General features: G+C 69.2%; 223 protein-coding genes, 4 tRNA genes and 2 pseudogenes (1 of these 229 running past the window's edge). 133 read left to right on the top strand and 96 right to left on the bottom strand.

Annotated features, from left to right (window positions below; translation table 11 throughout):
* Together BUB57_RS01120 and BUB57_RS01115 are read right to left on the bottom strand one after the other, a co-directional pair.
* Positions 1–1803, bottom strand: partial view of a KpsE/RkpR family capsule polysaccharide export protein gene (locus BUB57_RS01120; RefSeq protein WP_073060661.1) — the 5' portion only. Its footprint begins 33 nt before the window's first position; the window shows 1803 of its 1836 coding nt (coding positions 1–1803); it begins with the start codon at positions 1801–1803; its stop codon lies beyond the left edge, outside the window.
* Positions 1787–2440: an ABC transporter ATP-binding protein gene (locus tag BUB57_RS01115; RefSeq protein WP_073060658.1), complete on the bottom strand. Its 654-nt coding sequence runs from the start codon at positions 2438–2440 to the stop codon at positions 1787–1789. The genes BUB57_RS01120 and BUB57_RS01115 overlap by 17 nt, the downstream gene beginning before the upstream one ends.
* 175 nt (positions 2441–2615) lie before the next feature.
* Between BUB57_RS01115 and BUB57_RS01110 the strand changes: the two genes are divergently transcribed.
* Both BUB57_RS01110 and BUB57_RS01105 read left to right on the top strand, forming a co-directional pair.
* Positions 2616–3254 carry a uracil-DNA glycosylase family protein gene (locus BUB57_RS01110; protein WP_084731894.1) on the top strand — a complete coding sequence of 213 codons (639 nt, stop codon included), beginning with the start codon at positions 2616–2618 and terminating at the stop codon, positions 3252–3254.
* Positions 3251–4066, top strand: a complete 816-nt coding sequence (locus BUB57_RS01105) for an SseB family protein (RefSeq protein WP_073060655.1) — start codon at positions 3251–3253, stop codon at positions 4064–4066. The genes BUB57_RS01110 and BUB57_RS01105 overlap by 4 nt, the downstream gene beginning before the upstream one ends.
* 489 nt (positions 4067–4555) lie before the next feature.
* On the opposite strand, the gene BUB57_RS01100 is transcribed toward BUB57_RS01105, so the two are convergent.
* The 10 genes from BUB57_RS01100 to rlmB all read right to left on the bottom strand — a co-directional run bounded on the left by BUB57_RS01100 (position 4556) and on the right by rlmB (position 15346).
* Positions 4556–5476: a 2-hydroxyacid dehydrogenase gene (locus BUB57_RS01100; protein ID WP_073060652.1), complete on the bottom strand. Its 921-nt coding sequence runs from the start codon at positions 5474–5476 to the stop codon at positions 4556–4558.
* Entirely contained in the window at positions 5476–6618 is a 1143-nt protein-coding gene (rodA, locus tag BUB57_RS01095) for a rod shape-determining protein RodA (RefSeq protein ID WP_073060649.1), read from the bottom strand. Before rodA ends, BUB57_RS01100 begins: the two co-directional genes overlap by 1 nt.
* Before the next feature lie 46 nt (positions 6619–6664).
* Positions 6665–8611, bottom strand: coding sequence for a penicillin-binding protein 2 (mrdA, locus tag BUB57_RS01090; RefSeq protein ID WP_073060645.1), 1947 nt, complete (start codon positions 8609–8611; stop codon positions 6665–6667).
* 38 nt (positions 8612–8649) lie between these two features.
* Entirely contained in the window at positions 8650–9195 is a 546-nt protein-coding gene (locus BUB57_RS01085; protein WP_073060640.1) for a hypothetical protein, read from the bottom strand.
* A 3-nt stretch (positions 9196–9198) separates the two neighbouring features.
* The gene (mreC, locus tag BUB57_RS01080; protein ID WP_073060638.1) at positions 9199–10119 is read right to left on the bottom strand and encodes a rod shape-determining protein MreC; all 921 of its coding nucleotides are present in this window, start codon (positions 10117–10119) and stop codon (positions 9199–9201) included.
* 10 nt (positions 10120–10129) lie between these two features.
* Positions 10130–11164, bottom strand: coding sequence for a rod shape-determining protein (locus BUB57_RS01075; RefSeq protein ID WP_073060635.1), 1035 nt, complete (start codon positions 11162–11164; stop codon positions 10130–10132).
* A 218-nt stretch (positions 11165–11382) separates the two neighbouring features.
* Positions 11383–12990, bottom strand: coding sequence for a 2-isopropylmalate synthase (locus BUB57_RS01070; protein WP_073060633.1), 1608 nt, complete (start codon positions 12988–12990; stop codon positions 11383–11385).
* A 285-nt stretch (positions 12991–13275) separates the two neighbouring features.
* Positions 13276–13710, bottom strand: coding sequence for a CoA-binding protein (locus BUB57_RS01065; RefSeq protein WP_073060631.1), 435 nt, complete (start codon positions 13708–13710; stop codon positions 13276–13278).
* Positions 13711–13914: 204 nt separating this feature from the next.
* The gene (locus BUB57_RS01060) at positions 13915–14427 is read right to left on the bottom strand and encodes a YHS domain-containing (seleno)protein (protein WP_143159557.1); all 513 of its coding nucleotides are present in this window, start codon (positions 14425–14427) and stop codon (positions 13915–13917) included.
* A 109-nt stretch (positions 14428–14536) separates the two neighbouring features.
* Entirely contained in the window at positions 14537–15346 is an 810-nt protein-coding gene (gene rlmB, locus BUB57_RS01055) for a 23S rRNA (guanosine(2251)-2'-O)-methyltransferase RlmB (protein WP_073060629.1), read from the bottom strand.
* A gap of 119 nt (positions 15347–15465) precedes the next feature.
* Here rlmB and BUB57_RS01050 point away from each other — a divergent pair.
* The 4 genes from BUB57_RS01050 to hisH all read left to right on the top strand — a co-directional run bounded on the left by BUB57_RS01050 (position 15466) and on the right by hisH (position 18085).
* Positions 15466–15549: transfer RNA gene (locus BUB57_RS01050), tRNA-Tyr, on the top strand.
* A gap of 122 nt (positions 15550–15671) precedes the next feature.
* Entirely contained in the window at positions 15672–16703 is a 1032-nt protein-coding gene (locus tag BUB57_RS01045) for a hypothetical protein (protein ID WP_073060627.1), read from the top strand.
* A gap of 131 nt (positions 16704–16834) precedes the next feature.
* A complete protein-coding gene (gene hisB / locus BUB57_RS01040; protein WP_073060624.1) occupies positions 16835–17446 on the top strand; it encodes an imidazoleglycerol-phosphate dehydratase HisB in 612 nt (203 codons plus the stop codon).
* 3 nt (positions 17447–17449) lie between these two features.
* Positions 17450–18085, top strand: a complete 636-nt coding sequence (hisH, locus tag BUB57_RS01035; RefSeq protein ID WP_073060620.1) for an imidazole glycerol phosphate synthase subunit HisH — start codon at positions 17450–17452, stop codon at positions 18083–18085.
* 150 nt (positions 18086–18235) lie between these two features.
* Here the strand turns inward: hisH and BUB57_RS01030 are convergent, their stop codons facing one another.
* The 7 genes from BUB57_RS01030 to BUB57_RS01000 form a co-directional block, all read right to left on the bottom strand.
* Entirely contained in the window at positions 18236–18766 is a 531-nt protein-coding gene (locus tag BUB57_RS01030; RefSeq protein WP_073060616.1) for an arsenate-mycothiol transferase ArsC, read from the bottom strand.
* 5 nt (positions 18767–18771) lie between these two features.
* The gene (locus BUB57_RS01025) at positions 18772–19254 is read right to left on the bottom strand and encodes a UPF0262 family protein (protein WP_073060613.1); all 483 of its coding nucleotides are present in this window, start codon (positions 19252–19254) and stop codon (positions 18772–18774) included.
* 82 nt (positions 19255–19336) lie between these two features.
* On the bottom strand, positions 19337–20644 hold the full coding sequence (gene hisD / locus BUB57_RS01020; RefSeq protein ID WP_073060610.1) for a histidinol dehydrogenase: 1308 nt from the start codon (positions 20642–20644) through the stop codon (positions 19337–19339).
* Between the two features lie 58 nt (positions 20645–20702).
* Complete coding sequence (locus BUB57_RS01015) at positions 20703–21206, bottom strand: GNAT family N-acetyltransferase (protein WP_073060607.1); 504 nt, start codon at positions 21204–21206, stop codon at positions 20703–20705.
* Positions 21196–21678, bottom strand: coding sequence for a DUF2948 family protein (locus BUB57_RS01010; RefSeq protein ID WP_073060604.1), 483 nt, complete (start codon positions 21676–21678; stop codon positions 21196–21198). The genes BUB57_RS01015 and BUB57_RS01010 overlap by 11 nt, the downstream gene beginning before the upstream one ends.
* Positions 21668–22954, bottom strand: a complete 1287-nt coding sequence (gene murA, locus BUB57_RS01005) for a UDP-N-acetylglucosamine 1-carboxyvinyltransferase (RefSeq protein ID WP_073060601.1) — start codon at positions 22952–22954, stop codon at positions 21668–21670. Before murA ends, BUB57_RS01010 begins: the two co-directional genes overlap by 11 nt.
* Positions 22954–23202 carry a hypothetical protein gene (locus BUB57_RS01000; protein ID WP_143159556.1) on the bottom strand — a complete coding sequence of 83 codons (249 nt, stop codon included), beginning with the start codon at positions 23200–23202 and terminating at the stop codon, positions 22954–22956. The genes murA and BUB57_RS01000 overlap by 1 nt, the downstream gene beginning before the upstream one ends.
* 160 nt (positions 23203–23362) lie before the next feature.
* Here BUB57_RS01000 and BUB57_RS00995 point away from each other — a divergent pair.
* A tRNA-Thr gene (locus BUB57_RS00995) sits at positions 23363–23437 on the top strand.
* A 223-nt stretch (positions 23438–23660) separates the two neighbouring features.
* A complete protein-coding gene (locus BUB57_RS00985; RefSeq protein WP_073060591.1) occupies positions 23661–24062 on the top strand; it encodes a group III truncated hemoglobin in 402 nt (133 codons plus the stop codon).
* Positions 24063–24127: 65 nt separating this feature from the next.
* Here BUB57_RS00985 and BUB57_RS00980 read toward each other — a convergent pair whose 3' ends face one another.
* Genes BUB57_RS00980 through BUB57_RS16820 form a run of 3 tightly spaced genes read right to left on the bottom strand, consistent with a single transcriptional unit; the run spans position 24128 to position 26213 of the window.
* Positions 24128–24814, bottom strand: a complete 687-nt coding sequence (locus tag BUB57_RS00980) for a M48 family metallopeptidase (protein WP_073060586.1) — start codon at positions 24812–24814, stop codon at positions 24128–24130.
* Between the two features lie 42 nt (positions 24815–24856).
* Positions 24857–26038 (bottom strand): vWA domain-containing protein, encoded by a 1182-nt coding sequence (locus tag BUB57_RS00975; RefSeq protein ID WP_073060583.1) that lies wholly within the window; start codon positions 26036–26038, stop codon positions 24857–24859.
* Positions 26039–26042: 4 nt separating this feature from the next.
* Positions 26043–26213 (bottom strand): hypothetical protein, encoded by a 171-nt coding sequence (locus BUB57_RS16820; RefSeq protein WP_200796385.1) that lies wholly within the window; start codon positions 26211–26213, stop codon positions 26043–26045.
* A gap of 178 nt (positions 26214–26391) precedes the next feature.
* On the opposite strand from BUB57_RS16820, the gene BUB57_RS00970 reads away from it, so the two are divergent.
* From BUB57_RS00970 to BUB57_RS16395, 3 genes are all read left to right on the top strand, one after another.
* On the top strand, positions 26392–27516 hold the full coding sequence (locus BUB57_RS00970; RefSeq protein WP_073060580.1) for a Ppx/GppA phosphatase family protein: 1125 nt from the start codon (positions 26392–26394) through the stop codon (positions 27514–27516).
* Complete coding sequence (locus BUB57_RS00965) at positions 27516–28319, top strand: RlmE family RNA methyltransferase (RefSeq protein ID WP_143159555.1); 804 nt, start codon at positions 27516–27518, stop codon at positions 28317–28319. The genes BUB57_RS00970 and BUB57_RS00965 overlap by 1 nt, the downstream gene beginning before the upstream one ends.
* A gap of 331 nt (positions 28320–28650) precedes the next feature.
* Complete coding sequence (locus BUB57_RS16395; protein ID WP_143159554.1) at positions 28651–28923, top strand: hypothetical protein; 273 nt, start codon at positions 28651–28653, stop codon at positions 28921–28923.
* 563 nt (positions 28924–29486) lie between these two features.
* Here the strand turns inward: BUB57_RS16395 and BUB57_RS00960 are convergent.
* Together BUB57_RS00960 and miaA are read right to left on the bottom strand one after the other, a co-directional pair.
* The gene (locus BUB57_RS00960; RefSeq protein ID WP_143159553.1) at positions 29487–30455 is read right to left on the bottom strand and encodes a helix-turn-helix domain-containing protein; all 969 of its coding nucleotides are present in this window, start codon (positions 30453–30455) and stop codon (positions 29487–29489) included.
* A 127-nt stretch (positions 30456–30582) separates the two neighbouring features.
* Complete coding sequence (miaA, locus tag BUB57_RS00955; RefSeq protein WP_073060575.1) at positions 30583–31509, bottom strand: tRNA (adenosine(37)-N6)-dimethylallyltransferase MiaA; 927 nt, start codon at positions 31507–31509, stop codon at positions 30583–30585.
* Positions 31510–31572: 63 nt separating this feature from the next.
* Between miaA and pyrH the strand changes: the two genes are divergently transcribed.
* The 13 genes from pyrH to lpxB all read left to right on the top strand — a co-directional run bounded on the left by pyrH (position 31573) and on the right by lpxB (position 44809).
* Entirely contained in the window at positions 31573–32331 is a 759-nt protein-coding gene (pyrH, locus tag BUB57_RS00950; RefSeq protein ID WP_073061975.1) for a UMP kinase, read from the top strand.
* Between the two features lie 126 nt (positions 32332–32457).
* A complete protein-coding gene (frr, locus tag BUB57_RS00945) occupies positions 32458–33021 on the top strand; it encodes a ribosome recycling factor (RefSeq protein WP_073060572.1) in 564 nt (187 codons plus the stop codon).
* 3 nt (positions 33022–33024) lie between these two features.
* Positions 33025–33765, top strand: a complete 741-nt coding sequence (uppS, locus tag BUB57_RS00940) for a polyprenyl diphosphate synthase (RefSeq protein WP_073060569.1) — start codon at positions 33025–33027, stop codon at positions 33763–33765.
* Positions 33762–34565 (top strand): phosphatidate cytidylyltransferase, encoded by an 804-nt coding sequence (locus tag BUB57_RS00935; protein ID WP_073060566.1) that lies wholly within the window; start codon positions 33762–33764, stop codon positions 34563–34565. Before uppS ends, BUB57_RS00935 begins: the two co-directional genes overlap by 4 nt.
* Positions 34566–35738, top strand: coding sequence for a 1-deoxy-D-xylulose-5-phosphate reductoisomerase (gene dxr / locus BUB57_RS00930; protein WP_073060563.1), 1173 nt, complete (start codon positions 34566–34568; stop codon positions 35736–35738).
* Positions 35735–37069 carry an RIP metalloprotease RseP gene (gene rseP, locus BUB57_RS00925; RefSeq protein ID WP_073060560.1) on the top strand — a complete coding sequence of 445 codons (1335 nt, stop codon included), beginning with the start codon at positions 35735–35737 and terminating at the stop codon, positions 37067–37069. The genes dxr and rseP overlap by 4 nt, the downstream gene beginning before the upstream one ends.
* Positions 37070–37194: 125 nt before the next feature.
* A complete protein-coding gene (gene bamA, locus BUB57_RS00920; protein ID WP_073060557.1) occupies positions 37195–39585 on the top strand; it encodes an outer membrane protein assembly factor BamA in 2391 nt (796 codons plus the stop codon).
* Positions 39585–40820: an OmpH/Skp family outer membrane protein gene (locus BUB57_RS00915; protein ID WP_073060553.1), complete on the top strand. Its 1236-nt coding sequence runs from the start codon at positions 39585–39587 to the stop codon at positions 40818–40820. Before bamA ends, BUB57_RS00915 begins: the two co-directional genes overlap by 1 nt.
* A 1-nt stretch (position 40821) precedes the next feature.
* Positions 40822–41445: a nicotinate-nucleotide adenylyltransferase gene (locus tag BUB57_RS00910; protein WP_073060550.1), complete on the top strand. Its 624-nt coding sequence runs from the start codon at positions 40822–40824 to the stop codon at positions 41443–41445.
* 66 nt (positions 41446–41511) lie between these two features.
* Complete coding sequence (fabZ, locus tag BUB57_RS00905) at positions 41512–41997, top strand: 3-hydroxyacyl-ACP dehydratase FabZ (RefSeq protein ID WP_073060547.1); 486 nt, start codon at positions 41512–41514, stop codon at positions 41995–41997.
* Entirely contained in the window at positions 41990–42778 is a 789-nt protein-coding gene (gene lpxA / locus BUB57_RS00900; protein ID WP_073060544.1) for an acyl-ACP--UDP-N-acetylglucosamine O-acyltransferase, read from the top strand. The genes fabZ and lpxA overlap by 8 nt, the downstream gene beginning before the upstream one ends.
* Positions 42775–43605, top strand: coding sequence for an LpxI family protein (locus tag BUB57_RS00895; protein ID WP_073060541.1), 831 nt, complete (start codon positions 42775–42777; stop codon positions 43603–43605). The genes lpxA and BUB57_RS00895 overlap by 4 nt, the downstream gene beginning before the upstream one ends.
* Positions 43606–43654: 49 nt before the next feature.
* On the top strand, positions 43655–44809 hold the full coding sequence (lpxB, locus tag BUB57_RS00890; RefSeq protein ID WP_073060538.1) for a lipid-A-disaccharide synthase: 1155 nt from the start codon (positions 43655–43657) through the stop codon (positions 44807–44809).
* Here lpxB and BUB57_RS00885 read toward each other — a convergent pair.
* From BUB57_RS00885 to BUB57_RS00875, 3 genes are all read right to left on the bottom strand, one after another.
* Positions 44793–45140, bottom strand: coding sequence for a RidA family protein (locus BUB57_RS00885; protein WP_073061972.1), 348 nt, complete (start codon positions 45138–45140; stop codon positions 44793–44795). The two genes, lpxB and BUB57_RS00885, sit on opposite strands and share 17 nt — an antisense overlap.
* Before the next feature lie 2 nt (positions 45141–45142).
* Complete coding sequence (locus BUB57_RS00880) at positions 45143–45898, bottom strand: sulfite exporter TauE/SafE family protein (RefSeq protein ID WP_073060534.1); 756 nt, start codon at positions 45896–45898, stop codon at positions 45143–45145.
* Between the two features lie 598 nt (positions 45899–46496).
* Positions 46497–47843, bottom strand: coding sequence for a glycosyltransferase family 4 protein (locus BUB57_RS00875; RefSeq protein ID WP_073061968.1), 1347 nt, complete (start codon positions 47841–47843; stop codon positions 46497–46499).
* 339 nt (positions 47844–48182) lie between these two features.
* Here BUB57_RS00875 and BUB57_RS00870 point away from each other — a divergent pair, with 339 nt between their 5' ends.
* Together BUB57_RS00870 and BUB57_RS00865 are read left to right on the top strand one after the other, a co-directional pair.
* A complete protein-coding gene (locus BUB57_RS00870; protein WP_159435540.1) occupies positions 48183–48920 on the top strand; it encodes a class I SAM-dependent methyltransferase in 738 nt (245 codons plus the stop codon).
* 104 nt (positions 48921–49024) lie between these two features.
* Positions 49025–49912, top strand: a complete 888-nt coding sequence (locus tag BUB57_RS00865; RefSeq protein WP_143159551.1) for a hypothetical protein — start codon at positions 49025–49027, stop codon at positions 49910–49912.
* A 261-nt stretch (positions 49913–50173) separates the two neighbouring features.
* Here the strand turns inward: BUB57_RS00865 and BUB57_RS00860 are convergent.
* Both BUB57_RS00860 and BUB57_RS00855 read right to left on the bottom strand, forming a co-directional pair.
* Positions 50174–50247, bottom strand: a tRNA-Gly gene (locus tag BUB57_RS00860).
* 105 nt (positions 50248–50352) lie between these two features.
* Complete coding sequence (locus BUB57_RS00855) at positions 50353–50775, bottom strand: DUF1489 family protein (RefSeq protein WP_073060522.1); 423 nt, start codon at positions 50773–50775, stop codon at positions 50353–50355.
* Between the two features lie 157 nt (positions 50776–50932).
* Here BUB57_RS00855 and BUB57_RS00850 point away from each other — a divergent pair, with 157 nt between their 5' ends.
* The 5 genes from BUB57_RS00850 to BUB57_RS00830 all read left to right on the top strand — a co-directional run bounded on the left by BUB57_RS00850 (position 50933) and on the right by BUB57_RS00830 (position 54682).
* Positions 50933–52138, top strand: coding sequence for a multidrug effflux MFS transporter (locus BUB57_RS00850; RefSeq protein WP_073060519.1), 1206 nt, complete (start codon positions 50933–50935; stop codon positions 52136–52138).
* A gap of 148 nt (positions 52139–52286) precedes the next feature.
* Positions 52287–52904: a 30S ribosomal protein S4 gene (gene rpsD / locus BUB57_RS00845; protein ID WP_073060516.1), complete on the top strand. Its 618-nt coding sequence runs from the start codon at positions 52287–52289 to the stop codon at positions 52902–52904.
* Between the two features lie 156 nt (positions 52905–53060).
* Positions 53061–53828, top strand: a complete 768-nt coding sequence (locus BUB57_RS00840; RefSeq protein WP_073060513.1) for a segregation and condensation protein A — start codon at positions 53061–53063, stop codon at positions 53826–53828.
* A complete protein-coding gene (gene scpB, locus BUB57_RS00835) occupies positions 53825–54445 on the top strand; it encodes an SMC-Scp complex subunit ScpB (protein WP_073060510.1) in 621 nt (206 codons plus the stop codon). The genes BUB57_RS00840 and scpB overlap by 4 nt, the downstream gene beginning before the upstream one ends.
* 30 nt (positions 54446–54475) lie before the next feature.
* On the top strand, positions 54476–54682 hold the full coding sequence (locus BUB57_RS00830; protein ID WP_073060508.1) for a hypothetical protein: 207 nt from the start codon (positions 54476–54478) through the stop codon (positions 54680–54682).
* Between the two features lie 5 nt (positions 54683–54687).
* Here the strand turns inward: BUB57_RS00830 and BUB57_RS00825 are convergent, their stop codons facing one another.
* The 4 genes from BUB57_RS00825 to ihfA all read right to left on the bottom strand — a co-directional run bounded on the left by BUB57_RS00825 (position 54688) and on the right by ihfA (position 56995).
* Positions 54688–55761, bottom strand: a complete 1074-nt coding sequence (locus BUB57_RS00825) for a 2'-deoxycytidine 5'-triphosphate deaminase (RefSeq protein ID WP_073060505.1) — start codon at positions 55759–55761, stop codon at positions 54688–54690.
* A gap of 65 nt (positions 55762–55826) precedes the next feature.
* Positions 55827–55904 (bottom strand) — tRNA-Pro (locus tag BUB57_RS00820).
* Positions 55905–56016: 112 nt separating this feature from the next.
* On the bottom strand, positions 56017–56658 hold the full coding sequence (locus BUB57_RS00815; protein ID WP_073060502.1) for a MerR family transcriptional regulator: 642 nt from the start codon (positions 56656–56658) through the stop codon (positions 56017–56019).
* A gap of 37 nt (positions 56659–56695) precedes the next feature.
* Complete coding sequence (gene ihfA, locus BUB57_RS00810; protein WP_073060500.1) at positions 56696–56995, bottom strand: integration host factor subunit alpha; 300 nt, start codon at positions 56993–56995, stop codon at positions 56696–56698.
* A 226-nt stretch (positions 56996–57221) separates the two neighbouring features.
* On the opposite strand from ihfA, the gene BUB57_RS00805 reads away from it, so the two are divergent.
* Complete coding sequence (locus BUB57_RS00805) at positions 57222–57491, top strand: DksA/TraR family C4-type zinc finger protein (RefSeq protein ID WP_073060496.1); 270 nt, start codon at positions 57222–57224, stop codon at positions 57489–57491.
* A gap of 3 nt (positions 57492–57494) precedes the next feature.
* On the opposite strand, the gene BUB57_RS00800 is transcribed toward BUB57_RS00805, so the two are convergent.
* Positions 57495–58217 carry a response regulator gene (locus BUB57_RS00800; protein WP_084731889.1) on the bottom strand — a complete coding sequence of 241 codons (723 nt, stop codon included), beginning with the start codon at positions 58215–58217 and terminating at the stop codon, positions 57495–57497.
* Between the two features lie 136 nt (positions 58218–58353).
* On the opposite strand from BUB57_RS00800, the gene mce reads away from it, so the two are divergent.
* Both mce and BUB57_RS00790 read left to right on the top strand, forming a co-directional pair.
* Positions 58354–58758, top strand: coding sequence for a methylmalonyl-CoA epimerase (gene mce, locus BUB57_RS00795; RefSeq protein WP_073060493.1), 405 nt, complete (start codon positions 58354–58356; stop codon positions 58756–58758).
* Positions 58758–59027: a DUF1467 family protein gene (locus BUB57_RS00790; RefSeq protein WP_073060490.1), complete on the top strand. Its 270-nt coding sequence runs from the start codon at positions 58758–58760 to the stop codon at positions 59025–59027. Before mce ends, BUB57_RS00790 begins: the two co-directional genes overlap by 1 nt.
* A 36-nt stretch (positions 59028–59063) precedes the next feature.
* On the opposite strand, the gene BUB57_RS00785 is transcribed toward BUB57_RS00790, so the two are convergent.
* A complete protein-coding gene (locus tag BUB57_RS00785) occupies positions 59064–59627 on the bottom strand; it encodes a nitroreductase family protein (RefSeq protein WP_073060486.1) in 564 nt (187 codons plus the stop codon).
* A gap of 104 nt (positions 59628–59731) precedes the next feature.
* Between BUB57_RS00785 and BUB57_RS00780 the strand changes: the two genes are divergently transcribed.
* Positions 59732–59995 carry a DUF167 domain-containing protein gene (locus BUB57_RS00780; RefSeq protein ID WP_073060484.1) on the top strand — a complete coding sequence of 88 codons (264 nt, stop codon included), beginning with the start codon at positions 59732–59734 and terminating at the stop codon, positions 59993–59995.
* Here the strand turns inward: BUB57_RS00780 and BUB57_RS00775 are convergent.
* Positions 59992–60240: a hypothetical protein gene (locus BUB57_RS00775; protein ID WP_073060481.1), complete on the bottom strand. Its 249-nt coding sequence runs from the start codon at positions 60238–60240 to the stop codon at positions 59992–59994. The genes BUB57_RS00780 and BUB57_RS00775 overlap by 4 nt on opposite strands.
* A 186-nt stretch (positions 60241–60426) precedes the next feature.
* Here BUB57_RS00775 and BUB57_RS00770 point away from each other — a divergent pair, with 186 nt between their 5' ends.
* The gene (locus tag BUB57_RS00770) at positions 60427–61236 is read left to right on the top strand and encodes a M48 family metalloprotease (protein WP_084731888.1); all 810 of its coding nucleotides are present in this window, start codon (positions 60427–60429) and stop codon (positions 61234–61236) included.
* A 129-nt stretch (positions 61237–61365) separates the two neighbouring features.
* Here the strand turns inward: BUB57_RS00770 and ilvN are convergent, their stop codons facing one another.
* The 3 genes from ilvN to BUB57_RS00755 form a co-directional block, all read right to left on the bottom strand.
* Entirely contained in the window at positions 61366–61926 is a 561-nt protein-coding gene (gene ilvN / locus BUB57_RS00765; RefSeq protein ID WP_073060477.1) for an acetolactate synthase small subunit, read from the bottom strand.
* A gap of 11 nt (positions 61927–61937) precedes the next feature.
* A complete protein-coding gene (locus BUB57_RS00760; protein ID WP_073060474.1) occupies positions 61938–63701 on the bottom strand; it encodes an acetolactate synthase 3 large subunit in 1764 nt (587 codons plus the stop codon).
* A 186-nt stretch (positions 63702–63887) separates the two neighbouring features.
* Positions 63888–64700 carry an arginyltransferase gene (locus BUB57_RS00755; protein ID WP_073060471.1) on the bottom strand — a complete coding sequence of 271 codons (813 nt, stop codon included), beginning with the start codon at positions 64698–64700 and terminating at the stop codon, positions 63888–63890.
* 407 nt (positions 64701–65107) lie between these two features.
* Here BUB57_RS00755 and BUB57_RS00750 point away from each other — a divergent pair, with 407 nt between their 5' ends.
* Complete coding sequence (locus tag BUB57_RS00750; RefSeq protein WP_073060468.1) at positions 65108–67936, top strand: [protein-PII] uridylyltransferase family protein; 2829 nt, start codon at positions 65108–65110, stop codon at positions 67934–67936.
* A 19-nt stretch (positions 67937–67955) separates the two neighbouring features.
* On the opposite strand, the gene BUB57_RS00745 is transcribed toward BUB57_RS00750, so the two are convergent.
* Both BUB57_RS00745 and carA read right to left on the bottom strand, forming a co-directional pair.
* Positions 67956–69974, bottom strand: coding sequence for a glycosyltransferase (locus tag BUB57_RS00745; RefSeq protein WP_073060464.1), 2019 nt, complete (start codon positions 69972–69974; stop codon positions 67956–67958).
* Between the two features lie 80 nt (positions 69975–70054).
* Complete coding sequence (gene carA, locus BUB57_RS00740) at positions 70055–71206, bottom strand: glutamine-hydrolyzing carbamoyl-phosphate synthase small subunit (protein WP_073060461.1); 1152 nt, start codon at positions 71204–71206, stop codon at positions 70055–70057.
* Positions 71207–71353: 147 nt separating this feature from the next.
* On the opposite strand from carA, the gene BUB57_RS00735 reads away from it, so the two are divergent.
* A complete protein-coding gene (locus tag BUB57_RS00735; RefSeq protein WP_073060458.1) occupies positions 71354–71815 on the top strand; it encodes a GatB/YqeY domain-containing protein in 462 nt (153 codons plus the stop codon).
* A 190-nt stretch (positions 71816–72005) separates the two neighbouring features.
* Here BUB57_RS00735 and BUB57_RS00730 read toward each other — a convergent pair whose 3' ends face one another.
* Both BUB57_RS00730 and BUB57_RS00725 read right to left on the bottom strand, forming a co-directional pair.
* Positions 72006–72602, bottom strand: a complete 597-nt coding sequence (locus BUB57_RS00730) for a (d)CMP kinase (protein ID WP_073060454.1) — start codon at positions 72600–72602, stop codon at positions 72006–72008.
* A 114-nt stretch (positions 72603–72716) separates the two neighbouring features.
* Positions 72717–73889 (bottom strand): NAD(P)/FAD-dependent oxidoreductase, encoded by a 1173-nt coding sequence (locus BUB57_RS00725; RefSeq protein WP_073060451.1) that lies wholly within the window; start codon positions 73887–73889, stop codon positions 72717–72719.
* A gap of 169 nt (positions 73890–74058) precedes the next feature.
* On the opposite strand from BUB57_RS00725, the gene BUB57_RS00720 reads away from it, so the two are divergent.
* The 3 genes from BUB57_RS00720 to BUB57_RS00710 are packed head-to-tail and all read left to right on the top strand — an operon-like array spanning position 74059 to position 75510.
* The gene (locus tag BUB57_RS00720; protein ID WP_073060448.1) at positions 74059–74433 is read left to right on the top strand and encodes an NADH:ubiquinone oxidoreductase subunit NDUFA12; all 375 of its coding nucleotides are present in this window, start codon (positions 74059–74061) and stop codon (positions 74431–74433) included.
* Positions 74434–74440: 7 nt separating this feature from the next.
* A complete protein-coding gene (gene mlaD / locus BUB57_RS00715; RefSeq protein WP_073060443.1) occupies positions 74441–74953 on the top strand; it encodes an outer membrane lipid asymmetry maintenance protein MlaD in 513 nt (170 codons plus the stop codon).
* Complete coding sequence (locus tag BUB57_RS00710) at positions 74950–75510, top strand: DUF2155 domain-containing protein (RefSeq protein ID WP_073060439.1); 561 nt, start codon at positions 74950–74952, stop codon at positions 75508–75510. Before mlaD ends, BUB57_RS00710 begins: the two co-directional genes overlap by 4 nt.
* On the opposite strand, the gene aat is transcribed toward BUB57_RS00710, so the two are convergent.
* The 3 genes from aat to BUB57_RS00695 form a co-directional block, all read right to left on the bottom strand.
* Positions 75408–76148, bottom strand: coding sequence for a leucyl/phenylalanyl-tRNA--protein transferase (gene aat / locus BUB57_RS00705; protein WP_073060435.1), 741 nt, complete (start codon positions 76146–76148; stop codon positions 75408–75410). The two genes, BUB57_RS00710 and aat, sit on opposite strands and share 103 nt — an antisense overlap.
* Positions 76149–76222: 74 nt before the next feature.
* Positions 76223–78403: a phosphoribosylformylglycinamidine synthase subunit PurL gene (gene purL / locus BUB57_RS00700; protein WP_073060432.1), complete on the bottom strand. Its 2181-nt coding sequence runs from the start codon at positions 78401–78403 to the stop codon at positions 76223–76225.
* 285 nt (positions 78404–78688) lie between these two features.
* Positions 78689–79585: a LysR family transcriptional regulator gene (locus BUB57_RS00695; protein WP_073061959.1), complete on the bottom strand. Its 897-nt coding sequence runs from the start codon at positions 79583–79585 to the stop codon at positions 78689–78691.
* Between the two features lie 147 nt (positions 79586–79732).
* Between BUB57_RS00695 and BUB57_RS00690 the strand changes: the two genes are divergently transcribed.
* The 7 genes from BUB57_RS00690 to BUB57_RS00660 all read left to right on the top strand — a co-directional run bounded on the left by BUB57_RS00690 (position 79733) and on the right by BUB57_RS00660 (position 88616).
* Positions 79733–83146: an indolepyruvate ferredoxin oxidoreductase family protein gene (locus BUB57_RS00690; protein WP_073060429.1), complete on the top strand. Its 3414-nt coding sequence runs from the start codon at positions 79733–79735 to the stop codon at positions 83144–83146.
* Positions 83147–83404: 258 nt separating this feature from the next.
* Positions 83405–84217, top strand: a complete 813-nt coding sequence (locus BUB57_RS00685) for a glutamate racemase (RefSeq protein WP_073060426.1) — start codon at positions 83405–83407, stop codon at positions 84215–84217.
* Between the two features lie 18 nt (positions 84218–84235).
* Entirely contained in the window at positions 84236–84676 is a 441-nt protein-coding gene (ccmE, locus tag BUB57_RS00680; RefSeq protein WP_073060422.1) for a cytochrome c maturation protein CcmE, read from the top strand.
* Positions 84677–84775: 99 nt separating this feature from the next.
* On the top strand, positions 84776–85387 hold the full coding sequence (locus tag BUB57_RS00675; RefSeq protein WP_073060418.1) for a holin-associated N-acetylmuramidase: 612 nt from the start codon (positions 84776–84778) through the stop codon (positions 85385–85387).
* Positions 85378–85941 (top strand): 3TM-type holin, encoded by a 564-nt coding sequence (locus BUB57_RS00670; RefSeq protein ID WP_073060416.1) that lies wholly within the window; start codon positions 85378–85380, stop codon positions 85939–85941. The genes BUB57_RS00675 and BUB57_RS00670 overlap by 10 nt, the downstream gene beginning before the upstream one ends.
* Positions 85942–86172: 231 nt before the next feature.
* The gene (locus BUB57_RS00665; RefSeq protein ID WP_073060413.1) at positions 86173–88134 is read left to right on the top strand and encodes a heme lyase CcmF/NrfE family subunit; all 1962 of its coding nucleotides are present in this window, start codon (positions 86173–86175) and stop codon (positions 88132–88134) included.
* Positions 88131–88616 (top strand): cytochrome c-type biogenesis protein, encoded by a 486-nt coding sequence (locus BUB57_RS00660; protein WP_073060410.1) that lies wholly within the window; start codon positions 88131–88133, stop codon positions 88614–88616. Before BUB57_RS00665 ends, BUB57_RS00660 begins: the two co-directional genes overlap by 4 nt.
* Here BUB57_RS00660 and BUB57_RS00655 read toward each other — a convergent pair.
* From BUB57_RS00655 to BUB57_RS00635, 5 genes are all read right to left on the bottom strand, one after another.
* Positions 88604–89311 carry an NUDIX hydrolase gene (locus BUB57_RS00655; RefSeq protein WP_159435539.1) on the bottom strand — a complete coding sequence of 236 codons (708 nt, stop codon included), beginning with the start codon at positions 89309–89311 and terminating at the stop codon, positions 88604–88606. The two genes, BUB57_RS00660 and BUB57_RS00655, sit on opposite strands and share 13 nt — an antisense overlap.
* The gene (locus BUB57_RS00650; protein ID WP_073060407.1) at positions 89308–89718 is read right to left on the bottom strand and encodes a DUF983 domain-containing protein; all 411 of its coding nucleotides are present in this window, start codon (positions 89716–89718) and stop codon (positions 89308–89310) included. Before BUB57_RS00650 ends, BUB57_RS00655 begins: the two co-directional genes overlap by 4 nt.
* 655 nt (positions 89719–90373) lie before the next feature.
* On the bottom strand, positions 90374–91651 hold the full coding sequence (eno, locus tag BUB57_RS00645) for a phosphopyruvate hydratase (RefSeq protein ID WP_073060404.1): 1278 nt from the start codon (positions 91649–91651) through the stop codon (positions 90374–90376).
* A gap of 40 nt (positions 91652–91691) precedes the next feature.
* Positions 91692–92492 carry an endonuclease/exonuclease/phosphatase family protein gene (locus BUB57_RS00640; RefSeq protein WP_073060401.1) on the bottom strand — a complete coding sequence of 267 codons (801 nt, stop codon included), beginning with the start codon at positions 92490–92492 and terminating at the stop codon, positions 91692–91694.
* 17 nt (positions 92493–92509) lie between these two features.
* A complete protein-coding gene (locus tag BUB57_RS00635) occupies positions 92510–93922 on the bottom strand; it encodes a protein adenylyltransferase SelO (RefSeq protein WP_073060398.1) in 1413 nt (470 codons plus the stop codon).
* A gap of 179 nt (positions 93923–94101) precedes the next feature.
* On the opposite strand from BUB57_RS00635, the gene obgE reads away from it, so the two are divergent.
* Together obgE and proB are read left to right on the top strand one after the other, a co-directional pair.
* The gene (obgE, locus tag BUB57_RS00630) at positions 94102–95130 is read left to right on the top strand and encodes a GTPase ObgE (RefSeq protein ID WP_073060394.1); all 1029 of its coding nucleotides are present in this window, start codon (positions 94102–94104) and stop codon (positions 95128–95130) included.
* The gene (gene proB / locus BUB57_RS00625; protein WP_073060391.1) at positions 95127–96263 is read left to right on the top strand and encodes a glutamate 5-kinase; all 1137 of its coding nucleotides are present in this window, start codon (positions 95127–95129) and stop codon (positions 96261–96263) included. The genes obgE and proB overlap by 4 nt, the downstream gene beginning before the upstream one ends.
* 162 nt (positions 96264–96425) lie before the next feature.
* Here proB and BUB57_RS00620 read toward each other — a convergent pair whose 3' ends face one another.
* Positions 96426–96929 carry a type III secretion system chaperone family protein gene (locus tag BUB57_RS00620; protein WP_073060388.1) on the bottom strand — a complete coding sequence of 168 codons (504 nt, stop codon included), beginning with the start codon at positions 96927–96929 and terminating at the stop codon, positions 96426–96428.
* A gap of 281 nt (positions 96930–97210) precedes the next feature.
* Between BUB57_RS00620 and BUB57_RS00615 the strand changes: the two genes are divergently transcribed.
* From BUB57_RS00615 to BUB57_RS00600, 4 genes are all read left to right on the top strand, one after another.
* On the top strand, positions 97211–98428 hold the full coding sequence (locus tag BUB57_RS00615; protein ID WP_073060383.1) for a glutathionylspermidine synthase family protein: 1218 nt from the start codon (positions 97211–97213) through the stop codon (positions 98426–98428).
* 4 nt (positions 98429–98432) lie between these two features.
* Positions 98433–99086 (top strand): DUF1190 domain-containing protein, encoded by a 654-nt coding sequence (locus BUB57_RS00610; protein WP_073060381.1) that lies wholly within the window; start codon positions 98433–98435, stop codon positions 99084–99086.
* A 298-nt stretch (positions 99087–99384) separates the two neighbouring features.
* Positions 99385–100053 carry a bifunctional 4-hydroxy-2-oxoglutarate aldolase/2-dehydro-3-deoxy-phosphogluconate aldolase gene (eda, locus tag BUB57_RS00605; RefSeq protein ID WP_073060378.1) on the top strand — a complete coding sequence of 223 codons (669 nt, stop codon included), beginning with the start codon at positions 99385–99387 and terminating at the stop codon, positions 100051–100053.
* Positions 100050–101282, top strand: a complete 1233-nt coding sequence (locus BUB57_RS00600) for an MFS transporter (RefSeq protein WP_073060374.1) — start codon at positions 100050–100052, stop codon at positions 101280–101282. The genes eda and BUB57_RS00600 overlap by 4 nt, the downstream gene beginning before the upstream one ends.
* A 146-nt stretch (positions 101283–101428) precedes the next feature.
* Here the strand turns inward: BUB57_RS00600 and xseA are convergent, their stop codons facing one another.
* Complete coding sequence (gene xseA, locus BUB57_RS00595) at positions 101429–103054, bottom strand: exodeoxyribonuclease VII large subunit (protein ID WP_073060370.1); 1626 nt, start codon at positions 103052–103054, stop codon at positions 101429–101431.
* 108 nt (positions 103055–103162) lie between these two features.
* Between xseA and proC the strand changes: the two genes are divergently transcribed.
* From proC to BUB57_RS00570, 5 genes are all read left to right on the top strand, one after another.
* On the top strand, positions 103163–103966 hold the full coding sequence (proC, locus tag BUB57_RS00590; RefSeq protein WP_073060366.1) for a pyrroline-5-carboxylate reductase: 804 nt from the start codon (positions 103163–103165) through the stop codon (positions 103964–103966).
* On the top strand, positions 103963–104319 hold the full coding sequence (locus BUB57_RS00585; protein ID WP_073060363.1) for a tRNA-binding protein: 357 nt from the start codon (positions 103963–103965) through the stop codon (positions 104317–104319). The genes proC and BUB57_RS00585 overlap by 4 nt, the downstream gene beginning before the upstream one ends.
* Positions 104319–105269, top strand: coding sequence for a 2-hydroxyacid dehydrogenase (locus BUB57_RS00580; RefSeq protein WP_073060360.1), 951 nt, complete (start codon positions 104319–104321; stop codon positions 105267–105269). The genes BUB57_RS00585 and BUB57_RS00580 overlap by 1 nt, the downstream gene beginning before the upstream one ends.
* A gap of 78 nt (positions 105270–105347) precedes the next feature.
* Complete coding sequence (locus BUB57_RS00575) at positions 105348–105548, top strand: CsbD family protein (RefSeq protein WP_073060357.1); 201 nt, start codon at positions 105348–105350, stop codon at positions 105546–105548.
* A 246-nt stretch (positions 105549–105794) separates the two neighbouring features.
* Entirely contained in the window at positions 105795–106481 is a 687-nt protein-coding gene (locus tag BUB57_RS00570) for a DUF1045 domain-containing protein (RefSeq protein WP_073060355.1), read from the top strand.
* Between the two features lie 117 nt (positions 106482–106598).
* Here BUB57_RS00570 and BUB57_RS00565 read toward each other — a convergent pair whose 3' ends face one another.
* Positions 106599–107570 (bottom strand): DUF808 domain-containing protein, encoded by a 972-nt coding sequence (locus tag BUB57_RS00565; RefSeq protein ID WP_073060352.1) that lies wholly within the window; start codon positions 107568–107570, stop codon positions 106599–106601.
* Between the two features lie 178 nt (positions 107571–107748).
* On the opposite strand from BUB57_RS00565, the gene cobS reads away from it, so the two are divergent.
* Positions 107749–108729 (top strand): cobaltochelatase subunit CobS, encoded by a 981-nt coding sequence (cobS, locus tag BUB57_RS00560; protein WP_073060349.1) that lies wholly within the window; start codon positions 107749–107751, stop codon positions 108727–108729.
* On the top strand, positions 108729–109271 hold the full coding sequence (locus BUB57_RS00555) for a hypothetical protein (RefSeq protein ID WP_200796384.1): 543 nt from the start codon (positions 108729–108731) through the stop codon (positions 109269–109271). The genes cobS and BUB57_RS00555 overlap by 1 nt, the downstream gene beginning before the upstream one ends.
* Before the next feature lie 174 nt (positions 109272–109445).
* Here the strand turns inward: BUB57_RS00555 and BUB57_RS00550 are convergent, their stop codons facing one another.
* Positions 109446–110030 (bottom strand): NADPH-dependent FMN reductase, encoded by a 585-nt coding sequence (locus BUB57_RS00550; protein ID WP_073061949.1) that lies wholly within the window; start codon positions 110028–110030, stop codon positions 109446–109448.
* An 85-nt stretch (positions 110031–110115) separates the two neighbouring features.
* Between BUB57_RS00550 and BUB57_RS00545 the strand changes: the two genes are divergently transcribed.
* Positions 110116–110505, top strand: coding sequence for a winged helix-turn-helix transcriptional regulator (locus tag BUB57_RS00545; RefSeq protein ID WP_073060348.1), 390 nt, complete (start codon positions 110116–110118; stop codon positions 110503–110505).
* Here the strand turns inward: BUB57_RS00545 and BUB57_RS00540 are convergent.
* Positions 110490–110951, bottom strand: coding sequence for a hypothetical protein (locus BUB57_RS00540; RefSeq protein WP_143159550.1), 462 nt, complete (start codon positions 110949–110951; stop codon positions 110490–110492). The genes BUB57_RS00545 and BUB57_RS00540 overlap by 16 nt on opposite strands.
* A gap of 153 nt (positions 110952–111104) precedes the next feature.
* Here BUB57_RS00540 and cobT point away from each other — a divergent pair, with 153 nt between their 5' ends.
* From cobT to aspS, 7 genes are all read left to right on the top strand, one after another.
* On the top strand, positions 111105–112973 hold the full coding sequence (cobT, locus tag BUB57_RS00535) for a cobaltochelatase subunit CobT (protein WP_073060341.1): 1869 nt from the start codon (positions 111105–111107) through the stop codon (positions 112971–112973).
* A 43-nt stretch (positions 112974–113016) separates the two neighbouring features.
* Positions 113017–114207, top strand: coding sequence for a patatin-like phospholipase family protein (locus tag BUB57_RS00530; RefSeq protein WP_073060338.1), 1191 nt, complete (start codon positions 113017–113019; stop codon positions 114205–114207).
* Between the two features lie 2 nt (positions 114208–114209).
* Positions 114210–116000 carry an aminopeptidase P family protein gene (locus BUB57_RS00525; protein ID WP_073060336.1) on the top strand — a complete coding sequence of 597 codons (1791 nt, stop codon included), beginning with the start codon at positions 114210–114212 and terminating at the stop codon, positions 115998–116000.
* A 214-nt stretch (positions 116001–116214) separates the two neighbouring features.
* Complete coding sequence (locus BUB57_RS00520) at positions 116215–117600, top strand: FAD-binding oxidoreductase (RefSeq protein WP_073060334.1); 1386 nt, start codon at positions 116215–116217, stop codon at positions 117598–117600.
* Between the two features lie 130 nt (positions 117601–117730).
* Positions 117731–118525 carry a glycoside hydrolase family 25 protein gene (locus BUB57_RS00515; protein WP_073060330.1) on the top strand — a complete coding sequence of 265 codons (795 nt, stop codon included), beginning with the start codon at positions 117731–117733 and terminating at the stop codon, positions 118523–118525.
* Between the two features lie 3 nt (positions 118526–118528).
* Positions 118529–119167, top strand: coding sequence for a CPBP family intramembrane glutamic endopeptidase (locus BUB57_RS00510; RefSeq protein ID WP_073060328.1), 639 nt, complete (start codon positions 118529–118531; stop codon positions 119165–119167).
* Positions 119168–119236: 69 nt separating this feature from the next.
* Positions 119237–121015 (top strand): aspartate--tRNA ligase, encoded by a 1779-nt coding sequence (gene aspS, locus BUB57_RS00505; protein WP_073060325.1) that lies wholly within the window; start codon positions 119237–119239, stop codon positions 121013–121015.
* Positions 121016–121255: 240 nt separating this feature from the next.
* On the opposite strand, the gene BUB57_RS16670 is transcribed toward aspS, so the two are convergent.
* From BUB57_RS16670 to BUB57_RS16390, 3 genes are all read right to left on the bottom strand, one after another.
* Complete coding sequence (locus tag BUB57_RS16670) at positions 121256–121399, bottom strand: hypothetical protein (RefSeq protein WP_159435538.1); 144 nt, start codon at positions 121397–121399, stop codon at positions 121256–121258.
* Positions 121400–121460: 61 nt separating this feature from the next.
* Positions 121461–122117 carry a TerC family protein gene (locus BUB57_RS00500; RefSeq protein ID WP_073060322.1) on the bottom strand — a complete coding sequence of 219 codons (657 nt, stop codon included), beginning with the start codon at positions 122115–122117 and terminating at the stop codon, positions 121461–121463.
* A gap of 318 nt (positions 122118–122435) precedes the next feature.
* Positions 122436–123587 (bottom strand): SIMPL domain-containing protein, encoded by a 1152-nt coding sequence (locus tag BUB57_RS16390; protein WP_234951940.1) that lies wholly within the window; start codon positions 123585–123587, stop codon positions 122436–122438.
* Positions 123588–123783: 196 nt separating this feature from the next.
* Between BUB57_RS16390 and BUB57_RS16665 the strand changes: the two genes are divergently transcribed.
* Together BUB57_RS16665 and gatB are read left to right on the top strand one after the other, a co-directional pair.
* A complete protein-coding gene (locus BUB57_RS16665; RefSeq protein WP_159435537.1) occupies positions 123784–128076 on the top strand; it encodes a hypothetical protein in 4293 nt (1430 codons plus the stop codon).
* A 79-nt stretch (positions 128077–128155) separates the two neighbouring features.
* Entirely contained in the window at positions 128156–129670 is a 1515-nt protein-coding gene (gatB, locus tag BUB57_RS00475) for an Asp-tRNA(Asn)/Glu-tRNA(Gln) amidotransferase subunit GatB (protein ID WP_073060310.1), read from the top strand.
* Between the two features lie 166 nt (positions 129671–129836).
* On the opposite strand, the gene BUB57_RS00470 is transcribed toward gatB, so the two are convergent.
* The gene (locus BUB57_RS00470) at positions 129837–130265 is read right to left on the bottom strand and encodes a Spy/CpxP family protein refolding chaperone (RefSeq protein WP_073060306.1); all 429 of its coding nucleotides are present in this window, start codon (positions 130263–130265) and stop codon (positions 129837–129839) included.
* Between the two features lie 180 nt (positions 130266–130445).
* On the opposite strand from BUB57_RS00470, the gene BUB57_RS00465 reads away from it, so the two are divergent.
* Positions 130446–130976 carry a hypothetical protein gene (locus BUB57_RS00465; RefSeq protein WP_073060304.1) on the top strand — a complete coding sequence of 177 codons (531 nt, stop codon included), beginning with the start codon at positions 130446–130448 and terminating at the stop codon, positions 130974–130976.
* 111 nt (positions 130977–131087) lie between these two features.
* Here BUB57_RS00465 and BUB57_RS00460 read toward each other — a convergent pair whose 3' ends face one another.
* The 4 genes from BUB57_RS00460 to hisS form a co-directional block, all read right to left on the bottom strand.
* Positions 131088–131354, bottom strand: coding sequence for a DUF2171 domain-containing protein (locus BUB57_RS00460; protein ID WP_073060301.1), 267 nt, complete (start codon positions 131352–131354; stop codon positions 131088–131090).
* A gap of 162 nt (positions 131355–131516) precedes the next feature.
* Complete coding sequence (gene hisG / locus BUB57_RS00455) at positions 131517–132206, bottom strand: ATP phosphoribosyltransferase (RefSeq protein WP_073060296.1); 690 nt, start codon at positions 132204–132206, stop codon at positions 131517–131519.
* Positions 132200–133267, bottom strand: a complete 1068-nt coding sequence (locus BUB57_RS00450; RefSeq protein WP_073060293.1) for an ATP phosphoribosyltransferase regulatory subunit — start codon at positions 133265–133267, stop codon at positions 132200–132202. The genes hisG and BUB57_RS00450 overlap by 7 nt, the downstream gene beginning before the upstream one ends.
* Positions 133264–134838, bottom strand: coding sequence for a histidine--tRNA ligase (gene hisS, locus BUB57_RS00445; RefSeq protein WP_073060289.1), 1575 nt, complete (start codon positions 134836–134838; stop codon positions 133264–133266). The genes BUB57_RS00450 and hisS overlap by 4 nt, the downstream gene beginning before the upstream one ends.
* A 46-nt stretch (positions 134839–134884) precedes the next feature.
* Here hisS and BUB57_RS00440 point away from each other — a divergent pair, with 46 nt between their 5' ends.
* Entirely contained in the window at positions 134885–135085 is a 201-nt protein-coding gene (locus tag BUB57_RS00440; RefSeq protein ID WP_073060287.1) for a SlyX family protein, read from the top strand.
* A 4-nt stretch (positions 135086–135089) separates the two neighbouring features.
* Here BUB57_RS00440 and ftsY read toward each other — a convergent pair whose 3' ends face one another.
* The 3 genes from ftsY to BUB57_RS00425 all read right to left on the bottom strand — a co-directional run bounded on the left by ftsY (position 135090) and on the right by BUB57_RS00425 (position 138011).
* A complete protein-coding gene (gene ftsY / locus BUB57_RS00435) occupies positions 135090–136106 on the bottom strand; it encodes a signal recognition particle-docking protein FtsY (protein WP_073060284.1) in 1017 nt (338 codons plus the stop codon).
* Positions 136107–136339: 233 nt separating this feature from the next.
* Positions 136340–137011: an MOSC domain-containing protein gene (locus BUB57_RS00430; RefSeq protein WP_073061945.1), complete on the bottom strand. Its 672-nt coding sequence runs from the start codon at positions 137009–137011 to the stop codon at positions 136340–136342.
* A 70-nt stretch (positions 137012–137081) separates the two neighbouring features.
* The gene (locus BUB57_RS00425; RefSeq protein ID WP_073060280.1) at positions 137082–138011 is read right to left on the bottom strand and encodes a class I fructose-bisphosphate aldolase; all 930 of its coding nucleotides are present in this window, start codon (positions 138009–138011) and stop codon (positions 137082–137084) included.
* 170 nt (positions 138012–138181) lie between these two features.
* On the opposite strand from BUB57_RS00425, the gene BUB57_RS00420 reads away from it, so the two are divergent.
* Positions 138182–138472, top strand: coding sequence for a hypothetical protein (locus BUB57_RS00420; RefSeq protein ID WP_073060277.1), 291 nt, complete (start codon positions 138182–138184; stop codon positions 138470–138472).
* 500 nt (positions 138473–138972) lie between these two features.
* Here the strand turns inward: BUB57_RS00420 and BUB57_RS00415 are convergent, their stop codons facing one another.
* Positions 138973–140175: a phosphoglycerate kinase gene (locus tag BUB57_RS00415; protein ID WP_073061942.1), complete on the bottom strand. Its 1203-nt coding sequence runs from the start codon at positions 140173–140175 to the stop codon at positions 138973–138975.
* A 203-nt stretch (positions 140176–140378) separates the two neighbouring features.
* On the opposite strand from BUB57_RS00415, the gene BUB57_RS00410 reads away from it, so the two are divergent.
* Entirely contained in the window at positions 140379–140885 is a 507-nt protein-coding gene (locus tag BUB57_RS00410; RefSeq protein WP_073060273.1) for a peptidylprolyl isomerase, read from the top strand.
* Entirely contained in the window at positions 140878–141480 is a 603-nt protein-coding gene (locus BUB57_RS00405; RefSeq protein ID WP_073060270.1) for a peptidylprolyl isomerase, read from the top strand. Before BUB57_RS00410 ends, BUB57_RS00405 begins: the two co-directional genes overlap by 8 nt.
* A gap of 105 nt (positions 141481–141585) precedes the next feature.
* Here the strand turns inward: BUB57_RS00405 and BUB57_RS00400 are convergent, their stop codons facing one another.
* The 3 genes from BUB57_RS00400 to BUB57_RS00390 all read right to left on the bottom strand — a co-directional run bounded on the left by BUB57_RS00400 (position 141586) and on the right by BUB57_RS00390 (position 144834).
* Positions 141586–141960 carry a HesB/IscA family protein gene (locus tag BUB57_RS00400; RefSeq protein ID WP_073060267.1) on the bottom strand — a complete coding sequence of 125 codons (375 nt, stop codon included), beginning with the start codon at positions 141958–141960 and terminating at the stop codon, positions 141586–141588.
* 151 nt (positions 141961–142111) lie between these two features.
* The gene (locus BUB57_RS00395) at positions 142112–143479 is read right to left on the bottom strand and encodes a purine-cytosine permease family protein (protein ID WP_073060263.1); all 1368 of its coding nucleotides are present in this window, start codon (positions 143477–143479) and stop codon (positions 142112–142114) included.
* Positions 143480–143877: 398 nt separating this feature from the next.
* Positions 143878–144834, bottom strand: a complete 957-nt coding sequence (locus BUB57_RS00390) for an AraC-like ligand-binding domain-containing protein (RefSeq protein WP_073060260.1) — start codon at positions 144832–144834, stop codon at positions 143878–143880.
* Positions 144835–145139: 305 nt separating this feature from the next.
* On the opposite strand from BUB57_RS00390, the gene capB reads away from it, so the two are divergent.
* Positions 145140–146894 (top strand): caprolactamase subunit beta, encoded by a 1755-nt coding sequence (gene capB / locus BUB57_RS00385; protein ID WP_073060257.1) that lies wholly within the window; start codon positions 145140–145142, stop codon positions 146892–146894.
* Positions 146895–147031: 137 nt separating this feature from the next.
* Positions 147032–149155 (top strand): caprolactamase subunit alpha, encoded by a 2124-nt coding sequence (gene capA / locus BUB57_RS00380; RefSeq protein WP_073060254.1) that lies wholly within the window; start codon positions 147032–147034, stop codon positions 149153–149155.
* A 137-nt stretch (positions 149156–149292) separates the two neighbouring features.
* Here the strand turns inward: capA and mdh are convergent, their stop codons facing one another.
* Positions 149293–150255 carry a malate dehydrogenase gene (gene mdh / locus BUB57_RS00375; RefSeq protein ID WP_073060249.1) on the bottom strand — a complete coding sequence of 321 codons (963 nt, stop codon included), beginning with the start codon at positions 150253–150255 and terminating at the stop codon, positions 149293–149295.
* Between the two features lie 141 nt (positions 150256–150396).
* Here mdh and BUB57_RS00370 point away from each other — a divergent pair, with 141 nt between their 5' ends.
* The 14 genes from BUB57_RS00370 to BUB57_RS00305 all read left to right on the top strand — a co-directional run bounded on the left by BUB57_RS00370 (position 150397) and on the right by BUB57_RS00305 (position 161362).
* Positions 150397–151143: a sulfite exporter TauE/SafE family protein gene (locus tag BUB57_RS00370; protein WP_327082956.1), complete on the top strand. Its 747-nt coding sequence runs from the start codon at positions 150397–150399 to the stop codon at positions 151141–151143.
* Positions 151144–151247: 104 nt separating this feature from the next.
* Positions 151248–152096, top strand: a complete 849-nt coding sequence (locus BUB57_RS00365; RefSeq protein ID WP_073060245.1) for an HpcH/HpaI aldolase/citrate lyase family protein — start codon at positions 151248–151250, stop codon at positions 152094–152096.
* A 36-nt stretch (positions 152097–152132) separates the two neighbouring features.
* A complete protein-coding gene (locus tag BUB57_RS00360; RefSeq protein ID WP_073060240.1) occupies positions 152133–152684 on the top strand; it encodes an NnrU family protein in 552 nt (183 codons plus the stop codon).
* Between the two features lie 14 nt (positions 152685–152698).
* Complete coding sequence (locus BUB57_RS00355) at positions 152699–152905, top strand: DUF1737 domain-containing protein (protein WP_073060236.1); 207 nt, start codon at positions 152699–152701, stop codon at positions 152903–152905.
* A complete protein-coding gene (locus BUB57_RS00350; RefSeq protein WP_073060229.1) occupies positions 152902–153936 on the top strand; it encodes a MaoC family dehydratase in 1035 nt (344 codons plus the stop codon). Before BUB57_RS00355 ends, BUB57_RS00350 begins: the two co-directional genes overlap by 4 nt.
* A gap of 4 nt (positions 153937–153940) precedes the next feature.
* Positions 153941–154876 (top strand): glycosyltransferase family 2 protein, encoded by a 936-nt coding sequence (locus BUB57_RS00345; protein ID WP_073060226.1) that lies wholly within the window; start codon positions 153941–153943, stop codon positions 154874–154876.
* Positions 154877–155033: 157 nt separating this feature from the next.
* The gene (gene sdhC / locus BUB57_RS00340) at positions 155034–155423 is read left to right on the top strand and encodes a succinate dehydrogenase, cytochrome b556 subunit (protein ID WP_073060223.1); all 390 of its coding nucleotides are present in this window, start codon (positions 155034–155036) and stop codon (positions 155421–155423) included.
* 13 nt (positions 155424–155436) lie between these two features.
* Positions 155437–155841 carry a succinate dehydrogenase, hydrophobic membrane anchor protein gene (locus BUB57_RS00335; RefSeq protein WP_073060220.1) on the top strand — a complete coding sequence of 135 codons (405 nt, stop codon included), beginning with the start codon at positions 155437–155439 and terminating at the stop codon, positions 155839–155841.
* 7 nt (positions 155842–155848) lie between these two features.
* Positions 155849–157651, top strand: a complete 1803-nt coding sequence (gene sdhA, locus BUB57_RS00330) for a succinate dehydrogenase flavoprotein subunit (protein ID WP_073060217.1) — start codon at positions 155849–155851, stop codon at positions 157649–157651.
* Positions 157651–157998: a hypothetical protein gene (locus tag BUB57_RS00325; RefSeq protein WP_073060214.1), complete on the top strand. Its 348-nt coding sequence runs from the start codon at positions 157651–157653 to the stop codon at positions 157996–157998. Before sdhA ends, BUB57_RS00325 begins: the two co-directional genes overlap by 1 nt.
* Entirely contained in the window at positions 157998–158330 is a 333-nt protein-coding gene (locus BUB57_RS00320) for a hypothetical protein (RefSeq protein ID WP_084731887.1), read from the top strand. Before BUB57_RS00325 ends, BUB57_RS00320 begins: the two co-directional genes overlap by 1 nt.
* 132 nt (positions 158331–158462) lie before the next feature.
* Positions 158463–160160, top strand: coding sequence for a glycosyltransferase family 2 protein (locus BUB57_RS00315; RefSeq protein ID WP_084731886.1), 1698 nt, complete (start codon positions 158463–158465; stop codon positions 160158–160160).
* A 43-nt stretch (positions 160161–160203) separates the two neighbouring features.
* Entirely contained in the window at positions 160204–160983 is a 780-nt protein-coding gene (locus tag BUB57_RS00310; protein ID WP_073060211.1) for a succinate dehydrogenase iron-sulfur subunit, read from the top strand.
* Between the two features lie 190 nt (positions 160984–161173).
* A complete protein-coding gene (locus BUB57_RS00305) occupies positions 161174–161362 on the top strand; it encodes a hypothetical protein (protein ID WP_073060207.1) in 189 nt (62 codons plus the stop codon).
* Between the two features lie 74 nt (positions 161363–161436).
* Here the strand turns inward: BUB57_RS00305 and BUB57_RS00300 are convergent, their stop codons facing one another.
* Positions 161437–161802 carry an ArsR/SmtB family transcription factor gene (locus tag BUB57_RS00300; RefSeq protein ID WP_073060204.1) on the bottom strand — a complete coding sequence of 122 codons (366 nt, stop codon included), beginning with the start codon at positions 161800–161802 and terminating at the stop codon, positions 161437–161439.
* 231 nt (positions 161803–162033) lie between these two features.
* On the opposite strand from BUB57_RS00300, the gene BUB57_RS00295 reads away from it, so the two are divergent.
* From BUB57_RS00295 to BUB57_RS00275, 5 genes are all read left to right on the top strand, one after another.
* Positions 162034–162399 carry an AtpZ/AtpI family protein gene (locus BUB57_RS00295; protein ID WP_073060201.1) on the top strand — a complete coding sequence of 122 codons (366 nt, stop codon included), beginning with the start codon at positions 162034–162036 and terminating at the stop codon, positions 162397–162399.
* Between the two features lie 41 nt (positions 162400–162440).
* Complete coding sequence (locus BUB57_RS00290; RefSeq protein WP_084731932.1) at positions 162441–163148, top strand: F0F1 ATP synthase subunit A; 708 nt, start codon at positions 162441–162443, stop codon at positions 163146–163148.
* A gap of 50 nt (positions 163149–163198) precedes the next feature.
* Positions 163199–163441 carry a F0F1 ATP synthase subunit C gene (locus BUB57_RS00285; protein WP_073060195.1) on the top strand — a complete coding sequence of 81 codons (243 nt, stop codon included), beginning with the start codon at positions 163199–163201 and terminating at the stop codon, positions 163439–163441.
* A 233-nt stretch (positions 163442–163674) separates the two neighbouring features.
* Complete coding sequence (locus BUB57_RS00280) at positions 163675–164166, top strand: F0F1 ATP synthase subunit B' (RefSeq protein WP_234951961.1); 492 nt, start codon at positions 163675–163677, stop codon at positions 164164–164166.
* The gene (locus BUB57_RS00275) at positions 164163–164723 is read left to right on the top strand and encodes a F0F1 ATP synthase subunit B (protein ID WP_073060192.1); all 561 of its coding nucleotides are present in this window, start codon (positions 164163–164165) and stop codon (positions 164721–164723) included. Before BUB57_RS00280 ends, BUB57_RS00275 begins: the two co-directional genes overlap by 4 nt.
* A 79-nt stretch (positions 164724–164802) precedes the next feature.
* On the opposite strand, the gene BUB57_RS00270 is transcribed toward BUB57_RS00275, so the two are convergent.
* Positions 164803–165465, bottom strand: coding sequence for a YiaD family glycine zipper/OmpA-like lipoprotein (locus BUB57_RS00270; RefSeq protein WP_073060189.1), 663 nt, complete (start codon positions 165463–165465; stop codon positions 164803–164805).
* A 260-nt stretch (positions 165466–165725) separates the two neighbouring features.
* On the opposite strand from BUB57_RS00270, the gene nth reads away from it, so the two are divergent.
* Positions 165726–166379 (top strand): endonuclease III, encoded by a 654-nt coding sequence (gene nth, locus BUB57_RS00265; protein WP_073061927.1) that lies wholly within the window; start codon positions 165726–165728, stop codon positions 166377–166379.
* Positions 166380–166446: 67 nt separating this feature from the next.
* Complete coding sequence (locus BUB57_RS00260) at positions 166447–167433, top strand: adenosine kinase (RefSeq protein ID WP_073060186.1); 987 nt, start codon at positions 166447–166449, stop codon at positions 167431–167433.
* Positions 167434–167677: 244 nt separating this feature from the next.
* Here the strand turns inward: BUB57_RS00260 and BUB57_RS00255 are convergent, their stop codons facing one another.
* From BUB57_RS00255 to BUB57_RS00240, 4 genes are all read right to left on the bottom strand, one after another.
* Positions 167678–169861, bottom strand: coding sequence for a 3-hydroxyacyl-CoA dehydrogenase NAD-binding domain-containing protein (locus BUB57_RS00255; protein WP_073060183.1), 2184 nt, complete (start codon positions 169859–169861; stop codon positions 167678–167680).
* Positions 169862–169863: 2 nt separating this feature from the next.
* A complete protein-coding gene (locus BUB57_RS00250) occupies positions 169864–171075 on the bottom strand; it encodes an acetyl-CoA C-acetyltransferase (protein WP_073060180.1) in 1212 nt (403 codons plus the stop codon).
* Positions 171076–171379: 304 nt separating this feature from the next.
* Positions 171380–173155 (bottom strand): acyl-CoA dehydrogenase C-terminal domain-containing protein, encoded by a 1776-nt coding sequence (locus tag BUB57_RS00245; RefSeq protein ID WP_073060177.1) that lies wholly within the window; start codon positions 173153–173155, stop codon positions 171380–171382.
* 240 nt (positions 173156–173395) lie between these two features.
* Positions 173396–173845, bottom strand: a complete 450-nt coding sequence (locus BUB57_RS00240; RefSeq protein ID WP_084731883.1) for a MerR family transcriptional regulator — start codon at positions 173843–173845, stop codon at positions 173396–173398.
* 147 nt (positions 173846–173992) lie between these two features.
* On the opposite strand from BUB57_RS00240, the gene BUB57_RS00235 reads away from it, so the two are divergent.
* Genes BUB57_RS00235 through BUB57_RS00225 form a run of 3 tightly spaced genes read left to right on the top strand, consistent with a single transcriptional unit; the run spans position 173993 to position 176283 of the window.
* Positions 173993–174430: a PaaI family thioesterase gene (locus BUB57_RS00235; RefSeq protein ID WP_084731882.1), complete on the top strand. Its 438-nt coding sequence runs from the start codon at positions 173993–173995 to the stop codon at positions 174428–174430.
* A 1-nt stretch (position 174431) separates the two neighbouring features.
* Positions 174432–174935 (top strand): PaaI family thioesterase, encoded by a 504-nt coding sequence (locus BUB57_RS00230; RefSeq protein WP_073060174.1) that lies wholly within the window; start codon positions 174432–174434, stop codon positions 174933–174935.
* Positions 174936–174948: 13 nt separating this feature from the next.
* The gene (locus tag BUB57_RS00225; RefSeq protein ID WP_073060154.1) at positions 174949–176283 is read left to right on the top strand and encodes an MATE family efflux transporter; all 1335 of its coding nucleotides are present in this window, start codon (positions 174949–174951) and stop codon (positions 176281–176283) included.
* 79 nt (positions 176284–176362) lie between these two features.
* On the opposite strand, the gene BUB57_RS00220 is transcribed toward BUB57_RS00225, so the two are convergent.
* Complete coding sequence (locus tag BUB57_RS00220) at positions 176363–176677, bottom strand: DUF1476 domain-containing protein (RefSeq protein ID WP_073060152.1); 315 nt, start codon at positions 176675–176677, stop codon at positions 176363–176365.
* A gap of 209 nt (positions 176678–176886) precedes the next feature.
* Between BUB57_RS00220 and purC the strand changes: the two genes are divergently transcribed.
* From purC to BUB57_RS00180, 8 genes are all read left to right on the top strand, one after another.
* Positions 176887–177645: a phosphoribosylaminoimidazolesuccinocarboxamide synthase gene (gene purC / locus BUB57_RS00215; RefSeq protein WP_073060149.1), complete on the top strand. Its 759-nt coding sequence runs from the start codon at positions 176887–176889 to the stop codon at positions 177643–177645.
* 23 nt (positions 177646–177668) lie between these two features.
* Positions 177669–177908 carry a phosphoribosylformylglycinamidine synthase subunit PurS gene (gene purS, locus BUB57_RS00210; RefSeq protein WP_073060146.1) on the top strand — a complete coding sequence of 80 codons (240 nt, stop codon included), beginning with the start codon at positions 177669–177671 and terminating at the stop codon, positions 177906–177908.
* Between the two features lie 107 nt (positions 177909–178015).
* Positions 178016–178882 carry a LysR family transcriptional regulator gene (locus tag BUB57_RS00205; RefSeq protein ID WP_073060144.1) on the top strand — a complete coding sequence of 289 codons (867 nt, stop codon included), beginning with the start codon at positions 178016–178018 and terminating at the stop codon, positions 178880–178882.
* 103 nt (positions 178883–178985) lie between these two features.
* The gene (locus BUB57_RS00200) at positions 178986–179501 is read left to right on the top strand and encodes a formate dehydrogenase subunit gamma (protein ID WP_084731881.1); all 516 of its coding nucleotides are present in this window, start codon (positions 178986–178988) and stop codon (positions 179499–179501) included.
* Positions 179501–181015, top strand: coding sequence for an NADH-ubiquinone oxidoreductase-F iron-sulfur binding region domain-containing protein (locus BUB57_RS00195; protein WP_073060141.1), 1515 nt, complete (start codon positions 179501–179503; stop codon positions 181013–181015). Before BUB57_RS00200 ends, BUB57_RS00195 begins: the two co-directional genes overlap by 1 nt.
* Positions 181012–183891, top strand: a complete 2880-nt coding sequence (gene fdhF, locus BUB57_RS00190) for a formate dehydrogenase subunit alpha (protein WP_073060138.1) — start codon at positions 181012–181014, stop codon at positions 183889–183891. Before BUB57_RS00195 ends, fdhF begins: the two co-directional genes overlap by 4 nt.
* Positions 183892–184106: 215 nt before the next feature.
* Positions 184107–184901, top strand: coding sequence for a formate dehydrogenase accessory sulfurtransferase FdhD (gene fdhD / locus BUB57_RS00185; protein ID WP_234951939.1), 795 nt, complete (start codon positions 184107–184109; stop codon positions 184899–184901).
* Between the two features lies 1 nt (position 184902).
* On the top strand, positions 184903–185121 hold the full coding sequence (locus BUB57_RS00180; RefSeq protein WP_073060133.1) for a formate dehydrogenase subunit delta: 219 nt from the start codon (positions 184903–184905) through the stop codon (positions 185119–185121).
* A 3-nt stretch (positions 185122–185124) separates the two neighbouring features.
* Here BUB57_RS00180 and BUB57_RS00175 read toward each other — a convergent pair whose 3' ends face one another.
* Both BUB57_RS00175 and BUB57_RS00170 read right to left on the bottom strand, forming a co-directional pair.
* A complete protein-coding gene (locus tag BUB57_RS00175; protein WP_073060130.1) occupies positions 185125–185931 on the bottom strand; it encodes a phosphodiesterase in 807 nt (268 codons plus the stop codon).
* A 62-nt stretch (positions 185932–185993) separates the two neighbouring features.
* A complete protein-coding gene (locus BUB57_RS00170) occupies positions 185994–186929 on the bottom strand; it encodes a LysR family transcriptional regulator (protein ID WP_073060126.1) in 936 nt (311 codons plus the stop codon).
* A gap of 145 nt (positions 186930–187074) precedes the next feature.
* On the opposite strand from BUB57_RS00170, the gene BUB57_RS00165 reads away from it, so the two are divergent.
* The 3 genes from BUB57_RS00165 to BUB57_RS00160 all read left to right on the top strand — a co-directional run bounded on the left by BUB57_RS00165 (position 187075) and on the right by BUB57_RS00160 (position 189872).
* Complete coding sequence (locus BUB57_RS00165) at positions 187075–188451, top strand: aspartate aminotransferase family protein (protein WP_073060123.1); 1377 nt, start codon at positions 187075–187077, stop codon at positions 188449–188451.
* Positions 188452–188666: 215 nt separating this feature from the next.
* The gene (locus BUB57_RS16660; RefSeq protein WP_159435536.1) at positions 188667–188834 is read left to right on the top strand and encodes a hypothetical protein; all 168 of its coding nucleotides are present in this window, start codon (positions 188667–188669) and stop codon (positions 188832–188834) included.
* A 33-nt stretch (positions 188835–188867) separates the two neighbouring features.
* Positions 188868–189872: a glycosyltransferase family 2 protein gene (locus BUB57_RS00160; protein WP_084731877.1), complete on the top strand. Its 1005-nt coding sequence runs from the start codon at positions 188868–188870 to the stop codon at positions 189870–189872.
* A gap of 101 nt (positions 189873–189973) precedes the next feature.
* On the opposite strand, the pseudogene purF reads toward BUB57_RS00160, so the two are convergent.
* The 3 genes and pseudogenes from purF to radA all read right to left on the bottom strand — a co-directional run.
* Positions 189974–191422: pseudogene (gene purF / locus BUB57_RS00155) on the bottom strand (amidophosphoribosyltransferase); the annotation flags it as partial.
* A 131-nt stretch (positions 191423–191553) separates the two neighbouring features.
* Positions 191554–192186, bottom strand: a complete 633-nt coding sequence (locus BUB57_RS00150) for a CvpA family protein (RefSeq protein ID WP_073060116.1) — start codon at positions 192184–192186, stop codon at positions 191554–191556.
* A 72-nt stretch (positions 192187–192258) separates the two neighbouring features.
* Positions 192259–193623, bottom strand: coding sequence for a DNA repair protein RadA (gene radA, locus BUB57_RS00145; protein WP_073060114.1), 1365 nt, complete (start codon positions 193621–193623; stop codon positions 192259–192261).
* A gap of 179 nt (positions 193624–193802) precedes the next feature.
* Between radA and BUB57_RS00140 the strand changes: the two genes are divergently transcribed.
* From BUB57_RS00140 to BUB57_RS00130, 3 genes are all read left to right on the top strand, one after another.
* Positions 193803–195128: an ABC transporter permease gene (locus tag BUB57_RS00140; protein WP_407670315.1), complete on the top strand. Its 1326-nt coding sequence runs from the start codon at positions 193803–193805 to the stop codon at positions 195126–195128.
* Positions 195121–195780, top strand: a complete 660-nt coding sequence (locus BUB57_RS00135) for an ABC transporter ATP-binding protein (RefSeq protein WP_073060110.1) — start codon at positions 195121–195123, stop codon at positions 195778–195780. Before BUB57_RS00140 ends, BUB57_RS00135 begins: the two co-directional genes overlap by 8 nt.
* Before the next feature lie 83 nt (positions 195781–195863).
* A complete protein-coding gene (locus tag BUB57_RS00130; RefSeq protein WP_073060108.1) occupies positions 195864–196268 on the top strand; it encodes a c-type cytochrome in 405 nt (134 codons plus the stop codon).
* Positions 196269–196272: 4 nt separating this feature from the next.
* On the opposite strand, the gene BUB57_RS00125 is transcribed toward BUB57_RS00130, so the two are convergent.
* From BUB57_RS00125 to BUB57_RS00100, 6 genes are all read right to left on the bottom strand, one after another.
* A complete protein-coding gene (locus BUB57_RS00125) occupies positions 196273–196974 on the bottom strand; it encodes a gamma-glutamylcyclotransferase (RefSeq protein ID WP_159435535.1) in 702 nt (233 codons plus the stop codon).
* Positions 196967–197770, bottom strand: a complete 804-nt coding sequence (locus BUB57_RS16385) for a hypothetical protein (RefSeq protein WP_143159549.1) — start codon at positions 197768–197770, stop codon at positions 196967–196969. Before BUB57_RS16385 ends, BUB57_RS00125 begins: the two co-directional genes overlap by 8 nt.
* Complete coding sequence (parE, locus tag BUB57_RS00115) at positions 197763–199727, bottom strand: DNA topoisomerase IV subunit B (protein WP_073060103.1); 1965 nt, start codon at positions 199725–199727, stop codon at positions 197763–197765. The genes BUB57_RS16385 and parE overlap by 8 nt, the downstream gene beginning before the upstream one ends.
* A gap of 89 nt (positions 199728–199816) precedes the next feature.
* Complete coding sequence (locus tag BUB57_RS00110; protein ID WP_084731874.1) at positions 199817–200194, bottom strand: type II toxin-antitoxin system death-on-curing family toxin; 378 nt, start codon at positions 200192–200194, stop codon at positions 199817–199819.
* Positions 200195–200206: 12 nt separating this feature from the next.
* On the bottom strand, positions 200207–200452 hold the full coding sequence (locus tag BUB57_RS00105; protein ID WP_073060099.1) for a hypothetical protein: 246 nt from the start codon (positions 200450–200452) through the stop codon (positions 200207–200209).
* Between the two features lie 67 nt (positions 200453–200519).
* Entirely contained in the window at positions 200520–201179 is a 660-nt protein-coding gene (locus BUB57_RS00100) for a glutathione S-transferase family protein (RefSeq protein ID WP_073060096.1), read from the bottom strand.
* Between the two features lie 174 nt (positions 201180–201353).
* Here BUB57_RS00100 and rnd point away from each other — a divergent pair, with 174 nt between their 5' ends.
* The gene (rnd, locus tag BUB57_RS00095; RefSeq protein ID WP_073060093.1) at positions 201354–202535 is read left to right on the top strand and encodes a ribonuclease D; all 1182 of its coding nucleotides are present in this window, start codon (positions 201354–201356) and stop codon (positions 202533–202535) included.
* Positions 202536–202542: 7 nt separating this feature from the next.
* On the opposite strand, the gene BUB57_RS00090 is transcribed toward rnd, so the two are convergent.
* Positions 202543–203259 (bottom strand): SAM-dependent methyltransferase, encoded by a 717-nt coding sequence (locus BUB57_RS00090; protein WP_073060090.1) that lies wholly within the window; start codon positions 203257–203259, stop codon positions 202543–202545.
* Positions 203260–203541: 282 nt separating this feature from the next.
* Here BUB57_RS00090 and BUB57_RS00085 point away from each other — a divergent pair, with 282 nt between their 5' ends.
* The gene (locus BUB57_RS00085; RefSeq protein WP_143159548.1) at positions 203542–204102 is read left to right on the top strand and encodes a DNA-3-methyladenine glycosylase; all 561 of its coding nucleotides are present in this window, start codon (positions 203542–203544) and stop codon (positions 204100–204102) included.
* 33 nt (positions 204103–204135) lie between these two features.
* Here the strand turns inward: BUB57_RS00085 and BUB57_RS00080 are convergent, their stop codons facing one another.
* From BUB57_RS00080 to BUB57_RS00065, 4 genes are all read right to left on the bottom strand, one after another.
* A complete protein-coding gene (locus tag BUB57_RS00080; RefSeq protein ID WP_073060087.1) occupies positions 204136–205035 on the bottom strand; it encodes a LysR family transcriptional regulator in 900 nt (299 codons plus the stop codon).
* A 94-nt stretch (positions 205036–205129) separates the two neighbouring features.
* Positions 205130–205510 carry a DoxX family protein gene (locus tag BUB57_RS00075; RefSeq protein ID WP_073060085.1) on the bottom strand — a complete coding sequence of 127 codons (381 nt, stop codon included), beginning with the start codon at positions 205508–205510 and terminating at the stop codon, positions 205130–205132.
* Between the two features lie 37 nt (positions 205511–205547).
* The gene (locus BUB57_RS00070; RefSeq protein ID WP_327082955.1) at positions 205548–205943 is read right to left on the bottom strand and encodes an alpha/beta hydrolase; all 396 of its coding nucleotides are present in this window, start codon (positions 205941–205943) and stop codon (positions 205548–205550) included.
* A 229-nt stretch (positions 205944–206172) separates the two neighbouring features.
* Entirely contained in the window at positions 206173–207099 is a 927-nt protein-coding gene (locus BUB57_RS00065) for a VOC family protein (protein WP_073060082.1), read from the bottom strand.
* Positions 207100–207241: 142 nt separating this feature from the next.
* Here BUB57_RS00065 and BUB57_RS00060 point away from each other — a divergent pair, with 142 nt between their 5' ends.
* Positions 207242–207661, top strand: coding sequence for a hypothetical protein (locus BUB57_RS00060; RefSeq protein ID WP_200796383.1), 420 nt, complete (start codon positions 207242–207244; stop codon positions 207659–207661).
* Positions 207662–207691: 30 nt separating this feature from the next.
* On the opposite strand, the gene BUB57_RS00055 is transcribed toward BUB57_RS00060, so the two are convergent.
* On the bottom strand, positions 207692–208279 hold the full coding sequence (locus BUB57_RS00055) for a hypothetical protein (protein ID WP_073060075.1): 588 nt from the start codon (positions 208277–208279) through the stop codon (positions 207692–207694).
* 887 nt (positions 208280–209166) lie between these two features.
* Here BUB57_RS00055 and BUB57_RS16380 point away from each other — a divergent pair.
* The 14 genes and pseudogenes from BUB57_RS16380 to BUB57_RS00005 all read left to right on the top strand — a co-directional run bounded on the left by BUB57_RS16380 (position 209167) and on the right by BUB57_RS00005 (position 220656).
* On the top strand, positions 209167–209991 hold the full coding sequence (locus BUB57_RS16380; protein ID WP_143159547.1) for a hypothetical protein: 825 nt from the start codon (positions 209167–209169) through the stop codon (positions 209989–209991).
* 24 nt (positions 209992–210015) lie between these two features.
* Complete coding sequence (locus BUB57_RS00045) at positions 210016–211356, top strand: HsdM family class I SAM-dependent methyltransferase (RefSeq protein WP_084731871.1); 1341 nt, start codon at positions 210016–210018, stop codon at positions 211354–211356.
* Positions 211357–211685: 329 nt separating this feature from the next.
* Positions 211686–212237, top strand: a complete 552-nt coding sequence (locus BUB57_RS16375) for a hypothetical protein (RefSeq protein ID WP_143159546.1) — start codon at positions 211686–211688, stop codon at positions 212235–212237.
* A gap of 295 nt (positions 212238–212532) precedes the next feature.
* Complete coding sequence (locus BUB57_RS16370; protein WP_143159545.1) at positions 212533–213303, top strand: hypothetical protein; 771 nt, start codon at positions 212533–212535, stop codon at positions 213301–213303.
* Between the two features lie 6 nt (positions 213304–213309).
* Positions 213310–213864 (top strand): hypothetical protein, encoded by a 555-nt coding sequence (locus BUB57_RS16815; RefSeq protein WP_200796382.1) that lies wholly within the window; start codon positions 213310–213312, stop codon positions 213862–213864.
* Complete coding sequence (locus tag BUB57_RS00040) at positions 213833–214717, top strand: FRG domain-containing protein (protein WP_200796381.1); 885 nt, start codon at positions 213833–213835, stop codon at positions 214715–214717. Before BUB57_RS16815 ends, BUB57_RS00040 begins: the two co-directional genes overlap by 32 nt.
* A 693-nt stretch (positions 214718–215410) precedes the next feature.
* Positions 215411–215785: a hypothetical protein gene (locus BUB57_RS00035; RefSeq protein WP_073060067.1), complete on the top strand. Its 375-nt coding sequence runs from the start codon at positions 215411–215413 to the stop codon at positions 215783–215785.
* A gap of 10 nt (positions 215786–215795) precedes the next feature.
* Positions 215796–216482, top strand: a pseudogene (locus tag BUB57_RS00030) (major capsid protein); the annotation flags it as partial.
* A gap of 86 nt (positions 216483–216568) precedes the next feature.
* Positions 216569–216865, top strand: a complete 297-nt coding sequence (locus BUB57_RS17340) for a major capsid protein (protein WP_407670314.1) — start codon at positions 216569–216571, stop codon at positions 216863–216865.
* Between the two features lie 447 nt (positions 216866–217312).
* The gene (locus BUB57_RS00025; protein ID WP_073060064.1) at positions 217313–217849 is read left to right on the top strand and encodes a hypothetical protein; all 537 of its coding nucleotides are present in this window, start codon (positions 217313–217315) and stop codon (positions 217847–217849) included.
* Complete coding sequence (locus BUB57_RS00020) at positions 217846–218316, top strand: hypothetical protein (protein WP_073060061.1); 471 nt, start codon at positions 217846–217848, stop codon at positions 218314–218316. Before BUB57_RS00025 ends, BUB57_RS00020 begins: the two co-directional genes overlap by 4 nt.
* Positions 218304–219920 carry a phage tail tape measure protein gene (locus tag BUB57_RS00015; RefSeq protein ID WP_073060060.1) on the top strand — a complete coding sequence of 539 codons (1617 nt, stop codon included), beginning with the start codon at positions 218304–218306 and terminating at the stop codon, positions 219918–219920. Before BUB57_RS00020 ends, BUB57_RS00015 begins: the two co-directional genes overlap by 13 nt.
* A 104-nt stretch (positions 219921–220024) precedes the next feature.
* On the top strand, positions 220025–220279 hold the full coding sequence (locus BUB57_RS00010) for a hypothetical protein (protein WP_073060057.1): 255 nt from the start codon (positions 220025–220027) through the stop codon (positions 220277–220279).
* Positions 220280–220377: 98 nt separating this feature from the next.
* Positions 220378–220656 carry a type II toxin-antitoxin system HicB family antitoxin gene (locus tag BUB57_RS00005; protein ID WP_073060054.1) on the top strand — a complete coding sequence of 93 codons (279 nt, stop codon included), beginning with the start codon at positions 220378–220380 and terminating at the stop codon, positions 220654–220656.
* Positions 220657–221054: the final 398 nt, after the last annotated feature.

The raw sequence follows: 221054 nt of genomic DNA, 5'->3' as shown, positions 1-221054 counted from the left end.
GGTCAGCGACAGCATCAGATATATTCCCCCAAAGATCAGAAAGGCGACCAGCGTGTTCTGGAACGCCTTGGGATAGGTTGCCTCGTCCGGCGGGACCGGAGGCATCGAGAGCGACAGATAGCGCACCTGCTTGTTGGCTTCGACCCTTGCCGCCTCCATCTGCTGGGCGGCGCTGGCCAGCAGCTGCTGGCGGGTCGCCAGGTCGCTTTCGGCGATGCGCAGCTGCCCGGTGATCGCGGCCAACGAGCCGCGGGCGGTGGAATCGGTGGTCAACTGGGCGCGGGTCTCGGCGATCATCTGTTCCAGGCGGCTGATATCGCCCTGAACGCCCAGGACCCGGCTCTGGTTCGGGCGCAGGTTCGATTGCAGCTGCCCTAGCTCCAGCCGCTTGTCGGCCAGCTGCGATTCCAGCGCGCTGATCCGCCCCATCACCGCGCCGCTTTCCGCCGCCGGGTCCAGCACGCCCAGCTGCTCCTGCAGCTCCTGGATGCGGGCCTGCGATTCCAGCACCTTGCGTTCGGCGTCGGCGTAATTCTCCATCGCGCCCTTCATCTGGTCGTCGCGCAGCCGCGCGCTCATCTGGTCGACCTGCCCCTCGGCATAGGAAATCAGCGCCAGCGAGAACTGTTCCGACAGCGCCGGGTCGGGGGCGATCACCTCCATGTTGATGACGCCCTCGGTCGGGTCGTAGCCGATCTTCACCGAGCGTTCATAAAGCCCGTAGGCCTGTTCGTTCGTCGCATCCGGGGGCAGGCGCAGCAGCGCATCCACCGCCGGGTCCTGAAAGGCGCGGGTAAACCCCAGGTCGTTGTCCAGCCGCAGCATCGCCGCGCGCGAGGTCAGGTAGCTTTGCACCGACACGCTGTCGGGGTTGGTGGCCATGGGCGAGGCGCTCAGCAGCCCGCCGCCCTCTCCGGAAAATCCGCCGTCGGCCTGCTGGATCAGGAACTGCGAATGGGTGGCGTAAAGCGGCGTCGCCTGGGTGTGGTAATACCAGCCCGCGATCAGCGTCGGCAGCCCGACGAAGAACGCCAGCCGCAGCAGCAGGAACCCCGGCCGCTTGCGGCGGCGCCGGGCGATGTCGCGCTGGATGCGATAGATCTCGGCGGCGCGGCGTTCCTCGGTCAGCGCCTCGCGCGAGGGCAGGCCGGGGTGGCCGTCGCCGGGGGCGGGCAGGGGCTCGATCTCGCGCCGGCGGGTGCGGGTGGGCAGGCCGGGGCTGGGAAGGGGCACCGGCGCCTGGGGCGAGGGTGCGGCCCCCGCCCTGTCGCCCGCCTCGGACAGGATGCGCCCCAGCGCGCTGCGGTGGAAGGGGTCGATGCCGCGCTGGCGCAGCCGCAGCACCGCCTCGTATTCGGACGTGGCCTCGATCTGGTGCATGGCGGCGATGCGCATGGCCATGCGCAGCTGGCGCGAGGTCAGGTTCTCGGCCCGGATCGCGGCCAGCGCCTGGGCCTGCGCGTCGGCGGTGTCCGGCGCGTCCAGCGGCACCCCCTCTGCCTCGGCCTGCGCCGGGCCGCGGTCGGCATTGGCAGGGTCGGGCAGGGCGTCGGGGTCCGCGGCCGCGGCAGGCTCGGCGCCCGGAAAGCGGCGGTCGCCGAAACCGTCGTCGGCCGCATCAAAGGGCCCGGCGGCTGCGGCGGCGCCCCGGCGCAGCTCGACCCGGACCGCGGGCTGCGGCGCGGCGGCTTCGGCCGCGGTCTCGGCCGGGGCGGCACCGCCCCAGGCGGCGCTGCGCGCGGCGGCGACGGGGGATTCGGAGGCGCTCAGGTGAAAGCGGCGGACCTTAGGAGGTGTAATCATAATACTGCTTCGCCTCATCCAGGCTGTCGAACATGTAAAGCCGCCCGTCGCGCAACACGCCCGCGCGACGGCAAAAACGTTCCAGGGTGGCCGGCTGGTGCGACACCACCACCACGGTCGAGGTCTTCAGCCGGTCGTAAAGCACGCTGCCGGCCTTGCGGTTGAACTCGACATCCGTGGTCGAGGGCATCCCCTCGTCGATCAGGTAGATGTCGAACTCCAGCGCCAGCAGCAGCGCGAAGGTCAGCCGCGAGCGCATCCCCGAGCTGTAGACCCCGACCGGCTGGTCGAAATATTCGTCGATGTCGCACAGCCAGCGGCAAAAGGCCGACACGTAATCCGGGTCCAGCCCGTAGATGCGCGCGATGTAGCGCGAGTTCTCGTTCCCCGACAGCCGCGGGATCACCCCGCCCATGAAGCCCAGCGGAAAGGACACCCGGCAGGTGGCGCGGATATGGCCCTCGTCGGGCTTTTCCAGCCCGCACATCATGTTGATGATGGTGGTCTTGCCGGTGCCGTTCGGGGCCAGGATGCCCAGCGATTCCCCAAGCTCGACCCGGAAGGACGCCTGGTCGAGGATGACCTTGCGCTGGGTGCCGGTCCAGAAGGACTTCGAGACATTGTCGAATTCCAGCATGGTCGCAGTGGGTATCCCGCCTAGGCCCGCAATCGGCAAGGGTTCGTGCGGCCGACAGATCGCCCGCGTTGCGGCGCCGAACATAGGCGCGCACCGCGGTTCTGTCCATTGCGCCGCGACGTATCCAGAGAATGCAATCTGTTATGGCGAACCCGGCGTAACTATGTGAGGGGGCATGAGCGACGATTCCCAGCGATTTCCCGCCCGCCCAGGCGCCGATCCGGCCGCCGGCCTGCCCGAGCTGCCGGTCGCGGCCGAGCTGCGCGCCTGCCGCCTTTGCGTCCAGCGTTTCGCCGCCACCGCGACCGCCCACGAACCCCGCCCGGTGGTGTGGTTCGCCCGCGGCGCGCGGGTGCTGGTGGCCAGCCAGGCGCCGGGGATGCGGGTGCACCAGTCGGGGCGGCCGTTCACCGACGCCTCGGGGCAGCGGCTGCGCGACTGGATGGGGGTGGACGAGGCGACGTTTTACGACCGCTCGCGGGTGGCGATCGTGCCGATGGGATTCTGCTTTCCCGGCTATGATGCCAAGGGCGCCGACCTGCCGCCGCCGCCGATCTGCGCCCGGACCTGGCGGGCGCGGATCATGCACGATCTCGACCCGCAGGTGACGCTGCTGATCGGCGGCCACGCGATCCGCTGGCATCTGGGGCTGCGCGACGTGACCGCGGCGGTGGCGGGCTGGCGCGACCATGCGCCCCGGGTGTTCCCCTTGCCTCATCCCTCGTGGCGCAATACCGCTTGGCTGAAACGCAACCCGTGGTTTCAGGCCGAGCTGGTCCCGGAACTGCGCAAGACGCTTGCCGAGGTGCTGTGACCCCGCCCGATCCCGCCCCCGATTCCGCCCCCGACTCAGACCGCACCGAACTCGACCGGCTTTGCGCTGCGGTGCCGTTCCACGACGCCGACCCGGTGCAGCGCGCGGCGGTGCTGCGGCGGCTGGCCGACACCGAACTGCACGTCGCCCTGACGGCGGACCCGGTGGGCGACCGCGCCGATCTGCGCATGTTCGAGCTGCCGGGCGGCGAGGTCGCGCTGGCCTCGGACGACGCGGCGGCGCTGGCGGGGTTCCTGGGCGGGCCGGTCGCGCATCTGTCGCTGCCCGGGCGGGTGCTGACGCGCGAACTGGCGCAGGCCGGGCGCGGGCTGCTGGTCAACCCCGGCCGCCCGTCCGAGATGCTGCTGGACGCCGCCGCGCTGTCCTGGCTGATCGCCGCGCTGGCCGAGGCGCCCCCGGCCGCCGAGGTGATCCCGCGCCGCCTCTCCGCCCCCTCGCCGCAAGCCGTCGCGGTGCTGGCCGAGCCGCTGGCCACGCGGCTTTCCGACATGGCCGGCATGGTCGCGGGCGCGGCACTGGTGGGGGTGGAGTGGCAGGACGGCCGGCAGGGCCACCTGATCGCCGTGATGGGCGCCGCCCCCGAAGCCGCCGGCGACGACGCCAGCCGCCGCGCCGTCGCCAAGGCCCTGTCCGAACTGGTGGCCTTCCTCCCCCCGCTCGAAGGCGGCGTCGACATCACCTTCCAGCCGCTGCCGCTGCCCCCTGGCGCCGTGCGGATCGAGGCCACCGCCCCACCCGCCCCGCCCCCCGCCAAGCGCCGCGACCCGGACGCCCCGCCCCGCCTGCGCTGAACCTGTCCCACGGATGGGCTGTGCGGGTCCAACACGGGGTTGCGCGACGGCCATTCTGCCGGGACCGACGTGGTGCCTGCGTTCTGGCATCCTCGCGCCGGGGCCGAGATGGCCTCTCTCTGGAGAGCGGAGTGCCGGGAACTGCGGATATTCCTCGGCAACAGGACCCGCCAGCGCAATCCTGCCCGCTTCGTCCTTGCTCGAATATTCCGGGGCTAGTGAGCACCCGGAACAGGAGACGGATCAGAGAACGGCTGGATGGTTCGGTGACTGTTTTCGGCGGACAAGGCTGCAGCAGCGTCCTGCAACGCAAGGCAGCGTCCTCTGCAACGCCTCTCTGAGTCTCCTCGCGCGGTCGAGCAGATGCAGCAGCGGCCGTGGCCCAAGCGGTTGTTGTTCAACCCGGCCAGCAGCGCGTCGTCGTCCAGCACCGTGCGGCCGGGGTTCAGCGGCAGCGCCCCGCCGCCCCGGACAGCGCCGCCGCCTCCCTCAATACCCCCGCGCGGGGTCGACCAGATGCAGCAGCGGCCGGCCGTCCATGGCGCGGCGCAGGTTTTCTGCGGCGACGGGGGCGGCCGAGGCGGGGCGGGTCTCGGCGGCGATATGCGGGGTCACGGTCACGCGCTGGTGGCGCCAGAACGGGTGTGCGGGCGGCAGCGGTTCGATGCGGAACACGTCCAGCACCGCGTGGCCCAGCCGGTTGCTGTTCAGCTCGGCCAGCAGCGCGTCGTCGTCCAGCACCGTGCCGCGGCCGGGGTTCAGCAGTACCGCCCCGCGCGGTAGCAGCGCCAGCCGCCGCGCGTCCAGCAGCCCGCGGGTCTGCGGCGTGTCGGGCAGCAGCGAGATCAGCACCTCGGCCCGGGCCAGCGCCTCGGGCAGCGCCGCGGCGCCCAGCACCCGTACCCCCGGCACCGGTTTGCCCGAGGCCGACCAGCCGGTCACGTCGAAGCCCACGCCGCGCAGCATCGCGGCCACCGCCCGGCCCAGTTCGCCCATGCCCAGGATCGTCACCTTGCGCGCGCAGGCCAGTGGCGGCACCACCGAGTTGCGCCAGATCCCGTCCTGCGGATAGCGGTCCATCCCCAGGTGAAAGCGCATGGTCCAGCCCAGGCACCATTCCGCCATCCCCTGCGCCAGCCCGGGATCGACCATCCGGCACAGCGGCTGGGTCAGCGTGGGGTTGCCGACGATCCGCTCGACCCCGGCCCACAGGCTCTGCACCAGCCGGGCGCGGGTAAAGGGGCTGAAATCCATCTCGCGCCCCGCGGCGGGATAGCCGGGCGCATAGATCACCGCGTCGAAACTGGCGGGGTCGCCGTCGCGGCACAGCTCCATCTCGGGGCAGGCGGCGCGCAGGGCGGGGGCCCAGCGGTCCCACATGGCGGCAGGCGCGGCAAAGAACACCCGCATCAGCGCGGCCTGTTCACATGCGCGGATTGCACGATGCCGAACGCCATCAGCAGGATCATCAGCTGCGTCCCCCCATAGCTGACCAGCGGCAGCGGTGCGCCCACCACCGGCATCAGCCCCATCACCATCCCCATGTTCACCGCGAAATACAGGAAGAACGTCCCCGCGATGCCCAGCGTCAGCAAGCTGGCGAAACGGTCGCGGTTGGTCAACGCCGAATACAGGCAGAACGCCAGGATCAGCGTGTAAAGCGACAGCAGCGTGATCGAGCCGACAAAGCCGAACTCTTCAGCCAACGAGGTGAAGATGAAGTCGGTATGCTTCTCGGGCAGAAAGTTCAGCCGGCTTTGCGTGCCCTGCATGAAGCCGCGCCCCGACCAGCCGCCCGAGCCCAGGGCGATCTGCGCCTGGGTGATGTTGTAGCCCGCGCCCAGCGGGTCGCTGCCGGGGTCCAGAAAGGTGTCGATGCGGCGGTACTGGTAGTCGTGGATCAGCTGCCAGTCGGTGCCGCGGCTTTTCAGCACCGCGAACACCAGCCCGGCCCCGCCGCCGATCACCGCCGCGAAATACCACAGGCTGACGCCGGCCGCGAACATCATCAGCCCGCCGCCCGCCACCAGCATGACCGAGGTGCCCAGGTCGGGCTGCGCCAGCACCAGCCCGGTCGGGATCAGGATCAGCAGCACCGGGATCAGCACCCACAGCGGCCGCGACACCCGGTTCAGGTCCAGCCAGTCGTAATAGGCGGCCAGCACCAGCACCAGCGCGATCTTGGTGATCTCCGAGGGCTGCAGCTTGACCGGCCCCACGTCCAGCCAGCGCTGCGCCCCCATAGCGTGGTGGCCGAACACGTCCACCGCCACCAGCAGCAGCACGCAGACCACATAGGCCGCGACCGAGATCGAGCGCCAGAACCACACCGGCACGAAGGCCAGCGCGATCATCGCCACCATGCCGACGGCGAACCGCTCCATCTGCGGCTCGGCCCAGACTTCGGCCCGGCCGCCGGCGATGGAATACAGCATCAGGAACCCGGTCGCCGCGACCGCGACCAGCAGGAACACCAGCGGCCAGCTGAGATACAGGATCTTGCGCCAGCCGATCGGGGTCTGTTCGGATTTGTAGTCGAGATAGCCGCTCATCGTACCGCCCGTTCCGCACCTGCCCGGATGCCGCCGCCCGCCGCCGTCATGCCCGCGCCCGCCCGTTGGCCTGCGGGGCGGGGGGCGGGGTCAGGTTCATCCGCGCCCGCATCTCCTCGATGCCGCCGCGCTGGCCCGGCGGATAGGCGTCCAGCGGCGGCAGCCCGCCGGCCAGCGCGAACAGCAGGATGTCGCGGCCGATGGGGGCGGCCACCGAGCCGCCGCCGCCGCCATGCTCGACCACCACCGACACCGCATAGCGCGGCGCGTCCACCGGAGCGTAGCAGACGAACAGCGCATGGTCGCGGCGATTCCACGGCAGCTGGTCGTTGCTGATCACCCCGCGGGCGCGTTCGGCCGCGGTGATGTTGCGCACCTGGCTGGTGCCGGTCTTGCCCGCCATGCGCCATTCCGGCGTCAGGATGCGCGAGCGCAGGGCGGTGCCGTGATTGCCGTTCATCACCGCGTCCATCCCGGCGCGGGCGATGCGCAGATGCGCCTCGTTCAGGCCCAGCTCGGGGAACGCCGTTTCCGGCACCGCCACGCCGTTCACCGCCCGCACCAGCCGCGGCGCGATCTCGCGCCCGGTGGCCACCCGCGCGGTCATCACCGCCAGCTGCAGGGGCGAGGCCAGCACGTAGCCTTGTCCGATCGAGGCGTTGATGCTGTCGCCCACCTGCCATTCCTGGTCGTGGCGGGCGCGTTTCCAGGCGCGGTCGGGGGCGATGCCCTCGGCGATCGCCGACATCGGCAGGTCATGGCGCACGCCGATCCCCAGGCGGCGGGCCATCTCGGCCATACGGTCGGCGCCGACCTTCTGCGCCAGCTCATAATAATACACGTCGCAGGACCGCTCGAGGCTGGCCACCGCGGTCACCGAGCCGTGGCCGCCCCTGCTCCAGCAGTGGAAGCGGCGGCCGGCGACGGTGACGTGGCCGGGGCAGTAGAACCGCGTGCCCGCATCGATTAGCCCGGAATCGAGCCCGGCCAGCAGCGGCACCATCTTGAAGGTCGAGCCGGGCGGATACACCCCCTGCACGGTCTTGTCGGCCAGCGGCCGGTGGTCGTGTTCCATCAGCGCGCGGTAATCCGGCCCGGAAATCCCCCGCACGAACAGGTTCGGATCGAAGGTCGGGGCCGAGGCGCTGGCCAGGATGTCGCCGTTCTGCACGTCGATCACCACGGCGGCGGCGCTTTCCTCGCCCAGCCGCTGCACGGCAAAGTTCTGCAGGGCCGCGTCGATGGTGATCTGCACGGTGTCGCCCTGCTGGCCCTCGACCCGTTCCAGCTCGCGCATCTCGCGCCCGGCGCTGTTGACCTCGACCCGGCGGGTGCCGGCCTTGCCGCGCAGGCGTTCCTCCAGCCGCGCCTCGACCCCCAGCTTGCCCAGCTGGAACTCGGGCAGCATCAGCACCGGGTCGGGGTCCTCGATCCGCGACAGGTCATAGTCCGAGACCGGGCCGACATAGCCCAGCACATGGGCGAAATCGCCGCGGCGCGGATAGCTGCGCGACAGGCCCGATTCGGGGGTGACGCCGGGCAGCGCCGGCGCGTTCACCGCGATCGAGGCGAATTGTTCCCAGCTCAGCCGGTCGGCCACCACCACCGGGGTGATGGCGCTGCGCTTGCCGATCTCGGTCAGCACCGCCTCGACCGCGGTGTCGGTCATCGGGATCAGCTGGCGCAGGCGGGCCAGCACCAGCTCGGGGTCGCCGGCCTCTTCGCGGGTGATGGTGGCGCGATAGTTCGCCTCGTTCCCCGCCAGCAGCACGCCGTTGCGGTCGTGGATCAGCCCGCGCGCCGGCGGCAGCAGCCGCAGCTTGATCGAGTTGCCGTCCGAGAGCATGCGGAACTCGTCGGCGCGGTCCAGCTGCATGGTCTTGAGCCGCCAGCCCAGCGTCGCCACCACCGCCGCCTGAATGGCACCCAGCATCAGCGCGCGACGGTTGATCGCGCGGTTGCTGTCGGTGATGTCGCGGGCGGATTTCTTCATCGCGTCAGAGTTGCCGTTCGGGTTTCAGCGTGCGGGTTTCAGCGTTCTGGCCAGTTCAGTTCCAGGGGCGAGGGGCGGCGCAGCCCCAGCGGATGCAGCACCGCCACCACCAGCGGATAGGCGCCGACGGTGGCGATCAGGCGCAGGATATCCTGCCCCAGCGGCGGCAGCGGCGCCAGTGTCGGCGGGATCAGGAACAGCGTGCGCAGCGTCCGCTCGGCCAGCACCATCAGCGCCATCAGCGCCGCCGCGCGCAGCCACTCGACGATGAACCCCTGCGTGCGGCCGCGATGGGCACTGCGGCGCAGGGTCTCGGCCGCGACCACGGTGATCGCGGCGCCCAGCCCCGGCGGGCGGAACAGCAGGATATCGGCCAGCAGCGCCACCGCGCCGATGGTCGGCGCCGGCACCTGCGCCGGGCGGCGCACCACCCAGGCCAGCGTCATCGCGGTCAGCAGGTCGGGGCCGGGCACCCCGATCCGCCCCGGCGCCAGGGGCAGCAGCGCCGCGACGATCAGCGCCAGCGCCAGCGCCACATACAGCGACTGGCCGGCAAGCTGGCGCTGACGGGCGGGGGACAGCACCGCTCACTCCGCCTGCGCGCCGGCGGCGGTGTCGGCGGGCTGCGACGGCAGCACCGGGCCGATGAAGCCCGGCGGCGGCGGGCGGATCAGCAGCCCGCTGTCGGCGATCTGTTCGGCCGGGTGGCTGCGCAGCACGCGCAGAAACTCGAGCCGCCCGTAATCGGCCGCCAGCCGCACCCGCATCCGGCGGTCCGAGGTCTGCACCGCCTGCCCGACCAGCAGCCCCGGCGGGAACAGCCCGCCGTCGCCGGATGTGATCACACGGTCGCCGGGCCGCACGTTTTCCGGGCTTTCCATGAAATCCAGATAGGGCAGGGCGGTGTTGTCGCCGGTCAGCAGCGCCTTTTGCCCCGAGGGCTGGATCGTCACCGGCAGCCGCGACGACGGATCGGTCAGCAGCATCACCCGGCTGGTGGTCTCGCCCACGCCCGAGATGCGCCCGACCAGCCCCAGCCCGTCCATGGTGGCCCAGCCGTCCAGGATCCCGTCGCGCGCGCCGCGGTTCAGCAGCACCGACTGGCGGAACGCGGTGCCGCTGTCGGTCAGCACCACCCCCGAGACGCTGGTCAGCGCCGGGTCCAGCCGGACGTTGTTCTGCGCCAGCAGCTTGGCGTTTTCCTGTTCCAGCTGCACCGCGGCCTCTTTCCAGGCGCTCATCCGCTGCAATTCGCGGCGCAGCTCCTGGTTCTGGGCGTAAAGCCGCTGATAGGACTGAAAGCCGGAAATCATCCGGCTGGCCGCGGTCACCGGCGCCATCGCCCAGTCCAGCGAGGGCACGAAACGGTCGACAAAGGCTGCGCGCATCCGTTCCGCCCGCGGGCTGTCGATGCGCCAGAACACGAACACCGCCAGCAGCGACAGCACCAGCAGCGCCACCAGCACCCGCCGGACCGGAGTCGCATAGTCATAGCTGCGGCGCGCCATTCAGGCCGCCTCAGCTGTCGTAGTCGATGACGTGGCGCAGCTGTTTTTCGTATTCCAGCGCCTTGCCGGTGCCCAGGGCGACGCAGTTCATGGGCTGGTCGGCCAGGCTGATCATCAGACCGGTCTGCTCGCGCAGCGCCAGGTCCATCTCGCCCAGCATGGCGCCGCCGCCCGACAGCATCACGCCGCGGTCCACGATGTCGGCGGCCAGATCCGGGGGCGTCGCCTCAAGCGCGATCATCACCGCCTCGCAGATCTGCTGCACGGGCTCGGCCAGCGCCTCGGCGACCATGGCCTGGGTGATCTCGACCTCTTTCGGGACCCCGTTCAGAAGGTCGCGGCCGCGCACCTGCATGGTGGCGCCGCGGCCGTCGTCGGGCATCCGCGCGGTGCCGATCGAGGTCTTGACGCGTTCCGCCGTCTGGTCGCCGATCAGCAGGTTATGGTGGCGGCGCAGATAGTTGACGATGGCCTCGTCCATGCGGTCGCCGCCGACGCGGACGCTGCGGGCATAGACCACATCGCCCAGCGACAGCACCGCAACCTCGGTGGTGCCGCCGCCGATGTCGACGACCATGCTACCGGTCGGCTCGGTGATCGGCATCCCCGCGCCGATGGCGGCGGCGATCGGTTCGGCGATCAGCCCGGCCTTGCGGGCGCCCGCCGACAGCACCGACTGCCGGATCGCGCGCATTTCCACCGGGGTGGCGCCGTGCGGCACGCAGACGATGACTTTCGGCTTGGAAAACGAGGTGCGCTTGAACACTTTCTTCATGAAGTGCTTGATCATCACCTCGGCGCTGTCGAAATCGGCGATGACCCCTTCGCGCATCGGGCGGATCGCCTCGATCGAGCCGGGGGTGCGGCCCAGCATCAGCTTGGCGTCCTCGCCCACGGCCAGCACCTGTTTCTTGCCGTCCTTGACGTGATAGGCCACGACCGAGGGCTCGTTCAGGATCACGCCCTTGCCCTTGACGTAGATCAGCGTGTTCGCGGTGCCCAGGTCGATCGCGATATCGGTCGAGAAAAGACCGAAGAATGCCATGTCAAATCCCTTCCGTGCCTGCCCGACACCGCTTGTGATTATGCCCGGCAGCCCTGCCGGCCGGGCCGATTGCGGCTGCGCCCCCATATAGGCCCGGCACCCCTTGGGGAAAAGCCGATTCTGCGGCCGCGGCACGGGGGGCAGGCCCGCGGACGGGCGATCTTTCGCCGATGGGCGGCAGGAAAAAGGGACGCCACCGCGGGCGCCCCTTTCCGGTCCTAGACCGTGTACATGCTGATCGCCCTGGTATCGGCGTCGGGCGCGGTGCGTTCGCGGCGCACCTTCAGCCGGTTCAGCGCGCCCACATAGGCCTTGGCGCTGGCGAGGATGGTGTCCACGTCCGACGCCTGCCCGGTGGCGATGCGCCCGTCCTCTTCCATCCGCACGCTGACGGTGGCCTGCGCGTCGGTGCCCTCGGTCACGGCATGGACCTGATAGAGCTGCAGCGTGGCGTGGTGCTCGAACATCGCATCGACCGCGTTGAAGGTCGCGTCCACCGGGCCGTCGCCCTGCGCGGTTTCGGTCCGTTCGGCGTCGCCCACCACCATGGTCAGCGTGGCCATTGCCGGCTCGCCGCCACCGCAGACCACCCGCAGCTTCTTCACCTGCAGATAGTCGCTGTCGGTGTTGGCGGCGCTGTCCTGCATCAGCGCGACCAGATCGTCGTCGTAGATTTCCTTCTTGCGGTCGGCGAGTTCCTTGAACCGCACGAAGATATCCTTGAGCTGGTTGTCCCCCACCTCATAACCCAGATCGGCCAGCTTGGCGCGCAGCGCGGCGCGACCGGAATGCTTGCCCATGGCGATATTGGCCTCGTTCAGGCCGATGTCGGCGGGGCGCATGATCTCGAAGGTCTCGACGTTCTTCAGCACCCCGTCCTGGTGGATGCCGGATTCGTGCAGGAAGGCGTTCTTGCCGACGATGGCCTTGTTGAACTGCACCGGGAAGCCCGAGACCTGGCTGACCCGACGGGAAATCCCGATGATCTTTTTCGTGTCGATGCCGGTGGTCCAGGGCATGATGTCGTGGCGCACCTTCAGCGCCATCACCACCTCTTCCAGCGCGGCGTTGCCGGCACGCTCGCCCAGGCCGTTGATGGTGCATTCGATCTGGCGGGCGCCCGCCTCGACCGCGGCAAGGCTGTTGGCGGTCGCCATGCCCAGGTCGTTGTGGCAGTGGGTGGAAAACACCACCTTGTCGGCGCCCGGCACCCGCTCGATCAGCATGCGGATCAGCGCCGCCGATTCGCGGGGCGCGGTGTAGCCCACGGTGTCGGGGATGTTGATGGTCGAGGCCCCGGCCTTGATGGCGATTTCCACCACCCGGCACAGATAGTCATGTTCGGTCCGGGTCGCGTCCATCGCCGACCACTGCACGTTGTCGCACAGGTTGCGGGCGTGGGTGACGGTCTGGTGGATGCGGTCCGCCATCTGGTCCATGTCCAGATTCGGAATCGCCCGGTGCAGCGGCGAGGTGCCGATGAAGGTGTGGATGCGCGGGCGGCGGGCGTGTTTCACCGCTTCCCAGCAGCGGTCGATGTCGGGGATCTGGGCGCGGGCGAGGCCGCAGATCACCGCGTTCTGCGCCTGTTTCGCGATCTCGGTCACGGCGGCGAAATCGCCCTCGGAGGCGATGGGGAAGCCGGCCTCGATGATGTCCACGCCCATCTCGTCGAGCATCTGGGCGATTTCCAGCTTTTCGGCGTGGGACATGGTGGCGCCGGGGGATTGTTCCCCGTCGCGCAGCGTGGTGTCGAAGATCAGCACCCGGTCGGGATCGCTGAGCGGGCCGGGGGTGGTGGTTGCGCTGGCGGTTGCTGTGGTCATGTCGCGTCTCTTGTGGCTGTCGCTTCTGGGGATGGCCGGGCGCTGTGCCAGACTGAGCGGCGGCCCGGCGGACCCGCTCAGCGCAGCGTAAGAAGCAGCAGACCGCGGAGATTCACGACAGCGCGCGCGCCCGGCTGATCGCCGGCGGCAAGCGTCGTGGCATGGTGCATGATCCGCGTCATGGGCGCGACTATACCCCGCCCGCCGCGCTTGAAAAGAGGGGCGGATGCATTTCCGCCCCGGTTTTCATCCTTTTGCCGCAGTCGTGGGACTGCTGCGGCAGGCTCAGCGGGCCGGGCCGGTGGCGCCGACACGGGGAAACTCGACCTTGGGGCAGCGGTTCTGCACCACGGTCTTGCCCGCGGCGCGGGCCTTTTCCGCCGCGCCTTCGTGCATCACCCCCATCTGCATCCAGATGGTCTTCAGCCCCGGCAGCGCCGCCAGCGCCTCGTCCACCAACTCGGGCACCGATTCGGAGCGGCGGAAGATATCCACCATGTCAACCTCGGTCCCCGCGGGGATGTCGGAAAGCGCGGCATAGGTGGTCTCGCCCAGGATGCTCTCGCCGGCGTGACCGGGGTTGATGGGGATGATTCGATAGCCCAGCTTCTGCAGATAATGCGCGACCTCGTGGCTGGGACGGTCGGGCTTGGGCGACAGCCCCACCACGGCGATGCTGCGGGTTTCCGCGGCGATGCGGGCGATATCGGGCTGGGTCATGCTGGTCTCCTCGTTGGCGGTTCAGGCATAAAAAAGCGCCCGGTCAGGGACCGGGCGCAAGTCGCGGAACGAGGGACAGTGATCTGAACAAGACCGTTCCGTGGCCCTGCTCATGATGTAAATGTGCATCACTGTCGCAAAGTTCCATGTGCAAACACGGGAATGTGAGAATATTTCCGGCCCCGCCCATTCCGCCCCCAGCCGTCACCGCGACTGTTTCTTCCACGCGCGGGCGGCAAGGTCGAGGATCGCGGGTTCGCGGCGCAGCCGTTCGCGCGCGGAAGCCGAGCCGGCCAGATAGACGGTGCCGTTCAGCACCACGAAATACTGCGGCTCGCCCGGGTGACGCTGGCCATCGGCCAGCGCGACCGGGCAGTTGCCGCCGAAACCCGGGGCATAGGCGCCGGGGTTGGCCTCGAACGCGGCGCGGTTGGCGTCGTTGGAAAACCGCCACTCGTGCCCCTTCCAGTGGGTCGAGATCGCGGCGTCGCCTCCCACCGGGCGGCCCGCGTCGCGCAGGCTGACCGGATCCATCCCGCCCAGAGCCTGCGCCAACGCCGGCCCCGACAGCAGCCCCCACAGCGCCAGCGCCGCCAGCGCCTGCCGCCCCGCCGCCGGGCGGGCCCGGAAACTGCGGGCCGGGCGGGCGGCCGAAAGACCGGCAAAAGAAACCTGTCGAATCATCGAGGCATGGGGCTGAAAGGGGGCAGCGGACATCATGCCGTCCTGTCTCGCATCACCACCGCTTTCGTGCAACGGCCGGCGGCGCAGATCGCCCCAAAGTGACCGCGCGTGCAGCCGCCCTGCCACAGCGCATTCAGCCGCTTCACGCCTGGGTCGCCGCATAGAGCGCCACCGCCGCCGCGTTCGAGACGTTCAGCGACCCGAAATCCGCCGCGAACGGGATCCGCACCACCCGGTCGCAGGTCTCGCGCGTGCGCTCGCGCAGCCCTGGCCCCTCGGCGCCCAGCACCAGGCAGATGGCGCGGCCGGGCAGCTCCGCCAGCGCCTCGGGCAGGGTGGCGTCGCCCTCGCCGTCGAGCCCCAGCACCACATAGCCCATCGCCTTGAGCTCGATCAGCGCATCGGCCAGGTTCACCACCCGCAGATAGGGCTGGCGTTCCAGCGCCCCCGAGGCGGTCTTGGCCAGCGCCCCGGTTTCCGGCGCGGCATGGCGGGCGGTGGCGACGACCGCGCGGGCGCCGAACACCTCGGCCGAGCGCAGGATCGCGCCGACGTTATGCGGATCGGTCACCCGGTCCAGCGCCACGATCAGCGGCCGCGAGCCTTCACCGCCCGTGGCGGCGACATCGGCCAGCCGGCCCCAGTCCAGCGGTCTGACCTCGACCGCGGCGCCCTGATGGACGGAGTCCGGCGCCAGCGGCACCTCGCGGTCAAAGACGCGGGCATCGACGATCTCGGGCTCCATCCCCGAGGCCGCGATGGCGTCCCCCAGCCGGTCGGCGGCGTTTTTCGTCACCACCAGCCGCAGCCGGCTGCGGGCCGGGTTGGCCAGCGCATCGCGGACCGCATGCAGGCCGAACAGCCACACGGTTTCGGCCGCGCTCGCACGGCGCGCGCGTTCCTTGTCGATCACCCATGCGGGCTTGCGGGTCTTTTTGGGCGGGACGGTCATCGGCTCTCCTGTCGCCTGCCTGATTGCGCCGGGGCGGCGCGGGGCGCAAGGGGGCGCGAGGGGCGGCGCGGGAAAGCGCTTGACCCTGCGATTGCGCAAGGATAATCACCCCGGACGTCGGGCGACGTGCTGCAAGGTGCGGCAGCGGACTGTAACTCCGCCGGGGAGACCCATGCCTGGTTCGATTCCAGGGTCGCCCACCATCCTCTCTCGCAAGATCGATGGTGTTCGCCGCACAAGCGCAGGACGGCCGAGGAGCGACGCGCTGCAAATCCTCCCTCCGACCCGGGGCCAGACGGAACGCGCGGCCCGCAAGGCGCAGCGCATGGCCGAGCGGCAGGCGCGCAGATCCGCGCACGACCCCGTCCGCCCCCCCGAGTTCGACGTCCTGATCGTCGCGCAGGGCGGCGGCATCGACCGCGAGGCGGCGATGCTTGCCGCCAGCCTGCGGCTCAATGCGCCAGGTTTCCGCGGCCGGCTGATCGTGGCGGAACCCCAGCCCGGCGGCGCTTGGGACGGCACCGACCCGCGCATCTCGCCCCCCGCGCGCGCGGCGCTGGCCGCGTTGGGGGCCGAGATCCGGCCGTTGCACGCCCGCAGCTTTGGCCGCAGCTACCCGCATGGCAACAAGATCGAGGCGCTGGCGCTGCTCGACCCCTCGCGCCCGTTCCTGTTTCTGGACAGCGACACGCTGGTCACCGGCGATCTGGACGCGGTGGCCTTCGATTTCGCCCGCCCCTCGGCCTCGATGCGGCGCGAGGGGACCTGGCCCGAGCCGCCGCCTTACCATCACGATTACGATTCGATCTGGCGCTCGCTTTACGACCGCTTCGGGCTGGACATGGACGGCTCGCTCGACCTGTCGCAGCCCGAGGGTCACTGGGAACGCTTTCTCTATTTCAACGCCGGCTGGTTCTTCGGCCCCGACGCGGCCGAGTTCCACCGCCGCTTCCACGATTGGGCGGTGGCGGTGCGCGACGACCCGGGCGAGGCGCTGGCCTGCCAGCCGCTGGACCCGTGGCTGGATCAGGTGGTGCTGCCGCTGGTGGTCCACAGCCTCGGCGGCGGCCGCCCGGGGCCGGAGCTGGCCGGGCTCGATGGCGAGATCACCTGGCACTGGCGCAACCTGCCGCTGCTTTACGCGCTCGCGCCCGATCCCGCGCTGGCGACCTTGGAAGCCATCGCCGCCCTTCCGGAAATCGCCCCTCTGCTGGCCGGCTGGGAACCGGCCGAGCGGCTGCTTGCCGGCGGCGAGGGGCGCCGCCTCATCCGCCCCCTCGGCGCCGCCCACCCACCGCGCGCCCCGGAACGCGCGCTGCGCAAGCGCCTGAAACGCGCCGGGCTGTGGCTGACCTGAGGATTCAGGCGGTCCCAAATATCCCGGGGAGGGGCCAAAGGCCCCGGGGCAGAGCCCCACCCACACCCGCGCCGTTGCGCCCGCGCCGCCATTCGCGCTAAGCGGGGCCGTTCCCAGCGAATGAGGCGCCCATGTCCGACACCGCCACCCTTTCCGCCCGCCGCGCCCGGGTCGCGCGCCAGACTGCCGAGACCGACATTCAGGCGGCGGTGGACCTGGACGGCTCGGGCCGTTCGGACAGCCAGACCGGGGTCGGGTTCTTCGACCACATGATCGACCAGCTGGCCCGGCACTCGCTGATCGACATCGAGCTGAAAGCCACCGGCGACCTGCATATCGACGACCACCACACGGTCGAGGATTGCGGCATCGCGCTGGGGCAGGCGCTGGCCCGGGCGCTGGGGGACAAGCGCGGCATCCGCCGCTATGGCAGCTTCCACCTGGCGATGGACGACGCGCAGGTCCGCGCGGTGCTGGACCTGTCCGGGCGGCCGTTCCTGGTCTGGAACGTGCCGTTCCCGGCGCAGAAGATCGGCAGCTTCGACACCGAGCTGGTGCGCGAGTTCTTCCAGGCGCTGTCCACCCATGGCGGCATCACCCTGCATGTCGACCTGATCCACGGCTTCAACGCCCATCACATCGCCGAGGCGGCCTTCAAGGCGGTGGCGCGGGCGCTGCGCGAGGCGGTCGAGCCCGACCCGCGCATCGGCGACGCCCTGCCCTCGACCAAGGGGGCGCTCTAGCCGATGCGGGTGGCGCTGATCGACTATGGCAGCGGCAACCTGCATTCGGCGGCCAAGGCGGTGGCGCTGGCCGGGCGCGACTGGGACGCCAGCGTCGCGGTGACCGCCGACCCTGCCGAGGTCGCGGGCGCCGACCGCATCGTGCTGCCGGGGGACGGGGCGTTTCCCGCCTGCCGCGCGGCCTTCGACGCGGTGCCGGGGATGGCCGAGGCGCTGGAGGACGCGGTGATCCGCCGCGGCGTGCCGTTCCTGGGCATCTGCGTGGGCATGCAGATGCTGGCCGACGAGGGGCTGGAATACCGCCCCACCCCCGGCTTCGGCTGGATCCATGGCCGGGTCGAGCGCATCGCCCCCGCCGACCCGGCGCTGAAGGTGCCGCATATGGGCTGGAACGAGCTGCGGGTTCACCGGCCGCACCCGGTGCTGGCGGGGGTGGCGCAGGGGGCGCACGCCTATTTCGTCCATAGCTGGCAGTTCAACGTCGCGCGGGCGGAAGATCTGGTGGCCTCGGTCGATCACGGCGGGCCGGTCACGGCAGTGGTGGCGCGCGACAATATCGTCGGGTTGCAGTTCCACCCCGAGAAATCCGGGGCGCTGGGGCTGCGGATCCTGCGCAATTTCCTGGGCTGGGCGGGATAAAGAGGGGGCTTTGCCGCCGGCCTGCGGCCACTGCCGTGGCCTTGCTTGCTGAGAACAGTCCACCGGACTGTTTTCCGGGCGCTCGCAAGCCCCCAGAATACTTCTGGACAGCAGATGGGACGCACCGAGGATCGGGCGCCGCCCGGCGCGTCACGGGTGGGGAAGCTGGTCCTGCGGCAGGGCGCGGCGCACGGTCTCGATGCCGTCGGGCTCGGTCGGGGGGCCGAAGCGGTCGAGCATCCGGCGCAGGATCTGGTTGCGCGACTGCCGGTAGAGCGCCAGCTTTTCCGCCCGCACCTCGGTCAGCCCGGCCGGGTCCATGATCGGCCAGTATTCCACCTCCAGGTGGTAATGCCGGGTCAGCTCCAGCGCCTGGTGCTTGCTGGCCGGCGACAGCGCCACCACCAGATCGAACTGGCCCAGGTCGTCGCCCCAGTCGCGCATCTCGTCGAAGCTGCGGGCGCGGTGGCGCGACAGCTCGATCCCCAGCTCGTGGCAGACGGCGATGGTGAAGCCGTCGATTTCCATGTCGCTGTGCACGCCCGCCGACTGCACATAGGCGCTGCGCCCGTAAAGCTTCTTCATCAGCCCCTCGGCCATGGGCGAGCGGATGGCGTTGTGATCGCAGCAGAACAGCACCGACCCGGGAAAGCCGGCCGGAATCCCCTTGCCGGGCAGCATCGAGGTCAGTCCGACACCAGCGCGCAGATCAGGGTGAAAAGCCGGCGCGAGGTGTCGATGTCGATCTCGGCCTTGCCTTCCAGCCGTTCCTGCAACGTCCTTGCGCCCTCGTTGTGGATGCCGCGCCGCGCCATGTCGATCGCCTCGATCTGGGCGGGGGGCAGGCGCTTCACTGCATCGAAATAGCTTTGACAGATCTGGAAGTAGTCCTTGACCACCTGCCGGAACGGTCCCATCGACAGGTGGAACTCGGCCACCCGCTCGCCCAGTTCGGAACTGAGGTCGAACACCAGCCGCCGGTCGCGCACCGCCAGTTGCAGCGCATAGGGGCCGGAGGGCGCGTCCTGGCCGGCGCGGCCGGGCAGGGTCAGGCTGTTGTCCTCGAGCAGGTCGAAGATGGCGACGCGACGCTCCTGCTCCATCTCGGGGGTGGCCGGGGGCAGGGCGGAATCGTCGATCTCGACCCGGACAAGGCGATCGGTGGACATCTCGGCTGTTCCTGTTCTGGCCGGCACGGGCCGGCGCCGCCACGATTCCCGCAAGCGGGCAAGGTTTCAAGCGCGAAAACCGTCAGCTGCCGCGGTTGAGCGTTTCCAGCCGCGCCTCGATCGAGCGGGCATGGGCCGACAGCCCCTCGGACAGCGCCAGCCGCACTGCGGCCGGGCCGATGGCGGAAAGCGCGCCGGGCGACAGCTGCGAGACGGTGCTGCGCTTGACGAAATCCATCACCGACAGCCCCGACGAAAACCGCGCCGAGCGCGCCGTGGGCAGCACGTGGTTGGGTCCCGAGACGTAATCCCCCGCGGCCTCGGGCGTCCAGGCGCCCAGGAAGATCGCGCCGGCGTGGCGGACTTGGGCGGCCAGCGCCTGCGGGTCGTCCACGCACAGCTCCAGATGTTCGGGCGCGATGCGGTCGGACAGCGCCGCGGCCTCGGAAAGGTCGCGGGTCAGGATGATGGTGCCGTGGTCGCGCCAGCTGGCGCCGGCGATTGCGGCGCGGGGCAGGGTGGGCAGGATGCGTTCGACCGCCGCGGCCACCGCCTGCGCCAGCGCCTGGTCCGGGGTGATCAGGATCGCCTGCGCGTCGGCGTCGTGTTCGGCCTGCGCCAGCAGGTCCAGCGCCAGCCAGTCGGGGTTCTGCGCGCCTGCGGCGATGATCAGCACCTCGGAGGGGCCGGCGATGCTGTCGATGCCGACGCGGCCGAACACCTGCCGCTTGGCCGCCGCCACATAGGCGTTGCCGGGGCCGGTGATCTTGTCCACCGGCCGGATGGATTCGGTGCCGTAGGCCAGCGCCGCGATGGCCTGCGCGCCGCCGATGCGCCAGATCTCGTCCACCCCGGCGATGCGGCAGGCCAGTAGCACCAGCGGATTGATCTCGCCCCCCGGGGTCGGCACGCAGACCGCCAGCCGTTCCACCCCGGCCGCGCGGGCCGGGATCGCATTCATCAGCACCGACGAGGGATAGCTCGCCTGTCCGCCCGGCACATACAGCCCCGCGGCCGAAACCGGGGTCCAGCGCCAGCCCAGCGTGGCGCCGGTCTCGTCGGTCCATTCTGCGTCCTGCGGCAGCTGGCGGTCGTGATAGGCGCGGATGCGGGCGGCGGCGAGTTCCAGCGCGGCGCGGTCCTCTGCCGGGACCTGCGCGCAGGCGGCGTCGATGTCCGCGGCGGAAAACCTCAGCCCGTCGGCGGAAAGGTCGTTACGGTCGAAACGGTTGGTCAGTTCCACCAGCGCCGCGTCGCCGCGGGCGCGGACATCGGCGATGATCGCGGCCACCGCCTGCCCGACATCGGCGGCATCCTCGCGCTTGGCGGACAGCATCGCGGCAAAGCCGCGCTCGAAATCCGGGTCGGCGGTGTTCAGCGTGACGGGCATGGCGCGGCTTTCCGAAAACTGGGCGGTTGGGCGCTGTTACCCCGCGCCCCCGCGCGGCTCAAGCGGCGAGACGGCGGGGCAGCTGCAGCGCCAGTTCCAGCTCGTCCAGCCCCAGCGGGTTGCGCAGGGGCAGGGTGGCGGTGGGCGCAAAGCCCAGACGGCGGTAAAAGCGCAGGGCGCGCTGGTTGGTCGCGACCACGTCCAGCTGGATATGGTGATGCCCCTGCGCCGCGGCCCGTGCGACCAGCTGGCGCACCAGCGCCGCGGCCAGCCCGGTGCCGCGTGCGGCGGGCAGCGCATAGACCCCCATCAGCGTCGCGGTGCCGGGGGACTCGAGCGCCTCCCACCGTCCGACGGCCAGCGGCTGGCCCTGCGCCCAGCCGGCGGCCCAGCAATCGGCGTGTTCCAGCACGGTGCGGAACTCATCCTGCGGGCGGTTGATCCATTCGGCCCAGTCGCTGGCGAACAGCCCCTGCAATTCCGCCAGCGCGCCTTGCATGATGCGCTGCCAGGGGTCGGCGTCGGCCGGGGTCAGCCGCCACAGCAGCGGCCTAGGGGTCATGCCGGGGCAGTTGTGCCGAGGCGGCGCGATGCGGCCGCGCCACGTCGCGCAGGTCGACCGACAGGCATTCGGCGTCGATCACCACCGCGCCGTCGCCGGCGAATGCCAGCACCAGCCGCCCGGTGCCGTCCTCGCCCGGCTGCCAGTCCAGCGTCAGCAGCGACAGCACCGTGCCAGGGTCGTTGCGGTCGATACCATCATGGCGCACCCGCAGCACGTCCGAGATCACCAGCAGCGCCCGCACCCGCTCATAAGGGCGCGATTCGCGGCGGGCAGAGTCGGCGTCCTCCCAGCGGAAACGGCTGAGCAGCAGGCTGAAGCGGCGCGATTTCGGGTCATAGCCCATGTCGCCGACGCTCAGCACCGCATCCTGCGCCAGCGCGGTCAGCACCCGCAGGTCATCGCCATCCTCGGCCCGGATCGCCAGCGCCGCATCGGGCCCGGCATCGGCAAAACGCGCGTCATTCGGCATGGGCAGGCCGCTCCTTGATCCGCTCGATATCCGCGCCGACACCGCGCAGCTTGCGCACGACTTTCTCATAGCCGCGGTCGAGATGGTAGACGCGGCTGACGATGGTTTCGCCCTCGGCCGCAAGCCCGGCAAGGATCAGGCTGACGCTGGCGCGCAGGTCGGTCGCCATCACCGGGGCGCCGCGCAGCTTTTCGACGCCGGTGACGCGGGCGTGGCCGCCGTGGACCTCGATCTGCGCGCCCATCCGCGCCAGTTCGGGGGCATGCATGAAGCGGTTCTCGAAAATGGTTTCCTCCAACTCGCTGGTGCCCTCGGCGGTGCAAAGCAGCGCCATCATCTGCGCCTGAAGGTCGGTGGGGAAACCGGGGAAGGGCTCGGTCACCACCTTCACCGCATTCACCCGACCGTTGCGGCGGGTCACGGTCAGCCCGCGTTCGGATTCGGTGACGCTGATCCCGGCCTCATCCAGTTTCTCGCAGAACGCCTCGACCAGCTCGATCCGTCCGCCCAGGCAGGTGACCTCGCCGCCGCAGATGGCGGGGGCGAGCATATAGGTGCCCAGCTCGATGCGGTCGGTGACGACAGGGTGGGTGGCGCCCGACAGCCGGTCGACGCCCTGGATGGTGATGGTATCGGTGCCCTCGCCCTCGATCTGCGCGCCCATGCGGCGCAGGCAGCGGGCGAGATCGACGATTTCCGGCTCGCGCGCGGCGTTCTTCAGCACGGTGGTGCCGCGGGCCAGCGTCGCGGCCAAGAGCGCGTTTTCCGTGGCCCCGACCGAGACCAGCGGAAACTCGATCACCGCGCCACGCAGCCCGCCCATCGGGGCTTTCGCGTGGACATAGCCGTCGCGCAGGTCCAGTTCCGCGCCCATCGCCTCCAGCGCCCGCAGGTGCAGGTCCACCGGCCGCGCCCCGATCGCGCAGCCCCCGGGCAGCGACACGATCGCCTGCCCGTCGCGCGCCAGCATCGGCCCCAGCACCAGGATCGAGGCCCGCATCTTGCGCACGATGTCGTAGTCGGCGCGGTGGCTGCTCAGCGCGTGGCTGGACAGCGCCAGCACCCGGCCGTCCTGCAGATCCGCGACCTCGGCCCCCAGCGAGCGCAGCAGCTCGGTCATGGTGCGGATGTCGGACAGCCGCGGGGCGTTGGTCAGGGTCAGGGGCTCGTCGGTCAGCAGGGTTGCGGGCATCAGGGTCAGGCAGGCGTTCTTTGCGCCCGCAATCTCGATCTCGCCATTCAGCGGACCGTTGCCGCGCACCAGAATCGTATCCATCAGTCCTCGCTATCGCCCCGGGTTTCGGTGGTCGGGGTCGTTATGTTGCTGCCCGCCGCGGCGCCGCCGCTGCCTGTGTCGCCGTCTTCGCCGCCGGCCATCCCGGCCCGGCTGCGCGCCTGCGCCTTGCGCCGCGCCAGATTTTCCCGCAGCGCGAGCGCCTGCCGCGCCGCGCGGTCGTCGGCGCCGGGGGTGCTACGCGTGCGGCCGGTCCTGCCGGGGTGACGGTCCTTGTCCATCCGGTCCAATTAATCGCCTCGCCCGCCCAGGTCCAGCGCCAGCGCACCGGACCGGCGGAGACGCCGCGCCCCCGCGGACAGAGAACCGGGATTTCCCCTCATACCCCCTTGCACCCCCGCGCCCTTGCGTCTAAATCGCCCCCCACGGTCCGATGGCGGACCAGCCGGCGCTGTGGTAGCTCAGTGGTAGAGCACTCCCTTGGTAAGGGAGAGGTCGAGAGTTCAATCCTCTCTCACAGCACCATAAAATCAACAACTTAGTCGTATGATAAGGTTTGCTCTCTGGTCTGCTGGACCTGAAGCTCCATTGTCGGCGGCCTTTCGGGGCACGAGGCGGATTCTGCTGCGTCGAGGAGCGCCTGCAACCTCGGTTCGCGCAAGATATCGTTCTCATGGCCGAGGATCTGCCCTGTCCGCCCGGATGGCACGTCCTTGCGCTGCCGCCGCACCGGGGCCAGATAGGGGGCATGAGCATCCCGCCCCGTTTTCCCGTCACCCCCGAGCAGATCGACCGCGTGGTCGCCGTGTTCTACGGCGCCGTGCGCCGGCACGAGGTGCTGGGGCCGGTGTTTGCCAATCACGTCAGCGACTGGCCCGAGCATGAGGCCAGGATCGCCGCCTTCTGGCGCAATGCGATCCTGTTCCAGCGGGTCTATGACGGCAATCCGATGCGGGTGCACCGGGCGGCGGGCGATGTCCGCCCCGAGCATTTCCGCGACTGGCTGGCGCTGTTCGACGCCACGCTGGCCCGGCTGCTGCCCGAGGAGACCGCGCAGGCGTGGTCGGCGCTGGCGCATCGGATCGGCGCCGGGCTGCGGATGGGGGTCGAGGATCTGCACGCGCCGGCGGGGCCGCCGGTTCTGCGGTAAGGGGCAGGGGCTCTGCCCCCGTCTCTGCGGGACTTCCCCGGGGTATTTGGGCAAGGAAGAACGGGTCAGGCCTGCGGGTTTTGCCAGCGCTGTTCCAGCGCCTCGATGGCGGCGATGCGGCGCTCGATCGGCGGGTGCGAGGCCAGCCAGGCGACCGGGGTGCCGCTGCTGCCGGTCAGCTGGCCCAGCCGCGCCAGCAGCGCCTTTTGCGGCGCGGTGCCGAAGCCGGACTTGACCATCAGCGCGGCGGCAAAGGCGTCGGCCTCGTATTCATCCTCGCGCGACAGCCTTGCGGCCAGCGCCGAGGCGACCAGCATCGCCAGCCACGGGCCAATGATGGGGATGAAGCGGCCGAAGGTCGTCGCCAGCACCGTGCGCACCAGGTTCTGCCCGGCGAAATCCATCATCCGCCGGCGGGCGTGGCCGTGGGTGACGTGGCCCAGTTCATGCGCGATGACCGAGGCGAGCTCGGCCTCGGTTACCTTGCCGGCGTCGAGCTGGTCCAGAAAGCCGCGGGTCAGGAACACCCTTCCGTCCGGCGCAGCCAGCCCGTTCACCGGCGCGATCTCATAGACATGCGCCCGGACCGGCCCCAGCCCCATCGCCCGCCCCAGCCGGTCCAGCGCCGAGGCCAGCCGCGGGTCGTTCAGCGGCGTCGAGTTCTGCGTCAGCTGCTGGCGCAGCCGCCACGCCGAAAACAGCCACATGGCCACGGCGTAGGCGACGATGAGGATAAGCGGCAGCAGCTTCATGCAGGCAATCTGGGCACTGGCCGGGGCGGGATCAACTGCGGATCAGCCCAGCACCCGCATCGCCTGCGTCAGCCCCTGCAGGGTCAGCGGCAGCATCCGGTTTTCGAAGATGCGGGCGATCATCCCGATCGACTGGGTGTGGCGCCAATGCTGCTGCGGCACCGGGTTCAGCCAGACGTGATCGGGCCAGGTCTCGGCCAGGCGGCGCAGCCACAGCTCTCCGGGTTCGGGGTTCCAGTGCTCGCTGGCGCCGCCGGGGGCCACGATCTCATAGGGCGACATCGAGGCGTCGCCGACCACGATCACCTTCCAGTCGCGGCCATAGCGGTGCATCAGGTCCCAGGTCGGGATGGTCTCGTCCCAGCGGCGGCGGTTGTCCTTCCACACGGCTTCATACAGGCAGTTGTGGAAGTAGTAATGTTCCAGATGCTTGAACTCGGCCCGCGCGGCGGAAAACAGCTCGTCCACCACGCGGATATGGTCGTCCATGCTGCCGCCCACATCCAGCAGCAGCAGCACCTTGACGGCATTGTGGCGTTCCGGCCGCGTCTGCACGTCGATATAGCCGTGGTCGGCGGTGGCGCGGATGGTGGCGGGCAGGTCCAGTTCCTCGGCCGCGCCGTGACGCGCCCATTGCCGCAGCCGCTTCAGCGCCACCTTGATGTTGCGGGTGCCCAACTCGACCGAATCGTCGAAGTCGCGAAACTCGCGCTTGTCCCAGACCTTGACCGCGCGGCGGTGGCGCGATTCAGCCTGGCCGATGCGCACGCCCTCGGGGTTGTAGCCATAGGCGCCAAAGGGCGAGGTGCCAGCGGTGCCGATCCATTTGTTGCCGCCCTGGTGGCGGCCCTGCTGCTCGGCCAACCGCTCGCGCAGCTTTTCCATCAGCGCCTCGAAACTGCCCGAACTCTCGATGGCGGCCATTTCCTCGGGCGTCAGCAGCTTTTCGGCCAGTTTCTCCAGCCATTCGCGGGGCAGGGCGGTTTCGCTGACCAGCGCTTCCAGCGGCACGGTTTCCAGCCCGGAAAAGCTTTCCGCGAAGGCGCGGTCATAGCGGTCGACGTGGCGTTCGTCCTTGACCAGGATGGCGCGGCCAAGGCCGTGGAACTCCTCGACCGACCAGCCGGCCAGCCCCGCGTCCATCGCCGCCATCAGGTCCAGCCATTCGCGCAAGCTAACCGGCACCCCGTGGCGGCGCAGCGAATCGAGGAACGGGCGGAACACCGCCCTACACCCGCAGCCAGCGGTCGATCAGGATGGTCGCGAACAGCCCCAGCACCGCAAAGGCGATCGCATGGGCTGCGGCATATTGCAGCCGGTCCTTGCCATTGCCGCCGGCCCGGCGCGCCCGCATGTCGCCCAGGATGGCGCCGAGGACGAAGGCTGCGATGACGATCATGGGCCATCCCCCGCTGGCTGTGAAAGGCGATCTGCCGCTGGCTTAGGCGAACCGGCGCGGGCTGACAAGCAAGGCGGTGGGCAAGGCGGCGGGCGGGACACAGGCGTGCGATGCGCCCTTGATCCGGTCCGGCCGCCCGATTAGGTTCAAGGCAACACGATTTCGGAGGGCGTTGCAGATGACGCCCAGGCGTCCCGCGGGTGCGGACGCAATCCCGGCCCCCAAGGCCCTGCCTGCCGACACCCGCAAGCCCGGCGACGGTGCGCTTTATGCCGCGCTCGACCTGGGAACGAACAGTTGCCGGATGCTGATTGCCCGCCCCTCGGGTGGTCAGTTCCAGGTGATCGACAGTTTCTCGAAGCCGGTCCAGCTGGGGCTTGGCCTCGAGGCGTCCGGCCGGCTTTCGCGGCAGTCGATGTCGCGGACGGTTCATGCCTTGCAGGTATGTCGGCGCAAGATCGAGCAGCACGGTGTGCGCCGGATGCGGCTGGTCGCGACCGAGGCCTGCCGCCGCGCCCGCAACAGCCGCGACTTCATGCGGATGATCCGGCGCGAGACCGGGCTGCCGGTGGAAATCATCGCCGCCGAGGAGGAAGCCCGGCTGGCGGTGATCTCTTGCGCACCGCTGGTCAACACGCAGACCGAGCAGCTGCTGGTCGTCGATATCGGCGGCGGCTCGACCGAGCTGGTCTGGATCGACCTGCGCGGGGTGGAACCGGCACTGCGGTCGCGCGCGATCATGCGGCTGACCGACGGTTTTCCCGATGGCGCGGCCGGAAATGCGCGGGTGGTGGACTGGATCAGCGTGCCGCTGGGCGTGGCCACGCTGCGCGACCAGTTCGTCGATGTCAGCGACGACCCGGCCCGATTCGCCCTGATGAGCTGGCAGTTCGAGCAGATGCTGGAGGATTTCGCGCCCTATATCACCGGGGTGCGCGCCGACGACGCCTTTCAGATCATCGGCACCTCGGGGACGGTCACCACCGTCGCGGCCAGCCATCTGGGGCTGAAACGATATGACCGGACCAAGGTGGACGGGCTGTCCATGACCTCGGTCGAGATCGACCGGGTGATCCACAACTACCTGGCGCTGGGCCCCGAGGGGCGGCGCGCCGACCCCCGCATCGGGCGCGAGCGTCACGCCCTGATCATGTCCGGCGCGGCGATCCTGCAGACGCTGATGCGGGTCTGGCCGACCAGCCGCCTGTCGGTGGCCGACCGCGGCCTGCGCGAGGGGCTGCTCTATTCGCAAATGGTGCGCGACGGGGTATTGGCCTCGGACGGGCTGATGGGAGTGGCATGATGGCGGCGGGTTCGGGTGGGACGGCAGGCGGGCGCGGCGGCGCCGGCAGCAGCCGCGCGGGCAAGGGCAGTTCCGGGCGCGGGCAGCGCGACCTGCGGGTGCGGGTCAAGACCGCCAAGGGGCGCAAGCTGTCCTCGACCCTGTGGCTGGAACGGCAGCTGAACGACCCCTATGTGGCGCGGGCGAAACGCGAGGGCTATCGCGGCCGCGCCGCCTACAAGATCATCGAGCTGGACGACAAGTACCGGTTCCTGAAACCCGGCGCCCGGGTGGTCGACCTGGGCTGCGCGCCCGGCGGCTGGTGCCAGGTGGCGGTGGCGCGGGTGAATGCGCTGGGCGAGGTGCGCGGCAAGCCGCAGGGGCGGGTGCTGGGGGTGGACCTGCAAGAGGTCGAGCCGATCGCCGGGGCCGAGCTCCACCAGCTCGACTTTCTTTCCGACGATGCGGACGAGCGGGTCAAGGAATGGCTGGGCGGCCGCGCCGACGTGGTGATGTCGGACATGGCGGCGGCCTCGTCCGGGCACAAGGGCACCGACCATCTGCGCATCGTGACGCTGGTCGAGGCCGCGGCCGAGTTCGCCTTTGACGTGCTGGAACCCGGCGGCAGCTTCATCGCCAAGGTGCTGGCCGGCGGCGCGGAACAGGGGCTGCAGGCAATCCTGAAGCGCAACTTCACCACGGTGGCGAACGTGAAGCCGCCGGCGAGCCGGTCCGATTCCTCGGAAAAATTCGTCGTGGCACTGGGGTTCCGGGGCAGGGCGGATGCCTCGGAGCAGGGAGAGAGCGGCGGCGACGAGGATTGAGCGGGGCTGGGGCGGTGGATTTGCGGCGCCGTTGTTGGGTTCCGTGCGACCGGGTGCTGCTGCACGGGGCGCTTACCATCGCTGCTGCGCCATGGGTCCTCACGCAATAACCGTGCAGGTTCTTCCGAGGCATTCGTCGCGGCGGCGGGATTCTGCGGCCTGGAGGAGCACGCCTCGGTGCAGGTCAAGGGAGACGGCGACGAAGATTGAACGAGGCTGCGGCGCTGCCGGCGTTCCTTCTCGCGTCGCTGTTCGGTCCCGTGCGGCGGTGGCACTTTATGCTGCGGCGCCCGCCATCCGGGCGCTGTGCAATGGACCATTACGCAAAGCCATGCCGGTCCTTCCGGGCATTCGTTGCGGCGATGGGACACTGCGACAGGAAGAGCACGCCTCGAAACAGTACGGAGGCACCCGCCGCGCCGCTGTCCGGTCCGGCGCGGCGGGTGCAATGCCGCACGGGGGATGTGCGCTGTCGCCGCTTCGCAATACGCTGTCACGCAATATTCATACTGTTTCCTCCGAGGAGTTCGCCATGGCGGTGCTGTTCTGCGGCCAGGAGGACGAAACCTCGAAGCAGGTTAAGGGCGACCGCGCCGCGGACTGAGCCAAGGTACCGGAGACCTCGCCGCGTCGCTCTCCCGGTCCCGTGCAACCAGTGCAGTGCTGCACTGCGGCGCACGCCATCGGCTGCTCCGCAAGGCGCCGCCCCACGGTGTTCGTGCCGCTGTCTCTCAGAAAGTCGTCGTGACGATGGGGCTTAGGGAACGAGGGGAAGCAGACCTCGGAGCAGGCTGAGGACGACCGTAGTGCGGATTGAGCCAGAGTGCGGCGCTGCCGGAGATTCTTGCCGTGTCGCTATCGGGGGCCCGCATGACGGGTGCAGTGCCGCACGGGAGCGCCGGCCATCGCGCCGGTGCGTAATGCGCTGTCACGCATTGTTCTCACCTTCGCTTGCATCGTTGTTTTCCCTTGGCCGGCCGCCCGCCCCGCTGTCCGCTTGCCGCGCCGGCATCTACTGCTGGACCACCGTTCCCTCCCGGCCGTCCCACCCGTATCGCAGCCGACACCACCCCCTTCGAGCGGTTCTTAAATATCCTCGGGGGAAGAGGCCGCAGGCCTCGCGGGGGCGGACAGCCCCCGTCCGGCGGGGCCGCACGGCGCTCGGCCTCAGCCCGCCGCAGAGCTTGCCCGCGCCATCTGCCGGTAGTTTTCCGGGGTGCGGCCGGTGGCGGTGATGAAGCTGCGGATCAGGTGGGCGGTGCCGGTGAAGCCCAGCTCGGCGGCGATCTCGGCCAGGGGGCGGTCGGTGCTGCGCAGGACCGTGGTCGCGCGTTCGAGCCGTAGCTCATAAAGCAGCGCCAGGGCCGAGCAGCCGCGGTGGCGGCGGCAGGCGGCGTCCAGCCCCGCGGCGCTGACCCCCAGCGCCTCGGCCAGGTCGGCAACGGTGCGGCCGCGACCTAGCTCGCGCCCCGCGAGTTCGCGGTAGGCGCCCACCAGCTGGCGGTCGTCGATGTCGGGCGGCGGCCGCCGCCCGGGCTTGGCCCCCGCCGGGACCATCCGGCGCAGCGAGCCGGCGATCAGCCCCAACCGCAGCCCGGCGGCGATCCCCTCGGGGTCGTCCAGCCGCTGCGCCAGCGCCCGCAGATCCGCCGACAGCGTATCGCCCGCCGCCGAATCCGCCAAGGTTGCGACGATGCGGTTCGGCAGCGGCAGGTCCAGCCGCTCGCCCAGGTCGCGCGGCATCAGCAGCACCTGCCCGCAGACGCCGGGCTGCGGCTCGGCGGCAAAGGCGGTGCCGGCGGGGATGAACACCACGCTGTCGGCGCCGTGATCGACCGGCCCGCGCGGCAGGGTGATCCGCAGCGTGCCCGCCGTCACCCGGATCAGGCAGTGATCGCCCCGTGTCCGGCCGCGCCGGGCCCGGGCCGGGCCGGCCGGTCCGCCCCAGGCGAAACTGTCCAGCGGCAGCAGCCGCAGCCCGTTTCCGGGCAGCAGCGGCCGCCCGGCATAGGGCCGCAGCGGCGCCGTCGGCCGCGGCAGGTTGGCCGGGTCCGGCAGTGCCACCCCCGCAGGCGCCGCCGCAGGATTTGCAGGCGGCTGGAGTTCCGGATCGGGACGGGGTGCCTGGGCGAACATCGACCTGCCTGCGTGACTGAAACTCGCCCTGTCATAAAAGACAAAACTCTAATAAATGTTTAACGCGCCTGGCAGGAAACGGAACCCGTCCTGCGCCGAAATCCTGCCAAGACCTGCAAAAATCCCCTCAGACGAGCAGATTAGTCCAGTCTCGCATCCGGTTGCGAAACCAGATGCGCTGCGACTTGGCATATTGCCGGGTCGCGATCACCGCGCGCTCGCGCGCCTCGGCCAGGGTCAGCTGGCCGGACAGATGCCCGGCCAGCTCGGCCGCGCCGATGGCGCGGGCCCATTGCGCGCGGGGGTCCCAACGGGGCAGCATGGCACGCACCTCGTCCAGCGCGCCCTCGTCCAGCATCGCGTCGAAGCGGCGGGCGATGCGCTCGGCCAGCAGATCGCGGTCCATCTGCAGCACGAAACGCTGCGCCTGTTCGGGCGGGACCAGCGGCGGCGGGGTGTCCGCCTGCCAGTCGGCAAGCCCGCGGCCGGTGGCGGCCAGAACCTCCCATGCGCGCTGGACGCGGGCGGGGTTGCGCAGGTCCAGCCCTGCGCGGGTGCGGGCATCCAGTGCGGCGATCATGCCGGCCAGACCGTCGTCGCGCGCCAGCCAGGCATCGCCCTGCGCCCGGATCTCGGGCGGCACCGGCGGGATCACCGCCAGACCCCGGGTCAGCGCCGACAGGTAAAGCCCGGTGCCGCCGGCGATCACCAGCCCGCGTCCGGTCCTTAGCAGTGCGTCCACTTCGGCCAGCCAGTCGCCCACCGAATAGCTGCGCCCCGGGGCGACATGGCCGTAAAGCAGATGCGGGGCCGCGGCCTCGTCCCGGGCCGAGGGGCGGGCGGTCAGCACCCGCCAGCACGACCAGACCTGCAGCGCATCGGCATTGACCACGGCGCGCCCGGTTTCCTGCGCGATCCGCAGCGCCAGCGCCGATTTCCCCGCCGCGGTCGGCCCCGCGATCAGCACCACGCGCGCAGGCTCGATCGCGGCCAGCAGCCGGTCCAGCCCGGCGGGCGTCGTTGCGTCGATGACATGGGGGCCAGTGTTGATCATGCGCTCTATCTGGGCCATTTTGCGCGCCAGCGAAACAGGGCGATGAAACCGGGGGAACACCACATGAACGACACGCCAAGCAAGACCCCCGACCAGCCCGCAGACCAGCCCGCCGCCAGCTACAAGCGGGTGATGCTGAAGATTTCGGGCGAGGCGCTGATGGGCGATCAGGGCTACGGGCTGCACCCGCCCACCGTCGCCCGCATCGCCGACGAGGTGGAATCGGTTCACAAGCTGGGGGTCGAGATCTGCATGGTGATCGGCGGCGGCAACATCTTCCGCGGGTTGCAGGGCAGCGCGCAGGGGATGGAGCGCGCGACCGCCGACTATATGGGGATGCTGGCCACGGTGATGAACGCGCTGGCGATGCAGGCCGCGCTGGAAGCCAAGGGCCTGCATTCGCGGGTGATTTCCGCCATCCGCATGGATGAGGTGGCCGAGCCCTATATCCGCCGCCGCGCCATCCGCCACCTAGAAAAAAAGCGCATCTGCATCTTTGCCGCCGGCACCGGCAACCCGTATTTCACCACCGACACCGCCGCCACGCTGCGCGCCAACGAGATGGGCTGTGAGGCGATCTTCAAGGGGACCAAGGTGGATGGGGTCTATGACAAGGACCCGGCCCGTTTCCCGGACGCGAAACGCTATGACGACGTGACCTATGACGAGGTGCTGCAGAAGCACCTGGGGGTGATGGATGCCTCGGCCATCGCGCTGGCGCGGGACAACAACCTGCCGATCATCGTGTTCTCGCTGGACGAGCCCGGCGGGTTCTGCGGCATCCTTGCCGGCAAGGGCACCTATACGCGGGTCCACGGCTGAGGACGCCCGAAAGTTCTTGTGGGGCGCGTAATCATTCTGAAAGGAATCCCGTGGTAGACGGGTGCGGAACTATACAAGCGCCCGTTGAAGAGGCTATAGCACCGGGAAACGATTGAAGAGGGAACCATGGCCGACGAGATCGAGATCGACACCGACGATCTGGAGCGCCGGATGAAGGGCGCGATGGAAAGCCTGCGGCACGAATTTTCCTCGCTGCGGACGGGACGCGCCTCGGCCAGCATGATCGACCCGATCATGGTCGACGCCTATGGCTCGCTGACCCCGATCAACCAGGTCGGCACCGTCAACGTCCCCGAGCCGCGGATGGTCACGATCAACGTCTGGGACAAGGCGATGGTCGGCAAGGTGGAAAAGGCGATCCGCGAAAGCGGGCTGGGCATCAACCCGCAGCTGAACGGCACCATCATCATGCTGCCGATCCCCGAGCTGAACGAGGAACGCCGCAAGGAGCTGACCAAGGTCGCCGCCGGCTATGCCGAAAGCGCCCGCGTCGCCATCCGCAACGTGCGCCGCGACGGCATGGACCAGATCAAGAAGGCCAAGGGCAAGGGCATGTCCGAGGACGACCAGAAGTTCTGGGAAACCTCGGTGCAGGAGCTGACCGACAAGATGATCGCCGAGGTCGACAAGGCGCTCGAAACGAAACAAGCCGAAATCATGCAGGTCTGATCCATGGCCGCCGAAGCCGCGACGGTCGGCGTGCCGGTTGCCGGGGGGACGATGGCGCGCCCGCGCCATGTCGCCATCATCATGGACGGCAACGGCCGCTGGGCGACGGAACGCGGCTGGCCGCGGCTGGTCGGCCACCGCCGCGGGGCCGAGCGGGTCAAGGAACTCGTCCGCGCCGCCCCCGATCTGGGGGTGAACTGGCTGACGCTCTATGCGTTCTCGACCGAGAACTGGAAGCGCTCGACCGAGGAAGTGCTGGGGCTGATGGGCATCTTTGCCCGCTATATCCGGCGCGAGGCCGACGCCATGGCGGCCGAAGGCGTGCGGCTGCGCTTTATCGGCGGGCGCGCCCGGCTGGACGACAAGCTGCAATCGCTGATGGCGGGGATCGAGGCGCGCACCGCCGGCAACACGCGGCTGAATCTGACCGTGGCGATCAACTATGGCGGCCGTGATGAACTCGCCCGCGCCGCCGCGCGCCTGGCCGCGCGCATCGCCAGCGGCGAGATCTCCCACCCGACCGAGGCGGACCTGGCCGCCTGTCTGGACACCGCCGGCCACCCCGATCCCGATCTGGTGATCCGCACCAGCGGAGAGACGCGCACCTCGAACTTTCTGCCCTTCCAAGCGGCCTATTCGGAATATGAGTTCACCCCGGTGCTGTGGCCCGATTTCTCGCCGGCGCATCTGGCCGAGATCCTCGAACGGACCAGCCAGCGCCAGCGCCGCTTCGGCGCGGCATGACCGCGCCCGGGGCTCAGGGGCGCTGGGGCGACCTGGCGGCGCGGATCGGCTCTGGCATCGTGATCCTGCTGGCCGGGGCGGCGCTGCTGCTGTTGCCGCTGCCGCTGGCCGGGGCCGGGATCGCGGCGCTGGTCGGCGGGCTGATCTGGGAACTGACCCGGCTTGCCGTCCCCGCCCCCGCGCCGCGGCTGGTGGCCGGGGTCGCGCTGGCGGCGGCGGCGGCGATGGCGGCGGCGCTGTATCTGGGCCCTGCGGCGGCGCTGTTGCTGCTGGTACCGCTGGCCGCCGGGACGGCCGCCGCCCGCCCTGGGCTGCGCGGCGCCTATGCGGGGATCGCGCTGGCGATGATGCTGGCGGCGTTCGGCGTGCTGTGGCTGCGCGCGATGGCGGGGCTGCCGGTGACGCTGTGGGTGGTCGCCATCGTGGTGCTGTCCGACGTACTGGGGTATTTCGTCGGCCGGACCCTCGGCGGCCCCAAGTTCTGGCCCGCCATCAGCCCGAAAAAGACCTGGAGCGGCACTGCCGCCGGCTGGATCGGCGCCGCGGTGCTGGGGCTTCTGCTTGTGATCACAGGCACCGCCCCCGCCAGCGTCATCGTGATCGGCCCGATTCTGGCCTTTGCCGGGCAGATGGGCGACATTGCCGAAAGCTGGATCAAGCGGCGGGTGGGTGTCAAGGACAGCTCGCAGCTGATCCCCGGCCACGGGGGGCTGATGGACCGTTTCGACGCCATGACCGGATCGCTGGGGCTGGCGACGCTGCTGTCGCTGGCGGGGCTGCTGCCGGCAATCGGGGGCTGAATGCGCAGCGTCTCGATCTTTGGCGCGACCGGCTCGATCGGGGAAAGCGCCTTTGATCTGCTGATCCGCTCGGGCGGGGCCGCGGCGTGGCGCACGGTGGCGCTGACCGGCGGCCGCAACGTCGCGCGGCTGGCCGAGATGGCGCTGGCGCTGCGGGCGGAAATCGCCGTGATCGCCGATGACACCCTGCTGCCCGAACTGCGCACGGCGCTGGCGGGCAGCGGCATTCAGGCCGCGGCCGGCGCACAGGCGCTTGCTGAGGCTGCGGACCGCCCGGCTGACTGGTCGCTGTCGGCCATCGTCGGCGCGGCGGGGCTGGCGCCCGGGCTGCGGGTGGTGGAACGCGGCGGCACGCTGGCGCTGGCGAACAAGGAAAGCCTGGTGACCGCCGGGCGGCTGCTGATGGGATGCGCGGCGCGGACCGGCGCCACCATCCTGCCGGTCGATTCCGAACATTCCGCGGTGTTCCAGTGCCTTGAGAATGAGAACCTCGACCGGATCGAGCTGGTGACCCTGACCGCCTCGGGCGGGGCCTTCCGCGACTGGCCGCTCGAGCGGCTGGCGGCGGCGACGGTGGCCGAGGCCTCGACCCACCCCAACTGGGCGATGGGGCAGCGCATCACCATCGACAGCGCCAGCATGTTCAACAAGGCGCTGGAGATCATCGAGGCGCATGAGTTCTTCGGCCTGCCGAGCGAGCGCATCGCGGTGCTGGTCCACCCCGAATCCATCGTGCACGCGCTGGTGTCCTATGCCGACGGCGGCACGCTGGCGCATCTGGGTCCGCCCGACATGCGCCACGCCATCGGCCACGCGCTGCACTGGCCCCGGCGGGAAAAACTGCCGCTGCCGCGGCTGGATCTGGCCCGGCAGGGCAGCCTGACCTTCCGCGAGCCCTGCGCCGCGCGCTGGCCGGCGCTGTCGCTGGCGCGGCAGGTGATCGCGCAGGGCGGTGCTGCCGGGGCGGTGCTGAACGCGGCCAAGGAACAGGCGCTGGACGATTTCATCGCCGGGCGCATCCGCTTTACCGACATGGCCGGCGCGGTGGCCCATGCGCTGGACCGCGCCGCCGGGCAGACGGGGTTCGGCCGCAGCCCCGCCAGCCTGGCCGAGGTGCTGGCCTGGGACGAGGCCGCGCGCCGCGCCGCCGCCGACTGGCGGGCCGCCGCATGATCGAGGCTGTGATCACACAGACCGGCGGACTCGCCTGGACAATCGTCGCCTTTGTGGTGGCGCTGTCGATCATCGTCGGCGTGCATGAATACGGCCATTACATCGTCGGCCGCTGGTGCGGGATCCGGGCCGAAGTGTTCTCGCTGGGGTTCGGACCAAAGCTGGTGGCCTGGCGCGACCGCCGCGGCACGGTCTGGCAGATCGCGGCGATCCCGCTGGGCGGCTATGTCCGGTTTCTGGGCGATGCCGATGTTGCCAGCGCGACGCGCGACGGCACCGTGGACCCGGCGCTTGCCCGGCAGACGCTGGGGGGTGCGCCGCTATGGGCGCGGTTCGCCACGGTGGCGGCGGGGCCGGTGTTCAACTTCATCCTCGCCGCGCTGGTCTTTGCGGGTGTGATCACATGGCAGGGGCTGGCGACCGAGCGGCTGGAGGTGGGCGAGATCCTGCAAGCACCGCCCGGCGTGGTGAACCAGCTGCAACCGGGGGACGAGATCCTCGCCATCGCCGGCCACCCTGTTCCCGACTGGCCTGCGCTGTTCGCCCTGCCCGAGACGCTGCCTGCTGCGCCCAGCCACGACTGGACCGTGCGCCGGAACGGGGCCGAGATCACCGTGACCGCCCCCGACCCGGCGCCGCCGCGCATCTCGGGGGTGTCGCCGCGCAGCGCGGCCTCGGCCGCCGATCTTCGCCCGGGCGACGTGGTGCTGGCGGTCGAGGGCCGCCCCATCGCCCGCTTCACCGAGCTGCGCCCCGCGGTCGAGGCCGCAGCGGGCCGCCCCGTGGCCCTGCGCGTCTGGCGCCCGGGCGTGGGCGAGGCCGATTTCGCGCTGATCCCGCGCGAACAGGACCTGCCCACGACAGGGGGCGGCTTTGAAAAGCGCTGGCTGATCGGCGTCACCGGCGGCGAGGGGTATTTCCGCCCAGCCACCCGCACCCCCGGCCCGGTCGAGGCGCTGGCCATCGGCGCCCGCCAGACCCGCGACGTGGTCTGGGGCTCGCTGACCGGCATCGTCGCCATGATCACCGGGCAGATCGGGCGCTGCAACCTGTCGGGCGCGATCTCGATCGCCGAGGTGGCGGGCGATGCCGCCAGCGCCGGGGCGGGCAATTTCTTCTGGCTGGTGGCGCTGTTGTCGGCAGGGATCGGGTTCCTGAACCTGCTGCCGATCCCGGTGCTGGATGGCGGCCATCTGCTATTCTACACATGGGAGGCCGTGGCCCGCCGTCCCCCGTCCGAGCGCGCGATGGACATCCTGACCCGCATCGGCATGGCGCTGGTGCTGACGCTGATGGTGTTCGGCCTGACCAACGATATCGTCTGCCGCTGACCCGCCGGGCCCGGATTGCCCCGTTTCTGCCGGGTTTGCTTTGACAGCTCCCCCCGTGCGGGGTTAATCCTGCCGCAAATGGCGAACGGAAAACCGGCGCCGGACGCTGACGCGAGGGGCAGGCAATGACGGATCGGATGAGGGGCGCGGCTTTGGCCCGCGCGCGCGCGGCGGGGACGATCCCGGCGATGGTGCTTGCCGCGGCGCTGGGCGTGGCCGGCGCGGCGAGTGCCGCGGTCTACGACCAGGTGCGGCTGGAGGGCGCGCAGACGGTCGATGCCGAGACCGCGCTGTCGCTGGCCAACCTGCGCCGCGGGGCCGATCTGTCGCTGGGCGATCTCAATGACGCCCAGCAGCGGCTGCAACAATCCGGGCTGTTCGAGACGGTCGAGATCGTCCCGCAGGGCCGCACGCTGGTCATCCGGGTCAGCGAATACCCGGTGATCAACATCGTCAATTTCGAGGGCAACCGCCGCATTAAGGACGACCAGCTGGCCGAGGTGGTGCAGTCGCGCTCGCGCCGGGTGTTCTCGCCCAGCATGGCGGAACAGGACGCGCAGGCCATCGCCGCGGCCTATGCGTCACAGGGGCGCTATGCCGCCCGCGTCGATCCGCGGGTGATCCGCCGCTCGGGCAACCGCGTTGACCTGGTGTTCGAGATCCGCGAGGGCAAGGTCACCGAGATCGAGCGCATCGGTTTCACTGGCAACCGTGCCTTTTCCGACCGCAAGCTGCGCGACGTGCTGTCCACCAAACAGGCCGGGCTGCTGCGCGCCTTCGTCCGCCGCGACACCTTCGCGCCGGAACGGATGCAGCTGGACGAAAAGCTGCTGACCGATTTCTACCGCTCGCGCGGCTATGCCGATTTCCGCGTGCAGGCGGTCGCCCCCGAGGTCGCGCGCGAACGCGACGCGTTCTTCGTGACCTACAACATCTACGAGGGCCCGCGCTATCACTTCGGCAATGTCGGGGTGGTCAGCGAGATCCCGGGACTGGATGTCGCGCCTTATCAGGCCCAGAACAAGGTCCGCCGCGGGCAGGTCTACAGCCCCTCGGCGGTGGAAAACACCATCCAGCGGATGGAGACGCTGGCCCTGCAGCAGGGGCTGAACTTCGTCAGCGTCGAGCCGCGGGTGACCCGCAACATGCGCAACCAGACGCTGGACCTGACGCTGGCGCTGGTGCGCGGCCCGCGCATCTTCGTCGAGCGCATCGACATCGAGGGCAACACCACCACGCTGGACGAGGTGATCCGCCGCCAGTTCCGCACCGTCGAGGGCGACCCCTTCAACCCGCGCGAAATCCGCGCCTCGGCCGAACGGATCCGGGCGCTGGGGTATTTCAGCGACGCGCAGGTGGAAACCCGGGCCGGGTCCACGCCGCAACAGGTCATCGTCGACGTGAACGTCGAGGAACAGCCCACCGGCACGCTGAGCTTTGGCGCCAGCTACGGCGCCGATGCGGGCGTCGGCTTCAACGCGGCGCTGTCGGAAAACAACTTCCTGGGCCGCGGCCAGACGGTGCAGCTGGGCTTTTCGACCGCCAGCGGCTCGCGCAGCTTCGATTTCAACTTTGTCGAGCCGTATTTCCTGGGGCGCGACCTGCGGGCGCGGTTCTCGGCCTGGTACCGGACCTCGGATTATTACAACGCGCGCTACAACACCCGCAGCATCGGCCTGTCCTCGGGGATCGAGTTCCCGGTCAGCGACAACGGCCGGCTGGAGCTGCGCTATCGGATCAGCAAGGACAAGCTGTTCGACGTGAGGCCGATTCCCGATTGCGACGTCGATCCCGATGACTGCAGCGGTACGCCGCCGACGCCGGACGTGGGCTCGTCCCCGATCCTGGTCGAGGAAGAGGGCGAGCGGCTCACCTCGTCGCTGGGCTACAGCTACAGCTATGACAGCCGCATCGTGGGGATCGACCCGCTGACTGCCTACAAGCTGCGCTTCAGCCAGGATTTCGCCGGGCTGGGCGGCGACGTGGAATCGGTGACGACGACGGTCCTGGCCGGGGTGGAAAGCCGCGCCTGGCGCGAAGAGGTCACCCTGCGCGCCGAGTTCGAGGCCGGCGCCCTGCACATGCTGGGCGACACCGACAGCCGCATCACCGACCGCTTCCGCGGCACCGGCCGCATCCGCGGCTTCGAGGCCAACGGTTTTGGTCCGCGCGACCTGAACGCGCCCTACGAGGATGCGCTGGGCGGCAACTATTTCTGGGCGCTGCGCACCGAGGCGCAATTTCCCATCGGCCTGCCCGAAGAATACGGTATCACCGGCGGGCTGTTCGCCGATGCAGGTTCGGTCTGGGGGTTGGACAACGTGGCGGGGGCGCCCGGGACCAGCCCGCCCGACGGCACGGTGGACGACGACATGAAGGTCCGCGCCTCGGTCGGGGCTTCGATCTTCTGGACCACCCCGATCGGGCCGCTGCGCTTCAACTTCGCCAAGGCGGTGAAGAAAGAGGACTACGACCGGGACCAGCCGTTCGACCTGTCCATCACGACCCGGTTCTGATGCGTAGGGCGGGGCTGCGGCGGGCCGGCGCGCCCCTGATCGCGGCGTTGCTGCTGGGTGCATTGCCGCTGGCCGCGCAGGAACCGGCCAGCCCGCGCCCGGTCCCCCGCGCTTCCGAGGCGCCGCCCGCTGCGGAAGCGCCGGGGCTGAGCGACGCGGCCAGCGACCTTGCCGGCCCCGCCGCGGCGCTGCCCGCGCCCGCTGCCCCGAATGGGGCCGCCGACGCACCGCTGCGGCTGGCGCCCTCGGCCGCGGCGGGGGCGGACCCGCGGGCGCTGGCGGTGGTGATCGTCGATCAGGAGGCGCTTTACCGGCAGTCGCGCTGGGGAATGCGCGCGCAGGCAGAGCTCGCCGCGCAGTCGCGCCAGGTCGCTGCCGACAACGACCGCGCCTTTGCCGATCTGGTCGCCGACGAGGATGCGCTGACCGCCGCCCGCGCCCGGCTGTCCCCCGAGGAGTTCCGCATCCGCGCCGCCGAGTTCGACGAGCGGGTGATGGCGATCCGCCGCGAACGCGACGAGGCGCGCGAGGCGCTGTCGGACACCGCCGAACGCGACCGCGCCATCTTCTTTCAGGCCGCGGCGCCGGTGCTGGGGCGGGTGATGGTGGCGCGGGGGGCGCTGGTGATGCTGGACCAGCGCATGGTGCTGATCGCCGACGACCGGGTGGACGTGACCGACGACGCCATCGCCGCGCTGAACGCCGAGCTGGGCGACGGCCGCGAGATCATCGCCGCCGCGCTGAAGGCGCAGGCCGAACAGGAACGCGCACAGGCCGAGGCCGAGAAGGACAAAGCGCCGGCGGGGTCCGAGACGGACCTCGATTCCGCCGCCGGCCGCGACACGGCGGCGGCGTCGGACGGGGCGGCCGCTGATCCCGGGTCCGCGACTGCGCCGGAGGATGCGGCGCCCGCGGCTGCGCTTGACGATGAATCGGCCGGACCGGCCTCCTCGGCGGGGTCGGGCGGAACGGCCGACCCGGCGGCCGCGGCTGCGACGGTGCCGGGGGATGCGGCTGTGCCTGTCGATGAAGCGTCCGGACCGACGCCCTCGGCCGTGCCCGCGCCGGGCGCTGCGGGCTCTGACGCCTCCGACCCGGCGCCCTCACCACCGGAAGATGCGGCCACCGATGCCGCGCCGGATTTGGATGCCAGTTCTGCCCCCGGCGCGGAGGCCGCGCCGGCTCCGCCGCCCGCCGGCTCCGGCCCCCCCTCCGGGCCCGGCGGGGCCGAGTGAGATGCGGGCCGGGACGGGCGACACGCTGATCGCCCTGCCGGGGCAGCGGATCGGGCTGCTGGGCGGCTCGTTCGATCCGCCGCACGCCGGGCATCTGCACATCACCGAAATGGCGCTGCGCCGGTTCCGGCTGGACCGGGTGTGGTGGCTGGTCAGCCCCGGCAACCCCTTGAAACCCCACGGTCCCGCGCCGCTGCCCGACCGCATCGCCGCCGCAAGGGCGCTGGTCCACGACCCCCGCATCCGCGTCACCGGGATCGAGGCGCAGCTGGGCACGCGCTGGACCGCCGACACCATCGCCGCGCTGCGGGCGCGCTGGCCGGGGGTGCGCTTCGTGTGGCTGATGGGCTCGGACAACCTGATCCAGTTCAGCCGCTGGGACCGCTGGCGCGGGATCGCCGCGCAGGTGCCGATCGGGGTGATCGCGCGTCCGGGCACCCGCACGCCGGCGCGGACCTCGCGGGCGGCGCGGATCCTGTGGCAGGCGCGGCTGCCCGAAGCCCGCGCGCCCCTGCTGGCCGAGGCGCCGGCGCCGGCCTGGGTGATGATCAACGGGCCGATGAGTCCGTTGTCGTCCTCGACCATCCGGGCCGCGCGGAACCCGGCCCCCGGGCGGCCCGGCTGACCGGGGCCAGCTTGCCAAGGCTCAAGCGCATTTGCTAGCACAACCAAAACATCCCGGAGTGACAGAATGGCCGAGCCAGAGCGCGCGCCCGCACCCTACACCACCGCCGACCTGGCCCTGATCAAGCGCATCATTCCGCATCGCTACCCGTTCCTGATGATCGACCGGGTGCAGGATATCGTGCCCTTCGAGGGTGGGGTGGGGATCAAATGCGTGACCTCGAACGAGCCGCATTTCCCCGGGCACTTCCCCGACCAGCCGGTGATGCCCGGCGTGCTGCTGGTCGAAGCGATGGCCCAGACCGCCGCGGTGGTGGTGGGCATCACCCGCAACTACATCGACGAGCGGCTGCTGACCTATTTCATGGGGGTCGACAACTGCAAGTTCCGCCGCATGGTCCAGCCCGGCGACGTGGCCGAGCTGCATGTCAAGGTCAAGCGCCCCGGCGGCAAGATCTGGAAGTTCACCGGCGAGGTGCAGGTGGACGGGCAGGTCTGCGCCAGCGCCGAGTTCACCGCGATGATGGCCGTGAGCGACGCGGCCGATGGCTGACACGCAGATTCACCCCTCGGCCATCGTCGAGCCGGGGGCGGAACTGGGGCAGGGGGCCCGCATCGGGCCCTTCTGCCATGTCGGGCCTCAGGTGCGGCTGGGTGATCGGGTCGAGTTGAAATCCCATGTCGTCGTCGCCGGAGAGACCGAGATCGGCGAGGGGACGGTGATCTTTCCCTTTGCCTCGATCGGGCAGGCGCCGCAGGACCTGAAGTTCGGGGGCGAGCGCACGCGGCTGGTGATCGGCGCCCGCAACCGCATCCGCGAATATGTGACCATGAACCCCGGCACCGCCGGCGGCGGCGGGCTGACCCGGGTCGGCGACGACGGGCTGTTCATGTCCTCAAGCCACGTCGCGCATGACTGCCGGATCGGGAACCACGTGATCCTGGTCAACAGCGTCGCCATCGCCGGGCATTGCGTGCTCGAGGACGAGGTGATCGTCGGCGGGCTGTCGGGTGTCCACCAGTTCGTCCGCATCGGCCGCGGCGCGATGATCGGGGCGCTGAGCATGGTCACCGCCGACGTGCTGCCGCACGGGCTGGTGTCGGGGCCGCGCGGGCAGTTCGAAGGGTTGAATCTGGTCGGGCTCAAGCGCCGCGGCGCCAGCCGGGCCGAGATCGCGGCGCTGCGCGAGCTGCTGGCGGCGCTGGCGTCGGGATCGCTGCGCGAGACCGCGCAGCGGCGCGCCGGGGGCGAGGTCACCGCGATGGAGCGCGAGGTGCTGGACTTCATCCTCGGCCCCAGCGACCGCAGCTTTCTGCGCCCGCCCGCGAAATGACCGGCGCGGCAAAAACCGCGATCCTCGCCGGGGACGGGGTGCTGCCGGGGGTGGTGGCGCAGGCGCTGGGTGACGCCGGGACCCCGCCGCTGGTGCTGGCGCTGGAAGGATTTCCCCCCGCGTTGCCCCAGGGGATCGCCGCCGAAAGCTTCCGGCTTGAACGGCTGGTGCCGCTGCTCGACCGGCTGGTGGACGAGGGGTTTGCGCGGGTGGTCTTTGCCGGCGCGATCCGCCGCCCGCGGCTGGAACCCGAGATGTTCGACCCCCGCACCGCCGCGCTGGTCCCCCGCATCCTGACCGCGATGCAGCAGGGCGACGACGGCGCGCTGCGCGAGGTGATCGCGATCTTCGAGGACTGGGGGCTCGAGGTCGTGGGCGTCGACGCGATCTGCCCCGCGCTGGTGCCCGGTGAAGGGGTGCTGGCGGGCGAGCCCTCGGCTGCCGACCGCGCGGACGCCGCCCGCGCCGCCGCGATCCTGTCGATCACCGGCCCGCTGGACATCGGGCAAGGCTGCGTGGTGGTTCAGGGGCTGTGCCTCGCCTTTGAAACCCTGCCGGGGACCGAGGCGATGCTGGAGTTTGCCGCCCTGCACCAGGGGCTGCGTCCGCGCCCGGATGGCGCGCGCGGCGTGCTGTTCAAGGCGCCGAAGCCGGGGCAGGACCGCCGCATCGACCTGCCCGCCATCGGCCCCGACACGGTGGCGCAGGCCGCCCGCGCCGGGCTGGCCGGGATCGCATGGCAGGCCGGCGGCGTTCTGCTGCTGGACCGCGAGGCGACCATCGCCGCGGCCAAGGCGGCGGGGGTGTTCCTGTGGGCACGGGCGTGACGGGGTATTTGGGCCAGAAAGAAGCAGCCGGGCCCGCACGGGTGGCCGCATGAAGGCGTTCCTGATCGCGGGCGAGCCCTCGGGCGACCGGCTGGGCGGCGCGCTGATCGCGGGGCTGCGCGAGTTGGACCCGGGGCTGGAGATCGCGGGGATCGGCGGCGAGGCGATGGCGGCGCAGGGGCTGACCAGCCTGTTTCCCATGTCCGAGCTGTCGCTGATGGGGATCTGGGAGATCCTGCCGAAATACCGCGCGCTCAAGCGCCGCATCGCGCAGACTGCGCAGGCGGTGGTGGCGGCGGCGCCCGATGTGCTGATCACCATCGACAGCCCGGATTTCGGCCTGCGGGTGGCGAGGCTGGTGCGGGAGGCGGCGCCGGGGATCCGCACGGTGCATTACGTGGCGCCCTCGGTCTGGGCGTGGCGGCCGGGGCGGGCGGCGAAAATGGCCGAGGTGATCGACCATGTGCTGGCGATCCTGCCGTTCGAACCGCCGCTGATGCGCGCCGCCGGGATGAGCTGCGATTTCGTCGGCCATCCGGTGGTGGCGGAACCGATGGCGACCCCGGAAGAGGCCGCGGCCTTCCGCGCCCGCCACGACATCGCCGTCGATGCGCCGCTGGTGCTGTGCCTGCCCGGCTCGCGCCAGGGCGAGGTCGCCCGCCTCGGCCCCCGGTTCGACGAGGCGCTGATGCAGCTGCGCGACCGGGTGCCAGAGCTGCGGGTGGTGCTGCCCACCGTGCCCGGGGTGGCCGCGATGGTGGGGCAGATGGTCAAGCGCTGGCCGACCGCGCCGGTGGTGGTGCAGGACAGCGAGGACAAGCGCGCGGCTTTTGCGGCGGCGGATCTGGCGCTGGCGGCCTCGGGGACGGTCAGCCTGGAGCTGGCGGCGAATCAGGTGCCGATGGTGATCGGCTACGACATGGCGCCCCTGACAAGGGCGCTGCTGGGGATGCTGCTGAAAACCGACACGGTGACGCTGGTCAACCTTGTCACCGACACCCGAGCGGTGCCCGAGTTTCTGGGCAAGCGCTGCCAGCCCGGCCCCATGGCCGCGGCGCTGCTGCAGCTGCTGGACGACCCCGACGCCCGCGGCGAACAGCTGGCCGCGATGGAGCTGACCATGCAGCGGCTGGGCCGGGGCGGCGAGCCGCCCGGGCTGCGCGCCGCCCGCTCGGTGCTGGCGGCGGTCAGAGCGCCGCGGTGACGATCACCTCGACCCGGTAATCCGGGCTCGCCAGCCGCGATTCGCCGGTGGCACGGGCCGGGCAGTGGCCCTGCGGCACCCATGCGTCCCAGACAGCGTTCATTTCCGCGAAATCCGCCATGTCGGCCAGCCACACCTGGGCCGAAAGGATGCGGGTGCGGTCGGTCCCGGCCTCGGCTAGCAGCCGGTCGACCTCGGCCAGGGCGGTGCGGGTCTGCTCGGCCACGCTGTCGCCGGGGGTGCCGACCTGGCCTGCCAGCCAGACCACGCCGTTGTGGACGACGCCCATGCTCATCCTGGGGCCGCATTCGATCCGCTTGATCTCCGCCATGTTCATGCTCCGCTTGCCAGTCGCCAAAAGAATACCGCCGTCATGCCGAAGCCGACGACCGCGATCAACCCGCGCAGCACCGGCACCGGGATGCTGCGCGCCACCGGCGCACCCAGATAGCCGCCCAGGACGGTGCCGATCGCCACCGACAGCGCCGGTCCCCAGGCCACCTGCCCGCCGGCGGCGAAGATCGCGAAGCTGATGATCGACAGCGCGAAAGACAGCCAGTTCTTCAGCCCGTTCATCTCGATCAGGTCGGTCATCCCCCACAGCGCGAACAGCGCCAGCAGCACGATGCCCAGCCCGCCGTTGAAATATCCGCCATAGATCGCGACGGGAATCATGGTGCCGGCGCCAAAGGCGGTCACGCCCCCGCGATAGCGCGCGGCCCAGGCGCGCAGCCGCCCGCCGGCCATGAACACCAGCGTCGCCGCCAGCAGCAGGAACGGGACCAGCACCGCAAACGCCTCGTTCGAGGACAGCAGCAGCAGCGCCGAGCCCGCCGCGCCGCCTGCCATGGTCAGCAGGGTCAGCCGGTTGAAGATCGCGCGCGGCAACAGCGCGATTTCCCGCCGGAACCCCAGCGCCGCCGACAGATACCCCGGCAGCGCCGCCACCGTGCTGGTGGCATTGGCCGACACCACCGGCACCCCCACGAACACCAGCGCTGGAAAGGTGATGAAGGTGCCGCCCCCCGCCACCGCGTTGAGCACCCCGCCCAGCACCCCGGCGACGAGCAGCAGAAGGAAGTCGGTCACGGAAAGCTCCTGTCGTTTTGCAGCGCGGGCCACACTGGCCGCGCGGACCGAGGGGGGCAAGGGGCGCCACCCGGTGGTTCCCGGCAGGCGGAAACTTGCGGGGTGCGGGGAGCCTGGGGGGGGTGAATCGTGCTGCTTGGTTTCGGGTGAAGCGAAGAAGATGGGCCGCTGCTTTGGAAAAGCGTTCCAACTTAACGCATTTATTCACCGCATCGGCGAATGGAGGGATTGGAGAGAGTGATGGGAAGCGAGCTCTGGTCGTAAGCTTGAGAAGCTTCTGCTCTATCAATGAGCTACACCCGCGGCCTTGAAATGTCCGGGACTCATTGTTGGACTGTGGATGCGGTTGTGGACAGAAGCAATGTCCGCATCTTTTCCATATTGTCCGTAATGGTGAGATTGATCCGTTTTGCATTGGCTGCGGAGTGGCGACCGCCACTTACCAGCATGAAAGCCGGCGAGCCCCGCTATTCCCCGGCGGCGACGACATTCTGCTGTCGAACAATGCTGACGAGCCGTCCAGGGCTGAGAAATTCAGTTTTCTCGAAACAGGATCAACCCCGCAAAGGCATCCTCACCCCGTGCCGCCCGGCATTGGTCACGACTTCCCGGAATGAACAGGCGCTCCATCCGCCCCGGCCATCGGATCGGGCCGCACCGCTCGCACCCCCAGCACCCAGTCATAGACCTCGCGCACCTGTGCGGCCTTGCGCGTCCATGTGAACAGCCCTTCGACCCGGGCCCGTGCCGCCGCTGCCTTCTGCGCCACTTCGGCCGGGTGTTCCGCGCAGCGCAGCAAGGCCGCGCGCAGCCCGGCCACCACTTCGGCGCGGTCGCCGATCGGCACCGCATAGCCGGTGTCCGGCGTTACCAGCTCGGCCGGGCCCGCATAGTCGATCACCACCGGGCAAAGACCCAGCGCCATCGCCTCGAGCACCACCCCGCCGCCGAATTCGCGGATGGAGGGAAAGGTCAGAACCGTGCATTCCGCGGCGATATCCTGCACCTCCTCGTGTTTTTTCCAGCCGTGAAAGCGCACCGCGTCGCCGAGGTGCCGGGCCTGCTCTTTCAGCGCGGGCAGCACCGGACCGTCCCCGATGATGTCCAGCTCCATCCGCCCCGATTCCAGCAGCGGCTCTGCGGCCGCAATCAGCATGTCGACCCCCTTCAACGGCACCAGCCGGCCGATGAAACAGGCCCGCAGCGGCCCGCCGGCCAGCGCAGGCCCGTGATCGGCGCTGCGCCAGAACCGGGCAGGGTCGACGGCATTCTCGGGCAGATAGATCACCCGGTCCCGATGCCGGGCGGGGATATCGCGGATCATCTGCCGTGATCCGGCCAGAATGGCGTCCGCCCGCAGCGTGTTGCGCCGCCCGGGCAGCAGGCGCGACAGCCCGCGCAGCCGCGACAGCCATTCGTTTTCCTGCTTCATCTCGGCCTCGAATCCCTTGGGCCAAGGCACTCCGCCGTTGAGCGGCCCCAGCAGGAACGGCACCCCGGCACGGCGGCATTTCGCGGCAATCGGACTTTGCTGCACCGGCGACAGCGGCGTGATCCGATGCACCAGGTCGAATTGCCCGGCCCGGATCTGCGCCCCGAACCGCCGCCACACCAGATGTTCGAAATAGGGATAGCTGATCGTGTTCACCGCCTGCTGGATCGTCCAGCCCCGCCCCTCGCCACCCGAAAGCAGGCTGCCCAGCTTCCACAGGGGCCGGGCCAAGGCCTCGCTGTCGATGGCGGTGAAGTCGCGGCCCTCGACCAGCCCGGCGCGCAGGATCGCCTCTCGGTTGCGGATCTGGGTGACCAGATGCACATCGGCCACGTCGCGCAGCGCTTGCGCCAGGGACCAGCCGACCAACGGAACCGACACCCATTCGGGATTGGCTGCCTCGGCGATCAGCAGGACCCGTGGCCGCGTCGTTCCTGTGGTTTCCTGCGTCATGTTCCTGTCCCCGCCCATCCCGTCGCTTGTTGCAGCCGGCCTGCACCTGCCGATCGGTTTCGATTGCGTTGAAACAACCTTAGACCATGGCGGCGGCTTGCCTCCATGGGCAGGATGATCCGCCCTGATCGGCGTTGATGATCGCGGGCGGGCCGAATTGATGTCAATCCCAATCCCCCGCGAACTTGAGAAAACGCCTTATGGTTGCGTGATCAGTTGACAACAAGTTGGACCGAGGCCGATTTCGCCGGTGACCCGATCCGAAGCTTGTCTTCAAGGCCGGCTTCAAATAGCATGGCGTATGGGGAAATTATAGCCGGGGGCAATCGGAATTACCTGATGATCTGCAATAGGGCTGATTTTGTAAAGCATTATAATGATTTGATCCATGGCAGGGAATTTGTCGAATACGAGTCCTATTATGAAAACTCGGTGACCCGCTTCTGGAAGGCATTCGATCATATCCAGCGGCTTGATCTGCCGCCTTCGGCCAGGGTTCTTGATATTGGCGGCGGTATCATGGGGGTGCTGCTGGCGCGGATCCATGGCATGCAGGTCACCGTCGGCGACGTCAATCGCCGTGCGGCCGAGGATATAAATGGCTTCGGCATCCCCTTTGTCGAGCTGAACCTGATGTCGGATACGCAGCTTCCGCAAGAGCAGTTCGATCTGGTCATCCTGCAAGAAGTCATTGGACATATCCCGCAACCCCCCTATATCGTTTTCGGGCGGATTCAGGGGTTCCTGAAAAGCGGCGGTATCCTGTTCCTGACGACGCCGAATGGATCGCGTTTCCGCAATGTGCTGTATCTTCTGGCCGGAAAGCAGGTCCTGGATCATTTCCGCTACCCGGAGGGCACCGAATCCCTGGGGGCGCAACATGAATACACGCTCGGCCAGATGACATGGCAGTTGGAGCGGGCAGGGATGCAGATCCTGTTCGCCAAGCAGTATACCTGCGGCTGGGCGGGGGCGACGCTGTGGGCGCGGTTGGCGCACAGGCTGGTTGCACCGGCCGCCCTGATCCCGCATCTGCGCAACGGCCTGATGCTGGCGGCGCGGAAACCGGCGGACTGAGACCGCCGGGCCGGAAACGCCGGTTTCTTGAAAAAACTGATGTCTGTGTGGCTTCTGCCCGTTATAATCCTTTCGATCCGGTTCATCCTTCAGGAAAGGCCTTCATGACCGCCCTGACCTCCACGGATACGCCGCCCTCTCCGCCTTCCGGGTGCTTCGTCGTAATGGCGCATCCCGATGACGAGGTGCTTTGGGCCAGTTCCATCCTGAAAACCGCGGGCAGGGTGATCCTGTGTTACGGCGATTTTCCGGGCCAGCCGGTCTTTTCGGAGGGGCGCCGGCGGGCCGTTCGCGCCCTGCCGCTGAGCAATGTGGAAAGCCTGAATATTGTCGAGGCATCGGTATTCAATCACGCCACCTGGCCCATTCCCGAAGAAACGGCCGAGGGGCTGGCGCTTCGCCGGATGCCGTTCAATCTGCATGGCGCCACCTTGGCCGCCTATCGGGCCAATTTCGAAATGCTCTGCACCGCGCTGGAAGATCGCCTGAAAGGGGCGGCGGATGTGGTGACCCACAATCCGTGGGGCGAGTATGGGCACGAGGATCACGTGCAGGTCTTTCGCGCCGTCGAGGCAGTGCAGAAAAAACTGGGCTTTCGGATCTGGGTCACCTGCTATGTCAGCGACAAGGCGGTAATCCTGATGCAGCGCCATCTGTATCGACTGGGCCCGCCCTCGCCGCCGCTGGGGACGGACAAGGCGCTCGGGGATGAAATGCGCCGGGTCTATATGGAAAACAGCTGCTGGACCTGGCCCGATGAATATGTCTGGCCGGATCGCGAATGGTTCTATCCGCTGCTGCCGAATGCAGGGCAGGCTCCGCCGGTATCACCGTGCCAGGTGCAGCCGGTTCATCTGAACATGATCCGTTTTGACTGGGTGCCCATGCGCAGCAAGGCTTTCGTGAAAAACGGCCTGCGTCATGTGAAATTCCGGCTGGTGCGGCGTTTCCCGAGTTTCGGGCGGTTTCTGGAGGGAATCAGGAATCGGTAACCGATGAACGGGCCGGAATGCGTTATCAATCGCGGCCCAAGAACATTATCGGCTCTGTGGGGCACCGCACGGCACTGGCGATCTGGCCACGCACCCTGGACTGCGCCGGTCGCCACCCTCCGCATTCCCTCCGTTCCCGCGAATGGGACCGGTCGCAACGGCCCTGCTGACCACAGCAATCCGCCTCTCGGCCAACAAACATTCCTGGGGTGAGGAGGCCCGTTCCGGGCCGGGCAGCGCGCCGGTGCGAACACTGATTTCTGGAGCGGGTGAAGGGAATCGAACCCTCGTCGTAAGCTTGGGAAGCTTCTGCTCTACCATTGAGCTACACCCGCGGCCCGCCTGCGATATACAAAGCCGCCGGCCCGGTCAAGCGGGCAGTCGCCGGAATGCCGCCGCGCCCCGGCTTCTTCCTTGTGAAATATCCCCGCCGGAGGGCGTCAAAGCAGCCCCATCTCGGCCAGTTCGCGGACCAGCTCTGGCGGCAGCGGGTCCTCGCTGGCGCGGCCGGGGGGCAGGTCGGGGGGCGCGTCCGCGCCGGGCAGATAGCGCCAGCCCTGAAAGGGGCGGCGGGGCACGGCGGCCACCCGCACCAGCTGCGGGTCGAGCACCAGCGCGCAGCGGGTGATTCCATCGGCACCGACCCGGTCCTCGAACCCCATCAGCTGCTGCCGTGCCAGCATCACCCCCCGGAACACCCAGTAGATCGAGCCGCCGGCCAGCAGCTCTTCGGCGCGTTTCGGGCGCATCCTGGTGACGTGGAACGCGGGGCCGGCGCCGAAACGCTCTTGCTGCCATTCCTCGAGATCCTCGGGACGGTCGGCGCCGACGCAGAGTTTCATCATGTGCAGGGGCTCGCTCATGCCGCCGATATAAACCCCGGCGGCGCAGGTGAACAGGGCGGGTGAACAGGCGGGGGGAAACCGCCGCCCCCGGGCACGGCATGGTGAAAACCGATCCTCGCGCCGGGGTTGCGACCCCCGGTCGCAGAGCGTAGGGGATCATGGAAAGGACGCTCTCATGACTTCGCAAAACTCTGACACCGCTCGGGCGCGGCAGGGTGAACTGATTGCCATGCTGGCATTCCTGTTCGCCACGGTGGCATTTTCCATGGATGCGATGCTGCCGGCGCTGCCCCAGATCGCCGCCGAGCTGACCCCGACCGATGTCAACCGCGCGCAGCTGGTGCTGACCAGCTTCATGGCCGGGATGGGCATCGGCACGCTGTTCGCCGGGCCGATCTCGGACGCGCTGGGGCGCAAGCGGGCGATGGCGATCGGGATTACCATCTACCTGGTGTTCTCGATCGTGGCGATGTTCGCGGGGACGCTGGACGCGCTGCTGCTGGCGCGATTCGCGCAAGGGCTGGGGGCGGCCTCGCCGCGGATCGTCGGCACCGCGCTGGTGCGCGACCTTTACGCCGGGCGCGAGATGGCGCGGATCACCAGCTTCATCATGATGGTGTTCATGATCGTGCCGGCGATGGCGCCGCTGATCGGGCAGGGGTTCATCCATGTGCTGGGCTGGCGCGGGGTGTTCATCGGCTTCTTCCTGTTCGGCTCGCTGGGCTGGCTGTGGCTGGGGCTGCGGCAGGAAGAGACTCTGGCCCCGCAGGACCGCCGCCCGCTGCGGCTGCGCAGCCTGTGGGAGGGCACGCGCGAGGTGCTGTCCGACCGGCAGGTGGTGCTGAGCACGATCACCATGACGCTGGGCTTCGCGCAGATGTTCGCGCTGCTGTCCTCGGCCCAGCAGCTGTTCGGCGAGACCTACGGCCAAGGCGAGCGCTTTCCGCTGTGGTTTGCCGTCATGGCGCTGCTGGCAGCGACCGGTACGCTGATCAATTCGCGGCTGGTGATGCGGGTGGGGATGCGCAGGATCGCCCGCACCGCCTATCTGCTGCAGATCTTCGCCTCGGCGGCGTTCCTGCTGGCGCTCTGGGGCGGGCTGCCGCCGCTGCTGCGCTTTCCGGTGTTCTTCCTGTGGTCGGTGGGCATCTTCACCATGGCCGGGCTGACCTTCGGCAACCTCAACGCGCTGGCGATGCAGCGCATGGGGCATATCGCGGGGCTGACCGCCTCGGTCGTGGCGGCGCTGTCGACGCTGGGGGCAGTGCTGATCGCGGCGCCGGTGGGGCTGGCCTATGACGGCACCGCCATGCCGGTGGCGGTGGCCGCGCTGGTCTGTTCGGCGCTGGCCTGGGCGATCATGGGGCTGATGCGGGGCTGACGGCCCCATGGGGGGCGGTTGACTCTGCCCCCCGCGCGGCTATAAGCGCCGCTTCCATTGGTGTTGGTGGACCCCGCAAGGGGAAGCCTGTCGCCCCTGTGAAGGGGAGAGGACAACGCCCTTCTGCAACGAACGAAGGAGATCAGCGATGACCAAACGCACCGCTGCCAAGTACAAGATCGACCGCCGCATGGGCGAAAACATCTGGGGCCGTGCCAAATCCCCGGTGAACAAGCGCGAATACGGCCCCGGCCAGCACGGCCAGCGCCGCAAGAACAAGCTGTCGGACTTCGGCACCCAGCTGCGCGCCAAGCAGAAGCTCAAGGGCTATTACGGCGACCTGACCGAAAAGCAGTTCCGCCGCATCTACGCCGAGGCCGTGCGCCTGCGCGGCGACACCGGCGAGATGCTGATCGGCCTGCTCGAGCGGCGCCTGGACGCGGTGGTCTATCGCGCCAAGTTCGTGCCGACCATCTTCGCCTCGCGCCAGTTCATCAACCACGGCCATGTCACCGTGAACGGCAAGCGGGTGAACATCGCCTCCTATCGCGTCAAGGAAGGCGACGTGATCGCGGTGCGCGACCGTTCGCGCCAGCTGGCCATCGTGCTGGAAGCCGTCGGCCTGGCCGAGCGTGACGTGCCCGATTACCTGGACGTCGACCACAACAAGATGACCGCCACTTTCGTGCGCACCCCGGCGCTGGGCGACGTGCCCTATCCGGTGGTGATGGAGCCGAATCTGGTGGTCGAATTCTACTCGCGCTGATCTTTCGCGCGATTGGGTTTCAGGGGTCGTCCTTCGGGGCGGCCCTTTTCCATTGTGGCGGCGCCGGACCGGGGCTCTGCCCCGGGCCCCGGGATATTTGACGACAGAAGACATACGCCGGTTGACAGCGCGGGCGCCCGTTTCCATGGGTGGGGGATGAACCCGACGCCGGCCAATACCGACAGCATCCCGCGCCCCGACGAGGCGCTGATCGTCGATGTGCCCGGCTATGACGGGCCGCTGGACCTGCTGCTGACGCTGGCGCGCACGCAAAAGGTCGATCTGATGCAGATCAGCGTGCTGGCGCTGGCCGAGCAGTATCTGGGCTTCATCGAACGCGCGCGCAGCCTGCGCATCGAGCTGGCGGCGGATTACCTGGTGATGGCGGCATGGCTCGCCTATCTCAAGTCGCGGCTGCTGCTGCCGCCGGACCCGCAGGCCGAGGGTCCTTCGGCCGAGGATCTGGCCGCGCATCTGGCCTTTCAGCTGGAACGCCTGCAGGCGATGCGCGAGGCGGCGGCGCGGCTGATGGGGCGGCCGCTGCTGGGGCAGGACCGTTTCGCCCGCGGCGCGCCCGAGACGGTGGCGAAGCTGCGCGCCACGCGCTGGCAGGCCGGGCTGATCGAGCTGATGCAGGCCTATGCGCGGCTGCGCACCCGCGACGAGTTCCGCCCCTATGCTTACGACCGCCGCGACATCTGGTCGCTGGAAGATGCGTTGGAGCGGATGCGCCGGCTGATCGGCCATGCGGGCGACTGGACCGACCTGATGCGCTTTCTGCCCGATGGCTGGACGGCCACGCCGGCGCGGCGACGCTCGGCCACGGCGGCGACATTCGCGGCCTCGCTGGAACTGGCGCGGCAGGGGCGGGTCGAGCTGCGGCAAGAGGCGGTTTTCGCCCCCATCTCGGTGCGCCCGCGATGAGTGCGCCCCCCGAGGACCAGCAGGAACGGATGGTCGAGGCGCTGCTGTTCGCCTCGGCCCAGCCGCTGGGCCTGCAGGATCTGGCGCGGCGGATGCCGGCGGGATCGGACCCCGCCGAGGCGCTGCGCCGGCTGCGCACGCGCTATGCCGGGCGCGGGGTCGAACTGCTGCGCGTGGGCGACGCCTGGGCGTTCCGCACCGCCGCCGATCTTGGGTTTCTCATGCAGGAGGAGGTGGTCGAGACCCGCCGCCTGTCCCGCGCCGGGACCGAGACGCTGGCCATCGTCGCCTATCACCAGCCCGTCACCCGCGCCGAGATCGAGGAAATCCGCGGCGTCTCGGTCAGCCGTGGTACGCTGGACCAGCTGATCGAGATGGGCTGGGTCCGGCTGGGCCGCCGCCGCCAGACCCCCGGCCGCCCGGTGACCTTTGTCGTGACCGAGGCGTTTCTGGACCATTTCGGCCTTGCCAGCGCCAGTGATCTGCCGGGGCTGGCGGAGCTGCGGGCCTCGGGGCTGCTCGACAGCCGGCCGGGTGCGATGCCGGGGCTTGCGCCGGACGGGGACGGCGCCGATATGTCGTCGGATACGCCGGGGGACGATCTTTTCGGCGACTGAGCCGTCACGGGGACAGCTACGGGGAAAGCCATGAACCTGAACCGCCTGATCGCAATGCTGACCCGCCGCCTGACGAACTGGGGGGTGAACAAGGGCATCGACCTTTACAGCCGTCGCAGCGGCGGGGTGTCGGCGGACGGAAAACTGTCACCCGCGGCGCAGAAACAGGCAAAAACCGCGCGGCAGGCAGCCAAGCGCGCCCGGCAAGCGGCCCGGATCACCCGCAGGCTGCGCTAGGCGGCTTACGCCTGCCGGAACTGCTTGGACAGCTTGAGACCCTGCCCCTGATAATTCGAGGCGATTCCCGCGCCGTAAAGCCGGTCGGGCGGCGCCGCCATGCGCTCATAGACCAGCCGGCCGACGACCTGCCCGTGTTCCAGCGCGAAAGGAGCCTCGTGGCAGCGCACCTCAAGCACGCCACGCGCGCCCGCGCCGCCGGGACCGTGGCCGAAACCGGGGTCGAAGAACCCGGCGTAATGGACCCGGAATTCGCCCACCATCGCCAGATAGGGGGACATTTCAGCAGCATAGCCGGGCGGAATCGTGACCGATTCGCGGCTGACGAGGATATAGAACGCGCCGGGGTCCAGGATCAGCCGCCCCTCATCGGTGCGCAGCTCGTCCCAGAAATCCCGCGCCAGATAGCCGCCGATGCGGTCGAGGTCGATCACCCCGCTGTGGGGCCGTGCCCGATAGCCGACCAGATCGCCCGAGGCCGGCCTCAGATCGACCGAGAACCCCAGCCCCGCGTCGATCAGCGGCTCTCCATCGACCAGCGGCTGCGCGCCGTGCAGCGCCGCCAGCGCCGGGTCGTCCAGCATCGCCTGTCCGCGCCGAAGCCGCAGCTGGTTCAGCCGCATCCCCGGACGCACCAGCACCGAAAAGCTGCGCGGGCAGATCTCGGCGTAAAGCGGGCCGTCGTAGCCGGGGGGCAGGCGGTCGAACTCGGTCCCGTCGTCGGTGACCAGCCTTGTCAGCAGGTCCAGCCGCCCGGTCGAGGATTTGGCGTTCGCCACTGCCTCGACCCCCTGCGGCAGCGCCAGCCGTTCCTGCAGCGGCACCAGATAGACGCAGCCCTTTTCCAGCACCGCGCCGCCGGAAAGATCCATGCGGTGCATCTCGAAATCCGCCAGCCGCTCGGCCACGCTGCGCCCGCGCCCAGCGAGGAACGAAGCCCGCAGCCGCCAGGCAGTGGCGCCCAGGCGCAGGTCGAGGCTGGCTGGCTGGATCTGGTCCGGGGTGATCGGTGCGGCGGCGGTGATCGCGCCCTCGGCGATCAGGCGGCGCAGGGCGCTGTCGGGAAGGACACCGTTCACATCAACCCCCCAATCAAGCCCCGTTCATAAGCGAACGCCCACCCCGAAGGGTGGGCGTTTCGTGATGGTCGGGCCGGCGAGATTCGAACTCGCGGCCTTCCGCCCCCCAGACGGACGCGCTAACCAGACTGCGCCACGGCCCGACGCCGGCCATATAGAGCGAAGCGCGCCGGCTGCACAAGAGGGCGGGGCCTCGAAAACGGCTTTCCTGCCGAGGTTTTCGCCGGGGCCGGAAAAACCTGCGTCAAGGCTGAGTTACAGGCTGCCGCCGCGGGCACGGTGCAGGGCGCGGCCGAGGTCCTGGCGCAGCCGCGCCAGCTCGGGCGGCGGCGGGTCGGCATGACGGCGCAACGCCCCCGCCGTCGCGGTCAGCCGCGCGAGCCATGCGCCGCGGTCCTGCAAGAGCTGCGGGGCGGCGGCTGGGTTCTGTGGGGCGGCTGGTCTGGCGGCGGCGGCCGGGTCCAGCTCGGGAAACAGCGGCAGGGAAGGGCCGGCGCGTTCGGCAGGCGCGCCCTCCACGCTGCGCGGGGCCTTGCGGGCGGGCTTGCCGGGGGATGCGGGTTTCCGGGCGCGGGGCTCGGCCGCGGGTGTCGCGGTGTCCGGGCCGGCGGGATCCGCCATGGCCAGTCGTTCGCGCCCGCGGGCACGCAGCCCCTCGCCACGGTCCAGCGCGATCAGCCGGCGGGCGCCGCGAATGGTCAGCCCCTCTTCGCGCATGACGACGCACAGCCCGGCGGCCAGCTGCACATCCTCGGGGCGGTAATAGCGCCGCCCGTCGGGGCGCCGCACCGGGGCCAGGGCCGGGAACTGGGTTTCCCAGTAGCGCAGGACATGGGTCGCGACCCCGATCATCTGCGCGACCTCGCCGATACTGCGAAAGGCTTGCGGCGATTTCATGTCCTGGTTCCCGCTGTGGCGGTGCCTGCCGGTGGCGCTAGCGGTTGCCGGCGGCGATCCGTTCTTTCATCAGATGCGACGGGCGAAAGGACAGCACGCGCCGCGGGGTGATCGGGACTTCCTCGCCGGTCTTGGGGTTGCGGCCGATGCGCTCGTTCTTGTCGCGCACCGAGAACGTGCCGAAGGACGAGATCTTCACCTGCTCGCCGCGCACCAGCGCATCCGAGATATGCCCCAGCACGCTTTCCACCAGCTGGGCGCTTTCGTGCCGGGACAATCCGACCTCGCGGAAGACCGCCTCGGCCAGATCCATTCGGGTCAGTGTCTTGTCGCTCATTCGCCGGCCTTTCGTTTCTGACAGACTGTTGATCCTTAAGTGCAAAGTCAACCTGCGGCCATGGGGATCGTTCCGCGCCACCTGCAGTTTCATGTCCCGGCCCGGCTGCCGGCCCCTGAGGCGGCCCGGTCCGGCCCTTGCCCAGCACCGCGGAACGTCCCATTTTCATGGTCTGGACGCAGGATTTCCACCCGCAGCATCGCGGGCTGGCATCAGGGAGGTTGCGATGGCCGGGGGATGGGCCACCGATGGCGCGGTGAACGAGCAGATCGAGGTCAGCACCGAGGAGGCGCTGGCGCGGATGCGGCTGCGCAACCGCCGCGGCGGCGAGAGCCTGGCCGAATGCGCGGATTGCGGCGACCCCATCCCCGAGGCGCGGCGCCGCGCCGTGCCCGGCGTCACCCTGTGCGTCGCCTGCCAGAGCGAGGCCGACCGCCGCTTCGTCCCCGGCGCGGGGATCAACCGCCGCGGCTCCAAGGACAGCCAGCTGCGCTGACGCTCAGCCCTGGGCGGCGGCCAGCCGGTCCTGTACCAGCCCGCTGATCCGCGCGAGATCGGCGGCCAGGGCGCGGCCTGCGGAATGGTCGCGGGCCAGCGCGGCGGCGGCCTGTTCCAGCGGCTCGTCCCGGGCCGAGCGGGCGACCCCGGCGAGGAAGCGCGCGATATAGTCGATGGCCCCGGTATCGGAGGAACTCGCCAGGACCTCGGCCACATGCGCAAGATCGTCGTGCAGCGCGCCGGCATCGGGCTGCACCATGTCGCGGGGAACCACCCGCAGCCCGGGCGGCCGCGCCTCGGGCGGCAGGTTCGACAGGATCAGATGCTGGAACAGCGCCAGGCTTTCCACCGGCTTGGCCAGGAACCCGTCCGCGCCCGCCGCCATCGCCGCGGCCTCGGTCTCGGGGTCGCCGGACATCCCCAGCACCACCGGCACCACCCCCGCCAGCTGCGCGATCAGCTGCGCGCCGCTGCCGTCGGGCAGCCCCATGTCGACGATCGCCACCCCGGGCCGATAGGTCTGCAGATGCCGGGCCGCGGTGCGCAGGCAGTCGGCGCGGCGGATGCGCGCGCCCGAGCGCAGGCAGAGCAGGCGCACCGCTTCGGACGCGAGACGCGAATCCTCGACCACCAGCACGGTCAGCCCGGCCAGCGGCCGCCCCGGCGGCGCCACCGGCCACAGCGGCATCGGGGCGTCATGGGTGCAGATCTGGTTGGAGTTCATGGCAGCATCCCCTCGAATCATCCACAAGCCCAGATTAGCCGCCATTATCCTAACGCCCGGTTAAGCGCGGTTCCCCCGCAGGACTTTTCCTTGCCCTGCGTCCGGCCTATTGAGGGCCAAAGCTGAGGAGCCTCGCATGATCGGACGCCTGAACCACGTCGCCATCGCCGTGCCGGACCTGGCCGCGGCGGCCGACCAATACCGCAACACGCTGGGCGCCACCGTGCGCGCGCCGCAGGACGAGCCCGACCACGGCGTGACGGTCGTGTTCATCGAGTTGCCGAACACCAAGATCGAACTGCTGTATCCGCTGGGCGACAACAGCCCGATCAAGGGTTTCCTGGACAAGAACCCGTCGGGCGGCATCCACCACATGTGCTTCGAGGTCGAGGATATCCTCGCCGCCCGCGACACGCTGAAGGCGCAGGGCGCCCGCGTTCTTGGCGACGGAGAGCCGAAGATCGGCGCCCATGGCAAGCCGGTGCTGTTCCTGCATCCCAAGGACTTCAACGGCTGCCTGATCGAGCTGGAGCAGGTCTGATGACCATCACCGGCGGGCTGGTCATGTTCGCAAGCATCTGGTTTCTCGTGATGTTCCTGCTGCTGCCCTGGGGGCACCAAAGCCAGGAGGAATCCGGCCATGTGGTGCCGGGCACGCCCGCGGGCGCGCCGGTCAAGCCGGGGCTGGGCAAGAAGGCGCTGTGGGCGACGCTGATCGCGGTGCTGCTGGTGGGGGCGATCTGGGCGTTCCTGGCCTCGGGGATCGTCACCCGCGCCGACATGATGGAGTTCAACCGGCTGACGCCCTGAGCCGCGGCCCCGCCGAAGGGGCCGCGACATGCGGCGTTACAGGAATACCGTCCGCGCTGCCACGTCGGGGCGGGGACGGTCGGGAACCTCGTCGGGGCCGGTGCCGATATGGATCAGCCCGACCACCCGTTCGCCTTCGGCCACGCCCAGATGCACGCGGGCGAAATCGTCGCCGGCCGCGGGGCCGGTCAGCCAGGCCGCGCCCCAGCCCGCCGCCAGTGCCGCGTTCAGCAGCGACAGGCACACCGCCCCGGCCGACATCTGCTGTTCCCACAGCGGGATTTTCGCGCTGTCCACCGGCGAGGACACCACCGCCACGATCAGCGGGGAATCAAAGCCGCTGCGGGCTTTCTCGGCCGCGGCCTCGTCGCCGCCCATGGCGCGCACATGCTCGGCCAGCAGCGGCGCCAGCCGGTCCAGCGTCGCCCGCTCCAGCACCGCGAAGCGCCAGGGTTCCAGCTTGCCGTGGTCGGGCACCCGCGCGGCGACGGTCAGCAGCCGGGCCAGCGCCTCGCGGTCGGGGGCGGGGGCAGAGAGCAGCTTGGGCGGGCGCGAGCGGCGGCGGGCCAGGAAATCGAGCGCCTCGGGGGTGGCGGGCATGGCAGGTCCTCGGGTCGTGTCAGATCCCGGCCAAGGCTACAGCCCGCCCCCGCGGATGGAAAGCCGGGCTTGACGCGGACCCTTGCGCGCGCCACCCCCATGGAATGAGCAAGCCGCAAGACCTGTCCGAACTGGCTGTGCCTGGCGCCCGGATCGCGGTGCGGGTGACCCCGCGCGGCGGGCGCGAGGCGCTGACCCGCGACGATGCCGGCGCCATCCATATCCGCGTCACCGCCCCGCCCGAGGACGGCAAGGCCAACGAGGCGGTGCGCAAGCTGCTGGCAAAGGCGCTGCGGGTTGCGCCTTCGCGGTTGACGCTGGTGGGTGGCGCCACCGCGCGCGACAAGCTGTTCCGGGTCGAGCCCTAGGGGTCGCGCGGGACCACGCGGTAATTGCCCTCGGGCAGGTTCAGGGCCAGCCGCAGCTCGTTCAGCTGTTCCATGGTCAGCACGATGCGCGACACGCCGTCGCCGCCCGGCTCCATCTGCTCGATCACCACGCGGTCGTCGAAACCCAGGATCACCACGTCCTCGTTCAGCGGGCGGGCGCCGGGGGGTGCCTCGTCCACCAGCGTGATCACGGTGGCGTCGAAATCGTGCTCGATGGTGAACATGGCCGGGCCTTTGCGCAAACGATGTGGGGTGCGTGCAACATTCGCGTGAGCGGCGGCGGCCCGCAACCCCGGAGCTTTGCAGCCGCCCGGATTAGGCTGTAGCCTGCCGGCAGGAACAACGCGCGCGTGGGACGGGTGGACATGACGAGGACGGCGGCAACCGCGGCAGGCACCGCGGCGGAGGCCATGGCGGCGACCGGAGCCGGGATCAGGGCGGCCCGCCCCGCCCGCCCGGCCGGCCGGATCGGCCTGCGCGGGCTGGTGCTGGCTGCGGCCGCGGCGCTGGCCGGTTGCGGCGTGCCCGGCGACATCCCGATGCCGCCACCGGGGCTGCCGCCCGCCGATCCGGTGATCATCAAGACCACCTCGGGCGCGCCGGCCACGCCGCAGGCGGCGGCCTCGAACTTCACCGCGGTGATCCGCGCGATGGAGCCGGCGGTCGAGCGCGAATGCGCGCTGCGCCGTCGCCAGCCGATCAACTGCGATTTCCAGTTCGTGGTGGACGACCGCCCGGGGCTGGACATCAACGCCTTCCAGACGCTGGACGACAACGGCCGGCCGATCATCGGCTTTACGCTGGCCTTGATCGCGGCGGCGCGGAATGCCGATGAGCTGGCGTTCGTGGTCGGGCACGAGGCCTCGCACCATATCCTCAACCACCTCAACCAGCGCAGCGGCGCAGCCCGCGCAGGGGCGGTGATCATGTCGGGGATCGTCGCGGCCTCGGGCGCGGATCTGGCGACGATCCAGGCGGCCCAGCAGATGGGGGCGCAGGTCGGCGCGCGCTATTATTCCCGCGACTGGGAATTGCAGGCCGATTATCTGGGCGCGATCCTGACGCTGAATGCCGGGTTCGACCCGATCCGCGGGGCCGAGTTCTTTGCCCGCATCCCCGACCCCGGCGACCGGATTCTGGGCAGCCACCCGTCGAACGTGCAGCGGCAGGCTCAGGTCGCGCGGGCGGTTGCGGACGTAAGGGCGGGACGGGCGCGCTGAGCCCGGCAGAAGTGGCGCGATAAGGCTGCATCGCCGCGCCGGCGTCGCCGTTGCATGGGTATTTGGGCCAGAAAGAAGCCCCGCGGGCCGGGAGGCGCCGCGGGGCTTGTCGTTACGGGGGAAGGGGCGTCAGCGGCCGCGCGACAGCGCGGCCACGCCGGTGCGGGCGACCTCGGCCAAGCCCAGCGGGCGCATCAGCTCGGCAAAGGCGTCGAGTTTTTCCGGCGTGCCGGTGATCTCGAACACGAAGCTTTCCAGGGTGGAATCGACCACATTGGCGCGGAAGATGTCGCTGATCCGCAGCGCCTCGACGCGTTTCTCGCCGGTGCCGGCGACCTTGAACAGCCCCAGCTCGCGCTCGACCGAGGCGCCCTCGACCGTCAGGTCGTGGACCTCGTGCACCGGGATGATCCGGCTGAGCTGCGCCTTGATCTGCTCGATCACCGCCGGGGTGCCGCGGGTGACCAGGGTGATGCGCGAGGTGTGGCCGGTGTGGTCCACCTCGGCCACGGTCAGGCTGTCGATGTTGTATCCGCGCCCGGAAAACAGCCCGATGACCCGGGCCAGCACCCCGGCCTCGTTGTCGACGATAACCGCCAGGGTGTGCCGTTCCTCGCCCGCCGCGTGATAGTCGCGCAGGTCGTAGGCTGAATGGCTGGACGCGCCGCGTTCGATCTTGAGTGCAGACATGACCGGCCCCCTTACACCAGCACCGCGCCGTCGGACTTGATCGCGGTGCCGATGTCGTCGGCCGCGATCTCGTCGCCCAGCAGCATTTCGTTATGCGGCTTGCCCGACGGGATCATCGGGAAGCAGTTTTCGTGCTTTTCCACCAGCACGTCGAGGATGAAGGGGCAGTCGCTGTCGATCATCTCGCGGATGGCGTCGTCCAGATCGCCGGGTTCATGCACCTGCCGGCCCTTGCAGCCGAACGCCTCGGCCAGCTTGACGAAATCGGGCAGGCTTTCCGACCAGCTCTGGCTGTAGCGCTCGCCATGCAGCAGCTGCTGCCACTGGCGCACCATCCCCAGCCGTTCGTTGTTCAGGATGAACTGCTTGACCGGCGCGCGGAACTGCACGGCGGTGCCCATTTCCTGCATGTTCATCAGCCAGCTGGCATCGCCCGCGACGTTGATCACCAGCGCCTCGGGATGGGCGACCTGCACGCCGATCGAGGCCGGCAGCCCATAGCCCATGGTCCCCAGCCCGCCGCTGGTCATCCAGCGGTTCGGCCCCTCGAAGTGCAGGAACTGCGCCGCCCACATCTGGTGCTGGCCGACCTCAGTGGTGATGTAGCGGTCGCGGCCGGCGGTCAGCGCCTCGAGCCGTTCCAGCGCGTGCTGCGGCTTGATCAGCTTGTCCGAGCGTTTGTAGGCAAGGCAGTTGCGCGCCCGCCACTGCTCGATCTGCGCCCACCATTGCTGCAGCGCCGGGCTGGTCTTGCGGCCGCGGGCCTTCCAGATCTTCAGCAGATCCTCCAGCACGTGCCCCACGTCGCCGACGATCGGCACGTCGACCCGGATCACCTTGTTGATCGAGCTGGGGTCGATGTCGACATGCGCCTTGACCGAGCCGGGGCTGAAATCGGCCACCCGCCCGGTGATGCGGTCGTCGAAACGCGCGCCCAGGTTGATCATCAGGTCGCAGCCGTGCATGGCCATGTTGGCCTCATACAGGCCGTGCATCCCCAGCATCCCCAGCCAGTTCTTGCCGCTGGCCGGATAGGCGCCCAGCCCCATCAGCGTCGAGGTGACCGGGAAACCGGTGGCATCCACCAGCTCGGTCAGCAGCTGGCTGGCCGCGGGGCCCGAGTTGATGACGCCGCCGCCGGTGTAGAACACCGGACGCTCGGCGGTCTCCATCAGCTCGACCAGGCGGGTGATGGCGGCGGTGTCGCCCTTGCGCGGCGGCTGGTAGCGCGGCGGCGCGATCTGTTTCGGGCCGACATAGGTGCCGGTGGCGAACTGCACGTCCTTGGGGATGTCGATCAGCACCGGACCCGGCCGCCCCGAGGTGGCGACGTGAAAGGCACGGTGCAGCGTCTCGGCCAGGCTGTCGGTGTCGTTCACCAGCCAGTTGTGCTTGGTGCAGGGGCGGGTGATGCCGACGGTGTCGGCCTCTTGAAACCCGTCGGTGCCGATCATGAAGGTGGGAACCTGCCCGGTCAGCACCACCAGCGGGATCGAATCCATCAGCGCATCGGTCAGCCCGGTCACCGCATTGGTCGCGCCCGGCCCCGAGGTCACCAGCACCACCCCCGGCTTGCCGGTGGAACGCGCATAGCCCTCGGCCATGTGGACGGCACCCTGTTCGTGGCGGACCAGGATGTGCTTGATGTCGTTCTGCTGGAAGATCTCGTCGTAGATGGGCAGGACCGCGCCGCCGGGATAGCCGAATACGGTATCGACGCCCTGATCGCGCAGCGCCTCGACCACCATTCTTGCACCCGTCATGCTTCGGGACATCTCCGACCCCCTGTTCGCGAAAGATTTGCGGCAAAGCGGCAGGCTCTGCTGCGCCGCCGCAAGCTAGTCGCCGGCTCGGGTCGGGTCAATGCCGCGTTTTGGGAAAAATGCCGCAACCCCGGGGTCCCGCGCAAGAAAATTACAACCGCGAAGGGTGTGGCGCAAGCTGTGGCCGGGATTGTGCGCTCAGGGCAGGTGGATTCGCGCGACCTGCTCGACGATCGGGTCCACGGAGAGCGGGTGGGCCTCGTCCTCATGGTCCTCGGGGCGGCCGATGTCCTGCCAGACGCCGCCCTTGTGGATTTCCAGCGCCCCGAAGGCGGCCTTGTAGGCCATCTTGCGGCTGCCCGGAACCCAGTAGCCCAGATAGACATAAGGCAGCCCGGCCGCCCGCGCCATCTCGACATGGTCCAGCACCATCCAGGTGCCCAGGCTGTCGGCGCGGCGGTCGGGGTCGTAGAAGCTGTAGACGAGGCTCAGCCCGTCGTCGAGGATATCGGTCAGGCACACCGCAGCAAGGGGCGCAGCCTCGCCATTGCGGGCGGGCGGGCGGTATTCGAACACCCTCGTGCGGACCGGGGTCTCCTCGATCATCGCCGCGAATTCGAAGATATCCATGTCGGCCATGCCGCCGTCGGCGTGGCGGCGGTCGAGATAGCGGCGGAACAGCTCGAACTGTTCGTCGGTGGCCCAGGCGCTGGTGCCCAGCCGGATCAGCCCCGCATTGCGCTTCAGCACCCGGCGCTGGCTGCGCGAGGGGCGGAAATCCGCCACCCGGATCCGCGCCGACATGCAGGCGACGCAGCTTTCGCAGCTGGGCCGATAGACCACGTTCTGCGAGCGGCGAAAGCCCTGCCGCGACAGCGCATTATTCAATTCGCGCGCGCGGTCGCCGGTCAGGGCCGTGAAAAGCTTGCGCTCGGCCCGGCCATGCAGATACGGGCAGGGCTGCGGCCCGGTGACATAGAACTGCGGAGCATTGTGCCCGGAATGCCGCATCACGCGCCCCGCCCGGAAGGATCCGTGGCTGGTCTAAGTCCGGGGGGGCTGGCAGGGACGATGGACATGCGCAGGGGCCGGAAAATCGCATCATTCAGCGGGAATCAAGCGACGGTAGCAACTGCCGCGGCGCGGGACAAGCGCCGAAGCGAGGGCCTGCCCAGGCTGGGCAGGCTTGCGCGCACTGCAGGGGGCCGCGGCGCGATTGCCGCGGGTTTTCCCGGGGTTCGGGCGAGGGGCGGGGAGAGGCTGGCCACGGCAACAGCGGTGTTGCCGCGAAATCCGGGGGGCGGGAACGCAGTTGTGAACCTGCGGGGTGTCGCGGGGCTGTCCCCTGCGTCGCATCGGCGCAGCCGCGCGTGCAGACTGGCGCGGCCGGCCGGAAGCCGCCGCCGGGGGGGTGGGGCATGAGGCTTTCGACCAGCATCACCCGCCTGCCGCTGGCAGAGGACCCGGCCCGGGCCGAGGGCGCAGCTGCCAGCCTGCCCGCGGCCAGGGGGAAGTTGTCGGCACTGATTGCCGGGGCCGGGGGCTCGAGCCCGTATCTGGCCGGGCTGATCGCCGGCGAATCCGCCTGGCTGTCGGAGGCCGCCGACAGCGACCTTACCTCCGCCGCGCTGGTGGCGTCCGGGACGGCTGGGTTCGAGGCGCTGTCCTCGGCCGAACTCGGCCCGGCGCTGCGGCAGGCCAAGCGGCGGGTGGCGCTGTTTGCGGCGCTCGCCGATCTGGGCGGCGCCTGGTCGCTGGACGAGGTGACCGCGGCGCTGACCGCGCTGGCCGACCGCGCCACCGACCTGGCCCTGCGCGCCCACGTCGGGGACGAGCTGCGCCGCGGCCGCCTGCCTGCCCCGCACGCGGGGGCAAGCCCGGATGCGGCGGGAATCTTTGCGCTCGCCATGGGCAAGATGGGCGCGCATGAGCTCAATTTCTCCTCGGATATCGACCTGATCGTGCTTTACGAGGACGCGGCCTATGCGCCCGAGGACCAGCACGACGTTCGCGCCGCGCTGATCCGCGCCACCCGCAAGGCGGCGGCCACGCTGTCGGACCTGACCGCGCAGGGCTATGTGTTCCGCACCGACCTGCGGCTGCGCCCCGACCCTTCGGTGACGCCGGTCTGCATCTCGGCCTCGGCCGCGCTGGGGTATTATGAGGCCGAGGGCCGCAGCTGGGAACGCGCCGCCTATATCAAGGCACGGCCCTGCGCCGGTGATCTTGCAGCGGGGGCGCGGTTCCTGGCGGCGCTGCGGCCGTTCATCTGGCGCCGGCACCTCGACTTTGCGACCGTCGAGGACACGCATGAGATGCGGCGGCGGATTCGTGATCACAAGGGGCTGCATGGCGGCATCCAGGCGCCCGGCCACGATCTCAAGCTGGGGCGCGGCGGCATCCGCGAGATCGAGTTCTTTGCCCAGACCCGCCAGCTGATCGCCGGCGGCCGCGACCCCGACCTGCGGTCCCGCCGCACGGTCGAGGCGCTGGCGGCGCTGGCCGAAAAGGGCTGGATCCCCGCCGACGTCGCCGCCGAGCTGACCGCCCATTACCGCGAGCACCGCGAGATCGAGCATCGCATCCAGATGGTCAACGACGCCCAGACCCATGTGGTGCCCGCGACCGCCGCGGCGCTGGCGCCGGTGGTGGCGCTGTCGGGCGAAACTGACCCCGCCGCCTGGTGCGCGCGGCTGGAATCGCGGCTGCAGCGGGTCGAGGCGCTGACCGGCGATTTCTTTGCCCCCACCGCGGTGCAGGCCACCGCCCGCCCCGAGCTGACCGACGAACAGGCAGCGGTGGTCGAGGGCTGGCAGGGCTATCCGGCGCTGCGCTCGGCCCGGGCGCGGCATCTGTTCGGGCGGATCGAGCCGCAGGTGCTGGCCAGCCTGTTCCGCGCCGCCCGCCCGGACGAGGCGCTGGCGCGGTTCGACAGTTTCCTGCGCGGGCTGCCGGCGGGGGTGCAGCTGTTTTCCATGTTCGAATCGAACCCCTCGCTGATCGACCTGCTGGGCGACATCTGCGCGACCTCGCCGGCGCTGGCCGCCTATCTCGCCCGCCACCCCGAGGTGCTGGACGCGGTGATCGCGGGGCGGTTCTTTGCCCCCTGGCCGGGGCTGGCGGCGCTGCGCGCGGGGCTGGCCGGGCTGCTGGACGGCACCATGACCGCGGCCGAGGGCGGGTATGAGCGTGCGCTGGATGCGGCGCGGCGCTGGGCGCATGAATGGCAGTTCCGCGTGGGCGTGCACCACCTGCGCGGGCTGATCGAGGCCGAGCAGGCGGGCCAGCATTACGCCGACCTGGCCGAGGCGGCGCTGGCGGCGCTGGCGCCGCTGGTCACGGCCGAGTTCGCCCGCCGCCACGGCCCGGCCCCCGGGGTGGGGGCGGCGGTGCTGGGCATGGGCTCGCTGGGGGCGCGGCAGATGAATGCGCTGTCCGACCTCGACCTGCTGGTGATCTATGATGCCGACGGGGCCGAGGCGTCGGAGGGAGCCAAGCCCCTGGCCACGCGGGCCTATTATGCGCGGCTGACCCAAGCGCTGCTGGCGGCGCTGACCGCCCCCACCGCGGCGGGGCGGCTTTACCAGGTGGACATGCGGCTGCGCCCCTCGGGACGGCAGGGGCCGGTCGCGACCTCGATCGGCGCTTTCCGCGACTATCAGATGAACGAGGCCTGGACCTGGGAGCATCTGGCCCTGACCCGCGCGCGGGTGGTGGCGGTGATCCCCGGCGCCGCCGCGGGCGATGCCGCCGCCCCGCCGCTGTCCGCGCGCATCGAGACGCTGCGGCAGGAGATTCTGGCGCAGCGCGGCCGCGACCGGCGGGTGATGCCGGATTTCCAGCAGATGCGCGAACGGATCGCTGCTGCCGGGGGTGATGCCGCAGGCTGGGCGCCCCGCGCAGGCCGCGGCCGCCTGCAGGATATCGAGCTTTATGCGCAGGCGCTGGCGCTGCGGGCGGGCTCGGCCTCTCGGCGGGCGCCGATGCAGATCCGCGCCGGGCTCAAGGCCGGGCTGGTTGCGGCCGCGGATGCAGAGGTGCTGGTGCGGGCGCATGAGTTCCTGTGGCGGCTGCATTGCGGCGCGCGGCTGCTGAGCGAACGGCCGCTCGACCTTGCGACCATCGGGCAGGGCGGGCAGGAGTTCCTGCTGCGCGAGACCGGGGCCGAGGACGCCGCCGCGCTGTCGGCCCGGCTGGACGAGCTGACCGAGGCCGCTGGGCGCATCATCGACGCGGCGGCGGGCTGAGGCGGCGCGGGCCATGGCGTCAGCGCACCGTGCCGACCAGCGGCACCGCCGCGGTCGCGGGGGCGCTTTCGGCCCCGTCCTTGGCCCCGTCCTCGGCGGCGTGGTCGAACACCCCGTGCAGGGTCTTGTCCCAGTAGAATGGCTTGGCCACGATCTCATAGGCCGCCTTCCATGCGGCCAGGCAGGCCAGGGGGAAATAGAAATACAGCGTCGGCGCCCACAGCCCCAGCCCGGGATGGGTGCGCCGCACCGCCCAAGCCGCAACCGCGATGTTCAGCGTCTCGGAAAGCAGGAACAGCGCGATCACCGCCGGCCCCAGCCAGGCGCCGCCGAAGCCGGTGAGCGGATGGGAAAACCCCAGCGAAAATAGCCAGAAGCTCCACAGCACCGGGGCGAGCAGGAATTGCTGGACGGTGGCGAACATCTGCAGATGGAACCCGACCGCCGGCCAGAAGCCGATCGCGCGCACCAACCCGCGCGGATCGCGCATATGCACCCCCCAGGTCATCGCAAAGCCCTTGAGCCAGCGCGAGCGCTGCTTGACCCAGGGAATCGGACGGCAGTTGGCCTCTTCATGGGTGGTGGTGGCGACGATTTCGGTGCGGTAGCCCAGCCGGGCCAGGCGCACGCCCAGATCGGCGTCCTCGGTGACGTTCCAGGCGTCCCAACCCCCGGCCTCGGCCAGCGCCGCGCGGCGGATGAAGAAGGTCGTGCCCCCCAGCGGCACCACCAGCCCCATGCGCGCGATCCCCGGCAGCACGCCGCGGAACCACGCCGAATATTCCAGGGTGAAGCAGCGGGCCAGCCAGTTGGTGCGCGGGTTGTAGAAGTCCAGCGCGCCCTGCACGCAGGCGACCTGCGCCGGGGCGAAATGCAGGTGGCGGGCGACGCGGTGCAGCTGGTCGGGCTCGGGGCGGTCCTCGGCGTCCCAGACCCCGATGATCTCGCCCCGGCAGAAGTTCAGCGCATAGTTCAGCGCCCGTGGCTTGGTGCGGATCGGGCCGTCGGGCACGGTCACCACCCGCATCCAGAAGGGCAGCTTCACCCCTTTTAGCGCCTGCCGCGTCACAAGGTCGGTTTCCTCGACCACCAGCAGCACGTCGGTCAGCTCGCGCGGGTAGCTGAGCCGGGCGAGGCGGCCGACCAGCCGGTCGGCGATGTCCTCCTCTCGGAACATGGGCACCATCACCGAGATCACCGGCCATTTGCCATCCATCTGCGCATCGGGCGGGGGCAGCGGCGGCTCGTGCGAAGCGCGCAGCGTGCGGCGGAAGGCCAGCGCCTTGAGCAGCGTCGTCGCCAGCAGCGTCAGGATGGTCAGCAGGCTGACCGCCGCCAGCACCAGCACCGGCGCCAGCCACAGCCCCAGCGCCAGCGCCCCCATCAGCGCCAGCAGGATCCGGCCCAGCCGCGCCTCATCCCTGGTGCGGCAGGAATATTCGGGCGCGACGCAGCTTTCTGCCTGCCGGATCAGCGCGGTGCGGCGGGTGGAAAGCAGCGCCCGGGTGGCGTCGTTTTCGGTGCAGAGTAGCATCCGCACCGGCCCGAGCCGGGATTCCAGCGTCGCCCGCGCCGCCTGAAAACGTTCGGGCCAGGCCGCGGCGACAAAGGTCACGCCGCCGGTGCGCCGCCAAGGCACGATTCCCTGCGTCAGGCACCAGTCCGCGCCGGCAAGGTCGATCAGCCGCGCATCCGGCGGCATCGCTGCCAGATCGACGCTGCTGGTCCGCCATTGCTTCGACAGCGCCCGGGTCAACGCCTGTGCCGTCACCCAGCCGCGGGCGAGCAGGATTTCCCCCAGCCGCGCCGATTCCGAGCGGCTGACCACCAGCGCCTTGAAAAGATTGCCCGGATCGACCGCGCCCGCATCCAGCAGCAGCTGCCCTAGCGTGCGTTCGTCGCGCCCCTCGGGCCGCGGCGCCGGGCGGTCGTCGGGCCGGGCCGCCCGCAGCCGGAAGGGCAGCGGCCCGCCGCCGGGCACGGCCGGGCCGGGCGCAGCAGCGGGCGGGGCAAGCTTGCGGAACGGCGTGACGGACATGGAGGGCACCCCGGTGCGAATGGAATCGCCCCTTGATGCCCGCAAATGTTTAAGCGGCCGTTAACGCCGGCCGAACGCCCTCAGGCCGGGCGGCGGTCCAGCATCGCCTGGCTGAAACGGGCGAACAGATGGTCGCTGTCGCGCGGGCCGGGGCTGGCCTCGGGGTGGTACTGCACGGAAAACACCGGACGGTCCGCGATGCGCAGCCCGCAGTTCGAGCCGTCGAACAGGCTGACATGGGTCTCGACCACGCCCTCGGGCAGGGTCTGGGAATCGACCGCGAAGCCGTGGTTCATCGAGGTGATCTCCACCCGCCCGGTCTCGAGGTCGCGCACCGGGTGATTCGCGCCGTGGTGGCCGTGGGGCATCTTGACCGTGTTCGCCCCCAGCGCCAGCGCCAGCAGCTGGTGGCCCAGGCACACGCCGAACACCGGCAGGTCGCGCTGGATCAGCTCGCGGATCATCGGCACCGCATATTCCCCGGTCGCAGCCGGATCGCCGGGGCCGTTCGACAGGAACACGCCCTCGGGGTTGTGGGACAGCACGTCCTCGGCGGTGGCGGTGGCGGGCAGCACGGTCACCTCGGCGCCCGATTGCGCCAGCGAGCGCAGGATGTTGCGCTTGGCGCCATAGTCGATGGCCACCACCCGCAGCGGGTGGTCCGGGCGCTTGTCGTTGAACCCGCCCGGCCAGGCCCAGTGGCCCTCGGACCAGCGGTAGCTTTGGGTGCAGCTGACCTCGCGCGCGAGGTCCATGCCGACCAGCCCCGGCCAGCCGCGGGCGCGGGCGACCATCGCCGCGGTGTCGAAATTGCCTTGCGGATCATGGGCCAGCACCACATGCGGCGCGCCCTGTTCGCGGATGGCGCGGGTCAGGCGCCGCGTGTCGATGCCGCCGATGCCGATGCGGCCGCGCCGTTCCATCCACGACACCAGATCGCCCGCGGCGCGCCAGTTCGAGGGCTCGGTCGGGTCCCATTTCACCACGATGCCCGCGGCGACCGCATCGGGGGATTCGTCGTCCTCGGGGGTGATGCCGGTGTTGCCGATATGGGGGAAGGTGAAGGTCACCACCTGCGCCGCATAGCTGGGGTCGGTCATGATCTCCTGATAGCCCGACATCGCCGTGTTGAAGACGAGCTCTGCCACGACCTCTCCGCTGGCGCCGAAGCCCCGGCCATAGAAGATCGTCCCGTCGGCCAGTGCCAGGCACGCGGTCGGTTTCTGTTCCATCTTGAACCCCCGGAAAATCGGGCGAGTGCTAAGGGAAGCCGCCGCCGCGGTCAAGGGCGCGATCGTCCGCGGGCCGGCAGACGGGCGGCGGGTTGACGGCGCGCGGGCGTGGGGGCAACCCTGACGGGTCAGACAACGAGGACCAAGATGGAACTGCGCGCGCGTATCCAGGACGCCACGAAAGCGGCGATGAAGGCCAGGGACCAGCTGCGGCTGTCGACGCTGCGGCTGATCGGCGCCGCGATCAAGGATCGCGAGATCGCTGCCCGCGGCGAACCCGGCGAAGGCCAGTTGACCGAGGATGACCTGGTCGCGCTGCTGTCGCGGATGGTCAAGCAGCGCCAGGAATCGGCGCGCGCCTATGAAGAGGGCGGCCGGCTGGAGCTGGCCGAGCGCGAACAGGCCGAGATCGGCATCATCCAGGAGTTCCTGCCCCGGCAGCTCGACCCCGCCGAGGTTGCGGCGGCGATCGATGCGGTGATCGCCGAGCTGGGCGCGACCGGGGTACGCGACATGGGGCGCGTGATGGGCGCGCTGCGCGAGCGCCATGCCGGGCAGATGGACTTCGGCGCCGCCGGGGCGCTGGTGAAGAAGCGGCTGATGGGGTGAGGGCGAGGCGGGGGCGCTGCCCCCGGGCCGCTGCCGCGGCCTTCCTTGCTGAAAACGGTCCACCGGACCGTTTCCCGGGCGCTCGGAAGCCCCGGGATATTTTTACAGGTACGAAGCGCAGGAGCGACGCTGGCGGCTGCGGCCTGATCTGTGGATATTTCAGAGGAAACGGCCGCAGGGACGGCGTGCGTCAGATCGCCAGCCGCTCCAGCCGTTTGCGCACCAGCGCGGCGGCGGCGGCGACGGCCTCGTCGATGCTCATCGCGGTGGTGTCGAGGATCACCGCGTCGGGGGCGGCGCGCAGCGGTGCGGTGTCGCGGGCGGCGTCGCGGGCGTCGCGTTCGCGCAGCTCTGCCAGCATCACTGCCGGGTCGGCGCCCAGTTCGGCCGCACGGCGGGCGGCGCGGGTCTCATCGGCGGCGATGACGTAAAGCTTCACCTCGGCGCCCGGGCAGATCACCGTGCCGATGTCGCGCCCGTCGAGGATCGCCCCCGGCTCCTGCCGCGAAAACCGGCGCTGGAAGTCGATCAGCGCCGCGCGCACCTCGGGGATGGCGGCCACGCGCGAGGCGGCCTGCCCGGCCTCGGCGCTGCGCAGCCCGGGGCGCAGCAGGTCCTCGGGGTCGAGCCCGCGGGCGGCGGTGGTCGGGTCGCCGCCGATGGCGCCCACCGCGCGATAGAGCAGCCCGGTGTCGAGATGCGGGAACCCGAATTCCTGCGCAAGCGCCCGCGCGATCGTGCCCTTGCCCGAGGCGGCGGGTCCGTCGATGGCGATGGTAAAGGGCATGGTGGTCTCCGATCCGCAGGGCGCAGGGGGGGTGATGCCATATCGGGGGGCGTTGGGAAAGCGGGCGGGACCGCTGTATCCGTTGGGATTTCCGGCGTTCCGGGGGCAGGGGAGTCAGACGATGGCGGCCTCGGCCAGCGGGCGTCCGTCCAGCACCCGTTGCATCCCCAGCGGCGACAGGTCCAGCGTCATCCAGTCGCCATGCACGATCTGTTCCGCGATGCCGCGCCCGACGGCCGGGGCCTGTTGCAGCCCGTGGCCGGAAAACCCGTTGGCGAGATAAAGGTTCGCCACCAGCGGATGCCGCCCGACAATCGCGTTCTGGTCCAGGGTGTTATAGGCGTAGTGCCCGGCCCATTCGCGGATCACCCGCGCGGCTGCGAAACCCTCGGCCCGGTCGTAGAGGGCGGGCCAGACGTGATCCTCCCACAGGGCGGATTGGGGGGTGAAATCCTCGGGGTCGCAGGGGCCGTCGGTGGCGGGGACGGTGGCGGCCAGCCATTGCCCGTGTTCGGGGCGCATCCAGATCCCCGAGGGATCGACGATCAGCGGCGCGTCCTTGTGCCGGGCCTGGGGCGCGTCGACCACGAAGATCGTGCGCTTGCGCGGCTCGACCGGCAGTTCCAGCCCGGCGCTGCGCATAAGTCCGGCCGCGCGCGGTCCGGCGCAGTTGACGAAGATGTCGGCGGGGCGGCGGCCTGCGGTTTCCAGCGTCGCGGCGGTGATGCGGTCGCCGTCGCGATCGAGCCCCAGCACCCGGTCGGTCAGCCACACCGCGCCCGCGGCGCGGGCCGCGTTCTTCAGCCCCGCCAGCAGCCCCATGTTGTCAAAGAACCCCTCGTCGCGGGGGCCGAAGGCGCCGGCCGCGATGTCGTCGAGCCGCATCCACGGAAAGCGGCGGGCCAGTACGGCCCGGTCCAGCACCTCGGTCGCCGCGCCCAGCCGGCGCTGCATGGCGGCAAGCGCCTCCAGCTGCGCGGCGCCCGCCTCGGTCCGGGTCAGGAACAGATAGCCGTTCTCGCGCAGCCCCAGGTCGGGGACGCCGCCCGCGGGGCCGGTGTGGCGGGCAAAGTCGCGGATGAACTCGATCCCGAAGCGGCTGATCGCCACGTTCACCTCGGTCGTGAACTGCGAGCGGATCCCGGCCGCCGACAGCGCGGTCGAGCAGGTGGCATAGCTCGGGTCCGGCTCGACCACGGTGACGCGCAGCGTGGGGTCCAGCCGGGTCAGCCAGAACGCGACCGAGGCCCCCCTCACCGCCCCGCCTGCAATCAGAACCTCGGCCATGCGCCGCCCCCATCCCCCAAAGCCGCGACAGGCTTGGCCGATGGCATAGGCGCGCGCAAGGGGTGCTTCAATTCAGCGCAAGCAGCGGGGATGCGGGGCGCAAGGCGCTGGACCTTGCGCTCCCGATGCGCGATATGGTGGGCCAGTCGCGCCAGAGCGGAGTTGCCCCATGTGGATCGTCGATCGCATTTTGACCTGGTGGAACGGCCAGACCCTGGGAACCCAGGTCTGGACCCGCCGTTTCGGCCGCAAGGTCGGCGAGGACCAGCAGGGCAACGTCTATTACCAGACCGCCGACGGCAAGCGCCGCTGGGTGATCTACAACGGCGAATCCGAGGCCAGCCGCGTGCCCCCCGAATGGCATGGCTGGCTGCACCACACCTGGGACCAGCCGCCGACGCAGGCGCCGCTGCCGCACAAGCCCTGGGAACGCCCGCATCTGCCGAACCTGACCGGGCTGCCGGGCGCCTATCGCCCCGCCGGCTCGCTGCTGCAGGCCGAGCCCGCGCGCCGGCGCGACTACGACGCCTGGCGGCCCGAGTAGGGAAGCGGTGTCCGCTGCCGCCGAAAGGGCCGAGCTGCTGGTCGGCGCCGCCGTGCTGGCGGTGGCCGCGGGGTTTCTGGCGTGGTCGGTGGGCGGCTGGGCCGAAACCGGGCGCGGCAGCTATCCGCTGATCGCCTCGTTCCCCAATGTCGCCGGCGTCGAAAAGGGCACCGAGGTGCGGCTGGCCGGGGTACGGGTGGGCCGCGTCTCCGACATCCGCCTGAACCCGCAGACCTACTACGCCGAGGCCGAGATGCGGCTGCCCGCCGACATCCTGCTGCCCACCGACAGCGCTGCGCTGATCCAGTCGGACGGGCTGCTGGGAGGTTCCTATATCGAGCTGCGCCCGGGCGGCGCGCTTGAGCTGCTGGGGCCGGGCGACGAGATCGAGGATGTGCAGGGCGCGGTCAGCCTGCTGACCCTGCTGATGAAATTCGCCGATTCGCAGGCGGATGACGGGGACGCCCCCGCATCCGTCCCGGCCGCAGCGGAACCGGCCGACCCCGAGGGCGGGCAATGATACGCGCCGCGCTGGTTGCGGCGGCGGCCATGGCCGCGGCGCCGTCCTGGGCGCAGGCGCCCCCGGTTCGGCCCAGCACCGACATCGCCCCCGGCACTCGCGCCGAATCGGTGATGCCGCTGGTGCAGGGTGAGGTCGCGCGCGCGCCGGCGGCGCTGCTGCGCGGGCTGGACAAGGTCTCGGGGCAAAGCACCGACTTGCCGCTGCTGGTGGGCGACAGCGTGGTCTTTGGCCGGCTCGAGGTGCGGCTGGGGGAATGCCGCTATCCGGCCGCCGATCCCGATTCGGACGCTTTTGCGCAGCTGACCATCACCGACACCCACAGCCGCCGTACCCTGTTCACCGGCTGGATGATCGCCTCATCCCCCGCGATTTCGGCGCTGGACGATGCGCGCTATGACGTCTGGGTGGTGACCTGCGACGATGGCAGCGGGCTGGCGCTGCCCGAACTGACCTATGAGCCCGACACCGCCGAGCCCGAGGGCGGCGAGGGCATGGGCCCGGACGGAGAGACCGCCCCGGTCGAGGATGAGGACGGGGCTGAGGCGGCAGAGTAGCCCCCTTGCGCCGCCAGTTCGGCGGCGCTGCGCAAGGGCAGCGCGTGGTAGTCGGCGGGCTGGCGCAGGGCGTGGGCCAGCCGGGCGCGATAATCCTCGCGCGTGATCTCGACCCCGCCCATGCTGGCCAGATGCGGGGTCAGATACTGCGTGTCGAACAGGGTGAAGCCGCAGCGGGACAGATGGTCCGACAGCCACACCAGCGCCATTTTCGAGCCGTCGGTGCGGGTGGAAAACATGCTTTCCCCAAAGAACGCCCCGCCCAGCGTCACCCCGAAGATCCCGCCCGCCAGCGCGCCGTCCTGATACACCGCCAGCGCCTGCGCGTGGCCGCTGTCATGCAGCCGGTGGTAAAGCTGCAGCAGCGGGGCGTTGATCCAGGTCTCGGGGCGGTCGGCGCAATGCCGCACGATGCGATCGAAATCGGGGTGGGCGTCGGCGGTCCAGCCGCCCCGCGCCAGGCTGCGCCGCAGCGAGCGCGACATATGCACGCCGCCCACCGGCAGGATGCCGCGGAACGGCGGGTTGAACCAGTAAAGCCGCGGATCGTCGGCGGCGCGGGCCATCGGAAAGATGCCCTGCGCATAGCCGGCAAGCAACTGCATCGGGCCGAGATGGGGCGGGTGATCCTGGCTCATCCCCCGAAGCTAACTGATTTCGTGGGGAAAGGGCAGGGTGGCCGCGCCGCCCGTGGGCGTGCGCGGCCATGGTCCTAGTCCTGCGCGGCGGCGCCGGTGATCGCGCGGGCAAAGGCCGAGCGATACAGCGCCGACAGTTCGGCCAGCGGCGCCGAATCGCCGCCCAGGGTGATGCGGGTGCCGTGGAAGCTGCCGACGCGGGCGACCGGCACCCCGGCGTTTGCGCCCAGCTCGATCAGGCTTTCGGCGTCGGCCGCGGGGGCGGCGACCAGATAGCGGGCCTGATCCTCGCCGAACAGCGTCGGGATGTCGGCGGGGTCGAGCTCGACCCCCAGCCCGGCGGCCTCGGCCATTTCAAAGGCAGCCAGCGCCAGCCCGCCGTCCGACAGGTCGCTGGCGGCGCGGATGTGGTTGCGGTGCGCCAGCAGGAACTCGCCGTTGCGCCGCTCGGCCGCCAGATCGACGGGCGGAGGCTCGCCCGCCTCGATCCCCCAGGCCTCGGCCGCCAGCGCCGACTGGCCCAGGTGGCCGGCGGTCGCGCCGATCACCAGCGCCACGTCGCCCGCATGGGGCAGCCCGCCGATCAGCTGGTCTAGATGCGCGACCAGCCCGACGCCGCCGATGGTGGGGGTGGGCAGGATCGCCTGCCCGTCGGTCTCGTTATAAAGGCTGACGTTGCCCGACACGATGGGGAAGTCGAGCGCCCGGCAGGCCTCTCCGATCCCCTTGATCGCTCCGACCAGCTGGCCCATGATCTCGGGCTTTTCGGGGTTGCCGAAGTTCAGGTTGTCGGTCGCGGCCAGCGGCCGCGCGCCGGCGGCGACCAGGTTGCGCCACGCCTCGGCCACCGCCTGCTTGCCGCCCTCGATCGGGTTCGCGCGGACATAGCGCGGCGTCACGTCGCTGGTGAACGCCAGCGCCTTGTCGGTGCCGTGGACGCGGACCACGCCCGCGCCGATGCCGGGGCGGCGGATGGTGTCGGCGCCGACCTGGGTGTCGTATTGTTCCCAGACCCAGCCCTTGTGCGCATGGTTGGGCGAACCGATCAGTGCCCGCAGCGCCGCGATGGGGGTGATCTCGGGCAGCGCCGGCAGCGGCTCGGGCGCCGCGGTTTCCACCCAGGGGCGGTCGTATTCGGGCGCCGAGGACGACAGTTTCGACAGCGGCAGGTCGGCCATGACCTCGTTGCCGTGCAGGATCAGGAAGCGGTCCTCGGCGATGGTCTCGCCCACGATGGCGAAGTCGAGGTCCCATTTCTCGAAAATCTCGCGGGCCTGTGCCTCTTTTTCCGGCTTCAGCACCATGAGCATGCGTTCCTGCGATTCGGACAGCATCATCTCATAGGCGGTCATGCCGGTTTCGCGCTGGGGGACGTGGTCCAGCATCAGCTTGATGCCCAGGCCGCCCTTGTCGCCCATTTCCACGGCCGAACAGGTCAGCCCCGCCGCGCCCATGTCCTGGATCGAGATCACCGCATCGGTGGCCATCAGCTCCAGACAGGCTTCCAGCAGGCATTTCTCGGTGAAGGGGTCGCCGGCCTGGACGGTGGGGCGCTTGTCCTCGATCGATTCGTCGAACTCGGCGCTGGCCATGGTGGCGCCGCCTACGCCGTCGCGGCCGGTCTTGGCGCCCAGATAGACCACCGGCATCCCCACGCCCGAGGCGGCGGAATAGAAGATGCGGTCCGATTGCGCGAGCCCCGCGGCAAAGGCGTTGACCAGGCAGTTGCCGTCATAGGCGCGGTGGAAACGCACCTCGCCGCCAACGTTCGGCACGCCGAAGGCGTTGCCATAGGCGCCGATCCCCTCGACCACGCCCTTGACCAGATGGGGCGTGCGCGGGTGTTCGGGGCGGCCAAAGGACAGCGCGTCCATCGCGGCGATGGGGCGCGCGCCCATGGTGAACACGTCGCGCAGGATGCCGCCGACGCCGGTGGCGGCGCCCTGATGCGGCTCGATGTAGCTGGGGTGGTTGTGGCTTTCCATCTTGAACACCACCGCCTGACCGTCGCCGATGTCGACCACGCCCGCATTCTCGCCCGGGCCGCAGATCACCTGCGGGCCGTCGGTCGGCAGGGTGCGCAGCCATTTCTTGGACGATTTGTAGGAGCAATGCTCGTTCCACATCGCCGAGAAGATTCCCAGCTCGGTGAATGTCGGCTCGCGGCCGATGATGTCCAGAATGCGCTGATACTCGTCGGGTTTCAGCCCATGCGAGGCAATCAGCTCGTCGGTGATCGCCGGTTCGTTCTGCATGTCCAACCCCCTTCACGGCCCTGGCCGCCTAATAGGCCGCGACGCCCGGCTTGGGAAGATGGCCCGTCGGCGCTGCAACGCAGAAAGTACGGCGTCGGCGCGAAAAAAAGAGCCGGGCACGATGGCCCGGCCAAGTCCAACAGGGAGGTTGAAGAAACGACAAGACATTGCGCTTCCTCAATATCCACATAAGCGCCTCGTGCCGGGGATTTCAAGGATTCCCGACGATTATTGCAGCATGACCGCCATGCAGGGCGTGCATGCCAGCGGTTTCCCGCCGGGGGATCAGCTTTCGGCAGGGTTGCGGCGCAGGGATTGAATCTCCTCTACCACGAAATCGCGGAATGCTGCGACGCGGCGCGAAGAGCGCAATTCCTCGGGAAAGGCGAGGAAAACCGGCACCTCGGCGGATTCCACATCCGGCAGGGCGCGGATCAGATGCGGGGCCTCGGACTCCATGTAGTCGGGCAGGATGCCGACGCCGACATGGCTCAGCACCCCCCGCAGGACGCCGAAATAGCTGTTGACCAGCAGGGTGGCGCTGACGTGGCGCGACAGCAGCGACTGCGACAGCACCGCCCCGGCCGAAACCTGCGGCGTGGTCGGGTTCTGGCAGATCAGCCGGTGCGACGACAGCTCTTCCAGCGTCTGCGGCACCCCGCGCTGAGCGGCGTATTCCGGCGACACGTAAAGCCGCATCCGGATGTTCAGCAGCCGCCGCCGGATCAGGTCGGCCTGGCTGGGTTCCTTCATGCGGATGGCGACGTCGGCCTCGCGCATCAGCAAGTCCAGCACGCGCTCTTCCAGCATCAGGTCGATCTTGAGATCGGGGTAGCGTTCGTAAAGCTTGCCCAGCCGCGGCACCAGCCACAGCGTGCCGAAACCGGTGGTGGTGGTGATCTTCAGCTCGCCTGCGACATGTTCTTCGCTGTCGCGGATGCGGGCGGTGGTGGTGTCCAGCTTGCGGCTCATCGCCTTGGTGGCGTCGAACAGCATCTCGCCCTGCTCGGTCAGAATCAGCCCGCGCGCGTGGCGGTGAAACAGGGTCGAGCCCAGCATTTCCTCAAGCGCGCGGACCTGCCGGCTGACTGCCGATTGCGACAGGTGCAGCACGTCGCCGGCATGGGTCAGGCTGCCCGCGTCGGCGACCGCATGAAAGATGCGCAACTTGTCCCAATCCACCATTCCTACCATCCCTGCTGGGTAAGACCTGCCATGCAATAAGTGCAATACATAGGGGCCGACCGGAATTTCACAAAGGGCTTTATCGGTCAGCGTTCCTGACCTATACTGAGGCCGGGTCATCGACGCCCCCGGGGAGGAAGCAAGATGAGCATACAGGATATTTCCCTTGCCGATCGTTTCGACATCACCAAACGCCATGTGCTGCTGAACGGCACGCAGGCGCTGGTGCGGCTGATGCTGATGCAGGCCGCCCGCGACCGAGAGGCCGGGCTGAACACGGGAGGGCTGGTGACGGGTTATCGCGGCAGCCCGCTGGGCGCGGTCGACCTGCAGATGATGAAGGCGGAAAAGCTGCTCGCCCCCGCCAATATCCGCTTTCAGCCCGGCCTGAACGAGGACCTGGCCGCCACCGCCATCTGGGGCAGCCAGCAGGCCGAGCTGCGGGGCGAGGGAAAATACGACGGCGTGTTCGCGCTGTGGTATGGCAAGGGGCCGGGGGTGGACCGCTCGGGCGACGTGATGCGCCACGCCAACATGGCGGGCTCGTCGCAACATGGCGGCGTGGTCATGGCGATGGGCGACGACCACACCGGCGAATCCTCGACGGTGCTGCATCAATCCGACTGGGCGATGGTCGATGCCTATATTCCGGTGCTGTCGCCGGCGGGGGTGCAGGAAATCCTCGACTATGGGCTCTACGGCTGGGCGCTGTCGCGTTTCGCCGGTGTCTGGACCGGGCTCAAGACCATGAAGGACACGGTCGAGGCGACCAGTGTCGTCGACGGCGACCCCTTCCGCATGAGCTTTGCCGTGCCGCTGGATTTCGCCATGCCCGAGGGCGGGCTGAACATCCGCCTGGGCGACAATCCGGTCGCGCAGGAAGCGCGGATGATCGATTACAAGCGCTTCGCGGCCGAGGCCTTTGCCCGCGCCAACCGTATCGACCGCCGCGTCTGGGGCAAGCCCGGCGCCAAGATCGGCATCGCCGCCGCCGGCAAGAACTGGCTGGACGTGGTGCACGCGCTGGGGCTGCTGGGCATCGACGCGGCCGAGGCCGAGCGGCTGGGCATCACCACCTACAAGATCGGCCAGACCTGGCCGCTGGACATGGTCAGCTTCCACGAATGGGCCGAGGGGCTGGAACTGATCATCGTGGTCGAGGAAAAGCGCAAGCTGATCGAGGTGCAGGTCAAAGAGGCGATCTTCGATGACCGCCGCGGCCGCCGCGTCTATGGCTGGCACAAGGGCGACACCTGGGAACACGGCCGCCGGCTGGAGCTGTTCCCGACCCGCTATGCGCTGGACCCGGTGCTGGTCGCCGAACGGCTGGGCGGCATCCTGATCGAGGAAGGCCGGCGCACCGACCGGCTGGACGCGGCGCTGTCCCGGCTGGCCGACACGAGGCGCAACGACAACGCCCCGGAAATCGCGGTGCGCACGCCGTGGTTCTGCTCGGGCTGCCCGCATAACACCTCGACCAAGGTGCCGGACGGCAGCCGCGCCTATGCCGGGATCGGCTGCCACTACATGGTGCAGTGGATGGACCGCGAGACCTCCGGCTTCACCCAGATGGGCGGCGAGGGCGCGAACTGGATCGGCGAGGCCCCGTTCTCCAAGCGCCCGCATGTGTTCCAGAACCTCGGCGACGGCACCTACAACCACTCTGGCTCGCTGGCGATCCGCGCGGCCAAGGCGGCGGGCACCAACATCACCTACAAGATCCTGTTCAACGACGCGGTGGCGATGACCGGCGGCCAGCCGAACGAGGGCGGGCTGACCGCGCCCCAGATCGTGCGCGATTTGCAGGCGCTGGATGTGCCGGTGGTGCTGGTCCACGACGAAAAAGAGGACGTTGACCCCAAGGCGTTTCCGAAGGGGCTGCGGATCGAGAAGCGTGAAAGCCTGATGGGCGTGCAGCGGGAACTGGCGCAGGTGCCGGGCGTGACCGCCATCGTCTATGTCCAGACCTGCGCCGCCGAAAAGCGCCGCCGCCGCAAGCGCGGCGCCTTCCCCGACCCCGACCGCCGCATCTGGATCAACCCCGAGGTCTGCGAGGGCTGCGGCGATTGCTCGGTGCAGTCGAACTGCGTCTCGGTCGTGCCCTTCGACACGAAACTGGGCCGCAAACGCGCCATCGACCAGTCCAGCTGCAACAAGGATTATTCCTGCGTCAACGGCTTCTGCCCCAGCTTCGTCAGCGTCCGGGGCGGCAAGCTGCGCCGCCCGGCTGCGCAGGCGCTGGAGCTGCCGGACCTGCCCGCGCCGGTGCTGCCCGCCATCGACGGCACCCACAACATCGTGATCACCGGCGTCGGCGGCACCGGCGTGGTGACCATCGGCGCGGTGCTGGCGCAGGCCGCGCAGCTGGACGGCAAGGGCGCCGGCATGATGGAGATGGCCGGCCTCGCGCAGAAGGGCGGCGCGGTCCATATCCACCTGCGGCTGGCCAACGCCCCCGAAGACATCAGCGCCATCCGCGTCGCGGTGGGCGAGGCCGACGCGGTGATCGGCGGCGATCTGGTGGTGACCGCGGGGGCCAGGACCGTGGGGCTGATGACCCATGGCCGCACCGGCGCGGTGGTCAACGACCACGAGATCATCACCGGTGAATTCACCCGCAACCGCGACTTCCACGTCCCCGGCGACCGGCTGAAACTGTCGCTGCAGGCGCGGCTGGGCGAGCGGGTCGGGTTCCTCGACGCCTCCAAGCTGGCCGAGCGTTACCTGGGCGATTCGATCTATTCCAACATGCTGATCACCGGCGCTGCCTGGCAGCAGGGGCTGATCCCGCTGACCGAAGCGGCGATCCTGCGCGCGATCGAGCTGAACGGTGCCAAGGCCGAGGAAAACCAGCGCGCCTTCCAGATCGGCCGCTGGGCGGTGCTGTTCCCGCAGCAGGCCGCACCCGTGCCCGAGGTGGCGCAGGCGCATGACCCGGTGGCCTATCGGGCAGACCGACTGGTCGGCTATCAGGGCCCGCGGCTCAAGCGCCGCTTCCTGCGGCTGGTCGAGATGGCGCCCCCGGAACTGCGCGAGACCGTGGCGGAAAGCTGGTATCGGCTGCTGGCGATCAAGGACGAATACGAGGTCGCCCGCCTGCATTTGACCACCGCCGAGGGCGTCGCCCGCAGCTTCGAGGGCGATCTGGACCTGACCTTCCACCTCGCCCCGCCCTTCCTGGGCGGCAAGACCCCCGAGGGCCGCCCGCGCAAGCGCGACTTCGGCCCGTGGATCCTGCCGGTATTCCGGGCGCTGTCGGCGCTGCGGGGCCTGCGCGGCACGCCGCTGGATTTGTTCGGCTGGCAGGGCGAGCGCCGGTTCGAGCGCGCCCTGGCCCGGCAATACGAACGCGACATGGAAGAGGTGCTGCCCAGGGTGACGCCCGAGACGCTCGAGATCGCCCGCGAGCTTGCCGCCCTGCCGCAGGACATCCGCGGCTACGGCTTCATCAAGCACGAGGCCGCCGAGAAAGCTGCCGCCCGGCGCGAGGAGCTGCTGGCCGCCTTCCGCGCCGGCGGCTGGCCCCGGCAGCCGGAACTGCGCATCGCGGCGGAATAGGGGGAAGCCCGGGCCTGCCTCCGGCGGGGATATTCGGGCAAGCAGGCAGCGGCTTCGTAGCAGGGCGTGCTTCTTCTGTCCGTAAATATCCCGGGGCTTCCGAGCGCCCGGGAAACGGTCCGGTGGACCGTTTTCAGCGAGGAAGGCCGCGGTAGCGGCCCGGGGCAGCGCCCCGGTCCGGCCGCGACAACATGACCAAGGTCATGGATTCCGCGCGCCGCTCGCCTTAGATGTGGTCGCAGCAACACGGAGGGGTGGATGGCTGTCGGCGTTTTCGATTCGGGGCTGGGCGGGCTGACCGTCCATCAGGCCATTGCCCGCCGCATGCCGGATCTGCCGCTGGTCTATCTGGGCGACAACGCCCATGCCCCCTATGGGGTGCGCACTGCGGACAATATCTATGAGCTGACCTGCCGCGCGGTCGAGCGGCTGTGGGACGAGGGCTGCGACCTGGTGATCCTGGCCTGCAACACCGCCAGCGCCGCCGCTCTGCGCCGGATGCAGGAAAACTGGCTGCCGCCGGGCAAGCGGGTGCTGGGGGTGTTCGTGCCGCTGATCGAGGCGATGACCGAACGGCAATGGGGCGACAACTCGCCCCCGCGCGAGGTCGCGGTCCGGCATGTGGCGCTGTTCGCCACCCCCGCCACCGTCGCCAGCCGCGCCTTTCAGCGCGAACTGGCGTTCCGCGCCATCGGCGTCGATGTCGAGGCGCAGCCCTGCGGCGGCGTCGTCGACGCGATCGAGGACGGCGACGAGATGCTGGCCGAGGCGCTGGTGCGTTCCCATGTCGAGGCCCTCAAGCGCCGGATGCCGCACCCCGAGGCCGCGATCCTCGGCTGCACCCATTACCCGCTGATGGAGCAGACCTTCCGCGAGGCGCTGGGCGAGGGGGTGCGGGTGTTCTCGCAGGCCGATCTGGTGGCCGAGAGCCTCGAGGATTATCTGCACCGCCGCCCCGAGTTCATCGGCCCCGGCACCAGCTCGCGCTTTCTGACCACCGGCGATCCCGCCCGGGTCACCGCCAAGGCGACGCAGTTTCTGCGCCAGTCCATCCAATTCGAATCTGCCTGAATAGACAGGGGAAATACCATGAAATCCCTCAAGAAGAAGCGCCGGGTCCAGGTCCTGATCGCGACCGCGGTGGCGCTGCTGATCGCCACCGTGCTGATCGGCTACGGCTTCCGCGACGGGATCAACCTCTATCGCTCGCCCAGCCAGCTGGCCGAGAATCCTCCGGCCGCGGGCGAGGTGTTCCGGCTGGGTGGCATGGTCGAGGAAGGCTCGCTGCTGCGAGGCGAAGGCACCACCGTCAGCTTTGCGGTCACCGATGGCGGCGACACGGTGCAGGTCAGCTTTACCGGCGTCCTGCCTGATCTTTTCGCCGAGAACTCGGGGATGATCGGCACCGGCCAGATGGTCGACGGGGTGTTCGTCGCCTCGGAGATCCTGGCCAAGCATGACGAGGATTACATGCCCCGCGAACTGGTCGATTCGCTGGAGCAGCATTCCTATCAGGCGCCGAACAGCTGACGCCGCGCCGCCAGCTGCCACCCCTGCAACGCTCGCATCGTTAAGAAAGCCTTAACCGGATCGGGCAACCCTGCCGCCCTTGGACGAAAGGGGGCAGGGATGCAGACAGTCGAACAGCTCGCGGCCGCGATCGTGGCGCGCGAGGGGGGGTATGTGAACGACCCCGACGACCCCGGCGGCGCCACCAATTTCGGGGTCACCATCGGGACCATGCACAGCCTGGGGCTGGACCTGGACGGCAACGGGCGCGTGGAAGCAGCGGATCTGCGCAAGCTGGACCGCGCCCGCGCCGCGCAGATCTATATCGAGCATTATTTCCGCAAGCCCGGGCTGGACCGGCTGCCGCAGGCGCTGCAGGCCAGCGTCTTCGACATGCAGGTGAACGCCGGCGCCAATGCGGTGAAGATCCTGCAGCGGCTGGTCGCGCGCATGGGGTTCGCCTGTGCCGACGACGGCATCGTCGGGCCCCGGACCGAGGCCGCCGCCCGCGCTGCCGCCGCGGCCGCGCCCGCCCATATCGCCGACGCCTACGGCATCGCCCGGCGCAATTATTACTACGCCCTTGCCGATGCCCGCCCCGCCAGCCGCAAATACGCCCGCCGCAAGGACGGCGGCAAGGGCGGCTGGATCACCCGCGCCGAGGAGTTCATCTCGGCCCGCTATCACCTGACCGACGCGCAGCACCGCGAAAGGACCGCGACATGGGCCTGATCGACCGACTGACCAGCCGCAGCCAGCAGATTTCCACCGCCGCCGGGGCTGCCGCCCGGGTGGCGCAGGCGCTGGCCGCGCGAAAAGTGGCACCCAGCCGCGACGCGGCCGAGGGTCTGGCCCGCATCGAGGCCGAGTTCGCCCGCGGCGGTTTCGACGGGCTGGTGAATGCGCTCAACCGCCTGCCGCGGCCGCTGCTGATGCTGGGCGCGGTGGCGGTCGGGGGCTACGCGATGCTGGACCCCGAGGGCTTTGCCGCGCGGGTCGAGGCGATGGCCGGGATGCCCGAGCCGCTGTGGTGGCTGTCGGGCGCAATGCTGGGGCTGCATTTCGTCGGGCGCGAGGGGCATTACTGGCGCAACCGCCTGCGCGGGAACCCGGAGGCACCGGCGGGGGCCGGGGCGGCCGTGGACGAGCCGACCGGGGCGGGGCTGACCGGGGGCGAGGATGCGCCGACAGAGCCTCGGGCTGTCCCGCCGGAGGGTGACGGTTTTGCCGACAATGCGGCCTTGCGGGACTGGGCAGGGGGTATCGCCGCCACGACGCAGCGTTGACGGGGCGCCGAGCCGTCCCGGCAGAACCGTGGCAGGGGGGCTGTCCGCCCCCCTGTTGCCTTCGGCAACTCCCCCCGAGGATATTTGCCAACCGCCCGAAGTCCGCCGGGACACTTCGGGTGAGCGGCGGCGTTGACGGGGCTGTGACACTCGGCCCCGCAGGCGGGGCTGGTCGCGCGGCCGCGCAGGGCTTACTGTAACCCCCGGTTCCTACGTTGGGGGTTTTTCCGTATGATTGCCGAAACCGGGCATTTCGCGCTGATCCTCGCGCTGGGAATCGCGCTGTTCCAGACTGTCGTGCCGATGCTGGGGGCCGCGCGCGGCCATGCCGCCTGGATGGACAGCGCCCGCCCCGCCGCGGTCGCGCAGTTCGGGCTGCTGGCCATCGCCTTTGCGGCGCTGACCTGGTCCTTCGTCACCTCGGATTTCAGCGTGGCGCTGGTCTATGAAAACAGCCACTCGGCCAAGCCGATGCTTTACAAGATCACCGGCGTCTGGGGGAACCACGAAGGCTCGATGCTGCTGTGGGTGCTGATCCTGGCGCTGTTCGGGGCCGCCGCGGCGGTGTTCGGCGAACATCTGCCGCCCGGGCTGCGGGCAAGGGTGCTGTCGGTGCAGGGCGCGATCGGGGCGGCGTTCCTGGCGTTCATCATCTTCACCTCGAACCCCTTCGTGCGGATGCCGCTGCCGGCCTTTGACGGGCGCGACCTGAACCCGCTGCTGCAGGACCCCGGGCTCGCCTTCCATCCGCCGTTCCTCTACCTCGGCTATGTCGGGCTTTCGATGTCCTTCAGCTTTGCGGTGGCCGCACTGATCGAGGGGCGGGTGGACGCCGCCTGGGCGCGCTGGGTGCGGCCGTGGACGCTGGCCGCCTGGGTGTTCCTGACCATCGGCATCGCGCTGGGGTCGTGGTGGGCCTATTACGAGCTGGGCTGGGGCGGGTTCTGGTTCTGGGATCCGGTGGAAAACGCCAGCTTCATGCCCTGGCTGTTCGCCGCGGCGCTGCTGCATTCCGCCATCGTCGTGGAAAAGCGCGAGACCCTGAAAAGCTGGACCATCCTGCTGGCCATCGTCGCATTCGGGTTTTCGCTGATCGGCACCTTCATCGTGCGTTCGGGGGTGATTACCTCGGTCCACAGCTTTGCCAGCGACCCGGCGCGCGGGGTGTTCATCCTGGCGATCCTGGCGCTGTTCGTGGGCGGTGCGCTGACGCTGTTTGCCGCCCGCGCCGGGGCGATGACCGCCAAGGGCGTGTTCTCGCCCGTCTCGCGCGAGGGGGCGCTGCTGCTGAACAACATGCTGCTGGCCGTGGCCTCGCTGGTGGTGTTCATCGGCACGATCTGGCCGCTGGTGGCCGAGATGTTCTGGGCCCGCAAGCTGTCGGTGGGGGCGCCGTTCTTCAACCAGGCCTTCACCCCCTTCATGGTGGTGCTGGCCATCGTGCTGCCGATCGGCGCCATCCTGCCGTGGAAACGCGGCAAGCTGGGCCGCGCCGTGCGCACACTGGTTCCGGCAGTGGTCTTGGCGGTGGCGGTGGCGGCGCTGACCTATGCGGTCTCAACCGGCAACAGCGGGCTGGCGGTGGTCGGCGCGGCGCTGGGGTCTTGGCTGATCGCGGGCGCCGCGGTCGACATCTGGCAGCGCGCCGGCGGACAGGCCGGGCGGCTGGCGCGGCTGCCGCGCGCCGACTGGGGCCGGGTGGTGGCCCATGCCGGGCTGGGGGTGACCTTCATCGGCATCAGCCTGCTGATGGCCTGGTCGGTCGAGGATATCCGCGTCGCGCGCGAGGGCGAAAGCTTCGAGGTCGCCGGCTATCACATCACCCTGGTCGACGTCTCCGAGATGCCCGGGCCGAACTACATCTCGACCACCGCCACCATGCGGGTCGAGCGGGGCGGGCGGCAGGTGGCGATGCTCTATCCCGAAAAGCGGGTCTATCCGGTGCAGTCGATGCCGACGACCGAGGCCTCGATCCGCACCTCGGTGTTCGGCGACATCTATCTGGTGATCGGCGACGCGCAGCAGGGCGGCGGCTGGGCGGTGCGCAGCTATATCAAGCCCTTTGCCTTCTGGCTGTGGCTGGGCTGCGGGCTGATGGCGCTGGGCGGGCTGATCAGCCTGACCGACCGGCGCTGGCGGGTGGCGGTGCCGGCCCGCCGGGCCGCACCCGTGCGCGCGGTGGCCGCGGAATGAGCGCGCGGCTGAGGGGCGCGCGGCTGGCGCTGGCGGTGCTGGCGCTGGGGATCGCGCAGGGCGCCTGGGCGGTGCAGCCCGACGAGGTGCTGGCCGACCCGGGGCTGGAACACCGCGCCCGCCAGATCGGGCAGGTGCTGCGCTGCCCGGTCTGCCAGGGCGAGAACATCGACGAATCGAATGCGCCGATCAGCCGCGACCTGCGGCTTTACGTGCGCGAGCGGCTGGTCGAGGGCGACAGCGACGCCGAGGTCATCCAGGCAGTGACCGAGCGCTATGGCGAATACGTGCTGTTCGAGCCGCGGCCCGAGGGCGCGAACCTGATCCTCTACTGGGCGGGGCCGCTGATGGCGCTGGTGGCGCTGCTGGCGGGGATCCTGTTCCTGCGCGGCCGCCGCCCCGAGACCGCGCCCGCCCCGCAGGCGCTGACGCCCGAGGAACGCGCCCGGCTCGACGCGCTGATGCGCGATCAGGACAGCTGAAGGAACCGCGTCTCGGCGTTGCGGTTGTCGAAGAACGGCACGCTGAGCGGCACCGACAGCGGCCCGGGCCCGGCCTCGGCCACCAGCTGCGCGATCTCGGCCAGCACCACCTCGGTGATGAAGGGCAGGTCCAGCGCGCGGGCCTCGGCCAGCGGCACCCAGTGCAGGTGGCTCAGCTCGTCGCAGGCGGCCGAGAAATCCTCGCGGTCGCCGACGATGTTGCGTGCGTCGATCAGGAAGAACCGCGCGTCGAAGCGGCGCGGCCGCCCGGGGGGCGTGATCGCGCGGAACACGAACAGCAGCGGATCGTCGGCGGTGGGGGCCAGCTGCAGGCCGGTTTCCTCGGCCATCTCGCGCATGGCGGCGCCGGCCAGCGCATCGGGGTCGATGGCGGCCGCTGTCACCGGATGCGCCGCCAGCCGGGCGCGGCAGGCGTCCGACAGCGCGTCGCGGCAGCCCTCGCCGTCGCCGGGATCGACCGCGCCGCCGGGAAACACGTATTTCGAGGGCATGAACGCCGCCCCCGCGCCGCGCATCCCCATCAGCACCGACGGCCCGTCCGCGCGGTCGCGGTCGACCAGGATCACCGTGGCGGCGTCGCGGATGCGGTCGGGGGCGGGTTTCGTGGCGGGGGTCGGGGCAGCGGGTGCCAGCCCGGCGTCGCCGGGGCTTCGGGGCAGCGGCGCCTCGGTCATGGTTCGGGGGCCCGGTCGGGCTGGCCGCCGAAGCCGTGCATCCGCTTGGCCCATTGCATCCCCACGAACCCGCCCTTGATGATCGGCAGCAGGATCAGCGAGGCGACCAGCGCGCCCCCCAGGAAGGTCGCCACCAGCAGCTCGGTCGAGGGGCGGTAGATCATGTAGATCGCCAGCAGCAGCGCGGTGGCGATATGCGAGACGATGAGGATGGTCAGATACGCCGGCCCGTCATCGGCGCGGTGGTGGTGCAGCGCCTCGCCGCAGCCGCTGCAATGGTCCTTGACCCGCAGATAGCCCGAAAACATCCGCGCGTCCCCGCAGGACGGGCAACGCCCCGAGGCGCCGCGCCGCATCGCTTCCCCGAGAGGCCGGTCGGGAAGCACCGGATCGCTGAGTGCAGTCATGTCATTCCTTCGGCATTGTTCGGAAGGAAAGATAGGCACTGCCCGCGCCGGACGCCACCGCCATCTGCAACATTTCGCCGCAGAAGGCGGGAAGGGGGGGCTTCTGCGCTGGACACGGTGCACCGAGTCATCTGGCGGGAACGCAGGTTTCGGGGCGATTTCTGGTGGCCGCCTAATCCGGCGTCGGAAGCCAGCGGGATATCTGCCAAGAGCGGCGGCTCCGGCGCCGCGGCCCGAGCGGGGCGTTGCCCCGGCCTTTCTCGCTGAAACAGTTCACCGGACCATCCGGCGAGAAAACAGCCGTGGGGCTGTTTTCTGATCCGCCTTCCATTGCGTGCACTCGGAAAGCCCGGGATATCTAGCAAGAGGGCAGAGTCGCGGACCCAGCGCCACGGCCGGACGGGGGCGGTGCCCCGGGTCGCTGCCGCAGCCTTCCTCGCTGAAAACGGTCCATGGGACCATCCGGTGGGAAAATAGCCTCGTGGGCTGTTTTCTGATCCGCCTCCTATTCCGGGCGCTCGGAAGCCCCGGGATATTTCTGCAAGGAAGAAGGAGCGGGGCCGCCGAGGGCGGAAGGTGGAGTTGGAGGGACGCGGCGGCGAATCGGTGCGGCCGGAGGAGGGGGCGACCGACGTGCGGTCACCCCCGTCGGGGCTCAGCCGCGCAGGATCGAGCGGCCGGCGTATTCGGCGGTGGCGCCCAGCATTTCCTCGATGCGGATCAGTTGGTTGTATTTCGCCAGCCGGTCCGAGCGGGCAAGGCTGCCGGTCTTGATCTGGCCGCAGTTGGTGGCGACGGCGAGGTCGGCGATGGTGGCGTCCTCGGTCTCGCCCGAGCGGTGCGACATCACCGAGGTGTAGCCCGCGCGGTCGGCCATCATCACCGCGTCCAGGGTCTCGGACAGGGTGCCGATCTGGTTGACCTTGACCAGCAGGCTGTTGCCGCAGCCCTTGGCGATGCCTTCGGCCAGCCGCGCCGGGTTGGTCACGAACAGGTCGTCGCCGACCAGCTGCACGCGATCGCCCAGCCGCTCGGTCAGCAGTTGCCAGCCGTCCCAGTCGTCCTCGGCGCAGCCGTCCTCGATCGACAGGATCGGATAATCGGCGCAGAGCGCGGCCAGGTAATCGACGTTCTCGGCCGAGGTCAGGGTCTTGCCCTCGCCCTTCATCTCATAGCGGCCGTTCTTGAAATATTCGGTCGAGGCGCAGTCCAGCGCCAGCATGATGTCGTCGCCGGGCTTGTAGCCCGCCTTTTCCACCGCCCGCAGGATGAAATCCAGCGCGTCGCGGGCCGAGGACAGGTTGGGGGCAAAGCCGCCCTCGTCGCCGATGCCGGTGGACAGGCCCGCGGCCGAGAGTTCCTTTTTCAGCGTGTGGAACACCTCGGCGCCCATGCGCACGGCCTCGCGGATATTGTCCGCGGAAACCGGCATGATCATGAACTCCTGGATGTCGATGGGGTTGTCGGCATGTTCGCCGCCGTTGATGATGTTCATCATCGGCACCGGCAGGATGCGCGCGCCGGTGCCGCCGACATAGCGGTAAAGCGGCTGCGCGGTCGCGTCGGCTGCCGCCTTGGCCACCGCCAGCGACACGCCCAGGATCGCATTCGCGCCCAGCCGGGACTTGTTGGGGGTTCCGTCCAGCTCGCACATCATCAGGTCGATGGCGCGCTGCTCGGTCGCGTCCTCGCCGATCAGGTTCTCGGCCAGCTCGCCGTTGACGGATGCCACGGCTTCCAGCACGCCCTTGCCCAGGTAGCGCGCCTTGTCGCCGTCGCGCTTTTCCACCGCCTCATGCGCGCCGGTCGACGCGCCCGAGGGCACGGCGGCGCGGCCCATGGTGCCGTCTTCCAGCGTCACGTCGACCTCGACCGTGGGGTTGCCGCGGCTGTCGAGGATCTCGCGCGCGAAGATGTCGATGATGGCGGTCATGGGGCAAGTCCTGTGCTGAGAGGCGGGATTTGCCCGCGTCTTAGCCGCTCGGCCCGCCCGGAGGAACCCCGTCCGCCGCTGTTTGCGCAACCAGCGCGCGGTTGTAGTCGGAAACATTGTCGGCCGCACGCAGCGGCCGGTCGTCGGGCAGCGCCGGGCGGGTGACATGCAGGTCGGCCCAGATCGGCAGGTGGTCCGAGGCCATGCGCGCGAGCGGCGTGTCCAGTACCCCGCTGGCCGCCACGGTGACGCCGGGCGACACCGCGATCCGGTCCAGCCGCAGCTGCGGCGCCAGCGCCGGCCAGCTGCGCCCCGGGGCGATCACGTCCAGATCGGTCAGCGCCTCGAGCCCGCGTTCGCCGTGCCATTCGTTGAAATCCCCGGTCAGCACCACCGAGCCGCCGTCCAGCCGCCCCGCCTTGGCCGCCAGCCGCGCCAGCTGCGCCCGCCGCGACGAGCGCATCAGCCCCAGATGCACCGCCATCACCGTCAGCCCCGGCAGATGCAGCGCCACCGCGCCGCGCGGCTCGATCCCCGGCAGCGCCACGGGGCGCGATCGCGCCACCGCCGCCAGCTCCGGGCGCAGCAGGATGGTCTGCCCGTGCCAGCCCAGCGACTGGTCCGAGGTGCGGCGGTGCTGCATCGGCACCAGCCCGGTGCGGGCCTGGATCAGCTGGCGGGGCAGGGCCTCGGGGCGGTCGCCCATGCGGAAATCGACCTCTTGCAGCGCTACGATATCGGCGCCCAGTTCGGCGATGACGTCGAGGTTGCGTTCGGGCGCAAAGGGGCCGAACGAGCCGCGGCATTTATGCAGGTTGTAGCTGGCAAGTCGAATGCGCATGGGTCTTTCCCGGTCGGTCAGGTGCCGCAATAGGTGACGCGGACTTCCTGTCCCGGCGCGGGCGGATCGGCCAGGTCGGCCCAGTCCGGGCGGTCGTCGAAGGGCTGGGTCACCGCCGCGACCAGCCGGTGGAAGGGCGCGAAATCGCCCTCAAACCCGGCGTCGATGGCTTGCTGGATGCGGTGGTTGCGGGGGATACGGACGGGGCTGGCCCCGGCTGCAAGCCCGAGATCGGGGCTGCGCGCCTGCCAGTCCTGCGCCCAGGCGTCGAAGGGGGCGGGGTCGCGGAACTCGTCGCGGGCGGCGCCGGTGGCCAGTCCACGGAACACCCGGGTGAAATCGGCCTGCTGCGCGGCCATCAGCGCCAGCAGCCGTTCGACCAGCGCCCGGTCCGCCTCGGTCGGCTGCGCCAGCCCCAGCTTGGCGCCGAAGCGTCTCAGCCAGGCGGCGTCGTAAAGCGCGGGAAAGCCGTGGACGATGCGGGTGGCCTGCGGCACCGCCGCATCGGCGTCGCCCATCAGCGGCAGCAGGCAGGAGGCGAGCTGCGCCAGATTCCACACCGCCACATGCGGCTGTTCCGACCAGGCATAGCGCCCGGCCCGGTCGATCGATGAAAACACGCGGTCCGGGTGGAACCCATCCATGAAGGCGCAGGGGCCGTAGTCGATGGTTTCACCTGAAACCGCCATGTTGTCGGTGTTCATCACCCCGTGGATGAACCCCAGCGCCATCCATTGCGCGATGGTCTCGGCCTGCGCCGCGACCACGCGCTCCAGCAGCTGCATGGGGGATTGCGCCTCGGGGTAGTGGCGGTCGATCACATGCTCGGCCAGCGCCCGCAGCCGGTCCACGTCGCCGCGAATGGCGAAGAACTCGAATGTGCCGACGCGGATGTGGCTGGATGCCACGCGGGTCAGCACCGCGCCGGGCAGGGGTGCCTCGCGCCACACGGTCTCGCCGGTCAGGGCGGCGGCCAGGGCGCGGGTGGTGGGGACGCCGGCGGCGGCCATGAACTCGCTGACCGCATATTCGCGCAGCACCGGACCCAGCCACGACCGCCCGTCGCCGCGGCGCGAAAACGGGGTCGGGCCGGAGCCTTTCAGCTGCAGGTCGAAGCGCGCCCCGTCCGGGGCCACCACCTCGCCCAGCAGCACCGCGCGCCCGTCGCCCAGCTGCGGCGACAGCCCGCCGAACTGGTGGCCGGCATAGGCCTGCGCGATGGGCTCGGCGCCCGGGGGGGCGGCGTTGCCCGCCACCATCGCCAGCCCCTGCGGGCCGCGCAGCCAGTCGGGGTCGATCCCCAGCCGCCGCGCCAGACCCTCGTTCACCGCGATCAGCGCCGGTCCCGGCACCGGGGTCGGCGCGGTCCGCGTATAGAAGCCGGGGCCGAGCCGGGCATAGGAATTGTCGAAGGCGATGGGCTGGGTCATTCCGACCATGTGGGTAAAGCGGCCGCGGATTGTAAGGGCGGGACGCGTCGGGTGGGGGCTCTGCCCCCGCGCTGCGCGCTCCCCCGGGATATTTAGGACCGCCCGAATCTGCCAGAGCCGCTGCTTGCGAACGGGGGGCGGCGCGCGTATCCCTGCAAGACCATGCCAGGGAAGCCGCGATGAAGTTCCTCGATCTAGCCAAGGTCTATATCCGCTCGGGCGGCGGCGGGGCGGGCTGCGTGTCCTTCCGGCGCGAGAAGTTCATCGAATACGGCGGCCCTGACGGCGGCGACGGCGGCCGCGGCGGTGATGTCTGGGCCGAGGCGGTGGACGGGCTGAACACGCTGATCGATTTCCGCTATCAGCAGCATTTCTTCGCCAAGTCCGGCCAGCACGGCATGGGCAGCCAGCGCACCGGCGCCAGCGGCGACGACATCGTGCTGAAGGTCCCGGCCGGGACCGAGATCCTCGACGAGGATCAGGAGACCGTCATCGCCGACCTGACCGAGCCGGGGCAGCGGGTGCTGCTGGCCAAGGGCGGCAACGGCGGCTTTGGCAACCTGCATTTCAAGACCTCGACCAACCGGGCGCCGCGCCGGGCCAACCCCGGCCTGCCGGGGGTGGAGCGCACGCTGTGGCTGCGGCTGAAGCTGATCGCCGATGCCGGGCTGGTGGGGCTGCCGAATGCGGGGAAATCGACGTTTCTGGCGGCGGTGTCGAACGCGCGCCCCAAGATCGCCGATTACCCCTTTACCACGCTGGTGCCGAATCTTGGCGTGGTGGGGATCGACGGGCATGAGTTCGTGATGGCCGACATCCCCGGGCTGATCGAGGGCGCCAGCGAAGGCCGGGGCCTCGGCGACCAGTTCCTGGGCCATGTGGAGCGTTCCAACGTGCTGCTGCATCTGGTCGACGGCACGTCCGAGGACGTGGCGGCGGACGCGCGCACCATCCTGACCGAGCTGGCCGCCTATTCCCCGGTGCTGGCGGAAAAGCCCCGCATCACCGTGCTGAACAAGATCGACGCGCTGGACGACGAGACAAGGGCCGAGCGTCTGGCCGCGCTGCAGGCCGAGATCGGCGGTCCGGTGATGACCATGTCCGGCGTGTCCCGCGAGGGGGTGACCGAGGTGCTGCGCGCGCTGTGGGCGCAGATCGAGCCGACCCGCGCCACCCGGGCCGACGATGCGGAGCCGTGGCGGCCATGAGCCTGGCGGCAGAGACGGCAGTGGCGACCCCCGATATCGCCCGGGTCCGGCGGCTGGTGGTCAAGATCGGCAGCGCGCTGCTGGTGGACGACGCCGGGCTGCGCGAGGGCTGGCTGCGCGGCTTGTGCGCGGATGTGGCCGAATGGCGCGCGCGCGGGGCCGATGTGGTGCTGGTCTCCTCGGGCTCGATCGCGCTGGGGCGGCGGGTGCTGGGCCTGCAGGCGGGGGCGCTGACGCTGGAACAAAGCCAGGCGGCGGCGGCGGTCGGGCAGATCCGCCTTGCCCGCGCCTATGAGGAGATGCTGGCCCCGCATGGCGTGATCACCGCGCAGATCCTGGTGACGCTGGAGGATACCGAGAATCGCCGCCGCTACCTCAACAGCCGCGCGACGGTGGAAACCCTGCTGGGCCTCGGCGTGGTGCCGATCGTGAACGAGAACGACACCGTCGCCACCGACGAGATCCGCTATGGCGACAACGACCGGCTGGCAGCGCAGATCGCGGTGACCTGCGGCGCCGACCAGCTGCTGCTGCTGTCCGACGTGGACGGGCTTTATACCGCGAACCCCAAGACCGACCCCAGCGCCCGGCATCTGCCGGTGGTGGCGCATCTGACCCCCGAGATCGAGGCGATGGGCGGCGACCCCGTCTCGGGGCTGTCCAAGGGCGGGATGAAGACCAAGCTGATGGCGGCGCGCACCGCCGTGTCCGGCGGCTGTGCCATGGCGATCGCCGAGGGCTCGGTGATCCGGCCGCTGTCGGCGGTGGCGCAGGGCGCGCGGGTAACCTGGTTCCTGCCCGAGGGCGACCCGCAGGCGGCCCGCAAGCGCTGGATCGCGGCGATGAAGCCGAGGGGAGAGCTGGTGGTGGATGCAGGCGCCGCAAGGGCGCTGGCGAACGGGCGTTCGCTGCTGCCGGCGGGCGTGCGGCAGGTCAGCGGCGTGTTTCACCGCGGCGATCCGGTGCTGATCCGCGGCCCCTCGGGCGCGGCGCTGGCGCAGGGGCTGGCGCGCTACGATTCCACCGACGCCGCCCGCATCGCCGGAAGGCGCAGCGAGGAAATCGCCGCGATCCTCGGCGGCAACATCCGCGCCGCGCTGGTTCACCGCGACGACATGGCGGTCAACCGCTGAACCGCCGCAGGGGGGCTGTCTGCCCCCCATCGCCTGACGGCGATTCCCCCCGAGGATATTTGCGGACAGAAGAGGTGCGCCGCGGGGGCGCTGTCTTTGGCGTGAAAATATCCCGGGGGATCGTCGTATACGACGATGGGGCTGGCCCCCGCTTGCTGCGGCTCAGGCGCGGCCGTAGGCCTCGGCCATGGCGATCTCGATCGCTTCTTGCGGCGAGGGCTGGCCCCAGCAGGCCAGCTGGAAGGCCGGGTAGAAACGTTCGCAGGATTCGATGGCGCCGCGGATCATGTGGTCGATCTGCTCGGTGCCGGCCAGCGCCTCGCCCGCCAGCACCAGCCCGTAGCGCCACACCATCAGCCGCTGCTGCGTCCAATAGGTGAAGCTGCCGTCCCAGACCTCGTCATTGGCCAGGTTCAGCACCTCGTAAAGCGCCGGCATCCGCGCCTGCGGCGGGTCGAGGTCGAAGCTGCAGATCAGCCGCAGCATCTCTTCGCGCGGCGACCAGGCGAGGGTCAGGGAATAGTTGCGCCACTGGCCCTCGACCGCCATGGCGATCTGGTCGTCGGCCAGCCGGTCGAAGTCCCAGGCGCGGCGGGCGGCGACGATCTCGGCGATGTCGATCGGGTGGATCTCGTCGCTGTGGATGAAGTGGTCCAGCTGGCCCATGTTGCGCTCGCCTCTGTATCGGACATCGGGGTTTATCCCCAACCTGTTGTCGCGCCCACAATACCGCGAGGTGCTGGGCCTGCCTCATACCATATATTGGTCTGGCAGAATGGGCGTGAAGTAAAGCGGTATTTCCGCCGCGCTGCGCGGGGACGGCGGATTTTTGCGGCCGTCGGGTGCCGGTTTCCGGGCCGGAAAGCCGCCGGCGCCTTGCATCATTCGCCCCCTCTTGCCACATCGGGGCGACGACAGGGGCAGGGACCACAGGCAGGAACGACCGGATGCAGAAGATCCCATTGGCCGAGCGGCCCGGCTGGCGCGAGCGTGCGGCCGAGCTTGGCTTCACCTTCGCCGACATGGGCGGCGAGCCCTATTGGGACGAGACCTCGGCCTATCGCTTCACCCTGTCCCAGATCGAGGACGACATCGAGGACCCGTCGACCGAGCTGCACGGGATGTGCCGCGAGGCGGTGGCCCATGCGGTGGGGTCCGAGGAATGGCTGACCCGGCTGGAGATTCCCCGCGCGCATTGGGATTTCGTCGAACGCGCCTGGAGCAATGGCGAGCCCGAGCTTTATGGCCGCTTCGACCTTGCCTATGACGGCAGCGGCCCGGCGAAGCTGTTGGAATACAACGCCGACACGCCGACCTCGCTGTACGAATCCGCGTCATTCCAGTGGCTGTGGTTCGAGGAAAGCCGCGATGCCGGCGCATTGGGCCCGGGCACCGACCAGTTCAACCGCATCCACGAGGCGCTGGCCGAACGCTGGGCCGCGATCTGCGCCCCCGGCGAGCATGTGCATTTCGCCGCCGACAAGGACAATCCCGAGGATTACGCCACCGTCGAGGCGCTGGCCTGGGCCGCGCGCGAGGCGGGGCTGGGCGCGCATTTCACCGCGCTGTCGGACATCGGCCTGACCGACGAGGGCCAGCTGGCCGACGACCAGGACCGGGTGATCGGCACGCTGTTCAAGCTGTATCCGTGGGAAGACATGCTGCGCGACGAGTTCGCGCCGAACCTGCAGCTCTCGCAGACCCGCTTCATCGAGCCGCCGTGGAAGGCGGTGCTGTCGAACAAGGGGCTGCTGCCGCTGCTGTGGCACCTGTTCCCCGACCACCCCAACCTGCTGCCCGCCTTCTTCCAGGCGGATATTGAGGCCGCGCGGCGGGGCGACGCGACGCCCTTTGCCGACGCCATCGCCGCGGCCGGGCCGGTGCTGGCGCGCGGCCATGTGGTCAAGCCGATCTTCTCGCGCGAGGGCGCGGGGGTGGTGATGGTCGAGGGCGGCCGGGAAACCGCCCGCGCCCCCGACGACAGCTATTCCCACCACCCGCAGGTGGTGCAGGCGCTGGCGCTGCTGCCCGCGTTCGACGGGTTCCACCCGGTGCTGGGCGCCTGGATCGTCGGCGAGGACTGCGTGGGGCTGGGGCTGCGTGAGGACCGCGCCCGCATCACCCACAACCTGTCCCGCTTCAAGCCGCATTTCATCGAAGGGTAAGGCCATGACCGCAACCTCCGACCTCGCCGAAACCGCCACCTCGCGCCGCAAGCGCTCGCGCCATGTCGCGCTGATGCTGGCGGGCGCCGCCGTGCTGACGCTGGCCGCCTGCGAAGAGGACAAGGTCGACGCGCAGGCCTTCCCCGACCTCGACAGCTGCCTGGCGGCGGCGCAGACGGACGGGCTGTGGTTCACGGCGGACGACTGCCGCAACCAGTTCGCCGCCGCGGCGCAGGAACACCTGGAAACCGCGCCGCGCTATGAATCGCGCGAGCTGTGCGAGCAGGAACACGGCGCCGGCGCCTGCGGGGCCGACCCGGCGGCGGGCGGCGAACAGGCCGCGCAGGGCGGGGGCGGCGGCTTCAGCTTCATGCCGCTGCTGGTGGGCTACATGATGGGTTCGATGCTGTCGCGGGGCGGCGGTGTCTTCAGCCAGCCGATGGTGCGCACCCCGACCGGCTATTCCACCCCCTCGGGCAACCAGAGCTTCGCCAGCAACTCGGGCGCGGGCAGGGTGCCGGCCACCACCTTCAACCGCGCGCCCTCGACCATCGGCAAGGCGCCGATGACCCGCGCCCAGGTCGCGCAGCGCGGCGGCTTCGGCGCCGCCGCCACCTCGCGCACCGCGACCGGAGGCGCCCGCAGCTCGGGCGGCTGAGCCCCTGCGGCTGTTTCATCTTGCCTCGGGTATCTCGGGCCTTCGAGCGCCCGGAATGGAAGGCAGATCGGAAAACAGCCCGCAAGGCTGTTTCCCAGCCGGATGGTCCGGTGGGCCGTTTTCAGCGAGGAAGACTGCGGCAGCCGGCGGGGGAGAGCTCCGGCCCAGGGCGGGAACAGGAGGTGGATCCGGGAACAGCCCCAAGGCTGCCCTCCGCACCCCCGCGCGCGTCCGCCCTTGCACCTTGCCGCCGATAGTCGCAGGGTCCGCCGGTATTTCGTCCGCAAGCAGGCCCGCCATGACTCCCGCCGAACAATCCGTCCGAATCCGCGAAATCTGTGCGCTGGCGCCGGTGATTCCGGTGCTGGTGATCGAGGACGCCGCCTGGGCGGTGCCGCTGGCGCAGGCGCTGGTCGCGGGCGGGCTGCCGGTGCTCGAGGTGACGCTGCGCACCCCCGACGCGCTTGCGGCGATCACCGCCATGGCCGCGGTGCCGGGCGCGGTGGTGGGGGCGGGGACGGTGCTGAACGCGCAGGACGCGCGCCGCGCCGCCGCGGCCGGGGCGCGGTTCGCGGTCTCGCCGGGGCTGACGCCCACGCTGGCCGCGGCCTGCACCGACTCGGCGCTGCCGCTGCTGCCCGGGGTCGCCACCGCGTCCGAGGCGATGGCGGCGCAAGAAGCCGGGTTCGACGCGCTCAAGTTCTTTCCGGCCGGGCCGGCGGGTGGCGCGGGTTATCTCAAGGCGCTGGCCGGGCCGCTGCCGGCGCTGGGTTTCTGCCCGACCGGCGGGGTCTCGGCGCAGAACGCCACCGCCTATCTCAGCCTGCCGAACGTGCTCTGCGTCGGCGGCAGCTGGGTCGCACCCGAGGCGATGATGTGCGCGGGCGACTGGGCGGGGATCGAGGCGCTGGCCCGCCAGGCGGCCGAGCTGGGCGCGGCCGAGCCGGGCGCCGGGGCGGGAAAATGACCGCCGCGGTCGCCGACACCCCCGAAAACCGGCGCCGCGCCTGGTCGAACCTGTGGGTGCTGACCACCGCGCAGGCGGTGATCGGGGCGCAGATGTCGATGGTGTTCATCACCGCCGGGCTTGCGGGGGCGATGATCGCGCCGAACCCGTGCTTCGCGACGCTGCCGGTGTCGATGACCATGCTCGGTTCGGCAGTATCGGCGCGGCTCTTGTCGGGGTTCATGGCAAGGCACGGGCGGCGGCTGGGGTTCACCCTGGCCTGCATGGTCGCGGCGCTGGGGGCGGGGGTGGCCTTTGCCGGGCTGCAGAAGGGCAGCTTCGTGCTGTTCACGCTCGGCTGCACCCTGATCGGCGCCTATATGTCGGCGCAGGGGTTCTTCCGCTTTGCCGCCGCCGATGTCGCGCCCGAGACGCTGCAGCCGCGCATGATCAGCCTGGTGCAGGCGGGGGGGCTGGTTTCGGCGCTGATCGGGCCGCAGCTGGCCAGCATCACGGCGGAAGCCTCGGCCGTGCCCTTCGCGACCACCTTTGCCGCCATCATCGGGCTGAACCTGCTGGGGCCGGTGATATTTTCGATGCTGCGCATCCCGGTACCCGAGCGGCGGGGCGCGAATGCCCCCGGCGCCGGCGGGCGCAGCACCGCGGAACTGCTGCGCACCCCGGAAATCGCCGTCGCGATCATCTGCGCGATGGTCTCCTATGCGCTGATGAACCTGGTGATGACCTCGACGCCGCTGGCGATCGTGGGCTGCGGCTTCGGCACCTCCGAGGCGGCGAACGTCACGGCGGCGCATATCATCGCCATGTTCGCCCCGGCCTTCTTCACCGGCAGCCTGATCACCCGCTTCGGCGCGGAACGGGTGGTCGCGACCGGGCTGGTGATCCTGGCGGCGGCGGGGGCGGTGGCGCTCAGCGGGGTGTCGCTGGACAAGTTCTACCTGGCGCTGATCCTGCTGGGGCTGGGCTGGAACTTCGGCTTCATCGGCGCGACCGCCATGGTCACCGCCGCCCACCGCCCCGAGGAACGCGGCCGCGTGCAGGGCATCAACGACACCATCGTGTTCGGCGGGGTGTTCCTGGCCTCGCTGTCCTCGGGGGCGCTGATGGGCTGCAGCGGCGGCACCGCCGAGCAGGGCTGGTCGGCGGTCAACATGGCGATGGTGCCGTTCCTGATCCTGGCCGGCGGGGCGCTGATCTGGCTGACCCTGCGCCCGCGCGAGATCGCGTGAAACCGGCATCGCCGCAAAGGATGGCGGCCGGAATCGGGTATTTGGGCCAGAAAGAAACCCCGTTTCCCTTCGGCGGCAGGGCTTCTTTCTGGTCCAAATACCCATGCAACCGCGACGCGGGCGCACGGATGCCGCCTTGGCGAGCGTCAGAACAGCGAGCCCTGGTCCGGTTTCGGGCGCTTGGCCCGTGCGGGGCGTGCGGGCGGGGGCTCGGCCGCGGGCCGCGCCGGAACCCGGCCGTCGTGGAACTCCAGCTCCAGCGCGGCGGCGCTGGCGGCGGTGGCGGCCGAGGTGATCAGCTGCCCCTCGGGGCCGCGCACGATGGCGAAGCCGCGCCTGAGCGTCTCGGCATGGCCCAGGGTCTGGCGCAGCCGGTCGAGGGAGTCCAGCGCCGCGCGGCGTTCCGCCGTCAGCCTTGGGGCCAGCGCATCGAGCCGCCGTCCAGCCTCGGCCAGCCGGGCGCTTGCGTCCAGCTGGCTGCGCCGCGTCCGGGTCTGCACTGCGTCCAGCCGCGCAGAGGCTGAGGCGAGCTGCCGCTGCGCCGCAATCTGCGCCACCCTGACCGCACCCGGGCGCAGCACCGGCAGCGCGGTCCGGCGGCGTTGCAGGTCGCGCGCGGGGGCCTGCGCCAGCGCCATCCCGGCGCGGGTCAGGGCCTCGCGGCGGCTGGCTATGAACTGGCGCAGCGCTGACAGCGGCAGATGCAGCGAATCGGCGCGGTGACGGCAGTCGCGCACGAAGCCGCGCAGTGCTGATTCCAGCCGTGGCCCGGTCAGGTCCAGCCGCTGCCGCGCCGGTTCCGTCAGCGCCTGCGGCCGCCCCAGCGCGCGACCCATGTCGCCCAGCCGCTGCGCGGGCAGCTCGATCCGCGCGCGCACGCTACGCAGCAGCCGCGCCTGCGTCTCGGTCAGCCGCGCGGCCAGGTCGGCCAGCACCGGCACCGCCATTTCCGCCGCCGCCGTCGGCGTGGGCGCGCGCAGGTCGGCGGCGTGGTCGATCAGCGTGGTGTCGGTTTCGTGGCCCACCGCGGAAATCAGCGGGATCGTCCCCGCCGCCACCGCGCGGATCACCGCTTCGTCGTTGAAGCCCCACAGATCCTCGACCGAGCCGCCGCCGCGCGCGACGATGATCAGGTCGGGGCGCGGCACCGGCCCGCCCGGCGCGATCGCGTTCAGCCGGGTGATCGCGTCGGCCACCTGCGGCGCACAGGCGCTGCCCTGCACCGCCACCGGCCAGATCAGCACCCGCGACGGAAAGCGGTCGCGCAGCCGGTGCAGGATGTCGCGGATCACCGCCCCCGAGGGCGAGGTCACCACCGCGATCACCCCCGGCAGGAACGGGATCACCCGCTTGCGGGCGGGGTCGAACAGCCCCTCGGCCGCCAGCGCCCGGCGGCGCTGTTCCAGCATCGCCATCAGCGCGCCCACGCCCGCGGGCTCGATCTGCTCGACGATCAGCTGGTATTTCGACTGGCCGGGATAGGTGGTCAGCCGGCCGGTGGCGATGATCTCCATTCCCTCTTCGGGGCGATGTGTCAGCCGCCCCGCCTGCGCCCGCCAGCAGATCGCGGCGATGCAGGCATTGTCGTCCTTGAGGTCGAAGTAGAGGTGCCCCGAGGCCGGGCGCGACACCCGCCCCACCTCTCCGCGCACGCGCACGCGGCCGAACTCGCCCTCGATCACGCGCTTCACCGCGCCGGAAAGCTCGGAAACGCTCAGCGCCGGGGCATTGCCGCCCCCTCCTCCGGGGGTATCGTCTTCGAACAGATCCATCCCCGCTAGATGGACCGGCGCGGCGCGCGGGGCAAGCCGGGGGGTCTGGACAGCGCGGCGCGGATCGTTACCCCTTGAGCCCTGAACAAGCTAGGAGGGGAAGGGCCGATGGAGCTGACGCATCTGAACCAGCGCGGGCTGGTGCTGGTCGGCTGCGGCCGCATGGGCGGCGCGCTGTTGCAAGGCTGGCTGGCGCGCGGGCTGGCGCCGGGGGCGGTGCATGTCGTCGACCCCAATGCCCCCGCCTGGGTGGCCGAACGCGGGGTTTCGGTCAACGGGGCGCTGCCTGCGGACCCGGAGGTGCTGGTGCTGGCGGTCAAGCCGCAGATGATGGGCGACGTGCTGGCGGGGCTTGGGGGCGCTGCCGGGACGCTGGTGATCTCGGTCGCTGCGGGGGTGACGCTGGCGGCTTACGGGCGCGCCTTTCCGGGGGCCGCGGTGGTGCGGGCGATGCCCAACACCCCGGCCGCGATCGGGCAGGGGATCACCGCCATCGTCGGCAATGCGCAGGCCGATGCCGCGGCGCTGGATCTGGCGCAGGCGCTGATGGAGGCCGTGGGCCGCGTGGTGCGGCTGGAGGACGAATCGCAGATGGATGCGGTGACGGCGGTTTCCGGCTCGGGCCCGGCCTATGTGTTCCACCTGATCGAGACGCTGGCCGCCGCCGGCCAGGCCGAGGGGCTGCCGGCGGAGCTGGCGCTGGACCTCGCCCGCGCCACCGTCGCCGGCGCCGGGGCGCTGGCCATGGCCGAGGGCGGCGATCCCGCGCGGCTGCGCGAGGCGGTGACCTCGCCCGCCGGGACCACCGCGGCGGGGCTTTCGCAGCTGATGGACCCGGAAACCGGGCTGGGGCCGCTGATGAGGCGCACCGTCGCCGCCGCCGCCGCCCGCGGGCGGGAGCTGGGGCAATGAGCGACGCTGCGGCCGCGACCCCGCAGATCGCCTGGGACGATTTCGCCCGCGTCGATATCCGCGTCGGCACCGTGGTCCGCGCCGAGCCCTACCCCGAGGCCCGGGTCCCCGCGATCAAGCTGTGGGTGGATTTCGGCGAGCTGGGCGAAAAGCGCAGCTCGGCGCAGATCACCCGCCATTACGACCCGGCCGAGCTGATCGGGCGGCAGGTGCTCGCCGTGGTCAATTTTCCGCCGCGCCAGATCGGCAAGGTCCGCTCCGAGGTGCTGGTGCTGGGCCTGCCCGATGCGGCGGGCGAGGTGGTTCTGATCGGCCCCGACCGGCCGGTCCCCGATGGGGGGAGGCTTTACTGATGCGGCTGCTGGTGACACGGCGGATGACCGAGCGCGCCGAGGCGGCAATTTCGGCCGAGTTCGACGCCGATTTCCGCGACGAGACCACCCCCCTGACCGAGGCCGAGGCGCTGGAAGCGCTGCGCGACTATGATGCGGTGCTGCCGACGCTGGGCGATTCGTTCAACACCTCGGTGTTGGGGGCAGGGGATTTGCGGGCAAGGATGCTGGCCAATTTCGGCGCCGGCTACAACCACATCGACGTCGAGGCCGCGCGCGCCGCCGGGATCGTGGTCAGCAACACCCCCGAAGTGGTGACGGAATCCACCGCTGATATTGCGCTGGCGCTGATCCTGATGGTGGCGCGCCGCGCGGGTGAGGGCGAGCGGCTGGTCCGCGCCGGCGGCTGGACCGGCTGGCACCCGACCCAGATGCTGGGCCGCCACGTTTCAGGTGCAACGGTGGGCATCGTCGGCATGGGCCGCATCGGCCAGGCCATCGCCCGGCGCTGCCATCACGGTTTCGGGATGCGGGTGGTGTTCCACAACCGCTCGGTGGTCTCGGGGCTGGAGTTCCCGGCGACGCAGCTGCCGCTGCCCGAGGTGCTGGCGCAGGCGGATTTCGTGGTGCTGGCGGTGCCCGGCGGCGGCGCCAGCCGGCATCTGATCGGCGCGCCCGAGCTGGCGGCGATGCAGCGGGACGCGTTCCTGATCAACATCGCCCGCGGCGACGTGGTGGACGAGGCGGCGCTGATCGCGGCCCTGCAAGAGGGCAGGATCGCCGGCGCCGGGCTGGACGTCTATGAGCGCGAGCCGCAGGTTCCCGCGGCGCTGGTCGCGCTGGAAAACGTGGTGCTGCTGCCGCATCTGGGCACCGCCGCCGAGGAGGTGCGCACCGCCATGGCGCTGCGGGCGCTGGACAACCTGCTGGCCTGGCGCGCGGGGCGGAAACCGGGGGACCTTGTGGCCTGAGCCCTCCGCCTTCGGAACCATCCCCGGAACGGAGACGTTCAATTCCCGCAAACGCAACCGCACAACGGAGACTGCGCAATGAATTGGGATGTCATCGAAGGCAAATGGGGTCAGCTCAAGGGTTCGGTCAAGGAACAATGGGGCGACCTGACCGATGACGAGCTGACCGAGATCGACGGCAAGCGCGACAAGCTGGCCGGCAAGCTGCAGGAACGCTATGGCTGGGCCAAGGACGAGGTCGAGACCCGGATGAACGATTTCTTCGGCCGCCACATGTGATCCGGGCCATGGCCGGATGAGGAGGAGGCGCCTTGCGGGGCGCCTCTTTTGCATTCATGCGCCTGCGGTGGCAGCGCGGTCGCTGGCGGGGGGCCACCCCCGGCCGCTGCCGCGGCCTTCCTCGCTGAAAACAGCCCACTGGACCATCCGGCGGGAAAACAGCCTTGCGGGCTGATTTCGGATCCGCCTCCTATTCCGGGCGCTCGGAAGCCCCTAGGATATTTGGGGCAAGATGAAAGGGCTTGGATGGCGGTGAGGGAAGCGGGCGTGACGGAATACCGGCGTTATGCGGTTTATGATCCAGGGCCGGCGGCGCTGGCGGCGTTCGGGGCGGAATGGCTGGGCTGGGACCCGCTGCGCGGGTGCGAGACCCGGGGTCTGGGCAGGGCGCTGGCCGCCACCCCGCGCCGCTACGGGTTTCACGCCACCATCAAGGCGCCGTTCCGGCTGGCGCCGGGCTGTTCGCCCGCGGCGCTGGTGGCAGGGTTTGAACGGCTCTGTGCCGGGCTGGCGCCGGTCGCGGCCGAGCCCGGGTTGCAGCTGCGGCGCATCGCCGGGGTGCTGGCGCTGCTGTTCAAGCCGCAGCCCGCCGCCGTTACCGCGCTGGCCGCCGAGGTGGTACGCGGGCTGGACGGCTTCCGGGCGCCCCTGACCCCCGAGGACCGCGCCCGCCGCCGCCCCGAACTGCTGACCGCGGCGCAGCGCGCGCTGCTGGACCGCTGGGGCTACCCTTGGGTGATGGAGGAGTTCCGCTATCACATGACCCTGACCGGCGCCCTGTCCGCGGCCGAGGAAGCCGAGGCGCGGCAGCGGTTGCAGCCGCTGCTGGCGGGTCTGCTGCCGCAACCGCATCCGATCACCGCGCTGGCGCTGATGGGCGAGGATGCAGAGGGGCGGTTCCACCTGCTGCACCAGGCCGAACTGCGCGGCTGAGGGGCTGCGGCCCGTAACGCCACCGGCCGGGCTGCGCGGTTGAGAGGGCAGGAAACCGGGTTGAGCAAGCGCCCGGCCCATGACGCCGCGGGGCCGGGTTGCGGGGCTGAGGGGTGCTCAGGCCGGGTTGCCGAACAGCGCCCGCGCCCGCCGCCAGGCCGGCACCAGCACCGCGTTGCTGAGCGGGATCAGCAGCAGCCCCAGCGCCAGCCCGAAGATCCCGTCCAGCACCGCCGTGACCAGCCAGCCGACCACCGCCGCCGCCTGTGGGACTGCGTGGCTCGCCAGCTCGGACCAGTGGCGGATCGTCTCGTAAGGCAGCGAAAAGCCCAGCACCTCCAGCCCGTGCAGCACGATATTGCCGCCGACCCACAGCATCGCCGCGGTGCCGATCACGGTCAGCGCCTGCATGAACCCGGGCATCGCCTTGACCAGCGCGCGCCCGGCGGCCCGCAGCCAGCCGCCGCGGGTGCGCACCAGCGCCAGCCCATAGTCGTCCGCCTTCACGATCAGCGCTACCGCGCCATAGACCGCCGCGGTGATCGACAGCGCCACCACCAGCAGCACCGCCGCGCGCATCGCCAGCCCCTGCCCGGGCGGGATCGCCGCCAGCGCGATGGTCATGATCTCGGCCGACAGGATGAAATCGGTCTTGATCGCGCCGGCGACCTTGGACTCTTCCAGATGGGTGGGGTCGTCGGGCTCGGTGGTTTCCGGCGATACGTGCTCGGCGTGCGGGACCAGCGCGTGCCAGACCTTTTCGGCGCCCTCGAAGCACAGATAGGCGCCGCCCAGCATCAGCAGCGGCGTGATCAGCCAGGGCGCGAACTGCGACAGGATCAGCGCCGCGGGCAGCAGGACCAGCACCTTGTTGAACACCGATCCCTTGGCGATGCGCCAGACGATCGGGATCTCGCGGCTGGCGTCGAAGCCGTGGACGTATTTCGGGGTGACCGCCGCGTCGTCGATGACCGCGCCGGCGGCTTTTGCGCCGGCCTTGGCCGACATTCCGGCCACGTCGTCCACCGACGCCGCCGCCACCTTGGCGATTCCCGCCACATCGTCGAGAAGTGCGATCAGTCCGCTCATTCCGCCTGCTTTCGCTGTCCCGGCCCGTCATCCCCCGCGATCTGCGCGCGTTCCCGGACCCACCGGCCAACGCGCGCAGCCCTCGCGGGGTTCAGCGCCCGTGCATCAGGTATCACGCCTTGCGCACGCGGCAAGGATGTTCCATCACCGGGCCTGAGGACTGAAAGGACGTGGAACGATGGCCGATCTGGATGTGAACGCGAAACCCACCGAAGAGATCGACCTTCGCGACGTCTTCGGCATCGACAGCGACATGAAGGTCAAGGGGTTCGCGCAGCGCACCGACCGGGTGCCGGACCTGGACCCGACCTACAAGTTCGACCCCGACACGACTTTGGCGATTCTGGCCGGCTTCGTCTATAACCGCCGGGTGATGATCCAAGGCTATCACGGCACCGGCAAATCCACCCATATCGAGCAGGTGGCGGCGCGGTTGAACTGGCCCTGCGTGCGGGTGAACCTGGACAGCCATGTCAGCCGCATCGACCTGATCGGCAAGGACGCAATCAAGCTGGTGGACGGCAAGCAGGTCACGGTGTTCCACGAGGGCATCCTGCCCTGGGCCCTGCGCAACCCCACCGCCATCGTGTTCGACGAATACGACGCCGGCCGCGCCGACGTGATGTTCGTGATCCAGCGCGTGCTGGAGGCCGACGGCAAGCTGACCCTGCTGGACCAGAACGAGGTCATCACGCCCAACCCGTATTTCCGCCTGTTCGCCACCGCGAACACCGTGGGCCTGGGCGACACCACCGGGCTTTACCACGGCACGCAGCAGATCAACCAGGGCCAGATGGACCGCTGGTCGCTGGTCTCGACCCTGAACTACCTGAGCCACGACGCCGAGGTCGCGATCGTGCTGTCCAAGAACCCGACCTACAACACCGAAAAGGGCCGTCGCACCATCAGCCAGATGGTGACGCTGGCCGACCTGACCCGCACCGCCTTCATGCAGGGCGACCTGTCCACGGTGATGTCGCCCCGCACGGTGATCGCCTGGGCGCAGAACGCCCGCATCTTCGGCAACAACATCGGCTATGCCTTCCGCCTGACCTTCCTGAACAAATGCGACGAGCTGGAGCGCCAGACGGTGGCCGAGTTCTACCAACGCCTGTTCGACGAGGAGCTGCCGGAAAGCGCCGTGGTCAAGGCGGGGTGATGAACGCGATAGACGCCACAACAGTGACCGGAGCCGCGGGGGAGCATCTGGTCATGTCGCGGCTTTTATCGCGGGGCTACATTGCAGCGCTGGCTCCGCAGGGCGTCCCAAACTTTGATATCGTTGTCACATCCGTGGAGGGCACCCAGCTATGCGCCTTTCAAGTCAAGACCCGATGGGCCAAGGGAAGTGATGGCGGCTGGCATATGCGGCAAAAGCACGAGGATCTGCAGAATCCCCGCATATTTTATTGCTTCGTGGACCTTGGCAAAGACGCTTCGGCCGTGCCGGTCGTGCATGTCATTCCTAGCCAGATCGTTGCCGAGGCCATTCGCAGCAGCCACCAGACCTGGCTCTCCAATCCCGGCGCGCATGGGCATGTTCGAAAAGATTCAAACGTTCGGCGCCTCTTGCCGGATTACACAAGATTGATGGGGCAAGATACGCCTTACAAGGCGGGTTGGCTCGACCGCTATCGCGAAAATTGGGATCAGATAGCTACCGTTACGCGACCGGTGCCTCAACTCGAAGAACAAGGATGAAAAAATCCGACAACCCCGCCGATCCGTTCAAGAAGATCCTGCCCGAGGCTACCCGCGCTGGGAGCCGCTAATGCCCGCCCTTGATCTCGTTCAGCGCGGCCATCGCCAGAAAGCCCATTCAGGCAAGATGAAAGCGCAAAAGGCGCCGCGCGCAAAGCGGCGCCTTTGCCGGCTTCAGCCCTCGCGCGCGGCCTTGGTCGCCTTGGTCCACCAGACCAGCTCGTCCAGCATCGCGTCCAGCGAGGGCTTCAGGATCCCCTCGATCTCGGTCAGCGGCGCGTTCTGGCCGCCGCTCCAGACCTTGAAGAAATCGCTGCCGCCGATGTGGACGGCGTTGCGCAGCGGCACCATCTGCACCTCGACCATCACGTTGCGCAGGTGCTCGAGCGAGCGGGCGCCGCCCATCGAGCCATAGGCCAGCGCGCCGCCGGGCTTGCGGTTCCAGCCCACGTAATCCTGGTCGAAGGCGTTCTTCAGCGCCGCCGGTATCGAGTGGTTGTATTCGGCCAGCACGAACAGATAGCCGTCGAACCCAGCCACCTTCTGCTGCCAGCGCTGCGCGCGTTCGTCCTGCGACGGCACCCAGAGGTTCGAGGCGGCCTCGTCGAAGAACGGCAGGTCATAGTCGCGCAGGTCCACCAGCTCGAAATCCAGCTCGGGGTGGTTCGCGACCTGCTCCATCAGCCAGGCGGCGGGCTTGTCGGCGAAGCGTGCCTTGCGGGTCGAGCTGATGATGACGGCGATTCTGGGCTTGGACATTGCGGTCTCCGTGATTAACTTGGTTTCCATAAGATACTTCGGGTCAGTTAGAGACCTGCGCCGGACCCCGCAAGAAGGCACCGCAATGATACCAACCGACACCCATGACACCGGCACCTGCCAGCGCATCAGCGAGCTTCTGTCCCGCATCGGCGACAAATGGACGCTGCTGATCGTGCGCGCGCTGGGGCAGGGGCCGAAACGGTTCTCGGCGCTCAAGCGCGAGCTGGGCAGCATCTCGCAGAAGATGCTGACGCGGACGCTGCGCAACCTGGAACGCGACGGCTTCGTGGATCGCAAGGTGACGCCGGTGACGCCGCCGCAGGTGGAATATGCGCTGACCCCGCTGGGGATGGACCTGTTCCGCCCGATCGCGGCGTTGGCGGAATGGACCTTTGCCCATGCCGATGCGATCGACGCGGCGCGCCATGCCTATGATGCGCGCCACCCCGACCCGGATCATCGGGCGGCGTAATCCATCAGCGCCCGGAACAGCTCGGGCGGCAGGTTCTGCGGGTCGGTGATGGTGATGGTGCTGCCCGGCGGCAGCGCCTCGGGCGCCGCGGGGGCGGCCGGGGCGATTCCCCCGCCGGGATGGCGCGCCAGCGGCGGCAGCGCCGGCATCCCGGTGGGCGCCGCCACCGGTCCCTGTGCGGCCAGCGCCTGCGCCTGCGCCTCGGCCAGCCGGGTATCCAGCGCCTCGGCGCGGTCCGCCTCGATCCGGGCCAACTGCGCATTCACCTGCGCCTGCACGTCGGCCTGGATCTGCGCGGTGACCGCCCCCATCTGCGCGTTCACCGCCTCGACCCCGGCCGAGAAACCCTCGCGCCAGGCCGCCTCGGCTGCCGCGCCGCACTCGGGCGACTCGGCCGCAAGCGGCAGGGGCAGCATCGCCGCCACCAGAACCAGCATCGCCCGCATCCCGCCTCCTTTCGTTCCTGCCAGCCGAACGCACCGCCCACGCGCAGGTTTCATCGCTTCTTTCTGGCGCAAATACCCCGGGGTCCGGGGCAGCGCCCCGGTCCGGCGGCAAAGCTTATGGACAGCCGCCGCCGAACGGCTCAAAACACCGGTATGAAAAGATCCGACAACCCCGCCGATCCGTTCAAGAAGGCCTTGGCCGAGGCGACGCGTGCGCTGGCCGACGAGCATGAGCTGACCGTCACCTTCACCGCCGATCCCTCGGGGGTGGCGGGCGACACCATGCGCCTGCCGCAGGTCAGCCGGCGGATGACCCGCGACGAAATCCTGCAGGCCCGCGGCACCGCCGATGCGCTGGCGATGAAGCTGCGCCACCACGATCCCGCCACCCATGCCCGCTACGCCCCCGCCGGCCCGATGGCGCGCGAGCTTTACGAGGCGATGGAGACCGCGCGCTGCGAGGCGCTGGGCGCGCGCGAGATGCCGGGCGCGCTGTCGAACATCGACGCGAAGATCGGGGCCGAGGCCAAGCGGCGCGGGTTTGCGCAGATCAAGTCGCCCTCGGACGCGCCGCTGGCGGCGGCGGCGGACTATATCCTGCGTCAGGCCGCCACCGGCCGGCCGCTGCCCCATGCGGCGCAGCATGTCGCCGATCTGTGGCGCCCCTTCGTCGAGCAGCAGGCGGCCGAGGCGCTGGCCGATGTCGATGCGGCGCTGCCCGACCAGGCGGCATTCGCCCGGCTGGCACGGCGGATGATCGCCGATCTCGGCTATGGCGACCAGCTGGGCGAGGACCCCGACCAGCCCGAACCCGACGCCCCCGACGAGGATGCCGAGCAGCAGCAGGAATCGGGCAGCGAGGAATCCGCCGAACAGGCCGACGCCGAGGATACCGAGGCCAGTCCCGAGCGCAGCCAGGACCGCACTCAGGACGAGCGCCAGGCGCAGGTCAGCCTGGACGACCAGTCCGACGACGAGCTGGTCGAGGACGCCGAGCAGCCCGACAGCGAGATGCCGCCCGAACTGCCGCCCCCGGTCAGCGAGGCCAGCCCCGACTACAAGGTCTATACCCAGGCTTTCGACGAGGAGATCCGGGCCGAGGACCTTGCGGACCCGGCAGAGCTCGAACGGCTGCGCGCCTATCTCGACAAGCAGCTGGAACCGCTGCGCGGCGCGGTCAGCCGCCTGGCCAACAAGCTGCAGCGCCGCCTGCAGGCCCAGCAGAACCGCAGCTGGGAGTTCGACAAGGAGGAAGGGGTTCTGGACGCCGGGCGTCTGGCCAGGGTGGTGGCGAACCCGACCACGCCGCTGTCCTTCAAGGTCGAGAAGGACACCGAGTTCCGCGACACCGTGGTCACCATCCTCATCGACAACTCGGGCTCGATGCGCGGCCGCCCGATCTCCATCGCCGCGATCTGCGCCGATGTGTTGGCGCGCACGCTGGAGCGCTGCTCGGTCAAGGTCGAGCTGCTGGGCTTCACCACCCGCGCCTGGAAGGGCGGGCAGAGCCGCGAGAAATGGCTCAAGGACGGGCGCCCGGCCGGGCCGGGGCGGCTGAACGACCTGCGCCACATCATCTACAAGGGCGCGGATGCGCCGTGGCGGCGGGTGCGGCCGAACCTCGGGCTGATGATGAAAGAGGGGCTGCTCAAGGAAAACATCGACGGCGAGGCGCTGGAATGGGCGCATCGGCGGCTGGTCCGGCGGGCCGATGCGCGGCGCATCCTGATGGTGATTTCCGACGGCGCGCCGGTGGACGATTCCACCCTGTCGGTGAACCCGGCGAATTATCTGGAAAAGCACCTGCGCGACGTGATCGCGATGATCGAGCGGCGGCGGCAGGTGGAGCTGATCGCCATCGGCATCGGCCACGACGTGACCCGCTATTACCAGCGCGCGGTGACCATCACCGATGTGGAACAGCTGGCCGGCGCCATGACCGAGCAGCTGGCGGCGCTGTTCGAGGCCGATCCCCGCAAGCGCGCCCGCGCCATGGCGGTCGGCGGCCGGCGGGGGTTCTGACAGCAGCGCCGGGGCGCGCTCGCCGGGGACAGGAGGTTTCGCGATGCTGAACACCCGTTTGCCGCGTCGTGCGGTGCTGGCGCTCGGGGCGCCCGCGGCGCTGTCGGCCTGCGGGCTGACCGCGGCGCGCTTTACCGCCGACCCGCCGCCCGAGGGGGTCGAGGCCGCGCCGCCCGGCTATCATGCGATCCGGGCCTGGGGCGATCTGTCCGGCTCGCCCGAGATTCTGGCGGACGACCCGGCGCATGATCTGCTGACCTCGGCCGCGCGGGTGGACATGCTGGCGCTGTCGGGGGGCAGCGACGGCGGCGCCTATGGGGCGGGGTTCCTCAAGGGTTGGACCGAGCGCGGCGACCGGCCGCAGTTCGATTACGTCACCGGGGTCTCGACCGGGGCGCTGATCGCGCCGCTGGCGTTTCTGGGGCCGGGCTACGACCCGCTGCTGGAACATTTCTATACCGAGACCCGGGGCGCCGACGTGCTGCTGCTGAAGCCGCTGCAGGTGCTGACGGGGGCGCCGGCGGTGGGCGACCCCACGCCCTTGCGCCGCCGCATCGCCGCCATCGTGACGCCGCGGATGGTCGAGGCCATCGCCGCCGAGCGCCTGCGCGGGCGGCTGCTGCTGGTCGGCACCACCAACCTGGACGCGCAGCGGCAGGTGATCTGGGACATCGGGCGCATCGCGGCCTCGGGGCAGCCGGACCGGGTCGAGCTGATCCGGCAGGTGCTGCTGGCCTCGGCCTCGATCCCCGGGGCGTTCCCGCCGGTGCCGATCGAGGTGGTGGCGGACGGGCAGCGCTATTCGGAACTGCATGTCGACGGCGGGGTGACCCACGGGATCTTCGCCTATCCGCCCTCGGTCCGGCTGCCGCGGCGGCGGGGGCAGCAGCGCAACCTGTGGGTGATCCGCAACTCCAAGCTGGCGCCCGAGCTGCGCGCCACCAAGGGCTCGGCCGTGGCGGTGGTGGAGCGCGGGCTTGACACGATGATCAAGTCGCAGGCCCACAGCGACATGGACACCATCGCCCGGCAGGCGCGCCGCGACGGGTTCCGGCTGCGGATGACCGCGGTGCCGCCGGATTTTCCCTATATCTCCAGCGTGCCGTTCGACCCGCTCTACATGCAGACGCTGTTCCGCACCGGATACGCCGCCGGGCGGTCGGGCCGCGCCTGGGCCGACGATATCGCGCCGCTGATGGGGGCGGTCGTGGCGCAGACGGCGGGCGAGGGATGACCATGTGGCAGGATTTCAGCAATGCCGCCGACCCTGCCGCTGCGGCGCCGCGGGTGGCGGCGCTGCGCCGGCTGATGGCGCGCGAGGGGCTGGACGCGGTGATCGTGCCGCGCGCCGATGCCTGGCAGGGCGAATACGTGGCCGATGCAGATGCGCGGCTGCGCTGGCTGACCGGGTTTTCCGGCAGCGCCGGTTTCGCCATCGTCACCGCGCTGCAGGCGGGGGTGTTCATCGACGGCCGCTACCGCGTGCAGGTGCGGGCCGAGACCGACCCTGCGATCTTCACCCCGGTGCCCTGGCCGGAAACCTCGGCCGCTTCCTGGCTGCGCGAGGCGCTGCCCCACGGCGGCGCGCTGGGGTTCGATGCGTGGCTGCACAGCCGTGCCGAGATCGAGGCGCTGTCCCGCGGGCTGGACGGCAGCGGCATCAGCCTGCGCGCGATCCCGAACCCGGTCGATGCGATCTGGCCGGACCGCCCGGCGCCGCCGCAGGGGGCCGCGCGGGTGCATGACCCGGCGCTGGCCGGCGCAAGCGCCGCCGCGCGGCGCGGAATCGTGGCGCAGGCGCTGCGCGCGGCCGGGCAGGGGGCGACGGTGCTGACCCTGCCCGATTCCATCGCCTGGCTGCTGAACATCCGCGGCGCCGATATCCCCCGCAACCCGGTGGTGCAGGCCTTTGCCACCGTGGACGCCGAAGGCCGGGTGGGGCTTTACGCCGACCCCGGCAAGTTCGACGCGCAGGTCCGTGCGCATCTGGGCAACGGCGTGACCATTGCCCCGCCCGAGCAGTTCGCCGCCGGGCTGGCGGCGCTGCCGGCCGTGGTGCGGCTGGACCCCGACAGCGCCCCCGAGGCGGTGTTCCGCGCCTTGGAAGCGGCGGGGCGAGAGATCGCCCGCGACCGCGACCCGGTGGCGCTGCCCAAGGCGCGCAAGACCCCGGCCGAACTGGCCGGAATGCGCGCCGCCCATCGCCGCGACGCGGTGGCGATGATCCGGGTGCTGGCCTGGATCGACGCGCAGGCGCCCGGCCGCTTCACCGAAATCGACGTGGTGCGCGCGCTGGAACGCTTCCGGGTCGAGGCCGGGGCCATCGACATCAGCTTCGACACCATCTGCGGGGCCGGGCCGAACGGCGCCATCGTGCATTACCGGGTGACCGAGGCCACCAACCGCACCATCCGCCCGGGCGATCTGCTGCTGCTCGATTCGGGCGGCCAATATCCCGACGGCACCACCGACATCACCCGTACCATCGCCACCGGCCCGGCGTCCGAGGTGGCGCGCGATGCCTATACCCGGGTGCTGCAGGGGATGATCGGGCTGAGCCGGCTGCGCTTTCCCCGCGGCATGGCCGGGCGCGACATCGAGGCGGTGGCGCGCGCGCCGCTGTGGACGGCGGGGCTGGATTTCGACCACGGCACCGGCCACGGCGTCGGCGCGGCGCTCTGCGTGCACGAGGGGCCGCTGCGGATCTCCCGCCGCTCGGAATTGCCGCTGGAGCCGGGGATGATCTTTTCCAACGAGCCCGGCTATTACCGCGAGGGCGAATGGGGCATCCGCATCGAGAACCTGATCGCGGTCGAGCCCGCCCCCAGCCCCGACGGCCGCGACATGCTGGGGTTCGAAACCCTGACCCTGGTTCCCATCGACCGCCGGCTGATCGAGCCGGGGATGCTGAGCCGGGCCGAGATCGCCTGGCTTGACGCCTATCACGCCAGGGTGCGCACCGAGATCGGGCCGCTGCTGCCCGAGGGGCTGCGGGGATGGCTGGAACAGGCGACGGCGCCGCTGTGAAGGTCGCGGGCGATGGGGGCGCTGCCCCGCCGTCTGCGGCCACTGCCGTGGCCTTGTTCGCTGAAAACAGTCCACAGGACTGTTTTCCGGGCGCTCACAAGCCCCCGGGATATTTGGGCCATGATGAAAGCGCCTGTTGCCGCAGGGGCGCGATCCGGTCTTGAGGGCGGCGGGGCGCGGTGGCAGATTTGCGCCGGCCTTGAGGAGTCCGAAAATGCCCATTTCCGAGAATGTCCTGTCCGAACTGCGCGCCGTCCTAGGCGAGCGGCTGTCGACCGGCGAATCCGAACGCGCGCTGCATGGAGCGTCCGAGACGTTCCACCGCGCGCCGCCCCCCGATGCGGTGGCGTTTCCGGTCGATACGGGCGAGGTCTCGGCGATCCTTAAGATCTGCAACGCCCATGGCGTGCCGGTGATCGGCTGGGGCACCGGCACCTCGCTGGAAGGGCACGCGCTGGCGATCCATGGCGGGCTGGTGGTGGACCTGATGCGGATGGACCGCGTGCTGGAGATCCGCCCCGAGGACATGCTGGCCGTGGTCCAGCCCGGCGTGACGCGCGCCGCGCTGAACACCGAACTGCGCGCCACCGGGCTGATGTTCCCGATCGACCCCGGCGCCAATGCCAGCCTGGGCGGCATGGCCGCGACCCGGGCCAGCGGCACCACCGCGGTGCGTTACGGCACCATGCGGCAGAACGTGCTGGCGCTCGAGGTGGTGCTGGCCGACGGGCGGGTGATCCGCACCGGCACGCGGGCGGCGAAATCCAGCGCCGGCTATGACCTGACCGCGCTGATGGTCGGTTCGGAAGGCACGCTGGGCATCATCACCGAGCTGACCCTGCGGCTTTACGGCCAGCCCGAGGATATCTCGGCTGCCGTCTGCGCCTTTCCCACCCTGACCGAGGCGGTGACCTGCGTGGCGCAGACCATGCAGATGGGCATCCCGATGGCGCGGATCGAGTTCATGAACCCGCTGGCGATGCGGGCGATCAACCTCGAGCTGGGGGTCGAGCGGTACCCCGAAAAGCCGCATCTGCTGGTCGAGTTCACCGGCTCGCCTGATTCGGTGCGCGCGGATGCCGAGGCGTTCGGCGCCGTGGTGGCCGAAAACCACGGCGAGGGGTTCGAGTGGGCCTCGGACCGCGACGATCGCAACCGGCTGTGGGCGGCGCGCCATGCCTCCTACACCGCCTCGCTGAAGCTGCGGCCGGGGGCGACCGGGGTGGTGACCGATATCTGCGTGCCGATGTCGGAACTGCCCGGCGCGGTGGCGGCGGCGGCCGCGGACATGGAGGAGGCCGGAATCTTCGGCAATATCGTCGGCCATGTCGGCGACGGCAATTTCCACACGCTGATGCTGGTCGAGCCGGGCAACGAGGCCGAGATCGCCGACGCCAAGCGCATCGCCCGCCGCATGGCCGAGCGGGCGCTGAAGGTCGGCGGCACCATCAGCGGCGAACACGGGGTGGGCATCGGCAAGCTGGACCTGATGCGCGACCAGCATGGCGAGGACGCCATCGCCGCGATGCAGGCGATCAAGCGGGCACTGGACCCCAACAACATCATGAACCCGGGCAAGCTGGTGCCGGGGGTGAACTGAAACCCGCGGCCCCGCCTGACGCGTTCGTGATCCTGTCCCGCGACCGCGCCGAAAATCCCGGCGTGGTCTTGGGCATTGGCCTGTGGAATAATCCCCGCCAAAGATACCAAGAAACTTCACGAGGCGGGACATGAGACATTGGATCAGGGCGGCTGCCTTGGTAGCGGTGGCGGCGCTGGCGGCCTGTGGCGGCGGCGGGCATCGCGGCATCGTCGGCGGCACCTATACGGGCGGCGCGGTGCCCGCGTTCGGCGATACCGCGCCCCATGTATGGAAGCACGGCCACCCCTATAACCTGCCAGTGCACGGGGTCGACGTCTCGCGCTATCAGGGCGACGTGGACTGGCATGCGGCGCGCCGGGCCGGGGTCAGCTTCGCCTTCATCAAGGCGACCGAGGGGGGCGACCACTCGGACCCGAACTTCCGCCGCTATTGGGCCCAGACGCGGGCGGCGGGGATCCCGCGCGGCGCCTATCACTTCTATTACTTCTGCCGCGGCGGGGCCGAGCAGGCGGCATGGTTCATCGCCAATGTCCCGCGCGAGCGCGGCGCGCTGCCGCCGGTGCTGGACCTGGAATGGAACCACGCCTCGCGCAACTGCCGCCACAAGCCTTCGGCCGCCGAGGTCCAGCGCGAGGTCTCGGCCTTCATCTCGGTCATCACCCAGTATTACGGGCAGCGGCCGATCATCTACACCACGGTCGATTTCTACCGCGACACCAATATCCGCCGCCTGAACGCCGATTTCTGGCTGCGCTCGGTCGCCGACCACCCGCGCGAGACCTATCCGGGCCAGCGCTGGACCTTCTGGCAATATACCGGAACCGGCACCGCGCCGGGGTTCCGGGGCAACGTCGACCTGAACGCCTTTGCCGGCAACCGGGCGCAGTGGAACATGTGGCTGGGCGCAAGGATGCAGCGATAACGGATGAGGCAGCGCGCCACCCTCTGGACCGAGTTCGTGGCGCTGTTCGTCGGCGCGCCGCTGGCCATCGCGCTGCTGCTGCCGCCCCGGCTGATGTTCGGGGCGCTGTTCGGGTTCACGCTGGCGGGGCTGGCACTGCTGTGGTGGACCGGCAATTTCGACTGGCGCAACCTGGTGCGGGGCTGGGGCCGGGTGCACTGGGGGGCCTCGGTCCTGTTCGGGCTGGCGGTGGCGGCGGTGGGGCTGGCGATCATGCGCTGGGGCAACCCCGGGTTCCTGCCGCATCTATCGCCCGAGCGGCTGCGGTTCCTGGCCCTGCTGTGGTGCCTCTACCCGCTGCTGTCGGCGCTGCCGCAAGAGCTGATCTTCCGCGCGCTGTTCTTTCACCGCTACGGGCGGCTGTTCCCGACCCCGGGCCGGGCGGCGCTGGCCAATGCGGCGCTGTTTTCGCTGGCGCATCTGATGTACTGGTCGTGGGTCGTGGCGGCGCTGACCTTTGCCGGCGGCTGGATCTTTGCGCAGACCTATCAGCGCCGCGGCTTTCCGGCGACCTGGGTGCTGCACGCCATTGCCGGCAACGTGCTGTTCACCGTCGGCATGGGCCGGTATTTCTGGTCGGGCAACGTGGTGGCGCCGTTCTAGGCGTTGCTGCTGCTTGACTTGGCGCCGCTGGCGGCGTTGATGCGGGACCGAAAACAAAGGGGACGCGCCATGAACGCCTATCGCAGCCACACCTGCGGCCAGTTGACCGCCACCGACGCCGGGAACCCCGTGCGCCTGTCGGGCTGGGTGCACCGGGTGCGCGACCATGGCGGCGTGCTGTTCATCGACCTGCGCGACCATTACGGCATCACCCAGGTGATCGCCGACAGCGATTCCCCCGCATTCCCGGTGCTGGAACGGCTGCGCGCGGAAACCGTGATCCGCATCGACGGCCGGGTGAAGCTGCGCGACGCCAGCCTGATCAACCCCAAGCTGCCCACCGGCGAGATCGAGGTCTATGCGACCGGGGTCGAGGTGCTGGGCCCCGCGGACGAGTTGCCCCTGCCGGTGTTCGGCGACCACGACTACCCCGAGGAAACCCGGCTGGCCTATCGCTTCATCGACCTGCGCCGCGACAGCCTGCACAACAACATCATGCTGCGGTCGCGGGTGGTGAAATGGCTGCGCGACCGCATGTGGGACGCCGGTTTCACCGAGTTCCAGACCCCGATCATCACCGCCAGCAGTCCCGAGGGCGCGCGCGACTTCCTGGTGCCCTCGCGGCTGCATCCGGGCAAGTTCTATGCGCTGCCGCAGGCGCCGCAGCAGTTCAAGCAGCTGATCATGGTGGCGGGCTTCGACCGCTATTTCCAGATCGCGCCCTGTTTCCGCGACGAGGACCCGCGCGCCGACCGCTCGCCCACCGATTTCTACCAGCTCGACGTGGAAATGTCCTTTGTCGAGCAGGAGGACGTGTTCGCCGCCATCCAGCCGGTGATCCAGGGGCTGTTCGAGACCTTCGGCAACGGCCGCCGCGTCGATGCCGACTGGCCGCTGATCCCCTATGCGGAGTCGATGCTGAAATACGGCACCGACAAGCCCGACCTGCGCAACCCGATCGAGATGCAGGTGGTGTCCGACCACTTCCGCGGCTCGGGCTTCGGCATCTTCGCCAAGCTGCTGGAACAGGACGGCACCGAGATCCGTGCCATTCCCGCGCCCAAGGGCGGCTCGCGCAAGTTCGCCGACCGGATGAATGCGTTCGCCCAAGCGCAGGGCCTGCCGGGGATGGGGTATATCTTCTGGCGCAAGGCCGAGGACGGCGCAACCGAGGCCGCCGGCCCCATCGCCAAGGCCCTCGGCCATGAGCCGACCGAGGCGATCCGCACCCAGCTGGAGCTGGGCGAGGGCGATGCGGTGTTCTTCCTCGGCGGCAAGCCCGAGAGCTTCGAGGCGGTCGCCGGCCGCGCCCGCACCGAGATCGGCCGCGAGCTGGGGCTGATCGACGAGAACCAGTTCAAGTTCGCGTGGATCGTCGATTTCCCGATGTATGAAAAGACCGACGAGGGGAAGATCGACTTTTCGCACAACCCGTTCTCGATGCCGCAGGGGGGCTTGGACGCGCTCAATGGCGATCCGCTGGCGGTCAAGGGCTATCAGTACGACCTCGCCTGCAACGGCTATGAGCTGGTCAGTGGCGCGATCCGTAACCACAAGCCGGAAATCATGTTCAAGGCGTTCGAGCTGGCCGGCTATCCGGCCTCCGAGGTCGAAAAGCGCTTTGGCGGCATGGTCAAGGCGTTCCGCTATGGCGCGCCTCCGCACGGGGGCTGCGCGGCGGGGATCGACCGTATCGTCATGCTGCTGGCGGATGAGCAGAACATCCGCGAAGTCATCATGTTCCCGATGAACCAGCGCGCCGAGGACCTGATGATGGGCGCGCCCAGCGAGCCCACCAACGAGCAGCTGCGCGAGCTGCGGCTGCGGGTGCTGCCGAAGGACGCCTGAGCCCGGGCGGCGCGGGCGGGGGCGCTGCCCATGCCTTGCTGCTGGAAACGGGTGCACCGGACCGGCGGGAACGGCCTTGAGGGCGTTTCCTGATCCGCCTGCTGTTCCGGGTGCGCGGGAGTCCTGGATATTCAGGGCAAGATGAAAGAGGGGCGGCGGGACGCCGGCCGCAAAAGCATTGCGCCGCTGCGATGGGATCGCGGCGGCGCTTGGGTGTCAGGGGGAGAGGGTGGCGACGGCTCAGGCCGCCATCTCCATCGCCATGGTGACTTCGTGCCAGCCTTCCCAGATCATCCGCAGGGCGACGAACAGAATGAGCAGCAGACCGATCCAGGCGATCCTGATGAAAGAAGGTTTGCGACCGTGACGCGGCCGTGAATGCATTGCGCCGCTGCGATGGGATCGCGGCGGCGCTTGGGTGTCAGGGGGAGAGGGTGGCGGCAGCTCAGGCCGCCATCTCCATCGCCACGGCGACTTCGTGCCAGCCTTCCCAGATCATCCGCAGGGCGACGAACAGAATAATCAGCAGACCGATCCAGGCGATCCAGCGGAAGCGGTTGATCAGCCGCGCGATCCAGGTCGAGGCCAGCCCCATCAGCGCGATCGACAGCACCAGCCCGATCACCAGCACGTCCAGGTGATGGCGCGCCGCGCCGGCCACCGCCAGCACGTTGTCCAGCGACATCGACACGTCGGCGATGATGATCTGCGTCACCGCCTGTCCCAGCGTCTTGCGCTTGCCCTCGGCCGGACGCCCGGCGATGCTGACGTCGGCGTCGGCCAGCGCCTCCTGCGCGGCCACATGGTCATGGCCGGCGCCCGAGCGCAGCTCGCGCCACATCTTCCACGACACCCACAGCAGCAGGATGCCCCCCGCCAACAGCAGCCCGGTGATCGCCAGCAGCTGCGTGGTGATCAGCGCAAAGCCGATACGCATGACGGTGGCGGCGCCGATCCCGATCAGGATCGCCTTGTTGCGCTGGTCGCGCGGCAGGCCGGCGGCCGCCAGCCCGATGACGATGGCGTTGTCGCCCGCCAGCACGAGGTCGATTGCGATGACCTGGAACAGCGCCCCGATCCAGTCGCCGGTCAAGAAGTGCATGTCGTTCCTTTCCTGCTGCCTGGCCGGGCGCGGTGACGGCCGGCCCGGGCGTCGCTGCCCTGGTCTGTCGCGCCGCCCAGCCCGCCTGCGGTCGCGGTCCGATAAACCCTGCGCAAGCCGAGCGCAATGGGATCAGTCGCGCCCTGGGATGCGGCAAGCTGCGCGCCCCGGCGCCAGCCTGTCGGGGGACGGCGGTCGCGCGGCGCCTGCACGGAAAAGGCGGGGCCGGGGCCCCGCCTGTCGGATCGCTGCGGCCCCGGGCAGGCGGCGGGCGAGAGAGCACCCGCCCTCATCCCCTGCCGGGGGCCGTCGCCCGGCTCAGTTCGCCGGGGTTCCGGCATCGGGCGCCGCGGGCTGCGGCTGCGGGGCGGCAGGTGCTGGCTGCTCTGCCTGCGGGGCGGCCGCCGGTGCAGAGGGCGCAGCCAGGGCGGGGGCGACGGGCGCCGGGGCTGCGGCCGGAGGCTGCGGCGGCGTGCCGGCCCCGGTTCCCGGCACCGGCCCGGGCTGGCCCATGCCCGGCCCGCCGGGCGCCTGCGGGGGCATCCCGTGCATTCCGCCATGCATCCCGCCCGGCATCCCCATGGGACCACCCGGCATCCCCGGGGCGCCGCAGGCGGGCTGGGCGCCGGCGGGCAGCATCGTCCACACCCCGGTCACCGCCGCGGTGATGGTCAGCTGCCCGGCCTCGATCGGGGTGCTTTGCGCATCGGCGGCGCGGGCCATCATCATCTCCATCGGCCGCGGCCCGCCCGAGCGGGTGGCATCGGTCAGCGATTGCAGCGGCCCCAGCACCATGCCGGCAGCCTGGGCGATGACCTCGGCGCGGCGACGCGCCTCGACCACGGCGGCGGCGCGGGCCTCATCCTCGGCGGCGGCGGCATCCTCGCGGGTGAAGCTGATGCCGCGCACATCGGTGGCGCCGGCCTCGACCATCGCGTCCAGCAGCGCCCCCAGCTGCGGGATGTCGCGCACCCGGGCGGTCACGATGTTCTGCGCCTGGTAGCCGGTGATCCGCGGCGGCTGCCCCTCGCGCGAATAATCCTGCATCGGCGACAGGTTCAGCCCCTGGGTCTGCAGGTCCTCGGGGGCGATGCCCTGGGCGCGCAGCACCTCGATGATGGCGCTTTGCCTGGTGGCGTTGTCGGCCATGGCCTGGGCCGCGGTTTCGGCCTGGGTGGTCACCCCGATGGAAACCGTGGCGAGATCGGGGGCGACATTCGTGCGCCCCTCGCCCTGCACGTCGATCGTGGCCGGCCGCATCGGCGCGCCGGCGGCATGGCCCGGCCCCGCATGGCCCGGCCCGCAATGCCCCATCGGATGGGCCGCGGCCGGGGTCGCCGCCAGCATCGCCAGCGCCGCGGCGCCCGCCAGCAGCCCCGCCGACGCCCCGATCAGCCCCGCCGGTGCGCCCCCCGCCAGCCGCGCGGGCGCGCCCCGGGAAAGCGAAAACTTGCGTGAGACCAAAGCCATGTGCATTCCTTTCTTCCGACCCCGCGGCGGGGCCTTCCTGCCATTGCTTCGGCAACGCCGGCTTGGGACGCAAGGGTCCCTCACGATATGGTGTTTCTCTTTGCACGGACGTGCAACTGCGCTATCCATTGGGATGAGCAGTCAACGGACCGGATCGCGATCAACGACGACCGGCCAGAACAGAAAAGCACCGGCCATGAACACGCGGTCCGCGCCCGATTTTGCCCTGTCGTTCAGCAGCGATGCTGTGCATCTGATGGAACGGACGGCCGCGCCCGGCCAGTTCCCGCGCTGGACCGAGGTCTCGGTCGCGCCCTTCGATGCGCCGGATTTCCGGGCCGAGATGGCGAGGCTGCGCCGCCTGGCCGCCAACGGCCCCGAGGCGCTGGTGGCGCTGATCATCCCCGAGGACCAGATCCTCTATACCTCGCTGCCGGCGGCGGCGGGGGCGGACCTGGGCCCGGCGCTGGACGGGCTGACCCCGTATGCGGTGGACGAGCTGTCCTGGGACTGGCGCCCGGCCGGGGACGACCGCCTGCGCGTCGCCGCCGTCGCCCGCCAGACCCTGCGCGAGGCCGAGGATTTCGCCCGCAGCCACGGCTTCGCCGCCGCCGGCTTCCTCGGCGACCCGGCCGAGGGCCAGTTCCCCGCCGCCCCGCAGTTCCGCGATGCCGTCGAGGCCGAGGAGCTGCCGGCCCCGGCCGCGCAGGGCGATCTGGACCTGAGCGGGGATCTGCCCGAGCCGCCGGCTGAGGCCTCCGGGAGCGGAGCGCCGGAGGAGGGCGCCGCGGCGGTGCAGGCCGGGGACGGCGATGAGAGTGCCGTGGAGGCCGGGGCCGTGGAGGACGGGGCTGCGGCTGTGCGGGCGTCCGCTGTGGCCGAGCCCGCCGAGGCGGCTGCGGTCGGGACTCCTCATGCGGCTGCGGTCGGGGCCTATGATGAGGCTGCGGCCGAGTTTCCCGAGGCGGTGTCAACTGGGACCCCTCATGCGGCTGCGGCCGAGGTTTCTGCTATGGCCGAGGACTCTGCTATGGCCGAGGTCGGGACCGCTGATACAGCCGGGGCTGGGACCCCCGAGGCGGCGCCGGCCGGGACCCTTGGCGCAGCTGCGGCCGAGCGCCCTGCGGCGGTACCGGGCGGGACCTCTGATGCGGCTGCGGCCGAGCTCCCCGATGCGACTGCGGCCGAACTCGCCGATGCGGCTGGGGGCGAGTTTTCTGATACGGCCGTGGCCGTGGCCCCCGATACGGCCGTGGCTGGGGCCCCGGATACGGCTGTGGCTGGGACAACTGATACGGCCGGAGCGTCGGTTGCAGCCGACACGGCGGCCTCGCCTCTCGTGTCGGAGACATTGGAGGCGGAGACTCCGCACCCCGCGCCTGCCGACGATGCCGCGGGTGCTGCTGGGACGCAGTCTTCCCATCGCCGCGCGGTTATACCGGCGGCTGATGCGCCGGCCTCTCATGCATCCGCTGCCGGTGCGCCTGCTGCTCTTGCGCCTGCGGCCGCAGCATCTGCGCCCAATGCGACAGGCGCGGCCATGCCGTCGGCGGTGCCCGCCAGCGATATCGCGCCTGCTGCCGCTGCATCGGTTGCCCATGCGCTCACTGCCGGTGGGCCCGCTCCCGGTGCGTCTGCTGCTGCCCGGACCTCGCGCGCAGATGCGGGGGTGCCTGCGGATGCGTCGCCCGTCGCTGCGGCCGAGGATGCGGTGCCTGCTTCGAAGACCCCTTCTGACGCTGATGCATCGGGCGCCGCTGCGTCGGGACGCCATGCGCAGGCTGCCGAAACCCCTGCCTCCCTTCCACAGAATTTCCGCGCGCAGGCGGACCTTGCGCCCGCTGAGCTGTCGGCTTCTCATGCCGCTGCTACTGCTACGCCTGCTTCGCAGACTGCGGCCGACGCAGGCTCTGCCTCCGCTGCCCGTGCGCCCATAACCGCCGCGCCGGTCTCTGCCGCGGCGCGCTCCTCCCGTTCCGCGTCCGCTGCTGCGGCACCCGCGCTGCCTGAGGTCACCGCCTTTCTTCCCGATGAGCTTGCCGCCGCGCGGGTCGGGCCGGCCGGGCCGGTGCGCGCGGCGCCCCCGCCGCCGCCGTCGGATCTGATCGCCGAGCACGAGGCCCCCATTCAGCCGCGGGTTCCGGCCGAGCTGTCGCCGCGGGCGCGGGCGGTGCTGGACCGGGCCGCCGCGGCGCGGCTGGTACGGGGCGAGGCCCCGGCGCTGCCCGAACGCCATCCCGGCTCTCGCGGCGGGGTGGGGGCGCTGCTGGTGATGCTGGGGGCGCTGCTGCTGGGGCTGACGCTGATCTGGGCCTTTGCCACCCCCTCGACGCGCGGGCCGGACATGGCCTCGACCCCGGACACGGCGGGCAGCGCCGGTGTTGCCACGACGGCGGGCGGGACGGCAACGCAGGGCGGTGTGCCGGGGGGTGCGGCCGGCACCGCGGCCTCGCCGGCCTCGCCTGTTCCCGCCACCGGCACCGTCGTCGCACCCGCTTCGCGGGGGCCGGAGAGCGGGACCCCGGCCACCGATGCGCGGGCCGCGGCGCCGCTTTCCCCGACTGCGGGCACTTCCGCCGCCGGCGCTGCTGTTGTCGGGGCACCGGCTGCCGATACGCCGGCGGCCGGCACTCCGGCGGCAACGGCATCCTCTGCCACCGGCGGCGTGGCGGCCGGGTCGCCGGCCCCGGCAGCGCAGGGTAGCGCCGCTTCCGCAGCCGATTCGGCGGCGGGGCCGGGGACTGCCGCGACGGCGCCCGGAATCGGCGCGGCCGTCGAGACCGCGGCACCGGGAGCCACTGCAACCTCCCCCGCGTCCAGGGCTTCGACGCCCGACTCCACGTCGCCCGCCGCCACGGTCACCGGCGCCGATCCGGCGGCCACTGCCCCCGCAACCACCGCCGGAACCACGGCGGCGAGTGAAGGCGTAGCGTCCACCGGCACCGCGGCAGACGCCACGCAGCCCGCCGCCCCAACCCCCGCTGGAACCACCGCGGCCAGCGAGAGCGGCACCCCGGCAGACGCCACGGCGACCGCGCCGAGCGCCGCGACCGCCGCCACCGGCCGACCCGCGATCGCGCCGCGGCGGCCCGAGCCTGCGGCCGCGCCCCCTGCGGCGACGGCGGATCAACTGCCGGCGGTGGTGCCCGGGCGGCGGGCGCTGACCCGCTCTGAACGGCCGAGCAGCCGGCCGGCGGCAGTGCGGCAGCAGCAGGCGCCGGCGGCCACCCGCGCGCCCGCGGCCACGGCCCCGGCTGCGACCAGCCAGCCCGCGCGCCCGGCGCAGACCGCCGCCCCCACGGCCGCGCGCCCCGCCGCTGCGGCGCGGCCGCCCGCGCGCCGGGCGGCGCCTGCCGCCGCCGCCTCGACCCCGACCCCCGCTGCGGCCACGGCCCCGCGCCCGTCCAGCGCCCGCCCGGCGCCGCGCCCCGAGGAAGGCTCGGCCAACGAAGCCGCCACCGCGGCCGAGATGACTGCGGCCGAGGCGGTGGCCGCGGATGCGCTGCTGGCCGGTCTTTACGCCTTCAACCCGACGCTGCGGCGGCTGTCTGCACCCGCCGCCGACCGCGGGCCGGTCCTTGCGCAGGCCCGCCCGGCGCCGCGCCCGGGGCACGCGGCCTCTGCCGTCGATGCGGCGATTGCCGAGGCGGTGGCGGCCAAGCCCGCGCCTTCGCCCGCCGCGCAAGCCCCCGCCCGCGCCACGGTCGCCGGCAACCGCCCCAGCCCGCGGCCGGGGCGTGCGGGCGCGCCCTCTGAAACCGCGGTGGCCAGTGCCCTGGCCGAGGCGGTGGCCAGCGCCAACCCCGCTGCTGGCCGGCCGCTGGCCAGCGCCGGCGCGCCGCTGCGCAAGCCGGCCCGCGCCGCCACCGCGCTGGCCCCGGTCCGCGACGCCGAGGCCGAGGCGGTCGCCATCGCGGCGGCCGCTGCGATGCGCCCGGTGGCGCCGCTGCCCTCGCCCCGCCAGCAGGCGGCCCCCGAGGCCGCGCCCTCCGCTGCCCCGCCGGCGGACGATCTCGCCCAACGCGCCCGCGACGAAGAGCTGCAGCGCCAGGCCGAGGAACGCGCCCGCGCCCGCGCCCAGACCGACGCGCAGGCTGAGGCCCAGGCTCGTGCCGAGGCCGAGGCCCGCGCCCGCGCCCAGGCCGAGGCCGAGCGCCAGGCCGCCATCGCCTCGCAGGGCTCCTACCGCCCGCCGGAGGTGGATGACGAACCCGAGATCGCGCAGAAAGCCGCGCAGGGCACCACCGCCGGCGACGTGGCCCGCAACGCCACCCAGCGCGGGTTCGAGGCCGGCAAGACCCAGGTTATCGGGGTGATCGGCGCCGGCCGCGCCAGCCGCGGGCTGATCCGCCTGCGCAACGGCCGCATCGTCACCGTGCGCATCGGCGACAAGATCGACGGCGGCGCCATCAACAAGATCGGCGACGGCAAGATCACCTATGTCAAGGGCGGCCGCACCTACAACCTGCCGATCATGAACGGCAGGTAAGGCCCCTGGAACCGCGCGGCGCCACTTGCCGCGCGGGCCTTGCGGCAATAGAACCGGCGCAACCCTGCCGGAGGCCAGAATGCTCGACCATCTCACCTATACCGCACCCGAACCCAAGGTCATCGCCGGGGCCAAGGGCGACTGGGAACTGGTGATCGGGCTCGAGGTTCACGCGCAGGTCGCCTCGAACGCCAAGCTGTTTTCGGGGGCCTCGACCGCCTTCGGCGCGGAGCCGAACAGCAATGTCAGCTTCGTGGACGCGGCGATGCCGGGGATGCTGCCGGTGATCAACGAGTTCTGCGTGGAACAGGCGGTGCGCACCGGGCTGGGGCTGAACGCCGCGATCAACCTGTTTTCCGCCTTTGACCGCAAGAACTACTTCTACCCCGACCTGCCGCAGGGCTATCAGATCAGCCAGCTTTACCACCCGATCGTGGGCGAGGGCGAAATCATCGTCGACATGGCCCCCGGCATCGCCCGCCGGGTCAGGATCGAGCGCATCCACCTGGAACAGGACGCGGGCAAGTCGATCCACGACATGGACCCGAACCTGTCCTTCGTCGACCTGAACCGCACCGGCGTCGCGCTGATGGAGATCGTCAGCCGCCCCGATATCCGCGGCCCCGAGGAAGCGGCGGCCTATGTCGGCAAGCTGCGCCAGATCATGCGCTACCTGGGCACCTGCGACGGCAACATGCAGAACGGCAGCCTGCGCGCCGACGTGAACGTGTCGGTCTGCAAGCCGGGCGCCTACGAGCGTTTCCGCGAGACCGGCGACCATTCCGTGCTGGGCACGCGCTGCGAAATCAAGAACATGAACTCGATGCGCTTCATCCAGCAGGCGGTCGAGTATGAGGCCCGCCGCCAGATCGCCATCATTGAGGACGGCGGCGAGGTGGTGCAGGAAACCCGGCTCTACGACCCCGACAAGGGCGAAACCCGGTCGATGCGCTCGAAAGAGGACGCGCATGACTATCGCTATTTCCCCGACCCCGACCTGCTGCCGCTGGAGATCGAGCAGGGCTGGGTGGACGGAATCGCGGCTGCGATGCCGGAGCTGCCCGACGCCAAGAAGGCCCGCTTCGTGCGAGAGCTGGGGCTGTCGGAATACGACGCCGGCGTGCTGACCGCCGAGGTCGAGAACGCCGATTACTTCGAGGCGGTGGCCAGGGGCCGCGACGGCAAGCAGGCGGCGAACTGGGTCATCAACGAGCTGTTCGGCCGGCTGAACAAGCAGGGGCTGGCGATCGCCGACAGCCCGGTCAGCGCCGCGCAGCTGGGGGGCGTGATCGACCTGATCGCCTCGGGCGAGATCTCGGGCAAGATGGCCAAGGACCTGTTCGAGATCATCTGGACCGAGGGCGGCGACCCGGCCGAAATCGCCGCCGCGCGCGGCATGAAGCAGGTCACCGACCTGGGCGCCATCGAATCGGCGGTGGACGAGATCATCGCCGCCAACCCGGCGCAGGTCGAAAAGGCTCGCGCGAACCCCAAGCTGGCCGGCTGGTTCGTCGGGCAGGTGCTGAAGGCCACCGGCGGCAAGGCCAACCCCGCCGCGGTGAACGAGCTGGTGGCGAAGAAGCTGGGGCTGTAGCCGCCGCTGCGCCTTGCGGTGCCGGCGCTTATGTGGCGGCGTCGATTGCAGCATCATGCCGGCGCTGCGGCGGGCCTGCAGCCGGAAAGGGCTGACGCCCATGAGAGCGGCCGCCCGATCTAGCAGGGTAGCGGCGCCGGGACGACGCCGCTGCCCTGCCAGCGCGCTATTCCGTCACGCCGGCCAGGCGGAGCAGCTCGGCGAATTGTTCAGGGGTCAGGACGCTGCGCCAGTGATCCACGCAGGCCGAGCGCATCATTGCCATTTCGGTTTCCTTGGCACCGATCCGGGCGGCCAGCGCCTCGCGCTCGGCGACCGGCGCGCCTGCGGCGATCATCTGGCGCAATTCCGTCCGCATTGCCACGGTTTCGCGCTCGACGGCGATCCGTTTGGCCGGCATCTCGTCCATCCACGCCTTGACTGCCCCGCGCTGTTCGTCGGTCAGTTGCAGCGCATCGGCATTTTGCGCCAGCGCCATGGTGACGGCGATCACGGGCTGGGACAACCCGGCCTTTTGCGCGTCGAACGGTTCCTGGGCTGCGGCCGCCAGCGGCAGGACCATGGCCAGCGCGGCTGAAAACAGGAATCTTTTCATATCTCGCTTCCTCTGAATATTCGAATGATCAAATCATAGCTGGAATCCGTTGCCGGTGGCGTGCGGCAAAATGCGCATCGGCCACCGCCCCGTTTCGTGAACACGGGAATCCTGCGCGAGTCTGGCGGGGACAGGCGGGATGGATTAATCCTGACCTGCCCAAACCCAGCGGAGGCGCTCGTGCAGCAACATGAATACACGGTGATCCCGGCCCCGGCCCGCGGCGAAAAGACCCGCGGCGCGCGTACGGGCGCGGAACGCTTTGCCCATGCCCTGACCGTCGAGATCAACCGCATGGCCGCGGCGGGCTGGGAATATATCCGGGCGGAAACGCTGCCCTGCGAGGAACGCAGCGGGCTGACCAGCCGCACCACCGTCTACCACAACGTGCTGGTGTTCCGCCGCCGGCTACCCTCGCTTGCGACCGTGCCGGAGCCCGAGGCCGCGCCGCGCGCCACCCCGGCTGCGCCGCCGGCGCCCGTGGCCGAAAGTCCCGCTGCGGTGCCGGTGCCTGCTGCCGAAAGCCGCCCTGCACTGCACGCCGAACTCGACGACCCGGGCGCAGCCACAGCCACAGTCACAGCCGCGCCCGAGACGCCCGAGCCCGGCCCGGCCCCGGCCTTCGTCCAGCGCCCGCCGCTGGCGGCCCGCCCCGACGCCCAAGCGACCGAGCCGTCCAACGGCACCCGGCTGGGCCCCGCCTCTCGCTGACGGCCGCACCCGAGACACTGCGCCGGGGGGCGCGGCCGGAGCCTCCGGCGGGGATATTTGGGCAAGGAAGAACGGGCGCGGGCCGGTTCCCACCGGTGCCGCGCCCTTAGTTCATTCGTACTCGACCGGAGAGCCGTCCTCTTCCTCGAACAGCTGCTCGGCATTGGCGGCATCCGCCGACAGCCAGACCTTGCCGCCGTCCAGTGAGGCCACGGCGGCCAGCCGCACATAGTGATGATGGCTGCTGTCCTGCCCGTGCTCGGGGTCCTTGCGGGTCATCTTGATGCGGTCGCCGTCCATGTGATCGACCTTGCCGACATGCACCCCGTCGGCGCCGACGATTTCCATGTGTTCCCTGATGTCGCTGGCGTTGACCATGACGCTCCTCCTTTTATCCGGGTGACGCCGGTCAACGCGCGGCCGCCGGAATCGGTCCCGGCCGCCGCGTCTTTCATCGTGTCTCAAATATCCCGGGGGAGTCCCGCAGGGACGGGGGCAGCGCCCCCTTGCGGCGGCGACGCAAGCCCGGCCGTCCCGCGGTCAGTGCGGCTGCGCCAGCCCCAGATGCGCCAGCAGCGCCTGCATCGGCGCGGTGGCGGCGGCGCTGCGGTTGGCCAGCAGCGTCGCCTGGCTGGCATGGATCAGCGCATCGGGCAGGATCTTCAGGTGGTTGGCGCGCAGCGTCTCGCCCGAGCTGGTGATGTCGGCGATCGCCTCGGCGGTCAGGTTGGCCACCGTGCCCTCGGTCGCGCCCTGGCTGTCGACCAGCTGGTAATCGGCGACCTCGTGTTCGGACAGGAAGGCGCGCACCAGCCGGTGATATTTGGTGGCGATCCGCAGCCGGAACCCGTGGGCGGCGCGGAAATCGCGGGCGATGGCGGCGAAATCGTCCAGCCCCTCGCAGTCGCGCCAGCAGGACGGCACCGCCAGTACCAGATCGGCATGGCCAAAGCCCATCGGCGCCAGTTCCACCACGTCCGAGCGCCAGCCCGCCAGTTTCTCGCGCACCAGATCGGTGCCGGTCACCCCCAGCTGGATGCGGCCGGCGGCGAGTTCGCGCGGGATCTCGCCCGCCGACAGCAGCACCAGCGACAGCCCGTCGATCCCCTCGGCGCGGGCGGCGTATTCGCGGTCCGATCCCGCGCGCGACAGCCGGATGCCGCGGGCGCAGAACCACTCGAAGCTCTGCTCCATCAGGCGGCCCTTGGAGGGCAGGCCCAGCTTCAGCATTCCGCGCCCTCCAGTTCCGCGACCAGCCCGGGGCGGATGATGCCGCCGACGGCCGGAATCGCCGCGCCCGCGCCCAGCACCCGGGTCAGCGCGTCATAGCGCCCGCCCGAGGCGACCGGCGGCCAGCCCACACGCCCCTCGGCGGTAAAGCTGAAGGTCATGCCGTCGTAATATTCCATGGTCTGCCGCCCGTGGCTGGCGTCGAAACGCACCTGCGCCGGGTCGATGCCGCGCGCCGATAGCGCAGCCAGCCGCGCGGCCAGCCGCTCGACCGCGGGGGCGATGGCGGGCAGGTGGTCGGCCAGCACCCGCAATTCGTCCAGCGCAGCGGGGGCCGGGCCGGCGACGGAGAACAGCCGGTGCAGCCGCACCCGCCATTCCGGGGGCAGGGGCGGGCCTTCGGCCGCGGCTTCCAGCCGGGCGATGCGGGACAGCATCTCGGCCTCGGTCCGCAGCCCGGTCCAGGGGGCGCCGTTGATCGCAAAGCGGCGCGGGGTCTCGGGCGCGGAAAACCGTTCCAGCAGCCGCTCGAACCGCCGCGGCCGCCAGATGTGATGCGCCAGCATCGCGCGGCGCGGCTCGGACAGCGGCAGCCCGGCCACTGCGTCCAGCAGCAGCTGCATGTCGCCCATGGTGGCGGCCAGCCGGCAGGGGGCGAGGGTGGCGTGGAACAGCGCGAACACCTCGGCATCGGCGTCGGGGTCGCGGGAAAACAGCTCGAATCCGGCCTGCAGATATTCGTTGTCGCGGGGGTGGTCGGGGCGGGTGTCGCCGTGGTCCTGCTTGCGGAACACCTCGCCCAGATAGCAGTAGCGCGCGGGCTCGGCGCCGCCCGCCATGTGCATCCGCACCACCGGCACGGTGAAATCGGGGCGCAGCACCACCTCGCCCCGGATCGGGTCAGTGGTCAGATAGGCGCGGGCGCGGATATCCTCGCCATACAAGTCCAGCAGCGTGTCGGCGGGCAGCAGGATGTCGGGCGCGACCTCGACCGCCCCGGCGGCGCGGAACGCCTCGAGGATGCGCCGGCCGGCCGCGGCCTTGGCGGTGCGCGGGATCATTGCGCCCCCGTCTCGCGCGCCAGCATCTCGCGGACGGTGGCGACCAGATCGGCGCGGGGGACCTCGACCTGCGCGGGCTGGGATTTCCATTCCTCGACCGAGGCTTGCGCGGCGATCTTCGCGCCCAGGATCAGGTCCTTGACCTGCACCACGCCGCGCGCGGCCTCGTCCGTGCCCTGGATGATCGCGACCGGCGCCGCCCGCTTGTCGGCGTATTTCAGCTGGTTGCCGAAGTTCTTGGGGTTGCCCAGATAGACCTCGGCCCGGATGCCGGCGGCGCGCAGTTCCGCGGCCATGGCGTGGTAATCGCCCATCCGCTCGCGGTCCATGACGGTGACCACCACCGGGCCCTGCGCCTGCGCCCCGGCCAGTCCCTTTTCGCGCAGCGCCGCCAGCAGCCGGTCGACGCCGATGGAGACCCCGGTTGCCGGCACCTTCTGCCCGGTGAAGCGTTCCACCAGATCGTCATAGCGCCCGCCACCGGCGACCGAGCCGAACTGCCGCTTGCGGCCCTTGTCGTCGAGGATTTCAAAGGTCAGCTCGGCCTCGAACACCGGGCCGGTGTAATAGCCGAGGCCGCGCACCACCGAGGGGTCGATGACCACGCGGTCCGCGCCCATGCCGCCCGCGTCCAGCAGCGCGGCGATCTGGGCCAACTCGTCCACGCCTTCTATGCCGATAGACGAACTGCCTACGGCGGCACGAAGATTGTTTAGCGTTTCGGTGTTTGTCGAACCACGTGAACGCAGAAACGTGATCAGAGGATCAACTTGGCGGTCCTTAAGACCTAGTCCGGGAATGATTGCCCCGGATGCATCTTTGCGCCCGGTGGTCAGCAGTTCGCGTACCCCTGCCTCTCCGATCTTATCGAACTTATCGACCGTTCGGAGAACATCCTCGCGCGAGAAAAGAGCATTATCATGCTCCTTCATGGAACTGTGTATCGTTCCTCCTACTTGTGGGCCATGCGGACTGTAATCGAACCACGGGCTATTTCCCATCTGTTCAAGTATACCATCGAGCACCTTGCGGTTGTTCACCCGCACAAGGTAATCGCCGCGTGCGATCCCCGCGGCTTCCAGCGCGTCGGCCAGCATGGCGATGATTTCCGCATCCGCCGCGACGCTGGCCGCGCCGACCGTATCGGCATCGCATTGATAGAACTGCCGGTAGCGCCCCGGCCCCGGCTTTTCGTTGCGCCAGACCGGGCCCATCGCATAGCGCCGATAGGGCGCCGGCAGGTCGTTGCGATACTGCGCCGCGACGCGGGCTAAGGGCGCGGTGAGGTCATAGCGCAGCGCCAGCCAGTCGCCGGAACCGCCCCCGGGCACCGCTTCCTCTTGCCAGGCGAACACGCCGGCGTTGGGACGGTCCACGTCGGGCAGGAACTTCCCCAGCGCCTCGACCGTCTCGATGCCGCTGGTTTCCAGCGCGTCGAAGCCGTGCAGATGATAGACCGCGGCGATCCGGTCCAGCATCTCCTTGCGTTCGGTGACGTCCGGCCCGAAGTAGTCGCGAAAGCCCTTGGGCGTTTCGGCGCGCGGGCGGCGCGGTTTGGGGTCCTTGGCCATGGGCATATTCCTGCTGTGCGGGGACCGATTAGCGGAAGGGGGCGGCATGGACAAGTTGCAGGCGCTGGAAGAGCGGATCGCGCATCTTCAGCGCATGGTCGAGGATCTGTCGGACGTGGTGGCGCGGCAGGACGCCACCCTGCGCGCCATGTCGCGCCGGGTCGGGCTGCTGATGGAGCGCGAGGCCGAGCGCGAGCTGGCCGAGGGGCAGGTCCCGCTGGCCGACCAGCGCCCCCCGCATTGGTAGGGCGCTAAAGCCCGACCAGCGCCCGGGCGAACTCGTCGGGGGCAAAGGCGTCCAGGTCGTCGATCTGCTCGCCCACCCCGATGGCGTGGATCGGCAGGCCATAGCTGTCGGCCAGCGCCACCAGCACGCCGCCGCGGGCGGTGCCGTCCAGCTTGGTCATCACCAGCCCCGATACATCGGCCATGCGGCGGAACGCCTCGACCTGGCTCAGCGCGTTCTGGCCGGTGGTGGCGTCCAGCACCAGCAGGGTGTTGTGGGGGGCGGTCTCGTCCTTCTTGCGGATGACGCGGACGATCTTGGCCAGCTCCTCCATCAGGTCGGCGCGGTTCTGCAGGCGGCCGGCGGTGTCGATCAGCAGCAGGTCGGCGCTCTCGGCCTCGGCCCGCACCATCGCGTCATAGGCGAGGCTCGCCGGGTCAGAGCCCTGCGGCGCCACCAGCACCGGCACGCCGGCGCGGCTGCCCCAGACCTGCAGCTGCTCGACCGCGGCGGCGCGGAAGGTGTCGCAGGCCGCGATCACCACGGTCTTGCCCGCCGCGCGCAGCTGGCTGGCCAGCTTTCCGATGGTGGTGGTCTTGCCCGAGCCGTTGACGCCGACCACCAGCACCACCTGCGGTTTCTTGGGATACAGCGGCAGCGGCCGGGCGACGGGGGCCATGATGCGGGTGATCTCATCCGCCAGCGCCTGTTTCAGCTCGGTCGCGCCGATGCGGCGGCCCATGCGGCCCTCGGCGATATTGGCGGTGACGCGCAGCGCGGTCTCGGTCCCCATGTCGGCGGCGATCAGCATGTCTTCGAGTTCCTCGAGCATGGCGTCGTCCAGCTCGCGCCGCGGCTCGGCCGGCGTCGTTTCGCGCCCCAGCAGCCGGCCCATCAGCCCCTGCCGCTCGGGTTCGGGCGCGGGGGCAGAGGGGGCCGACGGTTCTGCCGCCGCGGCTTCGGCGACGATATCATCCAGCCCGGCGCCGATCTTCGACGAGGATTTGGTCAGACGCTCGCGCAGCTTCGAGAAAAACGACATGGCCCCGCCCTTTCACCCGGATGTGGGATTGCCGGATAGCTAGCCATCCGGCGCGCAAAGGGAAACCCCGGCCGGGTGCTTCTTCCTTGCAGAAATATCCCGCAGCTTGTGAGCGCCCGGAACAGGAGGCGGATCAGAAAACAGCCACGAGGCTGCTTTCCCGCCAGAGTGGACTGTTTTCAGCGAACAAGGCCACGGCAGTGGCCGCAGCGCGGGGGGCAGAGCCCCCGTCTTCACCCGTTCAGCCGGCGCTGCCAGTCCTCGACGCGGTTGCTGTCCAGCCGCCGTGCGGCCAGTTGCCGCCAGCCCGGCGCCAGCGGCGGCAGCGCCGCCATTTCGGCCAGCGCCGCGCGGTCCAGCCGGTCGATATACAACAGGCGGTGCAGCCGGGTCAGCGTCCAGTCGGGTGCGCGCCGGTCCACCAGCGCCAGCGCGTCGCCGGGGGCGACCTCGCCGGGCTCCAGAACCCGGTAATACCAGCCGCTGCGGCCGGTCTGCTGCACCAGCCGGGCCATGTCCTTGCGGCCGAAGCGCAGGTTCAGCTTCCAGCAGGGCTGGCGGGCCTGGCTGACCTCGATCAGCGCCGAGCCCAGCCGGAACACGTCGCCGACCGCCACGTCGCCCTCGGACAGGCCTTGGGTGGACAGGTTCTCGCCAAAGCCGCCGGCTTGCAGCGCGGGCAGGTCGCCCAGCTCGGCGCGCCAGACCGGGTAATGGCCGGCGTCGTAATGGTGGACGGCCTTTTCGGGGCCGCCGTGGTGGCGGCGGTCGGCCTGTTCGTCGCCGGTGAAACCTTCGGGGCCCAGCCGCAGCTTGCGGTCGACCGGGTGCTTGCCGATGGCGCTGAGAACGCCGGGCGCGAGTTCGGCCGCGGGGCCGACATGCAGGGACAGGATCGGAATCATCGCGCGCAGCATGGCAAATGAAAACGGGCGGCGAAAGCCCCGCCGCCCGTCCGGTCCGATGAAATCGCGATCAGGCACGGCCGAGATAGATGTCGACCAGCTTGCCCAGCATGTCCAGCGCATCCTCGCGCGAGCGCTGGAAGCTGTTGCGCCCGATGATCGAGCCGTTGCCGCCGCCGTCGCGGATGGCGCGCGCGTCATCATAGACCGCATCTGCGCCCTTGGCGGCCCCGCCCGAGAACACCACCAGCCGCCGCCCGGCAAAGGCCGCGTCCATGCAGTGCTTCACCCGCGCGGCCTGGGTCGAGATGTCGATCCCCTGTTCCTCATAGACCTTTTTCGCGTCCTTGTTTTCCAGGTGGTCGGTGGACAGCTTGATCTTGATGACATGGGCGCCCAGCAGCGCGGCCATCTGCGCGGCATAGGCGGCGATGTCGATCGCGGTCTCGCCGTCCTTGGAAATCCCCTCACCGCGCGGATAGGACCAGATCACCGTCGGAATCCCGACCGAGGCCGCTTCGGCCCGCAGCGCCGAGATTTCCTCGAACATGTCCAGCGCCATGTCCGAGCCGGGATAGATGGTAAAGCCGATGGCCGCGCAGCCCAGCCGCAGCGCGTCCTGCACGGTCGCGGTCACCGCCTGGTTCTTGCCGGCGGTGTCCGACATCAGGCTGTTGGCGCTGTTGCATTTCAGGATGGTCGGGATCTGCCCGGCAAACGTGTCGGCGCCGGCTTCCAGCATCCCCAGCGGCGCGGCATAGGCGTTCAGCCCGGCGTCGATGGCCAGCTGATAGTGGTAATGCGGGTCATAGCCCGCCGGGTTCTTGGCAAAGCTGCGGGCGGGGCCGTGCTCGAACCCCTGGTCGACGGGCAGGATGATCATCTTGCCGGTGCCGGCCAGCTTGCCGGTCATCAGCATCCGGGCCAGGTTGCCCTTTACGCCGGGGTTCTCGCCCTCGTAGTTGGCGAGGATCTTCTTGACGGTATCGGTCATCTGCATCGGACTGGCTCCGCTGGTTCATGGATTGGCCGTGTCCATAGCAGACGGGCGCCAAAGCGAAAGGCCGGTTGCGCTAACGCCACCGGTGCGGGCCGGGCGCCGGGGGCGGTGGAACGCCCGGCGGGGGCGGGGCGTTTGATCGCAACCACTGCAACAAAGGACCGGCAGCCATGTCCTACAACGAAAACGACCCGACCCGTTCCGTGCGCAAGCACCGCCCCGCGATCTGGGGCATCATCATCGCCGTGGCGGTGGCGGTGCTGCTGGCGGTGGTGCTGCTGCCCCTGGGCGGCGGCGAGGATCCGCTGACGGGCGAGGTGGTGGCCCCTGGCGGCACCGCCGAGCCGGTCCCCGACACCGCCGTGCCCAACCCCACCGTGACCCCGCCCGGCGGCCAGCCCGCCGAGGACACCGCCCCCGCCGCCCCCGGCGGCGCGGTCACGCCCGCGCCCGCGGAGTAAGGGGACAAGGCGCAGCGGCGGGCGCCGGTCACGCAGGCGCGATCACGCCCGCGCCCGCGGAGTAAGGGGCAGGCCCCCGCTTCGCGGCGGGGGCCATTGCGTTCCGGCGGCGCGGCCTCGGGACGCAACACTGAGCCCCCGTCGTTGCGGCGGGGGTTGTGCTGTATTCAAGAGATGAGGGCGGGCAGGCCAAGAGCGTCGGGTGAAATAAAGCTGACCTTCAGCCACGCGCCGCACGCGTTTCGCACCGGTCGGTCAGGCACTACCGTGAACGCCGGCCCATGTCTTTAAGAACGCCATGGGCATTGCAATATCAGCACCCCTGCACAGGCCGTTGGGAGCCCGTGCCACCGGCAAGGGGTAGTGCAATCCACCGCATCGCTGCCCCTTGGTCCAACCTGTTCTTTACGCTTAGCGGACGGCATCGCCCCATCGGCTTCCGGTGTAGGCTTGGGGGCCGATGGGCAAGCGACGGCGCAAATCTGCCGCCCCCGCCCCGCCTAACGCTTCGAGGCGATCAGCGCGGCGACGCCGGGCAGGTCCTTGCCCTCCATCCACTCGAGGAACGCCCCGCCGGCGGTCGAGATGAAGGTGAAGTCGTCCGCGACACCCGCCTTGTTCAGCGCCGCCACCGTGTCGCCGCCCCCGGCGACCGAGACCAGCCGCCCCTCGCGCGTCAGCTCGGCGGCGGCGGCGGCGGCGGCGTTGGTGGCGGCGTCGAAGGGTTCGATCTCGAAGGCGCCCAGCGGGCCGTTCCAGATCAGCGTGCGGCACTGGCCGAAGACCTCGCGGATCTTCGCCACCGTCGCCGGGCCGGCGTCCAGGATCATCGCATCGACCGGGCAGGCATCGGCGGCGACCACCTCATGCGGGGCGTTCGCCGCGAACTCGCGCGCCACCACCACGTCGACCGGAAGGTGGATGGTGCAGCCCGCGCCCTTGGCGTCGGAAAGGATCTGCCGGGCGGTGTCGGCCATGTCGCGCTCGGCCAGGCTGCGGCCGACCTCGATCCCTTGGGCCACCAGGAAGGTGTTGGCCATGCCGCCGCCGATCACCAGGTGATCGACCTTGCGGATCAGGTTCGACAGCAGGTCGAGCTTGGTCGAGACCTTGGCGCCCCCCACCACCGCCACCACCGGCCGTTCCGGGTTCCCCAGCGCTGCGTCCAGCGCGTTCAGCTCGGCCTCCATCAGCAGACCGGCGGCCGAGGGCAGCAGCCGCGCCAGCCCCTCGGTCGAGGCGTGCGCCCGGTGGGCGGCGGAAAATGCGTCGTTGACGTAAACCTGCCCAAGCGCGGCCAGCGAGGCGGCGAAAACCTGCTCATTGGCTTCTTCGCCCGGATAGAAGCGGGTGTTTTCCAGCAACAGCACGTCACCGGGCTTGAGCGCCGCGACCGCGCGCTTGGCATCGCCCCCCACCGCCTCGGATGCGAAACCCACCGGCTGGCCCAGGGCGGCCTCAAGCGCGGGCAGGATCTGGCGCAGGCTCATCGAATCGACGCGCTGGCCCTTGGGGCGGTCGAAATGCGCCAGCAGCACCGGAATACCGCCCTTTTCCTGGATTTTCTTGACGGTCGGCACGATCTTTTCGATCCGCGTCGCATCGGTGACCTGGCCGTTTTCCACCGGGACGTTCACGTCCACCCGGGTCAGCACGACCTTGCCGTCCAGCTCCATGTCGTCCAGCGTGTTGAAGCGCGCCATCGGCATTTCTCCTGCAATGCGGGGTCGGCCCGCGTTCGTCACCCGCGTTGTCCGTCAAGCGGTCCAGCGCGTCAACTCTGCGTCAGGACGAGTTGATGATTCCGCGCGGCCCTGTGGCGGCTGGGGCGTTGCGCGGCGGCCGCGCGCGGCCTAGACCTTGCCCCGCACCCAACCAACGGGCACCCAACCAAAGGAAAGATCCGATGGCCGAGATCAAGGACCCCGAGAACACGATCATCATCGAGCTGAAGGACGGCCCGGTGGTGGTCGAGCTTCTGGCCGACGTCGCCCCCCAGCACGTCGCGCGGATGAAAGAGCTGGCGCGGGCCGGCAAATACGACAACGTCGCCTTTCACCGGGTGATCGACGGTTTCATGGCTCAGACCGGCGACGTGGAACACGCCAACATGGAACAGGGCTGGAACCCCGGGCGCGCGGGCACCGGCGGCTCGGAGCTGCCGGACCTGCCGGCCGAGTTCTCGCGCATCCCGCATGCGCGGGGCACGCTGGGGGCGGCGCGGTCGCAGAACCCCAACAGCGCCAACAGCCAGTTCTTCATCAACTTCAAGGACAATGACTTCCTGAACGGGCAATACACCGTCTACGGGCAGGTGATTTCCGGGATGGAGCATGTGGACAAGATCGCCCGGGGCGAGCCGCCGGCGAACCCGGACCGGATGATCTCGGTCAAGGTGGCTGCCGATGCGTAAGCTGCTGCTTTCCGTGGCGCTGGCGGCTGGCGCCGCCGGCATGACCGCCGCGCAGGACGTGGCGGCGCCGCCGTCCGAGGACGGCCCCGGCCCGAACATGGTGATCGAGGTCGCGGACGCCTCGGGCGCGGCCAAGGGCACCATCGTGCTGGACCTGAACCCGGAAAAGGCGCCCGGCCATGTCGCGCGGCTGACCGAGCTGGCGCGCGCCGGCGCCTATGACGGGGTGGTGTTCCACCGCGTGATCGAGGGGTTCATGGCCCAGACCGGCGACGTTCAGTTCGGCAAGCAGGGCGGCGATCTGTCCCGCGCTGGCATGGGTGGGTCCGAGCAGCCCGACCTCAAGGCCGAGTTCAGCGACCAGAACTTCCTGCCCGGCACCGTGGGCATGGCCCGCAGCCAAAGCCCCGACAGCGCCAACAGCCAGTTCTTTGTCAACTTTGCGGCGACGCCCTCGCTGGACGGGCAATATACCGTCGTCGGCCGGCTGATCGAGGGCTGGGACGTGCTGAACGCGATCAAGAAGGGCGATCCGCGCTTCAACGGCAAGGTGGACGAGCCCGACTACATGGCCAAGGTCACCATCGTCGAATAACGGCGGGGACCGTACCCGGGCCCCTGCCACGGCAAGGCCCGGGTGCAAGGAAAAACCGGCGCGGACACGGGTCCGGGCCGGTTTTATCATTTGGGTCGGCGGGTCTCAGCTGCGGCGGGCGGCCGAGCCCTCTAGCGGCTCGAAACGGATCGATTCGCCGCAGCCGCAGGCTTCGGTGACGTTCGGGTTCACGAAGCGGAAGCCGCTGTCCAGCAGCCCGCTTTCATAGTCGATGACGGTGCCGAACAGGAACATCTGCGCGGTGGGCGCGATCAGCACCCGCGCGCCCCCCTGTTCCACCACCTCGTCATTGGGGGCGGCGGCCTGGGCCAGCTCCATCGTGTATTCCATACCCGCGCAGCCGCCTTTCTTCAGGCCGATGCGCAGCCCTGCCGCGCCCTTGTCGGCCATGAGCCGGGCGATCCGCGCCTCGGCGGCGGGGGTGATGCTGACGGGCGGTTTGCCGGGAATCGAGAACATCGGGGACCTTTCAGGCTGACCCTTTCGGTCGGGTAGCCCTCTACATAGTCAGCCGTTGTCCCGCACTCAAGCAGGCCGCGGGCTTGGCCGGAACGCGAAAGGGCCGCAGCGCGGGGCTGCGGCCCCTGGGGGCAGGGCGGGGGCGTGCCGGTCAGCCGCGCCCGGCCAGCTCGGCCGCGCGGGCGGCGGCGGGGCCGCGGTTCAGCACCGCATAGGCCACGGCCGCGGCGACGAAGGTCACCGGCGCCGACAGGCTGGCCAGCGCGCCGGGGGCGAAATGCAGCACCAGCCCGGCGCCCGCGCCCAGCAGCCAGGCGCCCAGCCCGGCCGGGTTCACCGCCCTTGTGTCGCGCAGGCGGAAGCTGACCCGGTCCTGTTCGGCGCCGGCGCGGCCCTCGGTCAGGATATGGACCAGCGCAATGCCGACCCAGGCCACCACGAAGATGCCCTGATAGGCCAGCGCCTGCAGGATATAGGCGAACACATCGGCCAGCATCAGCACATAGCAGATCGCGCCCACCACGCAGGCCCAGAACACCTTGGGCAGCTTCAGCCGGAACACGGTCTGGGCAAAGCTCTCCATGTTGACGGCGGCGAGGTAGTAGTTGGCGGTATTGATCCGCGTCTGGCTGATCCAGACGAAGCCCAGCCCCGCCAGCCCCATCAGCTGGATCAGCGCCAGCACCACCGACACCTCGGTCACCCCGCCCTCGGTGGGCAGGCTGGCGGCAAGGAAGATGCCGACCAGCCCGTTGAGCAGGAACGCCACCAGATAGAAGGGGGCGCCGAAGTTGATCCGCGCGTGATAGTCCGCGTCCTCGGGGCGGCCGAAGCGGGCATAGTCATAGGTGAACATCATCAGGATCCAGACGCCCATGAAGGCGACGAAGCAATCCCACCAGCCGCCGGGCCTGGCGCCGCCCTCGGGGCCGAGGTTCAGCCAGGCATCCGAATAGCCGTATTCGGCCACCGCCAGCACCACCGCGGCCAGAAGCCCGATCAGGTAGAAGGGCAGCAGCACTCCGTTGAGCTTGTCCAGCCAGTTCTGGATCGAGCCGAAGATCAGCGCCACCGAATAGACCACCACGATCAGCGCCGCCAGCGGATAGCCGATCCCGGCATAGCTTTGCAGCGCCAGTGCGATGACCGAGCCCTCGAACACCGCGTAATAGATCGCGGTGGCAAAGAAGATCAGCGTGGCGATGGCCGCGCCGGTGCGCCCCAGCAGGATGCGCGAGAACAGCGACACCGACAGCCCGGTGCGGATCGCGTGGCGCACCAGCACCGCGTTGACCGCCGCATAGGCCGCGACCGACAGCACCAGCCCGATGATCGCGTTGACCGAGCCATAGGCCAGCGCCAGCGTCGCCGAGACCACCAGATAGAACATCGCCGAACAGACCGACCACCAGGCCATGGTCAGCGGCATCCGCCTCATGCGCTGGTCGGGCGGCACGGGGCGGTCGGAAAACTCAAGCTCGAGCGCCTCGTCGGGGGCGGCATCGGCGGGTGTGGACATTGTGGTTTCCTCCCTGAAAACAGACACATGCCGGGACAGCGCGGCCGGGCCGCACGGCCGGGTGCAGCACCCGCAACACGGGCGCGCCGGCAGCACGCAGGCCGCTGTGGTTCGATCTGTCGGTGATGCGCCCGCGATCTCCTCTTCGCGGCCGCCGCTCTCTCCCGGCTTCGGTGACGGGCATGGTGGGCAGGCGGGGCGGGGTCCGTCTTGCGCTTGCGCGTGCGATTTCTTGTCGCTGGGCGAAAGCCGGGGGGAAATGCGGGGCCGGTCCGGGCGACGCGGCCGGACGGGGGTTTCACACCCCCATGCCCCCGTGGGATATTTCTACAAGGAAGAACGAGCAGGGGACCGCGGCGCCACGAGGCGATCGGGCGGAAAGGCCGCGTGCTGCGGGCTCAGCCCGCGCTGCGGACGCGGCGGCGCCAGTCGGAGGGCGTCATCCCGAACTGCGCCTTGAACAGCCGCGAGAACTGCGCCTGGTCGGAAAACCCGTAGCGATAGGCGATCTCGGCCAGCGCCAGCCCCTGCGAGGCCGCGATCTCGTTGCGGGCCACGATCAGCCGCTCTTCGCGGATGAACTGCGCCACGGTCTTGTCGGTATCGCCGAACAGCTCGTGCAGGTAGCGTTTCGAGATCCCGCACTGCCCGGCCACGAACTCGGGCGACAGCGCCGGGTTGGACAGGTTCTGGCGGATCACCCGCTCGGCCCGGCGCAGATGGCCGGCGCGCACCGCCGACATCGCGCCCGCATCCTCGGGGCCGGAACGCTCGTCCAGCGCCAGCGCCAGCACCTCGACGATCTGGCGGCCCAGCACATTGGCGGCGTGGGATTCGGCCGCCGACAGCGCCTGCAGATGGCCCATCATGCTGACCAGCAGCGCCGACAGCCCGCTGCGCGCGTCGATCGCCTGCGCGCAGAACCGGTCCGGGTCGCGCAGCCGTTCCAGCAGCATCGGCCGCGAGACCTTGAGCACGCAGAGCTCGTTGGGCTGGGTGTAGGAAAACCGATAGGGCTCGTCCCCGCGTTCGAGAATCAGCCCGCCGGGGGCGCAGCGCACCTCGCGCCCCATCTGCGAGAAATCCACCGGCCCGCGCCGCGGCACGGTGACCAGATATTCCTCGGGGTTGTTGTGGGCGATGTCACGGGCGTGGCGCTCGTATTGCATCGGCGCGGTGGCCAGCCGCGACAGCGAGACCTGGCCCATCTGCCGCCGTTCCAGCTCGCCTGAGAAACCGCCCGGGTCGCGGTAGGTCAGCTGCAGGGGAAAATAGGTGTCCGCGATCACGCGGCTCCATTCCGCGGCGCGCTGCGCCGCCGCGGTCGACGCGGTGCTGTAGACTGCAATCTCCATGCGCCTTCCTCCTCGAAGCGCGTGACCGGCGTCGCGGCCTCCTCCTGACCGCACTGTGCCGGGCAGTCTAGCGCCGCGGGGGCCTGCGGTGCAACAAATCCCGGCGGCGACTGCACGCAGCGGCAAATCCTGATGCGCCCTGCGACAAGTCCCGCGGCGGCAGTTCCCGGATCGGCAAGAAAACACTCGCTGCGCTGCAAGAAATCGGGGTTTTCCCCGGTCAGTCTGGGCCGATGCCGGGCGGCTGCCCGCGGGGGCGCAAGCCCCGCCGCGCCGCCCACCCATCTGGGGAGGAGCCCAAGGACATGACAGGACGCAATGTTGACCCGATCACGCTTTCCGTGGTCCGCGGAGTGCTGGAGACCACCCAGCGCGAGATGACGCTGACGCTGGAACAGACCGCGCGCAGCTCGGTCTTCAACCTGGCGCATGATTATTCGACGGCGCTGTTCAACCACACGCCGGAAATGATCCTGCAGGGGCAGGACATCCCGATCCACCTAGGCTCGCTGATCCCGGCGATGAAGTCGGTGGCCGGGTTCTTCGAGGGCGACATCCACGAAGGCGACCTGATCCTGCACAACGACCCCGCCTATGGCGGCAGCCACATCATCGACACCTGCATGTACATGCCGGTGTTCTACGAAGGCGAGCTGGTGTTCTGGACGGTCTGCAAGGGCCATCTGACCGACATCGGCGGCCCGGTGCCCGCGGGCTACAACCCCAACGCCACCGAGATCTTTGCCGAAGGGCTGCGGATTCCCCCGGTCAAGATCTGGGACAAGGGCCGTCCGCGCCACGACGTGATGAACCTGCTGCTGACCAACATGCGCGCGCGGCGCGACCAGGAGGGCGACTTCAACGCCCTGATCGGCGCCTGCCAAGTCGGCGCCCGGGCGCTGATCCGCATGATGGACAAATACGGCAAGCAGGTGGTGCAGGACTGCATCGCGGAACTGCTGGACATGGCCGAGGCGCATATGCGCAAGCTGATCGCCGAGGTGCCGGACGGCACCTATTCCGGCACCGCCATTCTCGAGGATGCCGGCCACGGCTTCGGCGATTTCGAGATCACCGCCACGGTGACCATCACCGGCGACAACTGCCATATCGCGGTGAACTCGCCGCCGCAGGTGCCGTATTTCATCAACAGCTACGAAGGCAACAGCCACTCGGGCGTCTACCTGGGGCTGATGATGTTCGCGCAGCTGCCGCCCCCCTATAACGAGGGGCTCTATCGCTGCGTCAGCACCGACATGGGCCCCAAGGGCACGCTGTGCAACGCGAAATCCCCCGCGCCGCACATGAACTGCACCACCACGCCGATGGAGACGCTGACCGACGCGGTGCGGCTGGCGTTCGAGCAGGCGGCACCCGCCAAGGTCTCGGCCAGCTGGGGCCATGCCAACGGCTGCAACATCGCCGGCTGGGACAAGCGCCATGACGAGGAATACGTCACCATGGTGCTGGCCTCGATCATCTCGGGGGCGGGGGCCACGGCTTCCGGCGACGGCTGGCACGCCTGCGGGCCGGAATGCTGCTTCGGCGCGCTGACCTCGGGCGACATCGAGATGCTGGAGCATTCCTATCCGATCATCATCCACCGCTATTCGCTGATGGAGGATTCGGGCGGCGCCGGGCGCAACCGCGGCGGCTCCGGCACCTGCTGGGAGGTCGAGCCGATGGACGGTCCGATGACGCTGATCACCTTTGGCGAGGGGCGGCGGATCCCGGCGATGGGCGCGGCGGGCGCGAAATCCACCATGGTCGCGACCAAGGTCGGCCGGCTCGAGGTGACCCGCGGCGGCGAAACGAAAGTCATCACCGAAAACGTCATCGAGACTATCCACCCCGGCGAACGCGCCGCCAACAAGAACCCCGGCGGCGGCGGCTACGGCAACCCGTTCGAGCGCGAGATCGCCCGCGTGGTCGAGGATGTGCGCAACGGGCTGGTCAGCCTGGAAGGCGCGCGGCTGGATTACGGCGTGGTGATCGCCGACCGCGACACGCTGGCGGTCGACGAGGCCGCGACCGCAAGGCTGCGCGCCGCCGCCGCCTGATCTTCGTCTTCTGTCCCGAAATATCCTCGGGGGGAGGCCGCAGGCCGTGGGGGGCGGAAAGCCCCCCGCCGACCGCGCCGCACGCGATGCCGGCCCAAGCCTGCCCGGCGCCCCCCCACACCCGAAAGGATCGACCCATGCAGAACCAGTATCGTCTCGGCATCGACGCCGGCGGCACCTTCACCGACTTCATCCTGGCCGACCGCAAGGGGGGCGTGCGCATCTTCAAGGCGCTCTCCACCCCCGGTAACCCGACCGAGGCTATCCGCAACGGCCTGGCCACCATCCAGGAGGAAACCGGGCTGGCCCCGGAAACCATCGTCTCGAATGCCGATCTGTGCATCAACGGCACCACCGTCGGGCTGAACGCGCTGATCACCCACACCGGCGCCAAGACCGGGCTGATCGCCACGCTGGGCCACGAGGACAGCATCGAGATCCGCCTGGGCCACAAAGAGGACGGCTATCGCTACGACCCGGACTATCCCCCGGCCACCATGCTGGTGCCGCGCTACCTGCGCCGCGGCATCGCCGGGCGGGTGCTGTCGGACGGCAGCGTCCACACGCCCCTGGACGAGGAGGCGGTGCGCGATGCCTGCCGGCATTTCCTGCGCGAGGGCGTCGAATCGGTGGCGATCTCGTTCGTCTGGTCGGTGCTGCACCCCGAACATGAACGCCGCGCCGCCGAGATCGTGCGCGAGATGATGCCCGATGTGCATCTGACCGTCGGCAGCGATCTCTATCCGCAGGTGCGCGAATACACCCGCACCTCGACCGCGATCGTCAACGCCTATCTGGCCCCGATCCTGCAGCGCTATGTCCGGGCGGTGGACGGGTATTTCCAGTCGCTGGGCGCCCGGCACCCGGTGCGCTACTTCCAGTCGAACGGCGGGCTGGCGCTGGGCCGCACCGTCACCGAACAGTCGGTCTATGCGATCAACTCGGGTCCCGCCTCGGCGCCGCAGGCGGCGCTGTGGCTGGGCGAGCCCTGGGGGATGCGCGACATCATCACCGTGGACATGGGCGGCACCAGCTTCGACATCACCCTGACCCGCGACGGCCGCGCCAACGTCTCCAAGAACATCGACTTCCTGCGCTATCGCATCGGCATCCCGATGATCCAGGTGGAAACCCTGGGCGCGGGCGGCGGCTCGATCGGCTGGATCGATTCGATGGGGCTGATGCAGATGGGGCCGCAGTCGGCGGGCTCGGAACCCGGCCCGGCCTGCTACGGCAAGGGCGGCACCATGCCGACCACCACCGACGCCAACCTGGTGCTGGGCTATCTGAACCCGCAGGGGCTGGTCGGCGGGCGGCTGCCGCTGGACGTGGAAAAGGCGCGCGACGCGATCCGCCTCCATCTGGCCGAGCCGCTGGGGATCAGCGTCGAAAAGGCCGCCTACGGCATGTTCACCATCGTCAACAACAACATGGTGAACGGGATCCGGCGGGTCTCGGTCGAGCGCGGCTATGACCCGCGCGACTTCGTGCTGAACTGCGCGGGCGGCGCCACCGGCGCCCATATCACCGCGCTGGCGCGCGAGATGGGCATCCGCAAGGTGCTGGTGTCCAAGCTCGCCTCGGGGCTGTGTGCCTTTGGCCAGATCATCTCGGACGTGAAATACAACTACATGGCGCCGGCCCCGATCCGGCTGGAAGGAGCCGAGGCGGCGGCGCGGCTGGATGCGCTGTTCGCCGGGCTCGAGGCGCGCGGGCGCGAGGACCTGGCCGGCGACGGCTTTGCCGAGGACCGCGTCAGCATCGGGCGCAGCCTCGACATGCGCTATGTCGGGCAGGTCCATGAATGCACGGTGAACGTCGCGCCCTTCGAGATCACCGAGGCCTCGCTCGACCGGCTCAAGGCCGCCTTCCACGCCCGCCACGAAGAGCTTTACACCTATTCCGAGCCGAACAGCGCCGTCGAGGTGGTCAACGTCGAAAGTGCGATCACCGGCGGGGTGGACAAGCCCGGCCGGATGGAGCTGCCCGCCGGGCAGGGCGCGCGCGGGGCGCTGATCGGGACGCGGGCGATGATCTTCGACGCCTCGGGGATCCCGCACGACACCCCGGTCTATGACGGCGACCTTCTGGGCGCGGGCGACCGCATTTCCGGCCCGGCGGTGATCCAGGAGGTGACCACCACCATCATCATCGAACCCGGCTGGAGCGGCGAGCTGGACGCCTCGGGCGTCTATGTCCTGACCATGGGCACCGCCACCGCCGCCACCACTGCCGCCGAACGCGAGGCCGAGATGGCCTGAACGGGGCATCGCCGGACCGGGGCTCTGCCCCGGACCCCGGGATATTTAGGTGATGAAGAAAAGCGGGCCGGTCGGACCAGTAGAAGCAAGAAGGGCCGCCCCAAGGGCGGCCCTTTCATCGTTCAGGTGCGGGGCGATCAGGCCAGCGAGCTGTCGATGCCCTTGCAGGCCTCGACCAGGCCCTTCACCGCGTCGATGGATTTCTGCATCATCGCCTGTTCGTCGGCGTTCAGCTCGATGTCGATGATCTTTTCGATGCCGCCGGCGCCGATCACGGTCGGCACGCCGACATACATCCCGTTCAGCCCATAGGCGCCGTCCACATAGGCCGCGCAGGGCAGGACCCGCTTCTGGTCCTTCAGGTAGGCCTCGGCCATCTCGATGGCGCTGGTCGCGGGCGCATAGAAGGCGCTGCCGGTCTTCAGCAGGCCGACGATCTCGGCGCCGCCGTCGCGGGTGCGCTGCACGATGGCGTCCAGCTTGTCCTGCGTGGTCCAGCCCATCTTGACCAGATCGGGCAGCGGGATGCCGGCGACGGTGGAATAGCGCGCCAGCGGCACCATGGTGTCGCCATGCCCGCCCAGCACGAAGGCGGTGACGTCGCGCATCGACACGCCGAACTCGAGGCTCAGGAAATGCCGGAACCGCGCCGAATCGAGCACGCCGGCCATGCCGACCACCTTTTCATGCGGCAGGCCGGAAAATTCGCGCAGCGCCCAGACCATCGCGTCCAGCGGGTTGGTGATGCAGATGACGAAGGCGTTCGGCGCGTGCGCGGCAATGCCCTCGCCCACCGATTTCATCACCTTGAGGTTGATGCCCAGCAGGTCGTCGCGGCTCATCCCCGGCTTGCGCGGCACGCCGGCGGTCACGATGCACACATCGGCGCCCGCGATATCGGCATAGTCGTTGGTGCCCTTGAAGCTGCCGTCGAACCCCTCGGACGGGCCCGATTCGGCGATGTCCAGCGCCTTGCCCTGCGGCGTGCCCTCGGAGATGTCGAACAGCACGACATCCCCCAGTTCCTTGATGGCGGCGAGATGCGCCAGCGTTCCACCGATCTGACCGGCGCCGATAAGGGCGATCTTGGGACGGGCCATGGAGTTCCTCCGTTTGGCTGATGGATTTCCCGCCCGACTAGACCCTTGCCCCCGACCGCGCAAGGCGTAGGACGGGCCGTCGGGGCGGTGTTTGCGCTAAATCCGCCCGGGCGGGCGGCAACAGGCAAAAGGCGGGGCAAGGTGGAGCTGACGGGCGGGGCATGGGCGTTGCTGGCGCTGGCATCGGCGCTGGTGGGGCTGTCCAAGGGCGGGCTGTCGATGGTGTCGATGCTGGCGGTGCCGATCCTGTCGCTGGTGATGTCGCCGGTGCAGGCGGCGGCGGTGCTGCTGCCGGTATTCGTCGTATCCGACATGTTCGGGCTGATCGCCTATCGCCGCCACTGGGACCGCCGCGTGGTCGCCTGCCTGCTGCCGGGCGCGGTGGCGGGGGTGGCGCTGGGCTGGGCCACCGCCAGCCTGGTGGACGAGCGCTGGGTCGGCGGCATCGTCGGCGTGATCGGGCTGAGCTTCGCGCTGGTGACGCTGCTGCGCCGGGCGCCGGTCGAGGGGCCGCGGGGCCGGGCGGAATGGGGCAGGGGCAGCCTGTGGGGGCTGGCCGCGGGCTACACCAGCTTTGTCAGCCATTCCGGCGGGCCGCCCTATCAGGTCTATGTGCAGCCGCTGCGGCTGGGCAAGGAAAGCTATGCCGGCACCATCACGGTGTTCTTTGCGGTGGTGAATGCGGTCAAGCTGATTCCCTATGCGGCGCTGGGGCAGCTGGGCAGCGCCAATCTGGGCAAGGCGGCGGTGATGATGCCGGTCGCGGCCGCCAGCGTCGGGCTGGGGGTGTGGCTGGTGCGGGTGATCCCGCAGCGGGCCTTCTATCTGTTCATCACCTGGGCGCTGCTGGGGGTTTCGGTCATGCTGATCCGCGACGCGTTGGTCTGAACGAGTGATCCGCTGCATTGCAGCATGTTGGGGCTTGCCGTTTCTGGCGGAAACGGGCAGGCAGACGAACGATTCTTGCGCGTCCATTCGAAAGGTCCGGCCCCATGACCCGCCCCTATCGCTCGGTTCTTTATATCCCCGCCGCCAACCAGCGTGCCATGGACAAGGCGCGGACGCTGGCGGCCGATGCGATCATCTTTGACCTCGAGGACGCGGTGGCGCCGGCGGAAAAACCCGGCGCGCGCGAGCTGCTGCGCGCGGCGCTGGCGCAGGATTACGGCGGGCGGGCGCGGATCGTGCGCATCAACGGCTTCGACACCGAATGGGGGCGCGACGACGCCGCATTTGCTGCCGGTCTTGGCGACCGTGCCGACGCGGTGCTGGTCCCCAAGGTCAGCCGCCCCGAGGATCTGGATGCGGTCGCCGCCATCACCGGCGACAGGCCGCTGTGGGCGATGATGGAAACCGCGCTGGGGATGCTGAACGCTGCCGCCATCGCCGCGCATCCGCGCCTGCAGGGGATGGTCATGGGCACCAACGACCTGGCCAAGGAACTGGGCAGCCGCCACCGCCCCGACCGGCTGGGGATGCAGGCGGGGCTGGGGCTGTGCCTGCTGGCCGCGCGCGCCCATGGGCTGGTGATCGTGGACGGGGTGTTCAACGCTTTCAAGGACGAGGAGGGTTTGCGCGCCGAGTGTGAACAGGGCCGCGACATGGGTTTCGACGGCAAGACCCTGATCCACCCTGCGCAGCTCGACATCGCCAACGCCGCATTCGCCCCGACCGGGGCCGAGATCGACCTGTCGCGCCGCCAGATCGAGGCCTATGAGGCCGCCATCGCCGAGGGTAAGGCCGTGGCCGTGGTGGATGGTCGCATCGTGGAAAACCTGCACGTCGAAACCGCCCGCAAGACCCTTGCGCGCGCGGATGCGATTGCCGCGCTGGCCGGGTGATGGCAGGCTGAGCGCAGCCAGATAAGGGAGCCGCCGATGTTTCTGCTGATCGTGGGGGTCGCGCTGTGGTGGGGTGCGCATCTGTTCAAGCGGCTGGCGCCCGGAACGCGCCGGGGCCTTGGCCAGTCCGGCAAGGGCATGGTCGCGGCGGCGCTGATCCTGTCGGTGGTGCTGATGGTGATCGGCTACCGCTCGGCCGACGTGACGATGTGGTGGGCGGCGGGGCCCGCGCTCAAGGGCATCAACAATCTGCTGGTGCTGGTGGCGTTCTTCCTGTTCGCCTCGTCGGGGATCAGGAACCGCATCGGCACGCAGATGCGCCACCCGCAGCTGGTGGGGCTCTCGCTGTGGGCATTCGCGCATCTGCTGACCAACGGCGACCTGCCCTCGCTGGTGCTGTTCGGCGGGCTGCTGGCCTGGGCGCTGGTGGAAATCACCGTCATCAACCGCAGCCAGCCCGGCTGGCGCCCGCCGCCGCAGGAAACCTCGATCCGCAAGGAGGCCATCGCCGCCATCGCCGCGCTGGTGGTCTATGGTCTGGTCGCGGGCATCCATATCCTGCTGGGCGTCAACCCCTTCGGCGCCTGAGGAAAGGAACCGCCATGGCCACGATCTATCGCCTGCTGACCGAGGACGACACCTCGGCCTTCTGCCACAAGATCAGCCTGGCGCTGTCGAAGGGCTGGGCGCTGCACGGCTCGCCCAGCATCTCGTATGACGCCACGCGCGGGGTGATGCGCTGCGCACAGGCGGTGATCAAGGAAATCGACGGGGAATATCACCCCGACATGAAGCTGGGTGAGCAATGAGCAAGACCAATCCGGGCCGTTTCTTCGAGGATTACCGCGTCGGCGACGTGATCCGCCACGCCGTGCCGCGCACCGTGGCCGAGGGCGAGCGCGCGCTTTACCATGCGCTGTATCCGGCGCGGGGGGCGATCTATTCCTCGGATGATTTCGCCGCCAGCTGCGGGTTGGACGGCAGCCCGATGGACGACCTGATCGCCTTCCACACCGTCTTCGGCAAGACCGTGCCGGATGTGTCGCTGAACGCGGTGGCGAATCTTGGCTATGCCGAGGGGCGCTGGCTGAAACCGGTCTGGCCCGGTGACACGCTGCGCGCGGAATCGCAGGTGATCGGGGTCAAGCAGAACTCGAACGGCAAGTCCGGCACCGTCTATGTCCGCACCCGCGGCCTGAACCAGCAAGGCGAGGTGGTGCTGGAATATGTGCGCTGGGTGATGGTGCGCAAGCGCGACGCCGCCAGCCCCGCCCCCGAGCCGGTGGTGCCGGACCTGGCCCGCGTGGTCCCCGCCGCCGATCTGGTGGTCCCCGAGGGGCTGGATTTCAGCGACTACGACTTTGAACTGGCCGGAGAGCCGCACCGCTGGGGTGATTACGCGGTGGGCGAGATCATCGACCACGTGGACGCGGTGACCGTGGAAGAGGCCGAGCATATGCTCGCCACCCGGCTGTGGCAGAACACCGCCAAGGTGCATTTCGACGCCACCTTCCGCGAGGATGGGCGGCGGCTGATCTATGGCGGCCATGTCATCAGCCTGGCGCGCGCGCTGTCCTTCAACGGGCTGGCCAATGCGCAGATGATCGTGGCGCTGAACGGCGGCGCCCACGCGAACCCCTGTTTCGCCGGCGACACCGTGCGCGCCTGGTCCGAGGTGCTGGAGCTGGCCGAAACCGACGCCCCCGGCATCGGCGCGATCCGGCTGCGGCTGGTCGCCCACAAGGGCGCGCCCGGCGACACCACCCTGCGGGCCGAGGACGGGAAATACGCGCCGCATGTGCTGCTCGACCTCGACTACTGGGCGCTGATCCCGCGGTGAACCCGTGATCCTGCTGGCGATGGTGGTGCGGGACGAGGCTGACATCGTCGGCCTGAACCTCGAACACCATCTCGCCGCCGGGGTGGACCGGGTGGTGGTGCTGGACAACGGCTCGACCGACGGCACCGCCGATATCCTGGACCTCTATGTCCGCGCCGGGGTGGCCGAGGTCACCCGCGACGACCCCGCGGATTTCCAGCTGGCGGTGGCGCTGGACGCGCTGGTCCGCGATGCGGCCGCGCGGCTGCGGCCCGAATGGATCGCCGCCCCCGATGCCGACGAGTTCCTGGTCGCGCCCGGCGGCGATCTGCGCGCGGCGCTGGCCGCGCATGGCGCGGACCGCGTGCTGCGCTGCGAACGCGACAACATGATCGGCAGTCTCGAGGCGCTGGAGGAGGCGGGCTGGCAGCAGGCGCTGGTGCATCTGTGCACGCGGGCGCTGCTGCCGCCCGGCGGCCACGCCGATCCCGCGGTGCCGCTGGCGCTGCCGTGGTTCGCCTTTCGCCTGCCGCCCAAGGTGATCTTCCGCCCGCAGGGGCTGCGGGGGCTGGCCGCCGGCAGCCACGCGGTCGCGCTGGACCCCGCCGCCGAGCCGATGCCGACCGCGATCAGGATGCGGCATTTCCCCATGCGCTCGGCGGCCGAGTTCCTGCGCTCGGTCCGTCGCTATGCCGCGATCCTGTCGCCGGACCTTCCGGGGCGGCCGCAGCCCTCGGGGAAATACCGGCGCTGGCGGGCGATGCTGGCGCAGGGCGCGCCCGAGTCGGCGGTGCTGGCCGAGGCGCTTCCCGATGCGGCTGCGCTGGCCAAGGGCTTGGCGGATGGCAGTTATCTGGCCGCGGGGGCCGGAATCGACTGGCCGCGGCTGGCGGCATCTGCTGCGTCGCGGCACGGCGGCCCGCCGCTGCGCAGCACGAAACCGCAGGTTTGTGATCACTGAGCCGGGGCTTGTGATCACGAATTGCGCTAACATGGGGCAAAGCGTCGCCGGGGTTGATCTGGACCGTGACAGCGCTCAAAGGATGGCTAGACAGACTTACGAACTCAAGCCAGCCCGCGCGCCAGCTTGGCCCGCGCTTTTTCGGACAGGAGCGCCCATGGGAGACATCCCTCGCGGAAACCGCCCGCTTTCGCCGCATCTCAGCGTCTACAGGCTGCCGATCGCTGCGATCACATCCATCATGACCCGGATCACCGGGCAGGCGCTGGTCGCCGGGCTGCTGCTGGTGGTCTGGTGGCTGGTCGCCGCCGCGACCGGGCCGCGCGCCTTTGCCACCGCCGACTGGGTGCTGCGCAGCTGGATCGGCTATCTGGTGCTGCTCGGCTCGGTCTGGGCGCTGTGGTACCACTTCCTCGCCGGGATCCGGCATTTCTTCTATGACGCGCGGCTGCTGATGACCAAGCCCGAGGCGCGGCAGGCCAGCTGGGTGCTGATCTGGGGCTCGGTCGGGCTGACGCTGCTGACCCTGCTGCTGTTCGTGATCTGAGAGGGGAAGACACATGCGCTACATCACCCCCCGCAAGGCCGCCAAGGGACTGGGCGCCGCCGGTCCGGGCGCCTCGACCGCCCATCACTGGGGCATGACCGTCAGCTCGGCCGCGCTGCTGATCCTGACCCCGGCCTTCATCCTTGTGGTCGCCTCGGCCATCGGCCTGCCGCATGACGCGGTGGTGGCCTATTTCAGCCGCCCTTATCCGGCCATCGTCACCGCGCTGTTCCTGGTGGTGGGGATGCACCACTATATCAACGGCACCCGCATCATGATCGACGACTATCTCGATCATGCCGAGCGCAAGGTCGCCATCATCCTGTCGCATCTTTTCGGCTGGGCCGTCATCGCCGCGGTCGTCTATGCGCTGGCGCGCATGATGCTGTCGCCGGCCGCCGTCGTCGTCGTTTCCTGAGGGTCCCATGTCCGCATACGAATACCAGACGCATGATTACGACGTGGTGGTGGTCGGCGCCGGCGGCGCGGGCCTGCGCGCGACGCTGGGCATGGCCGAGCAGGGGTTCAAGACCGCCTGCGTGACCAAGGTCTTCCCGACCCGCAGCCACACCGTCGCGGCACAGGGCGGCATCGCCGCCAGCCTGTCCAACATGGGCCCCGACAACTGGCAGTGGCACATGTACGACACCGTCAAGGGCTCGGACTGGCTGGGCGACACCGACGCCATGGAATACCTGGCGCGCGAGGCCCCCAAGGCGGTTTACGAGCTGGAACACTACGGCGTGCCGTTTTCGCGCACCGAAGAGGGCAAGATCTACCAGCGCCCCTTCGGCGGCCACACCACCGAGTTCGGCGAGGGCCCGCCCGTGCAGCGCACCTGCGCCGCCGCCGACCGCACCGGCCACGCCATCCTGCACACGCTCTACGGCCAGAGCCTCAAGGAAAAGGCCGAGTTCTTCATCGAATATTTCGCCATCGACCTGGTGATCACCGACGGCGCCTGCACCGGCGTGGTCTGCTGGAAGCTGGACGACGGCACCATCCACGTCTTCAACGCGAAAATGGTGGTGCTGGCGACCGGCGGCTACGGCCGCGCCTATTTCAGCGCGACCTCGGCCCATACCTGCACCGGCGACGGCGGCGGCATGGTGGCGCGCGCAGGCCTGCCCCTGCAGGACATGGAGTTCGTGCAGTTCCACCCGACCGGCATCTACGGCTCGGGCTGCCTGATCACCGAGGGCGCGCGCGGCGAGGGCGGCTACCTGACCAACTCGGAAGGCGAGCGGTTCATGGAACGCTACGCCCCGACCTACAAGGACCTGGCGTCCCGCGACGTGGTTTCCCGCTGCATCACCATCGAAATCCGCGAGGGCCGCGGGGTGGGCGAGCACAAGGACCACATGTTCCTGAACCTGCAGCACCTGCCGCCCGAGGCGCTGGCGGAACGGCTGCCGGGGATCTCGGAATCGGCCAAGATCTTTGCCGGGGTGGATGTCACCAAGGAACCGATCCCGATCCTGCCGACCGTCCACTACAACATGGGCGGGGTGCCGACGAACTACTGGGGCGAGGTGCTGAACCCGACGCAGGGCGAACCCGACCGGGTGTTCCCCGGGCTGATGGCGGTGGGCGAGGCCGGCTGCGCATCCGTCCACGGGGCGAACCGGCTGGGCTCGAACAGCCTGATCGACCTGGTGGTGTTCGGCCGCGCCGCGGCGATCCGCGCGGGCCAGGTGATCGACCGCAAGGCAGCGATCCCCGCGACCAACAAGGCCGAGGTCGACCGCGCGCTGGACCGTTTCGACGCGCTGCGCCACGCCAACGGCGGCACGCCGACGGCCGAGCTGCGCAACCAGATGCAGCGCACCATGCAGGCCGACGCGGCGGTGTTCCGCACCGACAGGACCCTGGCCGAGGGCGTCGAGAAGATGACCGAGATCGCCGCCAAGCTGGACGATCTGCACGTCACCGACCGCAGCCTGATCTGGAACAGCGACCTGATGGAAACGCTGGAACTGACCAACCTGATGCCCAACGCCCTGGCCACCATCGTCGCCGCCGAGGCGCGCAAGGAAAGCCGCGGCGCCCACGCGCATGAGGACTACCCTGAGCGGGATGACGCCAACTGGCGCAAGCATTCGCTTGCATGGGTGGATGGAAATGACGTCAAACTGGCCTATCGGCCCGTCCACCTCGATCCGCTGACCGCGCCGGGGGAAGGGGGGATCGATCCTGCAAAGATCGCACCGAAAGCGAGGGTCTATTGATGCGCATTTCCATTCTTCCCGCCCTGGCCGCGGCCGCCGTTCTGGCTGGCTGCGTGGCGGTTCCGCCGACCGGGCCGATGGTGACCACGCCGACGGCGCCGGTCGTGACGGCCCCGGCCCAGCCCAGCAACGCGGTGGCGCGGCAGGTGGTCAGCTCTGAAATGGCGCGCCGGCTGCCCGGCCGCAACGTCGCGCCGCTGACCGACTGCGTGATGCAGAACGCCACCATGGCCGAGCTGGCCGACATCGCGTCGCTGCAGGGCCAGTCGGGTGCCGCCGGTGCGGTCGCCGCGATCGTGTCGCGGCCCGCGACCGCGCAATGCATCCAGCGCGCGGCCGTCGCCTGATGAGCGCGCGCGCGCATCCCCTGGCGGCGCTGGCGCTGCTGGGCGCGGCGGCGGTGGCGGGCTGCGCGCAGCAGCCCGTTACCGTCGAGCAGGCCGAAAGGATCTGCCTTGCGGCTGCGTATGATGCCATTTCAGGCCCCCGCGGCAATGTCGCGGTGGGCGTGGGCGGCGGCAGGCACTGGAGCCATTCGGGCGTCGGTGTCAGCGTTTCGATGCCGATGGATCAGCTGATGCGTCGAGACCCCGCCGATGCCTTCGCCCAGTGCGTGAAGCAACGCTCGGGCCAGATGCCGACCCGCCCGCTGTACGAGCAGCCGGGCTGGAGGGGCTGAGGTGATGCCGCCCGGCGTTTTCACATCCGGCGCAATGGATCGCGCGCCCGTCGCCGTTGGCGCCAAGCTGTCCGCGCGGGTTGTGGCCGGTGCAATGTGCCACGGGCTTTTGCCGGTGTGCGGAGACTGCCGATGAAGGACGGGCAGGCACCCGTGGCGGCCGAAAAGGATCGCCCCGTCGCGGTCCCGGGCACTTATCTGTTCACGGCCGTTCGGAACGAGGCGCCTTTCCTGATCGAATGGATCGCCTATCACAAGGTGATCGGGTTCGAGAATATCATCGTCGCGGCCAATCCCTCGACGGATGGAACAGATGAATTGCTGGCTGCATTGGCCGAGGCGGGGGAAATCGTATTTGTCCCTCATGATCCGCCAGAGGGGGTCGGCCCGCAGCGAAATGCCGCCAAGCTGGCGAACGAGCGACAGCTGATCCCCGACGGGGCTTGGGCGAGTTGGCTGGATGCGGACGAGTTTTTGAACGTAAAATGTGGCAATGGCCGGCTGGAAGCGCTGATTGACGAGATTGGCCGTCGCGTCTGCATTCTTGTCCCTTGGCGCATTTTCGGTGACGGGGGGAACAAGACGTTTCAAGGCCGTCATCTGACGGAAAGCTTCATCCTGGCATCCGCAGATGACTTTCCCCATAATCGTGAGGTAAAGTCTTTCTTCCGAAAGGGAAACGGGATTGTCGGGCTTTCCATTCGCGGCATAAATCGCCCATTGCTTACGGGCGATTCCGGTCTGAGAAACGATTCGGTCATGACCGGGTCAGGGGCGGTGTTGAGTAATTCCGAAATCAACAATCGCTGGCTCTCGGGCCGGGATTTCGCAAAAACGCGGCGGATTGACGAATCCGAGCATGGTTACTCCATTGCTCAAATCAATCATTACAGTATCAGGACCGCCGAACATTATCTGCTGAAGCGGATGCGCGGGCGCGGATACGAAGGTCACTCTGAAGGAGAGGCCAATACGCGGCACACTGCCGAGACCTATCATGAATACAACCGCAACGAATGCGAGGATCGCAGCATCCTGCGCTGGGAGGCTCAGACCGGGCGCGAAATGGACCGGATGCTGGCAATTCCCGCGGTCAGGCAGGCTTACGATCAAGCCATGGACAAAGTGCGGGCTGAAATCGCCCGGCTACCGGCCGAAAAGCTGGCCGAATTGCGCACCCTGCCGGCACGGCCGGCAAAAGCCCGGCCCGCAGCCTATCCGGAAACAAGGCCCCCTGTCGCTGGCGCAGAAACCAGCTTCAAGCTGACCCTGCCCGAGGACGCCGCCGCAGCCCTGCGCGCAGCCTGCGCGGGCGCTCGGGTGGTGCTGGAATACGGCAGCGGCGGCTCGACCTTTCTGGCGCTGGAGGCGGGCGTGGGGTTCGTGGCCAGCGTGGAAAGCGATGCGCAATGGGCCGCCGACATCGGCGCGGCGCTGTCGGCGCGGTTTGCGGACGAGCGCTTCCTGGTCCACCATGCCGACATCGGTCCGACGAAAGCCTGGGGCCAGCCCGCCGACCGCAGCGGGTTCCGGCGCTATCCGCTGTACGCCACCGAGATCTGGGACCACCCGCGCTTCCGCCACCCCGACGTGGTGCTGATCGACGGGCGCTTCCGTGTCGCCTGTTTCCTGACCACCATGATCCGCTGCACCCGGCCGGTGACGGTGCTGTTCGACGATTACATCGACCGCGAGTCGTATCACTGGATCGAGGAGCTGGTGCCGGTCGACTCCATGGCCGGGCGGATGGCGCGGTTCACGGTGACCCCGCGCGCGCTGCCCCCCGCATACCTGACGCGGTTCGCCGCCGCATTCACCGATCCGCGTTGAGATCCAGCCAAGTTGAGGGCTGACGCCCCGAAAGGATAGCCAGATGGTCCAGCTTACCCTTCCTCAGAACAGCCGTATCCGGGTCGGCAAGACCTGGCCGAAGCCGCAGGGTGCCACCAAGCTGCGCCGGTTCAACATCTATCGCTGGGACCCCGACACCGGCGAGAACCCGCGGCTGGACACCTATTGGATCGACGAGGCCAAATGCGGCCCGATGGTCCTGGACGCGCTGATCAAGATCAAGACCGAAATCGACCCGACGCTGACCTTCCGCCGCTCGTGCCGCGAGGGGATCTGCGGGTCCTGCGCGATGAACATCGACGGCGGCAACCACCTGGCCTGCATCTACGGCATGGACGAGGTGTCGGGCGACGTAAACATCTATCCGCTGCCGCATATGCCGGTGGTCAAGGACCTGATCCCGGACCTGACGCATTTCTACGCCCAGCACGCCGCGGTGCACCCCTATCTGATCACCGAGACGCCGACCCCGAACGAGGAATGGCGCCAGTCGATCGAGGACCGCAAGAAGCTGGACGGGCTCTATGAGTGCATCCTCTGCGCCTGCTGCTCGACCGCCTGCCCGTCCTACTGGTGGAACGCCGACCGCTACATGGGGCCGGCGGCCCTGCTGCACGCCTATCGCTGGATCGTCGATTCGCGCGACGAGGCCACCGGCGAGCGGCTGGACGAGCTCGAGGACCCGTTCAAGGTCTATCGCTGCCACGCGATCATGAACTGCACCAACACCTGCCCCAAGGGTCTGAACCCCGCCAAGGCCATCGCCGAGATCAAGCATCTGATGGTCGACCGGATGGTGTGATCGCAATTTGTGATCACGACTGTGCCACAGTGACGCAGGCCGCCCCACGGGCGGCCTGTTTCGTCGGCAAACAAGGGCATTTTACGCGAATTTGACCGCAGTGACCCGGCGTCACCCCCATGGCGGATGCTGCGCTGCGGCATTAGATATCGGGTCGGGAGGACACTCATCCTTCTCAAGGTGATGGAAAATGACTCGCAAAGAACTGTCGCAGGCTGAACGTCCGCAAGGGCTGATGGCGGACCTGGATTTCGTGACCCGCCCGGTGCAGCGGCTGCCGAACCGGCGCGCGCTGGCGGTGCTGGACCAGATGTACGCCTATCACGATGTCGAACAGCCGGTGGGCGCGGCCGAAACCGCCTATGACGCGGCTGCCTGAGGCTGCAGCCGACATGATCCGGGCCTGACGCCCGGACGAACGGATGAAACCGGGGCCGGGAGACCGGCCCTTTTTCATTCCGGGGCCTCGGCCACCCCCTCGGTCTCTGCGGCCAGCCCCAGCTCGGCGGCCAGGAACCGCTCGAAATCGTCCAGATCCAGCGGGTCGACCTGCCCGAAGCTGCGCATCCACACGGCGGCGGCGCGCATCCCCTCGGGGTCGAGCTTGCACCAGATGATCCGCCCGCGGCGTTCCTGCCGGATCAGCCCCGCCCCCGCCAGCGTCGCCAGATGCTTCGAGATCGCCGCCAGGCTGATCCCGAAGGGCGCGGCCACGTCGGTCACCGCCATGTCGTCTTCCAGCAGCATCGACAGGATCGCCCGCCGCGTCGGGTCGGCAAGCGCGGCGAAGATCCGATCGAGATCGCGGTCGGCGGGCATGGGACCTTGGGGAAAGAGGGCAGGGGACATGGCCCTGAATCGCAGGCCTCAGGGCAATGTTCAACCGGCAGGTTGAATAAGCCCGCAGCCCCATGCGCCCCGAAATCCGTCCCCGGAGACGGGCACGGTTAGCGGTAAACTCAGCATTATCAAGGCGCTGTCCGCCGGATTGCCACGGTTGACTCAGCCGCGGCCAGTGCCTATCAGCACCGCAACGCATGAGGGCGGAACATGCAGCAGGACGGCGACGACAGCGGCCAGCAGGCCCGTGACGCCGAAAGGCTGCGGGCGCTGGAGGAACGCCTGGCCAAGGCCGGGCGCGATGACAGGCTTGCTCCGCCCGGCATGGACAAATTCGCCCACGCCAACCAGGCGTGGAGGATGGTGATCGAGCTGGTGGCGGGGCTGGGCGTCGGATTTGGCATCGGCTACGGGCTGGACCTCGCCCTGGGCACCACTCCGGTGCTGATGGTGCTGTTCATCTTCCTCGGCTTCGCGGCCGGCATAAAGACGATGTTGCGGACAGCCGCCGAGATGGGCGGCCCGCCGGTGCAGGCCAAACCGGGCGACGATCCGGCAAAGGACGAGAGGGACTGATCGTGGCGACAGAAGACAGCACGGGCCTGGTGTTCCACCCGATGGACCAGTTCATCGTCCGTCCGCTTTTCGGCGACGGTCCGGTCCACTGGTACACCCCCACCAACGTGACGCTGTGGCTGGCGCTGGCGGTGCTGGCGGTGTGGCTGCTGTTCGTGGTGGGCACCTCGGGGCGGGCACTGATCCCGTCGCGCATCCAGTCGATGGCGGAACTGACCTACGGCATGGTCCACAAGATGATCGAGGACGTGTCGGGGAAAGAGGGGCTGCGCTACTTCCCCTATATCTTCACGCTGTTCTGCTTCATCCTGTTCGCGAACATGCTGGGGCTGCTGCCCAAGTCCTTTACCACCACCTCGCATATCGCCGTGACCGGCGTGCTGGCGCTGCTGGTGTTCCTGGGCGTCACCATCCTGGGCTTTGTCCGTAACGGCGCGCATTTCCTGGGGCTGTTCTGGGTGCATTCGGCGCCGCTGGCGCTGCGGCCGGTGCTGGCCGTGATCGAGGTGATTTCCTACTTCGTCCGCCCCGTCAGCCACTCCATCCGTCTTGCCGGCAACCTGCTGGCCGGCCACGCTGTGATCAAGGTGTTCGCCGCCTTTGCCGCCATCACGGTGATCGCGCCGGTCTCGATCCTGGCCATCATCGGCATGTTCGCGTTCGAGATCATGGTCGCCGTGATCCAGGCCTATGTCTTCACCATCCTGACCTGCGTGTACCTGAAAGACGCGCTGCACCCGGCCCACTGACGCCGGCAGGACCAGAATTTCCACCGTTTCCAAGCCTCAAGGAGCATATCATGGAAAACGTCGCGACCTACGCCGAGCTGGGCAAGTATCTGGGTGCCGGTCTGGCCTGCATCGGCATGGCGGGCGCCGCCATGGGGGTGGGCAACGTCGCCGGCAACTACCTGTCGGGCGCGCTGCGCAACCCCTCGGCCGCCGCGTCGCAGACCGCGATGCTGTTCATCGGCATGGCCTTTGCCGAAGCTCTGGGCATCTTCTCGTTCCTCGTCGCGCTGCTGCTGCTGTTCGCGGCCTGATCCCGACGCCACTCCTTGCTTTTGGGTGGGGCCCTTCGCGCCCCGCCCGATTGCCAACCGCAGGCCAGGGATAGGATATGTTCAGCCTTTTGCAGCAGACCGCCCCAGCCGCGGTCGATCAGACCATCATCGTGGTACCCGCCGACCCGGCCGCTGGCGTGGTCGTGGCGGAAACCGAAACGGTCGTTGCCGCCGGCCATGCCGCCGCGGATGCGGCCGGCTCTGCGGTGGGAATGCCGCAGCTCGATTTCTCGACCTTCGGCAACCAGATCTTCTGGCTGGTGGTGGCGCTGGCCGCCATCTACCTGATCCTGTCGCGGGTCGCTCTGCCCCGGATCGGCCGCATTCTGGGCGACCGGCAGGGGCTGATGACCGCCGACCTGGCCGCAGCCGAGGACTTCAAGCGCAAGGCCCGCGAGGCCGAGGCCGCCTATGACCGCGCCCTGGCCGAAGCCCGGGCCGAGGCCGGCAAGATCGTCGCCGCCAACAAGGCCGAGATCGACGCCGAGCTGAAGGTCGCCATCGCCAAGGCCGACGCCGAGATCGCCGCCCGCGCCGCCGAATCGGAACGCCGCATCGCCGAGATCCGCGAATCCGCCGCCACCGACGCCCGCAACGTCGCCCGCGAGGTCGCGGCCGAGCTGGTCTCGACCTTCGGCGGCCGGCCGGACACCGCGGCCGTCGACGCCGCCGTGGACAGCCGCATCAAGGGAGCCGTGCAATGATCGCCCGTCTGACCGCCGTCGCCGCCGTGCTGGCCGCATCGCCGGCGCTGGCCGCCTCGGGTCCGTTCTTCTCGCTGCGCAACACCGACTTCATCGTCACCCTGGCCTTCCTGGGGTTCATCGGCATCCTGCTGTATTTCCGCATCCCCGCGGCGATCGGCAAGCTGCTGGACAAGCGCGCCGAGGCGATCAAGGCCGACATCGCCGAGGCCCGCCGCCTGCGCGACGAAGCCCAGGACATCTATGCCAGCTATGAGCGCCGGCAGCGCGAGGTCCGCAGCCAGGCCGACGAGATCGTCGCCAACGCAAGGCGCGAGGCCATGGCCCAGGCGGAAAAGGCCAAGCTCGACCTGCAGAAGTCGATCGAGCGCCGGCTGGCCGCCGCGCAGGACCAGATCGCCGCGGCCGAGGGCGATGCCGTCCGCGCCGTCCGCGACCGCGCCGTGCAGGTGGCCATGTCCGCCGCGACCGAGCTGCTGGGCGCGCAGATGGATGCAGGCGCGCGCAGCGCCGGGATCGACCGCGCCATTGACGACGTGGCCCGGCATCTGAACTGAGCCCGCTGGCCGGACATCCGACAGCCGAATGAAAAATCCCCGGTGGCGACACCGGGGATTTCCTTTTCATGCTCTGCTGTCAGCGGGTGGGGCGGATGATGATCTCGACCCGGCGGTTCTGCGCGCGCCCCGCGGCGGTGTCGTTCGAGGCGATGGGCTGGCTCATCCCCATGCCGGCGATGGCGATGCGGTTGGACGAGACCCCGCCCGCGGTCAGCACATTGGCCACCGAACGGGCCCGGCGCTGCGACAGGTCGACGTTATAGGCGGCAGTGCCGGTCGAATCGGTGTGACCGATCACCTGGATGGTCGAGTTCGGATATTGCTGCAGGTTGCGCGCCACCGCATAGAGGTCGTTTTGCGCCGGGCCCGAAATCGCCGCGCTGTCAAAGCCGAACAGCACGCTTTCCGGCAGGGTCACGTTCACGGTCTGCCCGGTGTTGGTCACCCGCACGCCGGGGGTGGTCATCTGGCTTTGCAGCGACCGCGCCTGCGCATCCAGTACTGCGCCCACGCCTGCGCCGGCGAGCCCGCCCAGGATCGCACCCCGCGCGACGTCGCGGCCGCGGTCGTTGCCGTCCTTGTCGCGCACCGCGCCATAGATCGCGCCGGCGGCCGCGCCGGTCAGCGCGCCGGTCTGGGTGCGGCTGGCCGGCTGGCCGTAGCCATAGGGGTCGGTGGCGCAGGCGCTCAGCGCGGTCGCCCCCAGCACGGCGACGATAAGGGAAACTCGGCGGTTCATCTGTTCTGTCCTTTCACAAGCCAACCGGCGGCAGGGTGTCCCATACCTCCTGATCCATCCGGTGCCGAACGGTGCAAGCCTTGCAGAAGTTCCGACCCATCGCCATGGGAACTCACTGAAACCCTGTCACAAATCCTCGATTGCGCCGTGGGCTTGCGCCCCGGCGCCGGCGCGGGCATCACCGGGGCATGGCCAGAGAAGCTTCGCCCAAGGCGCCCGCCCGCAAGCCCCGCCCCGCTGCCGCGACGCCGCCGGCGCGGGTGGGGCCGCCGCTCGACTATGGGCAGCAGGTGGCGATCTTCTCGATCCTGGCGGCGGCGAACCCCCGGCCCACGACCGAGCTGCAGTATCGCGACGCCTTCACCCTGCTGGTGGCGGTGGCGCTGTCGGCGCAGGCGACCGACGTGGGCGTGAACAAGGCCACGCCCGCGCTGTTCGACGCTGCCCCCACGCCGCAGGCCATGCTGGAGCTGGGGGGCGAGGGCGTGACCGAGCATATCAAGACCATCGGCCTGTTCCGGCAAAAGGCCCGCAACCTGATCGCCATGTCGCAGCGGTTGGTCGAGGTCTATGACGGCAAGGTGCCCTCGTCCCGCACGGCGCTGATGACCCTGCCCGGGGTGGGGCGCAAGACCGCCAATGTGGTGCTGAATACGATCTGGCGGGTGCCGGCGCAGGCGGTGGACACGCATATCTTCCGCGTCGGCAACCGCACCCGCATCGCCCCCGGCCGCTCCGAGGCCGAGGTCGAGCGCGCGATCGAGGACAACGTGCCCGCCGAGTTCCAGCAGGACGCGCATCACTGGCTGATCCTGCACGGCCGCTATATCTGCCAGGCCCGCCGCCCGCGCTGCCCGATCTGCCCGATCCGCGAGCTCTGCCCCTATGAGCCCAAGACCACCGATCCGGTATGATTTCCGCGGCTTGCCCTTGGCCGCCGCAAGCGGTTTAAGCGCGCCGACAGTGATCTGAGGGGCAGCCATGGCATATCGGGTGATCGGCATCGGCAATGCGGTGATGGACGTGATCGCGCCGATCACCGACGCGCAGCTTGAGCAGCTGGGCATCGCCCGCGGGGTGATGGCACTGGTCGAGCGTGACCGCTCGGACCAGCTGACCGCGGCGGCCTCGGGGGCGCGGCTGGTGCCGGGCGGCTCGGTCGCCAACACCATGGCCGGGCTGGGGCGGCTGGGGCTGTCCACCGCCTGCATCGGCCGTGTCGCCGATGACGATCTGGGCCGCGCCTATGTCCGGCAGACGGTGGCCGAAGGCAGCGATTTCGTGAACCCGCCGGTGGCGGGGGCGGGGCTGCCGACCTCCCGCTCGGTGATCTTCGTGACGCCGGATGGCGAGCGTTCGATGAACACCTGGCTGGGGATCTCGGCGGAACTCGACGAAAGCGACGTGGACGAGGCGCTGTTCAGCGAAGGCTGCTGGCTGTTCCTGGAAGGCTATCTGTTCGACAAGGACAAGGGTAAGGCGGCGTTCCACAAGGCGGCGCTGGCGGCACGGGCGGCCGGCGGGCAGGCCGGCATCGCGTTGAGCGACCCGTTCTGCGTCGACCGCCACCGCGAGGATTTCCGCCGGCTGGTCGCCGGGCCGATGGATTACGTGATCGGCAACGTGCACGAATGGCTTGCGCTCTATCAGGTCGCGGATCTGGACGAGGCGCTGCGGCTGGCCGCCGCCGATTGCGGCACGGTGATCTGCACCCGCTCGGGCGAGGACGCGATCCTGATCCGCGGGGATGAGCGGGTGACCGCGCCGGTCCATGCGGTCACCCCGGTCGATGCTACCGGCGCCGGCGACCAGTTCGCCGCCGGGCTGATCTACGGGCTGGCCACCGGCCGCCCGCTGGCGGTCGCCGGCCGCATGGGCTGCATTGCCGCCGCCGAGGTGATCTCTCACGTCGGCGCTCGGCCCGAAGCGGATGTGCTGGCGCTGTTCCGGGCCGAGGGGCTGGTCTGACTACTGCCCGCTGAAAATCGGGGGGCAGCGCCTGACCGCTCTGCCGGAGCCTCCGGCGGGGATATTTGCATGATGAAGATGGACAGGGTCGCACTCTCCCGGAATCGAACGGAAATCCGTCGCCCGCTCCTTCTTCATCATGCAAATATCCCGGGGGTGCGGGGGCTGGCCCCCGCTCGGGCGGTGCCGGACCAGACCGGGTATGATGACAGGGGCCGGGCCGCGACGACCCGGCCTCCCGGGTTCACGCCGCCGCCGCCTGCGTCCCGAAGCGGCCGTAGAAGCTGTCGCCCCTGGCGGCCATGTCGCGCAGCAGCGCGGGCGGGGCGAAGCGGTCGCCGTGGTGTGCGGCCAGCGCTTCCGCGATCTCGACCGCGCGTTCGGCGCCCAGCATGTCCAGCCAGCCGAACGGCCCCCCGGTCCAGGGTGCGAAGCCCCAGCCGAGGATAGCGCCCACGTCGCCTTCGCGGATGTCGGTCAGCACGCCCTGTTCCAGCGCCCGCACGGCCTCCAGCGCCTGGGCGAACATCAGCCGGTGCTGCACCTCGGTCAGTTCCGGCTGGTCTGCGGCGCGGGGATAGTCGGCGGCAAGCCCCTCCCACAGCCCCTGTCGCTTGCCGGCGTCGTCATAGGCATAGAACCCCGCCTTGGCCTTGCGCCCCAGCCGGCCGGCCTTTTCCATCGCAAAGATCACCGCGTCCACCGCCTCGTCGGGATAGGCGTCGCCCATCGCTTCGCGGGTGGCGCGGGCGATGCGGGCGCCCAGCTCGATCGAGGTCTCGTCGACCAGCTGCAGCGGTCCCAGCGGCATCCCCATCAGCCGGGCGGCATTCTCGATCAGCACCGGGTTCACCCCTTCGCCGACCATGCGGATGCCTTCGTTGATATAGGGGATGATGCAGCGGTTCGCGTAGAAGAACCGCGCGTCGTTCACCACGATCGGGGTCTTGCGGATCTGGCGCACGAAATCCAGCGCCTTGGCCACCGCGCGCTCGCCGGTCTCGCGCCCGCGGATGATCTCCACCAGCGCCATCTTGTCCACCGGGCTGAAGAAATGGATGCCGATGAACTGATCCGGCCGCGCCGAGGCTTTCGCCAGCTCGCTGATCGGCAGGGTCGAGGTGTTGGTGGCGAAGATCGCATCCGCGGGGATCACCGCCTCGGCTTTCGCGGTGACCTCGGCCTTGACCTTCGGGTCCTCGAACACCGCCTCGACGATCAGGTCGCAGCCGTTCAGCGCGGCGTAATCGGTGGTGGCGGTGATGCGCGACAGGACCTGGGCCTTTTTCTCCTCGGTCAGCTTCTTGCGGCTGATGCCCTTGTCGAGGATGCCCGCGGAATGCGCCTTGCCGCGATCCGCGGCCTCTTGCGTGGAATCGATCAGCACCACCTCGATCCCGGCATTGGCCGCGACATGGGCGATGCCCGCGCCCATCATGCCGGCGCCCAGCACGCCCAGCTTGCGCACCCGCTGGTCGGGGACATCGGGGCGGTTTGCGCCTTTTTCCAGCGCCTCCTTGCTGATGAACAGGCTGCGGATCATGTTCCCGGCCGAGGGGTTCATCAGCACCTGGGTGAACCAGCGCGCCTCGATGCGCAGGGCGGTGTCGAAATCGACCTGTGCGCCCTCGTAGACCGCCGACAGCAGCGCGCGGGCGGCGGGATAGACCCCCATGGTCTTGCCCATGACCATGGCGTTGGCGCCCAGGAAGGTCATGAAGCCGGCCGGGTGCCACGGATCGCCGCCGGGCATCTTGTAGCCCTTGGCGTCCCACGGCTTGACCAGATCGGCGTCTTGGGCCGCCAGCACCCAGTCCCGCGCCGCCGCCACCGGATCGGCCACCACCTCGTCGATGGCGCCCGCGGCCTTGGCCCTGGCCGGGTCGTTCAGCTTGCCTTCCAGCAGCAAGGGCGCCGCTGCCATCGCGCCCAGCTTGCGCGACAGCCGCGTGGTGCCGCCGGCGCCGGGGAAGATGCCGACCATGATCTCGGGCAGGCCGATCTTCGCCTTGGGGTTGTCGGCGGCAAAGATGCGGTGGCAGGCCAGCGGCAGCTCCAGCCCGATCCCCAGCGCGGTGCCGGGCAGGGCGGCGGCGATGGGCTTGCCGCCCTTCAGCGTCTTCGGGTCCATGCCCGCGCGCTCGATCTTGCGCAGCAGGTGGTGCAGGCTCATCACCCCGTCGAACACCGCCTGCGCGCCGCCCTGTTTCATGCCGGCCAGCACGTTGAGGTCCATCCCGGCGGCGAAATCCGGCTTGCCCGAGGTAATGACGATGCCCTTGACCGCATCATCGGCCAGCGCATCGTCGATCAACGCGTCAAGCTCGGCGGCGCCGTCCATCGACAGCACGTTCATCGACTTGCCCGGCACGTCCCAGGTGATGGTCGCGACGCCCTCGGCGTCCTTTTCCATGGTGAAGTCGGTCATCTCTACACCCTTTCGATGATCGTGGCCGCGCCCATGCCCGAGGCGACGCACAGCGTCGCCAGCCCGGTGCTCAGGTCGCGCCGTTCCAGTTCGTCCAGCAGCGTGCCGATGATCATGGCGCCGGTGGCGCCCAGCGGGTGGCCCATGGCGATGGCGCCGCCGTTGACGTTGACGCGCTCGGGCGAGACGTCGAATGCCTGCATGAAGCGCAGCACCACCGAGGCGAAGGCCTCGTTCACCTCGAACAGGTCGATGTCGCCGACGGCCATGCCGGCGTCGCGCAGCACCTTTTCGGTCACCGGCACCGGGCCGGTCAGCATGATGGTCGGGTCGGTGCCGATCTTGGCGGTGGCGCGGATGCGGGCGCGGGGGCGCAGCCCCATCGCCTCGCCCCATTCGCGCGAGCCCAGCAGCACCGCCGCCGCCCCGTCCACGATCCCGGACGAGTTGCCGGCGTGGTGGATATGCTCGATCCGGTCGAGATGCGGGTATTTCAGCATCGCCACCTTGTCGAAGCCCGGCATCACCTCGCCCATGTCCTTGAAGGCGGGCTTGAGCTTGGCCAGGTCGTCGACCGTGGTGCCGGGGCGCATGTGCTCGTCACGGTCCAGGATCACCAGCCCGTTCTGGTCCAGCACCGGGACGATGGATTTCGCGAAACGCCCCTCCTCCCAGGCCTGCGCGGCGCGGCGCTGGGATTCGACGGCCAGCGCATCGGCCTGTTCGCGGGTAAAGCCGTATTCGGTGGCGATGATGTCGGCCGAGATCCCCTGCGGGACGAAATAGGTCTTCATCGCCAGCGCCGGGTCGACGGCGATGGCGGCGCCGTCCGAGCCCATGGCGACGCGGCTCATCATCTCGACCCCGCCGGCCAGATAGGCGCCGCCGGCGCCGGCCTTGACCTGGTTGGCGGCCAGGTTCACCGCCTCCATCCCGCTGGCGCAGAAGCGGTTGATCGACAGGCCCGGGATGCGCTCGTCCAGGTCCGACATCAGCACGGCCGAGCGGGCGAGGCAGCCGCCCTGTTCCTTGACCTGGGTGACGTTGCCCCAGATCACGTCTTCGACCGCGTGGCCATCGAGCCCGTTGCGCTGCTTCATCGCGTTGAGCAGCCGCGCCGACAGCGCCAGCGAGGTGACTTCGTGCAGGCTGCCGTCGCGGCGGCCGCGGCCGCGCGGGGTGCGGGCGGCGTCAAAGATATAGGCGTCGGTCATGGGTCCTCCGATGCGGTAACAATGCGGGGCATGGTGCAGGCGAACCGGGGGCTTCGCGCCCCCGGACCCCCGCGGGATATTTTCATGATGAAGAGGGGGCGGGTTAACCGATTTTCAACCATTCTGCGCCACTCTGGCCGGGCGGTACAGGCGGGGACGCCGATGACCGCTGATGGAGAAGGAAGCTCCGGCCCGCGCCATTGATGCCGATGGCCCGGCGCGGGTCGGGGCCGCGTCCATCCTCATCAACCAAATATCCCCGCCGGAGGCTCCGGCGGTGCCGCCGGCGGGAAGGCTGGCCATCTCAGAACTGCTCGGCCGCAAGCGCCATCACCGGCGCGGCGCCCGAGCGGATGCGGGCCAGATGCGTCGCGGTGATCGGCAGCTGCCGTGCCATGTAATAGCGCCCGGTCGCCAGCTTGGTTTCGTAGAAGCCGCGGTCCTCGGCGCCCGCGTCCAGCGCCGCCTGCGCGGCCACCGCCATGCGGCCCCATATCAGCCCCAGCGCGACATGGCCAAACAGATGCATGAAGTCGTAGGAGCCGGCCAGCGCGTCGTTGGGGTTCTTCATCCCCCGTTCCATGAAGAACATCGCCGCCGCCTGCAGGTCCTTGGACGCGGCCTTGAGCGGCTCGAGGAAATCGGCCTTCAGCGCCTCGTTGCCTTCGTTGTCGCGGATGAAGCCCTTGACCATCTCGAAAAACGCCATGACGTGCTTGCCGCCGTCCTGCGCCAGCTTGCGGCCCACCAGGTCCAGTGCCTGGATGCCGTTCGCGCCTTCGTAGATCATCGGGATGCGGGCGTCGCGGACGAACTGCGACATGCCGGTTTCCTCGATATAGCCGTGGCCGCCGAACACCTGCTGCGCCTGCACCGCGCTGTCGAAGCCCTTGTCGGTCAGGAAGCCCTTGATGACCGGGGTCAGCAGCGACACCAGCCCCTCGGCCGCCGCGTCGCCCTGATGGCCGCGGTCGATCAGGTCGGCGCCCCAGAAGGTCAGCGCCCGCGCCCCTTCCAGGAAGGATTTCTGGTCCATCAGCGCCCTGCGGATGTCGGGGTGGACGATGATCGGGTCAGCCGGACCAGCGGGGTTTTCCGCCCCGGTCACCGCGCGGCCCTGCAGCCGTTCGCGGGCATAGGCGACGGCGTTCTGATAGGCGCCCTCGGCCACGGCATAGCCTTGCAGCCCGACGCCCAGCCGCGCCTCGTTCATCATGGTGAACATGGCGCGCATGCCCTTGTGCAGGTCGCCCAGCAGCCAGCCGCGCGCGCCGTCGTAGTCCATCACGCAGGTGGCGTTGCCGTGGATGCCCATCTTTTCTTCCAGCTTGCCGACGCTGACCGCGTTGCGCGCGCCGAGGCTGCCGTCTTCGTTCACCAGGAATTTGGGCACGATGAACAGGCTGATACCCTTGGTCCCCTCGCCGCCGCCGGGGGCCTTGGCCAGCACCAAGTGGATGACGTTGTCCGCCAGATCGTGGTCGCCGGCCGAGATGAAGATCTTCTGCCCGGTGATCAGATAGCTGCCGTCGTCCTGCGGCTCGGCCTTGGTGCGCAGCAGGCCCAGGTCGGTGCCGCAATGCGGTTCCGTCAGGTTCATGGTGCCGGTCCATTCGCAGCTGACCAGCTTCGGCAGATACATCGCCTTTTGCGCGTCGGTGCCATGGGCGTGGATCGCGGAATAGGCGCCGTGGGTCAGGCCCTGATACATGTTGAAGGCCATGTTGGCGCTGACGAACATCTCTCCCGCCGCCACGTTCAGCACATAGGGCATCCCCTGGCCGCCATAGTCCGGGTCGCAGTCGAGCCCGGTCCAGCCGCCCTCGCGCATCGCGTCAAAGGCGCGGTCGAAGCCGGCGGGGGTGCGAACGGTGCCGTTTTCCAGCACGCAGCCCTCGCGGTCGCCGCTGGCGTTCAGCGGTTCCAGCACTTCCGAGGCAAGCTGGCCGGCGGCGTCCAGCACCGCCTGGGTGAAGGATGTGTCCAGCTCGTCGCGGCCGGGCAGGCCGGAGTCGGAAATCCGCAGCAGGTCGTGCAGCAGGAACTGCATGTCTCGGATCGGGGCGGTATAGGCGGTCATGGATCCTCCTCGGCATTCGTCGGTGGCTGGCCGGGCGCGCCGGACCCAGCGGGTCGTCGCGGCGCCGTGCCCCCCGCGGCCGCCCTGCCGGTGCCGGTCCCGCCGCGGCGGGCGGTCGGGGCCAAGTCCTTGTCCGGCCTGGCGGCGCAGGTGGTTTCCGGCCGCTGTCCACCAATGGATACAGCCCCGCCGGCGTTCCGCCAGCAGGGACGCTGCGTCATCGCCGGGGATGCCGCTGGGTCAGTTCCCCGTGCCGTCCCGGCCGTCGCCGGGGGCGCTGTCGGGGGCGGGGTCCGCGCCGTTGCTGCCGGGCGGCAGCTTGGCCACCAGCGCCACGGTTTCGTCGCGCAGCTTGCGCAAGTCGGCGATGGCGGCGTCGATGTCGTCGCGCTGGGCGGCCAGAACGTCCAGCTGCTTGGTCGCGAACTCGATCCAGACCTCGTATTGGGCGCGGGTGCCGTTCTGCTGGTACATCAGCAGCCACTGGCGGATTTCCTCGAGGCTGAAGCCGAAGCGGCGGCCGCGCATGATCAGCTTCATCCGCGCGACCTCGCGCGGGCTGTACCAGCGGGCGCGGCCCTCGCGCAGGGGGCTCAGCAGCTCGATGTATTCGTAATAGCGCAAGGTCCGGGGGGTGACCCCGAATTGCTCGCACATCTGTTTGAAACTGATGTAGCTTTCGTCTCGCATCCTGCCTGTCCCGGCCACTTGGGAAACCCTAGCGCAGCCCCGCCGCGATCTCAACCGGGGCGCGTGCCGCGAGGGCAGGGTTGCGATGCGCGCCGGCCCGGGGCACTCACGGGGCAGGAAGGCGAAGGATCAGGGACAGGAACCGCGATGGAAATGCAGTCCGGCACCGATGCGCAAGACGCGGAAACGATCGTCCGCCGCTTCATGGAGGTGGTGCCCCATGCCGAAGCGCTGGGGATGGAGGTGGTCGAGGCCACCCCCGGCTGCGTCGAGGTGGCGATGCCCTGGGCGCCCGAGTTCGTCGGCGATCCGCGCACCGGGGTGCTGCATGGCGGCGTGATTTCGGCGCTGATGGACATGAGCTGCGGGCTGTCGGTGCTGTGCCACCCTTCGCGCCCGCCGGTGACCGCGACCATCGACCTGCGGATCGACTATCTGCGCTCGGCCGCGCCGGGGCAGCGGGTGCGGGCGCGGGCGGAATGTTTCCACGTCACCCGCTCGGTCGCCTTCGTGCGGGCGGTGGCGCGCGACGACGGCGACACGCCGGTCGCCACGGCGACGGGCACGTTCACGGTGGGGGTGTGACATGGGGCTGACGCGCGAATCGGTGATCGACGGGCTGCTGGCCAAGGTGCCGTATTTCGGCTGGCTGGGGGTGCAGCTGGACCGCCGCGGAGACGAGCTGACCACCGTGCTGCCCTTTGCCGGCCGGCTGATCGGCAACCCGGCGCTGCCGGCGCTGCACGGCGGCGTCACCGCGGCATTCCTCGAGACCGCGGCGGTGATGGAGCTGGTCTGGACCGCCATGGGCGACGAGGGCGGCGGCGTGCTGCCCGCCGACGGCCCCGAGGTCGAGCTGGGCAAGGGCGAGGCCAGGGCCGCCGGGCCGATGCCGCGGCTGCCCAAGACCATCGATTTCACCATCGACTATCTGCGCTCGGGGCTGGCGCGGGACGCCTATGCCCGCGGCCGGGTGGTGCGGCTGGGGCGGCGCTATGCCAGCGTGCAGGTCGAGGCGTGGCAGGAAAACCGCTCGCGCCTGTTTGCGCAGGCGACGGGGCATTTCCTGATGCCGCAGCCCCGCGGCTAGCCGGGCTGCGGGCGTGACTACCCCTGATGCGCTGACCCATCGCCGGGTGCTGGCGATCGCGCTGCCGATCGTGCTGGCCAATGCCACCGTGCCGATCCTGGGCGCGGTCGATACCGGCGTTGTCGGGCGCCTGGGGCAGGCGGCACCCATCGGCGCGGTGGGGTTGGGGGCGGTGATCCTGACCTCGGTCTACTGGATCTTCGGGTTCCTGCGCATGGGCACCTCGGGGATGGTGGCGCAAAGCCACGGCGCCGGGGACGGCGCGGAAAGCGGTGCGCATCTGATCCGGGCGCTGGCGGTCGCGGGTGCGGCCGGGGCGGCGCTGATCGTGCTGCAATGGCCGCTGATGGCGCTGGCCTTCCGGCTGGCCCCGGCCTCGGCCGAGGTCGAAGCGCTGGCCCGCGCCTATGTCGCGATCCGCATCTGGGGGGCGCCGGCCACCATCGCCATGTATGCGCTGACCGGCTGGATGATCGCCACCGAGCGCACCCGCGCGGTGCTGGCGGTGCAGATGCTGGTCAATCTGGTCAATATCGGGCTGGACCTGCTGTTCGTGCTGGGCTTCGGCTGGGGCGTGCGCGGCGTCGCCGCCGCCACGCTGGCGGCCGAGCTGTCGGGGCTGGCGCTGGCGCTGTATCTGGCGGCCCCGGCACTGCGTGAGGGCGCGCGGGCCGCCGGGATCTGGGCGCGAGCGCAGCTGGGGCGGATGCTGCGGGTCAACAGCGACATCATGCTGCGTTCGGTGCTGCTGCAGGCGGCGATGACGGCGTTCGTGTTCGTCGGCGCGGGCATGGGCGACGTGGCGCTGGCGGCCAATCAGGTGCTGCTGCAGTTCCTGGCGATCACCGCATTCGGCCTGGACGGGCTGGCCTTTGCCGCGGAATCGCTGGTCGGGCAGGCGGTGGGCGCGCGCCGCCCCGAACGGGTGCGCCGCGCCGCGGTGCTGACCTCGGGCTGGGGGCTGGCCGGGGCGCTCGCGCTGAGCCTCGTCTTTGCGCTGGCGGGCGGGCAGCTGGTGTCCTGGCTGACCACCTCGGCCGAGGTGCGGGCGGCGGCGGCGGTCTATCTGCCGTGGCTGGTGCTGGCGCCGCTGCTGGGCGTGGCCAGCTGGATGCTGGACGGCATCTTCATCGGCGCCACGCTGACGCGCGAGATGCGCCGCGCCATGCTGCCGGCGGTGGCGGTCTACGGGCTGGCGGTGCTGCTGCTGGTGCCGCGCTTCGGCAACCACGGGCTGTGGGCGGCGCTGATGGTGCTGTATCTCGGGCGGGCGCTGGCGATGGGTGCGTATTATCCCCGGGTCGAGCAGGCGGCCGGCCCCTCTGCCGCCGCTGTGGCGCCCGGCTGAACCTCCGGCCGCGACACGAAAAAAGCCCCCGGGAACGGGGGCTTTCGTAACGATCCGGGATGTCCGGGCTTGGGTGGGCTCAGATTTCCTCGAGGATCTGGCGGCGGGCCTCGGCGCGGCACTCGGCCATCCGGGCGCGGATCGTGGCCTCGTCGGCCTTGCCGGCCAGATCGGCGCTGATCTTGCGGAACACGTCCTCTTCGCCCGGCTCGTCGAAATCGGACGAAACCACGGTCAGCGCATAGGTCCGCGCCTCGTCCCCGGTCTTGCCCAGCAGCCCGGCCGCCCATTCGCCCAGCAAGCGGTTGCGCCTGGCCTCGGCCTTGAACCGCAGCTCGGCGTCAAGGGCGAACTTGGATTCATGGGCGCGCTCGCGGTCGTCGAAAGTGCTCATCAAAGCCTCCGATTGATGTCGTTTTCGATATTGCAGGCCGGGGACACCCCCCGCAAGCCCCGTTTCCCGCCCGGCGGTTCTGCCGCAGGGGCGGCCTGCAGCCGCCCGCACATCTTCGCGCAGGCGGCCGGCCCGTATTGCCCCTGAGCCCCGAACGGGGCTATGGGTGCGGGGACAATCCGAACCCGCCCAAGGAAAGGCGCGCGATCATGGCCCCCAGACGCAAGAAGATCTACGAAGGCAAGGCCAAGATCCTTTACGAAGGCACCGAGCCGGGCACCCTGATCCAGTATTTCAAGGACGACGCCACCGCCTTCAACGCCCAGAAAAAGGCGGTGATCGAGGGCAAGGGGGTGCTGAACAACCGCCTGTCGGAATATTTCATGCAAGGTTTGGGCAATATCGGCGTCCCCACCCATTTCATCCGCCGCATCAACATGCGCGAGCAGCTGATCCGCCAGGTCGAGATCATCCCGCTGGAAGTGATCGTGCGCAATTTTGCCGCCGGCAGCATCGCCAAGCGGCTGGGCATGGAAGAGGGCACCCAGCTGCCCCGGCCCATCGTCGAATACAGCTTCAAGAACGACGAGCTCGGCGACCCGATGGTGTCCGAGGAATATGTGATCGCCTTTGGCTGGGCCAGCCAGCAGGATCTGGACGACATCGTGTCGCTCGCGCTGCGGGTGAACGACTTCCTGTCGGGGGTGTTCTACGGCGTCGGCATCAAGCTGATCGACTTCAAGATCGAGATCGGCCGGATCTGGGACGGCGAGTTCATGCGGCTGGTCGTTGCCGATGAAATCAGCCCCGACAGCTGCCGGCTGTGGGACATCAAGACCGGGCAGAAGCTGGACAAGGACGTGTTCCGCCGCGACCTGGGCAACCTGACCGACGCCTATTCCGAGGTCGCGCGCCGTCTGGGCGTGCTGCCCGCCGCCGTGCCCGTGAAACCCACGCTCATCAACTGAACCACCAGAAGGACGCGCCCCGAATGAAAGCCCGCGTGACGATCATGCTGAAGAACGGCGTCCTGGACCCGCAGGGCGAGGCGATCCGCCATGCGCTGGGCACGCTGGGGTTCCAGGGTGTCGAGGGCGTGCGCCAGGGCAAGGTGATCGAGCTGGACCTGGCCGCCACCGACGCGGCAGCGGCCGAGGCCGAGGTCGGGCGCATGTGCGAGCAGCTGCTGGCCAACACCGTCATCGAAAGCTGGCGGGTCGAGATTCTGTAAGCGCGCGCTAGCGGCGGTCCCGCCGGCGCCGCCGCACCGGGGGTTTCACACCCCCGGACCCCCGTGGGATATTTGGGACCGCCCGAAACTGCGCAAGGTGCCCCACGATGATCGAGCGGCTGCAGATGTTCATGGTGCTGGCGCGCGAGCAGCATTTCGGCCGCGCGGCCGAGGCTCTGGGGATCACCCAGCCGTCGCTGTCCTCGGCGCTGCGCACGCTTGAGGAGCATCTGGGCGTGCAGCTGGTGCGGCGGGGCTCGCGGTTTCACGGGCTGACGCCTGAGGGCGAGCGGGTGCTGGAATGGGCGCGCCGCATCGTCGGCGACGTGCGCACCATGCAGGCCGAGCTGCGTGCCACCCGCAGCGGCGTGTCGGGGCGGCTGCGGCTGGGGGTGATCCCGACCGCGATGCCGCGTATCGCCGAGCTGACGGCGCCGTTCCTGGCCCGCCATCCGGCGGCCGAGATCACCATCCTGTCGCGCTCGTCCGACGAGATCCGCGACCAGATCGCCGCGTTGGAGCTGGATGCGGGCGTCACCTATCTGGACGGCGAATCGCTGGGGCGGCTGCGCACGGTGCCGCTGTTCGTGGAAACCCTGTGCCTGGTCGACCGCAGCTCGCAATCCGGGCCGGTGTCCTGGGCCGAGGCGGCGACGCGGCCCTTGTGCCTGCTGACCCCGGACATGCAGAACCGCCGCATCGTCTCGGCCCGGCTGGCGCAGGCGGATGCGCTGGTCGCGCCCAAGGTGGAATCCAATTCCATGCTGGCGATCCTGTCCCATGTCGCCACCGGCGGCTGGGCGGCGATCCTGCCGCAGGCGCTGGCCGACGGGCTGCCGCTGCCCTCGGGGGTCAGGGCGCGGCCCTTGACCGGGGGCGAACACATGGTCGGGCTGGCGCTGGCCAGCCGAGAGCCGTTGCCGCCGGTGCTGGAAGCACTGGTCCAGATCGCCGAGCAGCTGCGGGCGCGATAGGCGCTGCCTATCGTAACACGGGTCTTCAAGATTGATCTGCCTATCATGGCGGGCGTAACCTTGCGGTCGCCCGCCGTCTAAGCCAGCCGACTTGAGGAGCCTTATGCAGCCGACCTCCAACATCAACCGCCCGCCGAACACGCCGCCGATTGCCGCGCTTGCAGGCGAGCCCCTCGAGCGGTTGCAGGCGATCATCACCCGCCATCTGGGCGACGAAGGCCCGCTGCTGCCGATCCTGCATGACGTGCAGGCCGAATGGGGCATGATCCCCGAAGCCGCGCAGCCGGTGATCGCCGAGGCGCTGGGGATGAGCCGGGCTGAGATCCACGGCGTGGTCAGCTTCTACCACGATTTCCGGCAGGAACCGGCCGGCCGCCATGTGCTGCGGCTGTGCCGCGCCGAGGCCTGCCAGTCGGTCGGCGCCGATGCGCTGGCGGAACAGGTCCGGGCCGCGCTGGGGCTCGACTGGCACGAGACCACCCCGGACGGACGGCTGACGCTGGAGCCGGTGTTCTGCCTTGGCCTTTGCGCCTGTGGCCCCTCGGCGCAGCTGGACGACCGGCTGGTCGGACGCGCCACCACCGAAAAGCTGGTGGCACTGGCCGGGGGGGTGCGCTGATGCGGATCTGGGTTCCCGTTGATGCCGCCGCCCGCGCGCTGGGCGCGGACGAGGTGGCGGCCGCCGTGCGCGCCTGCGGCCAGCAGCCGATCCGCAACGGCTCGCGCGGCATGGTCTGGCTTGAGCCGCTGCTGGAAATCGAGATCGACGGCATCCGCCACGGCTTCGGCCCGGTCGAACCCGACGAGGTGGCGGCGATCCTGGCCGACCCGCGCGGCCACGCCAAGGCGCTGGGGCCGGTCGAGGAACTGCCCTGGATGCGCGCGCAGACCCGGCTGACCTTCGCCCGCGTCGGCGTGACCGACCCGCTGTCGCTGGAGGATTACAAGGCCCATGGCGGGCTCGAAGGGCTGAAAGCCGCCATCGCCGCTCCCGCGCGCATCATCCCCGAGGTCACCGATTCCGGCCTGCGCGGCCGCGGTGGCGCCGGGTTCCCCACCGGGATCAAATGGGCCACCGTCGCCAAGGCCGAGGCCGCGCAGAAATACATCGTCTGCAACGCCGACGAGGGCGACAGCGGCACCTTCGCCGACCGGATGCTGATGGAGGGCGACCCCTTCACCCTGATCGAGGGCATGGCGATTGCCGGCATCGCCGTCGGCGCCACCCGCGGCTATGTCTATATCCGCAGCGAATACCCCGACGCGATCCGCGCCATGCGCGCCGCCATCGACATCGCCCGCGTCGCCGGGGTGCTGGGCGCGTCCGTGCTGGGCTCGGACCACCGCTTCGACATGGAGGTCCGCGTCGGCGCCGGCGCCTATGTCTGCGGCGAGGAAACCAGCCTGCTCAACAGCCTCGAGGGCAAGCGCGGCGTGGTCCGCGCCAAGCCGCCGATCCCGGCGTTGCAGGGGCTGTTCGGCCAGCCGACGGTGGTGAACAACGTCATCTCGCTGGCCACGGTGCCGTGGATCATGGCCAACGGCGCGGCGGCCTATGCGGCGCATGGCATCGGGCGCTCGCGCGGGACCATGCCGCTGCAGATTGCGGGGAACGTGAAATACGGCGGGCTATGCGAGATCGCCTTTGGCCGCTCGCTGGGCGAGATCGTGGAACAGATCGGCGGCGGCACCGCCAGTGGCCGGCCCGTCAAGGCGGTGCAGGTCGGCGGCCCGCTGGGCGCCTATTTCCCGCCGGCGCTGTTCGACACCCCCTTTGGCTACGAAGAGTTCGCCGGCAAGGACGGGCTGGTCGGCCATGCCGGCATCGTGGTGTTCGACGACACCGCCGACATGATGGCGCTGGCTCGTTTCGCGATGGAGTTCTGCGCCGTCGAATCCTGTGGCAAATGCACGCCCTGCCGCGTGGGCTCGGTCCGGGGCGTCGAGACCATCGACCGCATCGCGTCGGGCGACCCGGCGGCGATGCCGCTGCTTGCCGATCTGTGCAACACCATGAAATGGGGCAGCCTGTGCGCGCTGGGGGGCTTCGTGCCCTATCCGGTGATGTCGGCGCTGACGCATTTCCCTGACGATTTCACCGGCCGCGCGCGTCGGGTGGAGGCTGCAGAATGAAGGATTTCATCATCCCCGACCTGCGGGACCTGGGCACCCCTGCCGTGCGCTCGGACGTGACGGTCACGCTGAGCGTGGACGGCGTCCCGGTCAGCGTGCCCGCGGGCACCAGCGTGATGCGGGCGGCGGCGCTGGCCGGCGTCACCGTGCCCAAGCTTTGCGCCACCGACAGTCTTGAGGCCTTTGGGTCGTGCCGGCTGTGCGTCGTCGCCATCGAGGGGATGCGCGGCACGCCCGCATCCTGCACCACCCCGGTGGCCGAGGGCATGGTCGTCCACACCCAGACCGAGGAGATCGCCCAAATCCGCCGCGGGGTGATGGAGCTTTACCTGAGCGACCATCCGCAGGACCTGCTGGGCAGCCCGATCACCGGCAATTCGGAAATGCAGGACATGATCGGGGCGGTGGGGCTGCGCGAAATGCGCTATGCCCCCGGCAAGAACCACGTGCAGCCGTGGAACGACGGCATGCCGAACCCGGAATACCGGGCGCCGGACGACTCGAACCCCTATTTCACCTTTGACCCGTCGCTGTGCATCGTCTGTTCGCGCTGCGTGCGCGCCTGCGAAGAGGTGCAGGGCACCTTCGCCCTGACCATCGAGGGCCGCGGCTTCGACAGCCGGGTCAGCGCCGGGATGGCGTCGGATGATTTCCTGTCGTCGGATTGCGTCAGCTGCGGCGCCTGCGTGCAGGTCTGCCCGACCGGGTCGCTGGTGGAAAACTCGGTGATCCAGATCGGCACCCCCGACCGCATCGTGAAAACCACCTGCGCCTATTGCGGGGTCGGGTGCAGTTTCGACGCGCATATGCGCGGGGAAACCGTGGTCAAGATGGTGCCCAGCAAGGACGGCAAGGCCAACCACGGCCACAGCTGCGTCAAGGGCCGCTTTGCCTGGGGCTATGCGACCCACGCCGAACGCATGCTGCACCCGATGGTGCGCGAGCATCATACCGACCCGTGGCGCGAAGTGTCCTGGGACGAGGCGCTGGATTTCGCCGCCGAGCGGCTGCGGCGCGCGCAGGCCGAACACGGGCGCGATTCGATCGGCGTCATCACCTCGTCCCGCTGCACCAACGAGGAAACCTATCTGGTCCAGAAACTGGCCCGGGCGGTGTTTGGCAACAACAACACCGATACCTGCGCGCGGGTCTGCCATTCGCCCACCGGCTACGGGCTGAAGACCACCTTCGGCACCTCGGCCGGCACCCACGACTTCGATTCGGTCGAGGATACCGACCTGGCGCTGGTGATCGGGGCGAACCCGACCGACGCGCATCCGGTGTTCGGCTCGCGGCTGCGCAAGCGGCTGCGGCAGGGGGCGGGGCTGATCGTGATCGACCCGCGCCGCATCGACCTGCTGGACACGGTGCATGGCGGCGAGGGGCTGCACCTGTCCCTGATGCCCGGCACCAACGTCGCGGTGCTGACCGCGATGGCGCATGTGATCGTGGCCGAGGGGTTGCAGGACGACGCCTTCATCCGCGAGCGCTGCGACTGGGACGAGTTCCTGGCCTATCGCGAGTTCTTGCTGGACCCCCGCCACGCGCCGGAATCGGTGCAGGCGCAAAGCCGCGTTCCCGCCGAGCTGATCCGGCAGGCGGCGCGCGCCTATGCCGCCGCGCCCCGCGCCAGCATCTATTACGGGCTGGGGGTGACCGAACATTCGCAGGGCTCGACCACGGTGATGGCGATTGCCAACCTGGCGATGCTGACCGGAAATATCGGCAAGCCCGGCACCGGGGTGAACCCGCTGCGCGGCCAGAACAACGTGCAGGGCTCGTGCGACATGGGCTCGTTCCCGCATGAATACCCCGGCTATCGCCATGTCTCTGACCCCGAGACAAGGGCGATCTATGAACGCGTCTGGGGAGTGGAGCTGTCCGAGGAACCGGGCCTGCGCATCAACAACATGTTCGACGAGGCGACCGCCGGCCGCTTCAAGGGCCTGTATTGCCAGGGCGAGGATGTGCTGCAATCCGACCCCAACACCAGCCATGTGCAGCAGGCGCTGGCCAGCCTCGACATCCTGATCGTTCACGACATCTTCCTGAACGAGACGGCGAACTATGCGCATGTGTTCCTGCCCGGCTCGACCTTCCTGGAAAAGAACGGCACCTTCACCAACGCGGAACGGCGCATCAACATGGTCCGCCGCGCCATGGCGCCGCGCAACGGCTATGAGGATTGGGAAATCACCCAGATGCTGGCCAACCGGCTAGGCGGCGGCTGGGATTATGCCCACCCCTCGGACATCATGGACGAGATCGCGCTGACCACTCCCAGCTTTGCCGGGGTCAGCTTCGATCTGCTGGACCGCGAGGGCTCGGTGCAGTGGCCCTGCAACGCGGCGGCGCCGCTGGGCACGCCTGTGATGCATATCGACGGCTTCGTGCGCGGCAAGGGAAGGTTCATCAACACCGAATATGTCGCGACCGATGAACGCAGCGGCCCGCGCTTTCCGCTGCTGCTGACCACCGGGCGCACGCTGACCCAGTACAACGTCGGCGCGCAGACGCGGCGGACCGACAACACCGTCTGGCACCCCGAGGATGTGCTGGAGATCCACCCCCATGACGCCGAGAACCGCGGCATCCGCCAGGGCGATCTGGTGCGGCTGGCCAGCCGGGCCGGGGAAACCACCCTGCGCGCCGAGGTGACGGAACGGATGGCGCCGGGGGTGGTGTTCACCACCTTCCACCACCCCGGCACCCAGGCCAACGTGGTGACCACCGACAGTTCCGACTGGGCCACCAACTGCCCCGAGTTCAAGGTGACGGCGGTGCAGGTCAGCCCCTCGAACGGGCCGAGCGAGTGGCAGGAGAGCTATGCCCGCCACGCCGAGCTGTCGCGGCGCATCCTGCCGGCGGCGGAATGACCGGCGCAGGCGCAACCGCGCGCCGCGACGCCGTGAAAGACAACGATCCGTCCCCTTGCGGGGGCGGCAGGGCTTCGGATGCGTTCCCGCCGGGTGAGGCAACGCCGTCCCCGGACGGCAGGGCGGGTGCAACCGAAGGCGCAGGGCCAGGCGGGGTGGTTTCCCGCGCGGCCGGTCCGGCAGTGCCGGCCGGACCGGCCGCCTCTGCGTCCCCGTTGCGGCGCTGGTCGGGCACGGGCTGGGACCTCTCCGACGCGCCCGCCCCGCCCGAGGAAGCTGCGGTCGCCATTGTCGTGGACGGCACCAGCCAGGCGGTGCTGATGGCGACGCCGCATGATCTGGACGATCTCGCGCTGGGATTCGCGCTGACCGAGGGGCTGATTGCTGCGCCGGGCGACGTGACCGATGCGCAGGTGGTGGCGGTGGCGCCGCCCGCGGCGCTGCCCGGGCTGCCGGCGCTGGAAACCCGGCTGTGGCTGCGCCCGGGCCTTGCCGCCGGTCTGGCCGAACGCCGGCGCAGCATGGTCGGCCCGGTCGGCTGCGGGCTTTGCGGCGTCGACAGCATCGCCGCGGCGCTGCCGCCGGTGCTGCCGGTGGCCGCAGGTTATGCCGCCGCCCCCGGTGACATCGCCCTGGCCATGCAGGCGCTGGCCGAGGGGCAGCGCCGCTGGCGCGACACCCCCGCGATCCACGCCGCCGGTTTCTGGTCGCCCGAGCTGGCGCTGGTGCGCGAGGACGTCGGCCGCCACAATGCGCTGGACAAGCTGGTGGGCGCGCTGGCCGCGCGCGGCATCGACCCCGGCGGCGGGATCATCGCGATGACCTCGCGCCTGTCGGTCGATCTGGTGCAGAAGACCGCGCGCATCGGCGCCGGGCTGCTGGCCGGCGCCAGCACCCCTACGCGGCTGGCCATCGACTGGGCCGAGGCCGCCGGCCTGACCCTGATCGGGCGCGCCCGCGCCGGCAGCTTCGACCTCTACACCCACCCCCAGCGCATCAGGAGCGCGTGACATGCCCGACAAGCTGATCCGCATGGCGACCCAGATCGCCGACTTCTTCCGCAGCCAGCCTGGCCAGCCCGAGCTGGCGGTGGCGGGGCATATCAATGATTTCTGGACCTATCGGATGCGCGCGCAGCTGATCGAGGCGCTGCGCGCCGGCGCCGCCGCCGACCCCATCGTGCAGGCGGCAGCGCCCCATATCCACATCCCGGCGGGGCAGGGCGGCTAGGCTTCAAGCCCCGGCCTCGATCGGGCCGGGGGCGGGGGCGGTCGGCACCAGATGCGAGCGGATCGCGCCCTCCTCGGCGCAATGCAGCATGATCGCGCCCGGTTCCAGCATCAGCGCCAGCGGCTGTTCGGGTTGCAGCCGCAGCGCCACCGCGTGCGACGGGCTGGGGCAGCTGAGGCACAGCACGCCCGCCACCACCGTGGTTACTGCGCGGTGCAGATGCCCGCAGACCAGCTGCGCCCCGGCGCGATGCCCGGCCAGCCGCGCCAGCAGCGGTTCCGGCGACAGCAGCGCCAGCGCGTCCATGGCCTTGATCCCGGAACGGAACGGGTGGTGGTGGACCGCCACCAGCACCGGCCGCCGCCCGGCGGTGTCCAGCGCCCGGTCGAGGAACCCCAGCGTGCCGTTGCCCAGGATCCCGTGGCCCGCGCCGGGGACGTGGCTGTCCAGCGCCACCACGTCCAGCCGGTCGAATTGCAGATGCAGGTTGATCGCGCCGTGGTCGGGCATCCAGTGCAGATGGGAAAACGCCTCTCGCATGACCTCGCGGTTGTCGTGGTTGCCGGGGATGGCAAACCACGGCAGCGGCAGCGGCGCAATCAGCCGCAGGAAATGCGCGTATTCCTCGGGGCGGCCGGATTCGACCAGATCGCCGGTGACGATCACCGCGTCGACCGGGCCGATGGCGCGCAGGTTGCGGGCGATCCATTCCACCGTCCGGCTCAGCGCGGCGGCGGTGTCGATCATCCCGCCCAGCAGCCGGCCGGTCACGCCGATATGAGGGTCGGAAATCTGCAGGATGCGGGTCATGGGCGGCTCTCGCGGCGGGGTCTGGGGCAGCATACAGGCGGGACGGCGGGACAGAAGGGGGCTCAGCCCGCGGCTTCGCGCGCGAACTCGTCCAGGATCATGCTGCGCAGGATCGAGCCGCCCAGCCCCAGCGGCCGTGCGCGGCGGTGGATCAGATAGCAGGTGTTGGCGCCGCGGCTGCCGGGGACCGCAATCTCGCGCACCTCGCCGCGTTCCACCCAGGGCGCGGCGAAGGCCAGCGGCAACGAGCCGAGATAGCGCGAGGACAGCACCAGCACCATCCGCGACAGGATGGTGGGGGCGGTGGCGGCGATGCGGAACCCGCCGAGGAAATCGGAAAACGCCGGCTCCTGCGCGACCTCGGCGGCGACGAAGCCGTGGCGGCGCAGCTCGTCCATGGTCAGCGCCGCGTCGTCGCGCGCAAACAGCGGATGTTCGCGCCCGCAGAAGATGCCCATCCGTTCCTTGCAGACGGGGGTGGCGACCAGCGCCTTGTTGGGGGCGATCAGCGCGGTGAACCCCAGGTCGGCCGAGCCTTCCAGCACCGAGGCGAGGATCTGGTCGGGCGAGGTCATCCGCAGGTTCAGTTCCAGATTCGGGTAACGATCATGCATCCGGGCGATGGCGCGGGCCAGCGGCTCGCCGAACTCGAACAGGAAGCTGTCGTCGGCGAACATGGCGATCTCGTCCTCGAGCCGGCTGGCGGCGGCGCCGATGAAATCGCTGAACCGGGCGATCTCGGCCATCAGCTCGACGGCGGCGGAATGCACCATCTGCCCCTGTTCGGTCAGCCGGAACCCGGACCGACCGCGTTCGCACAAGCGCATGGAAAGCCGCGATTCCAGCCGCGACAGGCCCAAGCTGATCGCGGATTTGCCCTTGCCCAGCCGGCCTTCGGCGGCGGTGATGCCGCCGGCCTCGACGATCTCGATGAACTCGCGCAGGCTGGCGATGTCGATGTCGGACAGCCTGCCGCGGAACATGCGCTGATGCGGCATGAGCCGTTCCCCCCGATTTTGGGCCATGGTTTGCATCGGATCAAACCTTGGTCAAGCACTCGGGGCTCGACAGCGGCGCGCCCAGGGCGCATGGCTGCCGGTGGCACCGCCGCCCCAACTGCACCGCACGACAGGACCGCACGACATGGATGACCTGACCAATTTCGCCGACACCCCCGAGGCCAAGGACATCGCGCATCACTTCCACGCCTATACCAACGCCCGCCGCCACGCCGAGATCGGTCCGATGATCATCGAGGACGGCGAGGGCATCCATGTCCGCGACAACAACGGCAACCGCTATATCGAGGGCATGGCCGGGCTGTGGAGCGTGGGCGTCGGCTTCAAGGACCGCCGGCTGATCGACGCGGCCATGCGGCAGCTGGAGAAACTGCCTTTCTATCACAATTTCGGCCACAAGAGCCACGGCCCCGCCATCGAGCTGGCCGAAAAGCTGGTCGCCATCGCGCCGGCGCCGATGAGCAAGGTGTTCTACACCAACTCGGGGTCCGAGGCGAACGACACCGTGCTGAAGATGGTGTGGTACCGCTCGAACGCGCTGGGCAAGCCGGAAAAGAAAAAGGTGATCTCGCGCATCCGCGGCTATCACGGCGTCACCATCGCCGCGGCCAGCCTGACCGGACTGCCCTACAACCACCGCTCGTTCGACCTGCCGATCGAGCGGGTGCTGCACACCACCTGCCCGCATTACTGGAAAGAGGGCCGCGAGGGCGAGACCGAGGAGCAGTTTGCCACCCGCTGCGCCGAGGAACTCGAGGCGCTGATCCTGCGCGAGGGGCCCGACACCATCGCCGCCTTCTGGGCCGAGCCGGTGATGGGCGCGGGGGGCGTGGTGGTGCCGCCGCGCGGCTATTTCGACAAGATCCAGGCGGTGCTGGCGAAATACGACATCCTGTTCGTCGCCGACGAGGTGATCTGCGGCTTTGGCCGTACCGGCGAGATGTTCGGCTCGACCCTCTACGGGATCCGGCCCGACGTGATGGTGCTGTCCAAGCAGATCACCTCCAGCTATGTGCCGTTCTCCGCCATCGTCATGAACGACCGCTTCTATGACCCGATCGCGGACGAAAGCGACCGGATCAGCACCTTTGGCCACGGCTTCACCGGCGGCGGCCACCCGCTGGGGGCGGCGGTGGCGCTGGAAAATCTGGCGATCATCCAGGACAACGATCTGGTGGCGAACGCGCGCGACGTGGGTGCGCATTTCCGCGCCCGGCTGGCGACGCTGGCCGACCGTCCGCTGGTGGGCGAGGTGCGCGGCGTCGGGCTGATCGCCGCGGTCGAGCTGGTCGAGGACAAGGCGGCGAAATCCGTCACCACCGTCGGCCGGCTGGGCGCGATGATGAACGCGGCGATGCAGCGCAACGGGCTGATCTCGCGCAACATGGGCGACAGCGTGGGGTTCTGCCCGCCGCTGATCATCACCCGCGCGCAGGCCGACGAGATGTTCGAGATCGTCGAGAAGTCGCTCGGCGAGGTCGAGGCCGAACTGGGGCTTTGACCCCCCCCAGCCGCGGGCGGCGGAATCACCGTCCGCAGGCCGGTAACGCAGCGTCAGGCCGGCGGGTTCCTGCCGGCCACGGTTTTGTGATGGTTCCGGGTCGGGGCATCGCCTTGGGTCGCCGCGGGTGCTTGGATAAGATTTCGAATGTCGGGCGGCCAATCCGGCGCGCGGATCCAGCCCGCGCAGCATTCCAAGTCATTCGAGCGCAGAACATGCATCATCCTACCCGCAACGCCGTGGAAGCCCTGTTGCCGCCCGGAACCACCGTGGACGACCTGTCCGACAGCGAGGTTCAGGACCTGTTCAACTCGATCGTCCGGCAGGCCAAGGCCGAATCCGAACGCAGCGCCGACCCGGACGGGACCGCGCCGCCGGGCTGACGCCTGCGCGCCACCCGCAGCAGCAGGGCAGCCATGCAGGACCAAGCCACGCCCCCGGACGACCCGTCCGCGCCCGGAGGAGCCGCCAGCGGCGCGCGCGGCCATGTGCTGATGTGCTCGATGCGCGACGAGGGGCCGTTCGTGCTGGAGTTCGTGGCCCATCACCGCGCCATCGGCTTCGACCGCATCTTCATCGCCTCGAACGACTGCCGCGACGGCACCGATCTGCTGCTGGACGCGCTGGACCGGGCGGGCGCGATCACCCATTACCGCAACCGGGTCAAGCCGGGCGAGCTGCCGCAGCATTCCGCCTATGCCGGGATTCGCCGCCGCCACGGCCTGGATGCGGCCGACTGGCTGATGGTGCTGGATGCGGATGAGTTTCTGGACGTGACCAGCGGCGGCGGGCGTGTGCAGGACCTGACCGCGCAGGCCGATGCGGGCGACGATATCATCATGCTGAACCCGCTGACCTTCGGCACCAGCCGCGACCCGCGCTGGCAGCCGGGGCTGGTGACCGAGCAGTTCCCCCTGCGCCTGCCCGCGCGCCACGGCGCCAACCGGCCGGTCAAGACGCTGGCCCGCGGGGTGGGGCGGTTCCGGCAGATCCACAACCACTCGGTGGTCGGCTATCGCGGCAAGGATGCGCTGACCGTGCTGCGCGCCGACGGCTCGCGCTTTGCGATCCCGCCGGGCGGCAAGCTGTGGGAGGTGCTGCGCAACGTGCCGGTCGAGGACATCCGCCACGGGCTGGCCCATTACAACCATTACGCGGTCAAGTCGCTGGCCTCGTACCTGCTGCGCCATGACCGCGGCCGGGGGGCGGCGCCCAAGGGCGAGGCGAACGCCCGCCACACCTCGGGTTATTTCGACCGCATCGCCGCGGCGCGGATCCGCGACACCGGGTTTTCCGGCCGCCACGGCGAAGCCCTGCGCGCGGAATACGCGCGGCTGCTGGCGATCCCCGAAGTCGCCGCCGCCCAGGCCGAGACCGAGCGCCGCTATGGCGCCCTGATCGCGGCGATCATGGATTACTAGCTGGCGGCGCGGGTGGCGCTGTTGGGGGTCAGCGTGTGGTCCACCGGCTCATAGCCGGACTGGTCGGGCTGGGCCTCGGCATCGCCCGACAGCGGGTCGGGCTTCATGCGAAAGCCGCGCTGCAGCTGGTCGAAGGGCGCGACCGGGTAGTCGCCGGAAAAACAGGCGTCGCAATATTGCGGGCAGCGGTCGTTGCGCCCGCCCGCCTCGCCCACCGCGCGGTAAAGCCCGTCCAGCGAGACAAAGGCGAGGCTGTCCACCCCCATCCAGTCGCGCATCTCCTCGGGCGACATGCGCGCGGCCAGCAGCTTGTCGCGGTCCGGCGTGTCGACACCGTAGAAACACGGCCAGGCGGTGGGGGGCGAGGCGATGCGGAAATGCACCTCGGCCGCGCCCGCGTCCAGGATCATGTCCTTCATCTTGCGCGAGGTGGTGCCGCGCACCACCGAATCGTCCACCAGCACCACCCGCTTGCCCGCGACCAGCGCCCGGTTCACGTTCAGCTTCAGCCGTACGCCCATGTTGCGGATCTGGTCGGTCGGCTCGATGAAGGTGCGGCCGACATACTGGTTGCGGATGATCCCCATCCCATAGGGAATCCCGCTTTCATGGGCAAAGCCGATGGCCGCCGGGGTGCCGCTGTCGGGGACCGGGCAGACCAGATCGGCCTCGACCGGGGCCTCGCGCGCTAGTTCCACGCCGATCTGGCGGCGGGTCTCATAGACGGAACGGCCGCCGATGATCGAATCGGGGCGGCTGAAATACACATGCTCGAAGATGCAGAACCGCGGCGCCGACAGCCCGAAGGGGCGCGAGCTTTCGATCAGCCCCTTGGAGATCACCACCATCTCGCCCGGCTCGATCTCGCGCACGAAATCGGCGCCGATGATGTCCAGCGCGCAGGTTTCCGAGGCCAGCGCATAGGCGCCCCCCGCCAGCCGCCCCAGCACCAGCGGCCGCACGCCCAGCGGATCGCGCACCCCGATCAGCTTGGTGCGGGTCATGGCGATCACGGAAAACGCGCCCTCGACGCGGCGCAGCGCGTCCTTCATCCGCTCGGGGATCGAGCGCTGGATCGAGCGCGCCATCAGGTGGATGATGCATTCGCTGTCCGAACCGGACTGGAAGATCGAGCCCCGCTCGATCAGTTCGCGGCGCAGGGCGACCGCGTTGGTGATGTTGCCGTTATGGGCGATGGCGCAGCCGCCCATCGCGAACTCGCCGAAGAACGGCTGCACGTCGCGGATCGCCGGGCCCTTGGCGCCGGCGGTGGAATAGCGGACATGGCCGATGGCGATCTCGCCCGGCAGCGTCTCCATCAGCGACGCCTTGGTGAAATTGTCGCGCACATAGCCAAAGCGATGCGCGCTGCTGAAGCCCTTGTCGGGGTGATACGAGATGATGCCGCCGGCCTCTTGCCCGCGATGTTGCAGGGCATGCAGCCCCAGCGCCACGAAATTGGCGGCCTCGGCCATGCCGATCACGCCGAAGACGCCGCATTCCTCGTGCAGACGGTCACTGTCGAAGGGGTCCGCGAGAAAGGGCTGCATGGCTGGGCCTTGGCTTTCGGAAAACAGGGGCTGGCGGCGGGGCGCGCGCGGGCGCCCGGACCTTCGGTGCCGTATCTAATGCGCCGGCGCGCAAAAGTCACGCCCCGGCTGTGCGCCGGATTAACAAGGGATCAGTTCGCCGACGGCGCGGCAGGGGCGGCGGGCGCGGCGGGGGCAGGGGTGGCGGTCGCGGGCGTCACCGTGGCGCCGGTCGCATCGCAGTCGCGCACCAGCTGCTCGAACCGCGCGGCCAGCCAGCCCGGCGCATCCTGCGGGATCTGGTCGTTCAGCTGCCCGCTCATCTGCCGGAACACCTGCGCCGAGCGCGACTGGTCCACCATCTCGACCCGCTGGGTGGTCATCACCCGGTCATAGACGATGAAGGCGATGACCACGAGCAGCACCCCGCGCGCCACCCCGAACAGGAAGCCCATGCCCTGGTCCACGCCCCCCAGCGCCGAGCGCTGCACGACCGAGGAAAACAGCGGCGTCAGGATGGAAAACACCACCAGCGCCAGCGCGAACACCACCGCAAAGCCGGCGATCATCCCCAGTTCGCAGTTGTCGGCGATGATCTTGTCCACATAAGGGATCTGCGCGATCAGCGGCCGCATCGCCCCGGCAAAGACGAAGGCCAGCACCGCCGCCCCGATCCAGCCCAGGATGGCCAGCGATTCGCGCACGAAGCCGCGCGAATAGGCGAGGATCGCCGAAAGGATGATGATCGCCGCCACGATGCCGTCGATCAGGGTGAAACCGTCCATCTGTCAGCCCTTTTTGCCCGGTGCCGGCAGCACGCCGCGGCCCTGCCTATCGGAAGCGGTCGCCCGGCCCGGTCATCCGGCGCCGAAGGTCTCGCCCGTGAAACTCGTCAGATCGGCGGTCCGGGACAGGTCCATTCCGCCGCCGCCCTCGACCTTCTGGACCTCGGGCAGGATCGCGCGTGAGAAACCAAGTTTCCGCGCCTCTTTCAACCTGTTTTCGGCCTGGCCCACCGGGCGCAGCGCGCCAGAGAGGCTGATCTCGCCGAAAAGCACGGTATCGGCGGGCAGGGCGTGATCCTCGCGCGCGCTCAGCAACGCGGCGGCGATGGCGAGATCCGCGGCGGGTTCCGCGACCCGCATCCCCCCCGCCACGTTCAGGAACACGTCCAGCCCGGCAAAGGGGATGCCGCAGCGGGCCTCGAGCACCGCAAGGATGGTGCTGACGCGGCCGCTGTCCAGCCCGACCACCGTGCGTCGGGGTGCGGCCAGCGTCGAGGGCGCGACCAGCGCCTGGATTTCGGTCAGCACCGGGCGCGTGCCCTCGATTCCCGCGAAAACCGCGCTGCCGGCGACCGGCTCGCCGCGCTCGGACAGGAACAGCGCCGAGGGGTTGGCGACCTCGGAAAGCCCGCCGCCGGTCATCTCGAACACGCCGATCTCGCCCGAGGGGCCGAAGCGGTTCTTGACCGCGCGCAGGATGCGGAACTGATGGCCGCGCTCGCCCTCGAAATAGAGCACCGTGTCCACCATGTGCTCGACCACGCGGGGGCCGGCGATCTGGCCGTCCTTGGTGACGTGGCCGACGATGATGACCGCGACGCCGCTGCGCTTGGCGAAGGTCACAAGCTCGTGCGCGGCGGCGCGGACCTGCCCGACGCTGCCCGGCGCGGCCTCGACCGTGTCGGACCACAGCGTCTGGATCGAATCGATCACCGCCACGTCGGGGCGTTCGGCGTCCAAAGTGGTCAGGATGTCGCGCAGCGCGGTTTCCGTTCCCAGCCGGACCGGCGCATCCGCCAGCCCCAGCCGCTGCGCCCGCATCCGCAGCTGGGCGCCGGCCTCTTCGCCGCTGACATAGACGGCGTTGCTGCCCGCGCGGGCGAATGCGGCGGCGGCCTGCAGCATCAGCGTCGATTTGCCGATCCCCGGATCGCCGCCGACCAGGATCGCGCTGCCCGGCACCAGCCCGCCCCCCAGCACCCGGTCGAGTTCCGAGATCCCCGAGGGCGTGCGCGGCGGCGGCGGCTCGGTCGAGGACAGGCCCGACAGCGGGATGGTGCGCCCGCGCTGCGCCCCCAGCCCGCGGCCGGGGCCCTGCGAAAGCGGCGCTTCCTCGACGATCGAGTTCCATTCGCCGCAGGCGTCGCAACGCCCCGCCCATTTGCGGTGGCTGGCGCCGCAGGCGGTGCAGGTGAACGAGGTGATGGGCTTGGCCATGGCGCGGTTGTGGCAGCGTGGCGGGCGGGCTGCAAGCCGCGGGGTTCGTGCAGGCGAGCCGGGGGCTTCGCGCCCCCATCGTCGTATACGACGATCCCGCGGGATATTTCATGATGAAGAAAGAGCGCGCGCACTCACGCGGTTGTCGGCTTGCATCGCGCGGCGGCGGCAGCCATTCCATGGCGAGATTTTGGAAAGGTCGGCCCTTGGCAAACCCGCGTCCGTTTTCGCGTTACGAGTTCATGATCGCCTGGCGCTATCTGCGCGCAAGGCGGGCCGAGGGCGGGGTCTCGGTGATGACCTGGATCAGCCTGATCGGCATCGCCCTGGGGGTGATGGCGCTGATCGCCACGCTGGCGGTCCGTTCCGGTTTCCGGGCCGAGTTCGTGGACACGATCCTTGGCGCCAACGCCCATTCGACGCTCTATCTGCCGCCCAGCCAGATCCGGAACGAGCTGACCGAAGAGGTCTACACCGTCGCCGGGGTGATCGAGGATTACGCCGAGGTGGCGGCAAGGGTCGCGGCGCTGCCGGGGGTGCTGCGCGCCGATCCGGTGGTGCGCGGGCAGGTGATGGCCAGCGCCGGCGACCGTTCCGGTGTGGCCGAGGTCTATGGGCTGTCGGCCGAGGATCTGGCCGCCATTCCCCGCGTGGCCGACCCCGCCACCGGCTATGGCGACATCACCGCCTTTGGCGAGGGCGTGGCCGTGGGCGCGGGCATGGCGCGCGAGCTGGGGCTGGGGGTCGGCGACAGGGTGCAGCTGATTTCCCCGCAAGGCGCGCAGACCCCGTTCGGGGTGACGCCGCGGGTCGGCAGCTACAAGGTCGTCTATGTCTTTTCGGCCGGGCGCTACGACATCGACCGCACCCGCATCTACATGCCGCTGGAGGAGGCGCAGTCTTATTTCAACCGCGAGGGCGCGGTGGACGAGATCCAGGTCTTTGCCGCCGCCCCCGAGGCAATCGACGCGCTGACGCCCGCGTTGCTTGAGGCGCTGCCGGGCAGCATGGTCTGGACCTGGCGCGACGCCTCGGGCGCGTTCCTGTCGGCGCTGGATATCGAGGATGACGTGATGTTCGTCATCCTGTCGGTGCTGGTGCTGATCGCGTCGATGAACATCACCTCGGGGCTGATCATGCTGGTCAAGAACAAGGGGCGCGACATCGGCATCCTGCGCACCATCGGCCTGACCGAGGGCGCGGTGCTGCGGGTGTTCTTCCTGTGCGGCGCCTTTACCGGGGTGCTGGGCACGCTGGCCGGGGTGGTGCTGGGGGTGGCGCTGGCGCTGAACGTGGACAGCATCATGGCCGGGGTGAACTACCTGTCGGGCGGGGGCGCGTGGGACCCGTCCGTGCGCGGCATCTACCGCCTGCCGGCCGAGCTGCGCGGCATCGACATCGCCCGCGCGGTGGGGCTGTCGCTGACGCTTTCCTTCATCGTCACCATCTTTCCGGCCCGCCGCGCGGCACGGATGAACCCGGTCGAGGCGCTGCGCTATGAATGAGGTTCTGCGGCTGGAAGCGATCGCCAAGACCTACAACCCCGGCACCCCTGCCGCCGTCGAGGTGCTGCGCGGGCTGGACCTGTCGGTCGCCCGCGGCGAGGTGGTGGCGCTGGTCGCGCCCTCGGGCGCCGGGAAATCGACGCTGCTGCATATCGCCGGGCTGCTGGACACCCCCGACGCGGGGCGCGTGGTGCTGAACGGGCGCGACATGACCGGGCTGTCCGACCGCAGGCGCACCGAGGCGCGGCGGCGCGAACTGGGCTTCGTCTATCAGTTCCACCACCTGCTGCCCGAGTTCACCGCGGTGGAAAACATCGTGCTGCCGCAGCTGGCCAACGGGGTGCCGGAACGGGCGGCGCGCGAACGGGCGCGGGGGCTGCTCGACCGCGTGGGGCTGTCGGCGCGCGCGGGTCACCGCCCGGCGGCGCTGTCGGGGGGCGAACAGCAGCGGGTGGCGTTCTGCCGGGCACTGGCCAATGCGCCCTCGCTGCTGCTGGCGGACGAGCCGACGGGGAACCTGGATCCCGGAACCTCGGATCTGGTGTTCGGGATGCTGATGGCGCTGGTGCGCGAAACCGGGCTGTCGGCGCTGATCGCCACCCACAACCTGGAGCTGGCTTCGCGCATGGACCGGGTGTTCCGGCTGGGCTGACGCTTTTCCGCCCGCCGTGGGCCAAGCCCCTTGCCGTCGGCGGCGGGGCTTGCGACACTTGCGGTCAAAACGAGGGATCGCGGATGAAACTTGCCCTGACTTCGCTGGCCGTGCTGGGCGCCTGCGCGGCGCTGGCCGCCTGCACGCCCCCGGTGCCCGACACCGGCGCGGCGGATTACGCGCAGTTCTGCGCCTCGTGCCACGGCGCGGGGGGCAAGGGCGACGGCCCGGCGGCACGGGGGCTGCGCCCGCCGGCCACCGACCTGACGCTGCTGGCGCGGGACAACGGCGGCAGCTTCCCGCGGCTGCGGGTGATGAACCGCATCGACGGCTATACCATGGGGATGAGCGACAGCTCCATGCCCCAGTTCGGGCAGGAACTGCGCGAGGGGCCGACGGTGCTGTTCGACGCCGGCGACGGGGTGCCGACCCCGACGCCGGCGCGGCTGGTCGCGCTGACCGAGCATCTGGAACGGTTGCAGCAGTAACCGTCTAGGCCGATGGGCCGAGGGCGTCGATTTCCTCGGCCACCAGCTGTTGCAGCCGCCAGATATAGGGATCGTGGATGCCGTGTTCGGCCAGCCCGTGCACGGTGCGCAGCAGGTATTCGGCCCCCGTCCCGGCGGCGCCGGCGGCGCGCGCCAGCCGGCGGGCCTGTTCCTCGACCGACAGCATCGCCAGCTGCGTGCCGACCGGGCCGGCGTAGAAGGTCAGCGCCTGGCCGCGGCCGGCCTCGGTTTCCACGTCGATCCAGGCGGCGTTGGCGGCCAGCTCATGCGCCACCAGTTCGCGCCGCAGGATCGCGCGCAGGGATTGCTGCTCGGAGCCTTGGGCGATGTCCAGCAGCACCCCCTCGCATCGCCCACCCGCGGCCAGCGCCAGCATCAGCCCCGGCCGGTCCGGCGAGCCGCGGAAATGGTCGAGCGAGATGGAAAAGCTGCGATGCCAGCCCACCGCCGTCGCCCGCCGCCGCGCCTGCACCGCGAAGCCGGGGTTCCAGATCAGCGAGCCATAGGCAAACACCGGGATCGGCCGCGGCCGGTCGCGGGTCAGCCGCTCGGCCAGCAGGTCGAGGTCGTGATCCTCGAGCATCCGCCAGCCGGGCGTATGCAGCGGCCCGTCCCCCGGCGCGACCCGGGCGACATGGGCGGCGGTCAGGGCGATCGAGGGCTTGCGGGGCGGGGCGTCATGCAAGGGTTTTTTCCAGGAAGTCGACGAAGCGGAACTTGCGGGCGATCTCGTGATCGAAGGCGTCGAACACCGCATCCAGCCGTGCCGCATCGTAATCTTCGCCAAGCGGGATTGCGTGGCGTCCCATCTCGACGGGCTCGGCCAGAGCTTCGGAGACCACGGGCTTGCCGGCGAGATAGGCTTTCAGCAGCCGCGGCGCCTCGGTCACCACGCTGTCGATGTAATGGATGTTCAGAACCGCTTCCGAATCTTGGAGTATGCGATGCAGATCCATTCCCCAAGTGTTGGGGGCGATTATAGTGACGTCGTTTAGGGAGCTGAGTATTTGCTTCCGGCGCTCATTTATTGCGCCGATAAAAGCTACGCCGCTCCCTTGCTTTGATCGTCTCACGGGTGATGCAGGAAATATATAAGGACCAAAAAACAGCTTCTTATGTTTTCTTGGCCAGAAAAATTTGTACGCATAAGGATTGTGGAGCGAGATATCCAATATGTAGTCGAAGCGCCACAGAAATTTTTTCTTCTTCCAGTTGCTCACAGTCCGGAACATTTCTTGCCTGTTCGCGTCAAGGTAATGTTCTGTTTGAATTCCGATGAGCGGGCCTTTGATGTTCCTCGGGCGAAAGTTGTGTATTCCTACAGCAACCGTCCCGCGCAACGGGATGTCGGGTGGAAGCCCTCGAGCCAAGTCGCACGCAAGGTCGACAAGGAGCGGATGACGGGCCATAAATGTAATTCCACCCCGTTCAATGATGAAATAGTCATCAATTTGAACGGCAACTGGCTCATCGCTAAACATCCAGATCCTCGGCGAACTGGGCGTTTTCCTGGATATACTGGAAACGCAGCTCGGGTTTCTTGCCCATCAGCCGCTCGACCAGATCGGCGGTCTCGCCGCCCTCGTCGTCGTCGATGCTGACCCGGATCAGCTTGCGGCTGGCCGGGTTCATCGTGGTTTCCTTGAGGTCCTTGGCGTCCATCTCGCCCAGGCCCTTGAAGCGCTGCACGTCGATCTTGCCCTTGCCGCCCAGGCCCTTGGCCAGCCACGCCTCTTTCTCGGCATCGTCGGCGACATAGACCCGGCGCGCGCCTTGGGTCAGGCGGTAAAGCGGCGGGCAGGCCAGATACAGGTGCCCCTTGTCGATCAGCGGCCGCATCTGGGTAAAGAAGAAGGTCATCAGCAGGCTGGCGATATGGGCGCCGTCCACGTCGGCGTCGGTCATGATGATGATCTTGTCGTAGCGCAGGTCATCGACGTTGAAGCGCGAGCCCATGCCCACCCCAAGCGCCTGACACAGATCTGCGATTTCCTGGTTCTGTCCCATCTTGGAGGACGAGGCGCCCAGCACGTTCAGGATCTTGCCGCGGATCGGCATGATTGCCTGGGTGGTGCGTTCGCGCGCCGACTTGGCCGAGCCGCCGGCGCTGTCGCCTTCGACGATGAACAGCTCGGTGCCCTTGCGGGTGTTGCCCGAGCAATCCACCAGCTTGCCCGGCAGCCGCAGCTTGCGGGTGGCGGATTTGCGGGCGGTTTCCTTTTCCTGGCGACGGCGCAGCCGCTCCTCGGCCCGCAGCACCAGGAAATCGAGGATCGCGCCGGCGGATTTGGTGTCGGCGGCCAGCCAGTTGTCGAAATGATCTCGCACCGCGCCCTCGACCAGCCGCGCGGCCTCGGCGGTGGCCAGCCGGTCCTTGGTCTGGCCGACGAATTCGGGTTCCGAGATGAAGCACGACACCAGCGCGCAGCCGCCGGTCAGCAGGTCGTCGCGGGTGATGTTTTCGGCCTTGCGGTTCTTGGTCAGCTCGCCATAGGCGCGGATGCCCTTGAGGATGGCGGTCCAGAACCCGGCCTCATGTGTTCCGCCCTCGGGCGTCGGCACGGTGTTGCAATAGGACTGGATGAAGCCGTCGCGCGAGGGCGTCCAGTTGATCGCCCATTCGACCTTGCCGGGAACGTTGAAACGCTCGCGGAACTCGACGGCGCCGGCAAAGGGACGCTCGGCATAGGTGGTGGCGGTGCCAAGCTGTTCGGACAGGTAATCGGCCAGCCCGCCGGGGAAATGGAAGGTCGCCTCCAGCGGGGTTTCGCCGTCGTCGATCTCGGTCTTCCAGCGGATCTCGACGCCGGAATGCAGATAGGCCTTGGACTTGACCATCCGCATCATCCGCGCGGGCTTCAGCCGGTGGTGGCCGAAGATCTGCTCGTCGGGATGAAAGATCACGGTGGTGCCGCGGCGGTTCGGGGCGGGGCCGATCTTTTCCACCGGCCCCTGCGGGATGCCGCGGCTGAAGCCTTGCCGCCACAACTCGCGGTTGCGGGCGACCTCGACCACCATGCGGTCCGACAGCGCGTTCACCACCGAGGCGCCGACCCCGTGCAGCCCGCCCGAGGTCTGGTACGCGCCTTCGGAGAACTTGCCGCCGGCGTGCAGCGTGCACAGGATCACTTCCAGCGCCGACTTGCCGGGGAACTTCGGGTGCGGGTCGATGGGGATGCCGCGGCCGTTGTCGCGCACGGTGACGCTGCCGTCGCCGTGCAGCTCGACCTCGATGCGGCTGGCGTGGCCGGCGACGGCCTCGTCCATGGCGTTGTCGAGGATTTCCGCGACCAGATGGTGCAGCGCGCGTTCGTCCGTGCCGCCGATATACATGCCGGGGCGCTTGCGGACGGGCTCGAGCCCCTCGAGCACCTCGATCGAGGCGGCGGAATAGCTGTCGGAGGCGGCTTGCGCACCCGAAAGAAGGTCGTCGGACATCGGATCTGCCTGCTCGTGATTATGGGGCGTCATGCCACGACGGGGCAGGGCGGGGCAACCCGCCGCTGCCGGAGGCGCGGGACGTGGCGTCAAGCCCGGTCGCGCAGCCAGTCCGCCAGATGGCCGTCGTCGATGAGGCCCTGGGCGAGGGCGATGATCTGCTGGCCGATGTCTTCGGTGGAGGCGCGAGGGCTGCTGCCGCCATTCAGCCGCAGCGCCATGATCATGATGCGATAGGCGGTGCGCTTGTTGGCATCGTTGAAGCAATGCCCCTGGGCAATCGCCGCAGCATAGGCGGCCGCAAGATCATAGACATCCTGCACCAACCCGTAATGCACGCGATTTTCCACGCGGGACAAGGCACCTTCCAGCGACTTGTCCCGCGCGCGCCCCTGCAATTCCCCGGGATTGAGCACGAGGTCATGCGCCTTCTCGACCAGCTCGGCCGGGATCAGCATCCAGTCCATGCGACAGAAGCCTTACTTGTCGCGGAGATAGTCGAGCACAGGCTGCGCCTCGGTGCGCGTGTCCTCAAAGGCGCGCATGAACTCGTCCTCGGTTGCATACCGGGCATCGGAGACCGTTGCGGCCTCGGGCACCAGATACCCCACCACCGCCGAATTGCGCAGGATCGCCACCGGCTTGCCGCCCGAGCGTTCCAGCACCTTGTGCGGCTCGCGCAGCTCGGTGATCGTGGCGATGTGGTTGGTCAGCAGGCGGGTCATGGCGGGCACTCCGGCAGGGTTGTGTCCTTTATATTGCATATTGCAGTGAGCATTTCAATGGCAGGGCTCAGGGGGCCTCGGCCTCGCGCGCGGCCCACATCTGCCGAAAGCCGTCGCGGGTCTGGCAGGCGGACAGCCACGCCTGCACTGCCGGGAACTGCTGCATCAGCGCGCCGTAGCCCTGTGCATAGCGCAGGATTTCCGCGACGTTCAGATCGGCGACGGTGAAGCGGTCGCCGACCAGATGGGTGTGGCGGGACAGGCGATCCTCCAGCACCTTCATCGGCCGGACCAGCCGCTCCGCGGCGTCGGCGACCAAGGTGGCGTTCTCGGCCGGTTGGGACTGGCCGGGGCGGTGCAGCATCTGGATGGTCAGCGACTCGGGCTCGATCGTGGTCGCGGCGTAAAGCGACCATTGCAGCATCAGCGCATCTTCGTCGGCATCCGCGGGCGCCAGCGGCCCGCCGTGCTTGCGCGCCAGATACAGCGTGCAGGCCAGCGATTCCGACAGCACCAGCCCGTCATCCTCGATCACCGGAATGGTGCCGGCGGGCGACAGCGCCAGGAACGCGGGCGAGCGGGTGTTCAGGGCCGCACCCGGCGCCTGCGGGTTGCCCAGCCGATAGGCCTGGATCACCGGCACCTGCCGGAAGGGCAGGCCGAGCTCGTGGCAAAGCCAGACGACGCGCGAGGCGCGCGAGCGGGTGACGCCGTGGATGGTCAGCATGAAGGGCCTCGTCTGCGATGGGCCTTCATGCAACGCCGCGCGGTTGCCGCCGTCAACCGTCCTTCAGGGCCCTTGCGCAAGCTGTCGGAAACACCTGCTGGAATCCGGCGCCGGATCGGCATAGAGCACGGCGCATGTCCACCGGCGGATGACCCGCCCACCCCGAGGAAAACGATGGCCGCAGAACCGCGCATCATCACCACGACCGACGAACTTGCTGCGTTCTGCGAACTCGCCAAGGCGCAACCCTATGTCACGCTGGATACCGAGTTCCTGCGTGAACGGACCTATTATTCCCGGCTGTGCCTGGTCCAGATGGCGCTGCCGCCGGCCTCGGGGCCCAAGGCGGCAGGGGGGCCGGCGGTGCTGGTCGACCCCATGGCCGAGGGGCTGTCGCTCGAGCCGCTTTACGACCTGTTCCGCCACACCGCCACGGTCAAGGTCTTCCACGCCGCGCGGCAGGATCTGGAAATCTTCTTCCACGATGCCGGGGTGTTTCCCGACCCGCTGTTCGACACCCAGGTCGCGGCGATGGTCTGCGGCTTTGGCGAGCAGGCGGGATACGAGACGCTGGTCAAGCGCATCGTCCGGCAGCCGCTGGACAAGTCCTCGCGCTTTACCGATTGGTCGCGCCGGCCGCTGACGCAGGCGCAGGCGGAATATGCGCTGGCCGACGTCACCCATCTGCGGGCGATCTATGAATATCTGTCGGCCCAGCTGAAAAAGACCGGGCGCGAATCTTGGGTGGCGGAAGAGGCCGCGGCGCTGGTCGATCCCGAAACCTATATCACCCGCCCGGACGAGGCCTGGGCGCGGGTGCGCACGCGCTCGGGCTCGCCGCGGTTCCTGGCGGTGGTGCGCGAACTGGCCCGGTTCCGCGAAACCTACGCCCAGACCCGGGACGTGCCGCGCTCGCGCGTGTTCAAGGACGATGCGCTGATCGAGCTGGCCTCGGCCAAGCCGCTGACGGACGAGGATCTGGGCAAGTCGCGGCTGCTGCTGCGCGAGGCGCGGCGGGGCGAGATCGCGCAGGGGATCCTGGCCGCGATCAAGGCCGGGGTCGAGACCAGCGATCTGCCCAAGCCCGTTCCCGACCAGCCCGGCCTGCCCGGCAATGCGGCGCTGTCGCAGCTGCTGCGGGTGCTGCTGCAGGCCAAGGCCGACGCGGCCGGGGTGGCGCCCAAGCTGATCGCCTCGGCTTCCGATCTGGATGCGATCGCATCCGGGGTGCGCGACGTGCCAGCGCTGTCGGGCTGGCGCGCCGAGGTCTTCGGCAACGAGGCGCTGCTGCTGACCCAAGGGCGGATTGCCCTGTCGGCGCGCGGCGGCGCGGTGCTGGTGGTGCCGGTGGGCTGAACCGGGCTCAGCTTCGGTCGTCGAGCCCGATGTAGATCAGGCAATAGGGAAAGGCGATCTCGCGGTCCGCGAGCCGGTCCAGATCGCCCACGCTGCACCGGATCACCTCGCAGTCGGGATAGCCCGCGTTCAGCACCAGCGCCATTGCCGTGTCGGCGGGGTAAAGCTCGCGCGCCTTGGCGATCAGCCGCGGCAGGTCGAGTCCCATGCAGAACAGCACCCAGCTGTCGGGCAGGCAGTCGCGGCCGGCCTCCATGAAGGCGGCAAGCCCGCTCAGCTGCAGGCGCTGGTTCTGGTCATGCAGCAGCGACTGCGCCAGCGCCGCATTGCCGGCGTTGAAGCTGGACACGCCCGGGATCAGTTCCGGCTGCAGGTGGCGGAACGCGGTCAGATAGCCGCGATAGGGGCTGAACAGCGCCGCATCGCCGGATTCGAGCAGGACGATGGTCTGCCCCGCCGCATGGGCGGCCTCGATCCGCTGGCGGATCGCATCCTGCTGCCTTGCCGCCTCATCGGGGTCGAGACGGCGCAGGGCGAGATCGTCGAACAGCCCATGGCCGCCGTCGATCACCTGCTTGCCGGCCAGCTCGTCGGCAAAGCGCTTGCGCTGGCTGTCCGAGGCGATGACCAGATCCGCCTGTTGCAGGATCCGGTAGCCCCGCAGCGTGATGTTGTGATGCGCCCCCGCGCCGGCGTTGACGATGAAAAACCGCGATGTCTTCATATCGGTCCGCTTTGCCGTGGGATCGTTCCGTGGATTGCGCGCAGTCTGGCAGGGAAGGGGCGGCAGGTGCAAGCCGCGGGCCTGCGTCGGATAGGCTGTTGACAGCGGTGCTGATCGCGTCGCGTGCAGCTTTGGCCGGCGGATGCTAGTCCGGCAAGCCGTAGGTGAACGAGCTGGTCGAGCCGATGACGACTTTCGAGCTGCCGGCAACGAGGATCACCACATTCTTCCCCCCCGGCTGTGCCTCTTGAAGGAAGCCCCGATTTCGGACAGTTTGCGGCCGTGCCCGACAGTTCCTTCCCACAGCAGATTGCCGGCCTGGACGCGGTTGCGCTGGCGCGGCGACTGATCGGGGCGCGGCTTGTCGTCCGCGGCGCCGGCGGCATCATCATCGAGACCGAGGCTTACGGCCGCGACGATCCGGCCTCGCACAGTTTTCGCGGGCCGACGCCGCGGAATGCGTCGATGTTCGGACCGGCGGGCCATGCCTATGTGTATCGGTCCTACGGGATCCATCTTTGCCTCAACGTGGTGGCGCAGGCGGGCGAGGCGGTGCTGATCCGGGCGCTGGCCCCGGGCACCGGCATCGAGCTCATGCAGGCGCGACGGGGCCGTGGGCCGTTGTGCAGCGGCCCCGGGCGGCTGGCGCAGGCGCTGGGGCTGGACATGGACGACGATGGCGCGCCCTTCGACGGCGGGGACTTCTCGATCACCCTGCCGCTGGCGTCCCCCAAGCTGCTGGTCGGACCCCGCATCGGCATCAGCCGGGCGGAGGACCTGCCCTGGCGCTTCGGCCTGGCCGGCGCCGAGGGGCTGAGCCGGCCATTCCCGCGCTTGGGTTGAAGGTCAGGCCGGAAACCGGTGCCGCGGCTGGCACTACAGCGGCCGGGTTTCCTTCACATAGGTCTCGAAGAAATCGGAAAACGTGGCGACCCGCAGCGGCAGCCGCTCGTAGGGCGGATAGAACAGCGTCAGCCAGATCGAGGGCGCCGACCAGTCGGGCAGCAGCTGCGCCAGCTCGCCCGCGGCCAGCGCCTCCTCGACCATGAAGCGCGGCAGCAGCGCGATGCCCTCGCCCTGCAAGACCAGCCGGGCCAGCAGGTCGCCGTTGTCGGTGCTGAACCGGCCCCGCGCCTTGTGCGCGCGGCGGCCGGGGCCGCGCGACAGCTCCCACACCTCGGTCCGCGCCTCGGGGCCGTAGCTGAGGCAGCTGAAGCGCGACAGATCCTCGGGGGTTTGCGGGGTGCCGTTGCGGGCCAGATAGCCCGGGGCGGCGACCAGCAGCCGCGGCACCGGGCACACCTTGCGCCAGATGGTCGACTTGTCGCCCGGCGGCCCCGAGATGCGGATCGCCAGGTCGTAATCCCCCTCCACGATGTCGACGAAACCGTCCGACAGCGACAGCGCCACATGGGTGTCGGGGTAAAGCGCGGCGAATTGCGACAGCACTGCCGGCAGCACCTTGAGCCCCAGCGAGATCGGGGCGCTGACCCGGATCCGCCCCGAGGCGATGCCCTGTGCCTCGCGCGTGTCCTCGGCCGCCTCGGCCAGACCCTTTGCCAACGGCGCCACCCGCGCGGCATAGACCGCGCCCGCCGCGGTCAGCGCCACCTGCCGCGTGGTGCGCACCAGCAGCTGCACCCCCAGCCGCTGTTCCAGCGCCGCGATGGTGCGAGTGACCGAGGCCGGGGTCAGCCCCAGCTGGCGCCCGGCCCCGGCAAAGCTTTCCTGTTCCGCGACGGCCAGGAACACCCGGATGGATTCGAGTTCGCCCATGCCCCGACCGTTACGGCACGCGCAACAGTCTGCGCAAGCTTGCAGCGGCGGCTGGGTGTAATCGGCGGCCCCGGGTGGGCCGCCGCCTGCCGGATCAGGCGCGCTTGGCGTCCAGCGCCACCGGGCCCGCGCCCGCCGACGCCAGATACAGGAAGACGAAGCAGAACAGGATCGCCGCCACCCCGCCGTTCTGCGCCGGATAGAAACCCTGCGGCGCATGGGCGATGAAATACGCGAACGCCATCAGCCCCGACAGCACAAAGGCCGACAGCCGGGTCCACAGCCCGATCATCACCAGAAAGCCCAGGGTCAGTTCCAGCACCCCGGCGATCCAGGACAGCGAGCCTGCGGGCGGCATGGCGCCCGACGCCGGAAAGCCCAGGATCTTCTGGGTGCCGTAGCTGAAGATCACCAGCCCGGCGATGGCGCGCAGCAGGCTGTGCAGATAGGGTTGGTAGGGTTTGAGCATGGTCATCGGTTCGTCCTTCGGTTTGTCGATGTCTGGTGAAAAATCAGGCGCGGCGCAGGAAATCCGCGATCCGGCCCAGCTCGGCGGGCGCGATCTCGTGGCCGCCGTCGTGCAGGGCAAGCTCGGTCCTTGCACCCTGCGCGGCCAGCCAGTCGGCCAGCGCCTGCGTCCGGGGCAGGGGGCAGATCGGGTCGCGCCGCCCGGCGGTCAGCAGCAGCTGCCTGCCCTTCAGCCCCGGCTGGTCGGCGGGGGTCCAGGGGATCAGCGGGTGCATCAGCACCACCCGGTCGAACAGCTCGGGCGCGCCGAACAGGACCGAGGCGAGGATGTTGGCGCCGTTGGAATACCCCAGCGCAAGGACCGCCCGCCCCGCGTTCGCGTCCCGATGCGCGCGCAGGAATGCGGTCATCCGCTGCGTGCGGGCGGCGAGGTCCGGCATGTCGTAGACCCCTTCGGCGGTGCGGCGGAAAAACCGGCTGGCGCCCTGTTCCGACACATCGCCGCGGGGGGCGACGATCGCGGCCTCGGGCAGGATCTGCCCGATCAGCGCGGTGACTGGTGTTCGTCCCCGCCGGTGCCGTGGAAGGCAAGGACCAGCGGCGCCCCCGGGCCGCCGGGCCGGGCGAAATGATGGTAAAGCTGGGTGGCCATGTCAGTCCCTGGTCTCGTCAGTCCCTGATTTCGGGCAGGAAGCGTTCCAGCTGGCTGCGCAGATGCGCGTGCTGCGCGGGCAGCTTCAGCGCCTCGCCCAGATGGGCGGTATCCTCGTCCCGGTCGAAGCCGGGTTCGTTGGTGGCGATCTCGAACAGCACCCCGCCGGGGGTGCGGAAATAGATCGCCCAGAAATAATCGCGATCGATCACCGGGGTGACGTGGTAGCCGGTGTCCATCAGAGCCTTGCGCACCCGCAGCTGCGCGGCGCGGTCCTCGACCGCAAAGGCGACGTGGTGGACCGAGCCCGCGCCCTGCCGGGCCGGTTCGGCGACTGCCAGCGTCTCGATGTCGATGTAATCGGCGCCGTTGCCATTGATGGCAAAGCGGATGGTGGCGCCCTGTTTGCCGGCCTCGTGGTAGCCCATGAACCGCAGCAGCTCGGCCGTGGCGCCGGCGTCGCGCAGCCGCATGGTGACGCCGCGGAACCCGTGCACCCCCTCGCTGGCCGGAACCGGGCCGGCATAGGGCTGGCGGGGGTCGCCCTCGACCTCGACCAGCGCGAAGCCGTCGCCGTCCGGGCCGCGGAACCCCAGCCGGGTTTCGCCGAAACCGTCGTATTCGCGCAGCCCGCCGACGCCCTGCGCCGCCAGCCGCTGCTTCCAGTAGCCCAGCGAGCCCGAGGGGACCGAGAACAGCGTCTCGGACACCTCGCCGGTGCCGGGACGGCCGCGGGCGATATGCGGAAACGGGAAATAGGTCATCACCGTGCCGGGGGTGCCGGTCTCGTCGCCGTAATACAGGTGATAGACGTCGGGCGCGTCGAAGTTCACTGTCTTCTTGACCCGCCGCAGCCCGAGGGTGCGGGTGAAGAAGTCGTTGTTTTCCTGCGCATCCGCCGCCATCGAGGTGACGTGATGCAGGCCCTTGATCTCGGTCAGCATGATGCGTCCGCCTTTGCCTGATTTCGTTGCAAGTGAGATAGAGGCGGGGCGAGGCCGGGAGAATATCCATAATCCGGCATTGGTTGTTGCGATAATCGCAACAATGGGCGGCGGCGGCGGCGGGGGCGAGCAGGACCATTGCATGATGCACGGCTATGTCGACATGGACACGGTGGTGGAAGAGGGCGGCCATGTCGGGCATGGCGCGATCCTGCATTCCTGCGTGGTGGGCCGGGACACGCTGGTCGGCATGAACGCAGTGGTGATGGACGGGGCGGTGCTGGGGCCCGACCGCATCGTCGCCGCCAATTCTTTCGTCCGGGCGGGGTTTCGGGGGGCGCCGCGGCAGCTGCTGGCCGGCACGCCGGCTGCGGTCCGCCGCGAGGTTACGGAGGAGGAAATCGCCTGGATGGCGCTGAATACCCGCGAGTATCAGGAGCTTGCGTCCCGCTCGCATCGCGGGCTGCGTCCGGCTCAGCCGCTGGCGGCGGCCGAGGGCGACCGCCCGCGGCTGCGCGGGGCGACCGAGGTGGTGGCGATCCACGCAGCCGCGCGCGGCTGATCCGGCAGGCGGGCGCCGAGTGGCGTCGGGTCAGGAAGCGGCGGCCCGCTTCAGCGCCTCCTGGCAGGCGGCCTCGTCGCCGGCGGCAAGGGCGGCGCGGGCCTTCTGCAGCGCGGTGGCGCGGGCGTCGGTGCCGGATTCGGCCTGGGCCTGCTGGGCGGCGGTGGCCTGGCCTTCCTGCTGCGCCTGCGCGTCCTGGCCGGACATGGCCACGTCGCTGCTGGCCCCGCTGGTGCTTTCCAGCGGCGCGGTGCTGCCGTCCTTGGCGATCTCGTTGCCATCCGCCGCGTCACCCGCGCCTGTGGTGGTGTTAGTGGTGGTGCCGGTCGTCGTGCCCGCGGTCGTGTCGGTGGTTGCCGTGCCCGCCGTGTCTGCGGTTGTCGCGTCCGCAGGTGTCGTGGTTCCGGTGGCCGTGGTCCCGGTGGCCGCAGTTCCTGCCGTGGTGTCGGTGGCGGTATCGCCCTGCAGCGGCGCCAGCGAGCCGTCCTTGGCAATGCCGTCGGCCGCGGCCGAGGTCTCGGCCTCGAACTTCGCCAGGTCGGCGGCGCAATCGGCATAGGCGGTGCCGGTGGCAACCAGCGTCAGGCTGGCGACCAGTATCTTCAAAGATGCGGTCATCTCGATTTCCTCCCCTGCGCCGGATCGGCGCAAGGCAGGTGAACCCGCAACGGCCGCAGATGTTCCAGCCGGGCGCATCCGGCCGCCGCAGCCTAGCCGCCACCGCCCAGAGCCACCGACATGAAGGCGCGGAAGACCGCGGCGGGGCCGAACAGCGGGCGGGCGCCCAACCGTCTGGTCCGTTGCATGGAGCGCGCGATAACTGCACGGGTAGCGGCGCGAATCCTCAGGGGTGGGGGAATGCAGATCGGGGCCGCTGGGTGGGCTGGCAACGACGCAACATTGCTTGCAATCGTTCAGCGCCAGTTATGTTCTTTGGTGGGGCCAGTGGTGGGTCGTTCTGGCGAAATCTTGGAAAAATAATTTAATAACAGAAACTTGCGTCTGTAATGTGGCGGGCCGAAGCCGATGAAACAGAGAACTACACCTACGCTATAGCCCTCCAAAATTGAGGTACAAGCGAGCGTTCGTGACGTCGAGCGCTCCAGCGGCGTGCGCTGCGGCCATCAAACTTCATTCTGCCGCGCGGATACAGCTTCGGCATTCCAACTAGGGGATTCCCTTTGGCACCAATGTGGTGCATAGTGGTGCACTATGGGGAATCTGCGGTATGTCATCAAAAGTGAGATTTTCGGTCAGCTTGGACCCAAAGACCAACCGCGCCATTGAGGAATTGGCCCAACGGCACCAGCCGGAGCTATCAAAAAGCTACATCGTCGAATACGCTTTGCTTCGCCTTCTGAAGGGGATGGATGCAAAGCAGCTCTTGCTCCCGCTTGACCTTGAGGGCGGCCATGACGCGGAACGCTGATCACCTCGCCCACCTTGACAAATGGTGTTCCGTTTAATGAGGCGGCCAACCTTATATATGTTGATCGGGATGTGCCATGGATAGCCAAGGCCGCGAGCTTCTAGATCAACTATATAGCGCGTTCTCCGAGAGGTCGAACGATCTCTTTGATGCTGTCGCGCAGCCCGGTGTGCTCAGTGAAAAGGATAGCTTTGCTTCCCGCTGGACCGATCTTGGTGATTGGCTGAGTCTCGCGAAGCGGCTCGGAGCGGAAAAAGTGCTCTTCGTTCGTGGCGATCCCGTCGCGGTCTTCAGTGACGCTCAAGGCGCGTCCGATGAGGTGGCGCTGGGAGAACTCTATCGTCGTGCTTGGTGCATGACGGAGCCTCGTTGTCTTTTCGTTGCACTCCCGCAGGAACTCCGAATTTACGATCTGAATACACCGCCGAAGCGAGGAGGGCCGCCAAGTGATCCTTGGCGGGTGCTTTCGTCTGCCGCCGATGTGCTCAAGTTGACGCGCGAGATCGATGAATATGGCCCCGATCTGCAGGGGCTAATGGAAGTGGGAAATTCTGCACCCGCTCGGGCTGACCGTCGCCTCATTGATGATCTGCGGCATGTCCGTTCGCAGCTTGAGGCAACGGGCCTCTCGATGGCCGAGGCACATGCTCTCATCGGCCGTTCGATCCTCGTGAGATACCTGGAAGATCGGGGTGTACTGACGCAAGCCTATTTTGATGAAGTGGCCGGCAATAATCAGACATGGCAGACAGCGCTTTATAGCGAGGGAGCTATTCCCGTGCTTGGGCCGCCGGGAAAGCAGCGCCTCTACGACAGGGTGCTTTGCGACGCTGACTTTACCCACGCGCTATTCAAAAAGCTGTCCACGGACTTTAATGGCGATCTGTTCGCACTCGGATAAGCGCGGGAAAAGCGGTTCGACGAGGTGGCACTGAAGCTCCTGCGTGCATTCCTGCTTGGAGAGATTCAGGCTGGTCAAGAGCCTCTATTTTTCTGGGCGTACGATTTTGAGGTAGTCCCTCTCGCCCTGATCAGCAGCATCTACGAGCAATTCTATCATGACGCTCTCAATAAGGAGACTTCCAGAAGAACAAAAAATAATTCCTCCTATCCTTTGCCTCAAGCAGACAATGCAGACACGTCCGTCCTCGTCATTGACGAGGGTCCCGAAGAAGATGCTTTCGAGGAAGGTGAACTAAAACACGGCGCGGGTACGCATTACACTCCAGCTAACCTTGTTCACGATGCACTGCGAAGGACGCTGACCCCAATCTGCTTATCGCACCATCCGAAGATACTTGATCCTGCTTGTGGGTCGGGAATCTTCCTTGTGGAAGCGTTTCGCAGGATCGTCCGCTACGAGGCCCAAAGCCGGAAGCGTAAGCTATCGCCAGATGAGTTGCGGGACATTCTCCAGAATCGCATTTTCGGCATCGAAATCAATGCGGAAGCCGCCCGTGTCGCAGCGTTCAGCCTTTACCTAGCGCTTCTTGATCAACAGGAGCCACCCGATATCGCCTCGGGAGGGCCACTGCCTTATCTACTGCACAGTGGCCCGCGCGACGAAAAACACTTTGGGATACTCATTGTTTCAGACGCTTTTGCGCTGACTAACGATGAACGTGAGTTACTCTCGAAGCGCGTAGCCGCCAAGAAAGCCTATAAGGGTCGTGCGGGCGACGTCAGACTGCTGACTAATGCCGGAGTTCTGGACCTGCCGCTCGGCGGCTTCGATGTCGTGATCGGCAACCCCCCTTGGCAGGAAGCGCCGTCCCTCCCTCGTAGCTGGGCAGCCGCATTCAAACTTCCGGAGGGCGAAGGAGCCTACTCCCAGCTTTTCATTCATCGTGCTCTGACGTTACTTCGAGAAGGCGGGAGGCTGGGGCTTCTCGTCGGCATGAAGGTATTCTGGAATGACCGCGATACGAGCAGAGCATTTCGCGGGAATCTGTTGACACATGCGGCGCTCAGGCAAGTGGTGAACATGGCGCATGTGCGCCGTGTGTTTTTCGCGAAAGCAGTCGCGCCGTTTGCATTCTTGCTAGCTGAAAGGTGCTCGCCGTTGCCCGGTGATCGGGTTGTAATCTGGAATGCAAGGCGGGTTCGAGCTGTAGATCGGTTGCGGTCCATGGCAGCCGTCCCGCTTGACCGACGCGTCGTAGCTCAAGGCGATCTGGCCGATGCCGACTATCTTTGGAAAGCCTATTGGTGGGGGGGCATCATGACGCAGCGCTGCTGTCCAGGCTGGCGTTGGAGCGGACGCTAGGGGAAACGGTCAGGAGCGCCGATCCACAACCACGCTACGGTTGGCAACGCGGCAACACCGTCCCTTCCGGAAAACTTGCGACCTTACCTGAACTTAGCAACCGAAAGGTGCAGCCATTTGGGCGCTTGCAAGAAGGGTGGTTTGTACCACCACCGACCGGGATAAAACGAGACCCCGATCAACGGATTTATAGCGGACAACGCCTAGTTATTACCCATGGCGTGAGGGAGCCTGTTGGTCCTGTCGCTCGACTAGAGACTCGCGAGTTCTCGTTCCGGCATAGCTTTTACTGCATTCCATTGCCGCATCTCACTGAGAAGGAAGCTCAGTTGGTGCTCGGAGTGATGTGGTCTTCGCTAGGCCGCTACCTGCTGTTTATGACCGCCGGCAGTTGGGGCGGGTGGCATGACAAAGTCACTGCCCGTGACCTGCTCCGCATGCCGGTACGCCTTAAGCCTTCATGGGGCATGCCGAAGGTGAAGCATGACGAAGCCGCAATGCGCATTGTGCAAGCCGTGGCCCAGTTGCGCGATCTCCCATCTCACGACCCCCTCGCACGTGGGCTTTTCTATACGTCCTCACATGAGAATCCTGAAGAAAATTGGCTGGGTGTACTCGATGAAGCCATTTTCGATTTGTTTGAGCTTTCCAAGGCTGAACGTGATTTAATTGAGGATTTCTGGGCTGAGAACCACGAACTCTACTGGAAAGGAGCGGAAGCGGAGGCAACCAAACGCTTAACGTTAGCTGGGACTTTGAACGGTACACAAGCAGACTTTCCGGCGACTCCGATCGTACTGGATTGCAGCCTTACCTGCGGGCCTTTCTGGAGGCTTGGAACGCACAGTTGCCCGAGGGTACAGAATTCCACTGGCAGGTAGCTATTTCGCCGGCTCGCGATGCAGTCGCTGTGGTTTTCGCTTTGGGTGGCGAAGATATATCGGCACAGCAAAGCCATGACAGGAAGTGGGAATCGATTGTCGCGCGGTGCGCTGACGCACTCGATCAACCGATTTCACCTGCGTTTTATGCCAAGCGTGTTGTCAGGGCAGCGACAGCCGACAACTTTATTATTCTGCGGGAGAATACACGCCGGCTTTGGACGGCCAGCACCGCTAGAGAAGACGCCGAAGCCTTGTTCGTACAACTTGCTGTGCGTGGCAAGGGTTGAACGGGATGGCTGGGCTGAACGAGGTTTCGATCAATCTATGGCCGTCATTTGTTGAAAAAGTCCAAGATATTGTCAAAGCTGGGCTCCAGCGTCTCGCTGAGGATGCCGAGGAAAATGGGTTTGTCGCGTCGTGCGAAAATGACCTCAATCGAGAATTGTTCTTTCGGATGAGGCGGATTGCCGCCGACCGTCACAGAACTCTTCTCTCGTTATCTCCAAGCCCTGCTTTGAGCCGAGAGCACACTTGGAACCTAGTCGCTGCTTACGAAGCAAATAATCAACCTAGCCCAGACGATCCAGAGAGGACGCCGCGCGAAAATAAGCGCCCTGACTTTCAGGGGAGTTTCTTAGACGATCAGGCAACAGATATTGACCGCTCTACAAGAACCTATGTCGTCGAGTGCAAGCGTTTAGGTCAACCAATCGGTGCGTGGATTTTCAACACAAACTATGTGGCGCAAGGCGTAGGCCGATACATTGCTAAGTCGCACCTCTATGGCAAGGACGACGCCGGCGGCGGCATGATCGGCTATATTCAATCGATGGACATCGATACGATCTGGTCCGACATCGATCATAATCTAGGTAGTGCGGGAATTACATCACTTCCCAAGTTATCGCCCATTTCAGGATCACCTGCACTACACGTCGCATCTCATGAGATAATTCGTTCGGATGCGTCTTCTCCATTTCATCTACATCATACTTGGGTCGATCTTCGTGTATCAGGCACGCAACCGGCCTCTGATCCATGTGGTGCAGAGAGCACGGAATAGCGACGCATGACGGAAACTTTCAACTACATCTCTTTTGGAAACTGGGAATACATCGAGGGCAACGTCGATGACATCAGCATGGGTCGGGGACGTATGTTCGAGTATACGCCGCCGGACACCGAAAAACGACTTGAAAGCCTCGATGTTACAGCACTCGCCTTTCTAGAAAAGCTACCGACCTTCTTGTGCAGCGAGATCAAGTCGGGCGCAGACGCCGTCTCCATGCTGATCAAATATGGTCGGGTTTCCAACGTCAATCTCGGACATAAGGAGGTCTCCGCCGCCTTCGAGACCTTAATCAACTTCGGCGAGGTGGAATTCGAGAGCATTGAGGCAGCTCGCACGGTGTTTGGCGCGGATAAGTTTCAACTCTATCGAACCCATTGGGCCGTCCGTGAAGGTGATGCTAGTGAAATACTTAACCGGCTGGCTGAAGCGAAGCCCGATCTTGCCCAAGTTATCGCGGCCGCGCATGCTCCTGCCGACGCCGCCGCCGCAGTCCAACCGCCGCCTCGCGACAAAAAGATTCTTGGCAACGCCGACAGCGTGGAGCGGTCTTGAGCTTCTCTACAGCTCGCCGGCGAAGGTGGGGACTGAGACATTCTTCAGGGGACACAGTGACGCGCGCTATGAGTTGACCCCGTCTCTGCTGCGCAAATGGGATAATGGTGACTGGCAGTTCATGCCCAGCGAGGATCGCCTCTGCAAAGAGCTGCTGATCGCCCATCACGATGAGTTCCACGGCGATGATTATTGCTTCGACCGCCTCGTGCGCATGCAACATTACGGCCTGCCTACGCGGCTGCTCGACGTTTCCGGAAATCCGCTGGTAGCACTATTCTTTGCCTGCTCGTGCAAGCCAGATCAACTCGGCATCGACGGCGAGGTCATCGTCTTCCAAGTCGCGTCGGACGGCGTGAAATACTATGATTCTGACACCGTCAGTTGCCTATCCAACCTCTCAAATCTGACCTATGCGCAGAAGAACGACATAGACCTCAGCCTCGACCAAGACGCTTTCAACGCAACGGATGTCGCCGGCAAGCTGCTCCACCACATCAAGTCCGAGAAGGGTTTTTTCGAGGGACGGATCGTTCCTGACGACCTGGGCTCTATCATCTGCGTAAAGGCGAAGCGCACGAATACCCGGATCAAATCGCAGTCCGGAGCCTTCCTGCTGTTCGGCCACGAAGCCGCGTTGCCCGATGCAGGACAGGACGGCATCGAGATCAGCCGGGTGACGATCAAGAATAAGGCGCACATTCTCAACCAGCTCGACCGCATCAATATCAACGCCACGACCGTCTATCCAAGCATTGACCAGACCGCAGTTCATTTGCGAGATCAGCACCAGTCACCGGAGCCGGTCAGAATGGCTACCAGCACTACGTCCGACGATCATCCAGAGGTTTGACGGAGTGGCTCCGCCCTCAATCCGATATGATGTGGCCATGAATTCTAGGGCTGTAGCGTAGAATCGGCGGATTGCTATCTCACCCGGTGAAATGCGGCAATCGGCGGCAATATCGCGCCATAGAGGGCAATCGGCGGTTATGGCGGGCCGAAGCCGACGAAACGGAGAACTACACCTACGCTATACCCCTCCTAAATGGCTAATGAAATGCGGTCCCGGCGCTTCTGCGCCGGGGCTTTTTCATAGCGGCCCTCCGGCTCTCTACAGCGCAATGTGGAAGCGCGTTCGCCTCCGGGCCAACGCGGCATCGCCTCCGATGATCCCGCCGGAAAGACCCGGATCAAGACGCTTCTCAAGGCTTGGATTCGTTCCGGCGCGCTGATCGTTGAGCGCATTCAAGACGCGAACAAGGGGCGCGAAACGCCGATTATCGAGGTCGGGGAATGGGCTTCCCCACCTTGAAAAACGAGGTGGGGAAAGGTGGGGGAAGTGGGGAAGAATTCAGACCCTGAAATCTTCCCCACCACCACCCCGCCCCCTTTAGGGGGTGGGGGTGGGGAAAGGTTGAAAGCGGCGCGGCAGGATCGGGGCATTTGAGGTGGGGATCCGTGACGCCGAGGTCGCCGGCATAGAAGCCCTGCGGCGCAAGGATGCGGATCCGGCGATCTGGCTTCTGGAATTGGAGGAAGTCTGATGAGCCTGCACCAACGCCGTTACAACAACGCGGTCGCCAGCGCTCGACGCCTCGCCGACGAGGGCGATAGCACCGGGGCGGCGGAATGGGCGCGTGCGGCTCTTGGATTCGCCGAAGCGGCCGGCGTTTCCCGCGCCGAGGCCAAGGCAGCGGTCGCCGGGCTGGGTTGGTCCAGCCCCGCCACCGCCCCCAGCAGCAGGGAACCCGGCGCGCGCCGCGCGATGACAAAGCCGGCCGTTGCCAAGGCATGGCGGCGGGCAATCACCTCCGAGGACGCCAAGCCCGCCCCCAAAAGCGCCGTAGCCAAGGCTTGGCGTAAGGCGCTGTCCGACCGCAATCCCTTCGCCGGCCGTCACCCGGCCGACCGCCTGTAAGGATCACACCATGCACATGGACATTTTCAACGACGACGCCTTTTCCGCCGTCACCATGACCGAGGCGCTTGAGGATTACGAGTTCAAGCCCGACCTGCTCGGCTCGCTGGGCCTGTTTGAGGATATCCCCACCGCGACAACCTCTGTCAGCATCGAACGCCGGGGCAACACCCTTTCCATAATTCCGACCTCGCTTCGGGGGACGCCGCCCTGGGAAGGCGAGCGTGACCGCAGGAATCTGCGCAGCTTCGAAACCACCCGGATCGCGAAGGGCCATACCCTGCAAGCCTCGGAAATCCAGAATCTTCGTGCCTTCGGCGAGGAATCGGAGCTTGAGCAAATGATCGCCTATATGGGTCGCTACGCCCGCAACCTCGTCTCGGACGTGGAACTGACGTGGGAAAACATGATGCTCGGGGCGGTGCAGGGCGTGGTTTACGATGCTGACGGCAGCGTTATTTACGACTGGTTTGATGAATGGGGCATCGCGAAACCGGCCGCAATTTCCATGGATCTGGACGATCCCGCGATTGTGGTCGAGATCAAGGCCCGCGCGGTTTTGAGAACGCTCATCCAGAAAAGCGCCGGCAATTGGAACGCTGATTCCTATGGGATGGCGTTGTGCGGCGATGAATTCTTTGATTCCCTGACCGGCCATAAGAGCGTTCGGGAAACCTTCCTGAACACCGCTGATGCCCAGCTTCTCAACCGGGCCTTCGGGGTGCGGGCAGCGAGGATGAAAGCCTGCTCGGCTCGACCCCTGCGCTTGCGCTTGGCGGGATCGTGTTCATCAACTATCGCGGTGTCGATAGCTTCTCGGATGCAGCGGCCCACGGCACGAAATCTGCGCTGGGCATCAGGAGCGCCGAAGCCCGGGTCTTCCCGGTCGGAGTCCCCGGGGCTTTTCAGCGGGCGTTCGCTCCGGGCGAAGGCTTCGAGTCCGCCAACACCATCGGCCTGCCGCTTTATTCCATGCTGATCCGTGACACCCAGCGCGACCACTGGATCCGGCCCGAGGTCTACAGCTACCCGCTGTTTATCGCCACCCGCCCCGAAATGCTTTTGATGCTCACTATTTAGGGCAGAAATCAGGCCCCCGGCCCTCTTGAGAGAGGGGGCGGGGCCGCAGGCGGTGCTTCCTCGCATCGCAGAAATATGGGGGCGGTTTAGCGAGGCCCGTCCCCATAGGCCGGCGGGCTTGCCCCTTTGCCCGCCGGCCACCAATCGCAGCCCTCTCGGAAGCCCCCTATGACGCCGCAAATCTTCCCCGGCACAACGAACCCCCGGCCCCAAGGCGGCCAGATGCTCCGGCCAGCCCGTGAGGCGAGGCAGGAGGGGCCGACCTCGTGCGCGTCGTGGTTGAGGTGCGCGAAACGCAGGTCGCCGCCCACGGCCCGCCCAGCGCGCGACAGCGCCGCAACTTTAAGGCGACGGGTCCTCCGGGAAGGGGTGGGGATGCGGGGGACGCGGCCGCGCAAGATTTCGCTAGCCGCAGATTTTCCAGATTAGGTGAAAAGGTGAAATGCCGTGGGTGTTGAGAAAAACGCAACCGCCGAGGCCGAAAGCAAATCGGCGTTCGCAAAGCGGCTTGGGGTCAGTCCAAGCTACATCACCAAACTGGTCGGCAAGGGCCTGCCGCTGACCGCTGACGGCCGCCACGTAAAGGTTGCCGATGCCCTCGCGTGGGTCCGTGCCAATATCAACTCGCGCGCCGACGAGGGGCGCAGCGCGGCCCGGCCGCCGGTGGACCTCAACGACGCCCGCATCCGCCTGACGCTGGCGCAGGCCGATATCGCCGAGCAGAACGCACGGAAAGCCCGCAGGGAGACCGTGGACCGCGAGGAAGCGCGCCGGGCGGTCCGGGCATTCGGGCGGGCGCTGCGCGACCTGATGCTGAACTTTGCGAACCGATACGGCGGCAGCATGGCCGCAGAGTTGGAAATCGACCCCGCTCGCCTGATGGCGGTGCTCGACGCGCGCATGCGGGAAATGCTGCTGGAAGGTCTGGCGGTGCCGGCACCTTACCACAAGCCGACCGAGCCGGTCATGGGCGATAGCGAATGAGTGAAATCAACCTGTCCGACCAGCGTGCGGCCATGGCCCTGCTATTCGCGGAACGCGACCGCCTCGGCGTCCGGCCCGAATCGCTGCGAAAGCGGGGTAGGGTCGCGATCAATTCCGCCCAATACTGGCTGCGGGGTGATGCCTCGCCATCGATCCGCAACCTCGTGTCCTTCGCCTCGGCGCTCGGCTTCGACGTGTTCCTCGTCCAGACCCCGCGGGCGAGCGGGGCCGGCCCCCGGGAAATCAGCCTCACCGACCAGCGTGGGGCCATGGCAGCATTATTCGCGGAAAAAGATCGGGCGGGCCTGACCGTCTTCGATCTTGAGGTGAAGTCCGGGATCAGCGCGAAGGCCGCATATTCGTGGCGAGCGGGTCGGCAGTCCCCGGCGCTGGCGAACCTCGTGGCACTGGCGCAGGCGCTGGGCTTTGAGATCATACTTAGGAGGGCAAAAACATGGCAACAGTAGCTGCTGTCGCGCAGGTCAAGCTGACGCTGGTCGACAACGTCACGGCCGGCATCAAGCGCATTCAGGCCGCATTCACCCGGCTTTCGCAACGCATCGGACTCGACCGCATCGCGCGCAGCGCCCGCAATCTCGGACGCGAGATCCGGGCCGTTGGCGAAGGCTTCAAGCGCACCACCTCGCGGCTGGGCCGTCTCACCGCCGCAATCGGTCTCGACAGCGGCGGGCTGCTCGCCGTCACCGCCGCCCTTGTGCGACAGACGACCACGCTTAGCGTGGAATTGGACGGCCTTTCCCGGCGCGCCGGCGTCTCGGCCGAGGCGCTACAAGAACTCAAGCATGCCGCCAGCACGCGCGGCGTCGAACTGAATACGCTTACGGACGGGTTCCGGGAACTCAACCTTCGGGCCGGGCAATTCATCCGCACCGGCAAGGGACCCGCTGCGGATGCCTTCAAGCGGCTGGGATATTCGGCGTCCATCCTGAAACAGCGGATGGAAGATCCTGCCGCCCTTCTCGGCGAGATTATCGAGCAAACCTCCAAGCTCGACCAGCAATCGCAGATGCGGGTTCTCAACGATATTTTCGGGGGCAGCGCCGGGGCCGATTTCGTGAAGATGGCCGGCATGAGCGCAGAAGAAATCTGGGGCCTGCGTGTCGAGGCCCGGAAGTTGGGAATCGTCCTCGGCGATGACGTGGTCGCGGCCGCCGCCGATCTGGACACGGCGTGGTCGGGGCTGATGAAGCGTTTCGAGGGAATGCGCTTGCGCATCGGTGCCGGCCTGATCCCCGTGTTCCAGCAGGCCGTCGATACGATAACCGAATGGGTTGATGCGAACCGCGAGCTTATCCGCACCCGTATCGAGCGGGTGGTCGACGGGATTACGCGCGCAATTCGTGCCATTCTCGATCCCGCCTCGGAGTTGCGTCAGCGCTTCGCCTCGCTTGTTGAGGGATTCTCGCGGTTCTATGAAAATATCCGCCCCGTCATCGACTACATCGGCGGCCCCGCCGTCGCCGCGCTTGCGCTGCTGGCGCTCTATGTCAGCGGCCCTCTGCTATCCAGCATCGGCCTTCTGTCCCTTGGCCTGGGTCATCTGGCTAAGGTCATCATGGCGACCCCGTTCGGCTGGTTTCTGGCTTCCGTGGCGGCCGTGGCGGCATCGGCCTATGTCCTCTGGCAGCGCTGGGACGAGTTCCTTGCCTATTGGTCCGGCCTCTGGGGCCGCGTCACCGTCGCCTTTGATGAGGGGTTCATGCAGGGTGTCGCGGCGCTGCTGCTTGAGTTCAACCCGGTCGTGCATATCGTGCGCGGCATCGACGCGGTCTTCGAGTATTTCACCGGCATTTCCCTTCTGGAAGTCGGCCGGGAACTGCTTCTCTCGCTGGACCGGGGGTTCGCATCGGTCATCGGCACCTGCGTCGACACCGTAAACGGGCTGGTGGGCGATTTGGTCGACATGCTGATGGCGAAGGTGTCGGCGTGGTATGACGCCGGCCGCGCTTTCGTGGTGGGGATCTGGGAAGGCATCAAGGCGGGATGGTCCGCGCTGTCCAATTGGGTGAGCGGGGCCGTGGATGGCCTCGTCGCGAAGATCACCGGCTGAACGCCGGACTATCTCAAGGAGAAGCTAAGCTTCTCGGTCGAGGTGGCCCCGACCGTTTCCAGCGCCGGCCCGCAGCGGCCGCCAGCATTCCGGCGGCACCGGCCTTGCACGCGATCCCGCCGCCGCCGGGCGCTGGCTTCGACGTCGAGGCCGGCACCATGTCCGCGCAATCGCTGGTCATCCCGGAGCCGCTGCTCGTGCGCGAGCCGCAGGCAATCGACGCCCGCGTGCATATCGGCACGCTATCGGTTGAGGGCGGCAACGGCACCCCGGCCGAGGTGCAGGCGGCGGTTCGGGCGGCGCTGGCGCGGCACGCTTCGGAACAGCGCGCGGCGCTGCAGTCCGGGCTGACGGATTGAGGGGTGGCGGCGCGGTAGTCAGCGGCGGCGGATGCAGATATGATTGCCGCCATGCCGCGTGCTGCCTTCAAGGCCGACCTTGTGGCGCAGGTGGTGGCATGAGCGTGGGAAAAGAGATGCGATGCTACACCGCGATTGTGCATAAGGACGAGGGCAGCGCCCTCGGCCTGACCTTCCTCGATCTTCCCGGCTGCTTCGCCGCTGCCGATGGCTGGGCGGACGTGCAGCGCGCCGCCGTGGAAGCGCTCGACCTCTGGTTTGAGGATGCCGAGGACGTTGAACCCGAGGCGCTGGACGTGATCCGGGCGCGCCCCGAGGTGCAGGCCCAGATCGCAGCGGGGGCAACCTCTGTCACCGTGCCGTGGCGCAGGCGCTGAACCAGAAACGCCCTCGGCCTTGTTGTGGCCGCCAGTCGCCAAGGACCGGCGGTTCACGTCGCCCTTGAGGGAGGACGGCCAGAGGATGAAGCCGGGCTTTCGGCTGGGGTCGCTGCACGGGCGACGGCGCGAATCCTCGGGGCGGGGAAATGCGGATCCGGGCGGCTGGACGGGCGGGCAAACGACGCAACGTCGCTCGCAATCGGTCAGCGCCAGTCATGTTCTCTGGTGGGGCTAATGGTGGGGCTGCCCCGGCGCGTCCTTGAGAAATGTCTTTAATAACAGCGACTTACGGTTGCAGTATGGCGGGCCGCGACCGATAGTGATGATCACTACATTTACGCTATAGCTTTCTGGGGCGCGAAATCTTTGTGAAGCAAAACGAGAAGCGATATCGT

The organism is Paracoccus solventivorans (genome assembly GCF_900142875.1).
GTDB classification, from domain to species: Bacteria; Pseudomonadota; Alphaproteobacteria; order Rhodobacterales; family Rhodobacteraceae; genus Paracoccus; species Paracoccus solventivorans.
Note: the sequence above shows the minus strand (reverse complement) of the source record. Positions and strands in the feature narration are given on the sequence as shown.

Bases quoted from the DNA above. Each gene is read 5' to 3' on its own strand.
- BUB57_RS00935 (WP_073060566.1), top strand. From the start codon at position 33,762: ATGACCGCGCCCGGGGCTCAGGGGCGCTGGGGCGACCTGGCGGCGCGG.
- hisD (WP_073060610.1), bottom strand. From the start codon at position 20,644: ATGCCCGTCACGCTGAACACCGCCGACCCGGATTTCGAGCGCGGCTTT.
- BUB57_RS00730 (WP_073060454.1), bottom strand. From the start codon at position 72,602: ATGCCCTTTACCATCGCCATCGACGGACCCGCCGCCTCGGGCAAGGGC.
- BUB57_RS00635 (WP_073060398.1), bottom strand. From the start codon at position 93,922: ATGACCCAGCCCATCGCCTTCGACAATTCCTATGCCCGGCTCGGCCCC.
- BUB57_RS00420 (WP_073060277.1), top strand. From the start codon at position 138,182: ATGTCCTACAACGAAAACGACCCGACCCGTTCCGTGCGCAAGCACCGC.
- BUB57_RS00965 (WP_143159555.1), top strand. From the start codon at position 27,516: ATGGCGGCGGGTTCGGGTGGGACGGCAGGCGGGCGCGGCGGCGCCGGC.
- BUB57_RS00460 (WP_073060301.1), bottom strand. From the start codon at position 131,354: ATGGTCAACGCCAGCGACATCAGGGAACACATGGAAATCGTCGGCGCC.
- BUB57_RS00270 (WP_073060189.1), bottom strand. From the start codon at position 165,465: ATGAACCGCCGAGTTTCCCTTATCGTCGCCGTGCTGGGGGCGACCGCG.
- proC (WP_073060366.1), top strand. From the start codon at position 103,163: ATGGAGCTGACGCATCTGAACCAGCGCGGGCTGGTGCTGGTCGGCTGC.
- rnd (WP_073060093.1), top strand. From the start codon at position 201,354: ATGGCCGCAGAACCGCGCATCATCACCACGACCGACGAACTTGCTGCG.
- hisB (WP_073060624.1), top strand. From the start codon at position 16,835: ATGTCCGACACCGCCACCCTTTCCGCCCGCCGCGCCCGGGTCGCGCGC.
- BUB57_RS00520 (WP_073060334.1), top strand. From the start codon at position 116,215: ATGCCCATTTCCGAGAATGTCCTGTCCGAACTGCGCGCCGTCCTAGGC.
- BUB57_RS01075 (WP_073060635.1), bottom strand. From the start codon at position 11,164: ATGGCATTCTTCGGTCTTTTCTCGACCGATATCGCGATCGACCTGGGC.
- BUB57_RS00550 (WP_073061949.1), bottom strand. From the start codon at position 110,030: ATGTCCAAGCCCAGAATCGCCGTCATCATCAGCTCGACCCGCAAGGCA.
- BUB57_RS00020 (WP_073060061.1), top strand. From the start codon at position 217,846: ATGAGTGAAATCAACCTGTCCGACCAGCGTGCGGCCATGGCCCTGCTA.
- BUB57_RS00750 (WP_073060468.1), top strand. From the start codon at position 65,108: ATGAGGCTTTCGACCAGCATCACCCGCCTGCCGCTGGCAGAGGACCCG.
- sdhC (WP_073060223.1), top strand. From the start codon at position 155,034: ATGGGAGACATCCCTCGCGGAAACCGCCCGCTTTCGCCGCATCTCAGC.
- BUB57_RS00175 (WP_073060130.1), bottom strand. From the start codon at position 185,931: ATGACCCGCATCCTGCAGATTTCCGACCCTCATATCGGCGTGACCGGC.
- BUB57_RS00310 (WP_073060211.1), top strand. From the start codon at position 160,204: ATGGTCCAGCTTACCCTTCCTCAGAACAGCCGTATCCGGGTCGGCAAG.
- BUB57_RS00130 (WP_073060108.1), top strand. From the start codon at position 195,864: ATGAAACTTGCCCTGACTTCGCTGGCCGTGCTGGGCGCCTGCGCGGCG.
- BUB57_RS00255 (WP_073060183.1), bottom strand. From the start codon at position 169,861: ATGACCGACTTCACCATGGAAAAGGACGCCGAGGGCGTCGCGACCATC.
- BUB57_RS00855 (WP_073060522.1), bottom strand. From the start codon at position 50,775: ATGAGCGAGCCCCTGCACATGATGAAACTCTGCGTCGGCGCCGACCGT.
- BUB57_RS00745 (WP_073060464.1), bottom strand. From the start codon at position 69,974: ATGTCCGTCACGCCGTTCCGCAAGCTTGCCCCGCCCGCTGCTGCGCCC.
- BUB57_RS00295 (WP_073060201.1), top strand. From the start codon at position 162,034: ATGCAGCAGGACGGCGACGACAGCGGCCAGCAGGCCCGTGACGCCGAA.
- BUB57_RS00915 (WP_073060553.1), top strand. From the start codon at position 39,585: ATGCGTAGGGCGGGGCTGCGGCGGGCCGGCGCGCCCCTGATCGCGGCG.
- scpB (WP_073060510.1), top strand. From the start codon at position 53,825: ATGAGTGCGCCCCCCGAGGACCAGCAGGAACGGATGGTCGAGGCGCTG.
- purC (WP_073060149.1), top strand. From the start codon at position 176,887: ATGGCCCCCAGACGCAAGAAGATCTACGAAGGCAAGGCCAAGATCCTT.
- BUB57_RS16385 (WP_143159549.1), bottom strand. From the start codon at position 197,770: ATGTTTAGCGATGAGCCAGTTGCCGTTCAAATTGATGACTATTTCATC.
- BUB57_RS00670 (WP_073060416.1), top strand. From the start codon at position 85,378: ATGGGCCTGATCGACCGACTGACCAGCCGCAGCCAGCAGATTTCCACC.
- ccmE (WP_073060422.1), top strand. From the start codon at position 84,236: ATGAAATCCCTCAAGAAGAAGCGCCGGGTCCAGGTCCTGATCGCGACC.
- BUB57_RS00725 (WP_073060451.1), bottom strand. From the start codon at position 73,889: ATGGCCGAGGTTCTGATTGCAGGCGGGGCGGTGAGGGGGGCCTCGGTC.
- BUB57_RS00410 (WP_073060273.1), top strand. From the start codon at position 140,379: ATGGCCGAGATCAAGGACCCCGAGAACACGATCATCATCGAGCTGAAG.
- BUB57_RS00080 (WP_073060087.1), bottom strand. From the start codon at position 205,035: ATGGGCGAACTCGAATCCATCCGGGTGTTCCTGGCCGTCGCGGAACAG.
- parE (WP_073060103.1), bottom strand. From the start codon at position 199,727: ATGTCCGACGACCTTCTTTCGGGTGCGCAAGCCGCCTCCGACAGCTAT.
- BUB57_RS00035 (WP_073060067.1), top strand. From the start codon at position 215,411: ATGAGCCTGCACCAACGCCGTTACAACAACGCGGTCGCCAGCGCTCGA.
- sdhA (WP_073060217.1), top strand. From the start codon at position 155,849: ATGTCCGCATACGAATACCAGACGCATGATTACGACGTGGTGGTGGTC.
- mdh (WP_073060249.1), bottom strand. From the start codon at position 150,255: ATGGCCCGTCCCAAGATCGCCCTTATCGGCGCCGGTCAGATCGGTGGA.
- radA (WP_073060114.1), bottom strand. From the start codon at position 193,623: ATGGCCAAGCCCATCACCTCGTTCACCTGCACCGCCTGCGGCGCCAGC.
- BUB57_RS00430 (WP_073061945.1), bottom strand. From the start codon at position 137,011: ATGATTCCGATCCTGTCCCTGCATGTCGGCCCCGCGGCCGAACTCGCG.
- carA (WP_073060461.1), bottom strand. From the start codon at position 71,206: ATGGAACAGAAACCGACCGCGTGCCTGGCACTGGCCGACGGGACGATC.
- BUB57_RS00720 (WP_073060448.1), top strand. From the start codon at position 74,059: ATGTGGATCGTCGATCGCATTTTGACCTGGTGGAACGGCCAGACCCTG.
- BUB57_RS01100 (WP_073060652.1), bottom strand. From the start codon at position 5,476: ATGCGGGTGTTCTTTGCCGCGCCTGCCGCCATGTGGGACCGCTGGGCC.
- BUB57_RS00555 (WP_200796384.1), top strand. From the start codon at position 108,729: ATGAACGCGATAGACGCCACAACAGTGACCGGAGCCGCGGGGGAGCAT.
- BUB57_RS00500 (WP_073060322.1), bottom strand. From the start codon at position 122,117: ATGCACTTCTTGACCGGCGACTGGATCGGGGCGCTGTTCCAGGTCATC.
- dxr (WP_073060563.1), top strand. From the start codon at position 34,566: ATGCGCAGCGTCTCGATCTTTGGCGCGACCGGCTCGATCGGGGAAAGC.
- BUB57_RS00235 (WP_084731882.1), top strand. From the start codon at position 173,993: ATGGAAATGCAGTCCGGCACCGATGCGCAAGACGCGGAAACGATCGTC.
- BUB57_RS00755 (WP_073060471.1), bottom strand. From the start codon at position 64,700: ATGCGGCATTCCGGGCACAATGCTCCGCAGTTCTATGTCACCGGGCCG.
- BUB57_RS00140 (WP_407670315.1), top strand. From the start codon at position 193,803: ATGGCGAGATTTTGGAAAGGTCGGCCCTTGGCAAACCCGCGTCCGTTT.
- BUB57_RS00870 (WP_159435540.1), top strand. From the start codon at position 48,183: ATGATCTGCAATAGGGCTGATTTTGTAAAGCATTATAATGATTTGATC.
- BUB57_RS00425 (WP_073060280.1), bottom strand. From the start codon at position 138,011: ATGCAGATGACCGATACCGTCAAGAAGATCCTCGCCAACTACGAGGGC.
- BUB57_RS16820 (WP_200796385.1), bottom strand. From the start codon at position 26,213: ATGATCGTCATCGCAGCCTTCGTCCTCGGCGCCATCCTGGGCGACATG.
- BUB57_RS00110 (WP_084731874.1), bottom strand. From the start codon at position 200,194: ATGGACTGGATGCTGATCCCGGCCGAGCTGGTCGAGAAGGCGCATGAC.
- BUB57_RS00655 (WP_159435539.1), bottom strand. From the start codon at position 89,311: ATGACCGAGGCGCCGCTGCCCCGAAGCCCCGGCGACGCCGGGCTGGCA.
- purL (WP_073060432.1), bottom strand. From the start codon at position 78,403: ATGCAGAACGAACCGGCGATCACCGACGAGCTGATTGCCTCGCATGGG.
- BUB57_RS00100 (WP_073060096.1), bottom strand. From the start codon at position 201,179: ATGCTGACCATCCACGGCGTCACCCGCTCGCGCGCCTCGCGCGTCGTC.
- BUB57_RS00660 (WP_073060410.1), top strand. From the start codon at position 88,131: ATGAGCGCGCGGCTGAGGGGCGCGCGGCTGGCGCTGGCGGTGCTGGCG.
- BUB57_RS00405 (WP_073060270.1), top strand. From the start codon at position 140,878: ATGCGTAAGCTGCTGCTTTCCGTGGCGCTGGCGGCTGGCGCCGCCGGC.
- BUB57_RS00135 (WP_073060110.1), top strand. From the start codon at position 195,121: ATGAATGAGGTTCTGCGGCTGGAAGCGATCGCCAAGACCTACAACCCC.
- fabZ (WP_073060547.1), top strand. From the start codon at position 41,512: ATGGCCGAGCCAGAGCGCGCGCCCGCACCCTACACCACCGCCGACCTG.
- BUB57_RS00180 (WP_073060133.1), top strand. From the start codon at position 184,903: ATGCCCGACAAGCTGATCCGCATGGCGACCCAGATCGCCGACTTCTTC.
- BUB57_RS00620 (WP_073060388.1), bottom strand. From the start codon at position 96,929: ATGGGCCAGCTGGACCACTTCATCCACAGCGACGAGATCCACCCGATC.
- BUB57_RS16390 (WP_234951940.1), bottom strand. From the start codon at position 123,587: ATGGCTTTGGTCTCACGCAAGTTTTCGCTTTCCCGGGGCGCGCCCGCG.
- BUB57_RS00885 (WP_073061972.1), bottom strand. From the start codon at position 45,140: ATGGCGGAGATCAAGCGGATCGAATGCGGCCCCAGGATGAGCATGGGC.
- mrdA (WP_073060645.1), bottom strand. From the start codon at position 8,611: ATGAAGAAATCCGCCCGCGACATCACCGACAGCAACCGCGCGATCAAC.
- capA (WP_073060254.1), top strand. From the start codon at position 147,032: ATGCAGAACCAGTATCGTCTCGGCATCGACGCCGGCGGCACCTTCACC.
- miaA (WP_073060575.1), bottom strand. From the start codon at position 31,509: ATGATCAACACTGGCCCCCATGTCATCGACGCAACGACGCCCGCCGGG.
- BUB57_RS00355 (WP_073060236.1), top strand. From the start codon at position 152,699: ATGGCCACGATCTATCGCCTGCTGACCGAGGACGACACCTCGGCCTTC.
- BUB57_RS00790 (WP_073060490.1), top strand. From the start codon at position 58,758: ATGACCATCACCGGCGGGCTGGTCATGTTCGCAAGCATCTGGTTTCTC.
- BUB57_RS00540 (WP_143159550.1), bottom strand. From the start codon at position 110,951: ATGCGGGCGATGCTGGTTCTGGTGGCGGCGATGCTGCCCCTGCCGCTT.
- BUB57_RS00250 (WP_073060180.1), bottom strand. From the start codon at position 171,075: ATGACCGACGCCTATATCTTTGACGCCGCCCGCACCCCGCGCGGCCGC.
- BUB57_RS00830 (WP_073060508.1), top strand. From the start codon at position 54,476: ATGAACCTGAACCGCCTGATCGCAATGCTGACCCGCCGCCTGACGAAC.
- BUB57_RS01110 (WP_084731894.1), top strand. From the start codon at position 2,616: ATGAGCGACGATTCCCAGCGATTTCCCGCCCGCCCAGGCGCCGATCCG.
- BUB57_RS16670 (WP_159435538.1), bottom strand. From the start codon at position 121,399: ATGCATTCACGGCCGCGTCACGGTCGCAAACCTTCTTTCATCAGGATC.
- BUB57_RS00390 (WP_073060260.1), bottom strand. From the start codon at position 144,834: ATGGAGATTGCAGTCTACAGCACCGCGTCGACCGCGGCGGCGCAGCGC.
- rseP (WP_073060560.1), top strand. From the start codon at position 35,735: ATGATCGAGGCTGTGATCACACAGACCGGCGGACTCGCCTGGACAATC.
- BUB57_RS00090 (WP_073060090.1), bottom strand. From the start codon at position 203,259: ATGAAGACATCGCGGTTTTTCATCGTCAACGCCGGCGCGGGGGCGCAT.
- BUB57_RS00315 (WP_084731886.1), top strand. From the start codon at position 158,463: ATGAAGGACGGGCAGGCACCCGTGGCGGCCGAAAAGGATCGCCCCGTC.
- BUB57_RS00665 (WP_073060413.1), top strand. From the start codon at position 86,173: ATGATTGCCGAAACCGGGCATTTCGCGCTGATCCTCGCGCTGGGAATC.
- mce (WP_073060493.1), top strand. From the start codon at position 58,354: ATGATCGGACGCCTGAACCACGTCGCCATCGCCGTGCCGGACCTGGCC.
- BUB57_RS00970 (WP_073060580.1), top strand. From the start codon at position 26,392: ATGACGCCCAGGCGTCCCGCGGGTGCGGACGCAATCCCGGCCCCCAAG.
- BUB57_RS16370 (WP_143159545.1), top strand. From the start codon at position 212,533: ATGGCTGGGCTGAACGAGGTTTCGATCAATCTATGGCCGTCATTTGTT.
- BUB57_RS00895 (WP_073060541.1), top strand. From the start codon at position 42,775: ATGACCGGCGCGGCAAAAACCGCGATCCTCGCCGGGGACGGGGTGCTG.
- BUB57_RS16380 (WP_143159547.1), top strand. From the start codon at position 209,167: ATGGATAGCCAAGGCCGCGAGCTTCTAGATCAACTATATAGCGCGTTC.
- BUB57_RS00985 (WP_073060591.1), top strand. From the start codon at position 23,661: ATGAGCATCCCGCCCCGTTTTCCCGTCACCCCCGAGCAGATCGACCGC.
- BUB57_RS00610 (WP_073060381.1), top strand. From the start codon at position 98,433: ATGACCGCAACCTCCGACCTCGCCGAAACCGCCACCTCGCGCCGCAAG.
- BUB57_RS00735 (WP_073060458.1), top strand. From the start codon at position 71,354: ATGGAACTGCGCGCGCGTATCCAGGACGCCACGAAAGCGGCGATGAAG.
- rpsD (WP_073060516.1), top strand. From the start codon at position 52,287: ATGACCAAACGCACCGCTGCCAAGTACAAGATCGACCGCCGCATGGGC.
- hisH (WP_073060620.1), top strand. From the start codon at position 17,450: ATGCGGGTGGCGCTGATCGACTATGGCAGCGGCAACCTGCATTCGGCG.
- hisG (WP_073060296.1), bottom strand. From the start codon at position 132,206: ATGCTGAAGCTGGGCCTGCCCTCCAAGGGCCGCCTGATGGAGCAGAGC.
- lpxB (WP_073060538.1), top strand. From the start codon at position 43,655: ATGAAGGCGTTCCTGATCGCGGGCGAGCCCTCGGGCGACCGGCTGGGC.
- BUB57_RS00275 (WP_073060192.1), top strand. From the start codon at position 164,163: ATGATCGCCCGTCTGACCGCCGTCGCCGCCGTGCTGGCCGCATCGCCG.
- BUB57_RS00205 (WP_073060144.1), top strand. From the start codon at position 178,016: ATGATCGAGCGGCTGCAGATGTTCATGGTGCTGGCGCGCGAGCAGCAT.
- BUB57_RS00515 (WP_073060330.1), top strand. From the start codon at position 117,731: ATGAGACATTGGATCAGGGCGGCTGCCTTGGTAGCGGTGGCGGCGCTG.
- BUB57_RS00675 (WP_073060418.1), top strand. From the start codon at position 84,776: ATGCAGACAGTCGAACAGCTCGCGGCCGCGATCGTGGCGCGCGAGGGG.
- BUB57_RS01010 (WP_073060604.1), bottom strand. From the start codon at position 21,678: ATGCCGAATGACGCGCGTTTTGCCGATGCCGGGCCCGATGCGGCGCTG.
- BUB57_RS00875 (WP_073061968.1), bottom strand. From the start codon at position 47,843: ATGACGCAGGAAACCACAGGAACGACGCGGCCACGGGTCCTGCTGATC.
- BUB57_RS00800 (WP_084731889.1), bottom strand. From the start codon at position 58,217: ATGAACTCCAACCAGATCTGCACCCATGACGCCCCGATGCCGCTGTGG.
- bamA (WP_073060557.1), top strand. From the start codon at position 37,195: ATGACGGATCGGATGAGGGGCGCGGCTTTGGCCCGCGCGCGCGCGGCG.
- xseA (WP_073060370.1), bottom strand. From the start codon at position 103,054: ATGGATCTGTTCGAAGACGATACCCCCGGAGGAGGGGGCGGCAATGCC.
- BUB57_RS00650 (WP_073060407.1), bottom strand. From the start codon at position 89,718: ATGACTGCACTCAGCGATCCGGTGCTTCCCGACCGGCCTCTCGGGGAA.
- BUB57_RS00360 (WP_073060240.1), top strand. From the start codon at position 152,133: ATGTTTCTGCTGATCGTGGGGGTCGCGCTGTGGTGGGGTGCGCATCTG.
- BUB57_RS00305 (WP_073060207.1), top strand. From the start codon at position 161,174: ATGACTCGCAAAGAACTGTCGCAGGCTGAACGTCCGCAAGGGCTGATG.
- cobS (WP_073060349.1), top strand. From the start codon at position 107,749: ATGGCCGATCTGGATGTGAACGCGAAACCCACCGAAGAGATCGACCTT.
- BUB57_RS00450 (WP_073060293.1), bottom strand. From the start codon at position 133,267: ATGATCCCGCGCACCGCCAAGGCCGCGGCCGGCCGGCGCATCCTCGAG.
- purS (WP_073060146.1), top strand. From the start codon at position 177,669: ATGAAAGCCCGCGTGACGATCATGCTGAAGAACGGCGTCCTGGACCCG.
- BUB57_RS00240 (WP_084731883.1), bottom strand. From the start codon at position 173,845: ATGCGAGACGAAAGCTACATCAGTTTCAAACAGATGTGCGAGCAATTC.
- BUB57_RS00320 (WP_084731887.1), top strand. From the start codon at position 157,998: ATGAGCGCGCGCGCGCATCCCCTGGCGGCGCTGGCGCTGCTGGGCGCG.
- frr (WP_073060572.1), top strand. From the start codon at position 32,458: ATGGCCGACGAGATCGAGATCGACACCGACGATCTGGAGCGCCGGATG.
- BUB57_RS00230 (WP_073060174.1), top strand. From the start codon at position 174,432: ATGGGGCTGACGCGCGAATCGGTGATCGACGGGCTGCTGGCCAAGGTG.
- capB (WP_073060257.1), top strand. From the start codon at position 145,140: ATGACAGGACGCAATGTTGACCCGATCACGCTTTCCGTGGTCCGCGGA.
- BUB57_RS16395 (WP_143159554.1), top strand. From the start codon at position 28,651: ATGCCGGTCCTTCCGGGCATTCGTTGCGGCGATGGGACACTGCGACAG.
- BUB57_RS00525 (WP_073060336.1), top strand. From the start codon at position 114,210: ATGTGGCAGGATTTCAGCAATGCCGCCGACCCTGCCGCTGCGGCGCCG.
- rlmB (WP_073060629.1), bottom strand. From the start codon at position 15,346: ATGACCGTCCCGCCCAAAAAGACCCGCAAGCCCGCATGGGTGATCGAC.
- BUB57_RS01070 (WP_073060633.1), bottom strand. From the start codon at position 12,990: ATGACCACAGCAACCGCCAGCGCAACCACCACCCCCGGCCCGCTCAGC.
- BUB57_RS00105 (WP_073060099.1), bottom strand. From the start codon at position 200,452: ATGACCCGCCTGCTGACCAACCACATCGCCACGATCACCGAGCTGCGC.
- BUB57_RS00770 (WP_084731888.1), top strand. From the start codon at position 60,427: ATGGCGGCGACCGGAGCCGGGATCAGGGCGGCCCGCCCCGCCCGCCCG.
- BUB57_RS01065 (WP_073060631.1), bottom strand. From the start codon at position 13,710: ATGACCCAGCCCGATATCGCCCGCATCGCCGCGGAAACCCGCAGCATC.
- BUB57_RS00575 (WP_073060357.1), top strand. From the start codon at position 105,348: ATGAATTGGGATGTCATCGAAGGCAAATGGGGTCAGCTCAAGGGTTCG.
- BUB57_RS00600 (WP_073060374.1), top strand. From the start codon at position 100,050: ATGACCGCCGCGGTCGCCGACACCCCCGAAAACCGGCGCCGCGCCTGG.
- BUB57_RS00150 (WP_073060116.1), bottom strand. From the start codon at position 192,186: ATGGACGGTTTCACCCTGATCGACGGCATCGTGGCGGCGATCATCATC.
- BUB57_RS00160 (WP_084731877.1), top strand. From the start codon at position 188,868: ATGCAGGACCAAGCCACGCCCCCGGACGACCCGTCCGCGCCCGGAGGA.
- BUB57_RS00580 (WP_073060360.1), top strand. From the start codon at position 104,319: ATGCGGCTGCTGGTGACACGGCGGATGACCGAGCGCGCCGAGGCGGCA.
- BUB57_RS00415 (WP_073061942.1), bottom strand. From the start codon at position 140,175: ATGGCGCGCTTCAACACGCTGGACGACATGGAGCTGGACGGCAAGGTC.
- hisS (WP_073060289.1), bottom strand. From the start codon at position 134,838: ATGGCCAAGGACCCCAAACCGCGCCGCCCGCGCGCCGAAACGCCCAAG.
- BUB57_RS00780 (WP_073060484.1), top strand. From the start codon at position 59,732: ATGAGCAAGCCGCAAGACCTGTCCGAACTGGCTGTGCCTGGCGCCCGG.
- BUB57_RS00260 (WP_073060186.1), top strand. From the start codon at position 166,447: ATGGCATATCGGGTGATCGGCATCGGCAATGCGGTGATGGACGTGATC.
- ilvN (WP_073060477.1), bottom strand. From the start codon at position 61,926: ATGTCTGCACTCAAGATCGAACGCGGCGCGTCCAGCCATTCAGCCTAC.
- BUB57_RS16660 (WP_159435536.1), top strand. From the start codon at position 188,667: ATGCATCATCCTACCCGCAACGCCGTGGAAGCCCTGTTGCCGCCCGGA.
- BUB57_RS00060 (WP_200796383.1), top strand. From the start codon at position 207,242: ATGATGCACGGCTATGTCGACATGGACACGGTGGTGGAAGAGGGCGGC.
- BUB57_RS00170 (WP_073060126.1), bottom strand. From the start codon at position 186,929: ATGCCGCATCAGCGCATGTTCCGCGGCAGGCTGTCCGACATCGACATC.
- BUB57_RS00775 (WP_073060481.1), bottom strand. From the start codon at position 60,240: ATGTTCACCATCGAGCACGATTTCGACGCCACCGTGATCACGCTGGTG.
- BUB57_RS00165 (WP_073060123.1), top strand. From the start codon at position 187,075: ATGGATGACCTGACCAATTTCGCCGACACCCCCGAGGCCAAGGACATC.
- BUB57_RS00350 (WP_073060229.1), top strand. From the start codon at position 152,902: ATGAGCAAGACCAATCCGGGCCGTTTCTTCGAGGATTACCGCGTCGGC.
- fdhF (WP_073060138.1), top strand. From the start codon at position 181,012: ATGAAGGATTTCATCATCCCCGACCTGCGGGACCTGGGCACCCCTGCC.
- mreC (WP_073060638.1), bottom strand. From the start codon at position 10,119: ATGGCGCGCCGCAGCTATGACTATGCGACTCCGGTCCGGCGGGTGCTG.
- pyrH (WP_073061975.1), top strand. From the start codon at position 31,573: ATGAACGACACGCCAAGCAAGACCCCCGACCAGCCCGCAGACCAGCCC.
- BUB57_RS16665 (WP_159435537.1), top strand. From the start codon at position 123,784: ATGAACACGCGGTCCGCGCCCGATTTTGCCCTGTCGTTCAGCAGCGAT.
- BUB57_RS00005 (WP_073060054.1), top strand. From the start codon at position 220,378: ATGAGCGTGGGAAAAGAGATGCGATGCTACACCGCGATTGTGCATAAG.
- BUB57_RS01060 (WP_143159557.1), bottom strand. From the start codon at position 14,427: ATGTCCGCTGCCCCCTTTCAGCCCCATGCCTCGATGATTCGACAGGTT.
- BUB57_RS00280 (WP_234951961.1), top strand. From the start codon at position 163,675: ATGCCGCAGCTCGATTTCTCGACCTTCGGCAACCAGATCTTCTGGCTG.
- BUB57_RS00980 (WP_073060586.1), bottom strand. From the start codon at position 24,814: ATGAAGCTGCTGCCGCTTATCCTCATCGTCGCCTACGCCGTGGCCATG.
- BUB57_RS00685 (WP_073060426.1), top strand. From the start codon at position 83,405: ATGGCTGTCGGCGTTTTCGATTCGGGGCTGGGCGGGCTGACCGTCCAT.
- BUB57_RS00070 (WP_327082955.1), bottom strand. From the start codon at position 205,943: ATGCCGGACCTCGCCGCCCGCACGCAGCGGATGACCGCATTCCTGCGC.
- BUB57_RS00615 (WP_073060383.1), top strand. From the start codon at position 97,211: ATGCAGAAGATCCCATTGGCCGAGCGGCCCGGCTGGCGCGAGCGTGCG.
- BUB57_RS00760 (WP_073060474.1), bottom strand. From the start codon at position 63,701: ATGTCCCGAAGCATGACGGGTGCAAGAATGGTGGTCGAGGCGCTGCGC.
- BUB57_RS00865 (WP_143159551.1), top strand. From the start codon at position 49,025: ATGACCGCCCTGACCTCCACGGATACGCCGCCCTCTCCGCCTTCCGGG.
- BUB57_RS01025 (WP_073060613.1), bottom strand. From the start codon at position 19,254: ATGTCCACCGATCGCCTTGTCCGGGTCGAGATCGACGATTCCGCCCTG.
- BUB57_RS00440 (WP_073060287.1), top strand. From the start codon at position 134,885: ATGGACAAGTTGCAGGCGCTGGAAGAGCGGATCGCGCATCTTCAGCGC.
- BUB57_RS00530 (WP_073060338.1), top strand. From the start codon at position 113,017: ATGCTGAACACCCGTTTGCCGCGTCGTGCGGTGCTGGCGCTCGGGGCG.
- BUB57_RS00395 (WP_073060263.1), bottom strand. From the start codon at position 143,479: ATGTCCACACCCGCCGATGCCGCCCCCGACGAGGCGCTCGAGCTTGAG.
- BUB57_RS00325 (WP_073060214.1), top strand. From the start codon at position 157,651: ATGCGCATTTCCATTCTTCCCGCCCTGGCCGCGGCCGCCGTTCTGGCT.
- BUB57_RS00545 (WP_073060348.1), top strand. From the start codon at position 110,116: ATGATACCAACCGACACCCATGACACCGGCACCTGCCAGCGCATCAGC.
- BUB57_RS00805 (WP_073060496.1), top strand. From the start codon at position 57,222: ATGGCCGGGGGATGGGCCACCGATGGCGCGGTGAACGAGCAGATCGAG.
- ftsY (WP_073060284.1), bottom strand. From the start codon at position 136,106: ATGTCGTTTTTCTCGAAGCTGCGCGAGCGTCTGACCAAATCCTCGTCG.
- BUB57_RS00960 (WP_143159553.1), bottom strand. From the start codon at position 30,455: ATGTTCGCCCAGGCACCCCGTCCCGATCCGGAACTCCAGCCGCCTGCA.
- BUB57_RS00200 (WP_084731881.1), top strand. From the start codon at position 178,986: ATGCAGCCGACCTCCAACATCAACCGCCCGCCGAACACGCCGCCGATT.
- aspS (WP_073060325.1), top strand. From the start codon at position 119,237: ATGAACGCCTATCGCAGCCACACCTGCGGCCAGTTGACCGCCACCGAC.
- BUB57_RS00690 (WP_073060429.1), top strand. From the start codon at position 79,733: ATGAGCATACAGGATATTTCCCTTGCCGATCGTTTCGACATCACCAAA.
- BUB57_RS00570 (WP_073060355.1), top strand. From the start codon at position 105,795: ATGGCGGTGAGGGAAGCGGGCGTGACGGAATACCGGCGTTATGCGGTT.
- murA (WP_073060601.1), bottom strand. From the start codon at position 22,954: ATGGATACGATTCTGGTGCGCGGCAACGGTCCGCTGAATGGCGAGATC.
- proB (WP_073060391.1), top strand. From the start codon at position 95,127: ATGAGCCTGGCGGCAGAGACGGCAGTGGCGACCCCCGATATCGCCCGG.
- BUB57_RS00640 (WP_073060401.1), bottom strand. From the start codon at position 92,492: ATGCGCATTCGACTTGCCAGCTACAACCTGCATAAATGCCGCGGCTCG.
- BUB57_RS00400 (WP_073060267.1), bottom strand. From the start codon at position 141,960: ATGTTCTCGATTCCCGGCAAACCGCCCGTCAGCATCACCCCCGCCGCC.
- BUB57_RS00285 (WP_073060195.1), top strand. From the start codon at position 163,199: ATGGAAAACGTCGCGACCTACGCCGAGCTGGGCAAGTATCTGGGTGCC.
- BUB57_RS00290 (WP_084731932.1), top strand. From the start codon at position 162,441: ATGGACCAGTTCATCGTCCGTCCGCTTTTCGGCGACGGTCCGGTCCAC.
- eda (WP_073060378.1), top strand. From the start codon at position 99,385: ATGACTCCCGCCGAACAATCCGTCCGAATCCGCGAAATCTGTGCGCTG.
- BUB57_RS01030 (WP_073060616.1), bottom strand. From the start codon at position 18,766: ATGCTGCCCGGCAAGGGGATTCCGGCCGGCTTTCCCGGGTCGGTGCTG.
- BUB57_RS00910 (WP_073060550.1), top strand. From the start codon at position 40,822: ATGCGGGCCGGGACGGGCGACACGCTGATCGCCCTGCCGGGGCAGCGG.
- BUB57_RS00510 (WP_073060328.1), top strand. From the start codon at position 118,529: ATGAGGCAGCGCGCCACCCTCTGGACCGAGTTCGTGGCGCTGTTCGTC.
- BUB57_RS00710 (WP_073060439.1), top strand. From the start codon at position 74,950: ATGATACGCGCCGCGCTGGTTGCGGCGGCGGCCATGGCCGCGGCGCCG.
- BUB57_RS00585 (WP_073060363.1), top strand. From the start codon at position 103,963: ATGAGCGACGCTGCGGCCGCGACCCCGCAGATCGCCTGGGACGATTTC.
- BUB57_RS01115 (WP_073060658.1), bottom strand. From the start codon at position 2,440: ATGCTGGAATTCGACAATGTCTCGAAGTCCTTCTGGACCGGCACCCAG.
- BUB57_RS00075 (WP_073060085.1), bottom strand. From the start codon at position 205,510: ATGACCATGCTCAAACCCTACCAACCCTATCTGCACAGCCTGCTGCGC.
- BUB57_RS00220 (WP_073060152.1), bottom strand. From the start codon at position 176,677: ATGAGCACTTTCGACGACCGCGAGCGCGCCCATGAATCCAAGTTCGCC.
- rodA (WP_073060649.1), bottom strand. From the start codon at position 6,618: ATGAGCGGCTATCTCGACTACAAATCCGAACAGACCCCGATCGGCTGG.
- cobT (WP_073060341.1), top strand. From the start codon at position 111,105: ATGAAAAGATCCGACAACCCCGCCGATCCGTTCAAGAAGGCCTTGGCC.
- BUB57_RS00015 (WP_073060060.1), top strand. From the start codon at position 218,304: ATGGCAACAGTAGCTGCTGTCGCGCAGGTCAAGCTGACGCTGGTCGAC.
- uppS (WP_073060569.1), top strand. From the start codon at position 33,025: ATGGCCGCCGAAGCCGCGACGGTCGGCGTGCCGGTTGCCGGGGGGACG.
- eno (WP_073060404.1), bottom strand. From the start codon at position 91,651: ATGACCGCCATCATCGACATCTTCGCGCGCGAGATCCTCGACAGCCGC.
- BUB57_RS00065 (WP_073060082.1), bottom strand. From the start codon at position 207,099: ATGCTGACCGAGATCAAGGGCCTGCATCACGTCACCTCGATGGCGGCG.
- BUB57_RS00470 (WP_073060306.1), bottom strand. From the start codon at position 130,265: ATGAAAAGATTCCTGTTTTCAGCCGCGCTGGCCATGGTCCTGCCGCTG.
- BUB57_RS00850 (WP_073060519.1), top strand. From the start codon at position 50,933: ATGACTTCGCAAAACTCTGACACCGCTCGGGCGCGGCAGGGTGAACTG.
- BUB57_RS00815 (WP_073060502.1), bottom strand. From the start codon at position 56,658: ATGAAATCGCCGCAAGCCTTTCGCAGTATCGGCGAGGTCGCGCAGATG.
- lpxA (WP_073060544.1), top strand. From the start codon at position 41,990: ATGGCTGACACGCAGATTCACCCCTCGGCCATCGTCGAGCCGGGGGCG.
- BUB57_RS00300 (WP_073060204.1), bottom strand. From the start codon at position 161,802: ATGCCCGCCGACCGCGATCTCGATCGGATCTTCGCCGCGCTTGCCGAC.
- BUB57_RS00335 (WP_073060220.1), top strand. From the start codon at position 155,437: ATGCGCTACATCACCCCCCGCAAGGCCGCCAAGGGACTGGGCGCCGCC.
- BUB57_RS00365 (WP_073060245.1), top strand. From the start codon at position 151,248: ATGACCCGCCCCTATCGCTCGGTTCTTTATATCCCCGCCGCCAACCAG.
- BUB57_RS00245 (WP_073060177.1), bottom strand. From the start codon at position 173,155: ATGACCGCCTATACCGCCCCGATCCGAGACATGCAGTTCCTGCTGCAC.
- BUB57_RS16815 (WP_200796382.1), top strand. From the start codon at position 213,310: ATGACGGAAACTTTCAACTACATCTCTTTTGGAAACTGGGAATACATC.
- BUB57_RS00840 (WP_073060513.1), top strand. From the start codon at position 53,061: ATGAACCCGACGCCGGCCAATACCGACAGCATCCCGCGCCCCGACGAG.
- BUB57_RS00565 (WP_073060352.1), bottom strand. From the start codon at position 107,570: ATGAGCGGACTGATCGCACTTCTCGACGATGTGGCGGGAATCGCCAAG.
- gatB (WP_073060310.1), top strand. From the start codon at position 128,156: ATGCTCGACCATCTCACCTATACCGCACCCGAACCCAAGGTCATCGCC.
- BUB57_RS00055 (WP_073060075.1), bottom strand. From the start codon at position 208,279: ATGACCGCATCTTTGAAGATACTGGTCGCCAGCCTGACGCTGGTTGCC.
- BUB57_RS01015 (WP_073060607.1), bottom strand. From the start codon at position 21,206: ATGACCCCTAGGCCGCTGCTGTGGCGGCTGACCCCGGCCGACGCCGAC.
- BUB57_RS00195 (WP_073060141.1), top strand. From the start codon at position 179,501: ATGCGGATCTGGGTTCCCGTTGATGCCGCCGCCCGCGCGCTGGGCGCG.
- aat (WP_073060435.1), bottom strand. From the start codon at position 76,148: ATGAGCCAGGATCACCCGCCCCATCTCGGCCCGATGCAGTTGCTTGCC.
- obgE (WP_073060394.1), top strand. From the start codon at position 94,102: ATGAAGTTCCTCGATCTAGCCAAGGTCTATATCCGCTCGGGCGGCGGC.
- BUB57_RS01045 (WP_073060627.1), top strand. From the start codon at position 15,672: ATGGCCGAGCGGCAGGCGCGCAGATCCGCGCACGACCCCGTCCGCCCC.
- BUB57_RS00785 (WP_073060486.1), bottom strand. From the start codon at position 59,627: ATGCCCGCCACCCCCGAGGCGCTCGATTTCCTGGCCCGCCGCCGCTCG.
- ihfA (WP_073060500.1), bottom strand. From the start codon at position 56,995: ATGAGCGACAAGACACTGACCCGAATGGATCTGGCCGAGGCGGTCTTC.